200 protein-coding genes, 5 tRNA genes and 4 pseudogenes (2 of these 209 cut by a window edge) are annotated in these 225195 nt (G+C 71.8%); 81 read left to right on the top strand and 128 right to left on the bottom strand.

The features are described from left to right. The 4 genes from OG349_RS29675 to OG349_RS29660 form a co-directional block, all read left to right on the top strand. Positions 1 to 46, top strand: a tRNA-Cys gene (locus OG349_RS29675); it begins 28 nt to the left of the window's first position. A 1-nt stretch (position 47) separates the two neighbouring features. After that, a tRNA-Val gene (locus OG349_RS29670) sits at positions 48 to 119 on the top strand. A 46-nt stretch (positions 120 to 165) separates the two neighbouring features. Further along, positions 166 to 237: transfer RNA gene (locus tag OG349_RS29665), tRNA-Val, on the top strand. Positions 238 to 286: 49 nt separating this feature from the next. Next, positions 287 to 358, top strand: a tRNA-Val gene (locus OG349_RS29660). Positions 359 to 425: 67 nt separating this feature from the next. Here OG349_RS29660 and OG349_RS29655 read toward each other — a convergent pair. The 4 genes from OG349_RS29655 to OG349_RS29640 all read right to left on the bottom strand — a co-directional run bounded on the left by OG349_RS29655 (position 426) and on the right by OG349_RS29640 (position 3947). Then, positions 426 to 752, bottom strand: a complete 327-nt coding sequence (locus OG349_RS29655; protein WP_327237500.1) for a TFIIB-type zinc ribbon-containing protein — start codon at positions 750 to 752, stop codon at positions 426 to 428. A 68-nt stretch (positions 753 to 820) separates the two neighbouring features. Then, on the bottom strand, positions 821 to 1906 hold the full coding sequence (locus tag OG349_RS29650) for a phosphotransferase (protein ID WP_327237499.1): 1086 nt from the start codon (positions 1904 to 1906) through the stop codon (positions 821 to 823). Between the two features lie 1376 nt (positions 1907 to 3282). Further along, positions 3283 to 3489, bottom strand: a complete 207-nt coding sequence (locus OG349_RS29645; RefSeq protein ID WP_327237498.1) for a hypothetical protein — start codon at positions 3487 to 3489, stop codon at positions 3283 to 3285. 200 nt (positions 3490 to 3689) lie between these two features. Then, the gene (locus OG349_RS29640) at positions 3690 to 3947 is read right to left on the bottom strand and encodes a hypothetical protein (RefSeq protein ID WP_327237497.1); all 258 of its coding nucleotides are present in this window, start codon (positions 3945 to 3947) and stop codon (positions 3690 to 3692) included. A gap of 203 nt (positions 3948 to 4150) precedes the next feature. Between OG349_RS29640 and OG349_RS29635 the strand changes: the two genes are divergently transcribed. Beyond that, positions 4151 to 5425 carry a protein kinase domain-containing protein gene (locus OG349_RS29635; RefSeq protein WP_442806433.1) on the top strand — a complete coding sequence of 425 codons (1275 nt, stop codon included), beginning with the start codon at positions 4151 to 4153 and terminating at the stop codon, positions 5423 to 5425. 63 nt (positions 5426 to 5488) lie between these two features. On the opposite strand, the gene OG349_RS29630 is transcribed toward OG349_RS29635, so the two are convergent. The 3 genes from OG349_RS29630 to cobA all read right to left on the bottom strand — a co-directional run bounded on the left by OG349_RS29630 (position 5489) and on the right by cobA (position 7839). Further along, positions 5489 to 6307 carry a TrmH family RNA methyltransferase gene (locus OG349_RS29630; protein ID WP_327237496.1) on the bottom strand — a complete coding sequence of 273 codons (819 nt, stop codon included), beginning with the start codon at positions 6305 to 6307 and terminating at the stop codon, positions 5489 to 5491. Positions 6308 to 6395: 88 nt separating this feature from the next. After that, positions 6396 to 6533: a hypothetical protein gene (locus tag OG349_RS29625; RefSeq protein ID WP_327237495.1), complete on the bottom strand. Its 138-nt coding sequence runs from the start codon at positions 6531 to 6533 to the stop codon at positions 6396 to 6398. Between the two features lie 91 nt (positions 6534 to 6624). Continuing rightward, positions 6625 to 7839, bottom strand: coding sequence for a uroporphyrinogen-III C-methyltransferase (cobA, locus tag OG349_RS29620; protein WP_327237494.1), 1215 nt, complete (start codon positions 7837 to 7839; stop codon positions 6625 to 6627). Positions 7840 to 8451: 612 nt separating this feature from the next. Between cobA and OG349_RS29615 the strand changes: the two genes are divergently transcribed. Further along, the gene (locus OG349_RS29615; RefSeq protein ID WP_327237493.1) at positions 8452 to 9105 is read left to right on the top strand and encodes a class I SAM-dependent methyltransferase; all 654 of its coding nucleotides are present in this window, start codon (positions 8452 to 8454) and stop codon (positions 9103 to 9105) included. A 51-nt stretch (positions 9106 to 9156) separates the two neighbouring features. Here the strand turns inward: OG349_RS29615 and OG349_RS29610 are convergent, their stop codons facing one another. The 8 genes from OG349_RS29610 to OG349_RS29575 form a co-directional block, all read right to left on the bottom strand. After that, a complete protein-coding gene (locus OG349_RS29610) occupies positions 9157 to 9663 on the bottom strand; it encodes a MarR family winged helix-turn-helix transcriptional regulator (protein ID WP_327237492.1) in 507 nt (168 codons plus the stop codon). 22 nt (positions 9664 to 9685) lie between these two features. Continuing rightward, a complete protein-coding gene (gene cobT / locus OG349_RS29605) occupies positions 9686 to 13348 on the bottom strand; it encodes a nicotinate-nucleotide--dimethylbenzimidazole phosphoribosyltransferase (RefSeq protein ID WP_327237491.1) in 3663 nt (1220 codons plus the stop codon). A gap of 321 nt (positions 13349 to 13669) precedes the next feature. Next, positions 13670 to 14890 (bottom strand): precorrin-6y C5,15-methyltransferase (decarboxylating) subunit CbiE, encoded by a 1221-nt coding sequence (cbiE, locus tag OG349_RS29600; protein ID WP_327237490.1) that lies wholly within the window; start codon positions 14888 to 14890, stop codon positions 13670 to 13672. A gap of 115 nt (positions 14891 to 15005) precedes the next feature. After that, positions 15006 to 15650, bottom strand: a complete 645-nt coding sequence (locus OG349_RS29595) for a GNAT family N-acetyltransferase (protein ID WP_327237489.1) — start codon at positions 15648 to 15650, stop codon at positions 15006 to 15008. Between the two features lie 112 nt (positions 15651 to 15762). Beyond that, positions 15763 to 16623, bottom strand: coding sequence for a MetQ/NlpA family ABC transporter substrate-binding protein (locus OG349_RS29590; RefSeq protein ID WP_327237488.1), 861 nt, complete (start codon positions 16621 to 16623; stop codon positions 15763 to 15765). A 90-nt stretch (positions 16624 to 16713) separates the two neighbouring features. After that, positions 16714 to 17382: a methionine ABC transporter permease gene (locus tag OG349_RS29585; RefSeq protein ID WP_327237487.1), complete on the bottom strand. Its 669-nt coding sequence runs from the start codon at positions 17380 to 17382 to the stop codon at positions 16714 to 16716. Next, complete coding sequence (locus tag OG349_RS29580) at positions 17379 to 18425, bottom strand: methionine ABC transporter ATP-binding protein (RefSeq protein WP_327237486.1); 1047 nt, start codon at positions 18423 to 18425, stop codon at positions 17379 to 17381. The genes OG349_RS29585 and OG349_RS29580 overlap by 4 nt, the downstream gene beginning before the upstream one ends. A gap of 483 nt (positions 18426 to 18908) precedes the next feature. After that, positions 18909 to 19556 (bottom strand): HAD family hydrolase, encoded by a 648-nt coding sequence (locus tag OG349_RS29575; RefSeq protein WP_327238780.1) that lies wholly within the window; start codon positions 19554 to 19556, stop codon positions 18909 to 18911. 116 nt (positions 19557 to 19672) lie between these two features. Here OG349_RS29575 and OG349_RS29570 point away from each other — a divergent pair, with 116 nt between their 5' ends. Both OG349_RS29570 and OG349_RS29565 read left to right on the top strand, forming a co-directional pair. Next, on the top strand, positions 19673 to 20032 hold the full coding sequence (locus OG349_RS29570) for a hypothetical protein (RefSeq protein WP_161311025.1): 360 nt from the start codon (positions 19673 to 19675) through the stop codon (positions 20030 to 20032). A 12-nt stretch (positions 20033 to 20044) separates the two neighbouring features. Then, positions 20045 to 20500: a hypothetical protein gene (locus OG349_RS29565; RefSeq protein WP_327237485.1), complete on the top strand. Its 456-nt coding sequence runs from the start codon at positions 20045 to 20047 to the stop codon at positions 20498 to 20500. Between the two features lie 57 nt (positions 20501 to 20557). On the opposite strand, the gene OG349_RS29560 is transcribed toward OG349_RS29565, so the two are convergent. Continuing rightward, the gene (locus OG349_RS29560) at positions 20558 to 21061 is read right to left on the bottom strand and encodes a GNAT family N-acetyltransferase (protein WP_327237484.1); all 504 of its coding nucleotides are present in this window, start codon (positions 21059 to 21061) and stop codon (positions 20558 to 20560) included. Positions 21062 to 21098: 37 nt separating this feature from the next. Next, positions 21099 to 21641 carry a sigma-70 family RNA polymerase sigma factor gene (locus OG349_RS29555; RefSeq protein WP_327237483.1) on the bottom strand — a complete coding sequence of 181 codons (543 nt, stop codon included), beginning with the start codon at positions 21639 to 21641 and terminating at the stop codon, positions 21099 to 21101. Positions 21642 to 22133: 492 nt separating this feature from the next. Here OG349_RS29555 and OG349_RS29550 point away from each other — a divergent pair, with 492 nt between their 5' ends. Continuing rightward, entirely contained in the window at positions 22134 to 23408 is a 1275-nt protein-coding gene (locus OG349_RS29550) for a cytochrome P450 (protein WP_327237482.1), read from the top strand. A 47-nt stretch (positions 23409 to 23455) separates the two neighbouring features. Here the strand turns inward: OG349_RS29550 and OG349_RS29545 are convergent, their stop codons facing one another. Further along, complete coding sequence (locus OG349_RS29545; protein WP_327237481.1) at positions 23456 to 24610, bottom strand: glycerophosphodiester phosphodiesterase; 1155 nt, start codon at positions 24608 to 24610, stop codon at positions 23456 to 23458. Between the two features lie 253 nt (positions 24611 to 24863). Here OG349_RS29545 and OG349_RS29540 point away from each other — a divergent pair, with 253 nt between their 5' ends. Then, the gene (locus OG349_RS29540; protein WP_327237480.1) at positions 24864 to 25535 is read left to right on the top strand and encodes a lysophospholipid acyltransferase family protein; all 672 of its coding nucleotides are present in this window, start codon (positions 24864 to 24866) and stop codon (positions 25533 to 25535) included. A 326-nt stretch (positions 25536 to 25861) separates the two neighbouring features. Here OG349_RS29540 and OG349_RS29535 read toward each other — a convergent pair whose 3' ends face one another. Together OG349_RS29535 and OG349_RS29530 are read right to left on the bottom strand one after the other, a co-directional pair. Continuing rightward, entirely contained in the window at positions 25862 to 27412 is a 1551-nt protein-coding gene (locus OG349_RS29535; RefSeq protein ID WP_327237479.1) for an MFS transporter, read from the bottom strand. Then, positions 27409 to 27957 (bottom strand): TetR/AcrR family transcriptional regulator, encoded by a 549-nt coding sequence (locus tag OG349_RS29530; protein WP_327237478.1) that lies wholly within the window; start codon positions 27955 to 27957, stop codon positions 27409 to 27411. The genes OG349_RS29535 and OG349_RS29530 overlap by 4 nt, the downstream gene beginning before the upstream one ends. Before the next feature lie 106 nt (positions 27958 to 28063). Between OG349_RS29530 and OG349_RS29525 the strand changes: the two genes are divergently transcribed. Then, complete coding sequence (locus OG349_RS29525) at positions 28064 to 28570, top strand: HAD domain-containing protein (protein WP_327237477.1); 507 nt, start codon at positions 28064 to 28066, stop codon at positions 28568 to 28570. 27 nt (positions 28571 to 28597) lie between these two features. On the opposite strand, the gene argH is transcribed toward OG349_RS29525, so the two are convergent. Together argH and OG349_RS29515 are read right to left on the bottom strand one after the other, a co-directional pair. After that, positions 28598 to 30025, bottom strand: a complete 1428-nt coding sequence (gene argH / locus OG349_RS29520) for an argininosuccinate lyase (RefSeq protein ID WP_327237476.1) — start codon at positions 30023 to 30025, stop codon at positions 28598 to 28600. An 89-nt stretch (positions 30026 to 30114) separates the two neighbouring features. Continuing rightward, on the bottom strand, positions 30115 to 31308 hold the full coding sequence (locus OG349_RS29515; RefSeq protein ID WP_327237475.1) for an argininosuccinate synthase: 1194 nt from the start codon (positions 31306 to 31308) through the stop codon (positions 30115 to 30117). Positions 31309 to 31444: 136 nt separating this feature from the next. Between OG349_RS29515 and OG349_RS29510 the strand changes: the two genes are divergently transcribed. The 5 genes from OG349_RS29510 to OG349_RS29490 all read left to right on the top strand — a co-directional run bounded on the left by OG349_RS29510 (position 31445) and on the right by OG349_RS29490 (position 35688). Further along, the gene (locus tag OG349_RS29510; RefSeq protein WP_327237474.1) at positions 31445 to 32026 is read left to right on the top strand and encodes a pyridoxamine 5'-phosphate oxidase family protein; all 582 of its coding nucleotides are present in this window, start codon (positions 31445 to 31447) and stop codon (positions 32024 to 32026) included. Between the two features lie 90 nt (positions 32027 to 32116). Further along, positions 32117 to 32863, top strand: coding sequence for a L,D-transpeptidase family protein (locus OG349_RS29505; protein WP_327237473.1), 747 nt, complete (start codon positions 32117 to 32119; stop codon positions 32861 to 32863). A 44-nt stretch (positions 32864 to 32907) separates the two neighbouring features. Continuing rightward, the gene (locus OG349_RS29500) at positions 32908 to 33627 is read left to right on the top strand and encodes a GntR family transcriptional regulator (protein WP_327237472.1); all 720 of its coding nucleotides are present in this window, start codon (positions 32908 to 32910) and stop codon (positions 33625 to 33627) included. Positions 33628 to 33643: 16 nt separating this feature from the next. Continuing rightward, positions 33644 to 34660 (top strand): ADP-ribosylglycohydrolase family protein, encoded by a 1017-nt coding sequence (locus OG349_RS29495; protein ID WP_327237471.1) that lies wholly within the window; start codon positions 33644 to 33646, stop codon positions 34658 to 34660. Next, positions 34657 to 35688, top strand: a complete 1032-nt coding sequence (locus OG349_RS29490) for a PfkB family carbohydrate kinase (RefSeq protein ID WP_327237470.1) — start codon at positions 34657 to 34659, stop codon at positions 35686 to 35688. The genes OG349_RS29495 and OG349_RS29490 overlap by 4 nt, the downstream gene beginning before the upstream one ends. Here OG349_RS29490 and OG349_RS29485 read toward each other — a convergent pair. From OG349_RS29485 to argC, 6 genes and pseudogenes are all read right to left on the bottom strand, one after another. Beyond that, positions 35664 to 37106 (bottom strand): glycerophosphodiester phosphodiesterase family protein, encoded by a 1443-nt coding sequence (locus OG349_RS29485; protein WP_327237469.1) that lies wholly within the window; start codon positions 37104 to 37106, stop codon positions 35664 to 35666. The two genes, OG349_RS29490 and OG349_RS29485, sit on opposite strands and share 25 nt — an antisense overlap. 180 nt (positions 37107 to 37286) lie before the next feature. Next, on the bottom strand, positions 37287 to 37823 hold the full coding sequence (locus OG349_RS29480) for an arginine repressor (protein ID WP_161307278.1): 537 nt from the start codon (positions 37821 to 37823) through the stop codon (positions 37287 to 37289). Next, positions 37820 to 38988 (bottom strand): annotated as a pseudogene (locus OG349_RS29475) (acetylornithine transaminase). The gene OG349_RS29480 and the pseudogene OG349_RS29475 overlap by 4 nt, the downstream one beginning before the upstream one ends. Before the next feature lie 47 nt (positions 38989 to 39035). After that, the gene (gene argB / locus OG349_RS29470) at positions 39036 to 40010 is read right to left on the bottom strand and encodes an acetylglutamate kinase (RefSeq protein ID WP_327237468.1); all 975 of its coding nucleotides are present in this window, start codon (positions 40008 to 40010) and stop codon (positions 39036 to 39038) included. Beyond that, the gene (gene argJ, locus OG349_RS29465) at positions 40007 to 41176 is read right to left on the bottom strand and encodes a bifunctional glutamate N-acetyltransferase/amino-acid acetyltransferase ArgJ (protein WP_327237467.1); all 1170 of its coding nucleotides are present in this window, start codon (positions 41174 to 41176) and stop codon (positions 40007 to 40009) included. The genes argB and argJ overlap by 4 nt, the downstream gene beginning before the upstream one ends. Then, the gene (gene argC / locus OG349_RS29460) at positions 41173 to 42210 is read right to left on the bottom strand and encodes an N-acetyl-gamma-glutamyl-phosphate reductase (RefSeq protein ID WP_327237466.1); all 1038 of its coding nucleotides are present in this window, start codon (positions 42208 to 42210) and stop codon (positions 41173 to 41175) included. The genes argJ and argC overlap by 4 nt, the downstream gene beginning before the upstream one ends. Before the next feature lie 247 nt (positions 42211 to 42457). Here argC and OG349_RS29455 point away from each other — a divergent pair, with 247 nt between their 5' ends. The 3 genes from OG349_RS29455 to recQ all read left to right on the top strand — a co-directional run bounded on the left by OG349_RS29455 (position 42458) and on the right by recQ (position 46139). Further along, the gene (locus OG349_RS29455; RefSeq protein ID WP_327237465.1) at positions 42458 to 43225 is read left to right on the top strand and encodes a 2-phosphosulfolactate phosphatase; all 768 of its coding nucleotides are present in this window, start codon (positions 42458 to 42460) and stop codon (positions 43223 to 43225) included. 33 nt (positions 43226 to 43258) lie between these two features. After that, on the top strand, positions 43259 to 44143 hold the full coding sequence (locus OG349_RS29450; protein WP_327237464.1) for an AraC family transcriptional regulator: 885 nt from the start codon (positions 43259 to 43261) through the stop codon (positions 44141 to 44143). A 103-nt stretch (positions 44144 to 44246) separates the two neighbouring features. Next, positions 44247 to 46139, top strand: coding sequence for a DNA helicase RecQ (recQ, locus tag OG349_RS29445; protein WP_327237463.1), 1893 nt, complete (start codon positions 44247 to 44249; stop codon positions 46137 to 46139). A 57-nt stretch (positions 46140 to 46196) separates the two neighbouring features. Here the strand turns inward: recQ and OG349_RS29440 are convergent, their stop codons facing one another. Beyond that, positions 46197 to 46772 (bottom strand): histidine phosphatase family protein, encoded by a 576-nt coding sequence (locus OG349_RS29440; RefSeq protein ID WP_327237462.1) that lies wholly within the window; start codon positions 46770 to 46772, stop codon positions 46197 to 46199. A gap of 144 nt (positions 46773 to 46916) precedes the next feature. Continuing rightward, positions 46917 to 48365: an aminotransferase-like domain-containing protein gene (locus OG349_RS29435; RefSeq protein ID WP_327237461.1), complete on the bottom strand. Its 1449-nt coding sequence runs from the start codon at positions 48363 to 48365 to the stop codon at positions 46917 to 46919. Between OG349_RS29435 and OG349_RS29430 the strand changes: the two genes are divergently transcribed. Next, positions 48364 to 49296, top strand: a complete 933-nt coding sequence (locus OG349_RS29430) for a DMT family transporter (protein ID WP_327237460.1) — start codon at positions 48364 to 48366, stop codon at positions 49294 to 49296. The genes OG349_RS29435 and OG349_RS29430 overlap by 2 nt on opposite strands. Before the next feature lie 29 nt (positions 49297 to 49325). On the opposite strand, the gene OG349_RS29425 is transcribed toward OG349_RS29430, so the two are convergent. Next, entirely contained in the window at positions 49326 to 50549 is a 1224-nt protein-coding gene (locus OG349_RS29425; protein ID WP_442806432.1) for a glycoside hydrolase family 10 protein, read from the bottom strand. A 335-nt stretch (positions 50550 to 50884) separates the two neighbouring features. Here OG349_RS29425 and OG349_RS29420 point away from each other — a divergent pair, with 335 nt between their 5' ends. The 4 genes and pseudogenes from OG349_RS29420 to OG349_RS29405 all read left to right on the top strand — a co-directional run. Next, positions 50885 to 51742, top strand: a complete 858-nt coding sequence (locus OG349_RS29420) for a 3-hydroxybutyryl-CoA dehydrogenase (RefSeq protein WP_327238777.1) — start codon at positions 50885 to 50887, stop codon at positions 51740 to 51742. A gap of 677 nt (positions 51743 to 52419) precedes the next feature. After that, a complete protein-coding gene (locus OG349_RS29415; RefSeq protein ID WP_442806334.1) occupies positions 52420 to 52716 on the top strand; it encodes a hypothetical protein in 297 nt (98 codons plus the stop codon). Positions 52717 to 53080: 364 nt separating this feature from the next. Then, positions 53081 to 53569, top strand: a complete 489-nt coding sequence (locus tag OG349_RS29410) for a ricin-type beta-trefoil lectin domain protein (RefSeq protein ID WP_327237459.1) — start codon at positions 53081 to 53083, stop codon at positions 53567 to 53569. 153 nt (positions 53570 to 53722) lie between these two features. Then, positions 53723 to 54724, top strand: a pseudogene (locus OG349_RS29405) (IS30 family transposase); the annotation flags it as partial. Positions 54725 to 54878: 154 nt separating this feature from the next. Here the strand turns inward: OG349_RS29405 and OG349_RS29400 are convergent. The 22 genes from OG349_RS29400 to infC form a co-directional block, all read right to left on the bottom strand. Continuing rightward, entirely contained in the window at positions 54879 to 56027 is a 1149-nt protein-coding gene (locus OG349_RS29400) for a Glu/Leu/Phe/Val family dehydrogenase (RefSeq protein ID WP_327237458.1), read from the bottom strand. An 88-nt stretch (positions 56028 to 56115) separates the two neighbouring features. Beyond that, complete coding sequence (locus OG349_RS29395) at positions 56116 to 57048, bottom strand: ornithine cyclodeaminase family protein (RefSeq protein WP_327237457.1); 933 nt, start codon at positions 57046 to 57048, stop codon at positions 56116 to 56118. Next, positions 57045 to 58172, bottom strand: coding sequence for an aminotransferase class I/II-fold pyridoxal phosphate-dependent enzyme (locus OG349_RS29390; protein ID WP_327237456.1), 1128 nt, complete (start codon positions 58170 to 58172; stop codon positions 57045 to 57047). Before OG349_RS29390 ends, OG349_RS29395 begins: the two co-directional genes overlap by 4 nt. A 46-nt stretch (positions 58173 to 58218) precedes the next feature. Continuing rightward, positions 58219 to 59208 carry an aldo/keto reductase family protein gene (locus tag OG349_RS29385; protein WP_327237455.1) on the bottom strand — a complete coding sequence of 330 codons (990 nt, stop codon included), beginning with the start codon at positions 59206 to 59208 and terminating at the stop codon, positions 58219 to 58221. Further along, positions 59205 to 61292, bottom strand: coding sequence for a molybdopterin-containing oxidoreductase family protein (locus OG349_RS29380; RefSeq protein ID WP_327237454.1), 2088 nt, complete (start codon positions 61290 to 61292; stop codon positions 59205 to 59207). Before OG349_RS29380 ends, OG349_RS29385 begins: the two co-directional genes overlap by 4 nt. 16 nt (positions 61293 to 61308) lie before the next feature. Next, complete coding sequence (gene dapF, locus OG349_RS29375) at positions 61309 to 62214, bottom strand: diaminopimelate epimerase (protein ID WP_327237453.1); 906 nt, start codon at positions 62212 to 62214, stop codon at positions 61309 to 61311. A 20-nt stretch (positions 62215 to 62234) separates the two neighbouring features. Further along, on the bottom strand, positions 62235 to 62933 hold the full coding sequence (locus OG349_RS29370; protein ID WP_327237452.1) for a 2OG-Fe dioxygenase family protein: 699 nt from the start codon (positions 62931 to 62933) through the stop codon (positions 62235 to 62237). 17 nt (positions 62934 to 62950) lie between these two features. After that, a complete protein-coding gene (locus OG349_RS29365; RefSeq protein ID WP_327237451.1) occupies positions 62951 to 63967 on the bottom strand; it encodes an iron-containing redox enzyme family protein in 1017 nt (338 codons plus the stop codon). Positions 63968 to 64260: 293 nt separating this feature from the next. After that, positions 64261 to 65274 (bottom strand): DMT family transporter, encoded by a 1014-nt coding sequence (locus OG349_RS29360; protein WP_327237450.1) that lies wholly within the window; start codon positions 65272 to 65274, stop codon positions 64261 to 64263. 246 nt (positions 65275 to 65520) lie between these two features. After that, positions 65521 to 66324, bottom strand: a complete 804-nt coding sequence (locus tag OG349_RS29355; protein WP_327237449.1) for a helicase HerA domain-containing protein — start codon at positions 66322 to 66324, stop codon at positions 65521 to 65523. A 90-nt stretch (positions 66325 to 66414) separates the two neighbouring features. Continuing rightward, on the bottom strand, positions 66415 to 66774 hold the full coding sequence (locus tag OG349_RS29350; RefSeq protein ID WP_327237448.1) for a hypothetical protein: 360 nt from the start codon (positions 66772 to 66774) through the stop codon (positions 66415 to 66417). A gap of 142 nt (positions 66775 to 66916) precedes the next feature. Then, entirely contained in the window at positions 66917 to 67075 is a 159-nt protein-coding gene (locus OG349_RS29345; protein ID WP_327237447.1) for a hypothetical protein, read from the bottom strand. A gap of 200 nt (positions 67076 to 67275) precedes the next feature. Beyond that, positions 67276 to 67806 carry an NUDIX hydrolase gene (locus OG349_RS29340; protein ID WP_161311411.1) on the bottom strand — a complete coding sequence of 177 codons (531 nt, stop codon included), beginning with the start codon at positions 67804 to 67806 and terminating at the stop codon, positions 67276 to 67278. Between the two features lie 99 nt (positions 67807 to 67905). Then, positions 67906 to 69243, bottom strand: coding sequence for a transcriptional regulator (locus tag OG349_RS29335; protein WP_327237446.1), 1338 nt, complete (start codon positions 69241 to 69243; stop codon positions 67906 to 67908). 336 nt (positions 69244 to 69579) lie between these two features. Continuing rightward, on the bottom strand, positions 69580 to 70698 hold the full coding sequence (locus OG349_RS29330) for a PP2C family protein-serine/threonine phosphatase (protein ID WP_327237445.1): 1119 nt from the start codon (positions 70696 to 70698) through the stop codon (positions 69580 to 69582). Between the two features lie 199 nt (positions 70699 to 70897). After that, complete coding sequence (gene pheT, locus OG349_RS29325; protein ID WP_327237444.1) at positions 70898 to 73426, bottom strand: phenylalanine--tRNA ligase subunit beta; 2529 nt, start codon at positions 73424 to 73426, stop codon at positions 70898 to 70900. Further along, positions 73426 to 74553 (bottom strand): phenylalanine--tRNA ligase subunit alpha, encoded by a 1128-nt coding sequence (gene pheS, locus OG349_RS29320; RefSeq protein ID WP_327237443.1) that lies wholly within the window; start codon positions 74551 to 74553, stop codon positions 73426 to 73428. The genes pheT and pheS overlap by 1 nt, the downstream gene beginning before the upstream one ends. Before the next feature lie 171 nt (positions 74554 to 74724). Further along, positions 74725 to 75927, bottom strand: a complete 1203-nt coding sequence (locus OG349_RS29315) for a sensor histidine kinase (RefSeq protein ID WP_327237442.1) — start codon at positions 75925 to 75927, stop codon at positions 74725 to 74727. An 84-nt stretch (positions 75928 to 76011) separates the two neighbouring features. Beyond that, complete coding sequence (locus OG349_RS29310) at positions 76012 to 76863, bottom strand: TrmH family RNA methyltransferase (protein ID WP_327237441.1); 852 nt, start codon at positions 76861 to 76863, stop codon at positions 76012 to 76014. A gap of 160 nt (positions 76864 to 77023) precedes the next feature. Further along, a complete protein-coding gene (gene rplT, locus OG349_RS29305) occupies positions 77024 to 77410 on the bottom strand; it encodes a 50S ribosomal protein L20 (protein ID WP_161307754.1) in 387 nt (128 codons plus the stop codon). A 103-nt stretch (positions 77411 to 77513) separates the two neighbouring features. Next, on the bottom strand, positions 77514 to 77708 hold the full coding sequence (gene rpmI / locus OG349_RS29300; protein ID WP_161307755.1) for a 50S ribosomal protein L35: 195 nt from the start codon (positions 77706 to 77708) through the stop codon (positions 77514 to 77516). Between the two features lie 128 nt (positions 77709 to 77836). Continuing rightward, positions 77837 to 78541: a translation initiation factor IF-3 gene (gene infC, locus OG349_RS29295; RefSeq protein WP_161307756.1), complete on the bottom strand. Its 705-nt coding sequence runs from the start codon at positions 78539 to 78541 to the stop codon at positions 77837 to 77839. 366 nt (positions 78542 to 78907) lie between these two features. Here infC and OG349_RS29290 point away from each other — a divergent pair, with 366 nt between their 5' ends. Then, positions 78908 to 79291, top strand: coding sequence for a DUF1844 domain-containing protein (locus OG349_RS29290; protein ID WP_327237440.1), 384 nt, complete (start codon positions 78908 to 78910; stop codon positions 79289 to 79291). A 42-nt stretch (positions 79292 to 79333) separates the two neighbouring features. Here OG349_RS29290 and OG349_RS29285 read toward each other — a convergent pair whose 3' ends face one another. Beyond that, positions 79334 to 80083 (bottom strand): SseB family protein, encoded by a 750-nt coding sequence (locus tag OG349_RS29285; RefSeq protein ID WP_327237439.1) that lies wholly within the window; start codon positions 80081 to 80083, stop codon positions 79334 to 79336. A gap of 62 nt (positions 80084 to 80145) precedes the next feature. Between OG349_RS29285 and OG349_RS29280 the strand changes: the two genes are divergently transcribed. Then, positions 80146 to 80796 (top strand): serine hydrolase, encoded by a 651-nt coding sequence (locus OG349_RS29280; protein ID WP_327237438.1) that lies wholly within the window; start codon positions 80146 to 80148, stop codon positions 80794 to 80796. A 203-nt stretch (positions 80797 to 80999) separates the two neighbouring features. On the opposite strand, the gene mycP is transcribed toward OG349_RS29280, so the two are convergent. Further along, a complete protein-coding gene (gene mycP / locus OG349_RS29275; RefSeq protein ID WP_327237437.1) occupies positions 81000 to 82235 on the bottom strand; it encodes a type VII secretion-associated serine protease mycosin in 1236 nt (411 codons plus the stop codon). Further along, a complete protein-coding gene (locus OG349_RS29270) occupies positions 82232 to 83296 on the bottom strand; it encodes a hypothetical protein (protein ID WP_442806333.1) in 1065 nt (354 codons plus the stop codon). The genes mycP and OG349_RS29270 overlap by 4 nt, the downstream gene beginning before the upstream one ends. 1334 nt (positions 83297 to 84630) lie before the next feature. Between OG349_RS29270 and OG349_RS29265 the strand changes: the two genes are divergently transcribed. Then, positions 84631 to 85833 carry an amino acid deaminase/aldolase gene (locus OG349_RS29265; protein WP_327237436.1) on the top strand — a complete coding sequence of 401 codons (1203 nt, stop codon included), beginning with the start codon at positions 84631 to 84633 and terminating at the stop codon, positions 85831 to 85833. Positions 85834 to 85878: 45 nt separating this feature from the next. On the opposite strand, the gene OG349_RS29260 is transcribed toward OG349_RS29265, so the two are convergent. From OG349_RS29260 to OG349_RS29250, 3 genes are all read right to left on the bottom strand, one after another. After that, positions 85879 to 86694: a 3-oxoacyl-ACP reductase gene (locus OG349_RS29260; protein WP_327237435.1), complete on the bottom strand. Its 816-nt coding sequence runs from the start codon at positions 86692 to 86694 to the stop codon at positions 85879 to 85881. Between the two features lie 7 nt (positions 86695 to 86701). Continuing rightward, positions 86702 to 88048 carry an aldehyde dehydrogenase family protein gene (locus tag OG349_RS29255; protein ID WP_327238775.1) on the bottom strand — a complete coding sequence of 449 codons (1347 nt, stop codon included), beginning with the start codon at positions 88046 to 88048 and terminating at the stop codon, positions 86702 to 86704. A gap of 101 nt (positions 88049 to 88149) precedes the next feature. Next, positions 88150 to 89514, bottom strand: a complete 1365-nt coding sequence (locus OG349_RS29250; RefSeq protein ID WP_327237434.1) for a glutamine synthetase family protein — start codon at positions 89512 to 89514, stop codon at positions 88150 to 88152. A 78-nt stretch (positions 89515 to 89592) separates the two neighbouring features. Here OG349_RS29250 and OG349_RS29245 point away from each other — a divergent pair, with 78 nt between their 5' ends. The 3 genes from OG349_RS29245 (at position 89593) to OG349_RS29235 (ending at position 92879) form a co-directional block, all read left to right on the top strand. Beyond that, on the top strand, positions 89593 to 90453 hold the full coding sequence (locus OG349_RS29245) for a FadR/GntR family transcriptional regulator (RefSeq protein WP_327237433.1): 861 nt from the start codon (positions 89593 to 89595) through the stop codon (positions 90451 to 90453). 146 nt (positions 90454 to 90599) lie between these two features. After that, the gene (eat, locus tag OG349_RS29240; protein WP_327237432.1) at positions 90600 to 92105 is read left to right on the top strand and encodes an ethanolamine permease; all 1506 of its coding nucleotides are present in this window, start codon (positions 90600 to 90602) and stop codon (positions 92103 to 92105) included. Positions 92106 to 92183: 78 nt separating this feature from the next. Further along, a complete protein-coding gene (locus tag OG349_RS29235) occupies positions 92184 to 92879 on the top strand; it encodes a gamma-glutamyl-gamma-aminobutyrate hydrolase family protein (protein ID WP_327237431.1) in 696 nt (231 codons plus the stop codon). A gap of 275 nt (positions 92880 to 93154) precedes the next feature. Here the strand turns inward: OG349_RS29235 and OG349_RS29230 are convergent, their stop codons facing one another. Beyond that, positions 93155 to 94096, bottom strand: a complete 942-nt coding sequence (locus OG349_RS29230; RefSeq protein WP_327237430.1) for a LysR family transcriptional regulator — start codon at positions 94094 to 94096, stop codon at positions 93155 to 93157. Positions 94097 to 94166: 70 nt separating this feature from the next. Between OG349_RS29230 and OG349_RS29225 the strand changes: the two genes are divergently transcribed. Next, positions 94167 to 95309: a TDT family transporter gene (locus tag OG349_RS29225; RefSeq protein WP_327237429.1), complete on the top strand. Its 1143-nt coding sequence runs from the start codon at positions 94167 to 94169 to the stop codon at positions 95307 to 95309. Here the strand turns inward: OG349_RS29225 and OG349_RS29220 are convergent. Together OG349_RS29220 and OG349_RS29215 are read right to left on the bottom strand one after the other, a co-directional pair. Continuing rightward, positions 95248 to 96024 carry a helical backbone metal receptor gene (locus OG349_RS29220; protein WP_327237428.1) on the bottom strand — a complete coding sequence of 259 codons (777 nt, stop codon included), beginning with the start codon at positions 96022 to 96024 and terminating at the stop codon, positions 95248 to 95250. The two genes, OG349_RS29225 and OG349_RS29220, sit on opposite strands and share 62 nt — an antisense overlap. 8 nt (positions 96025 to 96032) lie before the next feature. Then, entirely contained in the window at positions 96033 to 96581 is a 549-nt protein-coding gene (locus tag OG349_RS29215; RefSeq protein ID WP_161312802.1) for a helix-turn-helix domain-containing protein, read from the bottom strand. 231 nt (positions 96582 to 96812) lie between these two features. On the opposite strand from OG349_RS29215, the gene OG349_RS29210 reads away from it, so the two are divergent. From OG349_RS29210 to OG349_RS29190, 5 genes are all read left to right on the top strand, one after another. After that, positions 96813 to 97718 carry a 5'-3' exonuclease gene (locus OG349_RS29210; RefSeq protein WP_327238774.1) on the top strand — a complete coding sequence of 302 codons (906 nt, stop codon included), beginning with the start codon at positions 96813 to 96815 and terminating at the stop codon, positions 97716 to 97718. A gap of 49 nt (positions 97719 to 97767) precedes the next feature. After that, positions 97768 to 98610, top strand: a complete 843-nt coding sequence (locus tag OG349_RS29205; protein WP_327237427.1) for a siderophore-interacting protein — start codon at positions 97768 to 97770, stop codon at positions 98608 to 98610. 166 nt (positions 98611 to 98776) lie between these two features. Then, a complete protein-coding gene (locus OG349_RS29200; RefSeq protein WP_327237426.1) occupies positions 98777 to 99361 on the top strand; it encodes a sigma-70 family RNA polymerase sigma factor in 585 nt (194 codons plus the stop codon). Continuing rightward, a complete protein-coding gene (locus OG349_RS29195; RefSeq protein WP_327237425.1) occupies positions 99358 to 100131 on the top strand; it encodes an anti-sigma factor in 774 nt (257 codons plus the stop codon). The genes OG349_RS29200 and OG349_RS29195 overlap by 4 nt, the downstream gene beginning before the upstream one ends. 12 nt (positions 100132 to 100143) lie before the next feature. After that, positions 100144 to 101499, top strand: a complete 1356-nt coding sequence (locus OG349_RS29190; protein WP_327237424.1) for a cryptochrome/photolyase family protein — start codon at positions 100144 to 100146, stop codon at positions 101497 to 101499. 64 nt (positions 101500 to 101563) lie between these two features. On the opposite strand, the gene OG349_RS29185 is transcribed toward OG349_RS29190, so the two are convergent. The 4 genes from OG349_RS29185 to OG349_RS29170 are packed head-to-tail and all read right to left on the bottom strand — an operon-like array spanning position 101564 to position 105748. Next, positions 101564 to 102382 (bottom strand): DUF1295 domain-containing protein, encoded by an 819-nt coding sequence (locus tag OG349_RS29185; RefSeq protein WP_327237423.1) that lies wholly within the window; start codon positions 102380 to 102382, stop codon positions 101564 to 101566. Beyond that, the gene (locus OG349_RS29180) at positions 102379 to 103686 is read right to left on the bottom strand and encodes a cyclopropane-fatty-acyl-phospholipid synthase family protein (RefSeq protein ID WP_327237422.1); all 1308 of its coding nucleotides are present in this window, start codon (positions 103684 to 103686) and stop codon (positions 102379 to 102381) included. Before OG349_RS29180 ends, OG349_RS29185 begins: the two co-directional genes overlap by 4 nt. A gap of 11 nt (positions 103687 to 103697) precedes the next feature. Then, positions 103698 to 104474: a DUF1365 domain-containing protein gene (locus OG349_RS29175; protein WP_327237421.1), complete on the bottom strand. Its 777-nt coding sequence runs from the start codon at positions 104472 to 104474 to the stop codon at positions 103698 to 103700. Further along, complete coding sequence (locus tag OG349_RS29170; RefSeq protein WP_327237420.1) at positions 104471 to 105748, bottom strand: NAD(P)/FAD-dependent oxidoreductase; 1278 nt, start codon at positions 105746 to 105748, stop codon at positions 104471 to 104473. The genes OG349_RS29175 and OG349_RS29170 overlap by 4 nt, the downstream gene beginning before the upstream one ends. Before the next feature lie 239 nt (positions 105749 to 105987). Here OG349_RS29170 and OG349_RS29165 point away from each other — a divergent pair, with 239 nt between their 5' ends. The 4 genes from OG349_RS29165 to OG349_RS29150 all read left to right on the top strand — a co-directional run bounded on the left by OG349_RS29165 (position 105988) and on the right by OG349_RS29150 (position 111118). Further along, positions 105988 to 107730: a molybdopterin-dependent oxidoreductase gene (locus OG349_RS29165; RefSeq protein WP_442806431.1), complete on the top strand. Its 1743-nt coding sequence runs from the start codon at positions 105988 to 105990 to the stop codon at positions 107728 to 107730. A 75-nt stretch (positions 107731 to 107805) separates the two neighbouring features. After that, positions 107806 to 108459, top strand: a complete 654-nt coding sequence (locus tag OG349_RS29160; RefSeq protein WP_327237418.1) for a fasciclin domain-containing protein — start codon at positions 107806 to 107808, stop codon at positions 108457 to 108459. Between the two features lie 134 nt (positions 108460 to 108593). Next, entirely contained in the window at positions 108594 to 110138 is a 1545-nt protein-coding gene (locus OG349_RS29155) for an amino acid permease (protein ID WP_327237417.1), read from the top strand. After that, positions 110135 to 111118 (top strand): ADP-ribosylglycohydrolase family protein, encoded by a 984-nt coding sequence (locus OG349_RS29150; protein WP_442806332.1) that lies wholly within the window; start codon positions 110135 to 110137, stop codon positions 111116 to 111118. Before OG349_RS29155 ends, OG349_RS29150 begins: the two co-directional genes overlap by 4 nt. 324 nt (positions 111119 to 111442) lie before the next feature. Here OG349_RS29150 and OG349_RS29145 read toward each other — a convergent pair whose 3' ends face one another. Beyond that, positions 111443 to 112081 (bottom strand): TetR/AcrR family transcriptional regulator, encoded by a 639-nt coding sequence (locus tag OG349_RS29145; protein ID WP_327237416.1) that lies wholly within the window; start codon positions 112079 to 112081, stop codon positions 111443 to 111445. Between the two features lie 147 nt (positions 112082 to 112228). Here OG349_RS29145 and OG349_RS29140 point away from each other — a divergent pair, with 147 nt between their 5' ends. Genes OG349_RS29140 through atzF form a run of 4 tightly spaced genes read left to right on the top strand, consistent with a single transcriptional unit; the run spans position 112229 to position 119014 of the window. Next, complete coding sequence (locus tag OG349_RS29140) at positions 112229 to 113074, top strand: urea amidolyase associated protein UAAP1 (protein WP_327237415.1); 846 nt, start codon at positions 112229 to 112231, stop codon at positions 113072 to 113074. After that, positions 113071 to 113697, top strand: a complete 627-nt coding sequence (locus OG349_RS29135; RefSeq protein ID WP_327237414.1) for an urea amidolyase associated protein UAAP2 — start codon at positions 113071 to 113073, stop codon at positions 113695 to 113697. The genes OG349_RS29140 and OG349_RS29135 overlap by 4 nt, the downstream gene beginning before the upstream one ends. Beyond that, entirely contained in the window at positions 113694 to 117290 is a 3597-nt protein-coding gene (uca, locus tag OG349_RS29130; RefSeq protein WP_327237413.1) for an urea carboxylase, read from the top strand. The genes OG349_RS29135 and uca overlap by 4 nt, the downstream gene beginning before the upstream one ends. Then, positions 117290 to 119014 carry an allophanate hydrolase gene (gene atzF / locus OG349_RS29125; RefSeq protein WP_327237412.1) on the top strand — a complete coding sequence of 575 codons (1725 nt, stop codon included), beginning with the start codon at positions 117290 to 117292 and terminating at the stop codon, positions 119012 to 119014. The genes uca and atzF overlap by 1 nt, the downstream gene beginning before the upstream one ends. Positions 119015 to 119063: 49 nt before the next feature. Here the strand turns inward: atzF and OG349_RS29120 are convergent, their stop codons facing one another. The 12 genes from OG349_RS29120 to OG349_RS29065 all read right to left on the bottom strand — a co-directional run bounded on the left by OG349_RS29120 (position 119064) and on the right by OG349_RS29065 (position 131505). Continuing rightward, positions 119064 to 121892 (bottom strand): DEAD/DEAH box helicase, encoded by a 2829-nt coding sequence (locus OG349_RS29120; RefSeq protein WP_327237411.1) that lies wholly within the window; start codon positions 121890 to 121892, stop codon positions 119064 to 119066. A 45-nt stretch (positions 121893 to 121937) separates the two neighbouring features. Further along, entirely contained in the window at positions 121938 to 122906 is a 969-nt protein-coding gene (locus OG349_RS29115) for a diacylglycerol kinase (RefSeq protein ID WP_327237410.1), read from the bottom strand. 73 nt (positions 122907 to 122979) lie between these two features. Beyond that, positions 122980 to 123930, bottom strand: coding sequence for a twin-arginine translocase subunit TatC (gene tatC / locus OG349_RS29110; protein WP_327237409.1), 951 nt, complete (start codon positions 123928 to 123930; stop codon positions 122980 to 122982). A 43-nt stretch (positions 123931 to 123973) separates the two neighbouring features. Then, the gene (gene tatA / locus OG349_RS29105) at positions 123974 to 124270 is read right to left on the bottom strand and encodes a Sec-independent protein translocase subunit TatA (RefSeq protein ID WP_327237408.1); all 297 of its coding nucleotides are present in this window, start codon (positions 124268 to 124270) and stop codon (positions 123974 to 123976) included. Positions 124271 to 124487: 217 nt separating this feature from the next. Further along, on the bottom strand, positions 124488 to 124685 hold the full coding sequence (locus OG349_RS29100) for a hypothetical protein (RefSeq protein ID WP_327237407.1): 198 nt from the start codon (positions 124683 to 124685) through the stop codon (positions 124488 to 124490). 10 nt (positions 124686 to 124695) lie between these two features. Beyond that, entirely contained in the window at positions 124696 to 124989 is a 294-nt protein-coding gene (locus OG349_RS29095) for a hypothetical protein (RefSeq protein ID WP_442806331.1), read from the bottom strand. 88 nt (positions 124990 to 125077) lie between these two features. Further along, positions 125078 to 126034: a helix-turn-helix transcriptional regulator gene (locus OG349_RS29090; protein WP_327237405.1), complete on the bottom strand. Its 957-nt coding sequence runs from the start codon at positions 126032 to 126034 to the stop codon at positions 125078 to 125080. 113 nt (positions 126035 to 126147) lie between these two features. Then, on the bottom strand, positions 126148 to 127104 hold the full coding sequence (locus tag OG349_RS29085; RefSeq protein WP_327237404.1) for a helix-turn-helix transcriptional regulator: 957 nt from the start codon (positions 127102 to 127104) through the stop codon (positions 126148 to 126150). A 153-nt stretch (positions 127105 to 127257) separates the two neighbouring features. Beyond that, the gene (locus tag OG349_RS29080) at positions 127258 to 127629 is read right to left on the bottom strand and encodes an FKBP-type peptidyl-prolyl cis-trans isomerase (RefSeq protein WP_327237403.1); all 372 of its coding nucleotides are present in this window, start codon (positions 127627 to 127629) and stop codon (positions 127258 to 127260) included. A 53-nt stretch (positions 127630 to 127682) separates the two neighbouring features. Then, entirely contained in the window at positions 127683 to 128702 is a 1020-nt protein-coding gene (locus OG349_RS29075; protein ID WP_327237402.1) for an FKBP-type peptidyl-prolyl cis-trans isomerase, read from the bottom strand. 172 nt (positions 128703 to 128874) lie between these two features. Next, the gene (gene pafA, locus OG349_RS29070; protein WP_161312519.1) at positions 128875 to 130236 is read right to left on the bottom strand and encodes a Pup--protein ligase; all 1362 of its coding nucleotides are present in this window, start codon (positions 130234 to 130236) and stop codon (positions 128875 to 128877) included. A gap of 9 nt (positions 130237 to 130245) precedes the next feature. After that, entirely contained in the window at positions 130246 to 131505 is a 1260-nt protein-coding gene (locus OG349_RS29065) for an MFS transporter (protein WP_327237401.1), read from the bottom strand. 125 nt (positions 131506 to 131630) lie between these two features. On the opposite strand from OG349_RS29065, the gene OG349_RS29060 reads away from it, so the two are divergent. Then, positions 131631 to 132686 carry a LacI family DNA-binding transcriptional regulator gene (locus tag OG349_RS29060; protein WP_327237400.1) on the top strand — a complete coding sequence of 352 codons (1056 nt, stop codon included), beginning with the start codon at positions 131631 to 131633 and terminating at the stop codon, positions 132684 to 132686. 48 nt (positions 132687 to 132734) lie between these two features. Here the strand turns inward: OG349_RS29060 and prcA are convergent, their stop codons facing one another. The 6 genes from prcA to arc all read right to left on the bottom strand — a co-directional run bounded on the left by prcA (position 132735) and on the right by arc (position 138881). Beyond that, positions 132735 to 133538 (bottom strand): proteasome subunit alpha, encoded by an 804-nt coding sequence (prcA, locus tag OG349_RS29055; RefSeq protein ID WP_327237399.1) that lies wholly within the window; start codon positions 133536 to 133538, stop codon positions 132735 to 132737. A 53-nt stretch (positions 133539 to 133591) separates the two neighbouring features. Continuing rightward, positions 133592 to 134437, bottom strand: a complete 846-nt coding sequence (gene prcB, locus OG349_RS29050) for a proteasome subunit beta (RefSeq protein WP_327237398.1) — start codon at positions 134435 to 134437, stop codon at positions 133592 to 133594. Beyond that, positions 134389 to 134994: an endonuclease VII domain-containing protein gene (locus tag OG349_RS29045; protein ID WP_327237397.1), complete on the bottom strand. Its 606-nt coding sequence runs from the start codon at positions 134992 to 134994 to the stop codon at positions 134389 to 134391. Before OG349_RS29045 ends, prcB begins: the two co-directional genes overlap by 49 nt. Positions 134995 to 134997: 3 nt before the next feature. Further along, on the bottom strand, positions 134998 to 135216 hold the full coding sequence (locus OG349_RS29040; protein ID WP_327237396.1) for a ubiquitin-like protein Pup: 219 nt from the start codon (positions 135214 to 135216) through the stop codon (positions 134998 to 135000). A gap of 135 nt (positions 135217 to 135351) precedes the next feature. After that, a complete protein-coding gene (dop, locus tag OG349_RS29035) occupies positions 135352 to 136863 on the bottom strand; it encodes a depupylase/deamidase Dop (protein WP_327237395.1) in 1512 nt (503 codons plus the stop codon). Positions 136864 to 137114: 251 nt separating this feature from the next. After that, on the bottom strand, positions 137115 to 138881 hold the full coding sequence (arc, locus tag OG349_RS29030) for a proteasome ATPase (RefSeq protein WP_161312512.1): 1767 nt from the start codon (positions 138879 to 138881) through the stop codon (positions 137115 to 137117). A 262-nt stretch (positions 138882 to 139143) separates the two neighbouring features. On the opposite strand from arc, the gene OG349_RS29025 reads away from it, so the two are divergent. Continuing rightward, positions 139144 to 139464, top strand: a complete 321-nt coding sequence (locus tag OG349_RS29025; protein ID WP_161312511.1) for a ferredoxin — start codon at positions 139144 to 139146, stop codon at positions 139462 to 139464. A gap of 51 nt (positions 139465 to 139515) precedes the next feature. Here the strand turns inward: OG349_RS29025 and OG349_RS29020 are convergent, their stop codons facing one another. The 3 genes from OG349_RS29020 to OG349_RS29010 all read right to left on the bottom strand — a co-directional run bounded on the left by OG349_RS29020 (position 139516) and on the right by OG349_RS29010 (position 142498). Next, positions 139516 to 140097, bottom strand: coding sequence for a hypothetical protein (locus OG349_RS29020; protein WP_327237394.1), 582 nt, complete (start codon positions 140095 to 140097; stop codon positions 139516 to 139518). Positions 140098 to 140283: 186 nt separating this feature from the next. Beyond that, positions 140284 to 141189: a tRNA (adenine-N1)-methyltransferase gene (locus OG349_RS29015; protein WP_327237393.1), complete on the bottom strand. Its 906-nt coding sequence runs from the start codon at positions 141187 to 141189 to the stop codon at positions 140284 to 140286. A 61-nt stretch (positions 141190 to 141250) separates the two neighbouring features. Next, positions 141251 to 142498: a site-2 protease family protein gene (locus OG349_RS29010; RefSeq protein ID WP_327237392.1), complete on the bottom strand. Its 1248-nt coding sequence runs from the start codon at positions 142496 to 142498 to the stop codon at positions 141251 to 141253. Positions 142499 to 142572: 74 nt separating this feature from the next. On the opposite strand from OG349_RS29010, the gene OG349_RS29005 reads away from it, so the two are divergent. Beyond that, positions 142573 to 143484 (top strand): RecB family exonuclease, encoded by a 912-nt coding sequence (locus OG349_RS29005; RefSeq protein WP_442806330.1) that lies wholly within the window; start codon positions 142573 to 142575, stop codon positions 143482 to 143484. Positions 143485 to 143568: 84 nt separating this feature from the next. Further along, complete coding sequence (locus OG349_RS29000; protein ID WP_327237390.1) at positions 143569 to 144240, top strand: response regulator transcription factor; 672 nt, start codon at positions 143569 to 143571, stop codon at positions 144238 to 144240. Positions 144241 to 144309: 69 nt separating this feature from the next. Here OG349_RS29000 and OG349_RS28995 read toward each other — a convergent pair whose 3' ends face one another. From OG349_RS28995 to metH, 4 genes are all read right to left on the bottom strand, one after another. Next, positions 144310 to 145899: an ABC transporter substrate-binding protein gene (locus OG349_RS28995; RefSeq protein ID WP_327237389.1), complete on the bottom strand. Its 1590-nt coding sequence runs from the start codon at positions 145897 to 145899 to the stop codon at positions 144310 to 144312. Positions 145900 to 145959: 60 nt separating this feature from the next. Next, positions 145960 to 147567 carry an ABC transporter substrate-binding protein gene (locus tag OG349_RS28990; protein WP_327237388.1) on the bottom strand — a complete coding sequence of 536 codons (1608 nt, stop codon included), beginning with the start codon at positions 147565 to 147567 and terminating at the stop codon, positions 145960 to 145962. 499 nt (positions 147568 to 148066) lie between these two features. Then, positions 148067 to 148768 carry an HAD family hydrolase gene (locus OG349_RS28985; protein ID WP_327237387.1) on the bottom strand — a complete coding sequence of 234 codons (702 nt, stop codon included), beginning with the start codon at positions 148766 to 148768 and terminating at the stop codon, positions 148067 to 148069. A 173-nt stretch (positions 148769 to 148941) separates the two neighbouring features. Then, the gene (metH, locus tag OG349_RS28980) at positions 148942 to 152451 is read right to left on the bottom strand and encodes a methionine synthase (RefSeq protein WP_327237386.1); all 3510 of its coding nucleotides are present in this window, start codon (positions 152449 to 152451) and stop codon (positions 148942 to 148944) included. 231 nt (positions 152452 to 152682) lie between these two features. On the opposite strand from metH, the gene OG349_RS28975 reads away from it, so the two are divergent. The 5 genes from OG349_RS28975 (at position 152683) to OG349_RS28955 (ending at position 158541) form a co-directional block, all read left to right on the top strand. Beyond that, positions 152683 to 153447 carry an IclR family transcriptional regulator gene (locus tag OG349_RS28975; protein WP_327237385.1) on the top strand — a complete coding sequence of 255 codons (765 nt, stop codon included), beginning with the start codon at positions 152683 to 152685 and terminating at the stop codon, positions 153445 to 153447. A 224-nt stretch (positions 153448 to 153671) separates the two neighbouring features. After that, complete coding sequence (locus OG349_RS28970; protein WP_327237384.1) at positions 153672 to 154463, top strand: MIP/aquaporin family protein; 792 nt, start codon at positions 153672 to 153674, stop codon at positions 154461 to 154463. Between the two features lie 49 nt (positions 154464 to 154512). Then, positions 154513 to 156060 (top strand): glycerol kinase GlpK, encoded by a 1548-nt coding sequence (gene glpK / locus OG349_RS28965; protein ID WP_327237383.1) that lies wholly within the window; start codon positions 154513 to 154515, stop codon positions 156058 to 156060. Positions 156061 to 156129: 69 nt separating this feature from the next. Further along, a complete protein-coding gene (locus OG349_RS28960) occupies positions 156130 to 157743 on the top strand; it encodes a glycerol-3-phosphate dehydrogenase/oxidase (RefSeq protein ID WP_327237382.1) in 1614 nt (537 codons plus the stop codon). A 126-nt stretch (positions 157744 to 157869) separates the two neighbouring features. Then, a complete protein-coding gene (locus tag OG349_RS28955; RefSeq protein ID WP_327237381.1) occupies positions 157870 to 158541 on the top strand; it encodes a FadR/GntR family transcriptional regulator in 672 nt (223 codons plus the stop codon). A gap of 90 nt (positions 158542 to 158631) precedes the next feature. Here OG349_RS28955 and OG349_RS28950 read toward each other — a convergent pair whose 3' ends face one another. The 5 genes from OG349_RS28950 to OG349_RS28930 are packed head-to-tail and all read right to left on the bottom strand — an operon-like array spanning position 158632 to position 164406. Continuing rightward, positions 158632 to 159660, bottom strand: coding sequence for an ABC transporter permease (locus OG349_RS28950; RefSeq protein WP_327237380.1), 1029 nt, complete (start codon positions 159658 to 159660; stop codon positions 158632 to 158634). After that, positions 159657 to 161201: a sugar ABC transporter ATP-binding protein gene (locus OG349_RS28945; RefSeq protein ID WP_327237379.1), complete on the bottom strand. Its 1545-nt coding sequence runs from the start codon at positions 161199 to 161201 to the stop codon at positions 159657 to 159659. The genes OG349_RS28950 and OG349_RS28945 overlap by 4 nt, the downstream gene beginning before the upstream one ends. A gap of 2 nt (positions 161202 to 161203) precedes the next feature. Next, positions 161204 to 162280, bottom strand: a complete 1077-nt coding sequence (locus OG349_RS28940; protein WP_327237378.1) for a sugar ABC transporter substrate-binding protein — start codon at positions 162278 to 162280, stop codon at positions 161204 to 161206. A 33-nt stretch (positions 162281 to 162313) separates the two neighbouring features. Continuing rightward, on the bottom strand, positions 162314 to 163090 hold the full coding sequence (locus OG349_RS28935) for an SDR family NAD(P)-dependent oxidoreductase (RefSeq protein WP_327237377.1): 777 nt from the start codon (positions 163088 to 163090) through the stop codon (positions 162314 to 162316). Further along, complete coding sequence (locus OG349_RS28930) at positions 163087 to 164406, bottom strand: enolase C-terminal domain-like protein (RefSeq protein WP_327237376.1); 1320 nt, start codon at positions 164404 to 164406, stop codon at positions 163087 to 163089. Before OG349_RS28930 ends, OG349_RS28935 begins: the two co-directional genes overlap by 4 nt. A 262-nt stretch (positions 164407 to 164668) precedes the next feature. Here OG349_RS28930 and OG349_RS28925 point away from each other — a divergent pair, with 262 nt between their 5' ends. Continuing rightward, positions 164669 to 165724, top strand: coding sequence for a PAC2 family protein (locus OG349_RS28925; protein ID WP_327237375.1), 1056 nt, complete (start codon positions 164669 to 164671; stop codon positions 165722 to 165724). Between the two features lie 118 nt (positions 165725 to 165842). Here the strand turns inward: OG349_RS28925 and OG349_RS28920 are convergent, their stop codons facing one another. The 5 genes from OG349_RS28920 to OG349_RS28900 all read right to left on the bottom strand — a co-directional run bounded on the left by OG349_RS28920 (position 165843) and on the right by OG349_RS28900 (position 170597). Beyond that, the gene (locus tag OG349_RS28920) at positions 165843 to 166832 is read right to left on the bottom strand and encodes an SMP-30/gluconolactonase/LRE family protein (protein ID WP_327237374.1); all 990 of its coding nucleotides are present in this window, start codon (positions 166830 to 166832) and stop codon (positions 165843 to 165845) included. A 185-nt stretch (positions 166833 to 167017) separates the two neighbouring features. Beyond that, positions 167018 to 168247, bottom strand: coding sequence for a cysteine--1-D-myo-inosityl 2-amino-2-deoxy-alpha-D-glucopyranoside ligase (gene mshC / locus OG349_RS28915; protein ID WP_327237373.1), 1230 nt, complete (start codon positions 168245 to 168247; stop codon positions 167018 to 167020). Positions 168248 to 168419: 172 nt separating this feature from the next. Further along, complete coding sequence (locus OG349_RS28910; protein WP_327237372.1) at positions 168420 to 169244, bottom strand: SCO1664 family protein; 825 nt, start codon at positions 169242 to 169244, stop codon at positions 168420 to 168422. After that, positions 169208 to 169798 carry a DUF3090 domain-containing protein gene (locus tag OG349_RS28905; protein WP_327237371.1) on the bottom strand — a complete coding sequence of 197 codons (591 nt, stop codon included), beginning with the start codon at positions 169796 to 169798 and terminating at the stop codon, positions 169208 to 169210. Before OG349_RS28905 ends, OG349_RS28910 begins: the two co-directional genes overlap by 37 nt. A gap of 112 nt (positions 169799 to 169910) precedes the next feature. Further along, positions 169911 to 170597, bottom strand: a complete 687-nt coding sequence (locus tag OG349_RS28900; RefSeq protein ID WP_327237370.1) for a histidine phosphatase family protein — start codon at positions 170595 to 170597, stop codon at positions 169911 to 169913. Between the two features lie 32 nt (positions 170598 to 170629). Between OG349_RS28900 and OG349_RS28895 the strand changes: the two genes are divergently transcribed. Then, complete coding sequence (locus OG349_RS28895; protein WP_327237369.1) at positions 170630 to 171682, top strand: magnesium and cobalt transport protein CorA; 1053 nt, start codon at positions 170630 to 170632, stop codon at positions 171680 to 171682. 71 nt (positions 171683 to 171753) lie between these two features. Here the strand turns inward: OG349_RS28895 and OG349_RS28890 are convergent, their stop codons facing one another. Together OG349_RS28890 and OG349_RS28885 are read right to left on the bottom strand one after the other, a co-directional pair. Further along, positions 171754 to 172539, bottom strand: a complete 786-nt coding sequence (locus OG349_RS28890; protein ID WP_327237368.1) for a ferritin-like domain-containing protein — start codon at positions 172537 to 172539, stop codon at positions 171754 to 171756. A gap of 274 nt (positions 172540 to 172813) precedes the next feature. Beyond that, positions 172814 to 173866, bottom strand: a complete 1053-nt coding sequence (locus OG349_RS28885; RefSeq protein ID WP_327237367.1) for an LLM class F420-dependent oxidoreductase — start codon at positions 173864 to 173866, stop codon at positions 172814 to 172816. 160 nt (positions 173867 to 174026) lie between these two features. Between OG349_RS28885 and OG349_RS28880 the strand changes: the two genes are divergently transcribed. Together OG349_RS28880 and OG349_RS28875 are read left to right on the top strand one after the other, a co-directional pair. Then, positions 174027 to 175007, top strand: coding sequence for an aldo/keto reductase (locus OG349_RS28880; protein WP_161311864.1), 981 nt, complete (start codon positions 174027 to 174029; stop codon positions 175005 to 175007). Next, a complete protein-coding gene (locus tag OG349_RS28875; protein WP_327237366.1) occupies positions 175004 to 177292 on the top strand; it encodes a helix-hairpin-helix domain-containing protein in 2289 nt (762 codons plus the stop codon). The genes OG349_RS28880 and OG349_RS28875 overlap by 4 nt, the downstream gene beginning before the upstream one ends. A 671-nt stretch (positions 177293 to 177963) precedes the next feature. Here the strand turns inward: OG349_RS28875 and OG349_RS28870 are convergent. Beyond that, positions 177964 to 178614 (bottom strand): hypothetical protein, encoded by a 651-nt coding sequence (locus OG349_RS28870; RefSeq protein WP_327237365.1) that lies wholly within the window; start codon positions 178612 to 178614, stop codon positions 177964 to 177966. Between the two features lie 47 nt (positions 178615 to 178661). On the opposite strand from OG349_RS28870, the gene OG349_RS28865 reads away from it, so the two are divergent. After that, the gene (locus OG349_RS28865) at positions 178662 to 178850 is read left to right on the top strand and encodes a DUF5703 family protein (protein ID WP_005319466.1); all 189 of its coding nucleotides are present in this window, start codon (positions 178662 to 178664) and stop codon (positions 178848 to 178850) included. 105 nt (positions 178851 to 178955) lie between these two features. Here OG349_RS28865 and OG349_RS28860 read toward each other — a convergent pair whose 3' ends face one another. From OG349_RS28860 to OG349_RS28850, 3 genes are all read right to left on the bottom strand, one after another. Then, positions 178956 to 179777, bottom strand: a complete 822-nt coding sequence (locus tag OG349_RS28860) for a chaplin (RefSeq protein ID WP_327237364.1) — start codon at positions 179775 to 179777, stop codon at positions 178956 to 178958. A 150-nt stretch (positions 179778 to 179927) separates the two neighbouring features. After that, positions 179928 to 180161, bottom strand: coding sequence for a chaplin ChpH (gene chpH, locus OG349_RS28855; protein ID WP_327237363.1), 234 nt, complete (start codon positions 180159 to 180161; stop codon positions 179928 to 179930). A 163-nt stretch (positions 180162 to 180324) separates the two neighbouring features. After that, positions 180325 to 181701, bottom strand: a complete 1377-nt coding sequence (locus OG349_RS28850; protein ID WP_442806329.1) for a M20/M25/M40 family metallo-hydrolase — start codon at positions 181699 to 181701, stop codon at positions 180325 to 180327. A 168-nt stretch (positions 181702 to 181869) separates the two neighbouring features. Between OG349_RS28850 and OG349_RS28845 the strand changes: the two genes are divergently transcribed. From OG349_RS28845 to OG349_RS28825, 5 genes are all read left to right on the top strand, one after another. Beyond that, positions 181870 to 181957: transfer RNA gene (locus OG349_RS28845), tRNA-Leu, on the top strand. Between the two features lie 188 nt (positions 181958 to 182145). Then, positions 182146 to 182868: a hypothetical protein gene (locus OG349_RS28840; protein ID WP_327237361.1), complete on the top strand. Its 723-nt coding sequence runs from the start codon at positions 182146 to 182148 to the stop codon at positions 182866 to 182868. A gap of 72 nt (positions 182869 to 182940) precedes the next feature. Next, positions 182941 to 183603 (top strand): lysophospholipid acyltransferase family protein, encoded by a 663-nt coding sequence (locus OG349_RS28835; protein ID WP_327237360.1) that lies wholly within the window; start codon positions 182941 to 182943, stop codon positions 183601 to 183603. Between the two features lie 115 nt (positions 183604 to 183718). Further along, complete coding sequence (locus OG349_RS28830; RefSeq protein WP_327237359.1) at positions 183719 to 185086, top strand: pentapeptide repeat-containing protein; 1368 nt, start codon at positions 183719 to 183721, stop codon at positions 185084 to 185086. After that, positions 185086 to 185385, top strand: a complete 300-nt coding sequence (locus tag OG349_RS28825; protein WP_327237358.1) for a hypothetical protein — start codon at positions 185086 to 185088, stop codon at positions 185383 to 185385. The genes OG349_RS28830 and OG349_RS28825 overlap by 1 nt, the downstream gene beginning before the upstream one ends. A 110-nt stretch (positions 185386 to 185495) precedes the next feature. On the opposite strand, the gene OG349_RS28820 is transcribed toward OG349_RS28825, so the two are convergent. Continuing rightward, positions 185496 to 188924 carry a CARDB domain-containing protein gene (locus OG349_RS28820; protein WP_327237357.1) on the bottom strand — a complete coding sequence of 1143 codons (3429 nt, stop codon included), beginning with the start codon at positions 188922 to 188924 and terminating at the stop codon, positions 185496 to 185498. Between the two features lie 228 nt (positions 188925 to 189152). After that, positions 189153 to 190025: a DMT family transporter gene (locus OG349_RS28815; RefSeq protein ID WP_327237356.1), complete on the bottom strand. Its 873-nt coding sequence runs from the start codon at positions 190023 to 190025 to the stop codon at positions 189153 to 189155. 170 nt (positions 190026 to 190195) lie between these two features. Here OG349_RS28815 and OG349_RS28810 point away from each other — a divergent pair, with 170 nt between their 5' ends. Next, a complete protein-coding gene (locus tag OG349_RS28810; protein WP_327237355.1) occupies positions 190196 to 191137 on the top strand; it encodes a pseudouridine synthase in 942 nt (313 codons plus the stop codon). Here the strand turns inward: OG349_RS28810 and OG349_RS28805 are convergent. Both OG349_RS28805 and OG349_RS28800 read right to left on the bottom strand, forming a co-directional pair. Beyond that, entirely contained in the window at positions 191122 to 191760 is a 639-nt protein-coding gene (locus OG349_RS28805) for an MBL fold metallo-hydrolase (protein WP_327237354.1), read from the bottom strand. The two genes, OG349_RS28810 and OG349_RS28805, sit on opposite strands and share 16 nt — an antisense overlap. Next, positions 191760 to 192845, bottom strand: coding sequence for an S-(hydroxymethyl)mycothiol dehydrogenase (locus OG349_RS28800; RefSeq protein WP_327237353.1), 1086 nt, complete (start codon positions 192843 to 192845; stop codon positions 191760 to 191762). Before OG349_RS28800 ends, OG349_RS28805 begins: the two co-directional genes overlap by 1 nt. 175 nt (positions 192846 to 193020) lie before the next feature. On the opposite strand from OG349_RS28800, the gene OG349_RS28795 reads away from it, so the two are divergent. Further along, the gene (locus tag OG349_RS28795; protein WP_327237352.1) at positions 193021 to 193524 is read left to right on the top strand and encodes a gluconokinase; all 504 of its coding nucleotides are present in this window, start codon (positions 193021 to 193023) and stop codon (positions 193522 to 193524) included. Between the two features lie 76 nt (positions 193525 to 193600). Here the strand turns inward: OG349_RS28795 and OG349_RS28790 are convergent, their stop codons facing one another. The 4 genes from OG349_RS28790 to OG349_RS28775 all read right to left on the bottom strand — a co-directional run bounded on the left by OG349_RS28790 (position 193601) and on the right by OG349_RS28775 (position 197699). Continuing rightward, complete coding sequence (locus OG349_RS28790) at positions 193601 to 194299, bottom strand: cytochrome b/b6 domain-containing protein (RefSeq protein WP_327237351.1); 699 nt, start codon at positions 194297 to 194299, stop codon at positions 193601 to 193603. After that, positions 194241 to 194966: a molybdopterin-dependent oxidoreductase gene (locus OG349_RS28785; protein ID WP_327237350.1), complete on the bottom strand. Its 726-nt coding sequence runs from the start codon at positions 194964 to 194966 to the stop codon at positions 194241 to 194243. Before OG349_RS28785 ends, OG349_RS28790 begins: the two co-directional genes overlap by 59 nt. Before the next feature lie 113 nt (positions 194967 to 195079). After that, positions 195080 to 196690 (bottom strand): APC family permease, encoded by a 1611-nt coding sequence (locus OG349_RS28780; protein ID WP_327237349.1) that lies wholly within the window; start codon positions 196688 to 196690, stop codon positions 195080 to 195082. 49 nt (positions 196691 to 196739) lie between these two features. After that, on the bottom strand, positions 196740 to 197699 hold the full coding sequence (locus tag OG349_RS28775; protein ID WP_327237348.1) for a hypothetical protein: 960 nt from the start codon (positions 197697 to 197699) through the stop codon (positions 196740 to 196742). Between the two features lie 232 nt (positions 197700 to 197931). Between OG349_RS28775 and OG349_RS28770 the strand changes: the two genes are divergently transcribed. Beyond that, a complete protein-coding gene (locus OG349_RS28770) occupies positions 197932 to 198354 on the top strand; it encodes an ASCH domain-containing protein (protein ID WP_327237347.1) in 423 nt (140 codons plus the stop codon). 115 nt (positions 198355 to 198469) lie between these two features. Here OG349_RS28770 and OG349_RS28765 read toward each other — a convergent pair whose 3' ends face one another. Continuing rightward, the gene (locus tag OG349_RS28765; RefSeq protein ID WP_327237346.1) at positions 198470 to 200125 is read right to left on the bottom strand and encodes an FAD-binding dehydrogenase; all 1656 of its coding nucleotides are present in this window, start codon (positions 200123 to 200125) and stop codon (positions 198470 to 198472) included. A 138-nt stretch (positions 200126 to 200263) separates the two neighbouring features. On the opposite strand from OG349_RS28765, the gene OG349_RS28760 reads away from it, so the two are divergent. From OG349_RS28760 to OG349_RS28750, 3 genes are read left to right on the top strand one after another with little or no spacing between them, the layout of a single operon-like run. Then, on the top strand, positions 200264 to 200782 hold the full coding sequence (locus OG349_RS28760) for an NUDIX domain-containing protein (RefSeq protein WP_327237345.1): 519 nt from the start codon (positions 200264 to 200266) through the stop codon (positions 200780 to 200782). Positions 200783 to 200842: 60 nt separating this feature from the next. After that, positions 200843 to 201235 carry a YidH family protein gene (locus tag OG349_RS28755; RefSeq protein WP_327237344.1) on the top strand — a complete coding sequence of 131 codons (393 nt, stop codon included), beginning with the start codon at positions 200843 to 200845 and terminating at the stop codon, positions 201233 to 201235. After that, complete coding sequence (locus tag OG349_RS28750; protein WP_327237343.1) at positions 201235 to 201558, top strand: DUF202 domain-containing protein; 324 nt, start codon at positions 201235 to 201237, stop codon at positions 201556 to 201558. The genes OG349_RS28755 and OG349_RS28750 overlap by 1 nt, the downstream gene beginning before the upstream one ends. A gap of 25 nt (positions 201559 to 201583) precedes the next feature. Here the strand turns inward: OG349_RS28750 and OG349_RS28745 are convergent, their stop codons facing one another. Next, on the bottom strand, positions 201584 to 202252 hold the full coding sequence (locus OG349_RS28745) for an NADPH-dependent F420 reductase (RefSeq protein WP_327237342.1): 669 nt from the start codon (positions 202250 to 202252) through the stop codon (positions 201584 to 201586). Positions 202253 to 202361: 109 nt separating this feature from the next. Between OG349_RS28745 and OG349_RS28740 the strand changes: the two genes are divergently transcribed. Continuing rightward, on the top strand, positions 202362 to 202703 hold the full coding sequence (locus tag OG349_RS28740; RefSeq protein WP_327237341.1) for a winged helix-turn-helix transcriptional regulator: 342 nt from the start codon (positions 202362 to 202364) through the stop codon (positions 202701 to 202703). 108 nt (positions 202704 to 202811) lie between these two features. After that, positions 202812 to 203724, top strand: a pseudogene (locus tag OG349_RS28735) (MBL fold metallo-hydrolase). 30 nt (positions 203725 to 203754) lie between these two features. On the opposite strand, the gene OG349_RS28730 reads toward OG349_RS28735, so the two are convergent. Continuing rightward, entirely contained in the window at positions 203755 to 205044 is a 1290-nt protein-coding gene (locus OG349_RS28730; protein WP_327237340.1) for a glucarate dehydratase family protein, read from the bottom strand. Between the two features lie 191 nt (positions 205045 to 205235). On the opposite strand from OG349_RS28730, the gene OG349_RS28725 reads away from it, so the two are divergent. Together OG349_RS28725 and OG349_RS28720 are read left to right on the top strand one after the other, a co-directional pair. After that, on the top strand, positions 205236 to 206255 hold the full coding sequence (locus OG349_RS28725; RefSeq protein ID WP_327237339.1) for a phosphotransferase family protein: 1020 nt from the start codon (positions 205236 to 205238) through the stop codon (positions 206253 to 206255). Between the two features lie 8 nt (positions 206256 to 206263). Then, positions 206264 to 207478, top strand: coding sequence for an acyl-CoA dehydrogenase family protein (locus OG349_RS28720; RefSeq protein WP_327237338.1), 1215 nt, complete (start codon positions 206264 to 206266; stop codon positions 207476 to 207478). A gap of 574 nt (positions 207479 to 208052) precedes the next feature. Here the strand turns inward: OG349_RS28720 and OG349_RS28715 are convergent. From OG349_RS28715 to OG349_RS28705, 3 genes are all read right to left on the bottom strand, one after another. Next, a complete protein-coding gene (locus tag OG349_RS28715) occupies positions 208053 to 208646 on the bottom strand; it encodes a TetR/AcrR family transcriptional regulator (RefSeq protein ID WP_327237337.1) in 594 nt (197 codons plus the stop codon). 181 nt (positions 208647 to 208827) lie between these two features. Continuing rightward, entirely contained in the window at positions 208828 to 209592 is a 765-nt protein-coding gene (locus OG349_RS28710; protein WP_327237336.1) for an SDR family oxidoreductase, read from the bottom strand. Positions 209593 to 209816: 224 nt separating this feature from the next. Continuing rightward, on the bottom strand, positions 209817 to 212699 hold the full coding sequence (locus OG349_RS28705; protein ID WP_327237335.1) for a penicillin acylase family protein: 2883 nt from the start codon (positions 212697 to 212699) through the stop codon (positions 209817 to 209819). Between the two features lie 242 nt (positions 212700 to 212941). Here OG349_RS28705 and OG349_RS28700 point away from each other — a divergent pair, with 242 nt between their 5' ends. Beyond that, positions 212942 to 213553 (top strand): hypothetical protein, encoded by a 612-nt coding sequence (locus OG349_RS28700; protein WP_327237334.1) that lies wholly within the window; start codon positions 212942 to 212944, stop codon positions 213551 to 213553. Positions 213554 to 213696: 143 nt separating this feature from the next. Further along, a pseudogene (locus OG349_RS28695) lies at positions 213697 to 214500 on the top strand (RNA ligase (ATP)); the annotation flags it as partial. Between the two features lie 10 nt (positions 214501 to 214510). Here the strand turns inward: OG349_RS28695 and soxR are convergent. Then, positions 214511 to 215020 (bottom strand): redox-sensitive transcriptional activator SoxR, encoded by a 510-nt coding sequence (gene soxR, locus OG349_RS28690; RefSeq protein WP_327237333.1) that lies wholly within the window; start codon positions 215018 to 215020, stop codon positions 214511 to 214513. 179 nt (positions 215021 to 215199) lie between these two features. Here soxR and OG349_RS28685 point away from each other — a divergent pair, with 179 nt between their 5' ends. After that, a complete protein-coding gene (locus tag OG349_RS28685; protein WP_327237332.1) occupies positions 215200 to 215661 on the top strand; it encodes a MaoC family dehydratase in 462 nt (153 codons plus the stop codon). On the opposite strand, the gene OG349_RS28680 is transcribed toward OG349_RS28685, so the two are convergent. Continuing rightward, complete coding sequence (locus OG349_RS28680) at positions 215658 to 216098, bottom strand: VOC family protein (protein ID WP_327237331.1); 441 nt, start codon at positions 216096 to 216098, stop codon at positions 215658 to 215660. The two genes, OG349_RS28685 and OG349_RS28680, sit on opposite strands and share 4 nt — an antisense overlap. A gap of 238 nt (positions 216099 to 216336) precedes the next feature. Between OG349_RS28680 and OG349_RS28675 the strand changes: the two genes are divergently transcribed. From OG349_RS28675 to OG349_RS28665, 3 genes are read left to right on the top strand one after another with little or no spacing between them, the layout of a single operon-like run. Further along, positions 216337 to 217764 (top strand): pyridoxal phosphate-dependent decarboxylase family protein, encoded by a 1428-nt coding sequence (locus OG349_RS28675; RefSeq protein WP_327237330.1) that lies wholly within the window; start codon positions 216337 to 216339, stop codon positions 217762 to 217764. 35 nt (positions 217765 to 217799) lie between these two features. Then, on the top strand, positions 217800 to 218420 hold the full coding sequence (locus OG349_RS28670; protein WP_327237329.1) for a hypothetical protein: 621 nt from the start codon (positions 217800 to 217802) through the stop codon (positions 218418 to 218420). Next, complete coding sequence (locus OG349_RS28665; RefSeq protein ID WP_327237328.1) at positions 218417 to 219082, top strand: DUF6875 domain-containing protein; 666 nt, start codon at positions 218417 to 218419, stop codon at positions 219080 to 219082. Before OG349_RS28670 ends, OG349_RS28665 begins: the two co-directional genes overlap by 4 nt. Before the next feature lie 69 nt (positions 219083 to 219151). Here the strand turns inward: OG349_RS28665 and OG349_RS28660 are convergent, their stop codons facing one another. The 3 genes from OG349_RS28660 to OG349_RS28650 form a co-directional block, all read right to left on the bottom strand. Then, positions 219152 to 219781: a TetR/AcrR family transcriptional regulator gene (locus OG349_RS28660; RefSeq protein ID WP_327237327.1), complete on the bottom strand. Its 630-nt coding sequence runs from the start codon at positions 219779 to 219781 to the stop codon at positions 219152 to 219154. Positions 219782 to 219845: 64 nt separating this feature from the next. Further along, positions 219846 to 220133, bottom strand: a complete 288-nt coding sequence (locus OG349_RS28655; protein WP_327237326.1) for a YiaA/YiaB family inner membrane protein — start codon at positions 220131 to 220133, stop codon at positions 219846 to 219848. Between the two features lie 117 nt (positions 220134 to 220250). Then, positions 220251 to 221414 carry an acyl-CoA dehydrogenase family protein gene (locus OG349_RS28650; RefSeq protein WP_327237325.1) on the bottom strand — a complete coding sequence of 388 codons (1164 nt, stop codon included), beginning with the start codon at positions 221412 to 221414 and terminating at the stop codon, positions 220251 to 220253. A gap of 61 nt (positions 221415 to 221475) precedes the next feature. Between OG349_RS28650 and OG349_RS28645 the strand changes: the two genes are divergently transcribed. Further along, complete coding sequence (locus OG349_RS28645; RefSeq protein WP_327237324.1) at positions 221476 to 222117, top strand: TetR/AcrR family transcriptional regulator; 642 nt, start codon at positions 221476 to 221478, stop codon at positions 222115 to 222117. Positions 222118 to 222149: 32 nt separating this feature from the next. Beyond that, on the top strand, positions 222150 to 223163 hold the full coding sequence (locus tag OG349_RS28640) for a DMT family transporter (protein ID WP_327237323.1): 1014 nt from the start codon (positions 222150 to 222152) through the stop codon (positions 223161 to 223163). Positions 223164 to 224248: 1085 nt separating this feature from the next. Here the strand turns inward: OG349_RS28640 and OG349_RS28635 are convergent. Then, positions 224249 to 225195: the 3' portion of a Zn-dependent alcohol dehydrogenase gene (locus OG349_RS28635; RefSeq protein WP_327237322.1), read on the bottom strand. It continues 133 nt past the right edge of the window; the window shows 947 of its 1080 coding nt (coding positions 134-1080); its start codon lies beyond the right edge, outside the window; its stop codon occupies positions 224249 to 224251.

Raw genomic sequence — 225195 nt, 5'->3', positions numbered from 1 at the left:
GCCTGCAAAGCCGTCTACACGGGTTCAAATCCCGTCTCCACCTCCAAGGACGATTAGCTCAGCGGGAGAGCGCTTCCCTGACACGGAAGAGGTCACTGGTTCAATCCCAGTATCGTCCACGCAGGACAGGCGAGACAGACAAGAACGGCATGATCGGTACGTCCCGCGCGATTAGCTCAGCGGGAGAGCGCTTCCCTGACACGGAAGAGGTCACTGGTTCAATCCCAGTATCGCGCACGCAAGATGAGCACGATGTGTGAGTGGTGCGAGTAATGATGTGGGTCCCGCGCGATTAGCTCAGCGGGAGAGCGCTTCCCTGACACGGAAGAGGTCACTGGTTCAATCCCAGTATCGCGCACGCGTACCGAGAGAAGCCCCCGGCCGTTCAACGGCCAGGGGCTTCTTCCGTTCACACCGCTGTGCCGTCAGGACGAGAACAGCATCCGGCCGAAGCTCTTGTTCTTGTGGTGGCCGCCGTGGCCACCGTAGTGGCCGCCGTGCTGGCCGTGCTGCGGGGCGCCCCACGCGGGTGCGGGCGCCGCCGGGTAGGCCGGCGGGGCGGCCGGGTAGCCCTGCTGCGGGGCGGGCGGCACGGGCGGCGGGGCCTGCTGCACCCACTGCGACTCCAGGCGGGTCAGGGACTCCAGCTCGCCGTAGTCGAGGAAGATTCCCCGGCAGCCGCTGCACTGCTCTATCTGGACACCGTTGCGGTTGTACGTGTGCATCGCTGCGTGGCACTTGGGACACTGCATCGTCGGCTCAGCTCCTCGCCGTCTCTTCGGCGCCGCCGGAACACACGCCCGGCGGCAGTCGGTTCACCCTACGACGGCGGACCTGCCCCCAACTCGGCCGGGATTGCTGCAATTCGGGCACAGGCGTCGAGCATCGACCGCTCGACGTCGTCGGGTTCGCGGTGTTCGGCGGCGCATTTGACGAGGGCGAGCGCGGCGGTCTGGACGGTGAGGGCGCGGGCGGCGACGTCCAGTCGGGGCCAGGGGTCGCCGTGGGCGGGCACGGCGGGGCCGCCGGCGGCGCGGTAGGCGCCGAGGAACCGCTCCCAGGCGGCGGGCGGGAGCAGCCCGGCGGCGTACCAGGCGGCGGGCCTGGCGAGGTCCCAGGCGGGGTCGCCGGGACCCAGATCGTCGATGTCGATGAGCAACCAGTCCCCGCCGGATCCGGATACGGGATAGCGCACCAGCTGCCCGAGGTGCAGGTCGCCGTGGCACAGCGCGCGGGGCGACGGGGGCGGGGGCGCTTCGCCACGGGCCCATGGGGGGAGCGTGGCGGCGGCGCGGTGAACGGGTTCCGCGGCGGCCGGGTGTCCGGGGGCATCGCCCTGCCCGCCGGCGGACGGACGGACGGCGCGAGGGGCGGTCGCGGGTTCCGCCGGGGGCGCGGGACGGCCGGGGAGCGGGTGAGGGACGAGGGGGGATACGGCACGCAGCCGGGCGAGGGCGCGGGCGACCTTGGCGGGGCCGCGCATGGCGGGCAGGGGCGTACGGGAGAGGGCGTCGAGGGGGACGGAGTGCAGCCGGGCGAGGAGTGTGCCGGTCTCCTCCCACGGCGCGGCGTCCGGGTCCGCCGGGTCGACGGGGGCGCCGTACGGCCAGGACGTGACCGGCCGGCCGAACACTTCGCCGGCGGCGGTCGGGAGCGGGGGCAGGAGGATCCCCGAGAGCAGCGGATGGGAGGCGACCGCGAGCCTGGCGCGGTGGTCGGCCGGGTCGGTGCTGTCGGCGTGCGCCTTGGCCACGGCGTCGCCATGCCGTACGACCACCCCGTCGGCCCGTTCCGCGAGCACGGCGTCACCGTCGCCGCCGCAGGCGGGGCAGGAGGACGGGGACGCGGAGAGGTGTGCCGCCCGACGAGCAACAAGGACGAGCGCGCTGACGACGTCTGCGGTCACGGGTCCCCCGGGCGGTAGGGCTGGAACGAGTGTACGGGCGCCTTTGAGAACGGGTCCGACGCCATGGAGAACAACGGCACGACACCCGGTCGCCCCGCCCGAAGAAGCCCGGCATCGGCCCCGGCCCCTCCTCGCGACGCGGGGGCACGTATGAGGCGATACCCCGGGGCCGGGGTGGACCGTTCACGTACAGGCGCGGCAGCAGGGGCAGCCGCAACAGGGTCCGACGGGCGCGCTCCGGGGCCCGGCCGGAGGCACCTCGTGGCCACGGACACGGACGCTCGGCGGGCGCGGGGGCGTCCACAGCCAGGATCGTGTCCGCGTTCCGGGGGGCGCGGCCAGAGACCGGCCCGGAGACACGCCGGTGGCCACCGACGGACCCCGAACGCGGGCGCGTCCACCGCCGGGCCGCGTCGGCGTCCGAGACCGGCCAACAGGTTCGGGCCCAGGCCGTGGGCCTGTGCGGGGCCGGGCCCCGTTCACAGCGCGGGCCCGGCGGCGAACTCTGGCGCCCAGGCAGGCGCATCCATGAGCGGGGGCTTGTCAGGGCCGACAGTCGGACCCCTCATGGCCCGGGCCGGAGGACGCAGCGCGAACCGAAGACACCACCGGGGCAAGGGCGGGGGCTCACGCCTCCACCCCGTCCCTGGGCGAGTCCGGGACGCGAAGTCACGGCTCGTGGTCGGGCCGGTCGGGCCGGTCGGGCCGGTCGGGCCAGGAATCCGGAGACCCGGGCCTCCGTCGGGAACAGGTCCGGGGCCACGTCTCAGCCCCCTTCGTCGCCCCGGCCGAGAAGGTCCGGCCATGACCACCGGGCCCGGGGCGAAGATCCACGCCCCCGGCCCGTCCGTGGCCGGGTCCGGGACGCGGAGCCCGGACTCGTGGTCCGGCCCACTCCTCGTCGGAGCAGGAAAGCGCGGCAACAACCGGGCCCCCACCCGGCACGTGCCGTGGGCCAACGAGTCCGGCACGTCGTCAGCAGGTCCGGAACGCGGAGCCCGGACTCGCCGTCAGGCGCGTCGGTCGTCAGGGCCAGGATGCGTGGCTCTGACGTAGGCCACCGCCGGGGACACGTTCGGGGCGCACGCCTTCGGCCCCTTCGTCGCCATGGTCGAGAGGCGCGGCCGCAGCGGGCGTCGCCGCCGGAGAGGCGTCCGGAGGCCGGGGCCCTTCATCGCTGCGGCCAGGAGGCTCGGCCATGGCCGCAGGGCAGTCCCGGGACGACAGGTCAGGGTGATCCGGGGCCGGGCAGCGCGATGGCCGGTCAGCTCCCCAGCTGACCGGCCAAACGCTGCCGTCCGCCGCACCCCCGTCCCCACGGGGTTGTTGGCCGGATGTCCTTGACCCGGGCCGCTCTCCCGGGTCTGGGGCGCCGCTCAGCGCCCCAGCATCACGCCCACGGACGACGCTTGTGTGACCACTGCTTCCCAGCCGCCGAAGACGACCACGAGCAGAGCCGCCAGGGGGAGGACCATCGCCGTCGCCACCAGCGGGTGGCGCGTACCGGACCGGCGGCCGCCGAACGCGGCGAAAGCCTTGCGTCCCTGCGTGCGGATCAATGCCCGCGATGCCGTGTCCGCCATGGTCCCTCTCCTGTCAGATTGGCAGCGGCGAGTGTCCGACCTCGGGGGACGAGTACTTGCACTCGCCGCTTGACCTCAACACTAGGGACGCGAGCGCGCCCGGTCGTCATGCCCGCGTACCGATTGCCGGGCCTCCCGGAGGATGAGCCCGGTACTGATCACGTACTCCCCTGGGTGGAGAAAGCACGTACGACAACGCCTCAGGACTTGGGGTCTTCCCGGAGGGGACGCTCCGACGCCTCCTCCCTCGGGACCGGCTGCTCCACCAGAGCGAGCACCCGCGTCGCCATGAACCTGGCGGTGCGGACCACCGTGCCGTTGCGGGTGACTTCGCTCACTTCCACCACCCCCCTGCGCACCGCCGTCTCCACCCGGCGGCCTGCCCGGCTTGCCACCACTTCGTACGTACGCGTCGTGTCCCCGGCGTCCACGACTATCTCCACCCGGTCACCCTTCACGATCCAATCCCCCTTCTGCGACGGACCTTTGAGATCTCGCACGGGCCAAGGGACCTGGATCCGCCGTCCCCTGACCACTCTTCAAGTTTCCCACCCCGCACTGACAATCGGTCGGCCCGCGAGGGCGCGGCCTATGAGCGCGCCGGGGCGCGGGTACGTAAGCTGTGCCACGTCACACGGACGACCGGGCAGCGGGGATGGACATGGCGATGATGCGGCTCCGGCGCGAGGACCCGCGTGTCGTCGGTTCGTTCAGGCTTCACCGGCGGCTGGGCGCAGGCGGCATGGGTGTCGTCTATCTGGGGTCCGACCGGCGCGGCCAGCGGGTCGCGCTGAAGGTGATCCGGCCGGATCTGGCCGAGGATCAGGAGTTCCGCTCGCGGTTCGCCCGCGAGGTGTCCGCCGCGCGGCGGATCCGGGGCGGCTGTACGGCCCGGCTGGTCGCGGCGGACCTGGACGCGGAGCGGCCGTGGTTCGCGACGCAGTACGTGCCGGGGCCCTCGCTGCACGACAAGGTCAACGAGGACGGCCCGCTGAGCGCCGCCGAGGTGGCCTCCGTGGGCGCGGCGCTCTCCGAGGGCCTGGTGGCCGTGCACGAGGCGGGGGTGGTGCACCGCGACCTCAAGCCGTCGAACATCCTGCTCTCCCCCAAGGGCCCCCGCATCATCGACTTCGGCATCGCCTGGGCGACCGGCGCGAGCACGCTGACGCATGTCGGTACGGCCGTCGGCTCGCCGGGATTCCTCGCGCCCGAACAGGTGCGGGGGGTGGCGGTGACCCCGGCCACCGACGTGTTCTCGCTCGGCGCCACGCTGGCGTACGCGGCCACCGCCGACTCCCCGTTCGGGCAGGGCAGTTCGGAGGTCATGCTCTACCGGGTGGTGCACGAGGAGGCGCAGCTGTACGGGGTGCCGGACGCGCTCGCGCCGCTGGTACGGGCCTGCCTGGCCAAGGATCCCGAGGACCGGCCGAGCACGCTCCAACTCTCGATGCGGCTCAAGGAGATCGCCGCCAGGGAGGCGCAGGGCGTCGCCGAGATCAGGCCGCCGGCCCAGCGGGACCGTACGGAGCAGGACATGGCGACGGGGCGGCTGACCGAGCGCTACACGGAGCGGATGGAATGGGGTCCCGAGCGGGATCGTGAGCGGGAACGGGGTCCGGAACGGGACCGCGAGCGGGAGCGTGGCTCCGACCGGGAGCGGGAACGGGAACGCGGGCCCCAGAGCCGTCCCTCCGGCTCCACGGCTTCCCGTTCCGGTGTCTCCCGGGGCGGGCCTCCCCGTACGAGCGGCCGGCGGCCTCCGCAGCAGCGGGACGGCGCCGGCGCGCGTAAGGGCGGGCGGCCGAACACGGCACCACGGCCGACCACGGGCAGCCGCCGCCCCGCCAACCCCCGGCTGCTGCGGCAGCGCCTGATCGTGTTCGTGGTGGTGACGCTGATCGTCGCCCTGGGGATCGCGGCGGCGCAGCAGCTCTGAGCGGGGCGGCGGCTCCGAGCCGGCCCGCCCGGTCCGCCGGCCGCCTGGCCGCCGGCCGCGCGCTCAGTCCGCCGGGCGGCCCGTCGTGACCGCGTAGAACGCGACCGCCGCCGCCGCGCCCACGTTCAGCGAGTCGACCCCGTGCGCCATGGGGATACGTACCCACGCGTCGGCGGTGTCCAGGGCCCGCGCCGACAGTCCGTCGCCCTCCGCGCCCAGCATCAGCGCGACCCGTTCCAGGCGGTGCGGAGCGGCCTCGTCCATCGGGACGGCCTTCTCGTGCGGGGTCAGCGCGAGCAGCCGGAAACCCGCCCCCCGTACGGTGTCCAGGGACCTGGGCCAGGCGTCCAGCCGTGCGTACGGTACGGCGAAGACCGCGCCCATCGAGACCTTCACGGACCGGCGGTAGAGCGGGTCGGCGCAGTCCGGCGAGAGCAGGACGGCGTCCATGCCGAGCGCCGCCGCGCTGCGGAAGATCGCGCCGATGTTGGTGTGGTCGTTGACGGCTTCCATGACCACGACGCGGCGGGCCGTACGGAGCACCTCGGCCGGCTCCGGGAGCGGCTTGCGCCGCATGGAGGCGAGGGCGCCCCGGTGGACGTGGTAGCCCGTGACACGCTCGGCGAGGTCGGGGGTGACCGCGTACACGGGGGCCCGCGCGGCGTCGATCACGTCCCGCATGGGGTCGGCCCACTTGGCGGAGAGGAGCATGGACCGCATCGTGTAGCCGGCTTCGGTCGCTCGCCGGATGACTTTCTCGCCCTCGGCGATGAAGAGGCCTTCCGCGGGCTCGCGCCTGCGGCGCAGCTCCACGTCGGTCAGGCCGGTGTAGTCGTGCAGGCGGGGGTCGTCCGGGTCGTCGACGGTGATGAGTTCAGCCACGTGCTCATCCTGCCTTGAGGACGGCGGGTGCGTGGCCACGGGGGGCGGGGGAGGGTGGCCCCGGGCCTCGGCGGAAGCCCGGCCGGGCTCAGGGGTGGTCCAGGGGCGGTAGATCCTGCCGGGCTCGGGTCGCGCCGTCGCGTCCCGCCTTGCCGAGGACGCGCTCCGTGATCAGTGCGGAGTCGGTCGTCCCGTCGTCCTCGCCCGGGACGCTCCACAACGCCATACCTTCTCCTTTCAAGAGCGCTCACCGGTCCCTGCCTCGTGCCTGGGGACCGGTGAGCGCCGTCGTCACGCCCCGCCGCGCGCGGAACCCGTCAACCGAGGGCCACGACGTCCCCGACGACGATGACGGACGGAGGACGTACGTCATGGGTCCGTACGGCCTCGGCCACCGTCGCGAGCGTCGCGTCGACGCGGCGCTGGGCGGCGGTGGTGCCTTCCTGGACCAGGGCGACGGGGGTCTCGGGCGATTTGCCGTGCTCGATGAGGGCCTGGGCGATGGCGCCGATCTTGTCGACGGCCATCAGGAGGACCAGCGTGCCGCGCAGGCGGGCGATCGCGGCCCAGTCGACCAGGGAGCGCGCGTCGTCGGGGGTGACGTGGCCGCTGACCACCGTGAACTCGTGGGCCACCCCGCGGTGGGTGACGGGGATGCCCGCGGCGCCCGGGACGCTGATGGAGCTGGAGATGCCGGGGACCACCACGCAGGGGATGCCGACGGCGGCGAGGGCGTGGACCTCCTCCATACCGCGTCCGAAGACGAACGGGTCGCCGCCCTTGAGGCGGACCACGGCCTTGCCCGCCTTCGCGTGTTCGATCAGCGCCTCGTTGATCGCCTCCTGGGCCATGGCACGGCCGTACGGGATCTTCGCCGCGTCGATCACCTCGACGTGCGGCGGCAGCTCGTCCAGGAGGTCGCGGGGGCCGAGGCGGTCGGCGATGACGACGTCCGCCTCGGAGAGGAGGCGGCGGCCGCGCACGGTGATCAGGTCCGGGTCGCCGGGTCCGCCGCCGACGAGGGCGACGCCGGGGGTGCGGGCGCGGTGGTGGGGCGCGGCGAGGGTGCCGTCGCGCAGGCCCTCGACGACGGCGTCGCGGACGGCGGCGGAGCGGCGCGGGTCGCGGCCGGTGAGCACGGCGACGGTGACGCCCTCGCTGCGGCCGGTGGCGGGGGTCCAGGCGGTGGCGGCCTCCGCGTCGTCGCTGCGGACGCACCAGACGCGGTGGCGTTCCGCCTCGGCCGAGGCGGTGGTGTTCGCGACGGGGTCGCTGGAGGCGACGAGGACGTACCAGGCGCCTGCGAGGTCGCCCTCCTCGTACCGGCGGCGCTCCCAGCGGATCTCGCCGGCCTCCGCCATGGCCTCGACGGACGCCTTCGCGGAGGGCGACACGAGCACGACGTCGGCGCCCGCCGCGATGAGCGCGGGCAGCCGGCGCTGGGCGACCTGCCCGCCGCCGACAACAACGACGCGCCGCCCGGACAGGCGGAGTCCGACGGGGTAGGCGGGGTGCTCGGCGTGCTCGGCCATGTCGGTAGGGACTCCTGAAGCGGCTGGTGAGATGGGGTGACTCCCGGGAACCAGCTTACGGGGACCCCCGGAGCCGGATGAGGCCCCGGCCGGGCGGGGCGCTGCGCTGGGCGGGGCGCTGCGCTGGGCGGGGGCGTGGCCGGGCGCGGGGCCGTGTCCGGGCGAGCGGTTCGGCTGGACGGCGGTGTGGTGCGCTGCGGTGCGCCAGGCCCGGCCCCCCTGCCCGGGACGGCTGTCACGACAGACCGTCCTCCTGTATGCCCCCCGTTCACCGGGGTCGCAGCCGACATCCGGCCCCGACTGACCGGACCCATGGTCGCCCGGGTGCCCTGGGCGGACGGGGGTGGGCGGGGCGGGGGCGGTCCACGTGGGACGGCGGCCCGACCGACAGCCCGCTCACGAGACTGGCGTTCCGGCGGACCGGCGTTCCGGCGTGGCTGCTGCGGCCCGGCGTCGGCCCGTTGGCCGAGCCATCGGCCGGGCGGGCGACCGCCTCGTACCGCCGTCGAGCCGGCGGGCGGACCGCACGTGCTCGCCCTGGAGGGGCCTGCCTGACGGCTCGGGTCAAGGTCCTGACGCGGCCTGTCAGTTCCCTGGTCTAGGGTCCCCCGCATGGCTGAGCCCTCCTTCCTGGCCGCCGTGCGCGAGTCGTACGACACGGTCGCCGCCGACTACGTCGAACGCGTCCCGCCGCCCGCCGCGATGGACCCGCTGTCACGCGCGATGCTGGCGGGGTTCGCCGAGCTCGTACGGACGGCTGGTCCGGGGCCGGTCGCGGACCTGGGATGCGGCCCCGGCCGCGTGACGGCGTATCTGGCCGGGCTGGGAGTGCCCGCCTTCGGCGTCGATCTGTCGCCGAAGATGATCGGGCTGGCCCGGCAGGCCTTCCCGAACCTGCGGTTCCACGAAGGCTCGATGACCGCGCTGGAGATGGCGGACGACGAACTAGGCGGCATCCTTGCCTGGTACTCCACCCACCACACGCCCCCGCGGTGGCTGCCCGACGTGTGCGCCGAGTTCCACCGCACGCTCGCGCCCGGCGGCCACCTGCTCTGGGGAGACTATGTCGGCGATGAAAGACTCCGGCCGACCCAGGGCTACGGGCGTCCGGTGTCCTACGAGTCGTACCTCCTGCCCCTGGACCACATGGTCGGCCTGCTGGAGCAAGCAGGACTCGTCGTCACCGCGCGGCTGGAGCAGGAGCCCGGCGGACGGGTGAACAGACCGCGCGCCTGCCTGCTGGCCCGCAAGCTCGAAAGAGCCTGACGGGGTTCCGGCGGCCGGAGCCGGCTCCGGTGACTGTTTACGGTCACGGCGCTAGAAGGCCACGTCACCCTCGACGTTGGCGACCATCGTGCGCAGCACCTTGAGCGCGGCCACGTACTCCGCGTCGCTGATGCCCCGGTGGACCACGGCGCGTACTTCGGTCACCAGTTCGCGCAGCCGGACCCTGGCAGCCTCTCCCGCGTCGGTGAGGTGTACGTGCTGCCCGGTGTCGAGGCGGAGCCAGCCGCGGTGGAGCAGTTGGCCGATGACCCTGGCGATCTCGTGCGGGCCGTCCGCCAGGGGGGTCAGTTGGGTGACCACCTCCTCGCGGCTCGGCGCCGTCGGGGCGCCGTGTACGCGGTTGAGTACCCAGTACTGCGGCTGCGTGACGTCGATCCTGGCCAGCGCGTCCCGCAGATGCCGGGTCACGGCCGCATGGGCGAGCCCGCTCCAGTAGCCCACGGGCTGGGTGGCCGGCGCGTCGTCGGTGGCGGCGGGATCGGCCGGCGCCTGGTCGGTGGTGGCAGTGATGGTGGTGGTGTCGGTCTGCGGTTTCACGCTCACTACGCCCCGTTCCCGCTCATTTCTCTGTGACGCCCGCCGAGTCGAACGTCGCCACCTCGTGCATCGCCCGCGCCGCGCTCTGCACCACCGGGAGGGCCAGGAGCGCGCCCGTGCCCTCTCCCAGGCGGAGGTCCAGGTCGATCAGGGGGCGCAGACCGAGCTTGTTGAGGGCCGCCACGTGGCCGGGCTCCGCGCTGCGGTGGCCCGCGATGCAGGCCGCCAGGGCCTCCGGCGCGATCGCCCGCGCCACCAGCGCCGCCGCGCCCGCGCTCACGCCGTCCAGGATCACCGGCGTACGCAACGACGCGCCGCCCAGCAGGAAACCGACCAGCGCCGCGTGTTCCAGGCCGCCCACCGCCGCCAGGACGCCCACCGGGTCGGCCGGGTCGGGGCGGTGGAGGTCGAGGCCACGCCGTACGACATCGATCTTCCGCGCGTGCGTCTCGTCGTTGATGCCGGTGCCCCGGCCGGTGACCTCCGCCGGGTCCTGGCCCGTGTACACGCAGATCAGCGCAGCCGACACCGTGGTGTTGGCGATGCCCATCTCCCCCGTCAGCAACGCCTTGTTGCCCGCCGCCACCAGATCGCGGGCCGTCTCGATGCCCACCTCGATCGCCGCGAGCACCTCCTCGCGGCTCAGCGCGGGACCGGTCGTGAAGTCCGCCGTGCCCGCCCGTACCTTGCGGGGCAGCAGCCCCGGGGTGGCCGGGAGGTCGCCCACGACACCCACGTCGATCACACAGACCTCGGCGCCGACCTGGTTGGCGAACGCGTTGCACACCGCGCCCCCGCCGAGGAAGTTCGCGACCATCTGCGCGGTCACCTCCTGCGGCCACGGGGTCACCCCCTGGGCGTGCACCCCGTGGTCACCCGCGAAGATCGCCACCGCCGCCGGCTCCGGGATCGGCGGCGGGCACAGCCGCGACAGACCGCTGAGCTGGGCGGAGATGATCTCCAGCATGCCGAGCGCGCCGGCCGGCTTCGTCATCCGCTTCTGGCGCTCCCACGCCTCCCCCAGCGCCTTCGCGTCCAGCGGACGGATCGCCGCGACCGTCTCCTGGAGCAGATCCTGGGGCTCCCCGCCGGGCAGCGCGCGGCGGCCGTACGTCTCCTCGTGGACGACCCAGGACAGCGGGCGGCGCTTGGACCAGCCCGCCTGCATCAGTTCGGGCTCCTCCGGGAACTCGTCCACGTACCCGACCACCAGATACGCCACGACCTCCAGGTGCTCGGGCAGCCCCAGCGCCCGTACCATCTCGCGCTCGTCGAAGAAGCTGACCCAGCCGACGCCGAGCCCTTCCGCGCGGGCCGCGAGCCAGAGGTTCTCCACCGCGAGCGCGGAGGAATACGGCGCCATCTGCGGCTGCGTGTGGCGGCCGAGGGTGTGCCGGCCGCCGCGCGTCGGGTCGGCGGTGACCACGATGTTCACCGGGGTTTCGAGGATGGCCTCGATCTTCAGTTCCTTGAACTGCTTCGCGCGGCCCTTGGGCAGCGACTTCGCGTACGCCTCGCGCTGGCGCTGCGCCAGTTCGTGCATGGAACGCCTGGTCTCCGCCGAGCGGATCACCACGAAGTCCCAGGGCTGGGAGTGGCCGACGCTCGGCGCGGTGTGCGCGGCCTCCAGGACGCGGAGCAGCACTTCGTGCGGGATCGGGTCGGAGCGGAAGCCGTTGCGGATGTCGCGGCGTTCGCGCATCACGCGCAGCACGGCGTCGCGCTCCGCGTCGTCGTAGCCGGACGCCGCGGCGATGCTTTCGTCTGCTACGGGTAGGGGGGCTGGCTCCGCTGCTACGGGTAGGGGGGCTGGTTCCGCTGCTGGTGCCGCTTCGGCCGCGAGGGGTGTCGCTTCGTCTGTTTCCGGTACGGAGGCGGCCTCGGGCTCGGGCTCGGGGGCGCTCTCGGGCGCGGGCGGGGCGAGTTCGGCCTCGGGTGCGGACGCGGCTTCCGGCTCAGGTTCGACGTCCTGCTCGGGCTCGGGTTCCGGCGTTGCCTCGGGGGTGGGCTCCGGCAGCGGCTCCGGGTCCGGCTCCGCCACCGGGGCGATGTCCGCCACCGGGGCGGGGATCGCCTCCGGTACGGGGATCGCCTCCGGTACGGGCGCCGGCTCCACGACCGGTTCCTGTACGGCCTCCGGTTCCGCCACCGGCACGATCGCTTCCGGGACCTCCGGGGCCTGGTCGGCCTGCTCCGTCACCCCGGGCGTCTCTTCCGGCGCCTGCTCGGAGATCAGCTCGGGCTGCGGCTCGGGCTCGGTCAGGGGCAGTTGCGCCTCGGCCTCGGCCGGTACGAACTCCTCCGCCGCGGGCGGTTCCTGTACCGCTTCGGCCGACTCGGGCCGCGGCTCCGCCGCGACCGGTTCGGGTTCTTGAACGACCGTTTCTGCCGGGGCCGCCGTCTCGGCGCTCCAGGGGGGGCCCGCCTGCGGCGGGATCTCGCTCAGCTGGGGAACGGGGACGGCCGGGGCCACCGCGGCGTCCTCACGCGGGATGTCCAGGTACTCAGGGCCCGAAGTCGGGGTGGGCTGCGCGCGGTTCCGTACCCGGACCGCGCGGGACGGTGTCGCGGCGGGCCCACGGTCGGCCAGCGAGCGCACCACCCCGCCGGAGGTGTCCGGCACGGGCGGGCCCAGGTGCAGCGGCCGACGCACGGGCGCCGGAGTCGGGGCGGGGGCGGGCGCTGCCCGGACAGGGGTCGGCTCGGGCCGGGGGATCCGTACACCGGTGAGATCCACCGCACCGGAGTCCCGGCCGTCGGTCTCGTGCGCCTCCGGCTGGTGCAGTTTCAGGCCGCGTCCGAGCGATCCCTGGACGGGTGGCTCCTGTGATTCCTCGACAGGAGATTCCTGGACGGGAGATTCCGGGCCGGGGGATCCCTGCTCCGTGGATCCCTGGTCCGTGGACTCCCGCGCCGTCGGCTCGGGGGCCGTGGGCTCCTGCGGGGTGGGCTCCTGGCCGGCCACCTCTTGGCCCACCGCGTCCTGTTCCACCACCTGCTGGTCGCCCGGCTCCTGGCCCGTGGACTCCTCGCCCGCCGGAACCTCGTCGTGGGAGACCTGCGCAACCGGCACCTGCGCGGCCGGCACCTGCTCCACCGGCGGCGCGACGAGCGCCTCCGGCGCCGTGAACTCCGTGGCCTGGAACGCCTGCTCGGCCACGAACCCCTGCTCGGCCGGGAACTCCCGCGGCGGCTCGTACACATCCGGGACCGGGTCCGGAACCGACGCCGTGACCGGCGCCGAAAGGGAAGGGGAAACCGGCTCCGCCAGCGGCGCCGGCTGTTCTATAGGCGGCGCCTGCTGCTCGACCCGCACCGGCTCCGGCGGAGCCACCGGCATCGGATCGCCCCACGCCCCCTGCGCGCTCGGCATGAGCAGCAGGTCCTCGTCCTCCACCACCGTCTCCGAGGGGCCCGCGTAGGCCTGCTCCCCGTACGACGTGTCCTGGTACGGGGTCTCCTGATACGGGGGTTGCTGGTACGAGGGCTCCAGATAGGCCGCCTCCGGATACACCGCGTCCGGGTACACCGCATCGCCGTACGACGGGTCCGGGCGCAGCGGGTCCGGGTACAACGCGTCCGGGTCCGGGTACGCGTACGCACTCGGCGCGGGGACGCCGTGCTGCTCCACCATGCCCGCGTTCTCCGGCAGTACCTCGCCCGGGACCTGGCCGGTGTCAGTCATGCGTACCCCTCGCCCATTGGTTGTGCTCCTACGGCCCTTCACCGGGGCGACGGCTCCGCAGATCGTCGGTGCTCCCCGCGCTTGTCATGGAACAACGAGCGCGGGCGTCGCGCGGCACGACACGGCCCGCTGTGGGCTGCGCCACGTCGCGCTTCCCCCGGTTTTCGCTGTACCACATCAAGGCCCAAAACGGGCCCCTTTTCCGGACATTGACGAACGAAGCGACGAACGCCCGGCTGCGGTACAACGATCGGCCAGCCTACCCCGGGTCTACGACAACCGGAGGCAGGGGGCGGAGCGGCAACGGGGTGCGCGGGGCCGTCAGGAGGTCGTGTCGGGGCGCTGTCCGGACACCAGGAAGACCACGGACCGCTCGCGTTCCGACCAGTCCGCGGTGTCGAGATCGACGGACTGGAGCAGAACACATTCCACCGCATATCCCCCGTCGCGCAAGGCAGTTCCGATGGCTTCCGCCTCGTCACGGTTGGCCGCGTGGGTCACGATGCGCTCGGGCCTGCGGTCGGCGACGGCGATGACGACGTCGATCCCGCCGCCCCCGATCCGTACGACATCCGGCTCGGGCAGGCGCTCCAGAACGTGGGGGGCGCGTCCTTGGACGACTTGGAGCTGAACACCGGCGCGCCGGGCCGCCGCCGCTGTGCTGGCGCACGCCCCCGGCTCGTCGTCCACGGCGATCACGGCGGCGCCGAAGCGGGCCGCCTCGGCGGCGAGTGCCCCGCTGCCGGAGCCGATGTCCCAGACGAGATCGCCGGTACGGGCGCCGATCCGGGAGAGCTGGGCGGCGCGCAGCCAGGTCGACTCGCCCTCGTCGAGCTCTATCCCGTACTCCTCGGTGGGCAGCGCCCAGCCCCGCTCGGCCGGCGGGTAGGCGGGGTCGCGGCCCGCGATCCAGCCGCTGACCGGGGAGACGGCGGTCCCGATGCCGCCGATGACGATCACGACGTTGGGGTCGCGCCACTCGTGGTCGGCCGCCTTGTCGGAGGTGAGGACGCTGACCTTCTCGCGGTCGGTGCCCAGTTCCTCGCAGATGACGAAGGTGCGGTGGACCCCTTCGAGGAGCAGGGCCAGTTCGGCGGGGCCCGCGCCCGGGGAGGTGAGGACGGCGACCTTGGTGTGCGCCCGGCACACGTTGACGGCGCGGCGCAGCGTACGGGCGTGGGCGACGACGATCTGGGCGTCCTCCCAGGGCATGCCGGCCCGGGCGAAGGCCGCCGCCACGGCGGAGACGGCGGGGACGACCTCGACCTCCAGGCCGTGTTCCGGGTCGCGCAACGTCCGTACGACACCGAAGAAGCCGGGGTCGCCGTCGGCGAGGACCACCGCGCTGCCGCGGTGCCCGGCGATCCGGCGGGCCGCCAGGTCGATACTGCCGAGCTGGACGCGCTCGGCGCCCGCGGGGATCTCGGGGAGGGCCAGATGGTGGGCGGCTCCGGCGACCAGTGTCGCGGCGGACAGGGCGGAGTTGCCGGCAGCGGTAAGGGGTGAGCCGTCCCAGCCGATCACCGTGACGCGGTCGGCCATCTTCTTCAAGTCTCCAGGAATGTGTCGCCGGGTGGCGGTCGGTCGGGGGCGGTGAACGTCGGTCGGTGGTGGCGAGGGTCGGTGGTGGCGAGGGTCGATCGAGGACGCGCGGTGGTCAGTTCCAGTCCGTGAAGGACGCGTATCCGCTGTCCGCCATCTGCTCCGCCACACCTTCCAGATCCTCGGGCAGCAGGCTCCAGACCAGGAGGTCGGTGCGGAAGTCCGTCCAGCCGCCGTCCTCGGTCTGCGTACGCGCTATCCACGCGCTGCGCAGCACGCCCTCGCTGATGCAGCCGATCTTCTGGGCGACCTGCTGGGAGGCGGTGTTGTCGGCGGCCGTACGCACCTCGATGCGCTCGAACTTCTGGTCGCGGAACAGCCATTGGGCGACGGCGAGCACCGATTCGGTGGCGTACCCCTCGCCTCGCGCCCAGGGGGCGGTGACGTACTGCGCCTCGGTGGCGAGGGCGCGCCAGTTGGTGTGGTGGAGCCGCACGATGCCGACGAGCCGCTGCGTGAGGAACTCGGTGACGGCGAAGACGATGCCGCGTCCGCCGGTGCGCTCGGCGGGGGCGATGGTGTGGACCCACCGCTCGGCGTCCTCCTGGGTGTACGGGTGGGGCACGGACGTCCAGGCGGTGACCATCTCGTCGTTCATCATCTCGACGTGCGCGGGGATGTCCGACGGTTCGAAGGGGCGCAGCACCAACCGCTCCGTGCTGATGGACACGTCCGGAAAGGTAGTCATGCGCAGCTCCATGCCTCAGTCCGTCGTAAATGCACAGCATGCAGCATCGGGGGAGCCCCGCGCACGACCGGGGTGCGCGGGGCTCGTGCCGAACGGACGGCGTGGGACGGAGGGCGGCGCCCCGTTACGCGGCGGGGCCGAAGGCGGGCAGGACCGCGCCGTTCTTGTAGGTGTCCTCGATGTACTTCTTCACCTCGGGCGAGTTGAGGAGCTTCGCGAGCTTCAGCACCCGCGGGTCCTTCTCGTTGCCCTCCTTCACGGCGAGGAAGTTGGCGTACGGGTTGTTCTCGGTCTTCTCCAGGGCGATGGAGTCCTGGGCGGGGTTGAGCTCGGCCTCGATGGCGTAGTTGCCGTTGATGACGGCGGCGTCCACGTCGTCGAGGGCGCGGGGCAGGGTGGCGGCTTCCAGTTCCTTGAACGTGAGGCCCTTGTCGTCCTTGATGTCGGCCAGCGAACCGCTGCCGCCGACGCCGTCCTTGAGCGTGATCACACCGTTGTCGGCGAGGAGCTTGAGGGCGCGGCCCTCGTTGACGGTGTCGTTGGGGATCGCGATGCTCTGGCCGGCCTTGAGCCCGCTCAGTTCCCCGACCTTCTTGGAGTAGAGGGCGAGCGGCTCCAGGTGGACGTTGACGACCGGCACGATGTGGGTGCCGTTCTTCTTGTTGAAGTCGTCCAGATAGGGCTTGTTCTGGAAGTAGTTGGCGTCGACCTCGCCGCTCTCGGTGCCGGTGTTCGGCAGGACGTAGTCCGTGAACTCCTTGACGTCGAGCCTGAGTCCGGCCTTGGCCGCCAGGTTCTTCTTGATGAAGGTGAGAATGTCGGCGTGCGGCGTCGGGGACGCGGCGACGAGCAGGGGCTTGGACTCGTCGGCCTTGGCGCCGTCGGCGGCCTTGGGGGCCGGATCGGACGACGTGCCGCAGGCGCTCAGGGTGAGGGCGAGAGCGGCGGTGGCGGCAGCGGCGGTGAGCTTGATGGTGGTGCGCACGAAGAGTGCCTCTTTCCGGTGTGCGGTGGGGAGGCCCGGACAAGGAGTGCGGGCCGTGACGGACCGTGCGGGTGTGTGGTGTTGTGCGGCCTACGCGGTACGGACCCGGCGCGCCAGCAGTCGTACGGCCAGGTCGCCGATCAGCTGGATCACGGTGACGATCAGGACCAGCACCACGACGGTGGCGATCATGAAGCCGTTCTCGAAGCGCTGGAATCCGTACGTGACGGCCTTGGAACCGAGGCCTTCGCCTCCCACCGCCCCGGCCATCGCCGAGTAGCCGATGAGTGCGATGACGGTGGTGGTGGTCCCGGAGACGATCGACGGCAGGGCCTGCGGCAGCAGGACCTTGCGGACGATGGTGGGGATGGAGCCGCCCATGGCCTGGACGGCTTCGACCAGTCCGTGGTCGACCTCGCGGATCGCGGTCTCGACCAGGCGGGCGAAGAACGGGATGGCGCCGATCGCCAGCGGCACGATCATGGCGGTCGGGCCGATGAAGGTGCCGACCACGAAGGTGGTGAAGGGGATCAGGGCGATCAGCAGGATGATGAACGGCAGCGAGCGGCCGATGTTCACGATCACACCGACGACCTTGTTCACCGGGGCGTTCTGGAGCAGTCCGCCCTTGTCGGTGAGGACCAGCAGGATGCCGAGGGGCAGTCCGCCGGCGACGGTGACGAGCCCGGACCACAGCACCATGTAGAGGGTGTCGACGGTCCCCTGGGACAGCAGGGGCTGCATCTCGGACCAGGTCACTTGGCACCTTCCTTGGTGAGACCGGGGTCGGGAGCGCCGACGATCTCGACCTGGAGCCCCTGCTCGCGCAGGAAGCCGACCGGGACGACGTTCTCCTCGTACGCGCCGGGCAGTTCGATCCGCATCCGGCCGATCTGCCGGCCGCCGACGGTGTCCATCGCCGCGCCGAGGATCGAGATGTCGATGTTGTACGTACGGGAGAGCTGGGAGATCACCGGCCGCGTGGCGGCCTCGCCCTGGAAGGTGACGTCGACGACCGTACGGCCGGGGCCCGAGGCGTCTCCCGCCACCGGGAACAGCTCACGGGCCAGCTCGGAGCCCGGGGTGGCGAGCAGTTCGCTCACCGTCCCCGACTCGACGATCCTGCCCGCGCGCATCAGCGCGGCCGAGTCGCAGATCGTCTTCACGACCTCCATCTCGTGGGTGATGAGCAGCACGGTGAGGCCGAGTTGGCGGTTGAGGTCGCGCAGCAGCTGGAGGATCGAGCGGGTGGTCTCGGGGTCGAGGGCGCTGGTCGCCTCGTCGGAGAGCAGCACCTTGGGGTCGCCCGCCAGGGCGCGGGCGATGCCGACCCGCTGCTTCTGGCCGCCGGAGAGCTGCGCGGGGTAGGCCTTGGCCTTGTCGGCGAGGCCTACCAGGTCGAGGAGTTCGAGGGCGCGGCGGGTGCGTTCGCGGGCGGGGACGCCGAGGATTTCCAGGGGCAGTTCGACGTTGTCCTCGACCGTGCGGGAGGACAGCAGGTTGAAGTGCTGGAAGACCATGCCGATCGAACTGCGGGCCCGGCGCAGCTCCTTGCCGGCCCGGTGGCCCCGGCCCGCGAGCGCGGTGAGGTCCTGGCCCGCGACGGTCACGGTGCCGGAGGTGGGGCGTTCGAGGAGGTTGACGCAGCGGATGAGTGAGGATTTTCCGGCGCCGCTCTGTCCGACGACACCGAAGACCTCACCCTCGCGGACGTGGAGGTCGACACCGTCGAGCGCGGTGATCTCCCGGCCGCGCCCGCGGGCGGACCGGTAGACCTTCGTCAGGCCCGTAGTAGTGATCACAGGGGGGTTCCGTCACAGTCGGGGGCGCGGCGGAGGATCCGCCGGCGCGAGGCATGGGCAGGGGGCAGGGGCATGGGCATGGGTCAGGGAGACGGGGGGTGGGCGTGGGCACAGCTCAGGGCGACACGGCACGGCCGATGCGGTGGGTGACCGGGAGGCGGCGTGTGCGGGGGGCGTGCGCGGTCCGTACACAACCGTGGGGGCCCGGGAAGGCCCTCAGGTGGTACGGGAAACGGCGCGGCTGTTGTCCTCGCTTCGGGGCGCGAGGCTCAGGCAGGGGCCCTCAGTTGGCGCACATTCGACACAGACAACGAGCACCGGGCGTCGTGATCGCCTCGGTCGCGGGGGCGCGGTAGCTCGTCCTGGTCATGCGGTAAGTAAAGCAGACGTCAGTACTTTGCCAAGGGGGCCGTCCGCATAGCGGACTCCTCCGTCGCAGCATGCGGACGCCCTCTGAGCGGCGGCGCGGGTCGGGGGCCGGTCTCAGCCGGCGATACGGATCTCCACTCCCCCGGCCGTGACCTGGGCCGACACGGCGGAGAGGTCGTCGACGACCGCGTCGGCGACCAGTTCGGCGTGGAGGTGGGTTGTGGCCAAGGCCACGGTCCGCATACCGGCGGCCCGGGCGGCCGTGAGCCCGGCGGGCGCGTCCTCGAAGACCAGGCAGCGGGCCGGGTCCACGCCGAGGAGCCGGGCGGCGAGCAGGAACGGTTCGGGGTCGGGCTTGCCACGGGTGACGTCGTCCGCCGTGACCAGCGTCTTGGGACGCAGCCCGGCCGCGCCGAGGCGGGCGTCCGCGAGCCGCCGGGAGGCGGAGGTGACGACGGCCCAGCGTTCGCCGGGCAGGGAGGCGAGCAGGCCGGCCGCGCCCGGCACCAGGACGACACCGCCGGCGGCGTCGTCGATCTCCAGCTGTTCGATACGGGCGACGGCGGCCGGCACCTGTGCGGCGGGGACCAGGTCGGCCACGATCTCGGCGGCGGGGCGGCCGTGCAGCCCGTACCGCGCGAAGGCGTCCGCCGTGATGCCGTACTCCTCCACCCAACGGCCCCAGCAGCGCAGGACGGACTCCAGGGAGGAGACGAGTGTCCCGTCGTTGTCGAACAGCAGGGCTTCGGCGTCGATCCTCATGTCACTCCTCATGAAGGGGACAGTACGTGGCGTCCGGGGGTGCGCGCCGGGGTGACCGCGGGGGACGGCCGGGGGCGCGCGCGGGCCGGTCATTCCGCCGTAATACGCTCGGGCCCATGCTTGTCGCCCTGACGGTCGCGGTCTCCGTGGCCGCGCTCGCCCTCGCCGCCTGGTGCGGTTTCGCCGCGTACCGGGACCAGCCGACCAAGGACTGGCACTTCATCGGCATGGCCGTGGTGTCGGCGCTGGCGCTGATCCAGGTGGTGGTCGGGATCGTGCTGGTGGGGCGCGGGGAACGGGCCTCCGACGGCTCGGTGCTGTTCTTCTCGTACCTGCTCGGGGCCCTGCTCGCGGTGCCCGCCGCCGGCTTCCTGTCCCTGACCGAGCGGACCCGCTGGGGTTCGGTGACGGTGTCGGCCGGGGCGGTCGTCCTGGCCGTGCTCGAAGTACGGCTCCACGACATCTGGGGTGGCTGAACCATGAAGACCATGAGGACACAGCCCGAGCCGGAGACACGGACCAGGCTCGTCAAGGGCCCCGGCCTGTTGCTGGTCTGGCTCTACGGCGTGATGACGGTGGGCGCGGTGTCCCGCTCGGTCTACCAGATCGCGACCGAGTACGACCGGGCCTCGCTGGCGTATCTGCTGTCGGCCGTCGCGGCCGTGGTGTACGTCTTCATCACCTACACGCTCGTACGGGGCGGGGAGACGGCGCGGAAGGTCGCGCTGGTGTGCTGCGGGGCGGAGTTGGTGGGGGTGCTGACCGTCGGGGTGTGGACGCTCGCCGACTCCTCCGCGTTCGCGGACTCCACGGTGTGGTCGTCCTTCGGCATGGGGTACCTGTTCATTCCCGTGCTGCTGCCGGTCACGGGGATCCTGTGGCTGCGCAGGCCGCGGGTCGCGGAATCCCCCCGTACCGGCGGGGATTCCGCTCTCGCGTCGTAGATCCGTAACAGCCTTCCGCGGGTGGCCGCGCCGCTCTCAGGACGTCGGCCCCCGGGGTCAGGCGCTCGCGACGTACACCTCGGCGGCGGCCTCCTTCTCCAGCGTCACGAGGCGCAGGCGCGGGCCGATCTGCTCCGCCGAGACCGGCGCGTAGCCCCGGCTCCGGTAGAGCCTCAGATTGCCCTCGCTGCGGTGGCCCGTGAAGAGCCGGAAGCGCCGCGCGGCCGGTTCGGCCGCGAAGTGCAGTTCTATGGCGTCGAGCAGCCGGCCGCCGAGGCCGTGGCGCTGGAGACGCGGGTGGACGATGAGTTTGGCGATCCGCGCGGTGCCGGACGCGTCGACCGTGCCACGTACCGATGCCACCACTTCGTCGCCGAGGCGGGCCACCAGGCCGTGCCCCCGGTCGAGTTCGGCCCTCAGGTCGTCCAGGGTCTGGGTGAGCGGCTCGATGGTGTAGTCGCCGTAGAGCTCGGCCTCGTTCTGGTAACACAGATATTGCAGCTTCAGGATCTGTTCCGCGTCCTGCGCACTCGCCGCAGAGATGGTCACGCTCATGCCCATGTGTGCATGCCTCCCGCTCACCTGGTACGCCGATTGTCTACCGCCTCTTTCCCCCAAGTTCAGCGGTGCCAATCTCCGGTGTGAGCATTCTTCGCAGGCATCCCAGGCATCGGGAACGCATCGGCCCTAAACTCCCCTGTGAGATACCCAACTCTCCTGCGATTTCGCGGTAGGTGGGGTCGTCGGGCGACAGCATCGCAGCCAGCAGGCGGGGGCAGCGCCCAGGTGTACGGCCCACGGCGGAGCGGAGTGCACGCTTCCGGTCGGCACGGAGTGCCGCGCGCTCGGGGTCGGAGTCGGCGCCGGCGGCGGGCTGGGCGCGGGTGTAGGGGAGTTCGTGGGCGGCGGTACGGCGGCCGTGCCGCGCCTCGGCGCGTACGGCGGTACGAACCCAGCGGACGGTGTCGGGAGGCGGCCCCTCCCCCGCCATCCGCTCCAGCAGCCGTACCCACACGGCCTGTTCGAGGTCGCGCGCCTCGACGGCGGCGCCGGGCGCCTCGGCCCTGGCCTCGGCGGCGACGAGCGGCCGCAGGGCGTGGAAAAGGTCTTCGCGGCCGGGGGCCGCGTCGGCGGTCTTCATGCTGCGCGGGACGTACGCGCGCGCACCGCCGGTTGCTCCCCGGCGGGGCTGTCACCCGACCGGGGCACGCCGGGGCGCGCGGCTGACGGGGGCGCCGGCCGCCGGGAACTCACGACCCGGAACGCATTCCGATCACACGGTGCTCCACCGCACCCGAGGGAAGATCACTCCTCCCCGACCACTTCTCGTCCCTGTCCCGGGCCGCGTATCCGCGCCGGAACGGCTCTCGGGTGAGCGGGGCATCGGTAGTCATGAGGCGATATTGCCGGATGCAAAAGTCCGTGTCACGATCGAAAAACTATTCGCCCTGATGGCAGTGAGGTGTTCATGAAACGGACACGGCGCCTGGTGGCTCACCTGGTGGGCCGCAAGCGGGTCAGCGGACGCTACATCTACTGGCCCTACCACACTCGGTAGCCCGACCGGCTCAGCGCGGAACGCCGATCGCGGGATCCCTCACGAGGGGTCCCGCGATTCACTTCGGGAGGGCTCATGGCGCAGCGCGAGAAGCCCGGACGGCCGCCAGGGCCGCGCGGGCACTGGCTGAGGGGCAACACCCGGGCGTACGAGGCCGACCGGATCGGCTTCCTGCGGCGCTGCCACCGTCAGTACGGTGACGTCTTCTCCTACGACGACCACACGTGGTTCGTCATCGACCCGGAACTCGCCCACGAGGCACTCACCCGCACCGGCGACTCCTTCGTGACCGAGTTGGCGCCTTTCGACATGCGGCGGGATCTCGACCAGGCCTCCGCACACGCCATGGCGTGGATGTCCGACCGCAGGTCCGCGTGGCCGGGGCTCAACCGGACGGCGGCGGCCACCACCGACGACCTGACCGCCACGACCCTCGACGCGGTCGTCGCCGACGGGGCCGGCCGTGACGTCGACGTCCTCACCATGATGCGGACGCTCACCGCCCGGACGATCGCCGCGTACTGCTTCGGCGCGGACTCCGCCGGCATTCCCGGGCTGCTCCACGAGACCGTCCGCGCCACCCAGCCCTTCGCGGAATCGTCGCGCGAGTTCCCCGCGTGGCTGCCGCTCCCCCGCCACCGCCGTTTCTTCCGGACCTACCGGCGCCTGGCCGAGACGCTGACCGGCCTGGTCCGGGAGCGGGGCGCGGAGAATTCCGACGCGCCCCGGAACGACCTGCTCGGCTTTCTCCTCACCGCCGAACCGGCCCCGTCCACCGACGCCGTGGTGTCCACGCTGCACAGCGTCCTGATGGGCGGCCACGGCGTCCCCGCCGCCGCCCTCACCTCCGTCGTGTGGGAACTGGCCCGGCGCCCCGGGCTCGTGGGCGACCTGCGCGACGAGGCGAGCGGGCCGGCTAACGGCGGGACCCCGCTGGCCGAGGCCGTGGTCCGGGAGACGCTCCGGCTGTATCCGCCCGCGTGGCTGATGACCCGTACCGCCCGTACCGCGACCGCCCTGGGCGACTGGCCGCTCGACCCCGGCGACGACGTGCTGCTCAATCCGTACCTGATCCACCGGGACCCCCGGTGGTGGCCCCGGCCCGACGATTTCGAGCCCGGCCGGTGGCTGGACGGGCGGGCGGCGCCCGGACCGGCCTACCTCCCGTTCGGCGCCGGACCGCGGGTCTGCCTGGGCGCCGCGCTGACCATGCGGCAGCTGACGCTGGCCACCTCGCGGCTGGCGCACCGTTTCACCATCGAGTCACCGAACGCCGCTTCGGTGGCGCCGGAGTTCGTCGACCGGCTGGCTCCCGCGGGCCTCAGGGCCCGCTTCCTGCCGACCGCGTAGGCGCCGGGTGGGGGAACCACCCGGCGCCTACCGGGTCGGCGGGCGGGTCAGCGGGCGAGGAAGTCCTCGCGGGCCAGCAGGCCCGTGTCCGGGTTGTCGGTGAAGATGCCGTCGATGCCCTGCTCGAACCAGACCTGGAAGGCGCCGAAGGCGTCGCCGTACGCGTTCGGGTCCGTGCCGCGCCGGAAGTCGGCCGGCAGGAACGCGTTCTCGTTGCGCATCGTGTACGGGTGCAGGATCAGGTGCTTCGCGTGCGCGTCCCGTACCAGCGTCGTCGGCGTGCCGAGCTTGCCCGTGGCGTCCCTGGGGATGATCAGGTCCAGCGTCGGGCCGATGCCCTGCGCGAAGGACGCGATCCACTTGAGCCCGGTGGGGGTGACGAGGTCGGCGACCGTACGGGGGTCGTTGGCGACCCGGAAGTCCCAGGGGCGCGTCGCGGCCGCGTCGAGCAGGACCACGCGCCGCGTGCCGACCAGCTTCGCCATCTTCTGCATGCTGCTCGGCTCGAAGGACTGGAGCAGCAGCGGGGACTCCTTGCGGTCCCGCCCGTACCGGCGCAGGAGCTTCGCGAGGCGGTCCTCCAGGGCGAGGCCGATGCCCCGGAAGTACGTGGGGTGCTTGGTCTCGACGTACAGCCAGACGGGACGGCCCCGGCGGCGGCCCTCGGCGTCGGCCCAGCGCAGGACCTCTTCGAAGGTGGGGATCTCCCAGTGGCCGTCGTACAGGGTGTTGCGCTGGCGGACGGCCGGGATGCGCTCCTTCGCGCGGAGCGTCTTGATCTCGGCGAGTGTGAAATCCTCGGTGAACCAGCCGGTGATGCTCGTGCCGTCGACCACCTTGGTGGTCCTGCGGCCGGCGAACTCCGGGTGGTCGGAGACGTCGGTCGTGGCCGTGATGTCGTTCTCGTGACGGCAGATCAGGTGGCCGTCCTTGGTGGGGACCAGGTCCTGCTCGATCACGTGCGCGCCGAGGTCGAGGGCGAGCTGGTACGAGCCGAGGGTGTGCTCGGGCCGGTAGCCGCTGGAACCGCGGTGGCCGACGATCGTCGGGACGGGCAGTTCCGCGCCGGACGAGCCGTGGCCGCGCTCGGTGGCCTGGGCCGCCGTGGCCGCCGCCGTGGGCAGTGCCAGGGCCGCCGAGCCGAGCACCGCCGCTCCCAGTACGGTCCGCCGTCCGGGCGTGTGCCGCGCACCCTGTGTCATGAACGCTCCTTGGTGTGTTCCCGGGAATGTTCCCCCGGAGGTGGTGTCCCTGATGTCCCGCACCTGTCAAGACCTGTCCGACGGGGCCCGAGCGTAGGCTTTTCTCCCCTCCGTACGGCAGATGGCACACAAACGTGACGCGAACTCACGTCAACACTGGGTATCGAGTCGATGAACCCGACGTGCGGTGACCCGTGACCCGCGAGTATCGTCCTCACCTGCACGGAGACCATCCACGACGCCGGAGGACCTGTTGTCCCGCTTCGCGCTCATCAAGGCAGTGCTCGGCCCGCTCGTGCGCCTGATGTTCCGTACCCGCGTGGAGGGCGCCGAGCACATTCCCGCGAGCGGGCCCGTGATCCTCGCGGGCAACCACCTGACGTTCATCGACTCGATGATCCTTCCGCTGGTCTGTGACCGGCAGGTGTTCTTCATCGGGAAGGACGAGTACGTCACGGGCAAGGGCTTCAAGGGCCGGCTGATGGCGTGGTTCTTCACCGGCGTCGGCATGATCCCGGTGGACCGCGACGGCGGGCACGGCGGGGTGGCGGCGCTGATGACGGGGCGCCGGCTGCTGGACGAGGGCAAGATCTTCGGCATCTACCCGGAGGGCACCCGCTCCCCCGACGGCCGGCTGTACCGGGGCCGTACGGGCATCGCGCGGCTGACCCTGGAGACGGGGGCGCCGGTGGTGCCGTTCGCGATGATCGGCACGGACAAGCTCCAGCCCGACGGCAAGGGCATGCCGCGCTCCGGCAAGGTGACGGTCCGCTTCGGGAAGCCGATGGAGTTCTCCCGGTACGAGGGCATGGACCGCCACCGGTACGTGCTGCGGGCGGTGACGGACTCGGTGATGGCGGAGGTCATGGCGCTGTCGGGGCAGGAGTACGTGGACATGTACGCGAGCAAGGCGAAGGCGGCGTAGCCGCGTCTGTGGGGTGGGGGGTGGTCGCCCCGTGCCCGGGGTGGCCGTCCGGCGTGTGCCCACGCTGGGCGGTGTACGGGTACGGGTGGGGGGCGCCGCGAACCTTCGGCGTGCCGGTTCCGTCCTCAAGCGCCGGACGGGCTGGAGGGACCCGGCTGCCCCGGACCCGGGCCGAATTCGGCGAAGTGACGTCCGGCCCGCGACGCCCAGCCCGTCCGGCGTTTGAGGACGGAACCGCCCGCCGGGACTGGCGTGGCCATTCCGGTCCCGGCCGAGGACGCCCCCTCGACCGGGTTCGGCACCGTCACCTGAACGGGGCGTTCGTGTCAGCCGTCCAGCTTCTCGCCGCGCAGCAGGAAGAACGCCGCCACCGACGCGGCCAGCAGTACCACCGCGCCCGCGCCCGCCGCCAGGCGCATGCCCTCCGTGAACGCGTCCTGGGCCGCTCCCACCAGTGCCGTGGCGTGGGTGGGAGGGAGGGTGGACGCCGCGTCCGACGCGCCGCCCAGGGACTCGTGTGCGGCCCTCGCCGCGTCCGCCGGTACCCCGGGCGGGGTGGCGAAGTCGCGGTAGACGCCCGTGACGATCGAGCCGAGCAGCGCGATCCCCAGCGCCGCGCCCAGTTCGTACGCCGTTTCGGACACCGCCGAGGCCGCGCCCGCCTGTTCCTTCGGGACGCCCGCGAGGATGACGTCGGCCGTGACCGTGAAGGAGAGGCCCGCGCCGACGCCCACGACCAGCAGCACCGCGCCCAGCACCGGATAGCCCGTGGACTGGCTGAGCCCGGTCAGGGCCGCCAGTGCCAGTCCGATCGCCGCGAGGCCGCCCGCCACCGCGGACCGTACCGAGTACCGGCGGGCCAGCACACCCGCCAGCAGGCCGGCGCCCACCGCGCCCACGGCGGCGGGCAGTTCCGCCAGGCCCGCCTCCAACGGGGCGCGTCCCTGGACCAGTTGCAGGAACTGCGACAGGAAGAACACCAGGCCCGACAGGCCCAGGATGGTCAGCAGGTCCGCCAGCACCGCCCCCGAGAAGCCCCGGCTGCGGAAGAGCCGCATGTCCAGCAGGGGCTTCGGCAGGGTGAGTTGGCGCCGTACGAACCAGAAGAGCGCGGCGGCGCCGACCAGACCGGCCGCCGCGGCCTCCCCGCGTATCCCGTGCGCGGCCGTCTCCTTCACCGCGTACACCACCCCGATCACACCGACCAGGGACAGCACCACGCTGGTCAGGTCCCAGGGGCCCGGGGACGGGTCCTTGGACTCGGGCAGCAGTCTGACCCCGACGACCACCAGGACCGCCATCACGGGCAGGTTGATCAGGAAGACCGAGCCCCACCAGAAGTGCTCCAGCAGGAAGCCGCCCACCACGGGCCCGACGGCGGCGCCGGCCGACGCCGTCGCGCCCCAGACGCCGACGGCCAGGCTGCGCTCCCTCGGGTCGGGGAAGATGTTGCGGATCAGCGCGAGGGTGGCCGGCATCAGGGTCGCGCCGGCCACGCCGAGCAGGGCCCGAGCCGCGATCATCATCTCCGGGCTCGACGCGTACGCGGTCAGTACGGAGACACCGCCGAACGCGGTCGCTCCGATCAGCAGGAGCTTCTTCCGCCCGATGCGGTCGCCGAGGCTGCCCATCGAGACGAGGAGACCGGCGATGACAAACGAGTAGACGTCGCCGATCCAGAGCAACTGCGTGCCGGTGGGCCGGAGATCCTCGCTGAGGAACGGCGTGGCGAGGCCGAGGACCGTCGCGTCGACGGCCACGAGCAGGACGGCGAGGACCAGCACGGCCAGCGCGACCCACCGGGCCGCGCGGGACAGCGGCCCGCCCGGTTTCGCCGGACCGGCCGGGCTCGTCAACTGGTGGGTGGTGGTGGTCATTTCTCCGTGCTCCGTCGTGCTCCGCCGAGCAGCAGCTCGGTGGTCATATAGCTGAAGTCCTTGGCCGCGACGCGTCCGTCCTGGATGGACCAGGCGCAGGCCCCGATCAGCGCGTAGAGCGCCTCGGTCAGCCACGCGGGACTGAGGTCGATCCGGAACTCGCCCCCCTCCTGGCCGCGCCGGAAGAGCGCGGAGACGCGGGCGTCGAGGCGGTTCCACCCCTCGTCGACCTCGCCCTCGAAGAGCTGGTTCTCGGTGACGAGGAAGGCGAGGAGCCCGGCGGCCGGTTCGACGGCCGCGACGAGGCGGCGCAGCGCCTCACCCGCCCCGCCCTCGTCCAGCCGCGCGGTGTCGAGCGCCGTCTCGAACTCCTGGATGCCCAGCTCCTCCAGCGCCTTCACCAGCGCGTCCCGCCCGGCGAAGTGCCGGTGGAGGGTCGCCCGGCCGATCCCGGCGGCGCGGGCGACCTCGTCCATGGTGGCGGTCGCCTTACGGGTGAGCAGGGCGGCGGCGGTACGGAGCACCTGGTCACGGTCCACAGTCATGAGACGAGCATAACCCAGATGAGACATCAATGTCTCATCACGTGCGGTGGCCCTTCCCCCCCGGGCCCCCTTCCCCTCGCGGGGCCCGGTTCGCGATCATGGTGGGATGAAGCCACTCCTGCTCATCGACGTGGACGGACCGCTCAATCCGTACGCGGCCAAGCCGACCCAACGGCCCGCCGGGTACGCCACCCATCGCATGCGGCCGTCCGGCTGGACCGAGACCCAGGCGCTACGGGTCTGGCTCAACCCCGAGCACGGCGTGGAACTGCTCGCGCTCACCGAGTGGTTCGACCTCGTCTGGGCCACCACCTGGAAGGGCGAGGCGAACGACTGGATAGGACCGCACCTCGGCCTGCCCGAACTCCCCTACATCGACTGGCCCCAGATGCACGGAAGGGCCCCTCGCGGGACCTTCTGGAAGACGCAGTACATCCTGGAGTACGCGGCGGGGCGGCCGTTCGCCTGGGTCGACGACGACATCACCACGTTCGACCACGAGTGGGTGGAGGAAAAACACCTCGCCGCCGCCCTGTTGCTGCACATCGATCCCCGGATCGGCTTGATCCGACCGGACTTCGACGCGCTCGCGGACTGGGCGGCGGCGCTGTAGAACCACCTGGCGGGCGTACGCGGAGGGTCAGCGCTTCGCCGTCGCCCAGGCGTGCTGGATCACCAGGTCGGCCTTGAGCTCGGAGAGTTGCACCGCCACCGCCGACGGAGCCGTACCGCCCCGCCCGTTGCGGGACGCCAGCGAGCCCGGCACGTTGAGGACCGACCGCACGTCCGGTGTCAGGTGCTCGGAGATCTTGGCGAACTGTTCGTCCGTGAGCTGGTCCAGCTCGATGCCCAGCGCCTCGCACTCCTTGACGCACTCCCCCGCGACCTCGTGGGCCACCCGGAACGGCACGTTCTGCCGGACCAGCCACTCGGCGATGTCCGTGGCGAGCGAGAAACCGGCCGGGGCCAGCTCCTCCATCCGCGTGCGGTTGACGGTCAGGGTCGCCATCATGCCGGTGAACGCCGGGAGCAGCACTTCCAGTTGGTCGCAGGAGTCAAAGACCGGCTCCTTGTCCTCCTGGAGGTCGCGGTTGTACGCGAGCGGCAGCGCCTTGAGCGTGGCCAGCAGGCCCGTCAGATTGCCGATGAGCCGGCCGGACTTGCCGCGCGCCAGCTCCGCGATGTCCGGGTTCTTCTTCTGCGGCATGATCGACGAGCCGGTGGAGAAGGCGTCGTGGAGGGTGACGAAGGAGAACTCCTTCGTGTTCCACAGGATGACCTCCTCCGCGATCCGCGAGAGGTTGACACCGATCATCGCGGTGATGAAGGCGAACTCCGCGACGAAGTCGCGGGAGGCCGTGCCGTCGATGGAGTTGCCCACCGAGCCCCGCTCGAAGCCCAGTTCGGCGGCGACCGCCTCGGGGTCGAGGCCGAGCGAGGAGCCGGCCAGCGCGCCGGAGCCGTACGGGGAGACCGCCGTGCGCTTGTCCCACTGCCGCAGCCGCTCGGCGTCCCGCGAGAGCGACTGGACGTGCGCGAGGACGTGGTGCGCGAAGAGGACGGGCTGGGCGTGCTGGAGGTGCGTACGGCCCGGCATCGCGACGGACTGGTGGGCCTCGGCGAGGCCGACCAGCGCGCTCTGGAGGTCGGTGATCAGGCCGCCGATGATCCGGGCGTGGTCGCGCAGGTACATCCGGAAGAGTGTGGCGACCTGGTCGTTGCGGGACCGGCCGGCGCGCAGCTTGCCGCCGAGATCGGCGCCGAGCCGCTCCAGCAGGCCACGCTCCAGGGCGGTGTGGACGTCCTCGTCGGCGACCGTGCCGGTGAACGAGCCGTCGGCGACGTCGGATTCGAGCCGGTCGAGACCGTCGAGCATCCGGGTCAGCTCGTCGGCGGTGAGCAGCCCCGCCTTGTGGAGGACGCGGGCGTGGGCGCGGGAGCCGGCGATGTCGTACGGGGCGAGCCGCCAGTCGAAGTGGACGGACGCCGACAACGCGGCCAGCGCCTCGGAGGGACCGTCTGCGAAACGGCCGCCCCAGAGCCGGACATCACCCTTGTTGCTGCTCACTGCTGCTCCTCGGAGGGATCGGAAGTGCCACCGCCTCCCCGCCACGGAGGAACGGGGAGGCGGATGCCGTGCGGAGGGAGGGAGAAGGATCAGACCAGGTCGCGCTTGGCGGCGATCTTGGACGAGAGGCCGAAGATCTCGATGAAGCCCTGCGCCTTGGACTGGTCGAACGTGTCGCCCGAGTCGTACGTGGCGAGGTTGAAGTCGTACAGCGACTCCTCGGACTTCCGGCCGGTGACGACGGCGCGCCCGCCGTGCAGGGTCATCCGGATGTCGCCGGTGACGTGCTGGTTGGCCTCGTTGATGAAGCCGTCCAGGGCGCGCTTGAGCGGCGAGAACCACAGGCCGTCGTAGACCATCTCGCCCCAGCGCTGCTCGACCTGCCGCTTGTAGCGGGCCAGCTCGCGCTCGACGGTGACGTTCTCCAGCTCCTGGTGGGCGGTGATCAGGGCGATCGCGCCGGGAGCCTCGTACACCTCACGGGACTTGATGCCCACGAGCCGGTCCTCGACGATGTCGATCCGGCCGATGCCCTGGCCGCCGGCCCGCTCGTTGAGCTGCTGGATCGCCTGGAGGACGGTGACGGGCCTGCCGTCGATGGCGACCGGGACGCCCTCCTTGAAGGAGATGACGACCTCGTCGGCCTCGCGCGGGAGGGACGGGTTCTGCGTGTACTCGTAGATGTCCTCGATCGGCGCGTTCCAGATGTCCTCCAGGAAACCCGTCTCGACGGCGCGCCCGAAGACGTTCTGGTCGATCGAGTACGGGGACTTCTTGGTGGTCGCGATCGGGAGGTTGGCCTTCTCGGCGAAGGCGATCGCCTTGTCCCGGGTCATCGCGTAGTCGCGGACGGGGGCGATGCACTTGAGGTCGGGGCCGAGCGCGGAGATGCCGGCCTCGAACCGCACCTGGTCGTTGCCCTTGCCGGTGCAGCCGTGGGCCACGATGCCGGCGCCGTGCTTGTGCGCGGCGGCCACGAGGTGCTTGACGATCGCGGGCCGGGAGAGGGCCGAGACCAGCGGGTAGCGATCCATGTAGAGGGCGTTGGCCTTGATCGCCGGGAGGCAGTACTCCTCGGCGAACTCGTCCTTCGCGTCCGCGACCTCGGCCTCGACCGCACCGCAGGCGAGCGCGCGCTTGCGGATGACGTCCAGGTCCTCGCCACCCTGGCCGACGTCCACGGCAACGGCGATGACCTCGGCGCCCGTCTCCTCGGCGATCCAGCCGATGGCGACGGAGGTGTCCAGGCCGCCCGAGTAGGCGAGTACGACGCGCTCGGTCACGGGTTTCTCCTTACGGTGCATTCACTGATGGGTATAACTATGCAGTGGACCGTATGGTTTGTCAAAGTGCCTTTTCAGGACCGTGGGGTACGTGCGCCACCTCCCCGCGGCCGGGCGTGGGCGCGACAATCGTGGCATGGGAAAGCTCTACGAACGGATCGACGGCCGGATTCGTACCTTCATCGAGGACCAGCCCGTCTTCTTCACCGCCACCGCTCCGCTGGCGGCCGACGGACACGTCAACCTCTCCCCCAAGGGGCGCGCGGGCAGCCTCGTCGTGCTCGACGAGGAGACGCTCGCCTATCTCGACTTCGGCGGCAGCGGCGCCGAGACCCTCGCGCACGTACGGGAGAACGGCCGCATCACGCTGATGTGGTGTGCGTTCAGCGGCCCGCCGAAGGTGCTGCGGGTGCACGGCAGGGGCGAGGCGATCTTCCGGAACGATCCGCGCTGGGCGGAGTACATCCCGCACTTCGCGGGCGCGGACGGCCCTTCGGCGCGGGCCGTGATCGTCGTCCACGCCGTACGGATCAGTGACGCGTGCGGCTTCGCGGTGCCGTTCATGGACTACCGGGAGGAGCGCACGCAGCACGCGGAGCACTTCGGGCGGAAGACGGACGACGAGTTCGCCGCGTACTGCGAGAAGAAGGACCACGTGGGGGTGAGCCTGGACGGGCTGCCCGCGCTTCCGTTGCCGCTGCCCGCGCGGACCGCTTGAGCGTCCGTACGGGGGTCCGGGATCCCGTACGGGTGAGGGCGGCGGCTTCCCGGGGGGCCTGCGGGGAGGGAGACCCGTACCGTCCTGAGCATGCGAAACGTCCCCCCGTACGGCCGGAGGTTCCTGGCCCTCGCCGCCGCTCTGCTCGCCGTCACCGCCGCCACGGGCGCCGGACCCGCGCCCACCGGGCGGGCGACGGCGCCCCCGCTGCCCCCGCTGCCGGCGCGCATGACGGACACCGGCGGCGGGAGCCAGCTGATCACGGCGGAGGCGCCCGGCCTCCGGTCCACCACCGGCCGGCTGACCTGGTGGGACCTGCGCGGCGGGCGGTGGGTGGCTGCCGGTTCCGCGGACGCCCGCTTCGGGGCCAACGGGCTGGTCGACGGGGCGCGCCGCGAGCAGGGCACCTCGACCACCCCGACCGGGCTCTTCGACCTGCCGTACGCCTTCGGGAACGCGGCGGCGCCCGCCGGTACGTCGTACACCTACCGGCGCGTGACCAAGAGCTCGTGGTGGTGCGAGGACAACGCGTCGCGGTCGTACAACCGCTGGGTCGAAGGGCTGCCGAAGGACTGCCGTGCGGGCGAGTCGGAGCGGCTGGCCGACTACCCGGCGCAGTACGCCCACGCCCTGGTGACCGGGTACAACTACGAGCGGCCGGTCCGCGGCCGGGGCGCCGGGATCTTCCTGCACGTGAACGGCAAGGGCGCGACGGCCGGCTGTGTGTCCGTACCGGCCGACGCGATGCGCCGCGTCCTGGCCTGGGCGGATCCGCGGCGGGAGCCGCATCTGGCGGTGGGGACGCGGGCGGGCGGGACGGCGCTCACGGGCTACTGAGACGAGTCTGGACCGGAAGGACTCGTCCCCCTTAAGCTTCATACATGCCTGGACAGGTTCATAAACATCACCGCATCGCCCGCGTCCTCGCCGACGAGATCCGTGCCGGGGTCCACTCCGACGGCAGCAGGCTCCCCGGCGAGCACGCGCTCACCCAGCGGTTCGCCGTGAGCCGTACGACCCTGCGCCAGGCGCTCCAGGTCCTCGGCGAGGAAGGGCTGATCTCCACGCACGCGGGCATAGGCTCGTTCGTCACCTTCGACGGCACACCGCTCGACAACCCCCTCGGCTGGACCTACGCGCTGACGGGCCAGGACACCGAGCTGTCCACGGAGATCCTCCTCTTCGAGGACGTGACGGACCAGCGGCTGGCCGGTGAACTGGGCACGGAATCCAGCGCGTTCGTCGCCCTGGACCGCGTCCGGCGGCTCCCCGACGGGCAGGGCGTCTCGCTCGAACGCAGCAGGGTCCCCGCCGTCGGCGCACTCGCCGGACTCCCGGAGCGGGGGCTCGACGGCGGCTCGCTGAACCGGGCGCTCGTCGCGGCGGGCCGGATACCGCGGAGCGGCGACGGGCGGGTCTCGGTGCGCGCGCTCGACGCGGCGGAGGCCGCGGTCCTGCGCCGCTCCCCCGGTACGTCGTTCCTGCACCTCGCCCAGGTCTTCCGGGCCGCCGACGGTTCGGTCGTGGAACAGATCACCAGCCTGCTCGACCCCGCCCGCTTCGAACTGCGCGTCCGCTCGGGCCAAGGAGGCCTTTCGTGAGCCGAGGAGACCTCTTGTGACCGGTCAGCTGGACCGCGCGCTGGGCGCGTACTACGGGCTCGCCCTGGGCGACGCCCTCGGCATGCCCACGCAGATGATGTCCCGGGAGGAGGTCGTACGGGTCTACGGCACCGTCACCGGCTTCGAGGCCGCCCGGCCCGACAACCCGGTCAGCGCGGGCATGCCCGCGGGCACGGTCACCGACGACACCGACCAGGCCGTGCTCGTCGGCCGGCTGATCGACGAGGGCCGGGGGCGGATCGATCCGCTGCGATTCGCCCGGGAGTTGCTGGCCTGGGAGGCGGAGATGCGGGCCAAGGGCTCCTCCGACCTGCTCGGCCCGTCCACCCAGGCCGCGCTGGACGCGGTGGCGCGGGGGGTGCCGCCGGAGGAGGCGGGGCGGTACGGCTCCACGAACGGCGCCGCGATGCGGGTCACGCCCGTCGGGATCGCCTTCCCGGCCGCGCCGGCGGCGGACTTCCTCGACCGTGTCGTGGAGTCCTGCCAGGTCACCCATGACACGACGGTCGGCATCGCGGGCGCGGCGGCCGTCGCCGCGGCGGTGAGCACGGGGGTGGCCGGGGGGACGCTGGAGGAGGCCGTGGCGGCGGCGGTCGGGGCGGCCCGGGCGGGCGCCGGGCGCGGGCACTGGATCGCGGGGGCCGACATCGCGTCCCGGATCGAGTGGGCCCGCGCGCTGGTACGGGACCTGCCGGACGCGGCGGCGCTGGACCGGATCGTGGCCCTCGTCGGGACGAGCGTGGCCAGCCAGGAGTCGGTGCCGGCGGCCTTCGCGGTGGTGACGGTGGCGGTCGGCGACCCGTGGCGGGCCGCCCTGCTCGCGGCCAACCTGGGCGGGGACAGCGACACGATCGGGGCGATCGCGGGCGCGGTCGCGGGTTCGGTCGCGGGGTTCGCGGCGCTCCCGGCCGAGGCGGTCGCCACGCTCCGTACGGTCAACGGCCTGGACCTGGAGCCTCTGGTCGTACGGCTGCTCGCCCTGCGGGGCGCACGCCAGGGGGCGGGCCGTTGAGCGCGGGCGGGGGCCGGGAGGCCGTCGGCCCCCGTGTCGTCCTCGCGGGGAACGTCGTCGCCGACCTCGTGATCGAGATCCCCGCGCTGCCCGAGCGGGGCGGCGATGTCATCGGTACGCGTACGGAGCTGACGGCCGGCGGCGGTTTCAACACGCTCGTCGCGGCCCGCCGCCTCGGTACGGAATCCGTGTTCGCCGGGCTGCACGGCACCGGCCCGTACGGTGATCTCGTCCGCGAGGCGCTCGCCTCCGAGGACATCGGGGTGGTGCTGCCGGCCCGCGCGGACGGCGACACCGGCTTCACCGTGGCCCTGGTCGAGGCGGGCGGCGAACGTACCTTCGTCACCAGTTTCGGCGTGGACGCGGAGATGACGGAGGCCGACGTCGCGGCGGTGACGGAGCGGCTGCGGCCGGGCGATCTGGTGCAGGTCTCCGGCTACGGGCTCGTCATGCCGGTGAACGGCCCGCTGCTGGCCCGCTTCACCGCGCTCCTGCCCCCGGAGATCGTCGTCTGCCTCGACCCGGCCCCTCTGGTCGCCGACATCCCGGAGGCGGTGCTCGCCCCGGTGCTGGCCCGGACCGACTGGCTGAGCGCCAACGCCCGTGAGGCCCGGCTGATGTCGGGGCTCGACGACCCCCGCGCCGCCGCGTCCGCGCTGCGCGAGCGGCTGGCTCCGGGCGGCGGGGTGCTCGTACGGGTGGACAAGGACGGCTGCTGGCTGGCGGCGGGTGCGGGGCCGGAAGCGGAGTTGGAGCCGGTGCGGGTGCCGGGCTTTCCGGTGCGCGCGGTCGACAGCAACGGGGCGGGGGACGCGCACGTCGGCGCGTTCCTGGCGCTGCTGGCCCAGGGGTTCGGCCCGCTGACGGCGGCCCGGGGCGCGAACGCGGCGGCGGCGTACGCGGTGACCCGCCGGGGCCCCGCGACCGCCCCGGACCGGGCGGAGTTGAGGGCGTTCCTGGGCGAGGACCCGCTGGCGGTACGGCTGTTCGGACCCGGATCGCGTCAGGCGCGGTCGAACTGGAAGTAGTCGATGTTGAAGTTCTGGTAGGCCGCGTCGTCCATCCGTACGACGAACGCGTGCGTGCCCCGGGTGAGACGCTGCTTGCCCGCGACTGCCTGGAGCTCGAAGGCGTCGTGCGACGTGGTGTTCCGTACGTCCGACGGGGTGGTGGCCGGGCGTCCGTCGAAGCTGAGCGTGAACTTTCCGGCGGGGCTGTAGGGGGAGGAGACCCGCGCCGACACCGTGTAGTCGTCGGTCCTGGGCACGGTCACCTCGTACCTGACCCATTCCCCGGCGCGGATCCAGCACATGACCAGGGCGCCGGCCTGGTCGCAGAGGTCCACCCCCTCGTATCCGCGCGCCGCGCCGCCCTTGTTGTCGTCCTCCGTGTCGTGGTACCCGACGTCCTTGCCCCCGAAGGAGTAGTCCTCGGCCTGGACCCGCACCGCGCCGGCCGGGACGACGGGCCACGGCGCGTGGCGGCGACGGGCGTCCAGCCAGTTCAGCAGCTGCTCCTGGTCGTCGGTCTGGATCATCGAGGCGCCGTGCCGGTCGATCACGGGGGCCCAGCCGCGCGCCGGGTCGATGAGCGACGCCTCGTCGGTGTAGCCGGCGGCCAGGCCGTACCACATGGTGTTGATCCACACGCGCCCCAGCGCCTCCGCCTTCGCGGTCGCGGCGGGCTGGATCTGCGGGTCGGTGAGGCGGTCGAAGATGAGTTCGTACGACTGCGGCTTCCGGCCGGTGAACGCGCCGACGCTGGACGCGTTCGCGTCGTCCACCACGTGGCTGTAGAGGATGCGCGGGTCCTTGTCGAGGAACGCCCGCACCTCGGGAACGGGGGCGGAGCTCTTGAAGATGGCGTGGTCGAGCATGCCCAGGCCGGCCAGGAGGTCGTATTCCTGGTCCCGGAAGGCCCAGGCCTTGTCGAGGTTGACCATCGCCCGGCCCTTGACGGCCGCCAGCGCCTCGGCGAGCGTCGGCACCCGGTCGTCGGTGAGCGCGGCCTGCGCGCCGCCGAGACCGGCCCGCAGCCGGAGGGCTTTGACCTGGTCGAGCGTCAGGTCGGCCACCCGGCCGGTGCCGTCGGTGGTGCGGTTCACCGTGTCGTCGTGCATGAGGACCAACTGGCCGTCCCTGGTGCGCTGTACGTCGATCTCCACCACCTCGGCCCCCTTGCCGACCGCCAGGTCGACGGCCCGGAGCGAGTTCTCGGGCGCGCCCCGCCAGTAGCCGCGATGGGCGACCACCATGACCGGGGCGCCGGGCTTGTGGTCGAGGTACGAGGCGTGGATCCGCTCGATGGCCGGTGCCGACCGGTGGGACGCCACGGGGGCGGTGGTGCCGGTCCGCTCGTGCTCGGCAAGGCGGGGGGCCGCCGCGGCCGTGACCGTCAGTACGGCGGTGGCCGCGACACCGGCCAGGGACTTCCATCGGGTACGCATGGGGGGCTCCGGTGCGTCGGGGGCGCGTGGGCGAGGGCATCCACGGTGCTCGACCGGCGGGCGGGATGATCATCCCCGCCATGACGTGACCATGAACCGTCAAAGAATTCGCGCTACGGGACCGGCGCCCGTACCCCCTCAGAGCCCACCGGAGCCCGCACCCGGTCAGGCCCGCCCCGCTCAGCGGTCGTTCTGCGCCAGCTTCAGCAGGTGTTCCGCCAGCGCCTGCCCGCCCGCCGGGTCACGGCTGATCAGCATCAGCGTGTCGTCCCCCGCGATCGTGCCCAGGACATCGCTGAGTTCGGCCTGGTCGATGGCCGACGCGAGGAACTGCGCCGCGCCCGGCGGCGTACGCAGGACCACCAGGTTCGCCGACGCCTCGGCGGAGATGAGCAGTTCGCCGGAGAGGCGCCGCATGCGCTCCTCCTTGGCCGACTCGCCCAGCGGGGCGTGGGGCGTACGGTATCCGCCCTCGCTCGGCACGGCGTAGATCAGCTCACCACCGGTGTTGCGGATCTTCACCGCGCCCAGTTCGTCCAGGTCGCGCGAGAGTGTCGCCTGGGTGACGTTCAGCCCGTCGTCCGCGAGCAGTTTCGCCAGCTGGCTCTGGGAGCGCACCGGCTGCCGGTTCAGGATGTCGACGATCCGGCGGTGCCGGGCCGTCCGTGTCTGCGGCACGGACTGCCCGCCCTGCTCCGGTTCCTGGGCCTCGGTCATCGTTGTCTCATTTCCCCGGATCGTCCGTCCCCGTAGCCGTGTCGAGGACCCCGGGCAGGAGCTGGAGGAACCTGTCCACCTCGTCGTCGCCGATGATCAGTGGAGGCATCAGTCGTACGACGTCGGGGGCGGGCGCGTTCACCAGGAGACCGGCGTCCTGGGCCGCCCGCTGCACCTGCGGTGCGAGCGGCCCGGTGAGCACGATACCCAGGAGCAGGCCCGCGCCACGGACATGGGAGACCAGCGGGTGGCCCAGCCCCTCGATCCCGTCGCGCAGCCGCTCGCCGAGCCGCTTCACCTGGTCGAGGAGGCCGTCGGCGGCCAGCGTGTCGAGGACGGCGAGTCCGGCGGCGCAGGAGACGGGGTTGCCGCCGAACGTCGTACCGTGGTGGCCGGGCCGCAGCAGGTCGGCGGCCTCGCCGAACGCGAGGACCGCGCCGAGCGGCAGCCCGCCGCCGAGGCCCTTGGCGAGGGTGACGACGTCGGGCTCGACGCCCTGGTGGGCGAGGTGCTCGAACCAGTGGCCCGTCCGGCCGATCCCCGTCTGCACCTCGTCCAGGACGAGCAGCGTGCCGGTGGCGCGGGTGATCTCCCTGGCCGCCTCCAGGTAGCCCTTGGGCGGGACGACCACACCGATCTCGCCCTGGATCGGCTCGATGATCACCAACGCGGTCTCCTCGGTGACCGCGGCCCGCAGCGCCTCCACGTCACCGAAGGGCACGTGGGTGACGTCGCCGGGCAGCGGGAGGAACGGGGTCCGCTTCGGCTCCTGTCCGGTGAGGGCGAGCGAGCCCATCGTCCGGCCGTGGAAGCCGCCGGTGGTGGCGACCATGTGCGAACGGCCCGTCAGCCGGCCGATCTTGAAGGCGGTCTCGTTGGCCTCGCCGCCGGAGTTGCAGAAGAACACCCGGCCGGGGCGGCCGGCGAGCTGGATCAGGCGTTCGGCGAGCGCGAGGGGCGGCTCGGCGACAAAGAGGTTGGAGACATGGCCCAGCGACGCGATCTGGCGGGAGACCGCCTCGACGACGGCCGGGTGGGCGTGGCCGAGCGCGTTGACCGCGATCCCGCCGACGAAGTCGGTGTACGGCGTGCCGTCGGCGTCCCAGACGGTGGTGCCCTCGCCCCGGACCAGGGACAGCCGTGGCGTCCCGTAGTTGTCCGCCATCACGCCTTGCCAGCGCTGTACGAGCTCCTCGTTGCCGGTCACCGTACTCACCGTGCTCCCCCTTCGGCCGCTGCTTCATGTGTGATCGGGTCCTGCGGGGCGTCGGGCACGACCATCGTGCCGATGCCTTCGTCCGTGAAGATCTCCAGCAGGATCGAGTGCTGGACGCGCCCGTCGAGGACCCGGGCGGTGGTGACTCCGTTGCGTACGGCGTGCAGGCAGCCCTCCATCTTGGGCACCATGCCGCTGGACAGCTCGGGCAGCAGCTTCTCCAGCTCGCTCGCGGTGAGCCTGCTGATGACGTCGTCGCTGTTCGGCCAGTCCTCGTACAGGCCCTCGACGTCGGTGAGGACCATCAGCGTCTCGGCGCCGAGGGCGGCGGCGAGGGCCGCGGCGGCGGTGTCGGCGTTGACGTTGTAGACGTGGCCGTCGTCGGCGCTGCGGGCGATGGAGGAGATGACCGGGATCCGGCCGTCCCCGAGCAGTGCCTCGATGGCGCCGGTGTCGATGGCGGTGATCTCGCCGACCCGGCCGATGTCGATCAACTCGCCGTCGATCAGGGGGCGGTGCTGGACGGCCGTGATGGTGTGGGCGTCCTCGCCGGTCATGCCGACGGCGAGCGGGCCGTGCTGGTTGAGCAGGCCGACGAGCTCGCGCTGGACCTGTCCGGCGAGGACCATCCGTACGACGTCCATCGCTTCGGGGGTGGTGACCCGCAGGCCGGCCTTGAACTCGCTGACCAGGCCGTGCCGGTCGAGCTGGGCGCTGATCTGGGGACCGCCGCCGTGCACGACGACCGGCTTGAGGCCGGCCTGGCGCAGGAAGACGACGTCCTGCGCGAAGGCGGCCTTGAGGTCCTCGTCGATCATGGCGTTGCCGCCGAACTTGATGACGACGGTCTTGCCGTGGTGGCGGGTGAGCCAGGGCAGCGCCTCGATGAGGATCTGCGCCTTGGGCAGGGCGGTGTGCTTGCGGGCGGTGGGGACGGCGGGCGGGTCGGGGAGGTCGGTCAGGTCGGTCATGAGCTGTACGCGCTGTTCTCGTGGACGTACTCGGCGGTGAGGTCGTTGGCCCAGATGACGGCGGAGTCCGCGCCGGCGGCGAGGTCGGCGGTGATGCGCACCTCGCGGTAGCGCATGTCGACCTGGTCGCGGTCCTCGCCGACGGAGCCGTTCTTGCAGACCCAGACGTCGTTGATGGCGACGTTCAGCCGGTCGGGCTCGAAGACCGCGCCGGTCGTGCCGATGGCGGACAGCACCCGCCCCCAGTTGGGGTCCTCGCCGTGGAGGGCGCACTTGAGGAGGTTGTTGCGGGCGATGGAGCGGCCCACCTCGACGGCGTCGTCCTCGCTCGCGGCGTTGACGACCTCGATCCTGATGTCCTTGGACGCGCCCTCGGCGTCACCGATGAGCTGCCGGGCGAGGTCGGCGCAGACCGTACGGACCGCCTCGGCGAACTCGTCGTACGCGGGCGTCACCCCGGAGGCGCCGGAGGCCAGCAGGAGAACGGTGTCGTTGGTGGACATGCAGCCGTCGGAGTCGACCCGGTCGAAGGTGGTACGGGTCGCGGCGCGCAGCGCGGTGTCCAGGGCGGGGGTCTCGACGTCGGCGTCGGTGGTGAGGACGACGAGCATGGTGGCGAGGCCGGGGGCGAGCATGCCCGCGCCCTTGGCCATGCCGCCGACGGTCCAGCCGTCGCCGCCCGCGACGGCGGTCTTGTGCACGGTGTCGGTGGTCTTGATGGCGATGGCGGCCTTCTCGCCGCCGTGCGGGGAGAGTTCGGCGGCGGCCTTCTCGATGCCGGGCAGGAGCTTGTCCATCGGCAGGAGCAGCCCGATGAGCCCGGTGGAGGCGACGGCGATCTCTCCGGCGCCGTGCTCGGTACCGCCCGCCGCGCTCAGCACCTCGGCAGCCTTCTCGGCGGTGGCGTGGGTGTCCTGGAAGCCCTGAAGACCCGTACAGGCGTTGGCGCCGCCGGAGTTGAGGACGACGGCGGAGATCTCGCCGCCCTTGACGACCTGTTCGGACCAGAGGACGGGCGCGGCCTTGACGCGGTTGGAGGTGAAGACACCGGCGGCGGCGCGGCGGGGGCCGTGGTTGACCACGAGGGCCAGGTCCGGGTTGCCGTTCTCCTTGATCCCGGCGGCGATGCCCGCCGCCGTGAATCCCTGCGCTGCGGTGACGCTCAAGGTGCCACTCCGATCGTGGAGAGTCCGGTGTCCTCGGGGAGGCCGAGGGCGATGTTCATGCTCTGGAGGGCGCCGCCGGCCGTGCCCTTGGTGAGGTTGTCGATGGCGCTGATCGCGATGATGCGGTGCGCGTGTTCGTCGTACGTGACCTGGATCTGTACGGCGTTGGAACCGTGGACGGACGCGGTGGCGGGCCAGCGCCCCTCCGGGAGCAGGTGGACGAACGGCTCGTCCGCGAAGGCCTTCTCGTACGCGTCCCGTACCTCTTCGGCCGTGGTGCCGGGCCTGGCCCTGGCGGAGCAGGTGGCGAGGATGCCGCGGGGCATGGGGGCGAGGGTGGGGGTGAAGGAGACCGTCACGGGCTCGCCGGCGGCGGCGCTGAGGTTCTGGACGATCTCCGGGGTGTGCCGGTGCCCGCCGCCGACGCCGTACGGCGACATGGAGCCCATGACCTCGGAGCCGAGCAGGTGCGGCTTGGCGGCCTTGCCGGCGCCGGAGGTGCCGGACGCGGCGACGATCACGGCCTCGGGCTCGGCGAGCCCGGCCCCGTACGCGGGGAAGAGCGCGAGGGAGACGGCCGTGGGATAGCAGCCGGGCACCGCGACACGCTTGGACCCCTCCAGCGCGGCGCGGGCGCCCGGCAGTTCGGGGAGCCCGTAGGGCCAGGTGCCGGCGTGGGGGGAGCCGTAGAACTTCTCCCAGTCGGCGGCGTTCTTGAGCCGGAAGTCGGCGCCCACGTCGATGACGAGGACCTCGTCGCCGAGCTGCTCGGCGACGGCGGCGGACTGCCCGTGGGGCAGCGCGAGAAACACGACGTCGTGCCCGGCGAGCACCTCGGCGGAGGTCGCCTCCAGCACACGGCCGGCCAGCGGCAGCAGGTGCGGTTGCAACGCCCCGAGCGTCTGCCCGGCGTTGGAGTTCCCGGTCAGCGCGCCGATACGGACCCCGGGATGCCCGAGGAGCAGCCGCAGCAACTCCCCACCCGCGTACCCACTCGCCCCGGCCACCGCTACGCGTACCGTCTGTGCCACCATCGAAGAGCCCTCCTCGGCAATGGCATGACTATACGTTCCCCCGCAGCTTTATGCAACGAGTCCCGTTCGCCATGGGCCATGACACCGAGAACACCGGCGACACACCGCTGAAGCTGCTCGAAATGTTCAAGGCACCCCGCTGAACTCCCTCCGCGGGAGAAGCGGCCGATCTTCCGCCCCTGGCGGGATGTCCGGCGGACGTCTCCGCGAAGGGCGTCACCCTCGCGAAGGGCGTCACAATGGCGCGATGGATCATCACTTCGTCGGTATCCCGGAGTTGAGCGGTGTTCCCCGCGTCGCGGTCGTCATCGACGTCATGCGCGCCTTCACCGTGGCCGCCTGGGCCTTCGCGCGTGGCGTCGAGAGGATCGTCCTGGCCTCGACGGAGAGCGAGGCACTCTCCTTGAAGGAGAGCCACTCCGGTTGGCTGGCGCTGAAGGACGGAGCGCCGGCGGCCGGCTTCGACGCGGTGAACTCACCCGGCCTGCTGCGGTCACGCGACTTCACCGGACGCACGCTGGTGCAGAAGACGACGGCGGGGACCGTGGGCGCGTTGGCTGTCGCCGGCGCGCCCCTGGTCCTGTGCGCGAGCTTCGTGGTGGCGGGCCCGACCGCGCGGTTCCTGCGCGGGGAGGATCCCGGTCCTGTGACGTTCGTGGTCACCGGCGAGGGAGGCCGGGCCGACGAGGACCTGGCCTGCGCCGAATACATCGGCCGGTGCGTGGATGGGGTCGGCGTCGACGCGGCCCCGTACCTCCACCGTGCGAGGACGTCGCGCGCCGCGGCGGACCTCGCCGGTGGGCTGCGGAGCGGCTACCACCCGGACGACGTCGGTCTCTGCCTGGAGATCGACAGGTTCCCCTTCGCGATGGTGGCCCGCCAGGAGGACTCCTTGACGGTGCTCCGTCCCGTCGAGGTGCCACCGGAGAGGGGCGGGCCGGACGGCGGCAGCCGACCCCGTACCCGACAGGAACGGGCACAGGATGTCGGGTACGGCGGGGGGCGCGCCTCCTAGCGTGGTGGGCGTCAAGAGGAAGGGGGGCCGGGCATGCTGGAGCGGCTGAACCGGGCCATGGAGCAGATCGAGGGCGACCTCGGCGGGGCCGTCGACGCCGCCGCGCTGGCGCGCACCGCGGCCACCTCGGAGTACCACCTGCGCCGGATGTTCTCCGCGCTCGCGGGCATGCCGCTGTCGGAGTACGTACGGCGCCGGCGGCTCACCGTCGCGGGCGCCGAGGTGCTCGGCGGGCGTGACTCGCTGCTGGAGATCGCGGTGCGGTACGGCTACGGCTCCGGCGAGGCGTTCGCGCGGGCGTTCCGTGCCGTGCACGGCGTCGGTCCGGGCGAGGCGCGCCGTACCGGTGCCGCGCTCGTCTCCCAGCCCCGGTTGACCTTCCGCCTCACCGTCGAAGGAAGCAGCAGCATGCGCTATCGCGTCGTGGACAGGCCGGACTTCACCGTTGTCGGCCTCAAGGCCCGGGTCCCCCTGGTGCACGTGGGACCGAACCAGGCCATCATCGATTTTGTCCGCGGGATCGACCCAGGCGTGCGGGAGAGCCTGGAGAAACTGTCGGACCAGGAACCCCAGGGCACCGTCGCGGTCTGCGACGACCTCGATCCCAGCCGCGCCGAGGGCACCGAACTCGACTACTACCACGGGGTGATCACCTCCGCGGCGGCGCCCGAGGGCACCACCGCCCTCGCCGTCCCGGCCGGCACCTGGGCGGTGTTCACGGCCTCGGGGCCGGTGCCGGAGGCGATCCAGCGTCTGTGGCGGGACGTGTACGCGGAGTGGTTCCCCTCGAACCCGTACCGCACCCGACCCGGGCCGGAGATCCTGCGCACCCGCCTGTCCCCGGACGGGACGGAGGCGGACGCCGAGCTGTGGCTCCCGGTGGAGCGAGAGGGGGAGGCGAAGGGGCGGCGGGGCTGATCGACTGCCCCCGATCGCTCAATCCCGGCAGTTGTCCACAGGTGCGGGCCGGAGTTGTCCACAGGCCGGGAAGCGCGGCCGGCAATCCTCGTAGACTCGGCGAATGAGCACTCCCGGCACCGGTTCCGACATCGGCCCCCTCCTTGAGGTCGGCGGCCCTGAGATCAGCGACGCGGGGACGAGCGACGCCCTGCGGGTGCTGCACCGCGTCTTCGGCTACGACTCCTTCCGCGGGAGCCAGCAGGAGATCATCGACCATGTGGTCGACGGCGGTGACGCGCTCGTGCTGATGCCGACCGGCGGGGGCAAGTCGCTCTGCTACCAGATTCCCGCGCTGGTCCGCAAAGGGGTCGGTGTCGTGGTGTCGCCGCTCATCGCGCTCATGCAGGACCAGGTCGACGCGCTGCGGGCGCTCGGGGTGCGGGCCGGGTTCCTGAACTCGACGCAGGACATGGACGAACGGCGCCTGGTGGAGGCGGAGTTCCTGGCCGGAGAGCTGGACCTCCTCTATCTGGCGCCGGAGCGCCTGCGCGTGGAGGCGACGGTACGGCTGCTGGAGCGCGGCACGATCTCGCTGTTCGCGATCGACGAGGCGCACTGCGTGGCCCAGTGGGGCCACGACTTCCGCCCCGACTACCTCGCGCTGTCCGCGCTGCACGAGCGCTGGCCGGACGTGCCGCGCATCGCGCTCACCGCGACCGCCACGGAGGCCACGCACTCGGAGATCGCGTCCCGGCTCAAGCTCCAGGACGCGCGGCACTTCGTCGCGAGCTTCGACCGGCCCAACATCCAGTACCGCATCGCGCCGAAGAACGACCCGAAGAAGCAGCTGTTGCAGCTGCTGCGCGCCGAGCACCCCGGGGACGCGGGGATCGTCTACTGCCTGTCGCGCGCGTCGGTCGAGAAGACCGCCGAGTTCCTGGTGAAGAACGGCGTCAACGCGCTGCCGTACCACGCGGGCCTGGACTCCAGGACGCGCGCCGCGAACCAGTCGCGCTTCCTGCGGGAGGACGGGCTGGTGATGGTGGCGACGATCGCGTTCGGCATGGGCATCGACAAGCCGGACGTACGGTTCGTGGCCCACCTCGACCTGCCCAAGTCGGTCGAGGGGTACTACCAGGAGACCGGCCGCGCCGGGCGTGACGGGCTGCCGTCCACGGCGTGGCTGGCGTACGGGCTCCAGGACGTCGTCCAGCAGCGGAAGATGATCGAGACCTCGGAGGGCGACGACGCGCACCGGCGGCGGCTGGGCGAGCACGTCGACGCGATGCTCGCGCTGTGCGAGACGGTCGAGTGCCGCCGGGTGCGCCTGCTGGCGTACTTCGGCCAGAAGAGCACCGCGTGCGGGAACTGCGACACGTGCCTGACCCCGGCGGAGTCCTGGGACGGCACGGTGCCCGTGCAGAAGTTCCTCTCGACGGTGGTACGGCTCAAGCGGGAGCGCAACCAGAAGTTCGGCGCCGGGCAGATCACCGACATCCTGCTGGGCAAGAAGACGGCGAAGGTCATCCAGTTCGACCATGACGCGCTGAGCGTCTTCGGCATCGGCACCGAGCTGCGCGAGGCGGAATGGCGCGGTGTGGCCCGGCAGATGCTGGCGCAGGGCCTCGTCGCGGTCGAGGGCGAGTACGGGACGCTGACGCTCACGGACGACAGCGCGGAGGTGCTGGGTGGGCGGCGGCCCGTCGTCCTGCGGCGGGAGCCCGAGAGCGCGCCGCGCCCGGCTCGGGCGGAGAAGACGGCCAGGAACCGCGCGGCTCCGGTGGACCTGCCGGCCGAGGCGGTGCCGGTGTTCGAGTCGCTGCGTGCCTGGCGCGCCGCCTCGGCGAAGGAGCAGGGCGTGCCCGCGTATGTGATCTTCCACGACGCGACGCTGCGGGAGATCGCGGTGCTGTCCCCGTCGACGCTGGCGGAGCTGGGCACGGTCAACGGGGTGGGTGAGAACAAGCTGGCGAAGTACGGGGAGCAGATCCTGGAGACGCTGGGCGCGGCCTGACCGGAGGAGCCGGGGCGCGGGGCGGCGGCCGCCCGTACGTCACCGGACCGTGTCAGGTCACGGGCCCGCGTCCAGGCGGAGGTTCCAGCGGCCGGGGGCGCCGGTGAGGGTGACGGTGGAGAGCGGGCGGACGTCCAGGTACCAGTACGTACGGGGCGGTGCGTTCAGCGCGTAGACGACCGCCGCCCGTACGACCGCCGGTTCCGCCACCGCCACGATCGCCGTGATGTCCTGCGCGGGCCGGGTGTCCAGCCATCCGCCCACCCGGGAGATGAAGGCCAGCAGCGGTTCGCCGCCGTGCGGGGCGGCCCGGGGGTCGGCCAGCCAGGCGTCGACGGCGGCCGGTTCGCGGGCCGCCGCCTCGGCGAAGGTGAGCCCGCGCCAGCGGCCCATGTCGCAGTCCCGCAGAGCGGGCTGCGCCATCGGCGCGTAGCCCAGCGCGTCGCCGGTGGCACGGCTGCGCGGGGTGGGTGAGCAGTAGCGGAGATCGGCGGCGGCCAGCGGCACCAGGCTGTGCGCCACGAGCTGGATCTCGTGCCAGCCGATCCGGTCCAGAGGGCGGTCCTCGTCGAAGCGCTCGTCGAACAGGTCCGAGCTGCGCGCGGCGGCGACCAAGGTGACCCGAACACTCATGGCCGTGATCGTGGATCCGAACGGCGACCTGGTCAAGAGTCAGTCGAAGGCGGGTGGAGAAACGCTTCGGGATATGGGGATGACATATGCGGTCCGCTCCCCCTCCGGCCGGCGCCCCGCCGCCCTCCCGCCGCCCTCCCACCGTCAGGCCCGGACAGCCCCGAGTGCCTCGTCACAGGCGGTACGGAGCCTCCGTACCCCTTCGTGGATCTCCGCGGGACCCGCCACCGCGGCGAAGCTCAGCCGCAGCCGCGCGGCCGGTGCCTCGGCGCTGAAGTACGGGCGGCCCGGGGTGACGGCCACCCCGGCGCGCAGGGCGGCGGAGACGACGGCCGGCTCGTCGGTCCCGTCGGGGAGCCGGACCCAGAGGTGGTGCCCGCCCGCGGGCAGGTGCGGTACGGCCAGCTCGGGCAGCTCCCGGCGCAGGGCGGCGGCCATGGTGTCCCTGCGGGTCTTCAACGCCCCCGCGAGGGCCCTCAGGTGCCGGCTCCAGGCGGCGGATCCGACGAGTTCCAGGGCGGCTTCCTGGAGGGGGCGCGGTACGAAGAAGGTGTCGACGACGTGGATGGCGCGCAGCCGTTCCAGGACGGGGCCCCGGGCCGCCAGCATGCCGACCCGCAGGCTCGCCGAGGCCGCCTTGGTCAGGGAACTGACGTGGACGACCACGCCGTCCGGGTCGTCGGCGGCGAGCGGCGCGGGCAGCGGGCCCGCGTCCTCGTGGACCAGCCGCCGCGCGAAGTCGTCCTCCACGACGAACGCGCCGGCCTCCTGGGCGATCCTGAGCACCTGGGGCCGGCGCTCCGGCGTTAGCACGGCCCCGGTGGGGTTCTGGAAAAGCGGCTGGCAGATGAACACCCGGGCCCCGGTGGCCCGGAAGGCCTCGGCGAGCAGCTCGGTCCTTACGCCGTCGGAGTCCACCGGCACGGGCACCGGCCGCAGTCCGGCGGCGCGGGCGATGGCGAGCATGCCGGGGTAGGTGGGCGATTCGACCAGGACGGGGGCGCCGGGCGGCGCGAGAGCCCGTACCGCGGTCGTGAGGGCGCTCTGGCCGCCCGCCGTGACCAGCACTTCGGCGGCCGTACAACGGTCCCCGACCGAGCGGGCGAACCACTCGCGCAGTTCCGGAAGGCCCTCGACGGGCGGCCGTCCCCAGGCGCCGGGGCGGCGGCCCGCCCGTGCCAGGGCGGCGCCCATGGCCTGTTCGGGCTGGAGGGAGGGGTGCAGATAGCCGCCGTTGAACTCCACGACACCGGGCGGCGGCGCGGCGAGGGTGACCAGGACGGCCGAGGCGTCGACCGCCCGGGGGACCAGTTCGGCCCGGTCGTCGGCGCTCAGCGTGACCTCCTGCCATGAGGTGTCACCGGCGGGCGGGGCGGTCGGCCGTGCGGCGGCCCGGAAGGCGCCGGCGCCCGGCCGGGTGACGACAAGCCCTTCCGCCGCGAGCCGGGCGAGGGCGCGCGAGATGGTCACCGGGGAGACGTGATGACGCTCGACCAAGGCGCGGCTCGACGGCAGCTTTCCACCCGGCGGGTAGCGGTTCAGCTCGTCACGCAGGAGATCGGCCAGTTCCCGCACACTGCTACGCTCTTGCATGACGGCACAGGATAGCGCTACTACAGGCACATCGATAGCGGTGGGCGGCACGCCCCTCCCCACCCCCTCCACCCGCTCCGGCACCCTCCTCGCTGTGCTGGGCGTCCTCGCCTTCTCCCTCACCTTCCCCTCCACGGCGTGGGGCCTGGAGAGCTTCGGCCCCTGGTCCCTGGTCGCCGTCCGCAGCACCCTCGCCGCGCTCCTCGCGGGCGGTTTCCTGCTCGCCCTGCGTGTCCCGGTGCCCGCGCGACGGCACTGGGCCGGTCTCGCGGTGGTCGCGGGCGGGGTCGTGGCCGGCTTCCCGCTGCTGACGACCCTGGCCCTGGAGACCTCCACCAGCGCGCACGCGGCCGTGGTGGTCGGACTGCTGCCGCTGACCACGGCGGCCTTCGCGACCCTGCGGACAGGACGCCGCCCGTCCCGCGCGTTCTGGTGGGCCGCCGTCGCGGGCGCGGCCGTGGTCCTCACCTTCGCGGTCCAGCAGAGCGGCGGCACCCTCTCCTCCGGCGACCTGTACCTCTTCGGCGCGCTGCTGGTGTGCGCGGCCGGCTACACCGAAGGCGGGCGGCTGGCCCGGGAGATGCCCGGCTGGCAGGTGATCGGCTGGGCGCTGATCGGCTGCCTGCCGCTCTCGGTGGCGGGCGCGGCGACCGCCCTGTCCTTCGAGCCGGTGCACCTCTCGCCCCACGGCGTGATCGGGGTCGTCTGGGTGGCCTCGGTCTCGACCTTCTTCGGCCTGTACGTCTGGTACCGGGGCATGGCGTCGATCGGCATAGCCCGGGCCAGCCAACTCCAGCTCGCCCAACCCCTCCTCACCCTGGTCTGGGCCGTGCTCCTCCTCGGCGAACACCTCCCCCCGGCGGCCGTCGCGGCAGCACTCGCGGTCCTGGTCTGCATCGCCGTCACCCAACGCGCGGACGCCCGCGGTTGACCACCCGCCCCCTCACGCCGCCCGCCCCCTCACCCCAACAGCCTCGACCGCTTGCCGTAGTGGTCCGTCACGAGCCGGGTCATCGCGCCGATCGGGTCGGAGCGGACCTCCTTCGCCGCGAAGAAGCAGTGGCCGCCCACCCCCGGGAAGTCCTTCGCCAGCGTGAGGTGGCGGGACAGCTCCGCCGGGTCCTGCCAGGGGGCGGGCTGCGCCGGGTCGCCGGCCTTGTAGAGCGCCTCGCCGATGTAGAGGCCGACGCCTGTGCCCCGTACGACACCGTCCCACCAGCGCACCAGCTTCGCGTAGTCGGCGGCGGCGAAGCCGATGTTCCAGTACAGCTGGGGGGCGATGTAGTCGATCCAGCCCTCCTTCACCCACTTCCGGGTGTCCGCGTGCAGGTCGTCGTACGTCTGCACACCCGCCCGGGTGTCGGAGCCCAGCGGATCGGTGGCCGCGTTGCGCCACACGCCGAACGGGCTGATGCCGAACCGTACGCCCTTCTTGAGCTTCTTGATCTTCGCGCCGGTCTCGCGCACCAGCCGGTCCGTGTTGTCCCGCCGCCACGCCGCCTTGTCCTTGAAGCCGGCGCCGTACCGCGCGTACGCCTCGTCGTCCTCGAACACCTGGCCCGCGACGGGATAGGGGTAGAAGTAGTCGTCCCAGTGCACGGCGTCGATGTCGTAGCGCCGCACGGCGTCCAGCATGGCGTCCTGCACGAAGGCCCTGACCTCCGGGAGGCCCGGGTTGTAGTACAGCTTCCCGCCGTACGGCAGCACCCAGTCGGGGTGCACCCGGGCCGGGTGCTTCGCGGAGAGCTTCGACGGGTCGGTGTGCATGGCGACGCGGTACGGGTTGAACCAGGCGTGCAGCTCCAGACCGCGCGCGTGCGCCTCGCGCACCGCCGTGCCCAGCGGATCCCAGCCCGGGTCCTTGCCCTGGGTCCCGGTGAGGTACTGCGACCAGGGCTCGTACGGCGAGGGCCACAGGGCGTCGGCCGTGGGCCTGACCTGGAAGACGACGGCGTTCAACTTGCGGGTGACGGCCGTGTCCAGATGCGCGATCAGTTCGGCGCGCTGCTGGGCGGCGGTGAGCCCCGGTTTGGAGGGCCAGTCGCGGTTCGTGACGGTGGCGACCCACACCCCGCGCAGGTCCCGGCGCGCGTAACGGTACCGCCCGTCGGGACCCACAGGCCCGCCCGCGAGCGCGTCCGAGGAGGTGAGCATCGTGGTCATCAGCGCCGCCGTGGCCGCCATGAATCCCCGTCTGCCGAAGGTGCCGAGGTGGGAGGTGAGTGGTGGAGTGTCGCGTGGGATGTCGCGTGGGGTGTGCCGCATCTGGCTTCCGTCCCTTGCCGTGGGGGGTGAGGTGCCCGCCGTGGTGGGGAGCGGGCCGCCGTACGGGCTGAGCATGCCCGCCCCGGCACGGCGTCCACACACCCGCGCGGAGTAACGTCTCGGTCCGGGGCGGGCCGCCGGGATCACCCGGGCGACCTGCCGGAACCACCGACCCGGGACCCATCCGCCACCGATCCCGCACCGACCTGCGCGGATCACCGCGGACCAGCGAAAGGCACGATGTGACCGACACCCTGACCGATATCGCCCGCGTGGGAGTGGTGGGCTGCGGCCAGATGGGCGCAGGCATCGCCGAGGTCGCCGCCCGCAGCGGCCTGGAGGTGAGGGTCGCCGAGACGACCGGCGAGGCCCTGGAGATCGGCAGGACCCGCCTGCACAGTTCGCTCGCCAAGGCCGCGGAACGCGGCAAGATCACCCCGGCGGAGCGGGACGCGACCCTCGGCCGGCTCAGCTTCACCACCGACCTCGGGGAGTTCGCCGACCGCGACCTCGTCATCGAGGCCGTCGTGGAGAACGAAAAGGTCAAGACGGAGATCTTCCAGGTGCTCGACCAGGTCGTGACCCGGCCCGACGCGATCCTGGCCTCCAACACCTCCTCCATCCCGCTGGTCAGGCTGGCCGTCGCGACCTCGCGCCCCGACCAGGTCATCGGTATCCACTTCTTCAACCCGGCCCCGGTGCAGAAGCTGGTCGAGCTGATCCCCGCCCTGACGACGTCCGACGAGACGCTGCGCCGCGCCGAGGCCGTGGTCGGGAAGGTGCTGGGCAAGCACGCGATCCGCGCCCAGGACCGCTCGGGCTTCGTGGTGAACGCCCTGCTGATCCCGTACCTGCTCTCCGCCGTCCGGATGTTCGAGTCGGGGATCGCCAGCCGTGAGGACATCGACAACGGCATGGAACTGGGCTGCGCCCACCCGATGGGCCCGCTCAAGCTCGCCGACCTGATCGGCCTGGACACGGTGGCGTCGGTCGCGGACTCGATGTACGCCGAGTACAAGGAAGCGCTGTACGCCGCTCCCCCGCTGCTCCAGCGGATGGTGGACGCGGGGCGGCTGGGCCGCAAGACGGGCGCGGGCTTCTACGCGTACTGACGGGCCTGGCGGGCTACTCGACGGACGGTAGTAGGCGATCACCGGGCGCGCCGAGCCCGCGAAGCACGTGGTCAGGCGCTGTTTCAGTCCGTATGGCGCCTGACCCGTGACGCAGTCCCAACTTTGTGGTGGCCACATCAAGCACCTCATCACGTGGCCGGACCTACGCATTGCGAGACCGTGAGCGATCATGTCGCGTGCTGCTTCGTCGTGCTGGCTGGTGCTGTTCTGCCTGATCAGAGCACATACAGCTTGTTTGCCTGTGCGGCCTCGTGTTACGTCGTCCCAAGGCATCCGGCCACCGGCTGGCCACCGGAGGTGCCAAGAAGAGCTACAGCGCGGGTTGTACGTCTTCCACAGTGCCTTCAGCGGCCGGTCCCACTCTCTGCGGAAACGCGACCATAGGTGTTCCAACCGTCTCCGACAGGGGCCGCGTTGCTGAGAGGCGGCCTCCGAACTTGTCGCTGCCGCACCATCAGGGCTCTCGTCACCGTGCCTCATGCTGGGCGAGTGTGGCGCACCATCCCAGGAGGCAGTTCCTCCCCGACCCGGAATACCTCTTCACCGGTTTCGATTGCTTGCCTTGTACTGATCGTGGAAGGGGGGTGCCGATGGCCGACTTGATGACGTTCAGGCAGGATGCCGGCGGCCGGGATATCGAGCTTCGGGGTTAGACGGTGGCGCTGGAGGCGGAGCTGCATCGCCGGGTCGGGGGCAACATGGAGATGATGCTCGGCATCCGTTTCCTGGCGTCGGAGTACCCGACGGGGCCGTGGCACCGGGGGCGGATCGACACCCTGGGCTTGGACGAGAATGGCGCTCCGGTGGTCGTGGAGTACAAGAAGACGGCGGACAGCGGGGTCCTGCCCCAGGCCGCTTCGTACTGTCGTACGGGCCGCGGCGCACGACGGCGGCCCGTACGGCGGGAGGGCGGGGCGGACGCGGCGGCCGGGGGGGGGACAGGGTCGCCGTAGCCGCGCTGCCCCGGATCGTCCGCGACGCCGTACGGGAGAACGGTCGACGGCGACGGCAGCTGGTGGGTGGCGGCCGGCGCGGCGGCACCCCGCCGCCGACAGCGAGCCGGAACCGGCCATGGTGTCGAGCGTCTGAGCGCCGGGCGCACGGCAGCGGGAGGGGATGGGAGCCGCGCCACCGCGGGCCCCGTCCGCCGGTCCGCCGTCACAGAGATCACCGTCACCGCGCGAGATCCCCGTGACGCGTGCGACGCATAAGGCATCGCCGATGCGGGGACTGTTCCAGGGCCAACATCATCCGGACGCCCAGTCGGGAGGGCAGCCATCTCCCGGCCGGTGTCCGCCGACCGCGAAGGGTTCTCCCATGACCAGAACCGCGCTCAGACTTCTGTTACCCGCCCTCCTCGCCCTGACCTCCCTTGTCCTCCCGTCCTCCGCCGTCGCGGCCGACGGCACTCGCGCCGCCGCGGGACCGACCGCCGGTGTCATGTGTCTCAGCAGCGACTATCCGCGCACCCGGATCATCAATGTCGAAGGCTGCAACCCCTCGGACTCGCGCCAGCGCTGGACCGTCAACGGCACGCTGATATCCCAGTCCGCCCACCCGGGCATGTGCCTGCGCAGCGACTACCCGCGCACCCGCATCGTCAACGTCGAAGGCTGCAACGCCTCCAACGGCAGCATGCTCTGGAACATCGGCGGCGGACTGATCTCCCAGTCCGCCTACCCCGGTATGTGCCTGCGCAGCGACTACCCCCGCACCCGCATCGTCAACGTCGAAGGCTGCAACAGCTCCAACGCCAGCATGAACTGGACCGTTCAGGGCGAGCAGATCAGCATGACCTTCGTCTGATCCACCCCGGTCTCCCGCATGCCCGCCTCCACGGCACGACATCGACCCCGGCTCCCCCGTCCGCAGGTAGGCCACCGTCCCGCACGACAAGGCCCCCACTCCCGGATACTTGAGTTCTAGTGGTTGTCGCAACACCCCAGCTCAGGGGATGCGATGGACTTCGAGATCCGGGACCGAACGGTCAACCGGGGGCGTAAGAAGCTGCGCCGGGAGCGGGAGGAATACTTCCGCCTCATGCAGTTGGGGTACTCGAACAAGGAAGCCTGCCGGGTCATCGGGATCAACCTGAGGACCGGCCGTGAATGGCGGAACGGCAGGACGGGTCCCAACCGGACCGTGGCGCCCGCGCATGCTCCGCGGACGCCACGGTCCACCTCGTCGCGATACCTGCGCGAGGATGAGCGCTTCCACATAGCTGACCGGCTGCGGGAGAAGGCCACCGTCCGGGCCGTCGCGGCCGAGCTGGGCCGCAGCCCTTCGACGGTCAGCCGGGAGATCCGCCGCAACGGCATGCTCGTGCGCAAGGGCAGCTCTCGATGGGTCTACCGGCCCTACGCGGCCCAGTCCCGTGCGGATGCGCGCCGGCCCCGGCCCAAACCCGGGAAGATCGGCCAGAACCCGGAGCTGCGGGACTTCGTCCAGGACCACCTCGTGATGCGGTGGAGCCCTGAGCAGATCTGCCAGGCTCTGCGGACACGCTTCCCCGACCGGCCGGAGATGCACGTGACCCACGAAACGATCTACCAGGCCCTTTACGTCCAGGGACGCGGAGAACTCCGCCGCGAACTCACCAAGGCCCTGCGGACCGGACGAGCCCGCCGGCGCCCTCACCGCCAGTCCGCCAAGCGCCAGCCCCGTGCGATCAAGAACATGGTGATGATCAGCGACCGCCCGGCCGAGGCCGATGACCGGGCCGTCCCCGGTCATCGGGAGGGCGACCTCATCGTCGGCACGGAGAGCAAGTCGGCGATCGGCACACTCGTGGAACGCACCACGCGCTACGTGATGCCGGTCCACCTCCCCACCGACCACACCGCGCCGAACACCCGCGACGCCCTGATCGAGACGGTCAACACTCTTCCGGCACACCTACGGCGTTCCCTGACCTGGGACCAGGGCCCAGAAATGGCCGCCCACCAGGCATTCACCATCGCCCCGAGCGCCTGTCCAAACTAGTCGCCACCACACATCAGTGATCACGTGTTGCGACGACCCCTGGAATTCGCCGGCTTGCGGGGCGGAGGGACGGCGCAACGGATTCCGCGGGGTCCCCGCGGCCAGACCCGGCGGCATCGGCGGACAGCGGTGCTCAGGCGAGAGGAATCCGTCCCTTGCTCCGCATCGCGGTGCGGACGCGTTCTTCGGCGAGGCTGAGGCCCGCGGTGTGCGGGGTGGTCTCCCGCCGCCGGGCTTCGTCGAGGACGGTGACCGTGTTGGCGCGCAGCCTGGTCGAGATCGTTTCGAAGATGGTGGCAGTGTCGGGACGGAAGCCGGAGTAGCGGGCGTCCATGGCGAAGGCGGCGGCGATGATACCTCCGGCGTTGGCGATGAAGTCGGGGACCACGGTGATGCCGCGCTCGGCGAGAAGGCTTCGGGCCTCGGGGGACGTGGGCAGATTCGCGCCTTCGACGACGAGCCGGGCCTTGACGCGCTCCGCGGTGGTGCGACGGATGACGTCCTCCAGGGCCGCGGGCACGAGGATGTCACAGTCCACGGTGAGTTCGCTGCCGGAGGGCAGGGGGGTGCCGTGGTGGTGGCGGGCGACGAAGTGGTCACCGTGCTCGTCGCGGGCCGCCAGGAGGTCCGCGACGGCGAGGCCGGTCGGGTCGTGCAGGGCGCCGTGGGCTGTGGAGACTGCTACGACGGTGGCGCCGAGTTCCGCGAAACGCCGGGCGGCCGCGCTGCCGACGGCGCCGAAGCCTTGGATGGCGACGCGGGAACCGGCCAGGGGCAGTCCCAGGTACCGGGTCGCGGCGTCGGCTGCCTCGGCGACGCCGTAGCCGGTGACGCCGAGTTCGTCATAGGCCACGCCGCCGAGATGTTCGGGGGTGCCGACGGCGGCGCCGCGGTCACCGAGTTCGTCCTGGATGATGGCGGCGTCGCTCTCGGTCAGCCCCATGTCCAGGCCCATCACGTACTCGCGGGGGACCTCGTTGGACAGCGCACGGGCGAACGCGCGCAGGATCGCCTCCTTGTCTCGGGAGGCGGGGTCGGCGACGATGCCGGCTTTGGCACCGCCGTAGAAGAGGTCGACGCCGGCCCACTTCCACGTCATGACGCGGGCCAGGCGGGCCACGTCGCTGACGGTCACGGTGGGGCTCATCCGGGTACCGCCCTTGCCCATACCCCGGGCGGTGTTGTCGATGACCAGGACACCCTTCATGCCGGTGCGCCGGTGGGAGACGACGACGATCTTCTCGGGGCCCCAGTCGTCGACGAGGGAGAGTGCATCAGCCACAGAAGGTCCTTGTCAGCAGAGATGTCGGCAGGGTTCAGGCCGACCCGATGGTCGGGGACGCCGTCAGGTTCCGGTCATCTCCGCGCGCTCACGGGAACTTCTCGACGGCGGCAGCGGCCACCACCAGGTCCTGCCACGCCATGCCCGTGCCCTTGAACAGCTTCGGCCGCCCGGGCGCGATGTCGACGGCTCCGCGCACGAGTTCGGACAGGTTGCCCGCGATTACCCCGGTGTCGATGGTGCCCGAGCGCAGGGGGATCAGCAGGTCGCCCGCCTCCCGCAGCGCAGCGCTGCGCGCCTCGACGACGACGGTGGCGCGGGCGACGAGGGCGTCGTCCACCTCGCGGGCCGTCGGTTCGTGCGCTCCCATCGCCACGACGACCGCGTGGTCGGCGACCGCCGCGGAGGGGAACAGCGGCGTCCTTGCCGTCGTACAGCAGGCGACCACGTCGGCGGTCGCCACGGCCTGCGGGGGGACGGCCTCCGCGGGCAGCCCCGTCGACCGGCAGCGCTCGACCAGTTCGGCCGCCTGCTCCGGACGGCGCGCGACGACTCCGACCGACGTGATGGGGCGAACGGCCCTGATCGCCTCCACATGGCCCCACGCCTGCGGTCCGGCTCCGAAGACGATGAGCCGTTCGGCGTCTGCGGCCGCCAGGTGGTCCACGGCCACGGCGGAGACCGCGGGCGTCCGCAGCAGGGTGAGGGCGGAGCCGTCGATCAGGGCTATCGGGCAGAGCGTGGCCGCATCCATGAGGAGGTAGGAGGCAACGATGCGCGGCAGGCCGCGGGCGGGGTTGTCGGGCACGACCGCGGCGATCTTCACCCCGATGTACGAGGACGATGTGCCGGGCATCAACAGGAGCTGGCCCGCCTGGACGTCGAGTACGGTGCGCGGGATGTCCGTTTCGGGGTCCAGCCCGGCGCGCAGGGCGTGGTCCACCGCGGCGATCGCTTGTGGCATGGGCAGGCGGCGCGCCAGTTCCTCGGCGTCGATCAGGGACAGTTTCGTAGGGTTCACGCGCTCAGTTCCTTCAGGACGTGCGAGGTCTTCTCCAGTGCTGCGGCCAGCTGGGCCGGTTCCTGCCCGTGGGTGAACCGCAGGTGGTGCTCGGTGCCGAAGTGGGCCCCGGCGGCGACCAGCACCTTGCCGCGGGCGTAGAGGGCCTCGGCGACGTCGGTGCTGGGCAGGTCAAGGTGGTAGCGGACGAATGCCAGGGAGGTGGCCTGGGGCGGCACGACCGAGAGCAGGTGGTCATGGGAGTCGATCCACTGTTGCATCTGGGTCCAGCTCTCGCGCAGGAAGCCGCGGTAGCGGTCGAGTAGCCGGGCGCAGGTGGGCGGTTCGAGCGCCAGTTCTGCCAGCGCCATCGATGTCCCGGCTGCGGAGAGGGTGGCGTACTCGTGCCGTTGGCGGAGCTCCGTGAGGAGCGCGGGCGGCGCGATCAGCCAACCGAGGCGCAGTCCCTGCATGCCGAACGCCTTGGAGAGGCTGCCGACGCACACGACGCGGTCGTAGCGGCCCCAGAGGCTGGGGCTGAGCTCGTCGGTGTGAAATTCGGTGCCGCGGTGGACCTCGTCCGAGAGGATCCAGGCACCGACCCGGTCGGCGACGGAGACGATCGCCCGGATTTCCTCCTCGGTCAGGACGGTTCCCGCCGGGTTGTTGGGGGTCGTCAGCACGATGGCCCGGGTGTTCGGGCGGACCGCGCGGGCCAGGGCGTCGATGTCGGGTCGCCAGCCGCGCTCCGGGTCCAGGGGGACGTCGTCGACGTCGGCGCCACGGTTCCGGGCCGCACCCCAGACCTGGCGATAGCCCGGTGACATCGTCACCACATGGTCCCCGGGGCGGACGAGGGTGTCGACGGCGATCGTGTTGGCCTCGGCCGCCCCGACGGTGACGATGACCTCCGACGCGTGGTCGGTGCTCCCGGCGTGCCAGTGGGCGATCTGTGCGCGCAGGTGGTCCGTGCCGCACGTCGGCGGGTAGCTCAGCTCGCTGTCGAGGAGTCGGCTCAGGGCCTGTTCGTCGTCGACCAGTTCGCGCACGCGGATCGGCCGACAACCGCTGTCGGCCAGGCTGAACGTGGCGGTGGTTCCCCGCTTGTGCAGCCACTCGAGCAGTTCGAACGGGACGAGGGTCATGGATGTCTCCGAGTACTCGGCGGAATGGAGGCGGGAAGGGCGGGCTCTATTCGGCGCTGTCCACCTTGGTGGGATCGCGTTCGATGACCGGGCCCAGCACGGTGTCGATGCGCTGCATCACCGCTGGATCGATGCGAACGCCCACCGCCTTCACGCTCTCGCGGATCTGCTCCGGTCGGGAGGCGCCCACGATGGCAGCGGCGACGTTCGGGTTCTGGAGCGTCCAGGCGACGCCGAGCTGGGCCGGGGTCAGGTCCAGCTCGCGGGCGATGGGCGCCAGCTGCTGCACTCGCTCCAGTACCTCGTCGCGCAGGAAGGTCTGCACCCAGCGGGCACCCGCCTCGTCCGTGGCGCGTGATCCCGCGGGCGGCGGACGCCCGGGCAGGTACTTGCCGGTGAGCACGCCTTGGGCGAGGGGTGACCAGACGATCTGGCTGAGCCCTTCCCGTTCGCACAGGGGCACGATCTCCGGTTCGATGACGCGCCAGAGCATCGAGTACTGGGGCTGGTTGGAGACGAATCGCTCCAGGCCGAGTTCGCGGGAGAGCCGCACGGCCCGGGCGATCTGGTCGGCGGTCCACTCCGAGACGCCGATGTAGAGAACCTTGCCCTGCCGCACGAGGTCGTCGAAAGTTCTGAGCGTTTCCTCCAGCGGAGTGCGCTCGTCGAAGCGGTGTGCCTGGTACAGGTCGATGTAGTCGGTCCCGAGCCTGGTCAGCGAGCCGTTGACGGCCTCGGTGAGGTGCTTGCGGGACAGGCCGGCGTCGTTCGGTCCGGGGCCGATCGGGAAGAACACTTTGGTCGAGATCACCAGGGACTCGCGGCGCCGGCCCTGTAGCGCCTTGCCGAGCACGGCCTCGGCGGCCGTGCCCGCGTACACGTCGGCCGTGTCGAAGGTGGTGATGCCTGCGTCCAACGCCGCGTGCACACACTCCACGGCCCGGCCGTCGTCGATCTGGGCACCGTGGGTGACCCAGTTGCCATAGGCGATCTCACTGACCTGGAGCCCGCTGAGGCCCAGTCGTCGGAACCTCATCCGCCGTCCTCACTGGTGTCGTCCTCGCTCCGGGCAAGGAGTGTGATCCGTACGCGGTTGTCGTGGAAGACCGCTCCGCCGCCCATGTCCGCGTCCCGTTCGTCGACCGTGGCGTTGGGGCCGGAGCCGCCGGTGAACTTGAGCCAGTGGCCCTTCGTCGTCATGGCGACTCCTGGGCGCACCACGTCGTCGACCCTGGCCAGGGCTTCGAAAGCGCCCCGTTCGTTGCTGATCCGAATGGGGTCGCCGGCTACGACGCCGCTTGCTGCGGCGTCCGTCGGGTGCAGGACGACGTACGGCGGGCCGGCCCGGCGGCGTAGTTCGGGCTTGTTCCCGAAGACGGTGTTCAGGAAGAAGTGGTTCGCGACGGAGATGAGGACGATGGGCAGGGACCGCGCCCGTTCGGCGTCGTCGGTCTCGCTCGCGGGAACGTGTCCGGCCACGGCGTCGTGGCCGTCCGCCCGGGCGGTCTCCGAGACGAACTCCAACTTCCCCGACGGGGTGGGGAATCCGTTCGCGAAGGGCACGAACGTCTCCGGATAGGAGAGCCGGGCCCACCCCTTGGTACGCAGCGTGTCGACGGTGATACCGGCCAAGGACGGGTGCGAGGAGTCGAGGAGTTCGCTCGCCAGGTCCTCGTCGCTGGCGTAGAGCGCGGGTTCCGTCAGCCCCATGGCCCGGGCCAGGCGTCGGAAGGTCTCGGTGGTGGTCAGACACTCACCTGGCGGAGCGACCGCCGGTTCGTTCCAGTTGACGTACAGATGGCCGTACCCGTCGTGCACGTCCAGGTGCTCGGTTTGCATGGTGGCGGGCAGCAGAATGTCGGCGTAGTCGGCGGTGTCGGTCTGGAAGTGGTCCATGACCACGGTGAAGAGGTCTTCGCGGGCGAGGCCGCGGCGGATCCGATTCTGGTCGGGCGAGCTGGCCAGCGGGTTGGCTCCGTAGACGACCAGTGCTTCGACGGGCGGATCGTCCACCTCCAGCAGTCCCTCCGCCAGCCGCGTCATGGACAAGGTGCGCACGGGACGGCGCAGCAGGTCGTCCCGGTAGAGGGCTTCGCGGTTCGCCCCGAAGTAGCCGTCGGTCGAGTAGAGCAGTCCGCCACCGGGCCGCTGCCAGTCCCCGGTGACGGCGGGCAGGCAGGCGAGGGTCCGCAGGACGGCGCCGCCGCCGGCGTGGCGCTGGACGCCCTGCGACACCCCCACGGCGGTGGGCCTGCTGCGGGCGATGCGCCGGCCGAGTCGGACGATCTCCTCCTCGGTCACGCCCGTCTCCCGCGCCGTGCGCACGGGATCGAACTCCAGCACCCGCTGCCGGAAGGCCGCCCACCCCACGGTGTGGGCGGCCAGGTACTCCCGGTCCTCGGCGCCCTCCTGGAGCACGACGTGCATCAGGCCCAGGGCGAGCGCGGCGTCCGAGCCCGGGACGGGCGCGATGTGTTCGTCGGCCTGGGCCGCCGAACGGCTGCGGATCGGGTCGATCACCACGACGTGTGCGCCGTTCTTGCGCGCGCGTTGGATCACCTTCCACAGGTGGTGTCGGCTGGTGAGGGGGTTACTTCCCCACAGCAGGACCAGCCGGGAGTGCACCAGGCTCTCCGGGTCGATCCCCGCACTGGCGCCGAGGGTGTACCGGAGGCCGGCGAGACCGGCTATGGAGCAGATCGTCATGTCGTGGCGCGAGGCGCCCAGGACGTTCCACAGCCTGCTGCCGGCGCGCCCCTGGAGGCCCTGGAGGAAGCCGAGGGTGCCGGTGCCCTGGTACGGCCAGATCGCCTCGCCGCCGTGGCGCTCGATCGTCTGCTTCAGCCGCTGGGCGATCTCCTCGAGGGCGCTGTCCCAGCTGATGCGCTCGAACCGGCCCTCCCCCTTGCGGCCGACGCGCCGCATGGGGTGGAGCAGCCGGTCGGGGGCGCGGGTGTGCTCCAGGAACTGGTTGACCTTCACGCACAGGGTGCCCTGGGTGTAAGGGTGGTCCGGGGTGCCGCGCAGCGCGACGGCCTCGCCGTCCCGGACCGTCACCTGCCAGCTGCAGGCGTCCGCGCAGTCCAGCGGGCACGCTCCGGTGACCTGTGTGACGTTCATGGGCCCTCCTTCCCGACTACTCGTCAAGCGTCGTGTCCCGCTGGGCCAGTTCCTTGAGCAGCGACCGCGAGAGCACTCCGGTCATCACCTCCTGCGCGGTGCCGGCCGAGCTGATCCGACCGTCCCGCGCAACGCTCACGTCGACCTCGCCACCGGGCATGCGAACCGTCACATCGGGGCCGACGAGGCCGCGAGCGCGTGCCACGGCCGCCGCGGCGCACGCGCCGCCGCCCGAGGCGGGTACGGGGCCGGCGGCGCGCTCCCAGAGCGCGACGTCCAGCGTGCGGTCGTCGCGGACACGCACGAACTCCACGTTGGTGCCCTCAGGGTGGCGGGGGTGCCAGGCCAGGGCGGGGCCCAGGCGCTGCACCTGCTCAGCGTCGATCGCTTCCCTGAGGACGACGGTGTGGGGAACGCCGAGGTGCAGGTCGGTGACGGTGATCTCGTCGCCCGGTCCGGCGCCCGCCAGCGGGACGACGGTGGTTGCCGCGCCACCGTCGTCCGTACCTCCGCCGGTGGTGAAGCGCGCCCGGCCCATGCCCACGCGCACCCGTCCGTCGGCGACATCCGTGATCCGGACCTCCGCGTCGCCGCCGGGCGTGCGTAGGGTGAACGGCGTCCCCGTACGCCACTCCCGCACGTAGTGCTCGCCGAGGTACAGCGCGAACATGCGCAGTCCGTTGCCGCTCATCCCGCACTCGCTGCCGTCCGCGTTGAAGATGCGCAGCCGTGCGGCGGTGCCGGGCCGGGGCGCGTCCAGCGGTCCGAAGAGCAGTCCGTCGGCGCCGACTCCGCGGTGCCGGTCGCAGAGCAGGCGGATTGCCTCGGGGACGGGCTCCTTGCCCAGGGCCGTACCTCCGCCTTGGGGGTCGACGATCAGGTAGTCGTTTCCGAGCGCCTGGTACTTCACGAAGTCGCCCATGAACCGGCCGCCGCGGCGGGTCAGTTCAGCGGGCGGTTGGCGAGGGCCGCCGCTTCGTACTGCTCGCCGTACCACCCTTTGTCCCAGGTGGAGTAGGCGACGATCACGATGTCCCGGTGGCCGGAGTCGCCGTCGGAGGTGATGTCGGTGGCTTCGTGCTTGATCGCCTTGTCGTCCAGCAGGACGGCCTGCCCCGCTGCCAGCGTGCCCGTCCAGGTCGGCGCGTCGGCGTCCGGCAGCCACAGGCGGGTCTCGGCTCCGGCGACGTTGTTCCGGCGCAGCACGGCGATCATGATGTACTCGTGTCCGTCGCTGTGCACACCCTCCGGGGTGATCGGCGCGTCGCGCTCGCTCTCGGCCCTGCTGCGGTTCTGGTGGACGTTGATCTGCCAGTCATGACTGCGGTCCAGGTCGAGCCCGTCAGCGCCGATGGTGATCAGCGGGGTGAAGTCGACCTCGATCGGCTCGTAGGGGCGGCGGATGCCACCGGCCACGTTGTTGTACCGCTCGGAGATGATGTAGTCGCGCTGCGGCAGCTTCTCGTAGATCCAGCCCTGGTCGCTTCCGGGCTCCGGCGACAGCTTGTACTGCGAGAACCGCTTGTAGCGGGTGCCGTTGCCCATGAACGGGTCGACCGGGAGGTTGTCGTAGCTGTCCAAAATCTCCGGTGTCGCCGGAGGTAAGTCGATGATCGAAAACGCCTGAGGGCCGATTGCCATGGGCTGAGCTCTTCCTGTCAGATCGGTCGGTAGGTGGAGAGATCGGGCATGCGTTCGTCGAGGTAGCGCGCGGAGGAGTTGAGCCGCCACAGTGTTCCTCGGGCGATCGCGCGCCGCATGCGCTCGGAGGTTGCGGCGGGGACGACCACGTTGTGGAACCAGCCGGCTGCATGCCGGGCGTCGACGGCTATGTGCAGCTTGTGGTAAGCGATACCGGCGTCGGGCAGCCCGAGCCGTTCCCAGGCGTGCACGACGTTGACGAAGCGCTCGGGTGCCAGCCATTCGGTCATCCCGAGGAATCCGACGGCTTCCGGATACAGGTTCCGGTACCGGCACAGGAGCACCGCGAGGTTTCCCGACAGCAGGGCGTTGGCCGTGAGTGACCGTTCCATTTCCTGGGCGGGAATATCGAAGACCTGGAAGATCTGATTGAAGAGATGGGTGTGCACCTGCGAAGGATGGCCATTTCCCATCTCGTCCCAGAAGTTTTCGGCGATCTCCATCTTCGCGTCGCCGCTGGTGCCGACCTGCATCGTGGCGAGAAGATCATCGAATCGCCCGTCGACGACCGACTCCTGGATCACGTAGTCCCGTAGATCTTCCGCAACGGCATGATGGCGGATAAATTCCCGGTAGTACGGGTGCTTGTACACGCGGTGTGCACGTGCGCACTTCTTCAACCAGGACAGGTAAGCGGAGGGCTCGGTGGGCGCCGCATCGAGTACGCCCGGTTCCAGCGCTGCGTCCTCGGCGGCCGCGGTGGCCCGTTCCAGCAGGCGAAGCACCTCATGGACGAATGTCGAGCCTTCGGCGGTGGGTCTATCGGGGAGCTGGGTGGAGAGCGCGTAGATGCGGGAGAGCAGCAGTTGCTGGCCGTAGAACGCAGCCGGATCACCAGCTGCCGACCGTGTGTTGAGGTCGCTCACGGTCGCCAGTAACGCCGCCCGTTCAGCAATGGTCACTGATGCGTCGAGATCTTCTGCAGGACGGTTCAGCAGCGCGGAGACCTCTTCCACTATGGGATAGGCATCCACATATGACTTCTGATCTAGTAAGTGAGCCTCAGTACTCACGCCCGCCCCCTGCTACATATCGGATCCCCATGCCACTGGGATGGCCACCTGCCGCATGCTAGTACTTTCGTCACTTCAGGAGCCATATGGCATCGGGCGGTTGGCCTAAAGGCAGGACTTGACGCACCTTGTACAGGAGCGGTCACAGCGAAATCGCGTGGCGCAATACCCATCGACGAACCCGACGAAAAGAAAATGGGCGGTGGGCCACAGGGGACCCACTGCCCACACGCGTTACCGCGCAGCCCGCGTGATCATTTCTCGGTTGGCACGGACGGATGCGTGGCGTGCCTTTCGCGGACCCGGTCAGGGCCAGGAGTCCTTGGCGAGCGTGGCTGCCCGGACGCCTCGCGGGCCGCGAGGAAGAGCACGGCGAAGAGCAGCAGGGCCGTGCCTGTGAGGGCCATCGCGTTCAGCCGCTCGCCGAAGAGCAGGACGCCGATGGCCGCCGCAGTGAGCGGATCGACCAGGGCGATCACGGAGGCCGTGGTCGCCCGGACCACCCGGAGGCCGATGAAGAGCAGGACGTACGCCAGCGCCGTCGGCACCGCCCCGAGATAGAGGATCAGGCCGAGGGTCCACGCCGGCCGGTCCATATCGGGCACTAAGCCCTCCCACATGGCCATCGGCAGGAGGCAGAGCGTGCCCACGGTGACGCCGGGCAGCGTGGACTCGAAGGGGCCACCGGGGGTGTCCCGGCCGGCGAAGCGGCCCAGCAGGGTGATACCCCCGTAGCCGGCGGCGGAGAGCAGCGCGTATCCGATGCCCAGAAGGGGATTGGGGCCGGTGCTCCCGTCGGCTCCCCCCATCAGCAGCGCCAGGCCGGCAACGCCGCTCACCACCGCGGCGGCTCCGGCGGCGCCGGTGCGCTCGCCCAGGGTCAACCGAGCGCCGACGGACACCAGTACCGGGCCCAGACCCAGGGTCGCCACTGTGCCCACGGCCAGTCCGGCCTGCTGCACGGAGGCGAAGTAGGCAGCCTGGGCCACCGCCATTCCGAAGCCCGTAATCAGGGCCCGCCGGGGGTTCGCCGTGAACATCGCCCGCAGCGAGGACCCCGTCTCGGGCCGCCTGACCCGCCAGACGGCGTGGGCCGCCAGGAGCAGCCCGAGTCCGGTCAGAAACCGCCAGAAGGAAACCGCGACAGGACCGATCCCGCCGACGTCATACATTTCGACGGCCACGGCACCGCCGGTGCCCCAGGCCGTAGCCGCGATCGCGACGTAGAGGGCGCCCCGCCACACGGGCACGATGGAAGAGGACTGCAAAGGGGATCTCCTCGGTCGATTGCCGCACGAAGTCTTCGTGGGCAACCCCCTCAGCCACCCGGCATCCCGGGACGGCTACGGGACTGTATGCCTCAGGGCGGCGGGTGGCGGAGACCTCAGCAGGTACCTGCGGGTACCCTACCCGGCGGAGGTGGCGGTGTCCCGAGATGCGCTGTATCCGGCCCGGATACGGTTGACTTGGCCACGGACAACGGCCGCTGGCCCGCGGAACTCGGGCGCCTGGCGTCAGCGCTCGCCGGATAGGGACACACCGGCGGCTCGCCGAAACCGGGTTTCGGCGAGTCGCCGGGAGGGGGGGGCGGTGGAGCGTTGCACGGTGTGGCAGCGGCCCGGGTGGGTGCCGGCCTTCGGGACGGTGTCGACCTGCGGGCCTGCCTGGCTCCAGGTGCGGGTGGTGACCCGTCCAGGGAGCACGGTGGAGAACTGCTCACGTCCCAGCGCGGCGCTGTAGCCCTGGGCGCTGGCGAGGACGTGGACGCGGGCCTCGCGCCCCGCGAAGAGGAGTTCCTCGTACATGTCGACGGCCGGGGACGTCTTCGCCTTGCCCGCCTGACGGACCTTGTCCCAGTGGCGGGACAGCTGCCGCAGGGTGTGGACGGCGGACTCGAACACCGCTGTAAGGCGGTGTAGGCCGTCGGTGTCACCGTGCTCGTCGGCGTGGTCGATGCGGTGCTTCAGTTCGGAGCGGAGGCCGAGGAGGGCGTCGTGGATGTCGGTGATGTCGCGGCGGTAGGTCGCCGTCGGCAGGGCGCGCGCCCACGACTGGGAGATGCGCTTGGCGTCGAGAACCAGGACGTGCCCGCCGTGGTGCAGGAGTTGGGCGGTCAGGGTGCGCAAGGTGGTGGAGCTGCCGCCGCCCGCGGCGGAGCAGACCAGGACGTGCGGCGATTCGTTGTCCAGGTCGGCACAGACTGGCTGCCCGTCGGTGCCGCGGCCGATGAGGCGGGCAGCGCCTCCGGCTGCTCGCGGACGTCCGGGTCGGTGAAGCGCAGCCGCTGCGGGAGGGTGCTCTTCTTCGTGGTCTTCCACATGGCGGGGTGTTCCTTTTCTGTGCGGTGCTCGGTGAGCCGGATGTTCTCCGGGGCGAGGGGTTATGTCGGCTGGATCGGCCAGGGCCGTTCAGTCGAGGTTCGTGATGCCGGTGGCTGTGCGGGGGCGGGTGCGTGCCCCAGCGCTTGAGATCGCCAGCGCGGTAGAGGAATTCGGCGCCTCGCTTGTCGACCGGTTCGGAAAGGTGCGGTCGTTGGCGCGGGCGTAGCGCAGTGCTGCGACGGCTATGTCCGGCAGGTGGTGCTGGTGGGCTTCGCGCAATCCCACCGCGTGGTCGTCGTCGACCGGGAGCGGAGCCGGGTTCGCCGACAGCGTCGCCGCGGGGTTGCCCCGAACCGGCCCGGCGGCCGGGGGCTTGGTGTTCCAGGCGTCGGCCGGGGAGTTGGCAGGCTTTTGCTCCAGCCACGTCCAGCAGCCTGTCGCTTCCACGGCACCGCGGTGGTGTCGTGGCCGATGTTCCGGCGGTGTACGCCGTCCGGCACGCTTCGCACCGTGCGCCACCGGCGGCTTTGGCGTCACCGGAGGCAGCCGTGTTCAACGCCCCCGTCACCGCGCCCGGATCGATCAGCCCCTATGTGGTGAGCGGACTGGAAAGGATCATCCGCGTCAGCATGTGACGGTTGGCCCGCATTCCCGCGATCAGCAGGGGCGTGAAGTTGCCCTTCCAGCGGCGGCCGGTCAGCCAGGTCGGCAGGTCCGGCCGGGCAGCGGCCAGCAGCGGCTTGTACATGCCGGTCTTACGCCGCTCGTGCGCCGGAATCGACGGGCATGCCCGTACGACGGCGTTGTCCAGGAACGGATGAACCGGTCGTACCCGCAGCCCGGCGTACAGCGGCGTCTCGTCCCGGGCTTCTACCCGTACGCCGCTGTCTGACCCGAACCGCCGCGCGCCGTACGCACACGCCGTACACCCCCCGTAGCGAATCCCCGTCAGCCCAGCCGTATGTGACGGAGCATCAGCAGCCCGGCCGCCATGTTGGCGGCCGGGATCTCCCCCCGGGCGATCATGTCCGGTACGAGCTTGAGCGGCACCCACTCGCGGCACGACGACTCGAAGTCGTCCTCGGGCGGTCCGGTGTACGTGGCCTCCTCCGCCCAGTACAGATGATGGCGCGCGTCGGTGAGGCCGTTCGACGGCTCGACCGTCAGCAGATGGCGCAGCGGTCCCGGCCGCCACCCCGTCTCCTCCTCCATCTCCCGCGCCGCCGCGCGTTCGATGTCCTCGCCGTCCTCGACCACCCCCGCGGCGAGTTCCCAGCCCCAGCTGTCGGTGATGAAGCGGTGGCGCCTGAGGAGCAGCACCTCGTTGGCCTCGTTGACGACCGTGGCCGCCGCGACCGGGCGGAGCCGGATGAGGAAGTGGTCCAGGTGGCGGCCGTCCGGAAGTTCGACGTCCGCGAGGTTGACCTGGAACCAGCGATTCTCATACACAGTCTGTTCGCTCAGTTTCGTCCACTGCACGTTTCTGCCACCTTCCGACGCGTTGATGGCAACATCGCAGCAGACCTCACTGCTGAATCTCAGCAACACGTCGTCCGCGCAGGGGGCTTACAAGGGGGCTTACAGAGGCACACGGAGCGCTTCGTCGATCAGCGCCGCCGCCTCCCCGGCCTCGCTGGAACCGCTGGACACCAACTCCCCGCGCACCGCGCGCAGCCGGTCCCTGAGCCGCTGGGACTCCATGCCCTTCGCACGTTCGGCCATCTCGGCGGCGGTTCTGGCCGCCCGGTCGGGCTCGCCCTGCCGCAGCTCGATGTGGCTGAGCATGGCGAGGCGGTGAATCCTGCCCCGGTCGTGCGCCGGGGTGCCCACGGCGGCCGTCGCGTGCGCCCGCGCCGCCGCCAGATCGCCGAGGCTGAGCAGCGCCTCGGCCACCTGGACGTTCACCAGGCCCGGCTGGACGTAACCCGTCTCGTCCGGTTCGTACCCCGGCCGGATGCGTTCCGCCGCGCTCTCCGCGCGCCGGATGCGGTCCAACGCGTTGCCGCCGTCGCCGAGATGGGCGTACGACTTGGCCTGCATCGCGTAGAGGTCGGCGGTGAGCGCGGGGGTGATGCGCGGCCCGGCGGCCCGCAGGGCGGCCTCCGCGAAGGCGACGGCCTGGCGGTACTCCCCCATGTGCAGCGACTGGTTGACGAGCAGCGCGATCACATAGGCGCCGAGTCCCCGGTCGCCGCTGGCCTTCGCGAGCCGCAGCGCCTGGTGGAAGTAGCGCTGGGCGAGGCCGTGGGCGTCGGAGTCGTACGCGCAGATGCCCGCCACCGCGACCAGTCCGCCCGTGGCGCGGTGCAGCTGCCGGCCCAGCGTGTCGCCGTAGGAGCCGCGCAGCAGCGGCGCGGTCTCGGCGTTGAGGAAGCCGACGACCCGGGCGCGGGTAGCGACCCCGCCGGATCTTCGGTACATCAACTCGTAATGCGCCCGGGCCGACTTGAGCAACTCGACGTCGGCCGGGCCGACCCTGGTCCGGCCCGCGCGCGAGACGTCGGTGTCCTCCGGAGGGTTCTCCCACTCCCAGACGGGCATGACGGCGGGCGTCCCGGTGACGGCGGGGGCCGCCGCCAGATGGGGCCGCTGCTGTTCGTCGGAGCGCCAGAGCGCGGCGGCCCGTTCGACGAACCCGGAGAGCGGGGTGCCGGCGGGCCGGTACGCGCCGGGCACCCCGAGGCCGATGTCGTCGAGGGTCAGCGGGCGGCACAGCCGGTCGCTCAGGACCGAACAGATCAGGTCGGGCACCTGGCCGCGTGGCCGCTGCCCCTTCAACCACCGGGCCACGGCGGTGTGTTCGTACCGCAGCGCGAGACCCCGGGCCGCGCCGGCGCGGTTGATCCGGGCGGCGAGACCGGCGTGGGAGATGCCCGCCTCGTCCAACAGCGAGTCGAGCAGAGTGTTGGGCTGCATGTGCCCCTCCGATGACTGGCAGGCCCACACTAGGGCCTGTGCGGTGGGACAGGGGATGGTGTGTACGGGGGAAATCACACGGGGTGTGAACGGAACGCGCGCATCCGGGGCGCGCGCACGCTGCCGCCGGAGCGCGCGGCACGGTTGACTCGGTGGTCTCGCAAGAGGCGGCCGGGCCGCCGGCTCCCCCTCGTACAGTGCGGCGGCCCGTCACCGCGTCGTCCGTCCCGCCGACCTGCCCGACACTCCACGGCGGGGCGGACGGCGCGCCGGCCGCGGCTCGCACGGAGCCGGCAGGGCAAGCAGGGCCGGCAGGGCCACGTCCATCCAGGTCGCTCACCGACGGGAGGGTTCTGTACGGGCGCGGCGCAGCGCCGGTTCGCCGGTCTGCTGCGCCGGGACCCGCGTACGGTCGCCGCGGTCGCCCCGGTCGTTGCGCAGGACGAGCAGCGCGACGTCGTCGGTGATCCGCCCGCCGGTGTGCCGCAGCAGCGCCGTGTGCACCTGCCGCGCCACGTGCGCCGGCGAGACGGGCACCCCGGGCGGGCAGCCCGCCAGGGACCGTACGAGCGCGTCCTTGAGGCCGAAGAACCGTCCCGCCGCGTCGCGGGCGTCCTCCGCCCCGTCCGTATGGAGGAACAGCGCTTCTCCGGGCAGCAGCCGCCCGCACACCAGTGGCGCGAGGTCGTCCGGCAGCGGAAAGGCGCCCAGCGGGGGCAGCGGCTCGACGGTGGACAGCGGTACGGCGCCCTGCCCGAGCCGGTAGGGCCACGGATGCCCGCAGTTGAGGGCCCGTACGTCCGAGTCCGCGCCGATCTCCAGCAGCAGGACCGTGACGAACTCCTCCGCCGCCGGATTCTCCGGCTCCCGGCCGTCCGTCGCCGGGTGCTCCTGGCGCACCAGGTCCCGCAACCGGCGCTGGTAGGCGCGGTCGAGCCGGCGCAGCACCCCGTCGAGACCCGCCTCGTCGTGCGCGGCCTCCCGGAAGCTGCCGAGGACGGCGGCCACCGCGCCGATGGCGGACAGGCCGTGCCCGCGTACGTCCCCGATGACGATCCGCACGCCGTACGGGGTGGCCACCGCCTCGTACAGGTCGCCGCCGACGTCGGCGCCGTGCGAGACGGAGAGCCTGCGGGCGGCCAGGGTCAGCCCGTCGATGGCCGGGGGCAGCGGCCTGAGCAGGACGTCCTGGGTGGCGCGCGCGACCGCCCTCGCCTCGCGCAACTCCCGGACGGGGCCGCGCCGTACGCCGGTGAGCAGATAGCCCACCGCCATTAGGAACGCCGCGCAGGTCACCGTGCGGCGGACCAGGCCGTCGCCCTCCTCCTCCAGCGGACAGGTCAGCTCCCAGAGGACGACCAGCACCAGCCAGAGGCCCAGCACCACACATTCGACAACACGCCGCGGGACGGGCGCGATCGCCCGCGCGTCCCCCGCTGCCCTGGTACGGATCATGCCGTCGGGCCTCCTCGGCCGGTCCGGACGTCCCTCGACCGTCGTGGCCGCATCGATTGTGTCGATCACTCCGGCCCGTCCGCGACCTCGTCCCGACTTCTCACCCGAATGAGTGAGGGGCGTCTCCGGACGACCGAGGGGCGCTTCCGGAGATCCGGAAGCGCCCCTCATCGTTCAATTCTCACCGTTCAGTACAGCGTCACGCGCCGCGCAGCACCGCTCCGGTCCGCTCGGCCGCCAGCGCCACCGCCGCGTCGCGCGCGGCCGTGGCCTCCTCGACGGTCAGTGTGCGGTCCGGCGCCCGGAAGCGCAGGGCGTACGCGAGGGACTTGCGGCCCTCGCCGATCTGCTCGCCGGTGAAGACGTCGAACAGCCGCAGGGACTCCAGCAGTTCGCCCGCGCCCTGGTGAAGGGCCTCCTCCACCGCCGTGGCCGGCACGTCGTGCGCGACGACCAGCGCCACGTCCTGGGTGGCGACCGGGAACGTGGAGATCCGCGGCGCCTGGACGGGGCCTTCGCCCGCCCGCTCCAGGAGGTCCAGTTCGACCTCCATGGCGCAGGTACGGTCCGGTACCCCGAGCGCCTTGACGACCCTCGGGTGCAGCTCTCCCGCGTGGCCGACGAGCGTCTCCTCGCCGTCCACGGTGGCGAAGAGGGCCGCGCACCGGCCCGGGTGCCACGGCTCGTGCTGCCCGGCGCGGACGGTCAGCCCGACGCCGGCCTCCCGTGCGACGGTACGGGCCGCCTCGACGGCGTCCGCCCAGTCGGCCGGGCGCCCCGCGCCCCACCAGCCGGCCTGCTCACGGGCACCGGCCAGGACCACGGCGGCGCGGCGCGGCTGGCGCGGCAGCGCGGCGTCGAGCCCGGCGAGGTCCTCGTCGGAGGGCCGCCGGTCGACGGGCAGCCGTACCGGCACGGTCTCGTGGCCGGTCGGCCGGAAGACCAGACCGGTCTCGAACAGCGCCAGGTCGTGCGAGCCGCGTCCGTCGTTGCGGCGCAGGGCCGCGAGGAGGCCCGGCAGCAGCGTCGTGCGCAGCGCGGGCTCCTCGTCGGAGAGCGGGTTGACCAGCGTGACCGTACGGCGGCGGGCGTCGTCGGCCGGCAGCCCGAGGGCGTCCAGGACGGCGTCGCCGATGAACGGGTAGTTGAGCGCCTCGACGTACCCGGCGCCGGCCAGCACCCGGCCGACCCTGCGGTGCAGCCGCTGCCGCTCGGTGAGACCCCGGCCCGAGGGCGGGGTCGGCAGCGTGGAGGGGAGGTTCTCGTACCCCTCCAGGCGGATGACCTCCTCGGCGAGGTCGTTGGGCGCGCCGAGGTCGGGGCGCCAGGACGGGACGGTGACGACCAGTTCGTCCTGGCCGTGGACGGTGCAGCCGACTTCCTGGAGCCGCCGTACGACGGTCTCGCGCCCGTAGACCATGCCCGCCACCCGGTCGGGGTGGCCCGCGGGCATGACGATCGTGTGCGGCGCGTACGGCGCGACGATCTCGGTGACCCCGGCGCCCGCGGAGCCGCCGGCGAGCAGGACCAGCAGGTCGACGGTCCGCTGCGCGGCGGCGGCCGCGGCCTGCGGGTCGACGCCGCGCTCGAAGCGCTTGGACGCCTCGGAGGCCAGCTTGTGGCGGCGCGCGGTGCGGGCGATGGAGATGGGGTCGAAGTGCGCGGCCTCGATGACGACCTCGGTGGTGCCGTGCACCTCCCCGGTCTCGGGGTCGACGGCGACATCGGCGATCTCGGTGTCGGCGCCGCCCATGACCCCGGCGAGGCCGATGGCCCCCCGGTCGTCGGTGATGACCAGGTCCTCGGGGTCGAGGGTCCGCTCGGCGCCGTCGAGCGTGGTGATCTTCTCGCCGGGCAGGGCGCGGCGGACCCCGAGGGGCCCGTCGATCCGGGAGCGGTCGTACGCGTGCAGGGGCTGGCCGACCTCCAGCATCACGTAGTTGGTGATGTCGACGGCCAGCGAGATCGGCCGCATGCCGGCCTTCTGGAGCCGGCGCGTCAGCCAGATGGGGCTGCGGGCCTCGGGGTCGAGGCCGGTGACCGTACGGGCCGTGAAGCGGTCGGAGCCCCTCGGGTCGGCGATCTTCACCGGGTGGCCGAAGGCGTTCGGCGCGGGCACGTCGAGCAGCGCCGGGTCGCGCAGGGCCAGGCCGTACGCGGTCGCGGTCTCGCGGGCGACCCCGCGCAGCGAGAGGCAGTAGCCGCGGTCCGGGGTGACGGCGATGTCGAGGACCTCGTCGACCAGCTCCAGGAGCGCGATCGCGTCGGTGCCGACCTCGTGCTCCGGGGGGAGCACGATGATGCCGCCGGAGCCGTCATCGCCCATGCCCAGCTCGTCGCCGGAGCAGATCATGCCGTGCGAGGTCTTGCCGTACGTCTTGCGCGCGGCGATCGCGAAGTCGCCGGGCAGCACCGCGCCCGGCAGGACCACGACGACCTTGTCGCCGACGGAGAAGTTCCGGGCGCCGCAGACGATCTCCTGCGGGTCGCCGGTTCCGTTGGCCGTGCCGACGTCGACGGTGCAGAAGCGGATGGGCTTCTTGAAGCCCTCCAGCTCCTCGATGGTGAGGACCTTGCCCACGACCAGGGGGCCCTTGAGGCCGGCGCCGAGCTGTTCGACGGCCTCCACCTCCAGGCCGGCCGACACGAGCCGGGCCTGCACGTCGCGGCCGGTCTCCGTCGCCGGCAGGTCGACGTACTCCCGCAGCCAGGAAAGCGGGACGCGCATCAGATCTCCATCCCGAACGGCCGGGTGAACCGGACGTCCGACTCGACCATGTCTCGCATGTCTTCGACGTGGTGGCGGAACATCAGCATCCGTTCGATGCCGAACCCGAAGGCGAATCCGCTGTACTTCTCGGGGTCGACGCCACAGGCGACGAGCACCTTCGGGTTGACCATGCCGCAGCCGCCGAGCTCGATCCAGCCCTCGCTGCCGCAGGTGCGGCAGGGCCGGTCGGGGTTGCCGACGGACGCGCCGCGGCAGACGTAGCAGAGCATGTCCATCTCGGCGGACGGCTCGGTGAAGGGGAAGTAGTTCGGCCGCAGCCGGGTCTTCATGTCCGAGCCGAAGAGCGCCTGGACCATGTGGTCGAGGGTGCCCTTGAGGTCGGCCATGGTGAGGCCCTCGTCCACGGCGAGCAGCTCGATCTGGTGGAAGACCGGGGTGTGCGTGGCGTCCAGCTCGTCCGTGCGGTAGACCCGCCCCGGGCAGACCACGTACACGGGCGGCTCGCGGTCGAGCAGGGTGCGGGCCTGGACGGGTGAGGTGTGCGTACGGAGCAGCACACCGGACTCGTCGCCCGTCACGTCGCCGGGCCCCTGCACGAAGAAGGTGTCCTGCGTCTGGCGGGCCGGGTGGTCGGGCAGGAAGTTCAGGGCGTCGAAGTTGAACCACTCCGCCTCGACCTCGGGGCCCTCGGCGATCTCGTAGCCCATGGCCACGAAGACGTCCGCGACCCGCTCCATGAGCGTGGTCAGCGGGTGCCGGGCGCCGGGCGGTACCCGGTCGTACGGCAGCGTGACGTCGACCGCCTCCTCGACCAGGACCCGGCTGTCGCGCTCGGCCTCCAGCTCGGTCTGGCGGGCGGCGAGGGCCTTGCTCACGGCGCCGCGGGCCTGGCCGACGCGCTTGCCCGCCTCGGCCTTGGCCTGGGGCGGCAGCGCGCCGATCTCGCGGTTGGCGAGGGCGAGCGGCGAGGTCCCGGAGGTGTGCGCGGTCTTCGCGTGAGCGAGCGCGTCGAGATCCGTCGCGGCGGCGAAGGCGGCGAGCGCCTCGTCCCGCATGCGCTCGATCTGTTCCGGTTTCAGCGCCTCGACCTCGACTGGGTCGTACGACTTGTTGGGTGCCGACATCTCTTCCCGTACTTCCGTTTGGCTGGCGAAACGACCCTGCTCGATCGCTGAAGGCGCCGAAGGTGCCAGTGGTCGAGTCTAAAGGGCGTGTGGAGGTCGCGGATCCCTCAGGCCCGCCCGTCCGCTCCCCCGGGGCCCGTCTGTCCGCTCAGGTGGGGCCCGTCCGTCCGCTCAGGTCAGGTAGGCCGGAGCGGCGACGGGCAGGACGAATCGGAACTGGGCGCCGCCGCCGGGGCCGCGGCCGACCGTGATCGTCCCGCCGTGCGCCTCGACGATGCCCTTGACGATGTAGAGGCCGAGGCCCGTACCGCCGCGTTTGCTGCCCCGCCAGAAGCGGGTGAAGACGCGGCCCATCGACTCCTCGGGGATACCGGGGCCCTCGTCGCAGACGGTGACGGCGGTGCCCTTCACGGTGCCCCTCCCGTCCTCGATGTGCCCGATCTCCGCGGCTGCCACCTCGATGGTGACGGTTCCCTCGCCGTGGCGCACCGCGTTTTCCAGCAGGTTGCCGAGGATCTGGTCGATCTTGTCGGGGTCGGCCCACAGATCGGGCAGGGGCCGCTGTATCCGTACGAGGAAACGGTCCGGGGACTGGCCCGCGGCGGTGTGCGACTGGACGTGACGGCCGACGGCCGCGCCGATGTCGACCGGCTGGCGGCGGACCTCCAGGCGTCCCGAGTCGATCCGCGAGATGTCGAGGAGTTCGGCGATGAGCCGGGTGACCCGGTTGGCGTCGGCGTCGACCGTCTCCAGCATCAGCCGCTTCTGGTCGTCGGTGAAGCGTTCCCATTTGGCGAGCAGCGTCGCCGTGAAGCCTTTGACGGACGTGAGGGGCGAGCGCAGTTCATGGGCGACGGTGGCGATCAGCTCCGCGTGGCTGCGTTCGGTACGGCGGCGGGCCTCGGTGCCCCGGATGCAGATGACGAGCTTCTGGACCGGGCCGAGCGGGCGGACGCGTACGTACCGCGCGGAGACGAGGACCTCCCGCCCGCCCGGGAGCAGTAAATTCCGCTCGGGCTGCCCGACCCGGGTGGCCAGTCCGCCGTACGGATCGGTCAGCGTCCACCAGCGGCGGCCCTCCAGGTCCTCCAGCGGCAGCGCGCGCTCCAGCGGCTGCCCGAGGGCTTCGGCGAGCGGTACGGCGGTGATCCGCGCGGCGGCGGCGTTGAAGCAGGTCACGCGGCCGTGCTCGTCGGCGACGACAAGCCCGTCGGGGAGGTCGTCGGGGTCGATGTGCCGCGCGAGGTCGTCGGGGTCGACCGGCTGCGCGCCGGTGTCGGCAGCGGTGTCCGGCCCGTCGTCACCGGCTCCGGGGTCCGGGCCGCTCAGGACAGGTCCCCGGACCGTGACAGGTCTGCTGGTCCCGGCCGTCATCCCCGTAATCCCGCCTCTTCCACATAGCTCAGTGGGTCTGCGAAGGCGCAACAGTACTAGCCATACGTGACGGAGCGGACCCCCTCAGCGCCTGTTCCCGGCGCTGTTCCCGGACCGTTGCGCCCGCGCCGACGCGTAGAGACATACGGCCGCCGCGGTCGCGAGGTTCAGGCTCTCGGCCTTTCCGTGGATCGGGACCCGTACGACGGCGTCCGCGAGGGCGCGCGTGCCGGCCGGCAGGCCCCAGGCCTCGTTGCCGAAGACCCAGGCGGTGGGCCCGCCCATGGTGCCCGCGTCCAGCTCGTCGTCCAGGTCGTCGTCGCCCGCGCCGTCGGCCGCCAGGATCCGTACCCCGGCGTCCTTGAGCCCCCGTACGGCCTCCTCGACGGGCACGCCGACCGCCACCGGCAGATGGAACAGCGAGCCGACGGACGCGCGGACGGACTTGGGGTTGTAGAGGTCGACGGAGGCGTCGGTGAGGACCACGGCGTCGGCGCCCGCGGCGTCCGCGCAGCGCAGCACCGTACCGGCGTTCCCGGGGTCGCGGACGTGCGCGAGCACGGCGACGAGGCGGGGCCGGGCGCGCAGGACGTCCTCGAACGGCGAGTCGAGGAAGCGGCAGACGCCGAGCAGCCCCTGGGGGGTGACGGTCTGCGACACCTCGGCGAGCACGGTGTCGGGCGCGAGGTGCACCCGGGCGCCGGTCTCCCTGGCTCCGTCGACGATGTCCGCGTACCGCTCGGCTGCCTCCACGGTGGCGAACAGCTCCAGGAGCGTCGGCTCCCCGTCGGGCCCCCGGTGGGCGACCGCTTCCCGTACGGCCTGCGGCCCCTCGGCGATGAACCGGCGCTCCTTGATCCGGAAGGCACGCCGGGCGAGCCGCTTCGCGGCCAGGACGCGCGGGGATCGCGGGGAGATCAGCTCGGGGGTGCCCATGGGCGGCGGCTCACTCACTTGTGGGGGCCCGGGACGTGTCGTACCGGACCGGCTGGGACCCGGCGGATCGGTCGCGTACCGGACCGGGCGGGGAGAAACACCGGACCCGCAGGCGCGCTGCCTGCGGGTCCGGTGGGAAGTACATGCGGCCTGAGGGAGATCAGGCGGCGGCCTTCGGGGCGTTGACGTCGCTCGGGAGGGCCTTCTGGGCAACCTCGACGAGCGTGGCGAACGCGTTGGCGTCGTTGACCGCGAGCTCGGCGAGGATCTTGCGGTCCACCTCGACGTTGGCGGCCTTCAGACCCTGGATGAAGCGGTTGTACGTGATGCCGTTGGCGCGGGCCGCGGCGTTGATCCGCTGGATCCACAGCTGGCGGAAGTCACCCTTGCGCTTCTTGCGGTCGTTGTAGTTGTAGACGAGGGAGTGGGTGACCTGCTCCTTGGCCTTGCGGTACAGGCGCGAGCGCTGGCCGCGGTAACCGCTGGCCGCCTCGAGGATTGCCCGGCGCTTCTTGTGGGCGTTGACTGCCCGCTTGACGCGTGCCACGTGTTAACTCCTTGTAGCGGGGCCGTGGTTCGGTGTCACACGGCCCGGAAACGAATGGGTCCCGGTCCTGAGGTCGCACCCCCGGTCACCGGGGGTCGCGACGTCACTTGCCGAGAAGCTTCTTGATCTTCTTGGCGTCGCCCGGGGCCAGCTCGACGATGCCGGTGAGGCGCCGCGTCACCCGCGAGGACTTGTGCTCGAGCAGGTGGCGCTTGCCGGCGCGCTCGCGCATGACCTTGCCGGATCCGGTGATCTTGAAGCGCTTGCTGGCACCGCTGTGCGTCTTGTTCTTCGGCATGGCGCCGTTCTCTCCTCGTCAGTGGCGCCCCCTGCCGGCTGGATTCTCAGCCGGCGCGCGGGAGCGTCAGATCTCTGGTGTGTGGTTCCTGAACGGAGCCGTGGGCCGCCTGGATGGCAGCCCGTGGATCACGCCTCGGAAGATGCCTGGGCCGGGGCTTCGGCTTCGGCGGCAGCTGCTTCGGCGCGAGCGTCGGCGGCGTCCGGGGACTCGTCGACGTGCTCGTCGGGTGCGTAACCCGCGCGCTCCGCCTTGCGGGCGGCCTGGGCCTCGCGCGCCTCGGCCATGGCCTCGGTCTTCTTCTTGTGCGGGCCGAGAACCATGATCATGTTCCGGCCGTCCTGCTTCGGGTTCGACTCGATGAAGCCGAGCTCCTCCACGTCCGACGCGAGCCGCTGGAGCAGTCGGAAGCCCAGTTCGGGGCGGGACTGCTCACGACCACGGAACATGATCGTGATCTTGACCTTGTCGCCCTGCTTCAGGAACCTGACGACGTGACCCTTTTTGGTGTCATAGTCATGCGGGTCGATCTTCGGGCGGAGCTTCATCTCCTTGATGACCGTGTGCGCCTGGTTCTTGCGCGCCTCACGGGCCTTCATGGCCGACTCGTACTTGAACTTCCCGTAGTCCATGAGCTTGCACACGGGCGGACGTGCGGTCGCCGCGACCTCAACCAGGTCGAGGTCGTACTCCTGTGCCAACTCCAGGGCCTTGGCAAGCGGCACAATGCCCACCTGCTCGCCGCTGGGGCCGACAAGTCGGACCTCGGGAACGCGAATCCGGTCGTTAATGCGGGGCTCGGCGCTGATGGATCCTCCTCGGTAGCACCACACGACTGTCTGGCAGACAGCCGCGTAAGGTCTTGTTGACTCTTACCTGAGACCAACCGTGGCGGAACGCGAAAAATGCCCCGGACGGGACACAGGCGGGAGCTCCTCGCACTACCGGAGCACCGCCGCGTCTACCGCGGGGCGCGCATCGGGCGGCTCCATCGTCCGTACGGAACGATGGGCACCACCTGACCGGTGACCCGCCGCCCGAGAGGGGCAGCCAGGTGGGAGATCGGAGCCTCCACTTGTGGGCCGGGCATGTGAATGTCCGGCCGGTCGTCACATCAGGTTAGCACCTTCCTGTGGAGGGGAGCCAACCGTGGGGGTGGGGCGGTCGGGGCCTGCCGTGGCGGGCCTATCGTGTGGGGCATGAGCGACGCGCCCTCCCCCCAGCAGTCCCCGACCTCCTCGCAGGAGTCCCCCGACTTCGACGCCATGACCCGCGACATCGCGGAAGTCCCCGCCGTCGAGGTGATCGTCACGGTCGCGGTGAACCTGATGAGCGCGGCGGCCGTGAAGCTCGGCCTCACCGAGGACGGCGACGACCACAAGGACCTGGACGAGGCGCGCAAGCTGGTCCACGCGCTGGCCGGTCTGCTGGACGCGAGCACGACGGAGATCAGCTCGTTCCACGCGGCGCCGCTGCGGGACGGGCTCAAGTCGCTCCAGCTGGCATTCCGCGAGGCGTCGGTGGTACGGGACGAGCCGGGGCAGGGTCCCGGGGAGAAGTACACGGGCCCGGTCTACGGCTGAGGGCCGCGCGGCGCCCGGACGACCGCACGGCCGTCCGGCGACTCACCGCGCACGAGGCTCTTCGCGTACGAACAGGGGCTCGCCCGGCGGCGTGGCCTCGGCCGGCAGAAGTGCCAGGTCGAGTCCGCGTACCAGGCGGGCCCTCAGTACGTCGTCGGCGGCGAGTGCCCCGGCGACGCGGCGGGCGATGCCGGCGGGGGACACGGCTTCCGGCTCCAGGACGAGGGCCAGCGTGCCGTCCGCCGTACCCGGCCCGAGGTGGGCCCGGAGCACGGCGGGCTCGGCGGCGACCACACCTCGTACCGCCGCCGTGACGGCGGGGTCGTCGAGAGGGTCGGTGCTGGTACGGCCCTCGGCGGCGGCGAGGAGCGCGGCCCCGGTGAGCTGGTACGGCACGGGCCCCGCGAGATCGAGCACCACGGTGTCGGCCCGCTCGTGGGCGGCCGCTTGGAGCGCCTGGTGGAGGGGTACGGCGACGGGGCGGGCCGCCGGGTCCCAGCGGGCCAGCGCCGCGACGGAGGTGAAGGCCGGCAGCGCGCGGCGGTCGCCCGCCCGGAGCGTCGGCACGGCCATGTCGCTGGTCTTCTCGCGGCGCAGCCCGTTCTCGTCCTCCTCGGTCTCGCCGAGGACGGCGACGATCGGGACGAGCAGCCGGGCGGTCCTGAGCGCCGCCAGCACACCCCCTTCGGCGGACCGGTCCGCCGACCAGGCGGCGAGGGCGGAGGCCAGCGCGGGGTCGGCGGTGCCGTCGTCGTCGGAGAAGCCGGGGTCGGGGATGTTCTTGAGCGCCACGGGTCGAGCGTAGTGCCCGGGCGGAGCCGCTCGGAACGTACGTCGGAACGTACGGTCGTCGGATGAATCTCTCGGTGGCGGTGTACGACATGGCGAACGGCCGCGAGGCGACGACCGACGCGGACCGCGCGTATGTCAGTGCCAGCGTCGTGAAGGTGGGCGTGCTGGCGGCGCTGCTGCTGCGGGCGCAGGACGCGGACCGTTGGCTGACGCCGGAGGAGGAGGGGTTGGCCGCCGCGATGATCGAACGCAGCGACAACGACGCGGCGACGGCGCTGCGCGCGGCGGCCGGAGGCGTGGCGGCCCTGGACGAGGCGCACGCGCGTCTGGGCCTGACGCGGACGGAGGGGGCGGCGGCGTGGGGTCTGACGCGCACGACCGCGCGCGACCAGCTGACGCTGCTGAGGGCGGTGTTCGACGACGGAACCGCGTCACCCCTGGACGCGCGGTCCCGGCGGTATGTGGCGGACCTGATGGAGCGGGTGGTCCCGGGCCAGGACTGGGGGGTGTCGGCGGCGGCCGGGGGCAGCGGTGACCGGGCCCTGAAGAACGGCTGGCTGCCGAGAACAGACTCCGGCCTGTGGGTCGTCCACTCGGTGGGCCGGGCGGGCGGCTGCCTGATGGCGGTCCTGTCGGACGGCCATCCCACGCTGGAGGCGGGGATCGCGCTGGTGGAGGAGGCGGCGGTGCGGAGGGTGGGGAGGGTGGCCTGAGCGTCGTCGCTGCGGCGGACGCGTCGCCGCCCGGCGCGGTCGCCCGGCGGGGTCGTCCGGCCCACTGGCCCCCGGACAGCGGGGCGGGTCGGGGCGGCGACGCGGCGCTCAAACGCGGAGGGCCCGCTCGGCGCGCTACGGCAGGTGGCGTGGCCGTGCGCTCGGCGCGGTGGACCGGGGTCGTACGAGGCCGCCCAGCGGGGTCAACGGGGTCCGCCGGGGCGTCTCGTACCGGCGCCTCGCCACAGCACCACCGCGCCCGCCAGCAGCAGCGCGCCCACTCCCCCGGCCACCGGGGCGAGGCCCACGCCCTCGCCCGGGTCCTCACGGGGGACGTCCGGGCCGGCGCCGAAGTACTGCTTCTGGTAGCCGTCGGCCGCGCCGCCCCTCGTTTCCGTACCGGACAGCTTCGCGCCGGCCTCGACGGCGGCGGCGGGATCGACGAAGCCGTATCCCTTCGCGTCGTCGCGGCCGTTCGCGGGGGCGTCGCGGGCGGTGTCGGCGAGGAGCTTCTTGATCTGCGCGGGGGTGAGGTCGGGGTGTGCGGAGCGTACGAGCGCGACGGCGCCGGAGACGAACGCGGCGGCGGCGCTGGTGCCCCAGCCTTCGTAGTACTTGCGGTCGGGGTCCGCGATGACGATGTCGACGCCGGGGGCGCTGACGGTGGCGTACCAGCGGCGGGTGGAGAAGGCCGCGTGGGTGCCGAAGCGGTCGACGGCGGCGACGGCGATGACGCCGGGGTAGGCCGCCGGGTACGAGATGTGGTCACCCTTCTCGCCCCCGTTGCCGGCCGAGGCGACGACAACCGCCCCCTTGCTCAGGGCGTACTGGACGGCCGCGTCCTCCGCCGCTTCGGGGTGGGCGGACTTGCTGTCGTCGCCGAGGGAGAGGTTGATGACGTCCGCCCCGTTGTCGGCGGCCCAGCGGATGCCCTCGGCGAGGGCGCCGCCCTTGGACTTACGGGCCTTCTCGCGGGCCGGGTCGCTGCCTTCGAGGATGACCCGGACGGGCAGGATCCTGGCCTGCGGCGCGATGCCGAGGACGCCCTCGGAGCCGTCGGGGCCGTGGCCGTGACCGGCGATGATTCCCGCCATGGCGGTGCCGTGCCGGGCCCAGGAGGGGTCGCCCTCGGCCGCGCCGAAGCCGACGAGGTCACGGCCGGGCAGTACCTGTCCGGACAGGTCGGGGTGACCGCCGTCGACCCCGGTGTCGAGCACGGCAACAGTGACGCCGTTCCCCTGGGAGGTGCGCCAGGCCTGATCGGTGTGCAGCGCTTCGAGGGCCCACTGCTGCTCCCGGAGCGAGTCGGCGTGGGCGGGGGTGGCGGGGAGAACGACGAAGGAGGCGGCGGCGAGGACGACGAGGAGCCGGCGGCGGAGGGGGGACGGTGTGGGGGTGGGGAGCGCCGGGGCGGTGTCCCGGTCCGCGGGGCGGGTCATCGGGGGGCCGCCGTCGCGGTGGTGGTGGCTGCCGTCCGCAGTCCCTCTTCGATGCGGGTCGCGATCCCCTTCGCCTCGAATCCGAGGCCGGCCTCCGCGGCGGCGGTCTTCGCGCCGGTGACCGTCGCCGCCCCGGCCGGCTGGGGGTCGGTGACCGTACGTCCGTCGGCGAAGCCGGAGACGGCGTAGCCGACGACCGGCACCCCGTCCACGACCTCCAGTGTCCAGGAGGCGCGCTGCCTCTCGCCGAAGCCGGCGGTGGGCGTGCCTTCTACGGAGAAGGTGTGCGGGATGTGATCGGTCCGTTCGGCGAGCCGCCCGGTGGTGAGGCGGGTTTTGAGGGCGGTCATGGCGGGGCGGTCGCCCTCGGTGAAGACCAGCCCGACGGTGGTGAGACTGCTGCCGGTGGAGTCGGCGTACGTGGCACGCAGCACGCGTGTGCAGCCCACCGGGCGCAGCGTCCTGACGAGAGGTGCGGGCAGCGCGTCGGCGCAGGCGCTGTCGGGTGCGACGGCGACGCGCGTCCAGGTACGGTCCGCGCGGCCGGGCCCGGCGCCGTCGCCCTTGAGGGTCCGGGGGAAGAGGGTGTCGACGGGAACGCTGTGCCACAGGGAGCGCGCGGTGGTGTAGGCGTCCGGTACAACGGGTTCGGCGGCGGAGTCCCCGGTCAGCCAACTGCCGGTGACGGCGCCGCCGATGAGCCCGAGGCCGAGGACCACACAGGCGACGGCGGCGGCCGCCCTGACGGGCGGACGGGACGGTACGGGCCGCAGACGGGTGGCCGTCCCGCTCAGCGATTCGGGCGGGGACGGGGGCGGCCAGGCGTGGTGGTGATGGCGCGTGGCGAAGCCGGGGTCCGGGGGTACGGGCCGCAGCCGGACGGTGGTCTCGACAGGCGCCGGGGGCGTTCCGAGAGCCGCCCCGGAAGGGCTGTGACGCTCACCGGGGAACGCGGTCCGCCCCTCGACGGCAGACGCGTCCTCGGCCCGGCCGGGGTGGGGCGCGGCGCCCGGCGCATGGGTGGGCCGAGGTGGAATGCGCCCCGGTGCGGGCGGCCGCACCGGCGCTACGGAGCCACTCGCGCGACGATCGGCCCCGGTCGCGGGGGTGGGGCCCGAACCGGTCGCGGCGGGGCCAGAACCGGTGGTAGCGGGGCCAGAACCGGTTGTGGTGGGGCCGAAACCGGTCGCGGTGGAGGCGGAACCAGCCGCGGCGGGGGCGGAACCGGTTGCGGTCGGGGCGGAATCGGCCCCGGGCGGACCACCGCCGAGACCGTCACTAAAACCCGGGTCCTCGGCCCGTCCCGCCCCATGGCCACCGCCGACCGGTGAAGAGCCGGCCCCCTGCCGCCGGTCACCAGGAAACGGAGGCGGCCCGCCCACCCGGGACCGCTCGGGCCGCGAAAGCCGGCTGTCCATCCCCCCGGAAGCCACACCGGACACGGCCCCGTACGCGCCCTGGGCACCGGGTACACCACCCAGTCCCGATCCCTGCCCCCCGGCCGGCCGGGGGTCGGCCGAGGACGGAGGCGGCCCGGACGGCCGTACGGGCACGGACCCGGAAGGACGGCCACCCACACCACCGGGAGCCGCACCGGACACCGCCCCGTACCCGGCCCGGGGACCAGCAGCGTCAGCAGGTCCCGACCCCGGAACCTGGCCGGAGGGCGGGGGCGGCCCGGCAGGACGGAGGCGTTCCGGCCGGGCAGAACCAGTGTCCGCGACGGCGCCGGGCCCGGGACCCGCGGTCGGCCTGGGCCCCTGGCCCGAGCCGGGCTGCGGGCCGGACGGCCGCATGCCGTCCGAGCCCGGAGGGCGGCCGACCGGGCCCGTCGGCGGTATGGGCCCTTGGCCCGTGCCCGGCCGCGAGGCGGGCGGCCCCGCGCCGTCGGGGCGATCGTCGCGCTGCGCGTCGGACAGGTGCGCCCCGTTGGGGGCCGGCCTGCCGCCGTCCCCCCTCGACCGGGGGGCAAGGCCCTCGGGGGCACTCGGGGCCTGGGCCGTGGTCGGAGGCGCGGCAGCGGCCTCTGCCGCGGCGGCGGGCGAATCGCCCGCCCGGGGGGCCGGGACCTTTGTCGTCGGCTCGTCGCCCGGTCGCGGCGGCGGTGGTGGTATCCGGGGTGGGTTCGCAGGCGGTGGGGTGTGGGGTGGGCGGGGTGGTACGGGGGCGCGTTGTGCCTCGGTGCTCATCCGGCCCCCATGTCCTCTTCCGGTGCGCGGCTGGTCGCATGCCGATCGGCCTTGCGGGGCAGGCCCGTTCATCGCCGCGTGGGCGTCACTCTACGGGCTGGCGCGGGCCCGGCGGGAACAGGAACGCGGGCCGGGGGGACGTCGGGGAGGTTCTGCCCAGAACATCCCCCCTACCGATCGGTAATCCGGTCTGGCAAGCTCGGCGCATGAATCCGCGCGCCACTGACCGGGCCCGGTACGACCGGGCCACCGCCCCTCTCGACGCGCCGCTCGCGCTCGTCGATCTCGCCGCGTTCGACGCCAACGCCGACGACCTCCTGCGCCGCGCCGGCGGCAAACCCGTCAGGGTCGCGAGCAAGTCGGTACGCTGCCGGGCACTGCTCGAACGGGTGCTGGCCCGGGACGGCTTCGCGGGGATCATGTCGTTCACACTCGCCGAGTCGCTGTGGCTGGCCCGCGCCGGGTTCGAGGACGTCCTCCTCGCCTACCCGTCCGCCGACCGCGCCGCGTACGCGCAACTCGCCGCCGACCCGAAGCTCGCCGCCGCCGTCACCGTCATGATCGACGACCCGGCCCACCTGGAACTCATCGACGCGGCCCGCGACGGCGGCGCCGAGGAGATCAGGGTCTGCCTCGAACTGGACACCTCCCTGCGGATGCTGGGCGGCCGCGTCCGCGTCGGCGCCCTCCGCTCGCCCCTCCGCGAGCCCGCCCAGCTGGCCGAGCTGGCCAGGTCCGTCGTGCGCCGGCCGGGCTTCCGGCTGGTCGGCCTGATGGCGTACGAAGGCCATGTGGCCGGCGTCGGCGACTCCGTGGCCGGCCGGCCGTTCCGCTCCCGGGCCGTACGGCTCATGCAGTCCGCCGCCCGCAAGGAACTGGCCGAACGCCGCGCCGCCGTGGTGCGCGCGGTACGGACCGTGGCGCCCGACCTGGAGTTCGTCAACGGCGGCGGCACCGGCAGTGTGCAGCACACCGCCGCCGAGGACGCGGTCACCGAGATCGCCGCGGGGTCGGGCCTCTACCAGCCGCGGCTCTTCGACAACTACACCTCGTTCAGCGGCCGTCCGGCCGCCCTGTTCGCCCTGCCGGTCGTCCGCAGGCCCGGCGTCGGCGTGGTGACCGTGCTCGGCGGCGGCTACCCCGCGTCCGGCGCGGCGGGCCGGGACCGGCTGCCCGTCCCGTACCTGCCGGAAGGCCTGCGGTACGACGCGCAGGAAGGCCCCGGCGAGGTGCAGACCCCGCTCCTCGGCTCGGCCGCCGACGATCTGCTGATCGGCGACAAGGTGTGGTTCCGGCATGCCAAGGCCGGCGAACTCTGCGAACGCTTCGACACGTTGCACCTCGTGGAGGACGACCGCGTGGTGGCGAGCGTGCCCACGTACCGGGGCGAGGGCCTCACCTTCCTCTGACACGAAGGCGGGCCGGTCCCGGGGGGCGGGGCCGGCCCTCCCCCGCTACACCGGTGTCACGTACGCCCCCGAAATCCCCCCGTCCACCAGGAAGTCCGACGCGTTCACGAACGACGAGTCGTCGCTCGCCAGGAACGCGACCGCCGCCGCGATCTCGTCCGCCTCCGCGAACCGGCCCAGCGGGATGTGCACCAGCCGGCGCGCCGCCCGCTCGGGGTCCTTCGCGAACAGCTCCTGGAGCAAGGGGGTGTTGACGGGCCCCGGGCACAGCGCGTTGACGCGGATGCCCTCGCGGGCGAACTGCACGCCCAGTTCACGGGACATCGCCAGCACGCCTCCCTTGGACGCGGTGTACGAGATCTGCGAGGTCGCCGCGCCCATCCGGGCCACGAACGACGCGGTGTTGATGATCGAGCCCTTCCCCTGGCGTCGCATGTAGGGGATCGCGGCCTTGCAGCACAGGTACACGGACGTCAGGTTGACCTCCTGGACCCGACGCCACGCGTCGAGGCCCGTGGTGAGGATCGAGTCGTCCTCCGGCGGCGAGATGCCCGCGTTGTTGAACGCGATGTCGACGCTGCCGTACGTCTCGTACGCCGTCCTGAACAGCGCCTCGACCTCGTCGGCGTCGGTGACGTCGACCCGTACGAAAGTGCCGCCGGACTGCTCGGCGGCGGCTTTGCCCGCTGTCTCGTCGATGTCGCCGCAGACGATGTGCGCGCCCTCGGAGGCGAGGCGGCGCGCGGTGGCGAGGCCGATGCCGCTGCCGGCTCCGGTGATGACGGCGGTACGGCCGATCAGGCGCCGGCAGACGGGCGCTTCGCTCGGGGCGCTCAGGGCGGCGCTCTGGGGGTCGGTCATGGTGGGCTCAGGCCTCCGTGCTGATGAAGACGTTCTTGGTTTCCGTGAAGGCCGCGAGGGCGTCGGGGCCCAGTTCGCGGCCGAGTCCGGACTGCTTGTAGCCGCCGAACGGCGTCCCGTAACGGACGCTGCTGTGGGAGTTGACCGACAGGTTGCCCGCCGCGACGGCCCGCGAGACGCGCAGGGCGCGGCCCACGTCCCGGGTCCAGATGGACCCGGCGAGGCCGTAGTCCGTGGCGTTGGCCAGCCGGACGGCGTCCTCCTCGTCGTCGAAGGGCAGGACGACGGCGACCGGTCCGAAGACCTCGTCCGTCGCGACCGGGGAGCCGGCGTCCTGGTCGGTGAGGACGGTCGGCGGGAACCAGAAGCCGGGCCCTTCCGGCGCGCCGCCCCGGATGCCCGCGGCGCCTTCGGGGACGTACGACCGTACGCGCTCCAGCTGGACCGCCGAGATCAGCGGGCCCATCTGCGTCTTCTCGTCGGAGGGGTCGCCGACGACGACCGACTCGACGGCGGGGGCGAGCAGTTCGAGGAACCGCTCGTGGACCTCCCGCTGGACGAGGATGCGGGTACGGGCGCAGCAGTCCTGGCCGCTGTTGTCGAGGAACGCCATCGGGGCGGTGGCGGCGGCGAGGGCGAGATCGGAGTCGGCGAAGACGATGTTCGGGCTCTTGCCGCCGAGTTCGAGGGTCACGCGCTTCACCAGGCCGGCGCTCCTGGCCATGATCTGCTTGCCGATCCGGGTGGATCCGGTGAACACGATCTTGGCGACGCCCGGGTGTTCGACCAGCGCGTTGCCCGCGACGGGGCCGGCGCCGGGCAGGACCTGGAAGAGGTGCTCGGGAAGGCCTGCTTCCAGGGCGAGTTCGGCCAGGCGCAGCGCGGTGAGCGGCGTGGTCTCGGCGGGTTTGAGCAGGACGGCGTTGCCGGCCGCGAGGGCGGGGGCGGTGCCCCAGGCGGCGATCGGCATCGGGAAGTTCCAGGGGGCGATGACGCCGACCACGCCGAGGGGTTCGAGCAGGGTGATGTCGAGGCCGCCGGCGACCGGGATCTGACGACCCGTCAGTCGTTCGACTCCCCCGGCGGAGTAGTCGAGGAGGTCGCGGACGTTGCCGGCCTCCCAGCGGGCGTTGCCGATGGTGTGGCCGGCCTCGGTGACCTCCAGGAGGGCCAGTTCCTCGGTGTGGGCGTCGACCGCGGCGGCGAAGCGGCGCAGCAGCCGCGCGCGGTCGGCGGGGGCCGCGGCGGCCCAGCGGGCCTGCGCGACGGTGGCCCGTACGACCGCGGTGTCGACCTGCTCCAGGGTGGTCGCCGCCACCGTGGTCACGACCTCGCCGGTGGCGGGATTGAGGATCTGGTGTTCGGTGGGATGCTGCGGGTGTTCGGCGGGGTGGGGCCGGTGGTCGCCGGAGTGCTGCCGGTCCTCGGTGGGGTGTAGCTCGGGCACGTCGTTCCTCACAGGCGTTCGAAGGAGCGGCGCAGCTCCCAGTCGGTCACCGCGGCGTCGTAGGCCTCGACCTCGACCCGCGCCATGTTGCGGTAGTGGGCCACGACCTCGTCGCCGAAGGCCGCCCGGGCGATGGGGCTGTTCTCCCACAGCTCGGCCGCCTCGCGCAGGGAGGTCGGGACGTGCGCGTAGTCGCCGGTGTAGGCGTTGCCGGTGCACGCCTCGGGGAGGTCCAGCTCGTGCTCGATGCCGTACAGCCCGGCGGCGACGAGCCCGGCGACGGCGAGGTGCGGGTTGACGTCCCCGCCCGGCAGCCGGTTCTCGAAGCGCAGGGAGCGGCCGTGGCCGACGACGCGCAGCGCGCAGGTGCGGTTGTCGGGGCCCCAGGCGACGGCGGTGGGGGCGAAGGATCCGGGCTGGAAGCGTTTGTACGAGTTGATGTTCGGCGCGTACAGCAGGGAGAAGTCACGCAGCGCGGCGAGCTGGCCCGCGAGGAAGTGCCGCATGACGTCCGACATCCCGCCGGGGCCGTCCCCGGCCATGGCGTTGGCGCCGTGCTCGTCCTGGAGCGAGAGGTGGATGTGGCAGGAGTTGCCCTCGCGCTCGTTGTACTTGGCCATGAACGTCAGTGAGACGCCCTCCTGCGAGGCGATCTCCTTGGCGCCGGTCTTGTAGACGGCGTGCTGGTCACAGGTGACGAGCGCTTCGTCGTACTTGAAGACGATCTCGTGCTGCCCGGGGTTGCACTCGCCCTTGGCCGACTCCACGACCAGTCCGGCGGCCGTCATGTCGTTGCGGATACGGCGCAGCAGCGGCTCGATCCGGCCGGTGCCGAGGACGGAGTAGTCGATGTTGTACTGGTTGGCGGGGGTCAGGCCCTTGTACCCGCTGTCCCAGGCCTGCTCGTAGGTGTCCTTGAAGACGATGAACTCCAGCTCCGTGCCGGCGTGCGCCGTGAAGCCGCGCTCGGCCAGGCGCTCCAGCTGGCGGCGGAGGATCTGGCGGGGCGCGGCGACGACGGGGGAGCCGTCGTTCCAGGCGAGGTCGGCGAGGAGCATCGCCGTACCCTCGTTCCAGGGGACGCGGCGCAGGGTGGAGAAGTCGGGACGCATCGCGAAGTCGCCGTAGCCGCGGTCCCAGGAGGACATCGCGTAGCCGTCGACCGTGTTCATCTCCGTGTCGACGGCGAGGAGGTAGTTGCAGCCCTCGGTGCCGTGCTCCAGGACCTCTTCGAGGAAGAAGGGCGCGGCGAACCGCTTGCCCTGGAGCCGCCCCTGCATGTCGGGGAAGGCCAGGACGACCGTGTCGATCTCGCCGCTCTCGACCAGGATGCGCAGTTCCTCGACGCTGAGCGGGGGTGTGCGGTCTGCCACGGGATGGAGCCTCCTTCGGTCAGCCGGAAGCCATAAGGTATTCCTGGAGACCATTGATTGGGAAGGGGAAACGGCGACGTGGCGAAGAAGAACGAGCCGATGGACCCGTTGGAGCCACGGTCCGAACCGGCGTCCGAACCGGAGTCCGGGCCGGCGTCCGGCCCGCCGGCCCCCGATTCCGATCGCGCGATCCGGGACTCGCCGACCCCGGACTCACCGGCCCCCGACTCGCTGACCCCGGTCCTGCGGCCCGTGCGGGCCGGCAACGGTTTCGAGGAGGCCCTGGAGCAGATCCTCCAGGTCGTCCGGCTCGGTCTGGTGGCGGCCGGTGAACGGCTGCCCGCCGAGCGGGAGTTGGCGGACCGGTTGCGGATCAGCCGGGTCACGCTGCGCGAGGTGCTCAAGGTGCTCCAGGACCAGGGGCTGGTGGAGAGCCGCCGCGGCCGGTACGGCGGTACGTTCGTACGCCCCCGGCCCGACACCCCGGCGGGCGGCGCCGAGGAGGAGCTGCGGCGGCGGGTGTCCGGGGTGGACATCGAGGACGTCCTGCGCTTCCGCGAGGTGCTGGAGGTGGGCGCGGCGGGGCTCTGCGCGGCGCATGGGCTGGACGGCGAGCGGGCGGAGCGGCTGCGCGCGGCGCTCGCCGCGACGCACGACGCCCCGCTGGCGGAGTACCGCAGGCTGGACACCCTGCTCCACCTGACCCTGGCCGAGCTGTCCGGGTCGGCGACGCTGACCGCCCAGTACGCGGCCGTCCGGGCGACGGTCAACGACCTGCTGGACTGCATCCCGCTGCTCGTACGGAACTTGGAGCACTCGCAGCGGCAGCACACCGCGCTGGTGGGGGCGGTGCTCGACGGGGACGCGGACGGCGCGCGCGAGATGACGCGCGAGCACTGCGCGGGGACGGCGGCGCTGCTGCGGGGGTTCCTGGCGTGAGGGGTGGGCGGAGGCGGCATCACCGGCTGCCATTACCCGTCACCACCAAGAAGTAACAGCCTGTTGACGCGGGGGTCTTGCGCGGGACCGCACGGCCCGCAAAGGTGTGGCCTCACACCTTTGCACCACCGAGGCAGGAGCTGCTCATGAGCGACGGCACCGACTCGCGCGTCCCCACCACCCCGGCCGATTCCGTCCCCGGCGCGGGTCAGGGTCCCGGCCACGGTCAGGCCCCCGGCACCGAAGACGCCGACTACCTGCGCCGCCGTACGCTGCGCCGGGGCAGCGCCGGCTGGCTGCTCCTCACCGGCCTCGGAGTCGCGTACGTCGTCTCCGGGGACTTCTCCGGCTGGAACCTCGGCCTCGCCGAGGGCGGCTTCGGCGGTCTCGCCCTCGCCACCCTCCTGATGGGCGTGATGTACGCCTGTCTCGTCTTCTCCCTCGCCGAACTCTCCGCCATCCTGCCCACGGCGGGCGGCGGTTACGGCTTCGCCCGGCGCGCGCTCGGCACCTGGGGCGGCTTCCTGACCGGTACGGCGATCCTCATCGAGTACATCCTGGCGCCCGCCGCGATCGCCCTCTTCATCGGCGACTACGTCGAATCGCTCGGCCTCTTCGGGCTGACGTCCGACTGGCCGGTCTACCTCGCCTGCTTCCTGATCTTCATCGGCATCCACCTGTGGGGCGTCGGCGAGGCCCTGCGGTTCAGCCTGGTGGTGACGGCCGTCGCCGTCGCGGCGCTGCTGATCTTCGCCGTCGGCGCGTTCACCGAGTTCGACACCGGGGGCCTGAACGACATCCCCGTCGACCAGGACGCCTTCGGCTCGGGCTCCTGGCTGCCGTTCGGCCTCCTGGGGATCTGGTCGGCGTTCCCGTTCGGCATGTGGTTCTTCCTGGGGGTGGAAGGGGTGCCGCTGGCCGCCGAGGAGGCCAAGGACCCGGTGCGCTCGATGCCGAAGGCCCTGTCCATCTCCATGGCGGTGCTGGCGCTGCTGGCCCTGATCACCTTCTTCGCCGCGACCGGCGCGCGCGGCTCGGCCGCCGTGGCGGACGCGGGCAATCCGCTGGTGGTGGCGCTCCAGGGCGACGGGAAGCCGACCGCGCTCAGCCGGTTCGTGAACTACGCGGGGCTGGCCGGTCTGGTGGCCTCGTTCTTCTCGCTCATCTACGCCGGTTCCCGGCAGCTGTTCGCGCTCTCCCGGGCGGGCTACCTGCCCCGGTTCCTGTCGCTCACCAGCCGCCGCAAGGCGCCGTACCTCGGTCTGCTCATCCCCGGCGCGATCGGCTTCGCGCTCGCGGCGGGCAGCGGGGACGGCGGGCGGATGCTGAACGTGGCGGTGTTCGGCGCGACCATCTCGTACGCCCTGATGGCGCTCTCGCACCTCGTGCTGCGCCGCCGCGAGCCGGGCCTGCCCCGCCCGTACCGCACTCCCGGCGGGACGCTCACCTCCGGCACGGCCTTCGTGCTGGCCCTGTCGGCGCTGGTCGCGACATTCCTGGTGGACAAGGACGCGGCCTTCATCGCCCTGGGCGTGTACGCGGTCGCCCTCGCCTACTTCACCTTCTACAGTCGGCACCGGCTGGTCGCGGCGGCGCCCGAGGAGGAGTTCGCGGCGCTGGCCGAGGCGGAGGCGGAACTGGAACGGGGCTGACGGGGCCCATCGGCGGCGCCGGCGACTACCTGGATCAAGAGCGAACCAGCACACAGACCCACGGAGGACCGACCCCCCATGAAGCCGCTCATCGGCGTCAGCACCTACCTGGAGGACTCCGCGCGGTGGGGCGTCTGGGACCTGCCCGCCGCCCTGCTGCCCGTCGGCTACCCGAGGCTCGTCCAGCGCGCGGGCGGCCTCGCCGCGATGCTGCCGCCCGACGACCCGGCCTCGGCGGCCTCCGTGGTGGCCCGGCTGGACGGGCTGGTGATCGCGGGCGGGCCCGACGTGGAGCCCGTACGGTACGGCGCCGAGCCGCACCCGCTCACCGGGCCGCCGGCCCGGGACAGGGACGCGTGGGAACTGGCCCTGATCGAGGCGGCGTTGGCGTCCGGGACGCCGCTGCTGGGCATCTGCCGGGGCATGCAACTGCTGAACGTCGCCGTCGGCGGCACTCTCGTCCAGCACCTGGAGGGACACACCTCGGCGGTCGTCGGCTCGTTCGGCGCGCACGCGGTGACGCCGGTGCCGGGCACGCTGTACGAGTCCCTCGTCCAGGAGGAGATGACCGTGCCCGCTCAGCACCACCAGTCGGTCGACCGGCTCGGGGACGGCCTGACGGTCTCCGCGTTCGCGCCCGACGGCACGGTCGAGGCGGTCGAACTGGCCCCGCCCCACTGGGTGCTGGGGGTGCAGTGGCATCCGGAGATGGCGGAGGACACCCGGGTGATGGCGGCCCTGGTACGGGCGGCGGCGGGCGGAGACGGCGCCTGAGCGCACCGGGCGTACCTCGTCATGGGCGTCCTGCGCGTTCGCGCGGGACAGCACGCCGCCGCGCGTCGGCCGCCCCGGCCGCACCCGCCGTGCCCAGCCGGCCCGCGCCCCTGAACGACCCGTCAGGGCGACAGGTCCATCACGGCGCACGGCCCGTCAAGGCGCAGGGCGCGTCAAGGCGCAAGGCCCGTCACGGCGCCCGGCACCTCAGGGCTCACGGCACGTCAGGACGCCCGGTCCGTCAGGGCTCACAGCACCTGACGGCACGCGACCCTTCACGGCTCCCGCCGCGTCAGCGCCAGCAGGTCGCGGGCCGGGCCCGTGGGCCGAGGGCCCGCCGGCCAGACGGCCCGCAGTTCGCGGCGCAGCCCGATCCCGGTCACCGGCACGGCGACCAGGCGGCGGGCCGCCAGTTCCTCCACCACCGCGAGTTCGCTCAGGACGCACGGCCCCACGCCGCCCATCACGGCGGCCTTGAGCGCGGTGGTGGACGCCAGTTCCAGCAGGGGCGCGGCGGGACCTCCGTACGGGGCGAGGGCGGCGTCCAGCACCTGGCGGTTGCCGGAGCCCGGTTCCCGCAGGATCAGGCCGGTGGCGGCGAGTTCGGCGGGGTCGAGCGGAGCGCGGCGGCGGGCCCAGGGGTGGCCGGGCGCCGCGACCACGACCAGCCGGTCGTGCCAGATGACGGTGGCGTCGAGCCCCGCCGGTACGGTCGGGCCCTCCACGAAGCCGAGATCCGCCTCGTGGGCGAGGACGCGTGCCCCGACGCTGTCCGAGTTGCCCGCGTACAAGGAGACGGCCGTGCCGGGACGGGCCCGGTGGAGCGCGATCAGCCAGCCCGGCAGCAGGTACTCGGCGATGGTCATGCTGGCGGCGATCCGCAGCCGCGAGTCCTGGCGGGCCCGCAGCGCCTGCGCGCCCGCGTCGAAGGCCTCCGCCGACTCCACGACGCGCCGGGCCCACTCCGTGACGAGGATCCCCGCGTCGGTGAGCCGGGAGCCGCGCGGCGAGCGGTCCAGCAGGGCCACCCCGAGCTGCCGTTCCATGGCCTGGACACGGCCGCTGGCGGCGGGCTGGCTGATGCCCGTCTCCCGGGCCGCGCGGCCGAGGCTGCCCAGCCGGGCGACGGCGAGCAGCAGCTCCAGCGCGCCGAGGTCGGGCACGCGGTGTGCGAGAGACTGCCGGGAATTCCGGGAATGCCCTTCCACGTCGGTCATAGGTTCAGCTTATGACCTCATAGGGACAAAGGGGCTGGTGGGGCCGCCACCCCGGCCGCAGGGTGAGGACATGGTCAGCCTCGCCCACCCGCGCGTACGCCTCCCTGCCTCTGCCGGGCTCCCCGCGCTGCGGCACCTCGGACCCGCCTGGTACGCGACCGTCATGGGCACGGCCGTCGTGGCGAGCGCCGGGGCCGCCCTCCCCCTGCGGATACCGGGCCTGCGGACCACCGCCACGGCGGTGTGGGCGCTGTCGGCGGTGCTGCTCGCCGCCGTACTGGCCGCCCGTGCCACGCGCTGGGCGCGCCACCGCGACGCGGCCCGCGCCGATCTCCTGGACCCGGCGGTCGCGCCCTTCTACGGATGCCTGCCGATGGCGCTGCTGGCCGTGGGCGGCGCGACCCTCGCCGTGGGGGGTGACGTGCTCGGGCAGCGGGCCGCCGTGCTCGTGGACGGGGTCCTGTTCGGCGTGGGGACGGTCCTCGGGCTGGTGGTCGCCGTGACGATCCCGTACCTGATGGTCGTACGACACCGGCCGACCCTCGCGGACGTGTCGCCGGCCTGGCTGCTGCCGGTGGTCCCGCCCCTGGTCGCGGCGGGGGCCGGGGCCGGGCTGGTGCCGCACCTGCCGGCCGGGCAGGGCCGGGAGGCGCTGCTGCTGGGCTGTTACGCGATGTTCGGGCTGAGCCTGCTCGCCACGCTCGCGCTGCTGCCCCTGATCGTCGGCCGGCTGACGCTGCACGGCCCGCTGCCGCTCGCGCTGACGCCCGCGATGTTCCTGGTGCTCGGCCCGCTCGGACAGTCGGCCACGGCGGTGGGGCGGCTCGCGGACGTGGCGCCGACGGCGGTAGGCGGCTCCCTTCCGTCCGCCCTCGGCGCGTTCGCCGTGGTGTACGGCGTGCCGGTGATGGGGTTCGCGCTGCTGTGGCTGGCGCTGTCCGCCGCGCTGGTGGTACGGGCGCTGCGGCGCGGGATGCCGTTCTCGCTGGGCTGGTGGGCCTTCACCTTCCCGGTCGGCACCTGTGTGACCGGCGCGGAGGCGCTGGCGCACCGGACCGGTCTGATGGCCTTCCAGTGGCTCGCGGTGGGCCTGTTCGCCCTGCTGGTGTCGGCCTGGGTCATGGCCTGCGCGGGAACGGTACGGGGTCTGCTCAGCGGAGCGCTGCCCGCAGGGCCGCCGGTGCTTCGGCCAGGGACGGCCCGTACCAGGTGAGGAAACGCCCGTCGACCAGCTTGGCGGGCAGCCCGGGGAAGGCCTCGGGGCCGTCGTCGGCGGTGAAGCGGTACGGCTCGCCGGGCAGGACCACCAGGTCGGCGCCGCACGCGCGCAGCACGTCCAGAGGGATGCGCGGGTAGCGCTCGGGGTGGTCCGCGTACACGTTCCGTACGCCGAGCCGGGCCAGCAGATCCCCGGCGAAGGTGTCGCGGCCGAGCACCATCCACGGACGGCGCCAGATCGGTACGACAGTGGTGCGCGGCCGGTACGGGTACGGGGGCGGCACGGCCCACGCGGCCCGCGCGTCGTCCAGCCAGCGGGGCGGCGCGGCGAGCCCGCACCCGGTCAGCAGGACCCGTTCCAGCTCGGCGAAGGCCTGGTCCAGGGTCCTGACCTCGGTGACCATGACGTCGAGCCCGGCGGCGCGCAGGGCGGCCAGGTCGGGGGCCCGGTTCTCCTCCTCGTTGGCGACGACCAGGTCGGGGCGGAGCGCCACGACGGCCGCGACGTCGGGGTTCTTGGTGCCGCCGATCCGTACGACGTCGAGGCCGGCCGGGCGCTCGCACCAGTCCGTGGCGCCCACCAGCAGACCGGGGGCACTGACCGCGACCGCCTCGGTGAGGGAGGGGACGAGCGAGACGATGCGGCGTGTGGGCCGGCGTACGGGCCGGGGAGAGGTCGCCGGCGACCGCACCGGCCGGGAGGACGTCATGGTCGGTGTCAGCGCGGCGGGTCGACGGTCGCGTCGATGTGTTCCGCGACGGCGACGACGAGGATGCGGGTGCCCGGCTCCGTGGCGCGCCAGCGGTGCCGTACCCCACCGGACAGATAAAGCGTGTCGCCGCGCTCCAGGCGGTACGCGCGCCCCTCGGCCTCGACCTCCGCCGCGCCGTCCGCGATGTACATCACCTCGTCGTTGCGGTGCTGGTACTCCCGCCCGGTGTCCTGCTCGCCCGTGTACTCCTTGGCGTGCAGCTGATGCCCGCCGCGCGCCACCCGGCGGACCCCCGGGCCGCCGTCCCCGGCCCGGACGACGTCGACCGTCCGCGCGGAGTCGGCCGCCGCGTGCAGCTTGGGGATCGTCGTCTCCAGGGCGTCGGCCACCCGCTCCAGGGAGCGGGTGCTCGGCCTGGCGCGTTCGTTCTCGATCTGGCTCAGGAAGGGCACGGACAACCCGCTGCGGGCCGCGACCGCCGCCAGCGTCAGGCCCAGCGACCTGCGCCTCCTGCGGACGGCGGCGCCCACCCTGAGGGCTTCCTTGTCGTCCATAGTCTGGGCTCCCTCCCGACCGGACCGTCATCCTCTCAGAGTTGACGCCGGTACAAGGGCTGTCCCCGGAGGTTCCCCCTCTCGCTCCATCATGCGCGCGTCGGGCGGAAGGCGGTACCGGTACGGCGCGGCACGGGTCCGTGAACGTTCTGCCAGGAGCCCGGACACCGACGCGCGGGACCATCACTGTCAGTGCCGTGCGGCATCATCGGGGACGTGACGCGACGCCTGATGCTCCTCGACACCGCCTCCCTCTACTACCGCGCCTACTTCGGGGTCCCCGACTCCGTACGGGCCCCGGACGGCACCCCGGTCAACGCGGTGAAGGGGCTGCTGGACTTCATCGCCCGCCTGGTCCAGGACCACCACCCCGACGACCTGGTGGCGTGCATGGACGCGGACTGGCGGCCCCAGTGGCGGGTCGACCTGATCCCCTCGTACAAGGCGCACCGCGTGGCCGAACCGCACGCGGAGGGCCCCGACGAGGAGGAGACCCCGGACGCCCTGGCACCGCAGGTGCCGGTGATCGAGGAGGTGCTCGACGCGCTGGGCATCGCCCGGGTCGGCGTGGCGGGGTACGAGGCGGACGACGTGATCGGCACCCTGGCGACCCGGGCCACCGGTCCCGTGGACATCGTCACCGGGGACCGCGACCTCTACCAGCTGATCGACGACGCCCGGGGGGTGCGCGTGCTGTACCCCCTCAAGGGCGTCGGTTCGCTGCACCTCACGGACGAGGCGGCGCTGCGCGAGAAGTACGGGGTGGACGGGGCGGGTTATGTGGATCTCGCCCTCCTGCGCGGCGACCCGAGCGACGGGCTGCCGGGCGTGCCGGGCATCGGTGAGAAGACGGCGGCCAAACTGATCGACGCGTACGGGGACCTGGCGGGCATCATGGCGGCCGTCGCCGACCCCCGGTCGAAGCTGACCCCGTCGCAGCGCAAGCGGCTCGACGAGGCCCGGGAGTACGTGGCGGTGGCGCCGGTCGTCGTACGGGTCGCGCGGGACGTCCCCCTGCCGGACTTCGACCCCGTCCTCCCCTCCGAGCCGCTGCATGCGGAGGCCCTGGACGAGCTGGCCGGGCGGTGGGGCCTGGGCGGCGCGCTCCGGCGTCTTCTCCTGGCGCTCCAGCGCTGAGGTGTTAGCTTAGGTAAGCCTAAGCAACGCAACAGTTGGGGAGACCGCCGTGGCAGCACAGCCCGCCCGCAGGACACCGAAGGCACGTGAGGCACAGGTGGTGCGCACCGAGTGGATCACTCCACACATGGTGCGCCTCGTCCTGGGCGGTGACGGGCTGGACGGCCTGGACATCGGGGAGTTCACCGACCACTACATCAAGGTGCTGTTCGCCCCGGCGGGGGTGGCGTACCCGGAACCGTTCGACGTGGAGCGCATCCGGGAGGAGTTCCCGCGCGAGCAGTGGCCGACGACCCGTACGTACACCGTCCGCGCCTGGGACCCGGCCGCCCGGGAGCTGAGCGTCGACTTCGTGGTGCACGGCGACGAGGGGCTGGCCGGGCCGTGGGCGGCGCGGGCCCGGGTGGGCGAGACGATGCGCTTCCTCGGCCCCGGCGGCGGGTACGCGCCGGACCCTTCGGCGGACTGGCACCTGCTGGCCGGTGACGAGAGCGCTCTGCCGGCGATCGCCGCGGCGCTGGAGCGGGCCCCGGCGGGTGCGACGGTGCACGCCTTCGTGGAGATCTCGGGTCCCGGGGAGGAGCAGAAGATCGCCACGCCGGACGGGTTCGAGATCCGCTGGCTGCACCGCGGGGACCGGCCGGTGGGCGAGGCGCTGGTGGCCGCCGTACGGGCGCTGGACTTTCCCGCGGGCGACGTCCAGGCCTTCGTCCACGGCGAGGCGGGCTTCGTGAAGGAGCTGCGCCGCCATCTGCGGCTGGAGCGGGAGATCCCGCGCGAGCGGCTGTCCATCTCGGGGTACTGGCGGCTCGGCCAGAGCGACGAGGCGTGGCGCGCGGCCAAGCGGGAGTGGAACGAGCAGGTGGAGCGGGAGCAGGAAAGCGCGTCCTGAGCCGACCTGGCGCCGCACGCCGTCAACTCGGCGCCGCACGCCGCCTCCGCCTCCGCGTCACGCGGGAAAAGAAATTCGACGAAAGTGGCCCCCGGACCAATCCGCCGGGGCCACCGCTCCGAACCCTCGTCGAACCCCGGCCCGGACGCATCGTGGAGGACGCCGCGTGAAGGAAGCAGTACACATCGGCGGACCCGCTTCGGCGGGTCCCGACCTTCAGGAGTTGCTGGGGCAGGTCGCCCGGGGCGACCAGGAGGCGTTCTCCCGCGTGTACGACCAGGTCTGCGGACCCGTCCTCGGCCTCGTGCGCTCGGTCCTGCGCGATCCGGCCCAGTCCGAGGAGGTCGCGCAGGAAGTGCTCCTGGAGGTCTGGCGTACCGCCCCGCGCTTCCGCCCCGCCCGGGGCTCCGCCATGACCTGGGTCCTGACCCTCGCCCACCGCAGGGCGGTGGACCGGGTGCGCTCCGCCCAGGCGTCCAGCGACCGCGAGCACCGGGCCGCGCTGCTGGACAGGACCCCCGCCTACGACGAGGTCGTCGAGCAGGTCGAGGCCGGTCTCGAACGGGAACAGGTACGCCGCTGCCTGCGTACCCTCACCGAACTCCAGCGCCAGTCCGTGACGCTGGCGTACTACCAGGGGCTCGCCTACCGCGAGGTGGCCGAACTGCTGTCCGTACCGCTGGGCACGGTCAAGACCCGGCTGCGCGACGGACTGATCCGTCTGCGCGACTGCTTGGGGGTGAGCGCATGACCACCGCGGATCTGCACACGCTGACCGGCGCCTACGCGCTGCACGCGCTGGCGGGCGACGAGGAGGCCGCGTTCGAACGGCATCTGGAGGTCTGCCCGGCGTGTGCCCAGGAGGTACGTGAACTGGCCGCCACGGCCGCCCGGTTGGGCAGGGCCGTGACGGTGGTCCCGCCCCCGGCGCTCAAGGAGCAGGTGCTGCGCCGGATCGCCACCGAACGCCAGGACCCGCCCAAGCTCGCCCCCCACACCCGGGGCGGCGGGGGCGGCGGCGCGGCCCGCGGGCGCGCGCTGTCCCGCTTCGTCCTGGCCGCGTGCCTGGCCGCCGCCGTCGGGTTCGGCGGGATCGCGGTGTGGCAGCACCAGGAGGTGCGGGACGCCCGGCAGCGGGCCGAAGCGGCCGACGACCGGGGCCAGCAGCGGTCCGAGGCGCTGGCCGCCGTGCTCGCCGCGCCGGACGCCAAGATCAGCACGGGAAAGCTGGCGGACGGCGCGACCGGCACCGTCGTGGTCTCCCGGGACCGGGACCGGGCCGCGTTCATCGCGTCGGGGCTGCCGAGGACGCCCGCCGGGAAGGTCTACCAGCTCTGGTACGACGACGGCGGAAAGATGCGCGCCGCGGGCCTGTTGCACCCGTCGGCGGGCTCCGATGCGGTACTGATGGCCGGGTCCGTCGGCTCGGCCTCCGGGATGGGGATCACGGTGGAACCGGCCGGCGGATCGGTGGCACCCACCACCGACCCCCTGGCCGTGATGGCCTTCCCGAGCGCGTAAGGACGCACGTCCATGAGTGTTGCGGTGGTGCTCTTCACCTCCGACCTGCGAGTGCACGACCAGCCGGTGCTCCGCGCCGCCCTGCGCGGCGCGGACCAGGTGGTGCCCCTGTTCGTACGGGACGAGGGGGTACGGGCGGCGGGCTTCGACGCGCCCAACCGGCTGGCCTTCCTCGCCGACTGCCTGGGCTCGCTGGACGCCGGCCTGCGTCAACGCGGCGGCCGGCTGGTCGTCCGTACGGGGGACGCCGTCGACCAGGTCTGCCGGGTGGTCCGGGAGTCCGGCGCCCGGCGGGTCCATGTCGCGGCGGGGGTGAGCCGGTACGCGACCGCCCGCGAGGAGCGGTTGCGTACGGCGCTGCGGGGCATCGGCTGCGCGCTGGACGTGCAGGACGCCGTTGTCACGGCCCTGCCGCCCGGCCAGATCACCCCGGCGGGCGGCGACGCCTTCGCCGTCTTCACCCCGTACTTCCGCCGCTGGTCGGAGACGCGGCTGCGCGAGGTGCTCGCCGCGCCCCGGACCGTACGGGTCCCGGACGTCGCGAGCGATCCGCTGCCGGAACGCGCGGACGCCGGCCAGATCTCCCCCGGTCTCCCCGAGGGCGGCGAGACCGTGGCACGCAAGCGGCTCACGGCGTGGCTGGCCGACGGCATCGAGTCGTACGAGGACCGCCACGACGACCTGCCGGGCGACGCCACGTCCCGGCTCTCGCCCTACCTGCACTTCGGCTGCCTCTCCCCGGTCGAGGCCGTCCACCGGGCGCGGGAGAAGCGGGGCGCGGGCGCCGAGGCGTTCGTACGGCAGCTGGCCTGGCGGGACTTCCACCACCAGGTGCTCGCGGCCCGCCCCGAGGTGTCGTGGTCGGACTACCGCCCGCGCGGCGACCGCTGGCGCTCGGACCGGCAGGAGATCGCCGCCTGGCGGGAGGGCCGTACGGGATACCCGGTCGTGGACGCGGCGATGCGCCAGCTGACGCACGAGGGCTGGATGCACAACCGGGGGCGCCTGCTGGTGGCGAGCTTCCTGACCAAGACCCTGTACGTGGACTGGCGCGTGGGCGCCCGGCACTTCCTGGACCTGCTGGTGGACGGGGACGTGGCGAACAACCAGCTCAACTGGCAGTGGGCGGCGGGCACGGGAACGGACACCAGACCGGGCCGGGTCCTCAACCCCGTGACGCAGGCACTCCGGTTCGACCCGAAGGGCGACTATGTCCGCCGCTGGGTCCCGGAGTTGGCGGACCTGCCGGGCAGCGCGGTACACCGCCCCTGGCTCCTCCCACCCCCGGACCGCGCCCAACTCGCCTACCCGGCCCCGATCGTGGACCTCGCCGAGGGCCGCGACCGCTTCGCCCGCGCACGGGGGTAGCGGGCGGAGGCGCGGGGGCGCCCGGCGGGGCCGAGAGGCCGCGCCGGACGCCCCGCCCACCACGTCAGCCCCGCTCCGCGCCCCCGCGGGGTGGGCGGGGGAAGAAGCCGCTTGTTCTGGCGCGGTATTCGGCGTAGCCCGGGCGGTCCGCCATGTGGCGTTCCAGGAGGCGTTTTCCGCTGCCGTTGATCAGCAGGTAGCTCATCACCAGGGGGCCGACCGCCGTCGCCGCGGCCACCGCCGGGTTGTCGCAGACGAAGAGGAACAGGCCCCACCAGACGCAGAAGTCGCCGAAGTAGTTGGGGTGGCGGGTCCAGCTCCACAGGCCGCGGTCCATGAGGCGGCCCCGGTGGGCGGGGTCGGACTTGAAGCGGGCCAGCTGGTGGTCCCCCACCGCCTCGAACAACAGGCCGGTCAGCCAGAGGACGGCTCCCGCGTACGCGACCGGGCCGACCGGGCCCCGGACGTACTGCGCGGCCTGCACCGGCAGCGAGACCAGCACGACGAGGGCGCCCTGGAGGAGGTAGACCATGCGCAGGGCGTAGAGGTTCCGGTGGCCGGGGGCCTTGGCCAGCATCTTCTCGTACCGCTCGTCCTCCCCGTGGCCCCGGCCGCGCGCCGCGATGTGGGCCGCCAGCCGCAGCCCCCAGACCACGGTCAGCACGGTCACCGCCAGCCGCCGCGCGTCGTCCCCCTCCCCCGCCGACGCGGCGTACGAGACGACCGCGACGGCGGCGAAGGCGAGGCCCCAGGCGACGTCGACGATCCGGTGCAAGCCCTTGACCACGGCGACCGCGAAGGTCAGCAGCATGACGGCGAGGGCGGCCGCCGCCGCGTACCCGATGCCCTGGCCGAACTCCGCCCACGGGTAGCCGTCGTTCATCGGGTGTCCCCCTCCCCGGGCCTCGTCAGCACCATCTGCTGCACATCCAGGTAGCCGGACCGGAAGCCCGCCTCACAGTAGGCCAGGTAGAACGTCCACATGCGCCGGAACGTCTCGTCGAAGCCCAACGCCTCGACCTGCGCGGCCTGTTCGGTGAAGCGTTCGCGCCAGAGCCGGAGCGTCTGCTCGTAGTGCGGTCCAAAGCCGTCCCGGTCGGTCACCCGGAGAGTGGTGTGTTCCGCGGTGATCCCCTCGACCGCCTCGACCGACGGCAGGAAACCGCCGGGGAAGATGTACTTCTGGATCCAGGTGAAGGTGTCCCGGGTCGCGAGCATGCGGTCGTGCGGCATGGTGATCGCCTGGAGGGCGATCCGCCCGCCGGGCGCCAGAAGCCGGTCCAGCGTCCGGAAGTACTCGGGCCAGAATTCGGCGCCGACCGCCTCGATCATCTCCACGCTGACCACGGCGTCGAACGTGCCCATCACCCGCCGGTAGTCACGCAGGAGGACGGTGACGTTCTCCTCGTACCCCGCCGCCCTGATCCGCGCCTGGGCCAGGTCCCGCTGCTCCTCCGAGAGGGTCACGGTGATCACACGGGCGCCGCGCTCGGCCGCCCGGATCGCCAACTCGCCCCAGCCGGTGCCGATCTCCAGCAGCTGCGTGCCCAGCCCGACGCCGGCCCGGTCCAGCAGCCGGTCGATCTTGCGGCGCTGCGCGGCGGCCAGCAGGGACCGGTCGGCGGGGAAGCTGCGGAACAGGGCGGAGGAATACGACAGGGTCTCGTCCAGGAACAGCGTGAAGAGGTCGTTCGACAGGTCGTAGTGGCGGCTGATGTTGTCGCGCGAGCCCTCGGGGGTGTTGCGCTGGGCGTCCGGCTGCTTCGACGCCCATACGGAGCGCAGCCGTTGGAGCGGCGCGGGGATCAAGTACGCGGCACGCTCCGCCAGTACGGTGAGCGCCCCGACCAGGTCCGGTGCCTCCCACTCCCCCGCCATGTACGACTCGCCGAAGCCGATCAGCCCGTGGGCGCCGATCCGGCGGAAGAACGCCGCCGGATCCCGTACCTCCACCAGCGGGCCGCCAAGACCGAGCGTCTCCGTGGCGCCGAGCCGTACGCGCAGGGGCAGTTGGCCGAGGGTGCGGCGCAGGATCCGTTCCGCGACGGCGGTACGGATCCGTGACGAACGCGGCGCACGGGCCACGTCGGGCCAGCGGTGCGCGTCGACGGCGTGTGCCGCCCGGTCCGGCGCGGCGGTGGCCGACGGCGAAGACGAAGACGACGCTGACGAAGATGACGAGGTCATTGAGGACAGACTCACTTCACGCCCTCCTGGGCACGGTGATGGGGACGGGGACGCACGGGCAGCCCGCGCAGGTAGAGCCGGATGCCGTGCAGACGGATCGCGGCGGAGACGACGGCGGTGGACCACGGGTGGCGCACCGCGAGGCGCAGCAGGGCCGGGACGGTGGCCGGGCGGCGCTCGCCGTGCACGGTCGCGGTGAACGGCCGTCCGCCGGAGCGGTTCAGATGGACCGTCAGGCTGAGCCGGTCGTCCGGCTCCGGCAGCCGCATGGAGTAGCCGCCGTCGACCGGGAAGAACGGCGAGACGTACAGCTCCTTGGCGACCTCGGCGCGCCCGTCGGCATCAGGACGCAGGAGGTAGCAGTGGCGTTCGCCGTACGTGTTGTGCACCTCGGCCACCACACACCGCAGCTCGCCGCCGGGGCCGTGGCACCAGTAGAGGCTCAGCGGGTTGAAGACGTACCCGAGGACCCGGGCGTGGGCGAGCATCGTCACGCGCCCGCCGGCCAGTTCGACCCCCTGGGCGGCGAGGAACGCCTCCAGGCCGGCGCGGATCGTCGGGCCGCTGCCGCCGAAGTGGTCGCGGCTGTCGAAGCGGGCGAGCGGGCGCAACACCCGTGGCAGGCGCGGCGGGTGGTCCGGGTCGATCAGCCACATGTACGTCCGGTGGCGCAGCGCGTAGCGGCGGGGCGCGGTCCGTACATGGCTGATCCGGCAGGCGTAGAGCGCGGGCGGGGCGACGGGCGGGACAACGGGCGCGCTGCCGCCGGGCGCCGGAGCCGCGCTCACCACGCCACCCCCAGCGCGGCGGCGGCCAGGACCCCGGAGCGGCAGCCGTCCTCGTGGAACCCCCAGCCGTGGTAAGCCCCGGCGAAGGCGGTGACCGGGCCGCTCAGCGCGGGCAGCCTGCCCTGCGCGGTCACCGACTCCGGTGTGTAGACGGGGTGTTCGTACACCATGCGGGCGATCACCCGTTCCTGGTCCACGTGGTCGGCGCCGTTCAGGGTGACGACGTACGTCTCGGGCGCGTCGAGGCGCTGGAGTCGGCTCATGTCGTAGCTGACCCGTACGGCTCCGGAGTCCGTGTCGCAGGACGGCATCAGGTAGTTCCAGGAGGCGCGGGCGCCCCGGGCACGCGGCAGCACACTGGTGTCGGTGTGCAGTTGGGTGGGGTTGCGGGAGTACCGGAACGCGCCGAGGACCTGCCGCTCGTCCTCGGTGGCGTCGGCCAGCAGCCGCAGTGCCTGGTCGGGGTGGACGGCGACGACGACGGAGTCGTACCGCTGTACGTCCCCGTCCTCGGCGGTGATCTCGACCCCGTCCGCGAGGCGCCGCACGGCCCGTACCGGAGTGGTGGTGCGGGCGGCGGCGAGCTGCTTGGCCAGCCGGTCCACGTACGCCCGCGAACCGCCCGTCACGGTCCGCCACTTGGGCGAGCCGCCGACCGACAGCAGACCGTGGTGCGCCAGGAAGCGGAACAGGTAGCGGGCGGGGTAGCGCATCGCCGTCTCCGCGTCGCAGGACCAGACGCAGGAGACGAGCGGGGTCATGAAGTGCGAGACGAAGTACGGCGAGAAGCGTCCCTCGGCGAGGAACTCCCCCAGGGTCGGGGTGGCTTCGGTGCCGTCCGGCGCGTCGAGCAGCCGGCGGGCCCGCCGGTGGAAGACCGGGACCTCGGTGAGCAGGCGCACATAGCGGGGGCTGAGGGCGTTGCGCGGCTGGGCGAACACCCCGGCGGGGCCGCGGGCGCCCGCGTATTCGAGCCCGCACCCGTCGCACCGTACGGACATGCTCATCTCCGACTCCTGTGTGGCGACGCCCAGTTCGACGAAGAGCCGCAGGAGGTACGGGTAGGTCCGCTCGTTGTGCACGATGAAGCCGGAGTCGACGTGGTGCAGGCGGCCGTCGGCGGACGGGACGTCGTGGGTGTGGGCGTGGCCGCCGAGCCGGTCGTCCGCCTCGTACACCACCACGTCGTGCGCGCGCCGCAGGACGTACGCGGCCGTCAGCCCCGCGATCCCGCCGCCGATCACCGCCGTACGCCGGCGCTGGTCACCGCTCATGTCGCTCCTTGCCTCGGGGGTCGTCCGGGGTGCTCGGGCACAGCCCCTCACTGAGCATTCGAGGCAGGTGGTGCCGGGGATTGGTGGGGGACGGGATCTTTCTTGCCGTCTCCCCGACTTTTAATTCTTTGGAGTGACGGACCAATCCGCCTTGCTTCCCGTGCCGAATAGCCGCCGTGAGCAAAGATCGGAAAGTCCTCTTCGGCCGGGGCGGTCGCCCCGGCCGGCCGGCGCGTCTGCTGCGGTACGCGGCGGCCGCGTCGAGCGGGCTGGTCGCGGGGCTCGCCGCGCTGTGTGTGGCGGAGCTGGTCTCGGTGGCGGTTCGCCCCGAGGCGAGCCCGGTCACGGCGGTCGGCGGGGCCTTCATCGACCGCACCCCGCCGTGGCTCAAGGAGTTCGCGGTACGGAACTTCGGGACCGACGACAAGCTCGTGCTCCAGCTCGGCATCCTCGCCGTGCTGGGGCTGTTCGCCCTGGCGGCCGGGGTGTTCGCGGCGGGCCGCCGGGTGGCCGGTTCGGCGCTGGTGCTGGTGTTCGGCGCGGTCGGGGCCTGGGCGGCGGTGGAGCGTCCTGACGGGCATCTGCCGGACGCCTGGCCATCGGTCGTGGGGGCGGTGGTGGCGGCCGGGGTCCTGTACCTGCTGGCCGGCACGCTGGCCCCGCGACCGGCGCCGGGGGCAACGGCGGCACCGGGGGACGGCGAACCGGCCGAGGGGTCCGGGCCCGACGGCGGGCCCGGACCCGGGCGGGCCGCCGGAGCCACGGCCGCCGCGTCCGAGCCCTCCGGCGGAGCCACGGCCGTCCTGGCCGAGCCCTCCCCCGGAGCCACGGCGGTCCCGCCAGGGACGCCCCCCGGAGCCATGCCCGTCCCGCCCGAGCCGGCCCCCGGCGCCTTCGACCGGCGCGGCTTCGTGATCGCCGCGAGCGCCGCCGTCGCCGCCTCGGCCGTCGCGGGCGGGGCCGGCCGCCGTCTCAACACGTCGGAGCTGGCGAAGGCCGCCGCCACCCGCGAGGACATCGTGCTCCCCCGGCCCGCGTCACCGGCCCGTCCGGTGCCGGCCGGGGCGGATCTCCGTATCCCGGGCCTGAGCTCGTTCACGACGCCGAACAAGGACTTCTACCGGGTGGACACCGCCCTCGTGGTCCCGCGCGTCGACGCCTCGGCCTGGCGCCTGCGGATCCACGGCACCGGCGTCACCCGCCCCCTGACGGTCGGCTTCGACGATCTGCTGCGCAGGGAGCTGATCGAACGGGACATCACCCTGACCTGCGTGTCCAACGAGGTCGGCGGCCCGTACGTCGGCAACGCCCGCTGGATCGGCGTCCGGCTCGCGGACCTGCTGCGCGAGGCCGGCGTCCGGCCGCCGTCCGACGGCGGCCCCGCCGACCAGCTCGTGGCCCGCTCGGTGGACGGCATGACCATCGGATCACCGGTCGAGACCGTCATGGACGGCCGCGACGCGATGCTCGCGCTGGGCATGAACGGCGAGCCGCTCCCCTTCGCCCACGGCTTCCCCGTCCGGATGCTGGTGCCGGGACTGTACGGCTATGTCTCGGCCTGCAAATGGATCCAGGACCTGGAACTCACCACGTTCGACGCCTACGACGCGTACTGGGTGAAGCGGACCTGGTCCCGCGAGGCCCCCATCAAGACCCAGTCGCGGATCGACACCCCGAGGCCGTTCGCGAGCCCCAAGGCGGGCCGGGTGCCGGTCGCCGGGGTGGCGTGGGCGCAGCACCGGGGCATCGCCCGCGTCGAGGTCCGGGTGGACGGCGGCGCCTGGCAGACGGCCCGGCTGGCGGAGGAGAGCGGCCGGGACACCTGGCGGCAGTGGATGTGGGAGTGGCCGGCCACGTCCGGCAGCCACACCCTCGAAGTCCGCGCGACCGACCGGGACGGCTCCACGCAGACGGACCGGCGCGCCGGGACCGTACCGAACGGCGCGACCGGCAGGCACTCGGTGGTGGTCGCGGTGACCTGACGCGCCCCACCCCCCACAGACCAGCTCACTCACCACCTCTCGACCCACTTGAGAAAATCAACAAGGAGACATTCCATGACCGCCACCCGTATTCAGCGTGCCGCCCTCGCCGCCGTCGGCGTTTTTGTCCTGCCCCTCGCCCTGAGCGCCTGTTCGAGCGACGACAGCAGTGACAACGCCAAGGCGAAGGACTCGGCCGCCGCCGCGCCCGAGGAGTCGCAGAGCGCGACGGACGACGCGGCGGGCATGACGGACAAGCCGTTCGGTCCCGGCTGCGCGTCGGTCCCCGCGACCGGCGCGGGCAGCTTCGACGGCATGTCGACGGCGCCGGTCGCGACCGCCGCGTCCAACAACCCCGACCTCTCCACCCTGGTCACCGCGGTGAAGAAGGCCGGTCTGGTCGACACGCTCAACAACGCCCAGAACATCACCGTGTTCGCGCCGACCAACGAGGCCTTCGCCAAGATCCCCAAGGCCGACCTGGACAAGGTCCTGGCCGACAAGGCCACACTGACCAAGATCCTCACGTACCACGTCGTGGGCGAGAAGCTGGCGCCCGCGCAGCTGGCGAGCGGTACGTACCCGACGCTGGAGAAGTCGACCCTCGCGACGGCGGGTTCGGGCGAGTCGTACAAGGTCAACGACTCGGCGAGTGTGGTCTGCGGGAACGTGCCGACCTCCAACGCCACGGTCTACATCATCGACACGGTGCTGATGCCGAAGATGTGAGCGGTACGGCCACGCGGTCGGCGGGCAGCCCCCCGTGAGGAGATGTGCCCCGGGCGGACACGGTCGCGTGACGCCGGTGAAACAGCCCCTCCCTAATTTCTGTCAATCGACAGGAATCAGCGACAGGGGCCGCCATGACCGCCACCGCACCCACGGACGTACAGCCTGACCCGGCCGGGACCGGCCGGCTCGACTCGGTCGAGCTGGCCGGTTTCGGCTATCGGCAGGAGCTGCACCGCAGCATGGGGCGGTACGCCTCGTTCGCCGCCGGATTCTCGTTCATCTCGGTCCTCACCACGGTGTTCCAGTTCTTCGCGTTCGGCTTCTCGTTCGGCGGGGCGGCCTTCTTCTGGACCTGGCCGGTGGTGCTCGTGGGCCAGTTGCTGGTGGCGGCCTGTTTCGGCGAACTCGCCGCGCGTTACCCGCTGTCGGGGGCCATCTACCAGTGGTCGACCCGGCTCGGTACGCCGGTGTTCGGCTGGTTCGCGGGCTGGATCATGGTGATCGGCCAGATGGTGGTGGTAGCGGCCGCGGCGCTCGCGCTCCAGGTGGTGCTGCCCGCGATCTGGTCGGGGTTCCAGCTGGTCGGCAGCGATCCGTCGCCGGCGTCGGCGAGCGGCGCGGCGAACGCGGCGCTGCTGGCGGTGGTGCTGCTGGTCCTGACGACGGCGGTGAATCTGCTGGACAACCGGGTGATGTCGGCCGTCAACCGTATCGGGGTGACCGCCGAGATCATCGGGGCCGTACTGATCGTGGTGCTCCTGTTCACCCACGCGGACCGGGGTCCCGGCGTCACCCTGCACACCGGCGGGCAGGGCGGTGCGATCGGCGCGCTGCTGGTGGGGTCGTTCACGGCGGCGTACGTCCTGATCGGCTTCGACAGCGCGGGCGAGCTGAGCGAGGAGACGCGCGCGCCACGCCGTACGGCCCCGCGCACGATCCTGCTCGCCCTCGCCTCGGCGGGGGTCCTGGGCGGACTGCTGCTGCTGGGCGGGCTGTTGGCCGCGCCCAGCCTGACCGACGGCCGGCTCGGCACGGAGGGTCTCTCGTACGTCCTGACGAGCACGCTGGGCGACGGGGTCGGCCGGGCCCTGCTCGCCGATGTGGTGGTCGCGATCGCGGTCGCGACGCTCGCGATCCAGACGTCGGGCTCGCGGATGCTGTTCTCCATGGCCCGCGACGGCGTCCTGCCCGCCTCGGGTCCACTGTCGAAGGTCTCGCCCCGCACGGGCATGCCGACCGGCCCGGCCCTGGTGGTGGGCGCGGCGGCAGCGGCGCTGTGCCTGCTCAACCTGGCGTCGCCGGAGGCGTTTCTGGCCATCGGCACGACGTGCATCGCGATGCTCTACCTCGCGTACGTCATGGTCACGGGCCCGATGCTGCTGCGCCGCCTGCGCGGCACGTACACACCGCCCGCCCCCGGCCTCGACGAGACGGGCAAACCCCTGTTCTCCCTGGGCCGTTGGGGCGTCCCGGTGAACATCCTCGCGGTGCTGTACGGCGCGGCGATGACGATCAACCTGGCGTGGCCCCGGGGCCCGGTCTACGACCCGGCGGGCGGCCACTGGTACTTCCAGTGGTTCACGGTCCTGTTCCTCGCCGCCACGATCGGCGCGGGCGCGCTCTGGCTGGCGGTACGAGCACGGCGCGGCTCAAAACTGCCTACGCTGGCCCGATGACAGAGTCGGCCACCCGGATGACACCACAGGACCACCCCACCCGAACGGACCGCGCGGCGGGGGCCGTTGTCGGTTCCGCCGTCGGGGACGCGCTCGGTGCGCCCTTCGAGTTCGGGCCCGCCGGGGTCTACTCGGCACGGTTTCCCGACGGGGTGGGCGCGATGTGCGGAGGCGGCGGGTGGGACCCGGGCGAGGCCACCGACGACACGCAGATGGCGGTGCTCGTCGGCGAGTCGCTGCTGGAGCGCGGCGGTCCGGACCTGGCCGACATCTTCGACCGGTTCCGGCGCTGGGCGGCCGCCGACCCGAAGGACATCGGCCTCCAGACCGAGGACGTACTGACGTCCGGCGACCCCTGGGATCTGGCCGCGCCCCTCCACTTCCAGCGGACCGGCCGGGCGGCGGGCAACGGTTCACTGATGCGAGCCGCCACCTCCGCCGTTCACTTCGCCGGAGCCGGCCAGGAGGCCACGATGGCCGCCGCCCGGCGGATCGCCGCGCTCACCCACGGCGACGGGGCCGCCTGGGAAGGTACGGCCGTCCTGCACGAACTGGTACGGGTCGCGCTGGACGGCGGCGATCCGGTGGCCGCCGTCCCGGCCACCCTCGCCCAGGTGACCGAGGACCACCGCCCGCGCTGGGCCACCGCCCTGGCTCCCGACTGGCACCCCGGCCTGGCCACGGAGTTCAACGGCGCCGTCTGGCCGTGCCTGGGCTCCGCGCTCTGGGCGCTGCGCACGACGGATTCGTACGAGACGGCCGTGGCCGCCGCGATCGACCTGGGCGGAGACACGGACACGGTGGCTGCGGTGACCGGAACCCTGGCGGGCGCGATCCACGGCCTGTCGGCGATCCCGCCCCGCTGGACCGAACCGCTGCACGTCCCCCTCCCCGGCTTCGGGAACCGGGTGCTGGACGCGGCGGATCTGGTGACACTGGCGAAGGCACTGGTACGGGGCCCGGCGCGGCCCCACCTCTGAGCCAAGGTCGGACCTGCCCCGGACCTGGGTCGGACCTGAGCCGGCTCCGAGCGGGGCCGGGCCGGAGCGGGGCCGGGCCGGAGCGGGGCCGGAGCGGGCCCCCGGGCCAGGCCCGAGCCGGGGCCGGGCGAGGGGCCGAGCCGGGCCGAAGGCGGGGCCGTGGCCCGTGCCGGGCCGGGGGCAGGTGCCGGGGCAGGCCGGGGGCCGACGCCCGTGCCGGGGACGGGGCGCAGGCCGGGGGCCGGGGCGCGAGCCGGGGGCTGGAGCGCGAGCCGGCCTCGACCGAGCACCGCGCGCACCGCCGGAGCGCCCGCGCCCGCCCCCTCACGCCCCCTCCGCCGTCACCCCCACGATCCGCAGCGCCGCGTCCGCCGTCGCCGCCGCGAATGCTTCCACCGGGCGGTCGGGGTCCGAGCGGTGGACCAGGATCACACCCTCGATCAGGCCGAACACCAGGTCCGTGCGGACCGCCAACTCGCCCTTGTCCAGGAGGGATCCGGGGCCCGTCGCGGCGAGCAGCTGGCCGTACGCGTCCTTGAGGTCGGCCCGTACCCGGTGGAAGCCGGCGAAGCGCTCCGCCCTCACCTCCGGCAGCAGGTACAGGCCGCCCAGGTTGTGCGGGCCGCCGCACAGCAGCTCCACGTCCGAGCGGCACAGGTCCCACAGCCTGGTCTCCGGCGACCGCCCCTCCTCGGCGAGCAGCCCGCGCGCGAGCGCCAGCGAGGGCGTCACGGTCGACTCCAGCAGCTCGGCCAGGAGGTCCTCCTTGCCGTCGAAGTAGTGGTACATCGTGGCCTGCCGCAGGCCCGCGCGCTCGGCGACCGTCCGCGTCGTGGTCGCCGCGTACCCGAGCGTCGTGAACAGCTCGGCCGCCGCCCCGAGCAGCTCGTCCCGCACCGCCAGCCCGCTGTCCGGCCGCTGCGCGGCGCGCGGCCTTCCGACCCGTCGTCCCGTCGTGCCCATGGCACCGATCGTCGCACACAGGTGTTTCCGCGGATCTTGGCCGCTCACGGTGAGCGTCCCGTAACTCCCGTGCAACAGACGGGCAATCGCTCCGAATCCCCCCACCCCTCTAATTTCTGTCGGACGACAGAAACCGGAGGTCACGCCATGGCGAAAGCGGCAGCGAAGGCGACATCCACGACGTACGGCGCCAGGGACCACGCCCGCGCCCAGGCCGGGACCAGGACCGACGCCATGCCGGTGGTGCCCGCCACCGACTGGCCCGCGCCCCCCTGCGAGGCGGGCCACCTGGTGTGGGCGGAGACCGTCGCCGGCGGCGGCTACACCCACCGGGCCGTGGCGCGCGGCACCGAGATCCGGCTCACGGACCTGTGCGGCGACGCCTGCGCGCACCTCCTGCTCCATGTGGACGGCCGCCCCTGGGAGCGGCTCAACACGGCGGACACCGTCAAGGTCCAGTGGAACGCCTACCTGGGCGCGGGCCGGCTGCTCCTCTCCGACCAGGGCCGCGTCCTCGCCTCGCTCGTCACCGACACGACCGGCGGCAGGCACGACGCCCTCTGCGGCACCTCGACCCTGCGGCGGAACACCGAGCGGTACGGGGACGGCGCCCCGCACTCCGCCACCCCCGCCGGCCGTGAACTCCTCAAACTGGCCGCCCTCAAGCACGGTCTCGAACCCCGCGACCTGCCGCCGTCGGTCTCCTTCTTCCAGGGCGTGGAGGTACGGGAGGACGGCACGCTCGCCTTCACCGGTTCGTACGGGCCCGGCGGATCGGTCACCCTGCGCGCCGAGCAGGACCTGACCGTACTGATCGCGAACGTGCCGCACCCGCTCGACCCGCGCCCCGCGTACACCAGCACCCCGCTGGAGGTGCTGGCCTGGGCCGCCGGTCCGACACCGCCCGGCGACCCGATCCGGGAGGCGACCCCCGAGGGGCGTCGCGCGTTCCTCAACACCGAAGAGGCGCTGGCCTCCAGGGGGATCCGATGAGCGCCGACGTGACACCCGCGACGCGCTCCGTCGTCGTCCCGGCCCGCGCCGCCTGGTCCGCCGTCGTCCGCCGGGGCGACCACCTCACCCTCACCGACCTGGGCGGCAACCAGGCCGTCGACTTCCTGGTGTACGACGCCCACGACACCGCCGTCCGCTACAGCGCCCCCGACACCCTCCACGCGCAGGGCACCATCTTCCTCACCACGGGAAGTGTGCTGCTGTCCAACGAACACACCCCGCTGATGACGGTCACCGAGGACACCTGCGGCCGCCACGACACCCTCGGCGGCGCCTGCTCGAAGGAGTCCAACACCCTGCGCTACGGCCACCACACGTGGTCACAGCACGCCTGCGTGGACAACTTCCTCTCCGAGGGGGCCCGTTACGGCCTCGGCAAGCGCGACCTGGTCTCCAACATCAACTGGTACATGAACGTGCCGGTGGAGAAGGACGGCACGCTCGGCATCGTGGACGGCCTGTCGGCGCCCGGCCTGCGCGTCACCCTCCGCGCCGAGACCGACGTCCTGGTCCTCGTCTCCAACTGCCCCCAGATCAACAACCCGTGCAACGGCTTCGACCCGACGCCGGTGGAGATGACGATCACGGCGGCCATCTCATGACCACCACCCTCACCCCCGCCTTCGACACCCTCCTCGTCGCCAACCGGGGCGAGATCGCCGTACGGATCATCCGCACGGCCCGCCGCCTCGGCCTCCGTACCGTCGCGGTCTTCTCCGACCCCGACCGCCCCGCACCCCACGTCCGGCTCGCGGACCACGCCGTACGGATCGGTCCCGCCGCGCCCAAGGAGTCCTATCTCCATGGGGAGTTGATCCTGCGGGCCGCGAAGGACACCGGAGCGGGCGCCATCCACCCCGGCTACGGGTTCCTCTCCGAGGACGCCGGATTCGCCCGGCGCTGCGAGGACGCCGGCATCGTCTTCGTCGGACCGACCCCGGAGCAACTGGAGCTGTTCGGCGCCAAACACACCGCACGCGCCGCCGCCCGGACGGCCGGCGTACCGCTCGCCCCCGGTACGGACCTGCTGCCCGACCTCGGAACGGCACTGGCCGCGGCCGAGTCGATCGGCTACCCCGTGATGCTCAAGGCCACCGGCGGGGGCGGCGGGATCGGGATGCGCGCGGTCCGCGACCCGGCCGGACTCACGGATGCCTGGGAGGGGGTACGACGGGTGGCGTCGGCGTCCTTCTCCTCCGCCGGACTCTTCCTGGAACGGCTGGTGGAGGACGCCCGACACGTCGAAGTACAGGTCTTCGGCGACGGCCTGGGACAGGTCGTCAGCCTCGGCGACCGCGACTGCTCCCTCCAGCGCCGCAACCAGAAAGTCCTCGAAGAAGCCCCCGCGCCGGACCTCCCGCCCGCCGTCCGCGAGCGACTCGCCACATCGGCGCGGGACTTGTGCGCCTCCATCGGCTACCGCTCGGCGGGGACGGTCGAGTTCGTCTACGACGCCGCCCGCGCCGAGGCGTACTTCCTGGAGGTCAACACCCGCCTCCAGGTCGAACACCCCGTCACCGAGGCCGTCCACGGCATCGACCTCGTCGAGTGGATGCTGCGCCTCGCGCAGGGCGAGACGTCGGTCGTACGGGAACCGGACGCGCCGCACGGCCACGCCGTCGAGGCCCGCCTCTACGCGGAGGACCCCTCCCGCGACCACCGCCCCGGCGCCGGACTGCTCACCCGCGTCTCCTTCCCGGCGGACGTCCGCGTCGACTCCTGGATCGAGACGGGGACGGAGGTGACCACGGCGTACGACCCGCTGCTCGCCAAGGTCGTCGCGCACGGCGCCGACCGGACCGAGGCCCTGGCCGCCCTGGACAGGGCCCTGGCCGCGACCCGGATCGACGGCATCGAGACCAACCTCGGGCTGGTACGGGCGGCCCTGGCCGACCCGGCCGTGCGCGCCGCCACCCACTCCACGGCGACCCTGGCCACGATCACCGACCCGACCCCGCGCATCGAGGTGACCTCCGGCGGGACCCTGACCACCGTGCAGGACTGGCCGGGCCGCACCGGCTACTGGCAGGTCGGCGTGCCGCCCTCGGGGCCGATGGACAGCCTGTCGTTCCGGCTGGGCAACCGCGCCCTCGGCAACGAGGAGGGCGCTCCGGGCCTGGAGTGCACCCTCCAGGGCCCGACCCTGCGCTTCACCCACACCACCACCGTCTGTGTGACGGGCGCGCCCGCCCCTGTCACCGTCGACGGCGAACCCGCCCCGCTGTGGGAGCCGTTCACGGTCCCCGCCGGCGGCTCACTGGCCGTCGGCGCACCCACCGAACGGGGTTTGCGTACGTACGTCCTCGTCGCGGGCGGCGGCCTGGACGTCCCGGCCTTCCTCGGCAGCGCCGCCACCTTCACCCTCGGCGGACTCGGCGGCCACGGCGGGCGGGCCCTGCGCACGGGCGACGTCCTGCACCCCACGCACACCGGAGATACGGCCCCCGGCGCCCCTGTCCCCCGTACCGAACGGCCCGACATCCCCACCGCCTGGCGGATCGGCGTGGTCGAAGGCCCCCACGCGGCCCCGGAGTTCTTCACCGAGGACGACATGCGGACGTTCTACGACGCCGAGTGGAAGGTCCACTTCAACTCCGCCCGCACCGGTGTCCGGTTGGTCGGCCCCAAGCCCCGCTGGGCTCGAACGGACGGTGGAGAGGCGGGACTTCACCCCTCCAACATCCACGACACCCCCTACTCCGTCGGAGCGGTCGACTACACCGGGGACATGCCGGTGCTCCTCGGCCCCGACGGACCCTCGCTCGGCGGCTTCGTCTGCCCGGCGACCGTGGTGGTGGGCCAGCGCTGGAAGCTCGGCCAGCTGCGCCCCGGCGACACGGTCCGCTTCGTCCCCGTGACGGCCCGCGCGGCGGCGGTCCTGCGCCGCGCGCCCGCCACCCCTCCGGCCGCCGACCGCCCCGCCGTGGTCGACGGCGGCATCCTGGGACGCGGCCCCTCGGTCACGTACCGCCGCAGCGGCGACGACAACGTCCTCGTCGAGTACGGCGAGATGCAACTCGACCTCGCCCTGAGGATGCGGGTGCACGCGCTGGCGGAGGCGGTACGGGCGGAGGCGCTGCCGGGAATCACGGACCTCACGCCCGGCATCCGCTCGCTCCAGATCCAACTCGATCCGGACGTCCTGCCCCAGGACACCCTCCTCCCCGCCCTCGCCCGGATCGAGGCCGAACTCCCGCCCACGGACGCCCTGGTGGTCCCGTCGCGCACCGTCCACCTCCCGCTGTCCTGGGACGACCCGGCGACCCGCGAGGCCATCGAGCGCTACATGACGGGGGTACGGGACGACGCGCCCTGGTGCCCGTGGAACATCGAGTTCATCCGCCGGATCAACGGCCTCGACTCGCCCGACGACGTGTACCGCACGGTGTTCGGCGCCGAGTACCTCGTCCTGGGCCTGGGGGACGTCTACCTGGGCGCCCCGGTGGCCACCCCCCTGGATCCCCGCCACCGCCTGGTCACCACCAAGTACAACCCCGCGCGCACCTGGACGGCCGAGAACTCCGTCGGCATCGGCGGCGCCTACCTCTGCGTGTACGGCATGGAGGGGCCGGGCGGCTACCAGTTCGTCGGCCGTACGACCCAGGTGTGGTCGGGCCGTCAGCAGCGCGGCGCGTTCGAGGAGGGCAAGCCGTGGCTGCTGCGCTTCTTCGACCGGATCACGTGGTACCCGGTCGAGGCGGACGAACTGCTGGCGCTGCGTGCCGACATGGCGGCGGGCCGGTTCGTCCCCCGCATCGAGGAGGGCACGTTCGCCCTCGCCGACCACGAACGCTTCCTGGCGGAGAACGCCGACTCGATCGCGGCCTTCCGGACCCGCCAGGCGACCGCGTTCCGCGCGGAGCGCGACGCCTGGGAGGTCTCGGGCGAGTTCGCCCGCGCGGAGTCGGTGGCCGCGCCGCCACTCCCCCGTACGGACTTCACCGTCCCCCCGGGATCCCATCTGCTGGAGGCCGAGTTCGCCGCGTCGGTCTGGCAGTTGAACGTCTCGCCCGGCGACCGGGTGAGAGCGGGCCAGCCGCTGCTGGCGCTGGAGGCGATGAAGATGGAGTCACGGGTCAACGCGCCGGTCGACGGGGTGGTCACCCACATCCTGACCGCCCCCGGAGCCCAGGTGGAGGCGGGCACGCCGCTGCTGGTGCTGTCGCCGCCCGTCCCCGACCCGAGGAACTCGTGATGACCTTCCCCTCAGCCCCCTCAACCCCCTCAGCGCCCTCAGTCCCCTCAACTCCCTCCGCGCTCGGCCGTGTCCGCGCCGCCTACACCCGGATCGCCCACGTCGACCGCCCCGAGATCTGGATCTCGCTCCGCCCGCAGGCCGACGTGGAGGCCGAGGCCCATGCCCTCGACGCCCGGCGCGGCGCCGGCGACCCGCTCCCCCTCGCGGGCCAACTCCTCGCGGTCAAGGGCAACATCGACGTCGCCGGCCTCCCCACCACCGCCGGCTGCCCCTCCTACGCCTACCTCCCCGACCGGGACGCCCCGGTCGTGGCCCGCCTCAAGGACGCGGGCGCCCTCGTCCTCGGCACCACCAACCTGGACCAGTTCGCCACCGGCCTGGTCGGCACCCGCTCGCCGTACGGCGCGGTGCGCAACGCCCGCGACCCCCTGCGCGTCTCCGGCGGGTCCAGCTCGGGATCAGCCGTCGCCGTCGCCCTCGGCCTCGTGGATCTCGCGCTCGGCACGGACACAGCGGGATCGAACCGGGTCCCCGCCGCCTTCAACGGCATCGTCGGCCTCAAGCCCACCCGGGGCCTGGTCTCCGCCGAAGGGGTGGTCCCGGCCTGCGCGAGCCTCGACTGCGTCGGCGTGTTCGCCCGTACGCTCCCCGAGGCGCGGCTCGCCCTCGCCCTGATGTCCGAGCCGGACGGCGCCCGCGCCACCCCGCCCCGTACCCCGGGACCCTGGCGGGTCGCCGTACCGCCGCTCGCGCAGCTCGGCGAGCTGGACGACGGCTGGGCGCGGGCGTACGAAGCGGCGGCGGCCCGGCTCGCCGCCGCCGGGGCCCGGTTGACGACCGTCGACCTGACGGCCTTCACCGCGGCCGCCGCGATGCTCTACGAAGGGGCCTTTGTCGCCGAGCGGTACACCGCCGTCGGCGCGTTTGTCGACAAGGGCTCCCCCGACCTCGACCCGACCGTCGCCGCGATCGTCCGCCGGGCCCGCGACATCCCCGCGCACCAGCTGTACGCGGACCAGGCCGCCCTCGCCGCGCTGCGGGCGACCGCGCTGACCGCCCTCGGCGACGCCGACGCGCTCCTGCTGCCCACCACCCCCGGCCACCCCACGCTCGCCGAGGTGGCGGCCGACCCGCTGGGCGCCAACGCCCGCCTCGGCCGGTTCACCAACTCCACCAACCTCTTCGACCTGGCCGCCGTGGCGGTCCCGGCCGACGAGGTGGACGGCCGCCCGTTCGGCGTGATGCTCGTGGGCCCGGCGGGCACGGACGAGAACCTGGCCACCGTCGCGGCCCTGCTCACCCCGCCCACGCAGGTGGCGGTGGTGGGCGCCCACCTGACGGGCCAGCCCCTCAACCCCCAACTCCTGGCCCTGGGCGCCCGCTTGATCCGTACCACCACCACGGCCCCGTCCTACCGCCTGCACGCCCTGCGCACCGACCCGCCCAAGCCGGGCCTGGTCCACACCGGCTCCCGGGAGGGCCACTCGATCGAGGTCGAGATCTGGCAGCTGCCGCCCGAAGGCCTCGGCGCCCTGACGGCCGCACTCCCCCGCCCGATGACCCTGGGCCGCGTCGAACTGTCCGACACCACCACCGTGCCCGGCTTCCTCTGCGAACCTTCCGCACTCGGAAACAGCGAAGGCGGCGAAGGCGGCGAAGGCGGCGAAGGCACCGAGGACATCACCCGGTACGGCGGCTGGCGCGCCTACCTCGACCGGTGAACACACTCCCCCCGGACCGCTTCGTACCGGTCCGGGGGTTGACGGCCCCTCACCCCACCGAGCTGTACGCCACCACCCCGCGCAGCACCGCGTCCACCGCCTTGCGCGCGTTCTTCGCGACCGTGCTGTTCTCCCGGGGCGCCGCCGCCGCGACCTGCCCCAGCACGTCGATGACCTGCTTGCACCAGCGGACGAAGTCACCCGCCGGCATCTCCGCGTCCCGCAGCACCTCGTCCAGGCCCTTGCCGGAGGCCCACCGGTGGACCGCCCAGGCGAAGCCGAGGTCGGGCTCGCGCTGTCCGACCCCCTCCGCCTGGTTGATCTTGAAGTCCTCCTCCAGGGCGTCGAGACGGCCCCAGATACGGACCATCTCGCCGAGCGCCACCTTCGCGTTGCCCGCCGGGACCTTGGGCGGCCCCGCGTCGTCCGCCTGCCGCGACTCGTACACCAGCGCCGAGACACACGCCGCCAGCTCGGCCGGGCCCAGCCCCTCCCAGACGCCTTCCCGCAGGCATTCGCTCGCCAGGAGGTCCAGCTCACCGTAGAGCCGGGCCAGCCGCTTGCCGTGCTGGGTGACGTCGTCGCCGCGCAGATAGTCCAGCTCGGTGAGGAGCGCCACAATCCGGTCGAACGTACGGGCGATGGTGTTCGTACGCCCCTCGATCCGGTTCTCCAGCTGACGCGTGTCCCGCTGGAGCCGGTGGTACCGCTCGGCCCAGCGCGCGTGATCCTCCCGCTCGTCGCAGCCGTGGCACGGGTGGGCCCGCAGCTCCGTGCGGAGCCGGGCGATCTCCCGGTCGTCCGCGGCGGCGGCCCGCTCCCTGCGATGCCGCTCGGGCACGATGTGGCCGGCCTTCGAGCGCAGCGCGGACGCGAGGTCACGCCGGGACTGCGGCGCGCGCGCGTTGAACGACTTCGGGATCCGCATCCGCTCCAGCACCTCCACGGGCACCGGGAAGTCCATCGACGCCAGCCGCTTGACCTGCCGCTCGGCGGTGAGGACCAGCGGGCGGGGACCGTCCTGGTACTCCATCCCCCGGTGGCCGTTGGCCCGCCCCGCCGGCACGCCGGGGTCGAGCACCAGCGCGAGGCCGGCGAACTTCCCCGTCGGTACGTGGATGACGTCGCCGGGCTTGAGCCGCTCCAGCGAGGACGCGGCGGCGGCCCTGCGCTGGGCCGCGCCCTGCTTGGCCAGGTCCGTCTCGCGGTCCTTGAGGTCGCGGCGCAGCCGCGCGTACTCCTCGAAATCCCCGAGGTGGCAGGTCATGCCCGCCTTGTAGCCGTCGAGACCCTCCTCGTTCTTCTGCACCTGCCGGGAGATCCCGACGACCGACCTGTCGGCCTGGAACTGCGCGAAGGACGTCTCCAGCAGCTCGCGCGAGCGGTGCCGCCCGAACTGCTGGGTGAGGTTGACCGCCATGTTGTACGAGGGACGGAAGCTGGAGCGCAGCGGGTACGTCCTGGTCCCGGCCAGGCCGGCCAGCGCGCCCGGGTCCATGCCGCGCTGCCAGAGCACCACGGCGTGCCCCTCGACGTCGATGCCCCGCCGCCCGGCGCGGCCGGTCAGCTGGGTGTACTCGCCGGGGGTGATGTCCGCGTGCTGCTCGCCGTTCCACTTGACGAGCTTCTCCAGGACCACGGACCGCGCGGGCATGTTGATGCCCAGGGCCAGGGTCTCGGTGGCGAAGACCGCCTTGACCAGGCCCTTGACGAACAGCTCCTCCACGACCTCCTTGAAGGTCGGCAGCATGCCCGCGTGGTGCGCGGCGATGCCCCGCTCCAGACCCTCCAGCCATTCGTAGTACCCGAGGACGTGGAGGTCCTCGCCCGGGATGGAGGCCGTGCGCTCCTCGACGATCTCGCGGACCTGCTGCCGCTGCTCGTCGTTGTTGAGCCGCAGCCCGGCGAACATGCACTGCTGTACGGCGGCCTCGCACGCGGCCCGGCTGAAGATGAAGGTGATCGCGGGCAGCAGGCCCTCGGCCGCCAGCCGCTCGATGACCTCGGGCCGCGAGGGGGTCCAGATCCGGCTGCGCTGTCTGCGCTCGCGCTCCCGGTCCGCCTCGCGGACCATCTTGCCGCGGCGGCGGTCGCGCGGGTTGTACGTCCGCTGGTTCTCCATCCGGGCCAGCCGGACGAGGTCGGGGTTGGTCTCCCGCTTGCCCACGCCCCGGCCGCCGTGGTCGCTCTCCTCCTCGAACAGGTCGTACATCCGCCGGCCCGCCATCACGTGCTGCCACAGCGGCACGGGGCGGTGCTCGGAGACGATCACCTGGGTGTCCCCGCGGACGGTGTCCAGCCAGTCGCCGAACTCCTCCGCGTTCGACACCGTCGCCGACAGCGAGACCAGCGTGACCGACTCGGGGAGGTGGATGATCACCTCTTCCCAGACGGCACCCCGGAAGCGGTCGGAGAGGTAGTGCACCTCGTCCATCACCACATAGCCGAGGCCGAGCAGCGCCCGCGAGCCCGCGTACAGCATGTTCCGCAGGACTTCCGTGGTCATGACGACCACCGGCGCGTCCGAATTGACACTGTTGTCCCCGGTCAGCAGGCCCACCTTGTCGGCGCCGTAGCGCTTGCACAGGTCGGCGTACTTCTGGTTGGACAGCGCCTTGATCGGCGTGGTGTAGAAACACTTGCGGCCCTCGGCCAGGGCCAGGTGCACGGCGAACTCGCCGACGATGGTCTTGCCCGACCCGGTGGGCGCCGCGACGAGCACGCCCTTTCCGGCTTCCAGTGCCTCGCAGGCCTCGATCTGGAACGGGTCCAGCCCGAAGTCGTACATCTCACGGAAGGGGGCGAGCGCCGTGGCCTGCTCGGCGGCGCGGATCCGGGAAGCGGCGTACCGCTCGGCTGGGGAGAGGTCCTCTGTCATCTTGCTGTCGAGCCTACCCGTCACCTCTGACAGTCAGCCCGATCTTTATCCGTCCTTGGAAAGCGCCTCCGAAGCCCTCTCCGCGCGCAGGACCCGTACCGCGCCCGGGACACAGACGGCGGTGAGCGGCAGCGGGCCGAGCGGTTCCCCGTCCGCGTAGCCCGTGAGCCCGGGCGCGGCCAGCGTCACCCGGGCGGCGCGGTGGACGGTGACGGCGGGGTGGCTGAGGTGGGTGCCCCGGTAGACACGCGGGAAGACGGTGAGCAGGGTCGTACGGGAACAGCTTCCGACGACCGTCACGTCGAAGAGCCCGTCGTCGGTGCGCGCGCCGGCGCAGATGCGCATGCCGCCGCCGTACGAGGAGCCGTTGCCGACGGCGACGAGTGTGGCCTCGATCTCCCGCTCGGCGCCGTCGTCCAGGGTGAGGCGGTACGGCACGGGCCGGAAGGCGGCCAGTTCGGCGAGCATCGCGAGGTCGTACTTGGCACGGCCGCGCGGCCACCGCATCCGGTTGCCCCGGTCGTTGACCCGGGAGTCGAAGCCGGTGGCCAGGACCGTGCCGAACCAGGTCCCGCCGGCCCGTCCCCCTCCGCCCCGTCCCCCTTCCCCGGCGGACCCGCCGGCCCTCCCCAGGTCCACGGCGGAGCCGCCGTCCCGCTTGAGGGCGTCGGCGGCGAGACGGCCCGCGGCGGCGGGGTCGCGGACGGGCAGTCCGAGGGTCCTGGCGAAATCGTTGCCGGTGCCGACGGCGATCACGCCGAGCGGGGTGGCCGTACCGGCGACGGCCTGGAGCGCGAGGGAGACCATCCCGTCGCCGCCGACGGCGACAAGCGCGCCGGTCCCGCCGGCGACGGCGTCACGCGCGCGCCGCAGGGCGTCGGCGGAGTCCACGCCCGCGACGGTGGTGACGGAGAGGCCGGCGTCCCGCAACGCCGCAGCGGCCGGCCGCGCGGCGTGCGCGCCCCGGCCGCGTCCCGCGGTGGGATTGACGAGGAGGGTGATCTCCCCGGTCACGGCCGCCCCCACGGTCCGGACCGCCGGTGGAGCCCGTGGAGCCGGTGGAGCCCGTGGAGAGTGACGGCCGGTCTCACGTCACGTCGTCGTATCCGTTGACCCGGTGGTTCCGGCCGCCGTCGGACTGCTCGGGCAGCATCGGTACGGACCCGACGGGCTCGATCCCGCCGACCGACTCGGGGGTCAGATCGAGGTCGGACGCCTCGTCGTCGTCCAGACCCGCGTCCGGGTTGTTGCGCCGCCTGCGCCGGTCGTTGAGCAGGCAGATGCCCAGCGCGATGAAGTACAGCAGCACGATGGGCGCCGCCAGCGACAGCATCGTGAGCGGGTCGCCGGTCGGGGTGGCGAACGCCGCGAAGAGGGTGATCCCCACGATCATGATCCGCCACCAGGAGGCGAGCCGCTTCGCGGTCAGCACCCCGGTGAAGTTGAGCAGGACCAGCAGCAGGGGCAGCTCGAAGGCGAGCCCGAAGACGATCACCATCCGGACGACGAGATCGAGGTACTCGTCGACGGGCAGCAGGTTGCGCGCGTCGTCCGGAGTGAACTCCAGCAGGATCTGCGCGGTCTGGGGAAGGATCTTGTACGCGAGGACGGCACCGGCCAGGAAGAGGGGCACCCCGGCTCCGACGAAGGAGAGGGCGTACCGCTTCTCGTGGCGGTGCAGACCGGGCGCCAGGAAGGCCCAGAGCTGGTAGAGCCAGACCGGGGTGGAGAGCACCACACCCGCTACGAGCGAGACCTTCAGCGCGATGGAGAAGGGCGCGATCAGACCGTTCACGGTCATGTCCGCGCACGGCCTGCCGTTCACCTGCCTGCGCGCGCCGTCGACACAGCCGACCGAGTCGAGGATCGGCTTCAGCATGAAGTCGATCAGGTCCTTGTAGTAGAACGCGGCGACGACGGTGATGACCATGATCGCCAACACCGCCTTCAGCAGGCGGTTTCGCAGCTCACGCAGGTGCTCATTGAGGGGCATGCGCCCCTCGGCGTCCTTCTCCTGCTTGCGGGCAGACTTGAGCAACCCACGTTCCTCGTCTCGTAACAGCAGCCGTCGGTGGGGAGGTTCAGCCCTGGGTGGTGCGGTTCGGCTCGGTGACCGGACGGGAGCTGGTGACATCACCGGGAGCGGCTTGGATCGTCCGTGCGACGGGCTGCTGCTGGGCGGTCGGGTCGACCACCGTGTCGGCCACGGGCGGCACCGGCACGTCGTCGTCCTTCTTCATCGCCTTGGCCTCGCTCTTGAGGATGCGGGCGGACTTGCCGAGCGAACGCGCCATGTCGGGAAGCTTCTTGGCACCGAACAGCAACAGGATGACAACGATGATCAGAACGATCTCGAGCGGCTTCAGATTGCCGATCATGTGCGACTTCCTTCTCACTGAGGCGGCTGGGAGGGTGCTGCCCTTACCACCGGACCGAGGTCACGTCATGGTGCTGTCAGCGATCGTAACCCGAGTGGGTAAACGCGGGGCAATGCCCGCGCATACTCCCCGTGGGGGCCCATGCCTCGTCGGGGCCACGGTCAGAGCGTACCGTCCGGTCCTGTGAAGCAGGAGGGGTCGGTCACCACCACCTGCCTCAGCGCAACGCGTCGCCGGTCGCCGCGAGGCGGGTCGCGGCGCGTTCCAGGTCCTCCGCCGCGCGGTTGATCCGGTCCGTCGTGATCGCGACCTGACGGCCCAGGCGCCGCACTTCGAGGAAGACACGGATCGCCAGAACGCCGAGCACGGCGATCCCGCAGAAACCCAGGGCGATGGCGAGCATGGGCCAGAACATGCCCCAGAGCCTAGCTCGTCGGGGCAGGCCCGGCGGGTACGGCCGGGGCGGCGGGCACGGCGGCCGCCAGCCGGAGCGTGCGCACCCCGCCGCGCGTGAGCAGTTCGACTATCCGCTCCCCCGCGGGCTTGCGCACCGCCGCGTCGCACTCGGGGCACACGAACGAGTAGAACGTGGTGCGCCGGCTCGCCCCTATCGCCAGGCGCAGCGCGCCCGCGGAGAGTTCGAAGCTGGCACGGCACTCCGGGCAGGCCGCCTTGAAAAGGACCGGGCCCACCATGGAGAGTTCGGACATCTCAGACATTGCCGACATCTTTCATTCTCTCGCCAACTCGACCAACTCCGACCTTCACCGACTCCGGCCTTCACCGACTCCGCCGGCCTTCACGGGTCTACGCGTCGTCCTCATAAGCCGCCAGCGCCTCGCGCGCCGCCGACCGCGCGCTGTCCGCCAGCTCCGGCGGCGAGACGATCCGGCCGTCCCCGCCCAGCCGCAGCGCGAGACGCCTCAGCGACGCGGGCGCAGGGGTCCGCAGGGTGATGCGCAGCCCGCCGTCGGGCAACTCCTCGGCACTGTCGTGCGGGTAGTACTCCGCCACCCACCGGCCGCCGGGCCCGACCTCGACCACCACCTCGGGATCGTCCGCCGACGGCTGCACCAGCCCCGCCGACAGATCACGCAGTTCCAGCTCCGGAGGCGCCGCCGGGGCGTCCAGCAGCTTGATCTCGGCGACCCGGTCGAGGCGGAACGTACGCCGGGCCTCCGAGAGCCGGCACCACGCCTCCATGTACGTGTGCCCGACCGCGAACAGCCGGATCGGATCGACCTCACGCTCCGTCAACTCGTCGCGCGCCGGGGAGTAGTAGCGCAGCCACAGCCGGCGCCGCTCGGAGATCGCCCGGTCGACCTCGGCGAACACCCCGCCCTCCGACTCGAACGTGACGGACAGCCGGGAACTGGCCCCCGCCACCTCCCCCGCCGCGGTCTCCAGCTTGGCGGTGGCCCGCAGCAGCGCCTGCCGGTCGCCCTCCCGCAGCCCCGGGAGCGTGGCGACCGCGCGGGCCGCGACCAGCAACGCCGTCGCCTCGTCCGCCGCGAGGCGCAGCGGCTCCGCCACGTCGTCCGGGTTGTGCCACCAGATCCGGTCGCCGTCGGTGTCGATGTCCAGCAGATCGCCGCCGCGGAAGCTCGTCCCGCACATCGGCAGCACGTCGAGGTCGGAGATCAGCTCGTCCTCGGTGATGCCGAAGGCGCGGGCGACATCGCTGACGTGCGCGCCGGGACGCTCCCGCAGGTAGGTCACCAGCGAGAGCATCCGCCGGGTCTGGTCGATGGCGTTGGCTGCCATGGTGTACGCGTTCCCCTCAGGCCATGTCGATCGGATCTTGCCGGGCCCACCGGAGCCGAAGCCCCCCGCCCCCGCCCCGGGGCGCGTCCCAGGGCCTGCCGCCCCAGCCCTTGCTAGCCCTTGGCCACGGCGCGCAGCCGCTCCACCACGTCGGCCCGCAGGTCCGGGGGCTCCACCACGGCCACGTCGGGGCCGAACTCCACCAGCCAGGCGTCGAGACCGTGACCGTACGGGATCTCCAGCTCGTCCCAGCCGTCGCCCAGCTCCCGCGACGACAGCGCCCGCGACCGCAGCGGGTAGCCCGCGCCCGCCCGCAGCCGGATCAGCGCCGACCGGGTCGCCGTCTCCCCCGCCCAGCTCTCCACGGTCTCCCGTACGGTGACGACGTCCGGCACCGGCGCGCTGAACGTCCCCGACCGGGAGCGGACCCGGCCGGTGATCCGCGAGAGCCGGAAGACGCGCTCGGCGCCCCGGTCACGGTCCCAGCCGGCCAGGTACCAGTGCCCGCGCCAGCACTCCAGCGTCCACGGCTCGACCTGGCGTGTGCCGGCGGTCGCCGCGTTGCCCTTGCGGTAGTCGAAGACGACGGGCCGCCGGTCACGGCAGGCCAGCATCAGCGGCTCGAAGGCCGCCTCGTGGACGGGGATGCGCGGTTCCAGGGCACTGTGGTGCGCCTCGTACGAGTCCTCCGCCTCCGGCATCCCGGCGGCCCGCAGCTTCTGGAGCGCCCCGCTGGCCGCGCCGGCCAGCCGCGCCTGTTGCCAGACCTTGGCCGCCAGGCCCAGCGCCGCGGCCTCCTCGGCGTCCAGCGTGATCGCCGGCAGCCGGTTGCTGTCCCGCCGGGCCAGATAGCCGGTGTCCCCGTCGAGGTTCTCGACCGTCTCGATGACCAGGCCCAGCTCGCGCAGATCGTCCTTGTCGCGCTCGAACATCCGGTTGAAGGAGTCGTCGGTGCCGGCTTCCAGATACGCCTCGATGGAGCCGCGCAGTTCACGCTTGCTGAGGGGGCGGCGGGTGCCCAGCAGACACAGCGCCAGATTCATCAACCGCTCGGCCTTGGCAATGGCCATCGACGCTCTGCTCCCCTTCGGTCGTGCGGGATCACACGCTGCCCGCCCGTTGACCGTACCGCCACGGGGTGGTGCGGCAAAGCTCGGGCGTGTCCGGGACACGCCCGAGGGCCCACGCCGGTCGGCACGGGCCCTCGGGGTGTCCGGATGTGATCAGACAGCGACCAGATCGCAGACGAAGATCAGCGTCTCGCCGGGGGCGATGGCCCCGGGCGCGCCACGGTCGCCGTACGCCAGGTCCGCCGGGATGATCAGCTGGCGGCGGCCGCCGACCCTCATGCCCTGCACACCCTGGTCCCAGCCCTGGATGACCTGTCCGACACCGAGCTGGAACTTCAGCGGCGTACCGCGGTTCCAGGACGAGTCGAACTCCTCGCCCGTGGAGAAGGCCACGCCCACGTAGTGGACGGAGACGGTGTCACCCGCCTTGGCGACCTCCCCGTCACCTTCCCAGATCTCCTTGATGTCCAGCTCGGCCGGCGGCTCGCCGCCCGGGAAGTCGACCTCGGGCTTCTCGATGCTCACGTGATTACTCCTAGGAACGCAGTCTCAAACCGTGCCAGTCTCGCAGATCGCCGTCAGACCTTGCCGATGATGTCGACCACGAAGACAAGCGTGTTCTTCTGGAGCTCGTTGCCGTCGACGGCGCCGTAGCCGTCCTTCGGCGGGATCACCAGCTCGACCCGGTCGCCGACGTGCTTGCCAGTGAGGCCCTTGTCCCAGCCCGCCACCACCGAGCCCGTACCGATCTGGAAGCCGATCGCACCACCGTGGTCCCAGGACGAGTCGAACTTCTTGCCGTCCTCCCACTTCACCCCGGTGTACTGCCCGATCAGGCCCTCGCCCGCCTTGACCTCCGGGCCCGTGCCCTTGATCAGGACCTGCTGCTCCAGCTCCTTGGGGGCCTTCTCGCCCTTGGGGATGGTGATCTCCGCGGCCTTCTGGGACGGGGCCTTCACCGTGGGAAGACCCGCCTCCGGCGCGGCCTGCGTGCCCTTGGCCTCGGCCTTCGCGTCCACCGACGCGGCGTTCACCACGTCCACGACCCACACCAGGCCGTCGGTCGCCTTGATGCCCGACTCCGGGTTGAGGCCGGCGCCGATGAGCGCCTGCGCCGTACCCTCCACCTCGACGCGGCTGCCCGTCTTCTGGCCGATGACCGCCTCCAGGACCTTGGCGGGGATCCGCTGGCTGCTCTGCTGGATGCCCAGCTCGTTCAGCTGCGACACCAGCTGGGGCCGCGGCCCCTTCGTCTGGGCCTGCGCCTGCGCGGACCAGCTGCCGCCGAGGCTCTGGCCGTCCTTCATCGTCTGGCCCTCGAAGTCCAGGCGGACGAAGTTGTCCTTCGTGACCTTCGCGCCCTTGCCCTGGATGACCGTCGTGGCGATCAGCTTGTCCGAGGGCTTGGCGTCCTTCGGGGTCGTGATCTTCGGCTGGGCCCCGAACGCCCCCTCCACCTTGACCACGGGCTTCGACCCGCCCTCGTCGTCACCGCCACCACCGCTCTTGTCGTCCGAACCGCACGCCACGGCGGACAGCAGCAGGGCGGGCACGGCCAGTGCCACAGCGAGACGGCGCTTGTTCTTCGTGTGGTTCATGAGTCCAACTCGGGCTAGGGGGGTGAGGGCAACCCCGCCACTCTACGGCTTGTGCCTTTGCTATCAACCTCATCCGGCACGCCCGACACAGCGGCACGCCAGGACCACGGAGGTCCTGGCGCGCCGCCGCACCCGTGACGAGTGCCCCGGAGGACACCCGTACGGGCGGGGATCACATCCCCGCGATGAGCTTCTCCACCCGGTCGTCCACCGACCGGAAGGGGTCCTTGCACAGCACCGTGCGCTGCGCCTGGTCGTTGAGCTTGAGATGGACCCAGTCGACGGTGAAGTCCCGCCGCTGCTCCTGCGCCCGGCGGATGAAGTCGCCGCGCAACCGGGCCCTGGTGGTCTGCGGGGGCACGGACTTGCCCTCGAAGATCTTCATGTCGTTGCAGATCCTGGCGGCCTGCCCGCGCTTCTCCAGGAGGTAGTAGAGACCCCGGCGACGGTGGATGTCGTGGTAGGCGAGGTCTATCTGCGCGACCCGCGGATTGGACATGGTCATGTTGTGCTTGGCGCGGTAGCGCTCGATCAGCTTGTACTTCATGACCCAGTCGATCTCCGTGCCGATACGGTCGAGGTCCTCCGCCTCGATCGCGTCCAGCGTCCGGCCCCACAGCTCCAGGACCTGCGCGACCACACCGGTGCGGATGCCCCGGCGGTCCACGAAGTCCACGGCCTTCTCGTAGTACTCCCGCTGGACCTCGATGGCGGAGGCCTCCCGGCCGCTCGCCAGGCGCACCTTGCGCTGGCCCGTGATGTCGTGGCTGACCTCTCGGATCGCCCGGATCGGGTTCTCCAGGGTCAGGTCGCGCATCACCGTGCCCGCCTCGATCATGCGCAGCACCAGGTCGGTGGCCCCGACCTTGAGCAGCATGGTCGTCTCGGACATGTTCGAGTCGCCGACGATCACATGCAGACGGCGGTAGCGCTCCGCGTCGGCGTGCGGCTCGTCACGGGTGTTGATGATCGGCCGGGAGCGGGTCGTCGCGGAGCTGACCCCCTCCCAGATGTGCTCGGCACGCTGACTGACGCAGTAGACCGCCCCGCGCGGCGTCTGGAGCACCTTGCCGGCGCCGCAGAGGAGCTGGCGGGTGACGAGGAAGGGAATGAGGATGTCCGCGAGCCGGGAGAACTCTCCGTGCCGGGCGACGAGATAGTTCTCGTGGCACCCGTACGAGTTTCCCGCCGAGTCGGTGTTGTTCTTGAAGAGATAGACGTCGCCCGCGATTCCCTCCTCGTGCAGGCGGCGTTCGGCGTCGACGAGCAGGCCTTCGAGAATGCGCTCGCCGGCCTTGTCGTGGGTGACCAGCTCGGTCACGTTGTCGCATTCGGGAGTGGCGTATTCCGGATGCGAACCGACATCGAGGTAGAGGCGGGCGCCGTTCCGCAGAAAGACATTGCTGCTGCGGCCCCATGAGACAACACGGCGGAAGAGGTAGCGCGCCACTTCGTCAGGTGACAGTCGGCGCTGTCCCCTGAACGTGCACGTGACGCCGTACTCGTTCTCCAGCCCGAAAATGCGGCGGTCCATGTCTGAACATTACGCCTGATGGCCTGAGCCCAAACCGGGTTCGGCCGCCCCGCTTCGATCATTTTCGATCAGGGGTACGGCATTCGAAGGACGCGCGGGAGCCGAGAGGACCCGCTGAGTGGCCAGCAGGACCACCAGCGCGGCCGTCCCGCCCGCCCCCGCCACGGCGAAACTCGCCGACGTCCCGGACAGCTCCACCACCGGTCCCGCGACGGCCGTTCCCAGGGACGCGCCCACCCCGAAGGTCGTCACCAGCCATGAGAACGCCTCCGTGACCGTGCCCCGCGGAGCGTGCCGGTCCACCACCAGGAAGGCACACGCGATGGCCGGCGCGAGGAACACCCCGGCGACGGTGGCGAACGCCGTCATCGCCAGGACACCGGGGGTGAGGATCAGCGGCAGATAGCCGAGTGCCAGCAGCGCCACGATCACCCGCAGCCGCCGCTCGGGCGTCCCCGACCACTCCCGCGCCCCGTACACCGAGCCGCCCACCAGCGCCCCCAGGCCCAGCGCCGCCATCAGCCACGTGTACACCGCCTCCCGGCCGTGGTCGTCCGCGTACGCCACCCCCGCGACCGTGATCGAACCCAGCGCGATGCCCACGAACAGGAACGCGCCCAGCAGCGCCAGCAGCCCCGGCGAGCGCAGCGCGCCCAGCCAGTGCGCCTCCCGGGGCGCCGAGCGCCAGGCACGCGACGGCTCCGACAGCACCACCGACAGCGCGCCGAGCACCCCGACCGCGTTCAGGACCAGCAGGGCCGCGCCCGGCGACCAGAGCGAGACCAGCAGCGTCACCAGCAGCGGGCCGACCGTGAACATCACCTCCTGCGCCACCGCGTCCACGGCGTACGCCCGGTGCACCCGGTCCTCGGCGCCCAGGACCCTGGGCCACAGGGCCCGCAGTCCGCCCTCCAGCGGTGGCGTGGCCAGACCCGCGACCACCACGGCCGCGTACGCGACCGGCAGCGACCCGATGCCGGCGGTCACCAGCAGGACCGCGCCCAGCGCCGAGACGACGGCGGCGGGCAGCTGGACGCGCGGCTGGCCGTAGAGGTCCACCGCCCGGCCCAGCAGCGGCTGGCCGACCGCGTTGGCGATGCCGTACACCGCCGCGAGCCCGCCGGCCAGGCTGTAACTCCCGCCCGCCGCGCGGACCAGAAGCACGATGGCGATGGGGGCCGTGGCGTTCGGCAGCCGCCCCACCAGCGTGCCCGTGAGCAGTCGCGCCGCGTGCGGCGCCTTGAGTATGTCTCCGTACCCCGCGGCCATGTCCCGTCCCCTCGTGCCCGGCGTGGCCGGATCCCTTCCGGCGTGCCGAGTTTTACGTATAACGTGCGGACGTCATACGTACCATGAGCGCAGTCCGCAGGTCCACACCACCGAGATCGGCAGCCATGACAGCACAACCCCCGAGGCCCACCAGCCGGGACGTGGCCCGCGCCGCCGGCGTCTCCCAGGCCACGGTGTCGCTCGTCCTCGGCGACAAATGGCGCGGCAGGGTCTCCGAACCCACCGCCGCCCAGGTGCGCGAGACCGCGCGGACCCTCGGCTACACACCCAACCTCGCCGCCCGCAGCCTGCGCCTCGGCCGCACCAGGACCGCCCTGCTCGTCGTCCCCGCCCTCACCAACGAATTCTTCGCCCGCGTCTACACCGGCGCCGCCGCCGTCGCCGCCGAACACGGCTTCGGCGTCGTCATCTACCCCTCACCCGCCGGCATCGGACCCGCCAGGGACCCCTTCGGCTCCGCCCGCACCGCACTCGACGGCGTCATCGCCTCCTCCATGGCCACCGACGCCCTCGCCGCGATCCGCGACGCCGGACTCCCCCTCGTCATGCTCGACAGCGACCCGGCCGCCCCCGGGGCCGCCGCACAGGTCAACCTCGACATCGCCGACGGCTTCCGGCAGGTCACCGACCACCTCCTCGGCCTCGGCCACCGCCGCCTCGTCCACCTCGCCTCCGCCGTCGACTCGTGGACCTTCGGCGTACGGGCCCACGCCCTCGCCGACGCCGTACGGGACGTCCCCGACGCCGGCGTCACCACCGTGACCGCGCCCTTCGACATCGGCGCCGCCAAAGAAGCCACCCTGCGCGCCCTCACCGCCCCCGGCCCCCGGCCCACCGCCGTCGTCTGCGACGGCGACATCTTCGCCGCCGGCGCCTGCAAAGCCGTACGCCACCTCGGCCTGCGCGTCCCCCACGACGTGTCCGTCACCGGGTTCGACGACCTCGCCCTCGCCACCGCCGTCGAACCGGAACTCACCACCGTCCGACTGCCCGCCGAACAGGTGGGCGAGCGCGGCATGACGGCGCTCCTGGCCGTCCTCGAAGGCCGCCGGCCCGAGCCGGGCGACCTCCCCGTGTCCCTGGTCGTACGAGGCTCCACCGCACCCGCACCGGACAACACAACGCCGGGCAGGCCGCTGCTCGGCCTGCCCGGCGTGTAAAACCGTCCGGTACGTACGGGGCCCACAACGCCCCGCGCGCTACCTCACCTACTTGTCGTCGGAGTCCGCCGACGTCCCACCCGAACCCGAACCGGAGCCGGGCTCCGCGTCCTCCGTGTCCGACGGCGCGTCCGTCGGGGTCGACGCCGCACCGTCCGCCTCCAGGAGACGCGCCAGCTGACGCCCCACCACCCGCTTGAACTTCCGCGCCTGCGGACGCTCACGGTCCAGGACCGCCACCTCCAGCCGCTCGGCCGGAATCTCCCGCTCACCACCGTTGGTGTCCCGCGACAGCGCCTGCACCGCCAGCTTCAACGCCTCCGCGAGCGACATGCCCTCACGGTGCTGCTGATCCAGGAACGTACTGATCTGCTCCGCGTTCCCGCCCACCGCGACCGAGCCGTGCTCGTCCACGATCGAGCCGTCGTGCGGCAGCCGGTAGATCTGGTCACCGTCCGGCGTGGACCCCACCTCGGCCACCACCAGCTCCACCTCGTACGGCTTCTCACCGGCACTGGAGAAGATCGTGCCCAGCGTCTGCGCGTACACGTTGGCGAGGCCACGGGCCGTCACATCGTCGCGGTCGTAGGTGTATCCGCGCAGATCCGCGTAGCGCACACCACCGATCCGCAGATTCTCGTACTCGTTGTACTTGCCGGCGGCCGCGAAGCCGATCCGGTCGTAGATCTCGCTGAACTTGTGCAGCGCCCGGGACGGGTTCTCGCCGACGAAGACGATGCCGTCGGCGTACTGGAGCACAACCAGACTGCGACCGCGGGCGATGCCCTTCCTGGCGTATTCCGCCCGGTCGGCCATCGCCTGCTGGGGTGAGACATAGAACGGCGTCGACACCGGCTATCCGTCCCTTTCTGTCAGTGGCATGGTGTTCAGAAGAGGGGTGGCGGTCAGAGCAGCGCGGCGCGCGGACCGTCGGGCTGTTGCAGGCGCCGCTCCAGGATCGAGCGGGCGATCTCGGCGGAATCCGTGTCGTTCAACCGCCGGAAACCGTCCTCCGTGATCACCGTGACGATCGGATAGATCCGGCGGGCCACATCCGGGCCGCCCGTCGCCGAGTCGTCGTCCGCCGCGTCGTACAGCGCCTGGATCACCAGCATCGTGGCCTGCTGCTCCGTCAGCTCGTCGTGGTAGAGCTTCTTCATCGCGCCCCGGGCGAAGATGGAACCGGACCCGGTGGACGCGTAACCCGTCTCCTCGGAGCGGCCGCCCGTCACGTCGTACGAGAAGATGCGGCCCTTGCCGCGGTCCACGTCGTAGCCGGCGAAGAGCGGGACGACGGCCAGGCCCTGCATGGCCATCGCCAGATTGCTGCGGATCATCGTGGAGAGCCGGTTGGCCTTGCCCTCCAGGGAGAGCGTGGCCCCCTCGACCTTCTCGAAGTGCTCCAGCTCCAGCTGGAAGAGCTTCACCATCTCCACGGCCAGACCCGCCGTGCCCGCGATGCCCACGGCCGAGTACTCGTCGGCCGGGAAGACCTTCTCGATGTCGCGCTGGGCGATCATGTTCCCCATGGTCGCCCGCCGGTCACCGGCCAGCACCACACCACCGGGGAACGTCACCGCGACGATCGTCGTGCCGTGCGGCGCCTCGATCGCACCCTGGAGAGGCGGCAGCGACCGCTTGCCCGGCAGCATGTCCGGCGACTGCGCCGACAGGAAATCCATGAACGAGGACGACCCGGGCGTCAGGAAGGCAGCTGGTAGACGCCCGGTGCTACGAGTGTTGGCTTCCACGCGTTTCCCTCCAGATAAGCGATGGCGCGACGCAAGGTGTCGGGATCGTCTCCCAACTTACCGATGGCCGAATTGCAGTTGAAGCACAGTACGCCACGGACCCTACCCGTCTCGTGACAGTGATCCACATGAACTGCCGGAGCAGCTAGGCAGATCGTGCAGATCCCCATCTGGGAGGAGATCATCTCGTCGCGCTGGGCCTCGGTGATGCCGTATTGCCGTTTCAGGTGACCAGCACGGCCCTGGATGGCACGGCACGCCTTGCACCGCGTGGACAGGCCGTCCGAGGCACTGGAGTTGCGATGCCATTCCTCGTGCGGCTTCACTTCCCCGCAGACCCTGCACAGCTTGTGACCCTCGGGAACGTCGACATGTTCCCGCACGGTCTTGCCTTCGGCCGCCCGGCGGCGCCGGTAGTACTGAGCGCTATATTCCGCTACGCACTGCCGACACCGCACCTGGAGACCATCGCGTGTGCTCCTGTTTGCCGCGAAAGATTCAAGCGGCAACGTCCGCCGACAACGTGAGCACCGCTTGAATTCCGGCAAATCAGACAATGCTCACTCTCCACCCTTTTGCACGAAACTCCGCACGAAGTCCTCGGCATTTTCCTCGAGTACATCGTCAATTTCGTCAAGAACGGAGTCCACGTCGTCCGACAGCTTTTCCTGGCGCTCCTTGAGGTCCTCGGTCGTGGCCGCGTCCTGGGACTGCTCCTCGACCTCCTCCGTGGAACGCGTCGCCTTCTGCTGTCCGCCGCCTGTGTCCTTGGTCGCCATATCCCTCACACCCCGCTCGGTTCGCCCCGCTCGATGTGACTTCTTGATCAGACCCTACAAGCCGGGTCCGACATCGGCCCCGCAGTTGCTACAACGTCCGGGGGCCACCCGCATGATTCCCTTCCGGGGGCCTTTTCAGCCGCCGGACAGCACTCGGACCAGCTCTTCCGCCGTACGGCAGCGGTCCAGGAGCTCCTTGACGTGGTTGCGTGTACCGCGCAGCGGTTCCAGCGTCGGCACCCGTTGCAGTGAGTCACGGCCCGGGAGGTCGAAGATGACCGAATCCCACGAGGCGGCCGCCACGTCGTCCGCGTACTGCTCCAGGCAGCGCCCGCGGAAGTAGGCCCTGGTGTCCTCGGGAGGCTTGGTCCTGGCGCGTTCGACGTCCTGGTCGTCCAGGAGCCTGGACATCTTGCCGCGGGCGACCAGGCGGTTGTAGAGGCCCTTCTCGGGGCGTACGTCCGCGTACTGGAGGTCCACGAGGTGCAGCCGCGCCGCGTCCCAGTCCAGGTTGTCCCGGCGGCGGTAGCCCTCCAGGATCTCGCGCTTGGTGATCCAGTCGAGTTCCCCCGACAGGCTCATCGGGTCGTTCTCCAGCCGGTTGAGCGTGTCCTCCCAGCGGACCAGGATGTCCTTGGTCTGCTCGTCGGCGTCGGCGCCGTACCGCTCCTCGGTGTACTTCCTGGCCAGCTCGAAGTACTCCATCTGGAGCTGTACGGCGGTGAGTGTCCGGCCGCTGCGCAGCGTGATCAGCCGGGCCAGGGTCGGGTCGTGCGAGACCTGGTGCAGTGTGCGGACCGGCTGGTCGACGGCCAGGTCGACGTTGATGAAGCCGTCCTCGATCATCGAGAGGACGAGCGAGGTCGTGCCGAGCTTGAGGTAGGTGGAGATCTCCGAGAGGTTCGCGTCGCCGATGATCACGTGGAGCCTGCGGTACTTCTCGGCGTCCGAGTGCGGTTCGTCGCGGGTGTTGATGATGGGCCGCTTGAGTGTGGTCTCCAGCCCGACCTCGACCTCGAAGTAGTCGGCGCGCTGGCTGATCTGGAAGCCGTGTTCGTGGCCGTCCTGGCCGATGCCGACCCGGCCGGCGCCGGTGACGACCTGCCGGGAGACGAAGAAGGGCGTCAGGTGGCGCACGATGTCCGAGAAGGGGGTCTCCCGCTTCATCAGGTAGTTCTCGTGCGTTCCGTAGGACGCGCCCTTGTTGTCGGTGTTGTTCTTGTAGAGGTGGATGGGCTGGGCGCCGGGGAGCTGCGCTGCCCGTTCGGCGGCCTCGGCCATGATGCGTTCGCCGGCCTTGTCCCAGAGGACGGCGTCGCGGGGGTTGGTGATCTCCGGGGAGCTGTATTCGGGGTGGGCGTGGTCGACGTAGAGCCGTGCTCCGTTGGTGAGGATCACGTTCGCCAGGCCGATGTCCTCGTCGGTGAGCTGGCTGGAGTCGGCCGTCTCCCGTGCGAGGTCGAAGCCCCGTGCGTCCCGCAGCGGGTTCTCCTCCTCGAAGTCCCAGCGGGCGCGGCGCGCCCGGTGCATCGCCGCCGCGTAGGCGTTGACGATCTGGGACGAGGTGAGCATGGCATTGGCGTTCGGGTGGCCCGGGACGGAAATGCCGTATTCCGTCTCGATGCCCATTACTCGCCGTACGGTCATGCGGCCCTCCTTGCCCGGCGTCGCTCCCGTCCGGGAGCGGCGCTCAAGTACCGCTGGTGCTCCGGTGCGCGTGCGGTGCCCGTCCCCGCACTGCGCGACTCGGCGGTATCACTGAGCCTAGAACGCCTGAGCGCTGGTGGGGAGATCATTTCCGTCATTGGCCTGGTGTGGTGGATGGTGCGGTCGGAACAGGTGGCGGAAAGCAACCGGCTGCGGATGCCCTCGCGGACATCCGCAGCCGGTCCGCGCTTCTACAGGTATTGACCGGTGTTCGCGACCGTGTCGATGGAGCGTCCGGTGTCCGCGCCCTGTTTTCCGGTGACGAGGGTGCGGATGAATACGATCCGCTCGCCCTTCTTTCCGGAGATCCTGGCCCAGTCGTCGGGGTTGGTGGTGTTGGGCAGGTCCTCGTTCTCCTTGAACTCGTCCACGCAGGCCTGGAGGAGGTGGGAGACGCGGAGGCCCTTCTGGTTGTGGTCGAGGAAGTCCTTGATGGCCATCTTCTTCGACCGGTCGACGATGTTCTGGATCATGGCGCCGGAGTTGAAGTCCTTGAAATAGAGGACTTCCTTGTCTCCGTTGGCGTACGTGACTTCGAGGAAGCGGTTCTCCTCGGACTCGGTGTACATCCGTTCGACCACGGTCTGGATCATGCCGTGTACCGCGTCGTCGCGGGAATTGTGGTGCTCGGAGAGATCGTCCGCGTGGAGGGGCAGCGAGGACTTGAGGTACTTGGCGAAGATGTCCTTCGCGGCCTCCGCGTCCGGGCGCTCGATCTTGATCTTCACATCGAGGCGTCCGGGCCGCAGGATCGCGGGGTCGATCATGTCTTCCCGGTTGGAGGCGCCGATGACGATGACGTTCTCCAGGCCTTCCACTCCGTCGATCTCGGCGAGCAGCTGGGGGACGATGGTGTTCTCCACGTCCGAGCTGACGCCGGATCCGCGGGTGCGGAAGAGGGATTCCATCTCGTCGAAGAAGACGATGACGGGGGTGCCCTCGCTGGCCTTCTCACGGGCGCGCTGGAAGACCAGGCGGATGTGCCGCTCGGTCTCGCCGACGTATTTGTTGAGGAGTTCGGGGCCCTTGATGTTGAGGAAGTAGCTCTTCCCGGCGGGCCTGCCGGTGACTTCGGCGACCTTCTTGGCAAGGGAGTTGGCGACTGCCTTGGCGATGAGGGTCTTTCCGCAGCCGGGCGGGCCGTAGAGCAGGATGCCCTTCGGCGGCCGCAGCTCGTGTTCCTTGAAGAGGTCCGGGTGGAGGTACGGGAGCTCGACGGCGTCGCGGATCATTTCGATCTGGCCGCCGAGGCCGCCGATCTTGTCGTAGTCGACGTCGGGGACCTCTTCGAGGACGAGTTCCTCGACCTCGCTCTTGGGGATGACTTCGTAGACGTACCCGGAGCGGGGTTCGAGGAGCAGGGCGTCGCCGGGGCGGATGTTGATGTCGAGCAGCGGCTCGGCGAGCCGTACCACCCGTTCCTCGTCGGTGTGGCCGACCACCAGGGCGCGCTCGCCGTCCTCCAGGATCTCCTTGAGGGTGACGATGTCCCCGGCGCTCTCGTAGGCCATGGCCTCGACCACGTTGAGGGCCTCGTTGAGCATGAGTTCCTGGCCGCGTCTGAGTTCTTCGAGCTCGACGCTGGGGCTGACGTTCACCCGGAGCTTGCGGCCCCCGGTGAAGATGTCGGCCGTTCCGTCCTCGTTCGCCTGTAGAAAAACACCGAAGCCGGCCGGCGGCTGTGCGAGCCGGTCGACCTCTTCCTTGAGGGCCACGATCTGGTCGCGGGCCTCACGGAGCGTATTGGCGAGCCGCTCGTTCTGCGCGGACACACCCGCCAGGTTCGTCTGCAACTCGACGATCCGCTCTTCGAGAATCCTCGTGTGCCGCGGAGAGTCGGCGAGCTTTCGTCGCAGGACGGCGATTTCCTGCTCGAGATAGGCAACCTGGCCGGCTGGGTCTTCTGACCCCCGCCCCGGCCGGTTACCGCGGTTGATGTCGTCGTCGTGGGCTGCCACGGTCCTCACCTCCTCCAAGGGGAGCTGGACGCTTCCTGACCCTACCTGCGTGGGTGGTGATTGAAACCCCTAGATCACAAAGACTGCCGGGTGTGTCCGATCTTCACTCTTGCGCTCTCCCTCACGCTCCCTCACGCCAGTGCAATACCCACCCGGCGCCATCGGAAAGCAGCCGGTTGTATCGTCGGAGTGTTCAACACCCGTCAGGGCTGGCGCGACTTACTCCATATTGCACCACCCGGCGCAGGAAACGGCAGGAGAGATGATCGTGCAGCAGGAGGCCACCGCCGAAGGCGTCACCGAGGTCCGCGAGCCTCTGGAGGTCTGGATCGACCAGGACCTCTGCACCGGGGACGGGATCTGTGTCCAGTACGCCCCGGAGGTCTTCGAGCTCGACATCGACGGGCTGGCGTATGTGAAGAGTGCGGGGGACGAGCTGCTCCAGTCACCGGGAGCGACGACTCCGGTACCGCTGACGCTGTTGCGTGACGTCGTGGACTCCGCGAAGGAGTGCCCGGGCGACTGCATTCACGTACGGCGTGTTTCGGACAGGGTAGAGGTGTACGGCCCCGACGCGGAGTGACGCGTTCCAGCGAGCGGTCACACAGGGTGAGCGATCACCGGGAGTCGCGGGTCATATGCTCTGCGATCCCGGGCCTGTGCCCCGTACGAAGGCGCCGTTCTTCCACTGCCAGGTGATCTGTTGTTTCTCGTCCGGGCAGCAGCGGGGTACGTCGGGGCCCGAGTAGCCCAGCAGGGTCGCCGTGACGGCGCCGTCGCGGACGGCGAGGCCGGGGCTGAGGCTCTGCTTCTCCTTGGGGTCCAGGAGGGTGGCCACGATCCGTGACCGGGTGGTGTCCTTCCCGGCCCTGGTGAGGACGTAGAGGCCGCTGGGCGGGGTGCCGGATCCCGCCACGCAGCGGACGGCGGCGACGGTCTCGGGGCTGCCGTCCCCGTCGAGGTCGCCGGAGGCCTTTTCCGTGACGACGGTGCCGGCCCCCGCGCACTCCAGCGGGAAGGTCACGCCGGCCGGGTCGGGGGCGGGCAGGGAGGCGCCGGTGGCCCGGGGGGCGGAGCTGTCCTGGGAGGCCGTCGCGGGTCCGGGCTGGAGGAGTCCGGCGACCGCCACGACACCGGCCATCGCGGTCGCCGTGGCGAGCCAGTGCATCGGCCGGGGCCTGGTGTGCGCGAGGTCCGGGACGTCGGAGAGCTGCACGCGGAGGGTCTCCTGTGGGGGCGGTACCGGTGGGGAGACAGCATCGTGCCACACGTCACAGGGGCGTGGAACAGCGGGGTCCGTATCGTCAACATAAAGAAACCGCCGCCCAGTTCCCGTACATGCCGGGGGAACTGGACGGCGGTGTGGTCGTGTTGGAGACGCTGGTACGGGCCCCGGCGCCGGTCAGCGCGGGGCGCCGCCGCTGGCGCTGCCGGGGCCGTCGTAGTCGTCGCCGTACGCGCCCTTGGCGGGGCGGCGGCGGCGCAGGGGCGGTTCGACGCCGTCGGCGAGCCGGCGGGCGGTGATGAGGAAGCCGGTGTGGCCGATCATCCGGTGGTCGGGGCGGACGGCGAGGCCCTCGACGTGCCAGTTGCGGACCATGGATTCCCAGGCGGCCGGTTCGTTGAACGTGCCGAATTCCCTGATGGTCTCGACCGTGCGGGCGAGCTGGGTGGTGGTGGCGACGTAGGCGCAGAGGATGCCGCCGGGGACGAGGGCCTTGGAGACGGTCTCGATGCACTCCCAGGGGGCGAGCATGTCGAGGATGACCCGGTCGACGTCCGTGTCCGACAGGTTGTCCTGGAGGTCTCCGACGGTCAGCTGCCAGGCGGGGTGGGGTTCGCCGAAGTAGCGTTCCACGTTCTGCTGGGCGATCTCGGCGAAGTCCTCGCGGCGCTCGTAGGAGTGGAGCATGCCCTGGTCGCCGATGACCCGCAGCAGGAACGCGCTGAGTGAGCCGGAGCCCACACCGGCCTCGACGACGCGCGCGCCGGGGAAGATGTCGGCGAAGGCCAGGATCTGGCCGGCGTCCTTCGGGTAGACCACGGCGGCGCCGCGGGGCATGGACAGGACATAGTCGGGGAGCAGGGGGCGCAGCGCGAGGTAGGCGACGTTTCCCGTGGTTCGGACCACGCTGCCCTCGGGAGCACCGATCAGCTCGTCGTGCGGGAAGGACCCTTTGTGGGTGTGGAAGTTCTTCCCGGCTTCGAGCGTGAAGGTGTAGTGGCGTCCCTTGGGATCGGTGAGCTGGACCTGGTCCCCGACCTTGAAGGGCCCGCGTCGGCGGGCGGCACCGGTCGGTTCGGACATGTTGTTCAGCCTAGCTGGTTTATCCGGTGCCTCTGTCCGCCGTGCGGCCCAGCCGGGCTCTCTAGCGCGGTTCGGGGCGGGCCATGGCCGCGACGAACGCGCGTTCCACGTCGGCGGTCGAGAGGACGCCGTAGATCTCGCCCGTCTCCTCGACGACGAGGTACTCGGTGGCGGGGCTGGCCCTGAGGCGGTCCAGGAGTGCTTCGCCGGCGAGGTCGGCGGGGACCTTCATGCCGTCGTTGAGGTCCTGGGCGAGACCGCTGACGGCGACCCAGGGGCGACGGTGCTGGGGGACGCCGACGATGGCGGTCTCGCGGACGACTCCGGTGGGGTCGCCGTGGCCGTCCACGACGACGAGGGCGCGGGCTCCCGCTTCGTTGGCCCGGCGCAGGGCCTCGGAGAGGGGGGTGGCGGCTTCGACGGGGACGGCGCGGCGGGTGAGGACGCGGGCCTGGAGTTCGGGGAGGTGTTCGCGGAGGCGGGCCATGCGCAGGCTGTTGCCGGCGCCGGTCCAGATGATCGCGGCGAGGACGGCGGCGAGGAGGGCGTCGGTGACGGTCTCCAGGCCTCCGATGTCGCGGTTCGTGTTGCCGAGGGCGCCGGTCTGGGTGAGGAGCGGGAGGCCGATGAGGACGGCGACGGCGAGGGCGCGGCCGACCCAGGCGGCGGCGACGGTGCCGCTCATGGGTTTGCCGGTGATCTTCCAGACGACGGCGCGGAGCATCCGGCCGCCGTCGAGCGGGAGGCCGGGGAGGAGGTTGAAGGCGGCGACGATCAGGTTGGAGATCATCAGTCCGGCGAGGAGGACGCCGGGGACGGTGCCGGGGTCGACGGCGAGGAGGCCGAGGTAGAAGAGGCCGGAGAGGACGAGGGAGAGGAGGGGGCCGACGAAGGCGAGGATGAATTCGCGTCCGGGGGTCTCGGATTCCTTCTCGATCTCGGAGACGCCGCCGAAGAACTGGAGCTGGATGCGGCGTACGGGGAGTTTGAAGCGCAGGGCGGCGACGGTGTGGGCCAGTTCGTGGACGAGGACGGAGCCGTAGAAGGCGACCGCGAAGAAGAGGGCGATCGCGTAGCGTACGGCGCCCAGCTCGGGCAGGACGCGGCCGAGCTGGCCGCCGAAGATCCAGGTGATCAGGGCGGCGACCAGGAACCAGCTGGGGGCGACGTAGACGGGTACGCCGAAGGGGCGGCCCATGAGAATGCCGCCGCCGGGGTCCGCGGGCCGTGCCGGTTTGCCGCCGGGGGCCTGGTCCCCCTTCCGGGGCTGCGGCCGCCTGCTCTCGCCGCTCTCGTCGTCCTCTTTCACGGGTTCCCTTCGTCGGCGGCGCGGGTCACGCGCACGATCATGCTCGATCATGCAGTGCGTGCCCTCTGTGGTCGATGGTATTCCGCTCGCTGTCAGTGTCGGGCCGTAGGGTCTGCGTCATGAGTACCAGCCGACCGCCCACTTCGCTGTCGCCTTCCCGTGCGAGCGACTTCATGCAGTGTCCTTTGCTGTACCGCTTCCGGGTCATCGACAAACTGCCCGAGAAGCCCAGTGAGGCGGCGACCCGCGGGACGCTGGTGCATGCCGTGCTGGAGCGGCTCTTCGACGCGCCGGCGGCGGAGCGTACGGCTCCGCGGGCGAGGTCGCTGGTGCCCGGCCAGTGGGACCGGCTGCTGGAGTCGCGGCCCGAGCTGGCCGAGTTGTTCGCGGGGGACCCGGAGGGCGAGCGGCTGACGCGCTGGCTGGGAGAGGCCGAACAGCTGGTGGAGCGGTGGTTCTCGCTGGAGGACCCGACGCGGCTGGAGCCGGCGGAGCGTGAGCTGTTCGTGGAGACGGAGCTGGCGTCGGGGCTGCGGCTGCGCGGGGTGATCGACCGGGTGGACGTGGCGCCGACGGGTGAGGTGCGGATCGTCGACTACAAGACGGGCAAGGCCCCCCGGCCCGAGTACGCGGAGGGGGCGCTGTTCCAGATGAAGTTCTACGCGCTGGTGGTGTGGCGGTGGAAGCGGGTGGTGCCGCGCCGTCTCCAGCTGGTCTATCTGGGGAGCGGCGAGGTGGTGACGTACGACCCGGTGGAGGCGGATCTGGAGCGGGTGGAGCGCAAGCTGCTGGCGCTGTGGGAGGCGATCGAGCTGGCGACGGAGACGGGTGACTGGCGGCCGCGGCCGACGAAGCTGTGCGGGTGGTGCGACCACCAGGCGGTGTGTCCGGAATTCGGCGGTACGCCTCCGGTGTATCCGCTGCCGTTGCCGTCGGCGGCTGTGCCGGTCCCGCAGGCGGGCGACGGGACTCCGTCGGTCGTCTGACGGGGAGAGCCGGGAAAGGGCGACCGGCGGCTGCCGGGTGGGGCTGTCAGGGCAGAATGGGGCGGGTCTATCGAAGGAGATCCCGTGACTGTCCGCGTCCTACTGGTCGATGACCAGCCGCTGTTGCGCACCGGCTTCCGGATGATCCTGGAGGCGGAGGGCGACATCGCGGTCGTCGGTGAGGCCGGGGACGGTCTTCAGGCCATCGACCAGGTGCGCGCGCTCCAGCCCGACGTGGTGCTGATGGACATCCGGATGCCCCGGATGGACGGGGTGGAGGCGACCCGCCAGATCACCGGTCCGGGCCGGGACGGTCCGGCGAAGGTGCTGGTCCTGACGACGTTCGACCTCGATGAGTACGTGGTGGAGGCGCTGCGGGCGGGGGCGAGCGGTTTCCTGCTCAAGGACGCGCCGGCGAACGAGCTGGTGCAGGCGATCCGGGTGGTGGCGGCGGGCGAGGCGATGCTCGCGCCGAGCATCACGCGCCGGCTCCTGGACAAGTACGCGGACCATCTGCCGTCGGGCGAGGACACGGTGCCGGACACCCTGCACACGCTGACGGACCGTGAGGTCGAGGTGTTGAAACTGGTCGCGCGGGGGTTGTCGAACGCGGAGATCGCCGCCGACCTGTTCGTGAGCGAGACGACGGTCAAGACACATGTGGGTCATGTGCTGACGAAGCTGGGGCTGCGCGACCGGGTGCAGGCGGCGGTGTACGCGTACGAGAGCGGGCTGGTGCGCCCCGGCGCGCAGTGAGTCCCCCGGGCTCCTCGGGGGCCGGCGACGGCCGCCCGGCGCCCGGTGACGGCCGGCGCCGGGCCGCGGTCAGTCCTTGCTGATCTCCCAGAAGCGGAAGACGGTCGAGGCGTCGAGCGTCCATTCCAGCCCGGAGATGTTGTCGTAGGCGACCGCGTACTGCTTGCCCTGCCACAGGGGCAGGATCGGCAGGTCGCGGGCCACGTCGTCCTGGAGTTCGCCGAAGTCCCGCTCGGTGGCGCCCCGGTTGGCCTGGGCGGCGGTGTCGGGGATGATCCGGCCGGTGATGTCGGGGTTCTCGTAGTGGTTCTGGAGGACGTTGTCCTTGCCGAAGAACGGCTGGGTGAAGTTGTCCGGATCGGGGTAGTCCGGGACCCAGCCCTTGACGTAGACGCCGTACTTGCCGGCCGCGATGCCCTTCTCGTACTGGTCGAAGGGTACGGAGCGCACACGCGCGTCGAAGAGGCCGCTCGCGTCGAGCTGTGCGGCGATGGCCCGGAACTCCTGGTCGGTGGCGGGTCCGTAGCGGCTCGGGGTGGACCACAGGGTGAGTTTCACCTTGCCGGTGATGCCTTCGGACCGGAGGGCCCGCGCGGCCTCGGCGGGCTGCGGGCTGTCTCCGTACAGGTCGAAGAAGGCCGTGTTGTGGGCGGTGATGCCGGCCGGGACGATCGAGTAGAGGGGGGTCGCCGTGGACCGGTAGACCTTGCTGACGAGGGCGTCGCGGTCGACCAGGTAGGCGATGGCCTGGCGTACGCCGAGGCGTCCCGTGACGGGGTCGTCCATGTTGAAGACGAGGTGCTGGACCTCGGCGCTGGTGCCTTCGACGACGTCGATGCCCTGGTCGGAGGCGGCGGTGGAGTCCTGGAGTTCCGCGATGTCGGGGGCGGTCAGGCCGCGGTACGCGACATCGATGTCACCCTTCTCCAGCGCGGTCGCCAGCTTCTTCTGGTTCCCGTGGAACAGGCTCAGGGTGATGCCCGGGTTCTTGACCTGGGCGGTGCCGTCGTAGCGGGAGTTGACCCCGAAGACGGCCCTGGAGGTGTCGAGCGACGTGAGGGTGTACGGCCCTGAGCCGACGGCCTTGCCGTCCTTGCGGAGGCTGTCCGCGGGGTAGGCGCGGTGGTCCACGATCGAGCCGGCGCCCGACGCGATCTTGCTGGGGAACGTGGCGTCGGGGACCGTGAGGTGGAAGATCACGGTCCGCGCGTCCGGGGTGGCGATCGAGCCGATCGTGGAGAGCAGCGGCGCGGGCCCGGCGGGGTCGTCGATCCTGATGGCCCGCTCGAAGGAGAACTTGACGTCCTCGGAGGTGAGGGAGTCGCCGTTGCTGAAGGTGAGGCCGTCCCGCAGGGTGCAGCGGTAGGTCCTGCTTCCGTTCTCGAACGCGCAGGCCCGCGCGGCTTCCGGCTGGGGGACGGAGCCGCCCTTGGGGAAGCTCAGCAGGGACTGGAAGACGTTGTTGAACAGGAGCCACGATCCGGGGTCGTAGCCCGAGGCCGGATCGGTGGCCAGGACGTCGTCCGACATGCCGACGACGATCGCGCTGCCGGTGTCGGCCGCTCCCCCGTCGCTCTCGGTTCCGCAGCCGCCCAGCAGGGCGATCGCGAGCCCCGCTCCGAGCGGAGCGCTGGTCCATTTGCTGGTGCGTGCCTTCACAGGTCTTGCCTCGTGCTTTCTGCCGGCCGCGCGGGTGGTCCGTCCGCGCGGCCGGTGGGATCAGGATCCGGAGGTGCCACGCCCCAGTTCCCAGAGGTGCAGGTTGGCGCCCGAGTCGAGCGTCCACTCCACCCCGAAGATGTCGTCCCGCGCGGCGATGTACTGCTTGCCCTGCCACAGCGGCAGCATCGGTACGTCGGAGGAGACGATGTTCTGGAGCTCGGCGAAGGTGTTCGACGCGGCGCTGCGGTCGGCCTCACGGCGCGACTCGGGGATCAGCGTGTCGATCGCCTTCTTGTTGACGTAGGGGCTGCTGAGGATGTTGTCCTTGTCCAGGAACGGTGCGATGTAGTTGTCGGGGTCCGGGAAGTCGGGGAACCAGCCGAGCCCGAAGACCGGGAACTTGCCTTCGTTCTTCTTGGGAACGAAGGTCGCCCACGGTTCGCCCTTGAGATCCACGGAGAACAGCCCGCTGGAGTTCAGCTGATCCCGGAGTGTCTCGAATTCGCTCTTCGTCACGGCACCGTAGTGGTCGGTGGTGTAGTTCAGCGTGAACTTCACCGGGGTCGCGATGCCCGCCTCGGAGAGGAACTTCGCCGCCTCCGCCTTGTTCCCGTCGCCGTACTCGTTGAAGAACGAGTTGGTGTGGCCGGTGATGCCGGACGGGATGACGGAGTAGAGCGGGTCGGCCATCGGGCCGTAGACCTTCTTGATGAGGTCGCCGCGGTTGACGACGGACGCGATGGCCTGGCGTACGGCCTTCTCCTTGACGACCGGCGCGTTGGTGTTGAAGGCGAGGTAGCGGATCTCCTGACCGGGTATCTCGGTCAGGTTGATGGTGTCGTCCGGCTTCGCCTGCATCTCCTGGATCATCTTGGGCGTCATCGAACGGGTCATCACGTCGATGTCACCCTTCTTCAGCGCGGCGGCCATCTCTTCGGCGGTCGGGAAGTACCGGACCTCGACCTTGCTGTTCTGGAGCTTCAGCGCGCCCTTGTACTTCGGGTTCTTGGTGTAGACGGCCTTGAGCATCTTGCCGTCCTTCACCTCCGCCTTGAAGGTGTACGGACCGGAGCCCTCGAGCTTGAAGCCTTCGAGGAGCTTCTTCGGCGCGTAGACCTTGGGGTCGATGATGCCGGCGATGGGCGTCGAGAGCTTGTACGGGAACGTGGCGTCCGCCGTCTTGAGGTGGAAGACGATCCCGTTGTCGCCGCTGGTCTCGATCTTGTCGATGTTGGCCAGCAGGCCGACGGCCGCGTTGGGGTCGTTGATGTTGCTGACGCGCTCCAGGGAGTACTTGACGTCCTCGGCGGTGATCGGGTCGCCGTTGGAGAACGTGAGGCCCGAGCGCAGGGTGCAGCGGTAGCTCTCGCTGCCGGTGTCGGTGAAGCCGCACTGACTGGCGGCGTCCGGCACGGGCTCACCGCCGCCGCGCGGGATGTACAGCAGCGTCTGGAGCGTCTGCTTGAGAAGGTTCCAGCTGTTGGTGTCGTAGGTGTACGCCGGGTCGAGGGGAGCCGGGGCTTCCTTGGTCGCCACGAACGGGTCCGTGGTGCCCAGGACAATGGCATCACCGCCGCCTGAGCCGCCGTCCGAGCCGCCACAACCGGCGAGCACGGGCGCGAGCAGGCCGACCACGGCCGACAGCACCAAAGTCTTGCGGTTCATCCTGGACGTACTCCTCATCCGGCACTGGGATACAGCGGTGCAAATGGGAGCCTCCGCCGCCGCCACCCGTTCGGGGCAGTGCGATCGGGCCGGGATACAGGGCGATCGGTCCTGTCGTCGCGGCGACTTGGCGGCCGCCGGGACATGCTGCTGGTGCGGCGAAGTACTCGCGACGAGATTAGTCCGCGGCGCCGGGAGGGCCGGACGGGGGCCGAAGTGGCCCGTCATCACAAAGTGACCGGCCATAGCGGCGAGTTGATGTACCGGGTCCGGCAGGTTTCGTACACGCCTTGACCAATCGGGACACAAGGGCCCATCGAAGCCGCCGCCCATCAGGCATGTCGCCGGTGCGCCAGCCCCCGGCGGCCCGCGGGAGCGTGATAAAGCTCACTGCTTGAACCGTGAGCCGCCGTCACAGCGGCGCCATCCGGGTCACGGAAAATACACGGTCCGATGCGATGAGTTTCCGATTGTATCCAATAGCCACGCGGAGTGTGGCTCAGTCGCGGCGTGTCATCAGACCGCGCAGGAAGTCGAGGTCGATCTCTTCGAGGGAGGTGACGACCGAGCGGCCCTCGGAGGGCGCGATCGGGGCGACGGAGGGCACCGCGACGACCTTGCAGCCGGCCGCCTCCGCGGAGGCCACGCCGGTGGCCGTGTCCTCGATGACCGCGCAGCGCGCCGGGTCGGCTCCCAGGCCGCGGGCGGCGATCAGGTAGGGGTCGGGGTGCGGTTTGGTACGGGGCACCTCGTCGCCGGCGACGGTGAGGGCGAAGTACCGCGGTCCGAGGGAGAGCAGGACCCGGTCGATGATGCGCCGGTGGGAGGCGGAGACCAGGGCGGTGGGGACGTCGTGGGCGGCCAGTTCGGCCAGGAGTCTCGCCGCGCCGGGCATCATCGGCACGCCGAGGCCGATCCGTTCCTCGAACTTGTCGTTGAGCAGTACGGTCAGCTCGGCCAGGGTGAGGGCGGCGCCGGTGGCTTCGATGAGGAAGGCCGCGCTGCGGGTCATGGGGCCGCCGACGACCACGTGGCGCCAGGACTCGTCGAGGGCGTGGCCGAGGTCCTTGAAGACCTCCACCTCGGCGTCCCACCAGAACCCTTCGGTGTCGACCAGAGTGCCGTCCATGTCGAGAAGGACGGCCTGAAGGGCGGAGCCTTCGGCCGTACGGGTCAACGATGCGGGGACCGTACTGGTCATCCGGCACACCTCCGTGAGGGACGGGAAGGCCGGTCGCCTGTTCCACGGGGAAACCCCCCGGGACAGGCGACCGGCCTGCGCTGGACCGACCAGTGTACGGCCCCGCCGATCTCCGCGCGCGCCGGATACGGCGGGGCACGGGCCGGGGCGGGCCGCAGCGGGCTCGCGCCCGGTCAGCGGGCGTTGAAGTACTTCGCCTCGGGGTGGTGGATGATGATCGCGTCCGTGGACTGCTCGGGGTGGAGCTGGAACTCCTCGGAGAGCTGGACGCCGATGCGCTCGGGCCGGAGCAGCTCGGCGATCTTCGCCCGGTCCTCCAGGTCGGGGCAGGCCCCGTACCCGAGGGAGAAGCGGGCACCCCGGTACTTGAGCGCGAACATGTCCTCCACCTCGGCCGGGTCCTCGCCGGCGAAGCCCAGTTCGGAGCGGACCCGGGCGTGCCAGTACTCGGCGAGGGCCTCGGCGAGCTGGACGGAGAGCCCGTGCAGTTCGAGGTAGTCGCGGTAGGCGTTCTTCTCGAAGAGTTCGGCGGTGGTCTCGCCGATCCTGCTGCCGACGGTGACGACCTGGAGGCCGACGACGTCCGTCTCGCCGGACTCCTCGGGGCGGAAGAAGTCGGCCAGGCAGAGGCGGCGGCCGCGGCGCTGGCGGGGGAAGGTGAAGCGGGTGCGCTCCGAGCCGTCCTCGCCGAGGAGGATGAGGTCGTCGCCCTTGGAGACGCAGGGGAAGTAGCCGTAGACGACGGCCGCTTCGAGCATGCCGCCGGTGTGCAGCTGGTCGAGCCAGCCGCGCAGGTGGGGCCGGCCCTCGGTCTCGACGAGTTCCTCGTACGTGGGGCCGCCCTTGCGCGCTTCCTTGAGGCCCCACTGGCCCTTGAAGAGCGCGCCCTCGTCCAGCCAGGAGGCGTACTCCTTGAGCTGGATGCCCTTGACGACGCGGGTGCCCCAGAACGGCGGGGTGGGCAGCGGGTTGTCGGTGGAGACGTCGGAGCGGGCGGCGCCCTCCTCGGGGCGTTCCTCCACGACGGTGTTGGTGGTGGCCTTGACGCGGCGCTGCTTCAGCTCGGGGAGGGTGGCGCCGGGGACGCCCCGCTTGACGGCGATGAGGGCGTCCATCAGGCGCAGGCCCTCGAACGCGTCGCGGGCGTAGCGGACTTCGCCCTCGTAGATCTCGTGGAGGTCCTGTTCCACGTAGGCGCGGGTGAGGGCGGCTCCGCCGAGGATGACCGGGTAGTCGGCGGCCATCTGGCGCTGGTTGAGCTCCTGGAGGTTCTCCTTCATGATCACGGTCGACTTCACCAGCAGCCCCGACATGCCGATGACGTCCGCGCGGTGTTCCTCGGCGGCTTCCAGGATCGCGGAGACGGGCTGCTTGATGCCGAGGTTGACCACGTTGTAGCCGTTGTTGGAGAGGATGATGTCGACGAGGTTCTTGCCGATGTCGTGGACGTCGCCGCGGACGGTGGCGAGCACGATGGTGCCCTTGCCGTCGGCGTCACTCTTCTCCATGTGCGGTTCGAGGTACGCGACCGCGGTCTTCATGACCTCGGCGGACTGGAGGACGAAGGGGAGCTGCATCTGGCCGGAGCCGAAGAGTTCGCCGACGACCTTCATGCCGTTGAGCAGGGTGTCGTTGACGATGTCCAGGGCGGGCCGCTCCTCCAGCGCCGCGGCGAGGTCGGCCTCCAGGCCGTTCTTCTCGCCGTCGATGATGCGGCGCTCCAGGCGCTCGTTCAGCGGGAGGGCCAGCAGCTCCTCGGCGCGGCCGTCCTTCATCGACTTCATGTTGACGCCCTCGAAGAGCGCCATGAGCTTCTGCAGCGGGTCGTAGCCCTCTTCGCGCCGGTCGTAGATGAGGTCGAGGGCGACCTTGACCTGCTCCTCCTCCAGGCGGGCGATCGGCAGGATCTTCGAGGCGTGCACGATCGCCGAGTCCAGTCCTGCCTTGACGCACTCGTCGAGGAAGACGGAGTTGAGGACGACGCGGGCGGCCGGGTTGAGGCCGAAGGAGATGTTGGACAGGCCGAGGGTGGTCTGGACGTCGGGGTGGCGGCGCTTGAGTTCGCGGATGGCGTCGATGGTGGCGATGCCGTCCTTGCGGGACTCCTCCTGGCCGGTGCAGATGGTGAAGGTCAGGGTGTCGATGAGGATGTCGGACTCGTGGACGCCCCAGTTTCCGGTGAGGTCCTCGATGAGCCGTTCGGCGATGGCGACCTTGTGCTCGGGGGTACGGGCCTGGCCGTCCTCGTCGATGGTGAGCGCGATGAGGGCGGCGCCGTGCTCGACGGCCAGTTCGGTGACCTGGTGGAAGCGGGACTCGGGGCCGTCGCCGTCCTCGTAGTTCACGGAGTTGATGACGGCGCGTCCGCCGAGCTTCTCCAAACCCGCGCGCAGGACGGGAAGTTCGGTGGAGTCGAGGACGATCGGGAGGGTGGAGGCGGTGGCGAAGCGGCCGGCGAGTTCGGCCATGTCGGCGGCGCCGTCGCGGCCGACGTAGTCGACGCAGAGGTCCAGCAGGTGGGCGCCTTCGCGGATCTGGTCGCGGGCCATCTCGACGCAGTCGTCCCAGCGGCCTTCGAGCATGGCCTCGCGGAACTTCTTCGACCCGTTGGCGTTCGTCCGCTCGCCGATGGCGAGGAACGCGGCGTCCTGGCGGAACGGCACGGTCTGGTAGAGGGACGCGGCGCCCGGCTCGGGGCGCGGGTCGCGGACCGTGGGCACCGCGTCGCGGACGCGCTCCACGACCTGGCGCAGGTGCTCGGGGGTCGTACCGCAGCAGCCGCCGACGAGGGAGAGGCCGTACTCGCGGACGAAGGTCTCCTGCGCGTCGGCCAGCTCGGCGGCGGAGAGCGGGTAGTGCGCGCCGTCCTTGCCGAGGACGGGGAGGCCGGCGTTGGGCATGCAGGACAGCGGGATGCGGGAGTGCCGGGCGAGGTAGCGCAGGTGCTCGCTCATCTCGGCGGGCCCGGTGGCGCAGTTGAGGCCGATCATGTCGATGCCGAGGGGTTCCAGGGCGGTGAGGGCCGCGCCGATCTCGGAGCCGAGGAGCATCGTGCCGGTCGTCTCGACCGTCACCGAGCAGATGATCGGGAGGTTCGCGCCGGTGGCCGTCAGGGCGCGGCGGGCGCCGAGGACGGCGGCCTTGGTCTGGAGCAGGTCCTGGGTGGTCTCCACCAGGAGGGCGTCCGCCCCGCCGGCGATCATGCCTTCGGCGTTCTGCTGGTAGGCGTCGCGCAGGGTGAGGTACGGGGCGTGGCCGAGGGTCGGCAGTTTGGTGCCGGGGCCCATGGAGCCGAGAACCCAGCGCTGCTGGCCGGTGCTCGTGGTGAACTCGTCGGCGACCTCGCGGGCGATCCTGGCGCCCGCCTCGGCCAGCTCGAAGACCCGGTCGGCGATGTCGTACTCGGCGAGGGCGGCGTAGTTCGTGCCGAAGGTGTTGGTCTCGACGCAGTCGACCCCGACGGCGAAATACTCTTCGTGGACGTGCCGGACGATGTCCGGGCGGGTCACGTTGAGGATCTCGTTGCAGCCTTCCAGCTGCTCGAAGTCCTCCATGGTGGGGTCCTGCGCCTGGAGCATCGTGCCCATCGCGCCGTCGGCGACCACCACGCGCGTGGCGAGTGCCTCACGGAGGGCGTCGATCCGGCTCTTGCTGTCGGTGGAGGGTGCTGGCGACGAGGCCATGAGGATACTCCCGGGTTGCGACGGCTGTCGGCTTTGCGGCGTCTGGAGACGGCGCACCGGCCCAGCGTAGCCGGGCGGGTGCGGGAACGGGGCGCCGTTCCGGCCGCCGGACGGGCGGCGGGCCTGTGTCGGCGTGTCGTGTCCGCGCTGACAAAAGGTCGGCATCGGCCGATAGTGTTCCGCATTGTCGAACTGTGTGTAGAGAAAGCGCACGTACGGGAGGTCCGGCCGATGGCGAAGAACATCCAGTCGCTGGAACGGGCGGCGGCCATGCTGCGCCTGCTGGCGGGCGGCGAGCGGCGGCTCGGGCTCTCGGACATCGCCGCCTCCCTCGGGCTGGCGAAGGGCACGGCGCACGGCATCCTGCGCACCCTCCAGGCGGAGGGCTTCGTCGAGCAGGAGCCGGCCTCGGGCCGCTACCAGCTGGGGGCGGAGCTGCTCCGTCTGGGGAACAGCTATCTGGACGTGCACGAGCTGCGGTCCCGGGCGCTGGTCTGGACGGACGACCTGGCGCGGTCCAGCGGGGAGAGCGTCCATCTGGGGGTGGTCCACCAGCAGGGTGTGCTGATCGTCCACCACGTCTTCCGGCCGGACGACAGCAGGCAGGTCCTGGAGGTGGGGGCCATGCAGCCGCTGCACTCGACGGCGCTGGGCAAGGTGCTGTCGGCGTACGACCCGGTGGCCCACCACGAGGTCATGGAGGGGGAGCGTACGGCGCTCACGCCCCGGACCGTCACCGGTGCGGCGGAGTTCGAGGAGATCCTCGATCTGACCCGCGCGCGCGGGTGGGCGGTGGACGTCGAGGAGACCTGGGAGGGCGTCGCGGCGGTGGCCGCGCCCATCCACGACCGCAGGAAGATGCCGGTCGGAGCCATAGCCATCACCGGTGCGGTCGAACGTATCTGCAAGGACGGAGAGGTACGTCCCGAGCTGGTGGCGGCGGTGCGCGAGTGCGCCCGTTCGGTCTCCAGGGACATCGGCGCCGGGCGCTTTTGAGCGGTATGGCGGATCATGAGTAGTACGAGGTTTCGGTTCCCGGACCCTTGACTGCATGTTGGACACAGGAGAAAACTGCCGTTCAGCGGTCGGCATTGTCGAACACTTACCGGTAATGCGAGTTAGTGTGGGACAGCGCCAGAGGCCGGCAACGTTCTCGTGTGAGAGCGCGGGCCCCTGGCGTGTGCCGGAGGCCCGCCTCCCCCTGGACAAAGGAGTCTCGGGTGTCCGACTTTGACATCTTCATAGGCGAGACCACAGGTACCGCCATCCTGATCCTGCTCGGCGGAGGCGTTGTCGCCGCCGTGGTGCTCAAGCGCTCGAAGGCCCGGGACGCGGGCTGGCTCGCCATCAGCTTCGGCTGGGGCTTCGCCGTACTGACCGGCGCCTACCTGTCCGCGGGTGTCTCCGGCGCTCAGCTCAATCCGGCGGTCACCCTCGGTCTGGCGATCGAGGGCGGTACGAAGTGGAGCGACGTACCGCTCTACCTCGGCTCCCAGCTGCTGGGGGCGATCATCGGCGCGTTCCTGGTCTGGGTCACCTACATGGGTCAGTTCACGGCCCACCTCACCGACCCGGAGATCCTCGCGGCCCAGCCCGCGACGGAGGGACTGGTCGACCAGAGGACGGCCCCCCAGGCCGGTCCCGTCCTCGGCGTCTTCTCCACCGGGCCCGAGGTCAGGAATGTCCTCCAGAACGTGCTGACCGAGATCATCGCCACGTTCGTCCTGGTCATCGCGATCCTCACCCAGGGGCTCAACAACGCGGGCAACGGCCTCGGCACCATCGGCGTGCTGGTCACGGCGCTGGTCGTGGTGGGGATCGGGCTGTCGCTCGGCGGCCCCACGGGGTACGCGATCAACCCGGCCCGTGACCTGGGCCCCCGTATCGTCCACGCGCTCCTGCCGCTGCCCAACAAGGGCGGCTCCGACTGGAGCTACGCGTGGATACCGGTGGTGGCACCGCTGATCGGCGGCGCCGCGGCCGGCGGTTTCTACAACTGGGTCCTCGCCTGAGCCTGAGCCACAGCCTCATTGTCCCTTCGCACAGAGCAGGAGCGATACCGTGAGTGACGCAACCACCGGGACTTCCTCCCACGGCACCGGCCCGTTCATCGCGGCCATCGACCAGGGCACCACGTCCAGCCGCTGCATCGTCTTCGACGTCGACGGACGCATCGTCGCCGTCGACCAGAAGGAGCACGAACAGATCTTCCCCAAGCCCGGCTGGGTGGAGCACAACGCCACCGAGATCTGGGCCAACGTCCAGGAAGTCGTGGCGAACGCCATCCAGAAGGCGGGCATCACCAAGAAGGACGTCCTGGCGATCGGCATCACCAACCAGCGCGAGACCACCATGCTCTGGGACAAGAACACCGGTGAGCCCGTCCACAACGCGATCGTCTGGCAGGACACCCGTACCGGCGCGCTCATCCGCGAACTCGGGCGCAACGTAGGCCAGGACCGCTTCCGCCGCGAGACCGGCCTGCCGCTCGCGACCTACTTCGCGGGGCCGAAGGCCCGCTGGCTGCTCGACAACGTCGACGGCCTGCGCGAGCGCGCCGAGCGCGGCGACATCCTCTTCGGCACCATGGACTCCTGGGTCATCTGGAACCTGACCGGCGGAGTGAACGGCGGCGTGCACGTCACGGACGTCACCAACGCCTCCCGGACGATGCTGATGAGCCTCACCACCCTCCAGTGGGACCCGAAGCTCTGTACGTCCATCGGCGTCCCCATCGAGATGCTGCCCGAGATCCGCTCCTCCGCGGAGGTGTACGGGAAGGCCAAGGGCGGCGCCCTCGACGGCATCCCGGTCGCCTCGGCGCTCGGCGACCAGCAGGCGGCGCTGTTCGGCCAGACCTGCTTCGAGGAGGGCGAGGCCAAGTCCACGTACGGCACCGGCACGTTCATGCTGATGAACACCGCCCACAAGCCGATCAACTCCTACTCCGGCCTGCTGACGACCGTCGGCTACCGCATCGGCGACCAGCCGGCCGTGTACGCCCTGGAGGGCGCGATCGCCGTCACCGGTTCGCTGGTGCAGTGGATGCGCGACCAGATGGGCCTGATCAAGTCCGCGCCTGAGATCGAGACCCTGGCCTCCTCCGTCGAGGACAACGGCGGGGTGTACTTCGTGCCCGCCTTCTCCGGGCTCTTCGCCCCGCACTGGCGCGCGGACGCCCGCGGTGTCATCGCAGGACTGACCGGCTACGTCACCAAGGCCCACATCGCCCGCGCGGTGCTGGAGGCGACCGCCTGGCAGACCCGCGAGATCAGCGACGCCATGACGAAGGACTCGGGCGTCGAGCTGACGACCCTCAAGGTCGACGGCGGCATGACCGCCAACAACCTGCTGATGCAGACGCTCGCCGACGTCCTCGACGCACCCGTCGTGCGCCCGATGGTCGCCGAGACCACCGCGCTCGGCGCCGCCTACGCCGCCGGGCTCGCGGTCGGCTTCTGGCCGGACACCGACGCCCTCAAGGCCAACTGGCGCAGGGCCGCCGAGTGGACGCCCCAGATGGACGCGGACACCCGCGAGCGTGAGTACAAGAGCTGGCTCAAGGCGGTCGACAGGACCATGGGCTGGCTCGAAGAAGAAGACAGCTGAAAGACAGCTGACGACAGCCGACGACGGACACCGGCCGCCGAGCCAGGACGAGCTGACGAGGAGTCAACGATGAGCACCACCCTCCAGAGCGCCCCCGCACTGGGGACGCACCCGGCCGGCGGATCCCTGCCGAGCCGCGCCCAGACCCGGGAACAGCTTTCCACGGCGACGTACGACCTCCTGGTGATCGGCGGCGGCATCCTGGGCATCTCCACCGCCTGGCACGCCTCCCAGTCGGGGCTGCGGGTGGCTCTGGTGGACGGCGGCGACTTCGCCGGCGCCACCTCGTCCGCCTCCTCCAAGCTGCTCCACGGCGGACTGCGCTACCTCCAGACCGGCGCGGTGAAGCTGGTTGCGGAGAACCACTTCGAGCGGCGCGCGGTCTCCCGCCAGGTGGCACCGCACCTGGCCAACCCGCTCACCTTCTACCTGCCCGTCTACAAGGGCGGGCCGCACGGCGCCACCAAGCTCGGCGCGGGTGTCTTCGCGTACTCCGCGCTCTCCGCGTTCGGCGACGGCGTGGGCCATGTGATCAGCCCGGCCAAGGCGCGGCGCGCCGTGCCCGAGTTGCGTACGGACAACCTCAAGGCCGTCGCCGTGTACGGCGACGACCAGATGAACGACGCGCGGATGGCGCTGATGACGGTCCGCGCGGCCGTCGACTCGGGCGCCACCGTGCTCAACCACGCCGAGGTCACCGGGTTGCGCTTCACCGGCGGCCGGGTGACCGGCGCGGACCTCAAGGACGCCCTGGACGGCAGCGAGTTCGGGGTCGACGCCCGGCTGGTGCTCAACGCCACCGGACCGTGGGTGGACCGGCTGCGGACCATGGAGGACGCGGCCTCGGAGCCGTCCATCCGCCTCTCCAAGGGCGCGCACCTGGTCCTGCGGCGCACCGCGCCGTGGAACGCGGCGCTCGCCACCCCCATCGACAAGTACCGCATCACCTTCGCCCTCCCCTGGGAGGACATGCTGGTGCTCGGGACGACGGACGAGGAGTACGTGGGCGACCCCGCCGACGTCGCCGTCAACGACAAGGACATCCACCAGATCCTGGACGAGGCGTCCCTGTCCGTACGGGACCAGCAGCTCTCCCGGGACCTGATCACGTACTCGTACGCCGGTCTGCGGGTGCTGCCCGGCGGCCCCGGCGACACCTCCAAGGCCAAGCGCGAGACGGTCGTGACCGAGGGCAGCGGCGGCATGCTGTCGGTGGCGGGCGGCAAGTGGACGACCTTCCGGCACATCGGCCGCATGGTGGTCAACAAGCTGGCGGAGCTGCCGGGGCACCCGCTGAGCGACAACATGGAGCCGATCTCGGACCTGCCGAAGAAGGCTCCGCTGCCGGGGCTCGCCAACCCGCACGCGGTGGCGCACCGGCTGATGATCGACGGGGGCGGGACGGGCCCGTCGATGGCGCCCGACACCGCCCACCATCTGGCCACCCACTACGGCACGCTGGCGTTCGACATCGTCCGGCTCGCCAACGAGCACGCGGAGTTGGGCGAGCGGATCCACCCGGACGCGCCCGAGATCTGGGCGCAGGTCGTCTACGCCCGTGACCACGAGTGGGCCGAGACGGCGGACGACGTCCTGCGGCGGCGTACGACCCTGACGATCCGCGGACTGGCCACGGACGAGATCCGGGCCCGGGTGGAGGCGATCCTCGCCGAGCGGAACTGACGGCGGGCACGCCTCCGCGACCGGCGGCGGGCACGTATCGAGGGGCGCTCCTTTCACGGAGCGCCCCTCTCCGGTGTTTCCCGGCGCATAATGGGAGTCGATACATCGGATGTATGGAGGTCGCCCATGGCTGTCACCGACGAGGCCATCGAGAAGATCAAGGGAATGATCGTCTCGGGCGCGCTGCGCCCCGGCGACCGTCTCCCCAAGGAGAGCGAACTCGCCGCCGAGCTGGGCCTGTCCCGCAACTCCCTGCGGGAGGCGGTCCGCGCGCTGTCGCTCATCCGCATTCTCGACGTACGGCAGGGCGACGGCACGTACGTCACCAGCCTGGACCCCCAGCTGCTGCTGGAGGCGTTGAGCTTCGTGGTGGACTTCCACCGCGACGACACCGTGCTGGAGTTCCTCGCGGTACGGCGCATCCTGGAGCCGGCCGCCACCGCCATGGCGTGCGCGCGGATCACCGACGCCGAACTGGACGCGATGGACGCCCGGTTGGACGCGCTGGGGGCCGATCCCTCGGTCGAGGAGCTGGTCGCCTCGGACCTGGAGTTCCACCGGGGCATCGTGCATTTCTCCGGCAACTCCGTGCTCTGCTCGCTGCTGGACGGCCTCTCGGGGCCGACCACCCGGGCCCGGGTGTGGCGCGGGCTGACGCAGGAGGACGCCGTCAGCCGCACCCTGCACGAGCACCGGGCGATCCTGGCGGCGCTGCGGGACCGGGACGCGGAGGCGGCGCGCTCGTGGGCGACCGTCCATGTGGCGAGTGTGGAGATGTGGCTGCGGTCGACGCTGTGACGTAGAGCCGCGGCTGCCCCTCCGGGAAAGCCGGACGGGCGCCGGAGGGGCCGCGTGGCCTCTCCGGCGCCCGTCCGGCGTCGCGGGGTGTCAGTCCTGCTTCTCGCCGCTCGCGAAGCGCGAGATGACCAGCGCGACGATGATGATCGCGCCGTTGAGGAACTGGTTCCAGAGGGCCGGTACGCCCCCGAGGGTCATCACGTTCACGACCAGCTGGAGCGTGAGCACGCCGGTCAGCGCGCCGAACAGCGTGCCGCGCCCGCCCTTGAGGCTGATGCCGCCGATGACCGCCGCCGCGAAGACCTGGAAGATCCAGCCGTTGCCCTGGGTGGCCGCGACCGAGCCGTAGTGGCCGGTGTAGAGGATGCCCGCGAAGGCGGCCAGCAGACCGCCGATCGCCAGCACGATCCAGGTGATCCGGTCCACCCGGATCCCGGCCGCGCGGGCCGCTTCCGGGTTGCCGCCGATGGCGTACAGCGAACGGCCGTGCTTCAGCCAGGCGAGCGCCGCCCCGCCGATCGCGAAGAGCGCCAGGCAGATCCAGACGGCGGCCGGGGCGCCCAGCCAGTCGGTCTTGCCGAGGTACCGGAAGGACTCCGGGACGTCGGTGATCGACTTGCCCTCGGTGATGCCGATGTGGAGACCGCGGAGCATGGTCAGCATGCCGAGGGTGGCGATGAAGCCGTTGACCCGCAGCTTGAGCATGAGGAAGCCGTTGATCCCCCCGATGATCACGCCGACCAGCAGGCAGAGGGGGATGGCGCTCCAGGACGGCAGCACGCCGAGCCCGTTGAACCGGCCGCCCTCCGTGGGCAGGATCAGCCACATGGCCACGACCGGCGCGATGCCGATCGTCGACTCCAGGGACAGGTCCATCCGGCCGCAGATCAGGATCAGCGCCTGGCCGAGCACGAGCAGGCTCAGCTCGGAGGACTGCTGGACGACGCTGATCAGGTTGTTGGAGGTGAGGAAGACCGGCGAGACGATGAAGCCGATCACCATCAGCACCAGGATCACCGGTACGAGCGAGAAGTCGCTCCACCGGATGAGCTTGAGCCGGCTCGCCGGCCCCGCGCCCTTCGCGGTGTCCACCGTCGGCGGACTGATCGTGTCGGTCATTCCCTCTCCCCCACACCTTCCATGGCGGCGACCAGCTCTTGGTCCGTCCACCCGCTCCCGAACGTGGCCACGACGCGCCCGTGGAAGAGCGCGAGGACCCGGTCGCACACCCGCAGATCATCCAGTTCGTCGGAGATGATCACGGCCGCGCTGCCCTGGTCCGCCACCGTGCGCACCACACCGAGCAGCGAGTCCTTCGATTTGATGTCGACCCCGGCGGTCGGCCGCAGGGCGACCAGCGCGCTGGGCTTGCGGGCCAGCGCGCGGGCCACGACGACCTTCTGCTGGTTGCCGCCCGACAGGCCCGAGACCGGCTGCTCGGGGCCCTGCGTCTTGATGTCCAGCGACGCGATCATCGTCCGGGCGAACTCCCTGGTACGGGAGGGCAGTACGGTCCCCCACGGGCCGAGCTGGTCGGTGACCGTGAGCGTCGCGTTCTCCGCGACGCTGCGTTCCAGGACCAGCCCCTGGATGTGCCGGTCCTCGGGGATGTAGCCGATGCCGGCGTCCAGGGCGTGCGGGACGCTGCCCGGCCTGACCTTCGTGCCGTGCATCGAGACGCTGCCGCCGGACGGCTTGCGCATCCCGGCCAGGATCTCGCCGAGGGCGGTGGCCCCGCTGGCGGCGGCGCCCGCCACACCGAGCACCTCGCCCGGCCGTACGGCCAGGTCCAGCGGCTCGAACTCCCCTTCCAGGGTGAGCCCTTCGGTCCGCAGGACGGGCTCGGCCGTGGTGTCCTGCTCCTTCGCGCCCGCCGCGTGCCAGGCTGCCTTGCCCGTGGACTCCCCCGTCATCGCCGTGACCAGGTCCGCCTTCGAGAGGTCGGCGACCTGGGCGGTCAGCACATGGCGGGCGTCCCGGTAGACGGTGACGGCGGTGCACAGCTCGTACACCTCTTGCAGGTGGTGGGAGATGAAGAGGAACGCCACCCCCTGGCCCTGGAGTTCCCGGAGCTTGTCGAAGAGCCGCTGGATCCCCCGGGCGTCGAGCTGGGCGGTCGGCTCGTCCAGGATGATCAGCCGGGCGCCGAAGGACAGCGCCCGGGCGATCTCCACGAACTGCCGCTGCTCGACCGGGAGATCCTTGGCGCGGACGTTCGGGTCGACGTCGACCCCGTACCCCGCGAGCAGCTCCCTGGCGCGCTCGCGCAGGCCGCGCCAGCTGATGAAGCGGCCCCCGGACCCCGAGGCGTCCAGGCCGTAGTTGTTGAGGAAGAGGTTCTCGGCGACGGTCAGGTCGGGCACGACCATCGACTTCTGGTAGACGCAGGCGACCTTGGACTGCCAGGCCGTGGTGTCCCCGAAGGCGGGCGCGGGCTCGCCGCCGAAGCTGACCTGTCCTGCGTCGGGCCTGTGCAGCCCGGTGAGCACGCTCACCAGGGTGGACTTGCCCGCGCCGTTGCGCCCGACGAGCGCGTGGGACTCGCCGGGGCGGACCGTGAGCCGGACACCGTCGAGCGCCACGGTGGGACCGAAGCGCTTGACGATGCCTTCCGCGTGGACCGCGGCGGGTGCGGCCGCGTCCGGAGGTGCCTGGTCCATGGCTAGTTCTTCTTCTCCAGCTGGTTGGCCCAGAGCTTCGGGTCGTCCACGTTCGCCTTGGTCACCAGGGGCGCGGGGAGCTGGTCCTCGAAACCGTTGGGGATCTTGATGATCGTGGAGTCGTGGTCGGTCGCCCCGGCCTTCGGGGTCGTACCGGCCAGTGCCTCCTTGGCCCAGTACAGCGCGTACTTGGCGTAGAGGTCGGCGGGCTGCGAGATGGTGGCGTCGATCTTGCCCGCGCGGATGGCGTCCAGTTCCTCGGGGATGCCGTCGTTGGAGATGATCGTGATGTGCCCGGGGGTGCCGGGGGCCTTGAGGAGCTTCTTCTGCTCCAGCAGGGCCAGCGTCGGCTGGAGGAAGACACCGCCGGCCTGCATGTAGATGCCGTTGAGGTCGGGGTGGGCGGCGAGGGTGGACTGGAGCTTGGCCGAGGCCACGTCGCCCTTCCACTCGGTGGCCAGCTCGAAGACCTGGATGTCGGGGAACTTCTCCGTCATGCAGCTCTTGAACGCCTCCGAGCGGTCACGGCCGTTGATGGAGGAGAGGTCGCCCTGGAACTCCGCGACCTTGCCCTTGCCCTTGAGCTGCTCGCCCAGGTACTCGCAGGCCTTCTGGCCGTACGCGCGGTTGTCGGCCCTGACGACCATGTAGACGTCGCCCTTGTCGGGGCGGGTGTCCACGCTGACGACGGGGATCTTCTTGTCGCTCAGCGTCTGGAGCGTCTCGGCTATCGCGCCGGTGTCCTGCGGGGCCATGACGACGGCCTTGGCGCCCTGGTCGGTGAAGGCCTGGACGTTGGCGACGAGCTTGCCGATGTCGTTCTGCGAGTTGGTCGGCGGGAGGGCGTCGATGCCGTCCTCCTTGACGCCCTTGTCGATGTACTGCTGGTAGGAGTTCCAGAAGTCGCTGTCGGCGCGGGGCAGGTCGATGCCGACCTTCCCGCCGCCGGCGGCGCTGTCGGAGTCCGACTCGCGGTTGCAGCCGGCCAGGGCTGCCACGGCGAGCACCACGGCACAGGCGGAGGCGCCCGTCGTACGAAGTCTGCGGAGTGGGGAGCGGTCCGCGGTGTGACGCTTCATGGAGGTCCCGTCCTTATGAAGGTGAATGTCGGCTCAGTTGGCGGGACGCAGGCGCAGGCCTTGCATCCCGCCGTCCACCGCGAGTGCCGTCCCCGTGACGGCCGCCGCGGCGGGGCTGGCGAGGTAGGCGACCGCTGCGGCGACCTCGTCCGCGCCGACCAGTCGTCCTGACGGCTGGCGGGCGGCGAGGGCGGCGCGCTCGGCCGCGGGGTCCGGGGCCTGGTCGAGCAGGCGTCCGATCCAGGGTGTGTCGGCGGTTCCGGGGTTGACGCAGTTGACGCGGATGCCCTCCCGGACGTGATCCGCGGCCATCGCCAGGGTGAGCGAGAGGATAGCGCCCTTGCTGGCGCTGTAGAGGGCGCGCTGGGGCAGGCCCGCGGTCGCGGCGATGGAGCAGGTCTGGGTGATCGAGACGGCGCCCGGCCGGCCGGCCGCCGCGCGCCGCAGATGCGGTACGGCGTGGCGCGCGGTGCGGACCATGCCGAGGACGTTGATGTCGAGGACCCGGTGCCACTCGTCGTCGGAGTTGTCGGTGACGGCGCCGATGGCGCCGACCCCGGCGTTGGAGACGACGGTGTGCAGCGCGCCGAACTCCGCCGCCGCCGCGTCAACGGCGGCCTTGACCGCCGCGTCGTCGGTGACGTCCGCCTTGAGGGCCAGCGTCCCCTCGGGGGCTCCCGCGGTGTCCCGGTCCAGTACGGCGACCTGGGCGCCCCGTTCGAGCAGCAGCGTGGCGATGGCCGCGCCGATGCCGGAGGCACCGCCCGTCACCAGGGCGTTCAGCCCCTCGAAGTCCCGTACGGATGTCATGAGCTGATCTCCTCGGTGGTGCGGCGGGCCTGCCAGACGGGCCCGTCGGGGTAGCTGTGCTCGGCGATCGACGCGGGGAGCATCCGGGCGGAGAAGCCGGGCGCCGTCGGGGCGGAGTATCTCCCGGAGACGATGACCACGGGGTCGGCGAAGTGTTCGTGGAGGTGGTCCACGTACTCGATGACCCGGTCGTCCCAGCTGCCGGAGACGGCGACGAAGTCGAACATGGAGAGGTGCTGGACCAGTTCGCACAGTCCGACCCCGCCGGCGTGCGGGCAGACCGGCACGCCGAACTTGGCCGCGAGGAGCAGGATCGCCACGTTCTCGTTGACGCCGGCCACGCGGGCCGCGTCGATCTGGACGAAGTCGACGGCCCCGGCCTGGAGCAGCTGCTTGAACACGACCCGGTTGGCGACGTGTTCGCCGGTGGCCACCTTCACCGGCTGCCCGGCGCGGATGGCGGCGTGGCCGAGGATGTCGTCGGGGCTGGTGGGCTCCTCGATCCAGTGCGGTTCGTACGGGGCGAGCGCGGCCATCCAGCGCACCGCCTCGGCCACGTCCCAGCGCTGGTTGGCGTCGACGGCGATCCGGATGTCGGGACCGACGGCCTCACGGGCGAGCTTCATGCGCCGCACGTCGTCGTCCAGATCGCCGCCCACCTTGAGCTTGATCTGCTCGAAGCCGTCGGCGACGGCCTGCTGGGCGAGGCCGACCAGCTTGGCGTCGGCGTAACCGAGCCAGCCCGGTGAGGTCGTGTACGCGGGGTAGCCCCGCTCGCGCAGTTGTGCGGCGCGCTCGGCGCGGCCCGGTTCCGCGGCCCGCAGGATGGCGAGCGCGTCGTCCGGGGTGAGGACGTCCGTCAGATAGCGGAAGTCGACGAGCGAGACGAGTTCCTCGGGGGTCATCCCGGCGAGGAACTCCCAGACCGGCTTGCCCGCGTATCCGGCGGCCAGGTCCCAGGCGGCGTTGACGACGGCGCCCGCCGCCATGTGCATCACGCCCTTCTCCGGGCCGAGCCAGCGCAGCTGCGAGTCATGGGTGAGCTCGAAGTAGAGCGCGGCGAGATCGGCCGCGGTGCGCGGGGCCGGGCGCCCCACGACGTACGGACGCAGTGCCTCGATGGCGGCGGCCGTGACCTCGTTGCCCCGCCCGATCGTGAAGCAGAAGCCGTGCCCCTCGGCGCCGTCCGTGGTACGCAGGACGACGTAGGCCGCCGAGTAGTCGGGGTCCGGGTTCATGGCGTCGGAGCCGTCGAGCTGTTCCGAGGTGGGAAAACGGATGTCGTGAACCTCGAACCCTGTGACGGTCTGACTCATGCACGCCCCCTTGGAAGAACATCGGACCTCTTGTGGTCATCCGATGTATAGCGTCGCTGACGCCTAAACGTCCAGGGTTCGGCGAAAAATAACGGTCACAGCTCGGATGAATCGTCTGCTGGTCGGCTGTCGGTTGGCCGTGTTCCCCGACCTATGCCCCACCGCGCAGAAGTTCACCCGGGCGTGCGCGGGGCTGCGGGCGGGGACCGGGAAAGCCGTAAGGTTGGGGCGTGGACAAGGGAACTTCGGAAGGAGGCACTGGGTGATCGAGCTCGAGGCGGTTCCTGAGCTGATCGACCCGGTCATGGTGGCCGCGTTCGAGGGCTGGAACGACGCCGGCGACGCCGCCTCCACCGCGGTCGCGCATCTGGACCGGGAGTGGAAGGGCGAGGTGTTCGCGGCGCTCGACGCCGAGGACTACTACGACTTCCAGGTCAACCGGCCGACGGTGTGGCTGGACGGCGGAGTACGGAAGATCACCTGGCCGACCACCCGGCTCTCCGTGGTCCGGGTCGGCGGTGAGACGCCTCGTGACCTGGTACTGGTCCGCGGCATCGAACCGTCCATGCGCTGGCGTTCCTTCTGCAACGAGATCCTGGGCTTCGCCCATGAACTGGGTGTGGAGATGGTGGTCATCCTGGGCGCGCTGCTCGGCGACACCCCGCACACCAGGCCGGTGCCGGTCAGCGGGATCACCTCGGACGCCGATCTGGCCAGGACGATGGATCTGGAGGAGACCCGCTACGAGGGGCCGACCGGCATCGTCGGCATCCTCCAGGAGGCGTGCACACACGCGGGCGTGCCCGCGGTGAGCCTGTGGGCCGCGGTGCCGCACTACGTGTCGCAGCCGCCCAACCCGAAGGCGACGCTGGCGCTCCTCAACCGCCTGGAGGACCTGATCGGTCTGCGGATCCCGCTGGGTGAACTGGCGGAGGACGCGCGGGCGTGGCAGCTGGGCGTCGACCAACTGGCCGCCGAGGACAGCGAGGTGGCGGAGTACGTCCAGACGCTGGAGGAGGCGCGGGACACGGCGGAACTACCCGAGGCGTCCGGCGAGGCCATCGCGCGGGAGTTCGAGCGGTATCTGCGGCGCCGCGACGGGGGGCCGGGGCCGGCGGCGGGCGGGCACGCCACGGAGAGCGGTGAGGGGCCGTCGTACCGCCGCGATCCCTCCGCGGGACCGGGACGGGGCCGTCCGCAGAGACCGCCGCGACCGGGACCTGAGGCGGAGACGGACCCGGAGGCGGGTCCGGAGACGGGGCCGGGACCCGGGCCCGGACCCGACGATGACGACAAGGACAACGGCGGGACGCCGTAGGGCGTCTCCCTCCGCTCTGTCTGCCCGCTGCTCGCCGCCGACGCCGGACGGACCGTGATGCGGTCCGTCCGGCGCGGTGCGTTCCCGTGGGTGCGTCGTCAGGCCTGTGGGTGCGTCGTCAGGGACGCGCGTGAGTACGTACGCGCGCGACCGACACCACGTCGTAGTCCGTCTCCGGGGTCGGGGCGGTCACGTCGAAGCGGGCGTTGGGCAGGTAGATCCGGTCGCCGTACGCCGCCGCCGTCGTGGGGACCCGGAAGGTCCCCGGGGCGGTGATCCGGGTGAGCGCCGTGCCCTTCGTGCCCGCGCGGTCGAGCAGCAGGACGTCCATGGCGTTCTGCCGGTTCTGGACCACGTAGAGCGTACGGCCGAGGAGCAGCAGCCCGTCGCCGTTGGGCAGCCGGGCCGGCCCGAGGTCCACGGCGCGTGCCACGCCGGTGCGGGGGTCGACCCGCATCAGGCCGCCGCCCCCGGCGAAGCTGTTCACCACGAGCAGCGCCCGGCCGTCCGGGGTGGTGGTGATGCCGTTGGCGGTGAGAGCCGGCCCCTGGACCCAGTCGCCGCTGAGCGGGACGGTCTCGACGCGGTCGCCCGGCTCGCCGTGCCGGCCCAACGGCAGCTTGTAGAGCTGTGGTTCGAAGGAGTCCGTGAACCACGCGGCGCCGGGTGTCAGGATCACGTCGTTGACCATGGTGAGGTCCGTGCCCACGGTGAAGGTCTTCGTGACCTTCCCCGTCCGCAGGTCGGCGATCCGGATCTCGCCGCTGACCCCGCCGCTCAGGAACAGCCGGCCCCGGCCGTCCAACTTGATCCCGATGACAGGGTGTTCGGGGCCGAGCCCCTGGACGACGACCGTGCCGCGGCCGGTGGCGAGGCTCGCGCGGTAGACGTCGCCGCGCGCGATCGAACCTATGTAGGCGTACGGCTCCGAGCCGATGGCGATGCCCTCGGGCCGGAAGCCGTCCGGCAGGGCGAAGGCGGCGGGCCAGGTCCGTGCGGTGGGGCGCGGGGCGGCCGCGGCGGCGGAGCCGGGCGGGGCGAGGAGCGCCGCTCCGCCGAGGGCGGCCGCGGCGGCGAACAAGTCACGCCGTGCGAAGGAACGTTGCATGGTGAGCGTCCTCCCGGAAAGGGGTGTGCCGTCCCTCACACCCCATCACACGCACTGGCCCCGCAGGGAGTTTGGCCGGATCACGCACAACAGCACGGCCGGTTACGGATGTCGGTATCCGTGACCGGCCGTGCTGGGCTGGTGAGCGGCCCCGGGACGTGCCCGGGACCCTGGGGGACGGTGGTCTAGAGGGCCACTCCGAGCAGGGCGTCGACCGCGCGGGAGACCACGCCGGGCGCCCCCTCGTCCGTACCGCCCGTGGACGCCTGGAGCTCCGCCCAGCGGTCCACGGCGGCCAAGGCCGCCGGGGCGTCCAGGTCGTCCGCCAGCGCCGCGCGGATCTCCTCGACGACCGCGTCGGCCGGGGGGCCGTCGGGGCGCGAGACGGCGGCCCGCCAGCGGGCGAGGCGCTCCTGGGCGTCCTGGAGCACCTGGTCGGTCCACTCCCAGTCGGAGCGGTAGTGGTGCGCCAGCAGGGTGAGCCGGATCGCCGCCGGGTCCACGCCGTCCCGGCGGAGCGTCGAGACGAAGACCAGGTTGCCCCGGGACTTGGACATCTTCTCGCCGTCGAGGCCGACCATCCCGGCGTGTACGTACGCCTGGGCGAAGGGGTGTTCACCGGTCAGCGCCTGGGCGTGCGAGGCGCCCATCTCGTGGTGCGGGAAGGCGAGGTCGCTGCCGCCGCCCTGGACGTCGAAGCCCATGCCGAGGTGGTCGAGCGCGATGGCCACGCACTCGATGTGCCAGCCGGGCCGGCCCTGGCCGAGGCTCCCGCCGTCCCAGCTGGGCTCGCCCGGCCTGGCGGCCATCCAGAGGATCGGGTCGAGGGGGTTCTTCTTGCCGGGGCGGTCGGGGTCGCCGCCCCGCTCGGCGGAGAGCAGCCGCATCGCCTCGGCGTCGAGGCGCGAGACCTCGCCGAAGTGCGGGTCGGCCGCCACCGAGAAGTAGATGTCGCCCTGGAGTTCGTACGCGGCCCCGGCGTCCCGCAGCCGCTCCACGAGCGGCACGATGCCCGGTATGGCCTCGACGGCGCCGATGTAGTGCTGGGGCGGAAGCATCCGCAGCGCCGTCATGTCCTCCCGGAACAAGGCGGTTTCACGCTCCGCGAGCGCCACCCAGTCCTCGCCGTCGCGCTCGGCGCGCTCCAGCAGGGGATCGTCGACGTCGGTCACGTTCTGGACGTAGTGGACCTGCCGCTTCGTGTCGAGCCACACGCGCTGCACGAGGTCGAACGCGTTGTAGGTCGCCGCGTGTCCCATGTGGGTCGCGTCGTACGGGGTGATGCCGCAGACGTAGATGCGGGCGACGGGACCGGGCGCGAGGGTGACGCGGCCGTCGGTCGAGGTGTCGTGAATCCTGAGGTCGCGGCCCTTGCCAGGCAGGGCGGGGACCTCGGAAGCGGGCCAGGCATGCATGTCATGAGCGTAACCGGCCGGTAGTTCCGGAAACGAACCGGATGCGAGGTCCTGGCCCGTTGGGCGCTCTTGCGGAAAGATCAGCTCCGTGGTGGGCGGTCCCGGGCGGGCCTCGCCCACCCGGTCCCGGCGGCCCCCGGACCTGTTGCCGGACCGGCGGGCCGGCCTGTTCTCAGACGGGTGGCCAGGGGATGGCGGGCCACTGGCCCGACGGCTGCGGGTGGAGTCCCGTGTGGCGCAGCTCACGGACCCGGGCGCGGACCGCCTCGGTCTCGGCCTCCGTGATCAGCCCCGCCAGCCGGGCCGCGAGGGGCCGGCCGTCGGCGAGCGCGTCCTCCAGCCGGGCGAGCACGGACAGCGCCTCCTCGGTGAGGGGTTCACCCGCCCACCCCCAGAGCAGCGTGCGCAGTTTGTCGTCCACGTTGAACGTGACGCCGTGGTCGATGCCGTACAGCCGTCCCCCGGCGGCCGGCAGGAGATGGCCGCCCTTGCGGTCGCCGTTGTTGATGACGGCGTCGAGGACCGCGAGCCGCCGCAGCCGCTCGTCGTCGGCGTGCACGAGCAGGGCGGTCTGCCCCTCGCCGACCTCGGCGAAGCCGACGGCCTTCCAGCCCTCGCCCGGTTCCTCGTCCTCGACGAGGGCGAGCAGAGCCGCCGCCTCGTCGGCGTCCGTCTCGATCCACAGCTGGCACATGCCTTCGCCGTACGGCCCCTCGCGCAGCACGGTGGGCGGTACGAGCCCCCAGCCGGTCGCCTCGGAGATCTCGTACGCCGCCACCTCGCGCCGGGCGAGGTTCCCGTCCGGGAAGTCCCACAGGGGGCGCTCTCCGGCGACGGGCTTGTAGACGCAGTGCGCCTCGCTGCCCTCGTACGAGACGGAGCAGTACAGGACCGCGTTGGACGCCTCACGGATCCGGCCGCGCACGGTCAGCTCGCCCCGGGCGAGCAGGTCGCCCGGGCTCAGGCTCCGCGGCGGTATCCGTTCTGGCGCGGGCATACGTGTCCTTCCGGGTCGAGCGGCAGGCTGCACAGCGGGCACGGCGGGCGGCCCGCGTTGACCACGTCCAGGGCGCGTTTGGCGAAGGCGCGGGCCTGCGCCCCGCTGAGGCGCACCCGGAGCATCGGCGGACCGTTCTCCTCGTCCTGGAGGAGCCGCTCCTCGGCCTCGGCGAGGTCCTCGTCGGTCTCGGCGTCCACCTCGACGAGCGCCTGCGCCTCGACGATCATGCGCTGTTCGTCACCGTCCCACGCCAGCGCCATCGTGCCGACCCGGAACTCCTCCTCCACGGGGGCGTCCAGCGGGGCGGAGTCGGCGATCTCGGTGGGGGCGACGGCGGGCACCGGGGCGTTGCCGCCGGTACGGCGGACCACTTCGTCGAGCAGTTCGTCGATCCGCTCGGCGAGGGCGGCCACCTGGGTCTTCTCCAGGGCGACGCTGGTCACGCGCCCCGCGGCGGAGGCCTGGAGGAAGAACGTACGGCGTCCAGGCAGCCCGACCGTACCGGCCACGAAGCGGTCCGGTGGGTCGTAGAGGAACACCTGACGGGACACGTCCTGATCTCCCTTGGGAATCGGCTGGGGAAGTGCTGGGTGCTCCGGAGGTACCGCGCTGCTCCGGAAGTACTGCGTAAGGAAGGCGCGACCACCCTACTGCGCGGAGCGATCACGGTGCTCCCGCGCCGCCTCCTACAACACCCGGACCGCCGGTTGTGTTCTCACGCGGCGCCAGCCCGCTCAGATCGCCCGTGTCACCGAGCCGTACGACATATGGGCGCAACCGGGTGTAGCGGACGACGGTGACCGAGCAGGGGTCCACGTGGATCCGCTGGAAGAGGTCGAGGTGCATGCCGAGGGCGTCGGCCACGAGCGCCTTGATGATGTCGCCGTGCGAGCACATCAGGTAGACGGCGTCGTCGCCGTGCTCCTTCTCGACGCGCGCGTTCCAGTCCCGTACGGCCTCCACGGCGCGCGCCTGCATGGCGCGCATCGACTCGCCGCCGGGGAACGCGGCGGCGGAGGGGTGCCGCTGTACGACCTCCATCAGCGGTTCGTCGCTCAGCTCGGCGAGTTTGCGGCCCGACCAGTCGCCGTAGTGGCACTCACCGATCCGGTCCTCGCTGTGCACGGGCACGTCCGGCCTGCTGTCGAGCAGCGGCCGCAGGGTCTCCTGGCAGCGCTGGAGGGGGCTGCTGACGACGGCGGCGAGCGGGACGCCGGCCAGCCGGCCGGGCAGCGCGGCGGCCTGGGCCGCGCCGCGCTCGTCGAGCGCGACCCCGGGGGTCCAGCCCGCGAGCAGCCCCGCGGTGTTGGCGGTGGAGCGTCCGTGACGTACGAGGATCAACGTGGCCATGCCCGTCAGCGTAAGGCGCCCGCAGGCCGAAGATGCGTACGGGGGGCCGGAGCGGGGACAATGCGGCAGTGATCGTGGACTGTGCCATCTACCGCGACGGACACCGCACCGACGGGCCCGCCGACTTCTCCGACGCCCTCGACGAGGCGCGCGCCCACGGGGACGCGTTTCTCTGGATCGGGCTGCACGAGCCGACGGAGGACGAGTTCTCGCTCGTGAGCAGCGAGTTCGGCCTCCATCCGCTCGCCGTCGAGGACGCCCTCACCGCCCACCAGCGGCCCAAGCTGGAGGTGTACGACGACTCGCTGTTCCTGGTGCTCAAACCCGTGGAGTACGAGCAGAAGAGCGACACGGTCACCACGGGTGAGCTGATGGTCTTCATCGGGGACTCGTTCGTGGTGACCGTCCGGCACGGCGAGGGCTCGCCGCTCGGGGAGGTGCGGCGGCGGCTGGAGGCCGACCCGTCCGTGCTCAAGCACGGGCCCACCGCGGTGATGTACGCGGTCAGTGACGAGGTCGTCGACCACTACACGGAGGTGGCCGACGAGCTCCAGGTCGACCTGGAGGAGCTGGAGGCGGAGGTGTTCGCGCCGGACGGCGGCGACAGCTCGTCCGGTTCGTCGTCGCGGCCGTCCTCCAGCAAGTCGACGGCGGCGCGGATCTACGGCTTCAAGCGGCAGGTGCTGGAGTTCCGGCGGGCGACCGTGCCGCTGGCGGCGCCGATGGCCCGGCTGGCGGGCGGCTCGGTGCCGTTCGTGCACGACCGTTCGCGGCCCTTCTTCCGGGACGTGAACGACCACCTGCTGCACGCCAACGAGCAGGTCGAGGGGCTGGACCGGCTGCTGTCCGACATCCTCTCGGCGCATCTGGCGCAGATGGGCGTGCGGCAGAACGACGACATGCGGAAGATCTCGGCGTGGGCCGCGATGGCCGCCGTACCGACGCTGATCGCGGGGATCTACGGCATGAACTTCGAGCACATGCCGGAGCTGACGTACGTGTGGGCGTATCCCACCGTGCTCGCCGTCATGGTGGTGCTCGTCCTCGGTCTGCACCGCACGTTCAAGCGGCGGGGCTGGCTCTGAGGGGGTGCGGTCCATGGGCGGGGGCCGGCACCCAGGGGTGGGCGCCGGCCCGGGCCTGACCGGCGGTGGTGTCAGTACGCGGGGGCCGGGGCCGGGGGGCCGCTCAGGGCGTCGCGGCGCTCCGGCATGGACAGCGTGACCATCCGGCGCCAGGCGAACGCCCGCTCGTACGCGTACATCGCGTGGACCCCGGCGGTGAGCATGGCGGACCTGGCGGCGGACCAGCCGAGCAGCCGAGCCATGTTCGCCATCACCGCGAGGCTCACCTCGCGGTAGACCTGGATCTCGGCCAGCGCGCACTCGTGCAGGGCCCGCTGGATCCTCCTGCCGTGGCCCGCGCGGGCCAGCCGCAGCAGTTCCTCGTGGCAGTAGGCCAGGTGGTTGTCCTCGTCGGCGCTGATCATCCGGACGGCGTTGCCGATCTCCGGGTGGTCGCCGAAGTACTTGACCAGCATCACCATCTGGTCGGACGCGCGCTGCTCGGTGATCCGGCTGTGCGCGAGGTACACGACGATGTCGTCCTCGGTCAGCGGCTCGTCGCGGCGCAGCTTGTCGTGGGCGAGTCCGATGCCCCGGCGCTCCAGCAGCATCGTGTAGTCGGTGTCGTCGGGGACGCCGACCGGCTCCAGGCCGCGCTTCTTCAGGAGCGCGTTGAAGATCCGGCCGTGTTTGTCCTCGTCGGCTCCGTGCCGGGTGACCTTGGGGGCCAGGTCCCGCATGCTCTCGGGCAGCAGGGCGGCGATACGCCCGTTCTCCCAGCCGCCCTGGGTCTCGCCACTGGCCGCGATGGAGCAGAAGAGCTGGAACGAACGATCGTTGTCCAGGATTTCCTGGAACAGGCCTCGGGCCGAAAGCATCACTGCCACCTCCATACAGGCGTCCATACAGGCGTCCGCGAGAACGAGTCAAAGCGGGCGGGGGGCAACAGGCAACAGCAGCGGGGGCCGACTCGGCCGGACGTACGAACGCGGAGGTGCCCCCGGTGGCGTAACCGAAGGGCCGCTCCGCGCGTTGTTGTACGTGACGGCCGTGGCGGGGAAGACCCCCGAGCCCCCACCACGGCCGCAGACTTTCCTCTCGCCCGTTCGGGTTACGGGGCGGCGGGCCGGGTTGTCACGAGAGGCCCCCGTCCTAGGAGACGAGTCCCGCGCGCTCCAGGGCTTCGGTGCCGACCCGCAGGGCCGCGAGCCGCTCGTCGAGCGTCAGGCCGGCCGGCGCGAGGGTGAGCGTGGTGACACCGGCGGCGGCGTACGCGCTCATCCGGTCGGCGATCCGCTCCACGGACCCGAGCAGGGTGGTCGAGTCGATCAGCTGGTGCGGTACGGCGGCGGCGGCGCCCGCCTTGTCCCCGGAGAGGTACGCGTCCTGGATCCCGGCCGCCTCCTTCTCGTACCCCATGCGCCGCGCGAGCTGGTTGTAGAAGTTCTGCTCGCGGCTGCCCATGCCGCCGACGTACAGGGCGGTGTACGGGCGGAAGGTGTCGGCCAGTGCCGTGATGTCGTCGCCGACGGCGATCGGGACGGTCGGGCAGACGTCGAAGCCGTCCATGGTCAGACCGGCCTTCTCGCGGCCCGCGCGGAGGTGGCGGATCGCCGTGTCCTCCAGGTGCTCGGCGGAGGGGAAGATCAGCAGCGCGCCGTCGGCGATCTCGCCGGTCTGCTCCAGGTTCTTCGGGCCGATCGCGGCGATGTAGAGCGGGATGTGCTCGCGCTCCGGGTGGACGGTGAGCTTGATGGGCTTGCCGGGGCCGCCGGGCAGCGGCAGCGTCCAGTGCTCGCCTTCGTAGGAGAGCCGCTCGCGGGACATCGCCCTGCGGACGATCTCGACGTACTCACGGGTGCGGGCGAGCGGCTTGTCGAACTTGACGCCGTACCAGCCCTCGGAGACCTGCGGTCCCGAGACGCCGAGGCCGAGGCGGAAGCGGCCGCCGGAGAGGGAGTCGAGGGTGGCGGCGGTCATGGCGGTCATGGCGGGCTGGCGGGCCGGGATCTGGAGGATCGCGGAGCCGACGTCGATGCTCTCCGTGTGGGCGGCGACCCAGGCCAGGACGGTCGGGGCGTCGGAGCCGTACGCCTCGGCGGCCCAGCAGACGTCGTAGCCGAGCCGGTCGGCCTCCTGCGCCACCGCGAGGTTGTCGCCGTCCATCCCCGCGCCCCAGTAACCGAGGTTGATGCCGAGCCGCATAACCACTCCCTTGCTCGTCTACCCGCCAGTAACGTCTCTGTCCGCCGGACTCTAGCGCGCGGTACGGGGCCGCGTCAGGGGCGGGTTGTCCACAGGCACTCCCGGCAGGTTGTCCACAGGCTCTCTCCGCGCGGGGCCCCGGCCAGTAATCTCAGCGCCCATGGAGCAGAGGCATCTCGGCCGTACCGGCCTGCGTGTGTCCCGGATCGGGCTCGGCACCCTGACCTGGGGAAGAGACACCGACGAACACGACGCGGCCGACCAGTTGAAGGCGTTCTGGGAGGCGGGCGGAACGCTGGTCGACACCGCGGACGTGTACGGGGGCGGGGAGGCCGAATATCTGCTCGGACAGTTGGTCGAGCGGCTCGTCCCGCGCCGCGACCTGATCATCTCCACGAAGGCCGGCAGCGTGCCGGACCCGGACCGGCGCTTCGACGGGTCCCGGGGGCATCTGCTGGCGGCGCTGGACGCCTCGCTGGCACGGCTCGGGACAGACTACGTGGACCTGTGGCAGATCCACGCGTTCGACGCGGCGACCCCGCTGGAGGAGACGCTCCACGCGCTGGACATCGCGGTCAGCAGCGGGCGGGTGCGGTACGCGGGCGTGTCGAACTTCTGCGGCTGGCAGCTCGCCAAGGCCGCCACCTGGCAGCTGGCCTCGCCCGGTATACGTACGCGGCTGGCGGGGACGCAGATGGAGTACTCGCTGCTGCAACGCGGCGTGGAGCGTGAGGTGTTGCCCGCCGCGATCGACCTGGGCATCGGGCTGCTGCCGTCGTCGCCCCTCGGCCGCGGGGTGCTCACCGGGAAGTACCGGCACGGCACCCCGGCGGATTCGCGGGCCGCGTCGGACATGGCGCCGTTCGTGGAGCCGTACCTGGACGAGGCGGCGAGCCGGATCGTCGACGCGGTCGCGACGGCGGCGGAGGGGCTGGCCGCGACGCCCCTGGAGGTGGCGCTGGCGTGGGTCAGGGACCGCCCCGGGGTGGTGGCCCCGATCGTGGGCGCGCGCAACGCGCAGCAGCTCACGGCGGCTTTGTCAGTGGAGAGCCTTAGTCTTCCTGACGAGATCTGCCAGGCGCTCGACGACGTGTCGGCGCCCGTGCACCGCTATCCGGACCAGGACTGGAGCACGCTGTGAGTACGGACCGCGACACCACGACCGTGGAGGACACCGCGCCGGGGGCCGAGGCCGGGGCGCACGGGGCCGGGGCGGGTGGGCCCGATGCGGGTGAGACCGCTACGGACGGGGCCGGTGCGGCGGAAGCCGGTTCGGAGAGCGCCGATGCGGGTGACGCCGGTTCGGACGGGGGCGATGCGGGTGACGCCGGTTCGGACGGAGCCGATGCGGAAGCGGTCGGTGGGGAGGGGGGCGCCGGCGGTGCCGAGGCTGCCGCCGTGTCCGAGGCAGCCGCCGAGCTCGCCGCTCAGCGGGAGTTGCGGGAGCGGATCGAGCAGCGCAAGGCCGAGAAGGAAGGGCCCATCGCTGCCGGGACGAAGCTGAGCGGGCAGGCCGCCGATCTGCTCGCCGCCGTACGGGCCGTGGAGAGCGGCGACAAGCCCGACCCGGCCCTCCTGCGTGCCGTGGCCGCCGCCCCGGCCCCGGTGGCCCCTGGGGCCGCTCCAGCCGCTCCTGTCGCCCCCGCCCCGGTGGCCCCGGCGCCCGGGACCGGGCCGGCGCCGCGGGCCGTCGTGGAGGGCGTACGGGCCGTGCTCGCCGAGGGCGGGGCGCCGGAGGCGTTCGCGGGGCAGGTCTCGGCCGTCCTCGGGGAGCAGGCCGCCGGCCTCCTGCGCGAGGACCCGTGGCAGTTGCTGTCCGTGCCGGGGGTGCGGCCCGAGCAGGCGGACGGCTTCGCGCGGGCGCTGCTCGGCGCGGCCTGCGGCCCCGGCGACGAGCGGCGGGCCGCCGCGCTCGTCGGGTGGCTGCTGGAGCGCGGCGCGCTCCAGGGCCACACCGCGGTGGAGGCGTCGGCGGTGCGTACCGCCCTGGCCGGGCACGGTGTGCCGGATCCCGACGAGGCCGTGCGGCACGCCGTCTCCGAGGGCGCGGTCCTGGTGTTCCAGGAGGGTCCCGAGGAAAACGAAGAGAGCGAAGAGGACGAGGCGGGGGGCGAGGAGGCGGGCGGTGGCGAGAGCGCGGTAGACGCCGACGGGCCGGAGCGGCCCGTGCTCCTCGGACTCGACCGGTACGCCCTCGCGGAGGAGAGCCTGGCCGACGGGCTCGCGCGGCTCGTCAAGACCGCGCCGGACGCCTCCTGGGAGGAGGCCGCCACGGCCGCCGGTTCGCCGTCGGCCGCCGAGCTGATCCGGGCGGTCGCGGGCCATGGACTCGTCCTGCACACCGGCGGGGAGGCCGCGCGGGCCGAGCCCGTGGTCCTGGCCGGGGCGGCCCGCGCGCTCGGACTGCGCGCGGTGGTGGCGACCCACAGCGAGAACGGCCGGGCGAGGCTGGGCGGCGGCGCGGACGGGGACGCGGGTGAGGACGCCGTCACCGTCGCCGGGCTGCTCGCGGGCGCGGAGGGCCCGGGGCGGGACGCGGACGGCATGTTCGCCCTCGACCTGCTCGTCGTACTGGACGCGCCCCAGCTGGACGTGGAGACGGCCACGATGCTCGTGGAGTCCCTGCCCGACGGGAGCCGGCTGGTCCTCAGCGGGGACCCCGGGGTGCTCTGGTCGGCGGGCGCGGGCCGGGTGTTCGGCGATCTGCTCGCCGCGCGGGTGTGCCCGCAGATCGCGTCCCGTACGCCCGATCCCGGGCCCGTCGGTGAGCTGGTCTCCGGCATCGGCATCGGTGAGCTGAACCAGGTGGCGGCCCCCGGCAAGGAGGTCGTGATCGTGCCGGTACGGGACGCGGGCGAGGCGGTGCACCGTACGGTGCAGCTGGTCGCGGACTCGGTGCCGCGCGCGTTCGGCCTGGCGGCCGGGCAGACCCAGGTGATCACGGTGGGCCACGGCGGTTCGGCCGGGACCCGCGCGCTCAACACGGCGCTCAAGGAGCGGCTCAACCCCGGCCCCGGCCGGTTCGGGGGCTTCGACCCGGGCGACCGCATCGCCTACGTACCGGCACCCGGCAGGACGCTCCAGGGCTCCGTGGTCTCGGCCGACGCGGAGGGACTGCACCTGGAGTGCGGGGGCACGGCGGTGGTGGTCCCGAAGGACCGGGTGGAGTCGGCGGTACGGCACGGTTGGGCGCTCACGGCCCACCAGGCGGCCGGGATGCGGTGGGAGGCGGCGGTGGTGGTACTGCCCGGGGACGCGGCGCAGGGGCTGAGCCGTCCGTGGGTGTACACGGCGTTCAGCCGGGGCGACCGGCACTTGTCCGTGGTCCACGGGGTGGACGAGGCCTTGCCCCGGGCGGTGGCGGGGGGGGTGCCGCGGGAGCGGGTGACGCGGTTGCGGGGGCTGGTGGAGACGCTGCTGCCGTGACCGTTGCGGTTGGTTTTGGCCTCTGCCCGGGGCGGGCGGGTGCGGCTTACTGATTGTCCTCAATCGCCGGACGGGCGTTCTGGGGCCGGTGGGCCGCGCGTCTGGGTGACCGGGTTGCGGTTCGTGTTGTCCTCAATCGCCGGACGGGCTTGGTTGTGCCGCTGCGGGCCGGTGGTTTGGGTGCGGGTTGTTGCCGGGGGCCGGGCAGGGGTCGTGTCCTGCACTGCATGTTTTACGTCGCGTTCGGCGGGTCGTTCAGTTCACCGGAGCCACGCGACACAAAACACGCTCTACGTTCCGGACACGACCCCTGCCCGTCCCCCTTCCACGCCCGCGCCAAGGCAACTCCAGCCCGTCCGGCGTTTGAGGACATCAGTAAGCGGCACCGCCCCCCGGCGGAAGCTGACCCACCCCGCAGCGGGGGGTCGTTGCGTCTCCCCTCGGCGTGAGGGGGGTGGGGTCGGAGGAGGTGCGTGTGTCCGGACGTAAAGCGTGTTTTGTGGCGCATGGCGAACGTGAATGTCCGGAGTCCCCGAACGCGCCGTAAAACATGCAGTCCGGACATACGTACCTCCGCAGGCCCCGCCCCCCGTCACCACGACACACCCAGCCCGTCCGGCGATTGAGGACATCAGTAAGCGCAACCAAAAACCGGGCGCAAGCGCCAAGCTCTACGCGTCCTGTTCCTCCAGGTCATCCAGGTCCGCATCCAGATCGTCCTCGTCGAACACCGCGCTCACATCGAACCGGCAGACAACCTGCTGCGGATCCGCCTGGTCGAACGGCGCGCTCAGCCATTCGCCCGGCTCCGGAAGCTCCTCCGCCGCCGCCACCCACAACGTGGAATCGCCCTCTTCGAGGCCGAATTCCTTGTGCCGGGACGCGATCTCGTCCGGTTCGTACTCCCCGAAGAGCACCCCGAGCGCCGCGTGCACACTGCTGCCCACCACCGCCCCGGTCCCGTCGTCCCCCTCCACGTCGGCGATGCGCTGCGCCTGCACAAGCAGCCGCTGTGGCTCCGCCACCGCGTAGTCGCGGCGGATCAGCACACTGAGGGCGTTCGGCTCCTCGGGTCCCGCGTATGGCGGAAGGGAGTCGTCCGGATCTGGGATCTCAAAGGGGGTGACCTCGTCGTACCGGTGGTAGAGCCGCTCGTCGTACACCTCGGCGGCGACAGCGAGGGCGTTGAAGGCCTCGGACACCGCCGGGTCGTCCTCCCCCGTGCGGTGTTCGACCGCCGCGAGGTGGCGGTCCAGGGCTACCTTGACCGCCTCGGCGGCGGCACGTACCTCGGCAGCGGTGGGCTGCGCAGCATCAGACATAGAGCAGACGCTATCCGTACGAGGGCTCTGGCCGCACAATAGATGCGATGCCGGAATACGAATTTGTCGACGTGTACGTGCCGCGCGGGGTCTCCCGCAAGGAAGCGACCCGTCTGCTGACCGACCACGCCGAGTACGGACACTGGGAATTGGACCGTCTGAGCCTGCATCGGGACGGCAGCCGCAGAGTGCGGCTGCGCCGGCGCATCATCCGACAGGTCCGCGCCACCTGGTGACGACGACGGAGCGGGCCCCGCTGCTGCGAGGCCCGCCCCAGGCATGTCCGTACGCGTCGGCGTACGTATCTCCGTGCGCCTCGGTGATTGTCCGCGTTCGTGTCGCTACGCGGCGGTACGAGACCGGGAACGGGCGCGGCGGTAGAGCACGCCGCCCGCGAGCAGCAGCCCCGCACCCACCGGAATCGCCGTGCCGAGCCCGCCGGCGCCGGTGTGGGCCAGTTCGTCGGTGTGGACAGGCGGCGCGGCGACCTGCGGCTCCGGCGCGTTCGGGACGGACGGGGTGGGCGGGACCGTGCGCGTGACCGGCGGGGTGGGCGCGGTCGGCTGCACCGGCTTCGCCGGGCCCGGCGTGGCGGGCACCGGCGAGGCGTTCTCGCAGTCGTTGCCGAAGGCGGGGTTCAGCAGCCCGATCACGGAGACCGTGTTGCCGCACGCGTTCACCGGGATGTCGATCGGGATCTCGACGGTGTTGCCCGAGCCGATGCCGGGCGACCCGCCCGTACCGCCTCCGGCGTGCGAACCGCCGTTCGATCCGCTGCCGTGCGCGCCCCCGCGCGGCGGCGCGGTGTCCGGGCCGTCGCCGCCGTAGCCGTCGCCGTGCGAGCCGCCGCGCGGCGGTGTGCCGTGGGAGCCGCCCGTACCGTGGCCGCTGTTGCCGCCCTTGCCGCCGTGACCGTGGTCCGAGACGTTGGCGCACTTGTTGCCGAACGCCGGATTGAGCACACCGACGACGTTCACGGTGTTCCCGCACGCGTTGACCGGGATGTGCACCGGGACCTGGACGTTGTTCCCGGACAGGACGCCCGGCGAATTCGCCGCGGCCCCCCGGGCTCCCGAGTCGGCGTGCGCGTAACCGCCGCCGAGGGCGATGACGCCGCCCGCGGCCGCCACGGTGATCAGGCCTTTGCGCGTGACCTGTCTCATAGCTTCTGCTCCCTGCCTTCTGCCTACCGGATTGCCCCAGGGCTTCGGTGCCGGGGCGGGGATGCCCAGCGGCCCCGGAGTGCATGGCGCGCACTCCGGGGCCGCCCGGGCTCAGACCCTTACGGGTTGAGGAACGTCAGTCGTTCCACGTCACTTGTTGATGCAGGTGTTGCCGAAGGCGGGGTTCAGCAGCCCGATCACGGAGACCGTGTTGCCGCACGCGTTCACCGGGATGTGGACGGGCACCTGGATGACGTTGCCCGAGGCCACGCCCGGCGAGCCCACAGCGGCACCCTGGGCACCGGAATCGGCGACGGCCATGCCCGCACCCGCGAGCACCAGACCACCGGTGGCAACCGCAGCGGCGACGATCTTCTTGATCATGTATTCCTCCTTGTTGGCAATGCGGTCCCGACCACAGACCGCACACCAGTAACGAGAAGGAGCCATTCAGGCTACGAGCGTATCGTCGCATTCACTCTTTTCAGTCAAGTACGTACGTACTGCCGATTCCTGGCGTTTTCTCAACTACCGCCTCAGCTGTCGCTCAGCTGTTGTCGATGAACCGGTCGAGTACGCGCACCCCGAACTGGAGGCCGTCGACCGGCACCCGCTCGTCCACCCCGTGGAACATGCCGGCGAAGTCCAGCTCCGGCGGCAGCTTGAGGGGGGCGAAGCCGAAGCCGCGGATGCCCAGGTCGTCGAAGGACTTGGCGTCCGTGCCGCCCGAGAGCATGTACGGGACGGCCCGCGCGATCGGGTCCTCGGCGACGAGGGCGTTCTGCATCGCCTCCACCAGCGCGCCGTCGAAGCTGGTCTCCAGCGCCTTGTCCCGCTTGACGGTCTCCCGCTTCACCCGGGGGCCGAGGAGCCGGTCGACCTCGGAGAGGAACTCCTCCTCGTACCCGGGCAGGAAGCGTCCGTCCACATGCGCCACCGCCTCGCCGGGGATCACGTTCACCTTGTACCCGGCGTTGAGCATGGTGGGGGCGGCGGAGTTGTTGAGGGTGGCGCCGATCATCTTGGCGATGCCGCCGAGGCGGACGAGCGTGGCCTCCATGTCGTCGGGGTCGACCGTGAAGCCGAAGGCGTCGGACAGCTCGTCCAGGAAGGACCGTACGGACTTGGTCACCCGCACCGGCCACTTGTGCCGGCCGAGCCGGGCGACGGCCTCGCACAGCTCCGTGACCGCGTTGTCCTTGCTGATCATCGAGCCGTGGCCGGCGGTGCCCTCGACGGTCAGGCGCATCCAGTTGATGCCCTTCTCCGCCGTCTCGACCAGGTAGAGCCGCAGATTCTCGTTGACGGTGTACGAGAAGCCGCCGACCTCGCTGATCGCCTCGGTGACCCCCTCGAAGAGGTCCGGGTGCTTGTCGACCAGGAAGCGCGCCCCGTACGTACCACCCGCCTCCTCGTCGGCGAGGAAGGCCAGCACGATGTCGCGCGGGGGCTTGCGGCCGCTGCGCAGCCGGTCCCGTACGACCGCGAGGGTCATCGCGTCCATGTCCTTCATGTCGACGGCGCCCCGGCCCCAGACACAGCCGTCCGCCACCTCGCCGGAGAACGGGTGGTGCGTCCAGTCGTCGGCGTTGGCGGGGACCACGTCGGTGTGCCCATGGATGAGCAGGGCGGGCCGGGAGGGGTCCTCGCCCTCGATCCGGGCGACCGTGGAGGCGCGGCCGGGGTGCGACTCGAAGATCTTCGGTTCGAGGCCCACCTCGGCGAGCTTCTCCGCGACGTACTCGGCGGCGGCCCGCTCCCCCGGTCCCGAGTGGTCGCCGTAGTTGCTGGTGTCGATCCGGATGAGGTCACGGCAGAGGTCGACGACCTCGTCCTCGCCCGAAACGGTTGTGCCCGAGCTCGACTCGCTCACGCTGCTCACTCCCACGGTCGTTGCTGGTGGTCCTCCTGATACTCCCCCCATACTCCCGCGCCGGACCCCCCGCCCCAAGGCCGGACCCCGCCGCCGCACCGGCTGTCATACGCCTGTCACACGGACCTGTCAGCCGGATCGGCCGGTGATCGGGCACCCCCGAATGTTTGCTATGGTTTTCCACGTCGGAACGGCCCTGAGCCGCCCGGCGGACACCCGGTCCGGGTGGCGGAATGGCAGACGCGCTAGCTTGAGGTGCTAGTGCCCTTTATCGGGCGTGGGGGTTCAAGTCCCCCCTCGGACACCAGGGGCAGTTCACGTGAACGCCCTGATTTGCTTCACAGAACTCCCAGCACGGACTCGTCCGGGCCGGGAGTTCTTTTGCGTCCGGAACGCACAGGACGCGGGTGGCGCCGACAGCCTGTGGATGCGCTGAGTCCCTTGCACCGGGCGCCCGTTCGGTCGCGTGTCGGGGAGGGCGGGCAGAATGCGTTCATGATCGACGATTACCGGCCCGGTGACGTGCTGATGCTGGAGTGCCCGTTCACGGGGACCACGGTCAGCCATGTCTCCCACTCCTACGTCTCCGTACGGTGGCCGTGGCTGGAGGTGGACCCGCAGGCCGGGAACATGAGGTGGAACGGGCAGCGGGCGCTTTCGACGCGTGGGGCCCACGAGTGGGAGATCTTCCGGACGGAACCGGCGGAGACCGTGCTGAGGCCGGGTGACACCTGCCTCCTAGGCGTTCCCGCGACCGTGGTGCACGTCCAGGGGGTGTATCACTTCGATCCGCCCCGGGTCACCGGCATGCTGCCGCGGCCCGCGTGCTACCTCGGCCTCCTGCGGCAGGGTGACACCTACGACCCCGAGTTCGAGGACCGGACTTACGCGCTCGATCCGGCCGGCGGTGAACCGATCCGCGTTGAACTGCTGTTCCGCCCGTACGCTTTCCTCGAACCCGGCGATGAGGTCGCCGACCGGAACGGGCGCGTCCGGCGGTTCGACGCGGCCTGGGACTGGCACCCCTTCGACGGTGAGCAGTCGGGAACGCCGGCCTGGCCGTTGGCGCTGCTCTCCCGTGGTGGTGAGCCAACGCCTGAGGAAACGGCGGCGGTTGCCCGGGCGACGGCGGTCGGCAGCCACGCGGGGGAATTTGACCGATGGACCGCACTCGCTCTCGCGCGACCAGCCGCTCGTGCAGGCGTACGGGATGGATGAGTACGGACACTCAGGCGCGCCGCGGACCCGTCGGCGACGATGAATCATCATCCCGGTGAACAGGAGCAGTGCATGATCAGCCGCCTCGCCAGTCACGTGGTCCCCGTCTTCGGACAGCTGACGGTCACCGCCGACGAAGGGGCCGAGCACCTCCCTGTCGGCATCGTCGCCGCCAACCACAGCTCACTCGCCGATCCGGCGATCGTCCTGGCCGCGCTGCAACACCTCGGAACCCGGCCCGTGGTCATGGCGACCGCCGGCCTCTGGCGCATACCTCTGCTCGGTCGTGTCCTCGCCCGTGAGGGCCACATCCCCGTCCACCGCGGCGACCCCCGCGCGTCCCAGGCGCTCGACCTCGCCCAGGAAGCACTGGAACAGGGCCGGCACATCCTCATCTACGCCGAGGGCGGGCTCCCCGACCGCAAGGACGCAGCCGAAGCCGCGCCGGGTACCTTCCGCAGCGGGCTCGCCCGGCTCGCCCGGCACACCGGCGCGCCCGTCATCCCGGTCGGCCAGGCCGGCGCGCGCCGCGTCGTCTCCGGCTCGGTCGTCAAGCAGTTCGCGGGCCTGGCCACCGCGCCGCTGCGGCGCCCCCGCCTTCACGTGCACGTCGGATCTCCGCTCCTGCTCGACGGCGACGGGGCGTTCGTCACCACCCGGGCCCACTTCGCCGTCACCGCGGCCTGGAAGACCGCGGCCACGCATCTGGGAGAACCCGCGGCACTGGCTGCCTGAACCACGAACGGCATTCCGCCGCGGATACCTTGGAGTTCGCTTGCGTTCGGGCCCTAGTCCGGCTGCGGGCCCGGGGGCCCGCAACCACCGTCCGCGCCTGATCGTCCTTCGGGGCATGCCGCAGCCGCGCCCCGAACCGTCCTCAAGCCGGCCGCCCTGGGCGCACTGTGGCCAGGGCGCCGGTTCGGAAAGGGCGTTCGGCTGCCCCGGCGTCCGTGTTGCCGGCCGTACCGCGTGCCTGGCCCACCTGGATGACGTCGACCGCGGCGCCTATCCGGCCGGCCTGTCGCCCGGCGACGACATCGACCACCGTGGCACCACCTTCACCCAGCCCCTGCTCGATGCCCTCCTCACCGCTCTCCGCGGCTCCGGCACCGGGCATGCCCGATTCGGCGACACCTTGTTCGACTCGGCGATCTTCGAGGACGACGTCCTTTTCGGGGCGGTGGTCTTCGAGGACGACGTCCGGTTCAGGTCGGCGGTCTTCAAGGGCATCGCCCTGTTCGACTCGGCGACCTTCAAGGGGAGGGCCCTGTTCGAGTCGGTGACCTTCGGGAGCGACGTACGGTTCGAGTCGGCGACCTTCACGGGCGACGCCGGCTTCGAATCGGTGATCTTCACGAGCGATGCCCTGTTCGCGTCGGCGGTCTTCGAGAGCGACGCCAGGTTCACGGGGGCGGCCTTCGAGAGGGCCGCACACCTGGGGCCGTTGACCTGTGCCGGGCTGGTCACGTTGTCCGGGGCGGTGTTCGGCGGCCCGGTGAGCCTCGCGTTCGCCGCGCGCCGACTGGCGTGCCGGCGGACCCGCTGGTCGTCGACGGCTGAGCTGCGGCTGCGCCACACCACGGTGGACTTCGCCCATGCGGTCTTCGAGTATCCCCTCACCCTCGCGGCGGAGCTGGATCCGTTCGTGCTCTCCGACGGCCAACAGGTGGGGGAGGAAACGGTCTTCGGCGCGGTACGCGTCACCTCGCTGCGCGGCGTGGACGCGGCCCACCTGGTCCTCGCCGACGTCGGCCTCGGGGAGTGCCTGTTCACCGGTACGGTGCACCTCGACCAGATCCGCCTGGAAGGCACGTGCTCGTTCGCCACGGTCCCTTCCCGCGCGCACGGGCGAGCCGGGCGCTTCGTACGGTTCACCCGGCGCCGCGTACTCGCCGAAGAACACCACTGGCGTGCGAGCCGGCCGGCGGCCGCCCCGGGCTGGGACGGGGCCGTACCCGGCGCGGGACACGCCGGGCCGGCGCAGCTGGCACCGGTGTACCGGGCGCTGCGCAAGGCGTTGGAGGACAGCAAGAACGAACCGGGCGCCGCGGACTTCTACTACGGCGAGATGGAGATGCGCCGCCACGACCGCACCGGCACCACCCGCGCGGAACGCGGACTGTTGCACGGCTACTGGCTGCTCTCCGGATACGGCCTGCGCGCCTCGCGGCCCTGGGCTGGCTCGCCGCCGCCCTGCTCGTCACCCTCGTGCTGCTGATGGGCTTCGGACTCCCCGAGAGCGATCCGGAACAGGAGGCGACCGGGACCGTACCGTCCGGCGGCGGGCGGGTGACCTTCGAGATCGACAAGGACGATCCGCGCAACCCCACCGGGAACCGGTTCACCGGCAAGCGCATCGAGAAGGCCCTGAACGTCACCCTGAACTCAGTGGTCTTCCGCTCCGCCGACCAGGACCTGACCACCGCCGGCACCTACATCGAGATGACCTCCCGACTGGCCGAGCCCGTCCTCCTGGCCCTGGCGGTCCTGGCCGTCCGCAACCGCGTGAAACGCTGACCTCGTCGCTGTCAGGAGGAGCCGTTGGAGGGGGGCGGGCGGGCCCGGGGAGAGGTTCGCTTCTCCCCGGGCCCGCCGCCTCTGTGGTGCTGTGCGGTGTGTCGTACGGGTTACTGGTTCGCGCGGCCCCAGGCCCGGGCCGCGGTGGTGCCGCCCGTGATGACGAACTGGGAGCCCGGTTGGGTGACGATGTTGCCGTCGGCCGAGTTGGTGATGGTCACGTTCGTGAGGGTCGCGCTGCCTCGGGCCCCGCTCATGGCGAGGATGCCGGCGCCGTTGTTGGATTTGTCGATCTTGACGTTGTTGATCACGACACCGGGCATGGTGCCGCCACCCGTCTTGAACTGGATGCCGTCGAAGGTCGAGTCGTAGATGTCGGTGTCCCGGATCGTGACGCCGGGGATGTCCCTGCTCTGGGCGAAGAGCGTGATGGCGCCGAACTCCTGGTCCTCGTTCCAGAAGGCGCCGCCGGTGCGGTACAGGCCGTTGTTGGCGATCAGGGTCTGGCCGGTGAAGGGCAGGGGGTCGTGGTCGGTCGCCAGCATGATGCCGGGGTAGTTGGCGGTGTCGTACACGAGGTTGTTCTCGATCTTGTTGCCGTAGCCGCCGTAGACGGCGATGCCCGTGGCCCGCCAGGGCAGTTGAATCGTGTTGTTGATGAACTGGTTGTCGTGCGCGACGTCCACCGAGGTGTCCTTGACGTACCGGTTGGCCCAGACCGCCAGGGAGTCGTCGCCGGTGGTGCGGAACGAGGAGTTGAACACCTTGGAGTTCCGCGTGCCGTTGGTGAAGTTGATCCCGTCGGCGTAGGTGTCGCGGATGCGCATGCCGGTGAGTTCCAGCCCGTCGGCGGGGCCCCACAGGTCCGGGATGTTGTCGTAGTCACGGCCGACCCAGACACCGACGTTGGCGTGCTCGATCCAGACGTTGGCGATCTTGGTGTTCTTGCCGAAGCGGCCGTTCAGGGCGACTCCGCCCTCGGCGCCGCCGGGGCCGCCGCGGATCCGGCCCGATCCGAAGATCGCGATGTCGGAGATCTGGGTGTTGTTGTCGATGTCGAAGCCGAAGTTGCCCTCGTGCGGGTGGTTGATGCTGCCCACCGCCAGGTGCGGCTCGGTCAGGGTGTAGAGCTGGGAGTGCCACATGCCCGCGCCGCGGATGGTGACGTTGCTGATGCCGACCTGGTTGTACTGGCCGCGGTTCAGCGGGTCGTCGGTCAGGATCTTCTTCTCCTGGCGCCACTGGCCCACCGGGATCCACACGCAGTCGATGACGTCGGTCTGGTTGTCCGTCACCGCCCGCTGGATGGCGGCCGTGTCGTCGATGCCGTCGTCGGGCACCGCGCCGTACGCCGTGATCGAGGTGCATTCCGCCGGCTTGCTCGTCGGCGGCGCGACCTGCTCCAGGTCGATCAGGTCGATGATGTAGAAGGACGCCGTGTCGCTCGCGTCCCGCTGGAGCTTGAACTTGGTGCCCGCCGGATACGTCGTGGACAGCAGCGCGTTCGACTCGTCGAAGAGCCGCCGGGCGTCGGCCTGCGGGGTGTTGGTCAGGGCCTCGGGGCCGTCCGTGTCCCCGTACAGCCAGCTGTGCTTCGAGGAGAAGGTGAGCTTCCTGACGAAGGTGTCGTTGACGTAGAGGCCGATGGTGGCCTCGATGCCGCCGCCGTTCGCCGCGTCGGGGATGGAGTTGCGGACCACGATCGAGTTGGTCGGCACGGTGGAGGTGAACTCCACGAACTGGCCGGTGCTGTTGAGCCGTACCGACTTGCGCCCCGAGGACTCGGTGGCGAAGTTCGTGTGCCCGAAGGTGCGTTCGGCGTCGGTCTCCAGCAACGTGCCCTGGTACCGGCCGGCTTCGGCCTCGTACTCGGTGTACGGGACCGCCGCGCCGCGCCCGACCACGATCGAACGGGAGAACGCGTTGTTGGTCTCGTTCGTCTCCGTGACGACGTTGGTGGCGTCGGCGGTGGCGACGAGGGTCGCGCCGCCGCTGGTGGCGGTCCAGGTGCCGTTGACGCTCACGTTGGTGGTGGCGCCGGCGGCGATCGACGGGGTGTTGGTGTTGAGGGTCGTGCTGCCGACCGCGACGCGGGTGACCGTGGTGGCGCCCGACGCGGTGGTGCCGCGGTTCTTCACCGCCACGGTGAACTGCACCGGTGCTCCGACGGCCGGGTTGGCCGGGGTGGAGTCGATGCTGAGCACCTGGAGGTCGGGGCCCGGGGCCTGGCCGACGACCAGCTGCGCCGTCGCGGCGAAGCTGTTGTTGTTGTTGTCCTGCTCGACGACCGTATCGGTCGGGTCCACCACGGCGGTCACCCGGTAACTGCCCTCGGCGCGCTTGCCGATGGCGACGGGGACGGTGGCCGAGGCGCCCACGGCGAGCGCGCCGACCGGGGCGCTGCCCGCGACGGCTCCGCCGACGCTGACGTTGACGGTGGTCGCCGGGGAGGCGGCCGTACCCACATTGCGTACGGTCGCGTTGACCGTGGTCGTGTCGGTCTCCACCGGTGCGGCGGGGGTCCACGCCAGCGCGGTGACGGTCAGGTCGGGGTTGGGTGCCGGGACTCCGATGACCTGGATCTCGGCGACCTGGCCGCCGCCCGCGCCGGTGTTGCCGAAGATCTGGAGCTGGAGGTCGGCGACGCGGCCGGTGACCGGGATCGTCACCGAGTTCTGGTTCGTCGCCGGGTTGAAGGCGTAGTCGGCCCGCGCCTTGAGCGACGTGAAGCCGGCTGCGGTGTAGGCGCGTCCGAGGACCTGGATGCTCTGGGTCCTGGGGCCCCACGCGGAGTCGGGGTTGAGCTTGACCACGACGGAGCTGAGGTCGGCGTCGGCGCCGAGCTTCACGGTCAGGTTCGACGGGTGCCCGTTGGACTCCCAGTACGTGGCGAGGTTGTTGTCGTTGGCGTTGGCCGCGACGAACGAGAAGACCGACGAGTTCGCCTCGACCGCCTTGCCGCGCGCCAGGTCGGTGCCCGTGCCGGGATCGGGGCCGGGACCCGGGTCGGTGGCCGCCGGGCCGTACACCGCCAGCTCGGAGACCTGCGCGGCGGGCCAGCCGGTGTTCCCGGTGATGTTCACCCGGACGTACCGGACGCTCGCCGAGGTGAAGTCGATGGTGACGCTGTTGGCCGAGGCCGGGGAGAACGCCCGGGCCGCCGAGGCCGAGAGGGTGCTGAAGCTCGTCCCGTTGGTACTGCCCTGTACGGCGACGGCCTGGGTGCGCGCTTCCCACGTCGTCGGCAGTTTGAGGACCACCTGGTCGACGGCGACGGCGCTGCCGAGGTCGACCTGGACCCATCCCGGGAAGCCGTTGTTCGGCCCTTCCCAGTACGTCTGCTGATTGCCGTCGGTGACGTTGGCGGCGGGGTGGCTGCCCTCGGACCCGCTCGCCGAGGCGGTCCGGCCGGCGGCGACGTTGGGGCGGTCGGCCGCGGTGGCGGTGGTGGCACCGGAGAGAGGTATGAGCCCGAAGGCGATCAGGCCGGCCGTGACCAGGCCGGTGATCCACCGTCTGCTGAGCTGCGTTCGTTTCATGGGTCCTCTGTCTGTCGGAACGAGAGAGTGGGGGGCCGCGGGAGGGGGGCCTGCGGGTCGGACTCTTGCCACGAAGTTGCGAGGAGATTCTGAAAAAATTGAGCCAGTTTCACAGTTTTTTGCGAGTCACAGGTTCCAATCGTGTCACCGGTTTGTCAACGGGTTACACACGACGATCAATTGGGCAGCATGGCGTGGGGCACGGCGGCGACACGGCGGGGAGAGGCGTCAGCGCACGCGGGACTTGGGCGGGGCGGTGCCCGACGCCAGGGGTGACCGGGCCAGTTCGACACAGCCCGCCGTGATCAGGGCGACCCCGATCAGCTCCGGGATCAGCCACCAGCCGGTGCGCACGTTCTCGCCGAACAGCGTCACCCCGTACGTGATGCTGATCAGCGCGTCCCCGAGGGTCAGCATCGGCTGGGACGCCACCAGGGACCCCGCCTGGAGGGCGTTCTGGAGGAGGAAGAGCGCGCCGATCCCGGCCGCGGCGGTCGCGTACAACTGCCAGGCGGAGAGCAGCGCGACGACGCCCGAGCCGTCCTCGATCCGGGACACGGCGTCCTTGAGCAGCGCGGCGGTCAGCGCGTAGCCGACGGCGGCGGCGAGTCCGAAGAGCGCGGCGCGCGCGTTGCCCCGTACCCGCTGCGCGGCGCCGATGAGCACCACCTCGAAGGCCAGGGTGATGGTCAGCGCCGGAATCCAGGAGAGGCTGTCCACGGTCTCGCTGCCGCCGCCCGGCGACGCCGAGCCCAGGCCGAGGGCGAGGCCGAGCGTCACCGCGGCGACCCCCAGCCAGGCGCTGCCCGGCAGCCGGGACCGGAAGACGTAACTCGCGATCAGCAGCGTCGCGGGCAGCTCGATGACGAAGATCGGCTGGACCACGGCGATGGCGCCGGTGGCGAGCGCGATCGCCTGGCAGATGGCGGCCACGATGACCAGGCCGATGCCCGCCAGCCAGACCCGCTGCCGGAGCAGGTGCCTGATCAGCGAGAGGTGGAGGGCGTCCGAGTCGGGCACCGTGGACGCGGCGCGCCGCTGGAGCACCGAGGCGGAGCCGTTGCTGATCGCGGTCAGGACGGCGAACAGGACACTGATCACCGGTCCATCATGCGGGCGGCCGGCGCGGGATCCGCTCTCATCCCGGCCGGGGGCGCGAGGCGGGGGCCGAACGGGCTACCCCGCCGGTCGGTAGGGTGGGGAGCCCCGTGCGACCGGCACCGCCCGGAGACGTGAAGGACACCGTCCGGGCCGGGAAAGGGGTGGGATCCGTGGGGCACCGGCATCGCACCCCGCCGCCCTCCCCCCTCCCGCAGCGCGAGGGCGTCGACGCCGTGCGGCTGCGGCTGCCCGCCGATCCCGGCGGGGCGTGGGAGACCGTACGGGACCATCTTGTGGCGCGGTTCGGAGCGGCGATCGGTACGGAGCGGGTCGACGCGATGTTCCGCGAGGGGCGTTTGGTGGGCGCGGACGGGCCTGTCGGCGCGTCGGAGCCGTACACCGCGGGGCGGTATCTCTGGTTCCACCGCGACTTCGCGCCCGAGGAGCGGGTGCCGTTCGAGGTGGGGATCGTGTACCGGGACGAGCGGATTCTCGTCGCGGACAAACCGCACTTCCTGGCCACCACGCCGCGCGGGTCGCACATCACGGAGACCCTGCCGGCCCGGCTGCGGCGGGCGTGGGGTCTGCCGGAGCTCCAGCCCGCGCACCGCCTCGACCGGCTGACGGCCGGGCTGGTGCTGTGTGTCGTACGGGCCCGGGACCGCGGTGCGTACCAGACGCTGTTCCGGGACCGGACGGTCCGCAAGGAGTACGAGGCGGTCGCGCCGTACGACCCGGCGGTGGCGCTTCCCGTCACCGTACGGAGCCGGATCGAGAAGGAGCGCGGGGAGCAGGCGGCCCGGGAGGTCCCCGGCGAGCCCAACAGCGAGAGCCGGGTCGAACTGCTGGAGCGGCGGGGCGGGTCCGGCCGGTACCGGCTGCTGCCGGCCACCGGCCGCACCCATCAGCTGCGGGTCCACATGAACAGCCTCGGGCTGCCGCTCCTGCACGACCCGCTCTACCCGGCCGTACGGGAGTCCGCACCCGACGACTACGCGCGTCCGCTCCAACTCCTCGCGAAGGTGATGGAGTTCACCGATCCGCTGACCGGTGAGCCGTTCCGCTTCACGAGCGGGTCGCGCCTGCTGCCGCCGTCTCAGTGGCCGCGCTGAATCCACTCCCCCAGGTGCGGGGCCTCGGCGCCGATCGTGGTCGGGTCCCCGTGCCCGGTGCGGACCACGGTGTCCGGGGGCAGTGCGAGGAGCCGGTCGCGGATCGAGTCGATGATCGTCGGGAAGTGCGAGAACGACCGGCCGGTCGCGCCGGGGCCGCCCTGGAAGAGCGTGTCGCCGGTGAAGACCGTCGACAGGGCGGGGGCGTACAGGCTGACCGCGCCCGGCGCGTGGCCGGGGGTGTGGAGGACGGTCAGGGTGATGCCGCCGACGTCGAGCGTGGCGCCGTCGGTCAGTTCGCCGTCGGGGGCCCGGTCCGGGTGGGTCTGCTTCCACAGCGGCAGGTCGTCGGGGTGCAGCAGGATCGGCGCGCCGGTCGCGGCGGCGAGGGCGGGGGCCGCGTCGATGTGGTCGTTGTGGGCGTGGGTGCAGACGACGGCGCGCAGCGTACGGCCGTCGAGGGCGGCCTCGATGGCGGCGGCGTCGTGCGCGGCGTCGATGACGATCGCCTCGGAGTCGTCGCCGACGATCCAGACGTTGTTGTCGACGTCCCAGGTGCCGCCGTCGAGGGAGAAGGTCCCCGAGGTGACGAGTTGGTCGACGCGGGGTGCGGAGGCGGTCATCAGAACACCACCACCGAACGCAGCACGTGGCCCTCGTGCATCCTGACGAACGCCTTCTCCACGTCGCCGAGTTCGATGGTCTCGCTGACGAACGCGGCGAGGTCGATCCGGCCCTGCTGGTGGAGGTCGATGAGCATCGGAAAGTCCCTGGAGGGCAGGCAGTCCCCGTACCAGGACGACTTGAGCGAGCCGCCGCGGCCGAAGACGTCCAGCAGGGGCAGTTCGAGCTTCATCTCGGGGGTGGGGACGCCGACCAGGACGACGGTCCCGGCCAGGTCCCGTGCGTAGAAGGCCTGTTCGTACGTCTCCGGGCGGCCGACGGCCTCGATGACGACGTCCGCGCCGAAGCCGCCGGTGAGTTCACGGATGGCCTCGACGGGGTCGGTGGAGCGGGAGTTGACGGTGTGGGTGGCGCCCATCGCCTTCGCCGTCTCCAGCTTGCGGTCGTCGATGTCGACGGCGATGATCCGGGCGGCCCCGGCGAGCCGGGCGCCGACGACGGCGGCGTCGCCGACCCCGCCGCAGCCGATGACGGCGACCGTGTCGCCGCGCCCGACCTGGCCGGTGTTGATCGCCGCGCCGATGCCGGCCATCACCCCGCAGCCGAGGAGGCCCGCGACGGCCGGGGACACGCCGGGGTCGACCTTCGTGCACTGGCCGGCGGCGACGAGGGTCTTCTCGGCGAAGGCGCCGATGCCGAGGGCCGGGGAGAGTTCCGTGCCGTCGAGGAGCGTCATCTTCTGCGTCGCGTTGTGGGTGTTGAAGCAGTACCACGGCCGGCCGCGCAGACAGGCCCGGCAACTTCCGCAGACCGCACGCCAGTTGAGGATCACGAAGTCGCCGGGGGCGACATCGGTGACGTCGTCGCCGACCGACTCCACGACCCCGGCGGCCTCATGACCGAGGAGGAAGGGGTAGTCGTCGTTGATTCCGCCCTGCTTGTAGTGCAGGTCGGTGTGGCAGACACCGCACGCCTGGATCTTCACCACCGCCTCGCCGGGGCCGGGATCGGGGACGACGATCGTCTCGATCCGCACCGGCTCGTTCTTGCCGGGGGCGACGACCCCTCGCACCTGCTGCGCCATGGAACAACCCGCTTTCCTCGTACACCGCGAACGACTCTGTCCGGGACCTACTATCTCGCGTCGGGGAGGGCAGGGTCAGGGGGCGGGGGCGGACGGGACGGCGGCGTCCGGAACAGGGAACGACATACTGACGGCCGTCAGGCTTCACTGGTGGTCAGGGAGGGGCAGGGAACCGATGAGTGATCCGTATGTCGTGGTCGTGATGGGGGTGTCCGGCACCGGCAAGACCACGATCGGGCAGCTGCTCGCCGGGGCGCTGGACGTTCCGTACGCCGAGGGGGACGACTTCCACCCGCCGGAGAACATCGCCAAGATGTCGGCCGGCACCCCGCTGGACGACGCGGACCGCTGGCCTTGGCTGGACGCCGTCGGGGCGTGGGCCGCCGACCGGGCGGGGCGCGGCGGGGTGGTCGCGGCCTCCTCGCTCAAGCGGTCCTACCGGGACCGGCTGCGGGCCGCGGCCCCTGACGTGGTCTTCGTGCATCTCGCCGGTGACCGGGCGCTGATCGAGGAGCGGATGGCCGCGCGCAAGGGGCACTTCATGCCGCCCGCGCTGCTCGACTCCCAGTTCGCCACGCTCCAGCCGCTGAGGGACGACGAGGCGGGGGTGGCGGTGGAGGTGACCGGGACACCGGAGGAGATCGCCGGGCGGGCGGTGGAGGCGTTGCGGGGGATGTGACCGGCGGGGGCGGGGGCGGGGCCGTACGGTCGAGGGCCGTACGGCGGTCAGGGCCGTACGGTCGGGCCCCCGGCCCTCAGGAGTCCTCCTCCCGCCACTCCGAGTGCTCCCTCTTCGCCCACGCCCGTTCCACCGACCCCGTACGCATCCCGCGCCGGGCCTCGGGATCCGCGTACGCCATGCCGATGTGCCCGAGGAGCACGACGCCGATGGCGAGGGCCAGCCAGTCGTGCAGGAAGGTGGCGCTCGTACGCCACACCAGCGGGGCGAAGCCGGTGAACCACATCAGCAGGCCCGTACCGAGCATCACCAGCACCGCGCCCGCGATCCAGGCCGCGTAGATCTTCTGGCCCGCGTTGAACTTCCCGGCGGGGCGGGACCCGGGCCTGGCGTCACGCCGCCGTACGGCCCGCAGCCACTCCTTGTCGTGCGGGAAGAAGCGGTTCAGCCGGCCGAGGTCGGCACGGAAGTGGCGGGAGGCGACGCCCACCAGGACGGGGGCGGGCAGCAGAAGACCCGACCACTCGTGCAGGGTGACGACGAGATAGCGGCGGCCGACCAGTTCGGCGAGCTGGGGGACGTACAGACAGCCCGCCGTCGCCACACACACCAGCATCAGGATGCCCGTGGTGCGGTGGACCCACCGCTCGGCCGGGCTGAAACGGCGCCGCAGCCGTCCGGTGCCCGCGGCCCCCTCCCCCGGTCCCCGTCCGCTCTCAGACGGTGGGGGTGTCGTCGCGTCCGTTGGACCGGCCGACCCAGCCGTCGACGTCATAGCCACGCTCCTCCCAGTAGCCGGGGCGGACGTCGGAGGTGACGGAGATCCCGGAGAGCCATTTCGCCGATTTGTAGAAGTACATCGGCGCCACGTACAGCCGGACCGGGCCGCCGTGCGCGTGCCCGATCGGCTTGTCCTGCATCCTGAGCGCCACCAGGACATCGGCGCGCCGCGCCTGCTGGAGCGTGAGGCTCTCGCTGTACGTCCCGTCGAAGCAGGTGAACCGGATCGCCCTGGCGTCCGGGTGGACCCCGGCCGCGTCGAGGAGCTGCGAGACCTTGACCCCTTCGAACGGGGTGTGGGGAACGCGCCAGCCGGTGACGCACTGCACGTCGCGCACGACCCGCGTCTGGGGCATCTTCCGCAGGGCGTCGAGCGTGTACGTGGCGGGCCGGTCGACCAGGCCGTCGATCTTCAGCCGGTAGTTCCCGGCGTCCTTGTGCGGTACGGAACCGGTCACCGAGTAGTAGCGGAACCCGCCGCCGTTGGGCAGCAGCCCGGTCAGGCCCGTCGGGTCCTGGCTGGACACCGCGCCCAGGAACGAGTCGAGCCCGCTCTGGAGATAGGGGGCCGCGACCAGTCCCGCGGCGCCCAGACCCAGGGTGGAGAGCAGAACGCGCCGCCCCACGGGTGCTCCGGCGGGCTCATTCTGTTGATGGTTCACGCATCGATTCGACCACCCGCGGTCCCCGGAAGCCAGGGACCGCGGGAATCCGTCAGACTTTCGTCAGACCTGGCCGGCGAAAGCCGTGGTCGCGAGGGCCAGGGTGAAGAACGTCACGACTGCGAGGCCTTCTCCAACTGGAACGCCTCGTTCCCCAGGCCGATCCTCGCGTGTACCTCGGGCTTGACCGAGCGCAGGACCGCTCCGTACACCAGACCCCCGATCAGCGTGAGGCCGACGATCCCCGGCAGGATCCAGCTCAGCGCGGAGTCGGGGCCGGCCCCGACCAGCAGGTCGAAGTCCTTGACCGTGTAGACGGCGACGGCGACGAGCGAGAGGCCGGCCAAGGCGGAGGCGATGAGGCGGGCGGCCTGCGCGCCCGCCGCGCCGCGCCGTACGAAGAACGCGATCACGGCGAAGGAGGCCGCGGCCATCAGCAGGATGACGCCGAGCGCGCCGATGTTGGCCATCCAGGTGAAGAGCCGCAGGATCGGGGCGGTCGGGTCGCCCGCCGGCTTGTCGTCCGTGACGGCGAAGGCCACCACCACGACGAGGGAGAACACGGACTGGAGGGCGGAACCGTAGGCGGGGGCTCCGCTGGACTTGCTGGTACGGCCGAAGGCGGCCGGCAGCAGTCCCTCACGGCCCATCGCGAACGCGTAGCGGGCGACGACGTTGTGGAAGCTGAGCAGCGCGGCGAACATGCCGGTGACGAACAGCACGTGGAGGACGTCGGTGAAGGTCGTGCCGAGGCGGTCCTCGGTGAGGCCGAAGATCAGGCCCGGACCCTGCTCCCCCGAGGTCGCGGCCACCGAGCCGGGCCCGGTGGCGACGGAGATCGCCCAGGCGCTGAGGGCGAGGAACAGCGCGGAGAGGCCGACGGCGAGGAACATCACGCGACGGACGACGACGTTCGGGCGGCTGGTCTCCTCGGCGTACACCGGGGCCTGCTCGAAGCCGACGAAGGCGGCGATGCAGAAGCACAGCGCGGTGCCGAAGCCCGCGCTGGTGAGGGTGTCCGGGTTGAAGGCGTGCAGCGAGACGCCTTCCTTGCCCGGATCGGCGACAAAGGCGATGTCGAAGATCACGACGAGCGCGACCTCGATGAGGATCAGGACGCCGAGGACCTTGGCGTTCAGGTCGATCTTCAGCCAGCCGAGCAGCCCGACGACCACGGCGGCCACCAGGGCGGGCACCCACCAGGCGACGGTCAGGTCGAGGTAGGTGGCGAAGAGCCCGGAGACCTCGAAGCCGAAGAGACCGTAGATGCCGACCTGCATGGCGTTGTACGCGAGGAGGGCGACGAGCGAGGCGCTCGCGCCAGCGGTCGCGCCGAGCCCGCGGGCTATGTACGCGTAGAAGGCGCCGGCGTTGTGGACGTGCCGGCTCATCTCGGCGTACCCGAAGCTGAACAGGACGAGGACCACACCGAGGATGACGTACAGCAGGGGCTGGCCGACGATCCCCACCACTCCGTAGACGGTGGGCATGACACCGGCGACGGTCATCAGGGGCGCGCTGGCGGCGAGCACGGACAGGAGGAGGCCGGCCGTGCCGAGGCGGTCCGCGCGCAGCGCCCGCTCCTGGCCCTTGAAGGTGCTGATCTCACCCGTGCCGGAACTCGTGCCGGGGCCCGGACCGGTCCGTGGGCGGGTGGTCGTGCCCGTGTGCGCGTTGGAGTTCGAGCCGGAACTCGTGCCCGTGCTCGAATTGCCCGTCGACATGACAGGGGTGTCCTTTCGGGGATCGCTGGTACGGATCGCGGCGCGTCGTTCAGACGGAGCCGAGCGCGGCGTTGCGCGCGGCGAGGAAGGCGTGGTGCGGGTCCCGGTCCGGGTAGGACCAGGGAGCTGGGGTGATGTGCGGGCCGATGCGGTGGAAGAGCGCGGCGGCCTCGGCGACCCGTCCGTCGTACCACTGGGCGTGGGCGAGGAAGTTGAGGTCGACGCGGTTGCGCGGGTGGTCCTCGCTTTCCCACTCCAGCCACCAGTCGAAGGCGCCCTTGAGCCCCTGGCGGGCCCGGCGGCCCGTCCAGTGGGCGGAGGCGGCCGGGTCGGCGGGCTCCACGCGGGCGGCGGCGAGGACGCGGTAGCGCTCGGCGTGCGCGACGACGGGCAGGACGGCGAGCGGCGAGTCCGCGGGGGCCTGTTCGGCCGCCCAGGCGGCGAAGTCGTACACCTCGTGGAGGGGGTCCTGGCCGGCGTCGGGGCGGCGTTCCGCGAGGCGGGCCGCCATCAGGTGGTGGGCGTGGTGGTGGTCGGGGTGGCGGGTCCGCACCTCCTCGAAGAGCTGCGAGGTCTCCTCCTCCGTGCCGAGCGTGCGGGCGAGGAGCAGCAGGCCGAGCCAGGGGGTGGGGTCGGCGGGGGCGCGCCGGACGGCGTCACGGCAGGCGTCCACGGCGCGGTGTTCGGGTTCCTTGCCGCGCAGGGCGGCGAAGACGGTCGCGCAGGCGAGGAGGGTGGCCGCGTCGGGGCTCTCGGGTTCGGCGAGGAGCCAGTCGCGGGTCCAGGCGGCGGCGCCGGAGGCCTGGGCGAGGACGACGATCCGGTGGCCTCTGCGGTCCCAGTCGTCGCCGGTACGGGCGAGGAGGGAGCGGGTCTCGGACCACCGCCCCTGGGCCAACTGGTCGCGTACGGAGGCGAGTTCGGTGTCGTCCAGTGCGGGGTCGAAGGATTGGCCGGAACGTGGGCTACGTCTTCGGGCACGGCCGAGGGGTGGCGGAGGCGGGGACATCCGCGGAATTCCTCCAGGGCGCGTGGACGAGAAAGGACCGGGCACAGCAAATCGGTAGGTATGGCCTCCCGTCAAGCGGTATCTCGATGTAAGGCACAGTCATATTGCCCTGCCGCGGGCGCGGTTGCGCCTTCCGGGCAAAGGGCGCGGACCGTCTCCGTCCGTATAAGCCCAGATGGGACGCTTTTCGGCCAGGCGGGGGGACCGTCCGGCGCACCCTAGGGTGGCTCTCATGGAGAACCGAGAACCGCTGGCGCCTTTACTGCTCGCCTTCCCCGGTCCGGTGCGTGACCGGCTGGTGGCGGCCGTGCTCGAAGGGCGGAAGGTCTCGACGACGGGGCTGCTCGCCGAGTACGAGGCGGAGCGCGAGGAACTGCCCCCGGTCGGTGAGCGATCGGCCCTGATCGACTCGGCGGGCCGCGAGGTGGCGGTGGTCGAGCTGACAGGGGTACGGGTGCTGCCGCTCGGCGCGGTCGACCTCCGGCTGGCCGTGGACGAGGGCGAGGGGCACACCTCGGTGGCGGCCTGGCGGGCGGACCACGAGCGGTTCTGGCACGGCGAGGAGATGCGCGAGGCGCTGGGCGACCCGGAATTCACCGTCCACGACGGGACGTTGCTGGTGGTGGAGAGCTTCCGGGTGGTGGAGCGGCTGTGACCGGGGGCCTTCCTCTCAGGCCGGGGGCCTTCGTTCCCTGCCGGTGAACGCCCGTCAGCCCCGGTGAACTCCCGTCAGCACACAGCCTTCGTCCGTCGGCCCACAGCCTCGCCCCTCAGCCCACCGCCTTCGCCGCCGCCCGGCCGGCCGCGCGGCCCGAGAAGATGCAGCCGCCCAGGAACGTCCCCTCCAGTGAGCGGTAGCCGTGCATCCCGCCGCCGCCGAAGCCCGCCGCCTCGCCCGCCGCGTACACCCCGGGCAGCGGGTCGCCGCCCTCGGTCAGGACGCGGGACGACAGGTCGGTCTCCAGCCCGCCGAGGGACTTACGGGTCAGGATGCGCAGCCGTACGGCTATCAGCGGCCCCGCCGCCGGGTCGAGCAGAGGATGCGGCGCGACCGTACGGATCAGCTTGTCGCCCAGGTACCTGCGCGCGCCCCGGACCGCCGTCACCTGCGCGTCCTTCCCGAACGGGTTCACCGTCGCCCGGTCCCGCGCGACGATCTCCCCGCGCAGCTCCGCCTCGTCGATCAGCGGCTCCTCGGTGAGCGCGTTCATCCCGCGCACGAGCGCCGGCAGGTCCTTCTCCACCACGAAGTCGGCGCCCTTGTCCATGAACGCCTTCACCGGACCCGGCACGTCGGCGCGCGCCCGGCCGATGACGTCCCGGACCGACTTGCCGGTGAGGTCCGGGTTCTGCTCGGAGCCCGAGAGGGCGAACTCCTTGCCGATGATGCGCTGGTCGAGGACGAACCAGGTGTACTCGTAGCCGGTCCTCATGATGTGTTCCAGCGTCCCGAGCGTGTCGAAGCCGGGGAACAGCGGCCCCGGCAGGCGGCGCCCCCGGGCGTCCAGCCAGAGTGAGGACGGTCCCGGGAGGATCCGGATGCCGTGCCGGGCCCAGACCGGGTTCCAGTTCTCTATGCCCTCTGTGTAGTGCCACATCCGGTCGCGGTTGATGTGGTGGGCGCCCGCCGACTCCGCGATGCCGAGCATCAGGCCGTCCACGTGCGCGGGCACGCCGGAGAGCATGGTGCGCGGCGGGCGGCCGAGCCGCTCGGGCCACTGCGCGCGGACCAGGTCGGGGTTGCCGCCGATGCCGCCCGACGTGATGATCACGGCCTGTGCCTTGAGCTCGAAGGCTCCGGTGATCCTGCGGGTGCTCGCCTCCCCGCGCGCGACGTCGCTCGGCGCCAGGACCTCCCCGGTCACGGTGTCCACGACACCCGCCGTGTTGCCGAGCCCGGTCACCCGGTGCCGGAACCTGAACTCCACCAGCCCCCGGTCGACGCCCTCGCGCACCCGCCGCGCGAACGGCTCGACCACTCCGGGGCCGGTCCCCCAGGTGACGTGGAAGCGCGGCACGGAGTTGCCGAGCCCCGCCGCGCCGTACCCGCCGCGCTCCGCCCAGGACGCGACGGGGAAGAACCGCATCCCCTGCCGGTGCAGCCACGCTCTCTTCTCGCCCGCCGCGAAGTCGACGTACGCCTCGGCCCACTTGCGCGGCCAGTGGTCCTCCGTACGGTCGAAGCCCGCCGTGTCCAGCCAGTCCTGGAGCGCCAGCTCCCGGCTGTCCCTGACCCGCAGGCGGCGCTGCTCGGGCGAGTTGACGAAGAACAGCCCGCCGAAGGACCAGTGGGCCTGACCGCCGAGCGACTGCTCGGGCTCCTGGTCCAGTACGAGGACGGAGCGGCCCGCGTCGACGAGTTCGGCGGTGGCGACCAGGCCGGCCAGTCCCGCCCCGATCACGATCACATCAGCGTCGTACGCCATGGGCTTCCATCCTTCGCGGATCCGTCACGGTGCGGGTGGTGAGCGAATGGTCCGATCTTCCGTACGCGCGAGTAACGAGTCAACCGTCTCAGGCGCATTGATCGGCGGGGCCGGCCGAGGGGCTGCTTGGATGGGGGCATGGGAGCAGCGGACGAGATCCTGGACGTCGTGGACGAGAACGACCGTGTGGTGGGGCAGGCCCCGCGCGGTGAGGTGTACGCGAAGAGGCTGCGCCACCGGTGTGTGTTCGTCCTCGCGCGGGACGCGGAGGACCGGGTTTTCGTGCACCGCAGGACCGCCGGGAAACTGATCTTCCCCTCGCTGTACGACATGTTCGTGGGCGGGGTCCTCGGCGCGGGCGAGACCTATGACGAGGCGGCGCTGCGGGAGGCGGAGGAGGAGCTGGGGGTGTCGGGGCTGCCGCGTCCCGAGCCGCTGTTCCCGTTCCTGTACGAGTCCGCCGACAGCGGCCAGAGCTGGTGGTCGTACGTGTACGAGGTGCGCTGCGTGCTGCCGGTGCGGCCGCAGGCCGAGGAGGTGGCGTGGCACGCGTTCCTCCCGGAGGAGGAGCTGGAGCGGCGGCTGCCGCCCGGTGGGTGGGAGTGGGCGCCGGACGGGCTCGCGGCGTACGAGCGGCTCCGCGCCCGCCGCGCGTAGGGCACGTCGGGCCTGGGGCACGTCGGGCGTCGGACACAGAGGGCACGTAGGGTGCGGACTGTGATCGACTTCGTGCGGAGCCTGCGGCTGTGGTTCGCGCCCCAGCGCCTCGGCGAAGAGGGCGAGACGCCCGACTACCGCTTCACGCTGGCCAACGAGCGTACGTTCCTGGCCTGGCTCCGTACCGCGCTGGCGCTGGTCGGCGGCGGGTTCGCGGTGGACCAGTTCCTGCCGGACCTGCGGTGGGGGGTCCGGGTCGGGCTGGCGGTGGCGCTGCTGGCGGCCGGGGCGCTGTGCGCGCTCCAGGCGGTCGACCACTGGGTGCGCTGCGAGCGGGCGATGCGGCGCGGGCAGGCGCTCCCCGTCTCGCGCTTCCCGGCCGTGCTGAGTCTGGTGGTCGCGGTGGTCGCGGTGGTGATGGTGGTGGTGGTCGCGCTGGGCGGGGGCCGTTGATGTCGGCCGGGGATCAGGACCGGGCCAGGGATCCGGGGCTCCAGCCGGAGCGGACGGGGCTGGCCTGGCGGCGTACGACGCTGGCCTGCACGGTGGTCGCGGTGCTGGCGGCACGGCAGGCGGTCCACCACGGTGGTACGACGACGGGGGTGGTCGGCATCTCCCTGACCGTCGTGGTGTGGCTGGGCTTCGTGGCGCTCACACACCGCCGGCTGATCGCGCTTACCACGGCGGAACCCCGGCCGCTGTCGCGGGCGGTGGCGGTCGCGGCGGCGGCCTGCACGCTGCTGCTGGCGGGGCTCGCGGTGGCTGTCATGGCGTGACCGGCCGTCATCGCGTGACCGGCCGTCATCGCGTGACCGCCGCGAGCGGCGGCAGCATGCGGCGGGGGTCCTGGCCGGTCTTCCAGAGCGAGATGAGGAACGCCGTCGTGGCCTCCAGCTGGTCGGCGCGGAGCAGCGGGCCGACGGTGAGCGGGGTGCAGCCGACGTCCCTGACCAGGGTGTGGACGACGGCGAGGGCCGCTTCGTCGTCCCCGCACAGCGGCACCACGAGGGGCTCGGCGAGCGGGCCGCCATCGGCACACGGACCGTCGGGAAAGGCCGGCGGGGTCAGGCTCCAGACGTGGTCCGGGCAGTGGTTGAAGGCCTTGACGACCCGCGCCCCGGTCGCGGCGGCGATACGGCGGGCCGCGCCGGGACCCGTACCGGTGGTGAGGGTGAAGCCGGGGCCGACGGCGTTGGTGCAGTCGATCAGGACACGGTCCCGCAGCGCGCCCTCCCCCGCCCCCGCCTCGTCCAGGACGGTCGCGACCGCCTCGTGGGGCACGGCGAGCAGGGTCGCGTCGCCGAAGAGCGCGGCCTCGGCCGGGGTGCCCGGCCGGCCGCCGAGGCGGCGGGCGAGGCCGTCCGCGCGGGCCGCCGAGCGGCCGCCGATCAGCACCTCGTGCCCGGCGCGGGCCCAGTGGGTGCCCAGCGCCCGTGCCATGGCGCCCGTGCCGATGATTCCGATACGCATGGCTCCGATGTCCTTCCGCCGTTCCCGTAACGTGCCGGTACAGACGTTAGGCAGGGCGCCGGTGACCGTTCGGTGCCCGGCCGGGCTGGTACGGAGGTACGGAGGACCTGTGGACAGGCTGCTCGCGGACTGCCGGGCGAGGCTCGCTTTCGACCTGCTGGGGAACACCTGGAACCCCGTCGTGCTCCTCGCGCTGGCCGAAGGGCCGCGCCGGCCCGGGGAGTTGCGTACGGAGATCGGCGGGATCAGCACCAAGGTCCTGGTCGAGACGCTGCGCCGGCTGGAGGGGTACGCGCTGGTCGAGCGCATCGCGTACGTACGGTCCCCGCCGCGTGTCGAGTACGCGCTGACCCCGCTCGGCAGGAGCCTGCTGGAGCCGATCGGAGCGCTGGGGCGCTGGTCGGCGGAGTACGGGGACGCGTTTGTCGCGGCGCAGGGCTGGGACGACTGAGGGCAGAGACCGCGCCGGATTCCCGGGGGCCCGTGCGGCGGTATCCCGGGCGCGGTGGCGGCTGGCAGTCTCGGCGCGGACAGCACCGCCTCGACCAGGGGATTCCCCATGCCTGCCACGGATCCGTACCTCGTCAGAATCGCACCCGAGGTGTACGCCTACATCCAGCCGGACGGCGGCTGGTGCCTGAACAACGCCGGGTTCGTCAGCGACGGGGGCGCGACCCTGCTCGTGGACACGGCCGCCACCCGGCGCAGAGCCGTGGCGCTGCGGGGGGGCGATGATGACGGCCGGGGTGCCGCTCCCCCGTACCGTCGTCAACACGCACCACCACGGGGATCACACCTACGGCAACGGGGTGTTCGCGCCGGAGGCGGTGGTGGTCGGCCACGACGCCTGCCGCAGGGACCAGTTGGCGGCGGGCCGGCAGCTCCACCGGGTGTGGCCGCACCACGATTTCGGGGACATCCGGATCACCGCGCCGACGCTCACGTACCACGACCGGCTGACCGTGCGGGTGGGCGGCGTCGAGGTGCGGATCGTGCATCCCGGGGCAGCGCACACCCTGGGCGACTCGTTCGTGCACCTGCCGGACCGGGGCATCGTGTTCACCGGCGACCTGGTCTTCCACGGCATCACGCCGTTCGTGTCGACGGGTTCGCTGAGCGGCTCCCTGCGGGCGCTGGAGCTGCTGCGCTCCCTGGACGCGTCGGTCGTCGTCCCCGGGCACGGGCCCGTCACCGACCCCTCCGTGTACGACACGACGGAGCGCTATCTGCGGTACGTCACCGAGGTCGCCGCCGAGGGCCGTGCCCGGGGGCACACGCCGTTGGAGGCGGCGCGGCGGACGGGGCCCGGGGAGTTCGCCCGGCTGCGGGAGAGCGAGCGGCTGGTGGCCAACCTGCACCGCGCCTATGCCGAGTTGAACGGATTGCCGGAGGGCTCACCGCTGGACGCCGCCGCCCTGTTCGCCGACATGAGGGCGCTGAACGGCGGTGTCCCGGTGGCATGTCACGCCTGATGAGGCATCAGATGCCTTCAGCGGGACGGCTCACCAGCGCGGGATCGAGGGGGTCTTCCACCCCGGGTCCGCCTCGCGCATCGCCGCCGCGTCGTCCCGCTCCCGCATCCTGCCGTCGTCGTCCAGCCACCGCCGGTGCAGGACAGCGAGCTTCTCTCGGTCCAGCTCCACGCCGAGGCCCGGCGCGTCGGAGACGTCGAGCCGGCCGTCCCGGAAGGTGTGCCGGGCGGTGATGACGTCCTCGGTCTGCCAGGGGTAGTGGCTGTCGCAGGCGTAGTCGAGGTTCGGGACGGTGGCGGCGACGTGGGTCATCGCGGCCAGGCTGATCCCGAGGTGGGTGTTGGAGTGCATCGACAGGCCCACGCCGAACGTGCGGCAGACGGCGGCGAGTTCGCGCGTCCGGTGCAGTCCGCCCCAGTAGTGGTGGTCGGAGAGCACGACCTGCACGGCGTCCGAGGCGAAGGCCCCGGCGATCTCGGGGACGGTCGTGACGCACATGTTGGTGGCCAGCGGCACGGACGTGCCCGCCGACACCTGGGCCATCAGGTCCGTGCCGCTCGCCGGGTCCTCCAGGTATTCGAGGACGTCCGCCAGCCGCTCGGCGACGTACAGCGAAGTCGGTACGGACCAGGCGCCGTTGGGGTCGAGCCGCAGGGGCTGCCCGGGGAACGCCTCCGCGAGCGCCCGGACGGCCGCGATCTCCTGCTCGGGCTCGAACACGCCGCCCTTGAGCTTGAACGACGAGAAGCCGTGGTCGCGGGCGAAGCGCCGTGCCTGGGCGACCACACCGGCCGGGTCGAGGGCCGCGTCCCAGTCGTCCTCGGCGCCGCCGCCGGGGTGCTCCGCCCAGCGGTAGAAGAGGTACGCGCTGTACTCGACGGAGTCGCGTACCTTGCCGCCGAGCAGCGCGTGCACGGGCAGGCCCAGCCTCTTGCCCAGGGCGTCCAGACAGGCGACCTCGAAGCCGGAGACGACGGAGAGGCGGAGCTTGTCGGCGGTCTGCACCCCGCGCAGCCCGCCCGCATCCACCCGCGCGTCCGTGGTGTCCGGGTCGCCGCACACCGCGTCGGCCAGGGCGAAGAGCCCGTTCACATCGCTGACCGAACGGCCCGGGAGGGCCCGCGCCAGCGGCTCCGCCAGCTCCAGGTACTTGCCGTCGCCGTACGTCTCGCCGATTCCCGTGACGCCGCCGCGCGTGACGACCTCCACGATGAGCCGGGGGGTGTAGGGCTGGTGGACGCCCTGCGTGTTCAGCAGCGGTGGGTCGGCGATGAGGATGGGGGTGAGCCGGACCTCGTCGATGAGCAGCGCGGTATTCATACATGAACTCTATTCAGAGGAGCGACCGTGGAGCTAGAGGCGGGAGCGGTGGTGTCCGTCTCTCCGCCCGTCTTTCCCGGGACCTCTCCGCCCGCCTTGCCCGCGCCTCGTGGTGGACGGCATACCGACTGGTCGGCATCATGGGGCTCACGACGGTACGACCGCCGTCGAGAGCCACGGAGGTAGGCACGATGAGCCCAGTCCCGCCAGGACTCGACCCGGAGAAGCTGCGCGCCCACCTGGACCGCGCGCGACCGGGGCTGGTGAGCGGACCTCTCGACGCACGGCTGATCGAGGGCGGCCGGTCCAATCTCACCTACACCGTCACGGACGGGACGGGCAGCTGGGTGGTCCGCAGGCCCCCGCTCGGCCATGTCCTGGCCACCGCGCACGACATGAAGCGGGAGTACCGCGTGATCAGCGCGCTGCACCCGACAAACGTGCCCGTCCCGGAACCGCTGCTGTACTGCGCGGACGAATCCGTCCTCGGCGCCCCCTTCTACGTCATGGAGCACGTGGCGGGCACGCCGTACCGTACGGCCGAACAGCTCGCCCCGCTCGGCCCCGCGCGCACCCGCGCGGCGGTCCTCTCCCTGGTGGACACCCTGGTCGACCTGCACGCCGTCGACCCCGAGGCCGTCGGCCTGGGGGACTTCGGGCGCCCCGAGGGCTTCCTCGACCGGCAACTGCGCCGCTGGGGCAAGCAGTTGGCGGCCTCCCGGGACCGGGAGCTGGCCGGCATCGACGAACTCCAGGCCGCCCTCGGCCGCGCGCTGCCCCACTCCCCCGAACCCACCGTGATCCACGGCGACTTCCGGCTCGACAACGTCCTGATCGGCGAGGGCGACCGGATCAACGCCGTCCTCGACTGGGAGATGTCCACGCTCGGCGATCCGCTGACGGACCTGGGCCTGCTGGTGATGTACAGCGCGCGCCTGGAGGTGACCGGCTCGCCCATCAGCACGACGGCGGGCGCGGCCGGGCACCCGGAGCCGGCCGAACTGGTCGAGCGGTACGCCGCCCGCTCCGGCCGCGACACCGGCGCCCTCGCCTGGTACACGGCGTTCGCGTGGTTCAAGCTCGCCGTGATCCTGGAGGGCATCCACTACCGCTACACCCTCGGACAGACCGTCGGACCCGGCTTCGACCGGATCGGCACGCTCGTCCCCGTCTTCATCCAGCACGGCCTCACCACCCTCCAGGAAGGCTGAGTACCCCCATGGACTTCGCATTCGACACCCGTACGGAAGAGCTGCGCGAGCGGCTGCTCGCTTTCATGGACGCGTACGTCTATCCGGCCGAGGATGTCGCGCGGGAGCAGCGGGAACGGCTGGCGAGCCCCTGGGACACGCCGGCGGTGGTGGGCGAGCTGAAGGCGGAGGCGCGCCGGCAGGGGCTGTGGAACCTCTTCCTGCCGGACGCGGAGCACGGCGCGGGGCTCACCAACCTCCAGTACGCGCCGCTCGCGGAGATCACCGGGCGCTCACCGGACCTGGCGCCGACCGCGCTGAACTGCGCGGCGCCCGACACCGGGAACATGGAGGTGCTCGCGCAGTTCGGTTCGGAGCGGCAGAAGAAGCAGTGGCTGGAGCCGCTGCTGGCGGGCGAGATCCGCTCCGCGTTCGCGATGACGGAGCCCGAGGTCGCCTCCTCGGACGCGACGAACGTACGGACCAGTATCGAGCGGGACGGGGACGACTACGTCGTCACGGGCCGCAAGTGGTACATCTCCGGGGCGATGAACCCGGACTGCGCGGTCTTCATCGTGATGGGCAAGACCGCCCCGGACGGCGCGGACGTCCGCCGCCAGCAGTCGATGATCCTCGTCCCGCGCGACACGCCCGGGGTCGAGGTGCGGCGGGCGATGCGGGTGTACGGGTACGAGGACCACGCGCACGGCGGCCATGCGGAGGTCGTCTTCGACCACGTACGCGTGCCCGCGTCGTACCTGGTCGGCGAGGAGGGCGGCGGGTTCGCGATCGCGCAGGCCAGGCTCGGGCCAGGCCGGATCCACCACTGCATGCGGCTGATCGGCATGGCGGAGCGGGCGATCGAGCTGATGTGCCGGCGCGCGGTGTCCCGTACCGCCTTCGGGCGTCCGCTCGCCGAGCAGGGGGTGGTGCGGAACTGGATCGCGGACGCCCGGGTGACGGTCGAGCAGCTGCGGCTGCTGGTGCTCAAGACGGCGTGGCTGATGGACACGGTGGGCAATCGCGGGGCGCACACGGAGATCCAGGCGATCAAGATCGCGACGCCGCGGGCGGTGGTCGACATCCTGGACCGGGCGGTGCAGCTGCACGGGGCGGGTGGGGTGAGCCAGGACTTTCCGCTGGCGGAGCTTTGGGCGGGGGCGCGGACGTTGCGGCTGGCGGACGGGCCGGACGAGGTGCATCAGCGGTCGCTGTCTCGGCGGGAGCTGTCGCGGTACGCGTGACGGTGCCCGGCCTGGCGGCCGTGCTTTTGTCCTCAATCGCCGGACGGGCTTGTTCGTGCCTCTGCCCGGTGCGGGCGAGTGCGGGTTACTGATTGTCCTCAATCGCCGGACGGGCTTGGTTGTGCCCGCTGCGGGCCGGTTGTTTGGGTGCGGGTTGTTGCCGGGGGCCGGGCAGGGGTCGTGTCCTGCACTGCATGTTTTACGTCGCGTTCGGGAACTCCGGACATTCACGGTAGTCACGCGACACAAAACACGCTCTACGTTCCGGACACGACCCCTGCCCGTCCCCCTTCCCGGCCCGCATCACTACCCGGCCCACCCCAGGCGGGGGGTCGTTGCGTCTCCTGTCGGCGTGAGGGGGGTGGGGTCGGAGGAGGTGCGTGTGTCCGGACGTAAAGCGTGTTTTGTGGCGCATGGCTACCGTGAATGTCCGGGGCTCCTGAGGCGCCGTAAAACATGCAGTCCGGACATACGCACCTCCGCAGGCCCCACCCCCCGTCACCACGACACACCCAAGCCCGTCCGGCGATTGAGGACAAGCAGTAAGCGCAACCAAAAACCGGGCAAACGCGGCCTACGGCCGAAGCGCCCTGAGCAGTAGGTCCGCCAAGTGGGCCGCGACCTCGTGCGGGGTGAGGGGCCCGTCCGGGCGGTACCACGTGGACAGGTGGTGGACCGAGCCGAAGTGGTAGTCCACCACCAGATCCGCGGGGGTGGCCCCGGAGAAGACCCCGCTCCGCTGCCCCTCCTCCACCAGCGCGCGGAAGCGCTCGTGGTAGCGGCGGCGCTCCACCCGCACCGCCTTGTTCTTCTCCGGGCTCAGGTGATGCATCGAGCGGAAGAAGATCGCGGCGTCGTCCAGGTTCTCGATCGTCGTCACGACGACATCGGCCGCCGCTGCCCGGAGACGCCGCTCCACCGGCTCGTCCGCGTCCGCGAAGGCGTCCAGGCGTTCCTGCTGGAGGCGGAGGACGCGGGCGTAGACCTCCTGGAGGAGGTCTTCCTTGGAGCCGAAGTAGTGGTAGAGCGCGCCCTTGGTGACGCCCGCCCCCTCCACGATCTCCTGGACCGACGTGCGGTCGTACCCCTGCTCCGCGAAGAGCCGGGTGGCGGCGGCCAGCAGCCGCTGGGGTACGGGGGTCCCGCCCCCGTCCGTGGTCCTGGCCATGAGCCGCTACCTGCCTCTCGTTCCGTACCGCACACCTGAAGGAGAACGCAATTCCCGCCTGAGGATCTTCCCACTCGCCGTCTTGGGCAGCCCCTCCAGGATCTCGACCTCGCGCGGCCGGACCTTGAAGCCCGACGCGTTGATCATGTCCTTCTTGGCTTCGCCGCGTAGCCGGACGCTGTCATTCCGCCCCCTCTTCCCAGGCGCGCTGGACGCGGTTCATCCCGGCCAGCCAGCGGTCGGGGTCGCCGGCGCGCGCCTGGGAGTAGCGGGCGACCTCGGGGTGCGGGAGGACCAGGAAGCGGTCATTGGCCATGGCCGTGAACAGGGCGTCGGCGACCGCCTCCGGCTCGACCGCGCCGGGGGCGAGCACCAGTTCGCCGGCGCTCCCGGCGGCGGTGAGCATGTCCGTACGAACACCCTGCGGGCAGATGGCGTGGACCTTGAGGCCGCGGTGCCGGTAGGTCAGGGAGAGCCATTCCGCGTAGGCCAGCGCCGCGTGTTTGGTGGCGCTGTACGGCGCCGCGCCGATCATGGTGAGCAGTCCGGCGGCCGAGACGGTCGAGACGAACGTGCCGCTGCCGCGTTCCAGCCAGTCGGGCAGCAGCGCGCGGGCCGCCCGGACGTGCGCCATGACGTTGACGTCCCAGGCGTCCGCCCACACGTCGTCCCCGGCGAGTCCGTCGCCGGCCGAGCCGAGGCCGGCGTTGGCGCAGTAGATGTCGACGGTCCCGCCGAGGGCCTCGCGGGCGGCCTCCACGATCAGGGAGGCGTCACCGGGGACGGCGAGGGCGCCTATGTCGTCGGCGACGGCGGTGGCCTTGTCCGCGTCGAGGTCGTTGACGACGACCTTCGCCCCTTCGGCGGCGAACCTGCGGGCGAGGGCGGCGCCGATTCCCCCGCCGGCTCCCGTGACCACCACGCGCGCACCCTGTACCGACCTCATGGGCACCGAACTCATGGGACCTGCCTTCCGGGTTTTCCGGCCATCCTGCCGTGGGGCGGTGCCGACCTCTCTGTCGACCCCAGCAGACTAACCAGTCGGTATGTGCGGGGGAAGAGGTGAAGCGTGGGCGGCGGCCGGCAGGGGACGGCCCGGACAGACACGTGCCGGACAGGCTTGTGGTGCGGCGCCCGGCCGGCACGTTCCCGTGCTGCTCTCAGCCGTACTCAGCGATGCGACGGAAACTCCACCACCTGCTGGTACGTCGGCCTGTTCTGCCAGCTGATCGTGGGATGGGTGATCCCGCCCAGCGCCCGGTGGATGATCGCGTCCGAGCACCACTGGTCACCCGCGCCGCAGCTGTCGTCCCCCGGGTAGACCTGGGCGGCGGGCACCGCCACGGCCGCCTTGAGGGTGGTCAGCAGCGTGTCGCGGCAGGTGCTCAGCGTTCCGTTGCCGCAGTACGTACGGGGCGAGGGAGCCTGCACCGGGTCGCCGAGGACCTGCCTCAGGTCCTTGTCGACGTATCCCCACCAGCCGTACTGGAAGGCGGATCCCCCGTGCGCGCCCGTCGGGCCGTGGGAGGCGGCCGGTGACTCGTCGATGGGGAGCGAGGCGGTGAACGCGCCGTACAGCTCGTTGCCCAGGCCCGGCCTGAACTCCGCCTCGACCAGCCGGGGCCACCACGCGTCCATGATCCGCACGGCGGCGGCATGGGTGTACGTGTGCGATCCCTGCGAGGTCTCCCGGCGCTCGGACCCGGCGGCCCGCCACGCGTCGAGCTGCTGCACGGCGGTGTTCAGCTGGGGATCGGTGACGGCGGCGGACCTGATCACCTTGAGCAGTTCCGGCAGCACCTGTTCCCCGCGCAGGTCGGTCAGCGCGGCGTCGGCCATCGCCCGGGTGAGCGAGGCGCGGGTGACGCCCCCGGTCGCGACCAGCTTCTTCACCCGGCCGTCGAGCAGGTCGCCCCGGTGGACGGCGCCGAAGCCGAAGGCGGCGGTGTTGTAGTCCCTGGCCTGCCGGTTGTTCCACGAGATGTAGTAGTCCTGCCCGGTCGACCGCGGATGCTCGGCCGGCGGGGTGTACGCGGCCGTGTTGAATCCGGGGTCGTAGTCCTGCCATTCGTACGCGGGCTCGGCCCTGACGGGCAGCGCGGCGTCGACGCCGGCCGCGCGGACCGGGTTCAGGCCGCTGTTGTAGAAGGCGGCGGTGCGGGAGTCCGCGTAGAACCAGTTGAAGGCGTAGCCGATGCGCTGCGCGGCCTCCTGGAAGGACGCGGCGTCCGTCGTCCGCTCGGGGTCGTTGAGCATCTGGAAGCCGATGATCGAGTCGGCCTCGTGGCGGTAGGTGGTGCGCAGCGAGGTGTACGCGACGGGCTTGCCGCCGATCGTGGCACGGTGGGTGACCAGGCCGTACTTCGTACGCCAGACCTGGAGCCGGTACGAGCCCGCGGCCGTCGAGTCGGCCACGGACGGCTTCCAGGAGTTGGTGCGCTCCATCTTCTCCATCGGGGTGCAGACGGAGCGGTAGAGGTAGTGGGTGGAGGCCTTGGTGGCCGGGGAGCCGTCGGGCTCGCACAGCTCGATCGCGTACGTGTCGGTGATGTCCTGGGCCGCCGAGGTGGCGCTCCACGCGTAGTCCTGGCCGCGGCCCATCTGCACGTACATCCCGACCCCGGCGAAGGCGACTCCGCGCGCGCTGATGCCGGGGCCCTGGAGCTCCTGGAGCATCATGAGCTGTGGCGCGAAGTAGCCGGTTTGCGGGCCGAACACGGCGACGGGATTGCCGCTCGCGGTGTGCGCGCCGGACACCAGGAGGGCGTTGGACATCCCGCGTTTCGGGTCGAGCGAGCCGGGTGGCACGACCCCGTCGTCGAAGATGCCCTGCGCGGGCCTGAGCTTCTTCGGGGCGCTCACCGGGGCCTTGGCGCGGGTGACGGCCGAGCCGGTCCTGTCGTACACGAGCGGTTCGGTCTGGACGGAGCCGCGGTCGGGCAGGGCCGTGCCGCGCGGCTGCGCGGGTTTCCGCGCGTACGGGAAGCTCTCGCCCTCGTGGACGGTGAGGACGGCCTCGGGGTCGTCGCGCTGGCGGAAGGACTCCCAGATCTCGGTGCCTTCTGCCACGCCGTACTTCTGCTGGGAGGCGAGGAGGGAGAGCGCGGCCTGGACCTCGCCGCCGCCTCCGCCGCCGAACTGGCCGCCGACGACCGACGCGATGGAGATCAGGTCGGTGATCTTGAAGGGCTGGATCTCGCCGACGTTGGTGATCGAGTCGATCTTTCCGGTGAGGACGTACTCACCGGGGAAGTAGCGGCCGTCCTTGGCCTTCTGGCGGTAGGCGTTGATGCCGTCGACGTACGCCTGCGCGTCGGCCATGGCCAGCTCGCCGCGCTCGCCCTCGGTGGTCCTGATGCGGTCGACCTGGGACTGGAGGTCGGCTTCCGTGTACGGGGCCGAGGGCCAGAACTGCTGCTCCAGCCCCTGGTTGGCGAGCGCGCCGCCGGCGAAGGACGTCAGCTCGCCCCGCCCGATGTGGCGGAATAGGTCCATCATCCAGAGCCGGTCCTGGCCCGCCGCGAATCCGGCGCCGAACTCGGTGCCGTAACGGGTGGTGCCCTTGATGTGGGGCACGCCGGTCTGCTTGTCGCGGGTGATCGTGACGTCCGGGCGCGGGGTGGTGACGGACTCGACCTGGTTGGCCGGGACGCCGAAGGAGGCGTCGTTGAAGAACGTGGTGAGGGTGGAGTCGGTGAGGGTGTTGCGGCCGGCGACCAGCGCGTCGTACCGGGCCAGCTGGTCGGAGCTGTGCGCGGGGTGGGTGCCGAACAGGATGTTGCCGAGGATCTCGGCGAGGGTCGCGTTGCCGTTCTCGCCGGGCGGCAAGATGTCGTCGCACTGGCTCGCGCAGTGGTCCGCCACAGGGACGGCGACGGGCCGGGAGTCGGGGTCGGCCGCGGCGGCCCGGGACGGTGGGGAGAGCAGGGCGGCGCCGAGCGCGAACACCGCGGCGGCGGCGAGGGCGGTCGTGGAGAGGGTCCTGCTGGGGAGGGTCCTGGTGGCCGTTCGGGCTGTGGTGGCGCTCGTGAGTCTTCCGGTGCGTCGTCGCATGAGGGCTCCTCGGAGAGGCCGATGCGCCGGACGTTACTGCCGGTAGGACCGATCAGTAAGATGAACACCAGTCACCTTTTCCCGGCCGCGGGTGAGAGTTTTCTGTGAATCCGCCTCGAACATTGCTCGATAGAAGGCGTTATGGGAGTTTCGTTCCAGCCAGTTGTTTTTTGATGGATCCGAACGGGGCAGGCGTACGTCCATTCCTCAACGCCGAGGTATCAGCGACGGAGGTGGCATGCATGGCCAAATTCCGGAGTCTTGCGAGACAGGTGCGTGACCCGGGGTGCGATCTGGCCTTGCGACGGTATTCACTGCGCAAGTGCCTGGAACGATTCGCCCCTTACGGTCACCGGGCGACCTGGGACCATCTGTGCGCGCGGCACGGTATCGGTCCCGAGGACCGGGCGCCGGACCCGGCGCGGCTGGTGGCCGCGCTGGACGAACTGGAAGAGGCGCGGGACGTGTGGCTCGCGTACGAGGAAGAATTCGCGGAGCGGCGCAAGCGGGAGAAGCACGACGGGCTGCGGCGGCCCGGGAGCTTCGACGACTGGCACCGGCGGACCTGGGGCGGCAACGGTGTGGCCCGGTGCGACAACCCGGCGGTCCACCCGTCGCAGTCGCTCGCCGAGGTGCTGCGCCGGCTGATCGCCGGACTGGAGTCGGGCCCGGGAACGGCCTGCCCGGTCTGCGCGGAGCGCGGCATCGTCTGGCAGCCCGATCTCTCCAACGAGCCGTGGTCGGGACCGGTCTGCCGGGGCTGTGGCATCGTCGTGCCGCAGCCCGTTCTCACGACCGAGGCCCTGGCCCGCGCCAAGAAGGCCCGGCTCAAGGAACTGGCCTCGGCGGCGTGACCCCCGCGCGCCCGAGGCATGGGTGAGGTGCCCGGTACCGGAGCGCGGTGCCGGGCGCGCTTGTTCGGTGGCCCGGTGGTGGCCCGCGCCCGCACAGTGGGCGGCGGAACCGGTCACTGCCGTACGCACGAGGGGGAAGCGCCATGTCGACGCCGCGTGTCACCGCCGAGACGCTGATCATCCACGCGCATCCGAACGCGGACGCGCTGGAGCTGGCCCAGGTGGGCCTGTACCGCGCGGTGGTCGCCAAGGGCGCGTACCGCACCGGTGACATCGCGTTCTACATCCCGGAGCAGGCCGTGCTGCCCCCCGCGCTGATCGAGGAGCTGGGCCTCACCGGCCGGCCGGCGGGACGCGCCGCGGACCGGGTGAAGGCGGTGCGGCTGCGCGGCGAGCTGTCGCAGGGGATCGTGTGCCGCCCGCGCACGCTGGCGGACGTCGACCTGGCGGCGGCGGTCGCGGACGCGCTCAAGGAGGACCCGCGCAATCTGTACTGGCGCGCGATACGGGCCCACGGCGTCCCGGCGGTCGCCGCCCGGCTCGCCGAGAAGCTGGGCGCGAGCCGGATCGGCGTCTTCGGCGAGGTGTACGGAGCGGGTGTGCAGGACCTGCCGTACGGCGCGGACGGGCGCGGTACGACGCTGGGGTACGCGGTGTTCGACGTCTCGGCGGAGATCGGCGGGGCAGGTCGTGTGGCTGTCGCCGGCCGAGCTGCTGACCGGTGAACTGCCCCTCGTACCCACGCTGTACGAGGGGCCGTACACGATCGAGAAGGTGCTGGAGGCGGCGTCGGGGCGCGAGACGGTCTCCGGGCGCGCCCTGCACCTGCGGGAGGGTGTGGTGATCCGTCCGGTGACCGAGCGGTTCAGCCCGGTGACCGCGGCCGGGCGATCGCGAAGGCCGTCAGCCCGGCCTACCTGACCCGCAAGGGTGATACGGAGTTACGAGTGACCCGCACTAGGGCCTGTCGTCCTGTCGGGGTGGGGGGCCGTCCTCGCCCGCGGGTGGCGGGAGGCGGCCCGGCAGGAGGCGGGAGCCGGTGAGGCGGTCGCCGAAGACGTCGTCCGGGTTGGAGAGCACGCAGGTCTCCAGCGAGAGACAGCCGCAGCCGATGCAGTCCGTCAGATGGTCCCGGAGCCGGCCGAGCTGCTGGATGCGCCGGTCCAGCTCGGAGCGCCAGGTCTCCGAGAGACGCGCCCAGTCCTCGCGGTTGGGGGTGCGCTCCTCCGGCAGCTCCGACAAGGCGTCCCTGATCGTGGCCAGCGGGATGCCGACCCGCTGGGCGGCCCGGACGAACGCCACGCGGCGCAGGGCGTCCCTGCTGTAGCGGCGCTGGTTGCCACTGGTCCTGCGGCTGCTGATCAGCCCTTTGGCCTCGTAGAAGTGCAGGGCCGACACGGCGGCGCCACTGCGCGCGGACAGCTGACCGACGGTGAGTTCATGGATCTTCTCCGGAATCTGCGGCACCCCTCGGAGCCTACTGTCCGCGTGTGTGGTCGCGTTGAGTCGCGTTGACAGGAGCACTTCCGGCCGCCCATGCTGAGCAAGCGCTTAGACACCACGGGGCGCGCGACGGGACACGGGGCCCGGGACACTGAGCCGGGACACGCCGAGAGCCGGACACTTCGAGAGGCAGGCACAGGGACATGGCTGAGCCGAGGATCTTCACCTCCGCCGAGGAGCTGCGCGCCGGGGTCGGCGAGCAGCTGGGCCACAGCGACTGGCTGGAGATCGACCAGAAGCGGATCGACCTCTTCGCCGACGCCACCGGCGACCACCAGTGGATCCACGTGGACCCGGAGCGCGCGGCGGCCGGCCCCTTCGGCACGACGATCGCGCACGGCTATCTGACGCTGTCGCTGCTCCCGGTGTTCGTCCCGCAGATCATCGCCGTCGAGAACGTGACCATGGGCGTCAACTACGGCACCAACAAGGTCAGGTTCCCCGCTCCCGTGCCGGTCGGCTCGCGGCTGCGCGCCTCGGCCGTGCTCCAGAGCGTCGAGGAGGCGGGCGGCGGCGTACAGCTGACCGCCCTCGTCACCGTCGAGCGCGAGAGCGGCACGAAGCCGGTCTGTGTCGCGGAGTCGGTGTCGCGCTACTACTTCTAGGACAGTTCCTGGGCCAGTCCGACGATGATGCCCTCCGGGCCCCGGACGTAGCAGAGCAGATTGCTGTCCTCGTACCGGGCGATCCCGCCCAGCGGCTCGGCGCCGTGAGGGCGCAGGCGGGCGACGGTGTCCTCGATGTCGTCGACGGCGAACATCACGCGGTGCGTGCCCAGGATGTTGTGCGGCCGGTCGCGCGGCCCTCCGCCGGTCGCCACCGGGCTGCGGTACTTCGCCAGCTCCAGCCGGCCGTGGCCGTCCGGGGTCCGGACCATCGCGATGTCACAGCGCACGCCGTCGAGTCCCGTGCACTGGTCGGCGAAGAGGCCCTCGACCTGCGCCGTTCCCTCCAGCTCCATACCGAGCTCCAGGAAGAACGCGAGGGCGGCGTCCATGTCCTCGACGACGATGCCGACGTTGTCCATCCGCTGAATCGCCATGCTGGTCTCTCCTTGCTTCTGTGTTCCCCGTGCGGCCGGTGCCGGCCTCTGACGTCCCTGGGACGGAGCCGGTGGCGCGTTCTCGACATCCGCAGCCCACCCTAGGGCCGTGTCCGCGAAGGGGCGTCGGCCCCGACATTGCGCCGTGCTTGCGGGCGTGTGCGTATACGTACTCGTGCGTACGGCGCGGCCGTGCGGCGGGTCGTACGTCCGAGTCGTATGCGGGGGAGAGCTGACCGTGGATCTGCGCTACTGGTTGCCGCGCGCGGTGGAGGTGGCCGAGCGGTTCGGCGAGCAGTTCGGGCCGTTCGAACCGCATGCCGCCCCTCAGGTGGACGATGTCGCCTTCGGTGAGGCGTTCGGGCGCTTCGCCAAGCGGATGGACGACAACTACCCGTTCTTCCACCCCCGTTACGCGGGCCAGATGGTGAAGCCGCCCCACCCGGCGGCCGTGGTCGGCTACCTCACGGCGATGCTCTTCAACCCCAACAACCACGCGGCCGAGGGCGGCCCGGCCACCACGGAGATGGAGCGCGAGTGTGTCGCCGCGCTGGCCGGGATGTTCGGACTGCCCGCGCACGTGGGACATCTGACGACCAGTGGGACGATCGCGAACCTCGAAGCGCTCTACGTGGCGCGCCTGCTGCACCCGGACCGGGGGGTCGCGTACAGCTCGGAGTGCCACTACACCCACGAGCGGATGTGCCGCGTGCTGGGCGTGGAGGGTCATCAGGTCGGGGTCGACGCGCACGGCCGGATCGACCTCGACGCACTGGAGACGTTGTTGCGCACGGGCCGGGTCGGCACCGTCGTGGTGACGACCGGCACCACCGGCCTGGGCGCGGTCGACCCCGTCCACGAGGTCCTCCCGCTGGCCCGGCGGTACGGGGCGCGGGTGCATGTGGACGCGGCGTACGGCGGTTTCTACGCCCTGCTCGGGCGGTCGGACGCGGCCGGCGGTCCCGGCGGGACCGGCACCCCGCCCGGCGGGACCGGCTCCTGGCCCGGTGGCATCGACCCCCGGCCGTGGCAGGCGATCTCCGCGTGCGACTCGGTGGTGGTCGACCCGCACAAGCACGGTCTCCAGCCGTACGGATGCGGCGCGGTCCTGTTCGCCGACCCGAGGGCCGGCCGGCACTTCGCGCACGACTCGTCGTACACCTACTTCACCGAGGCCGAACTGCACCTGGGCGAGATCAGCCTGGAGTGCTCGCGGGCGGGCGCCGCGGCGGCCGGCCTGTGGCTGACGCTCCAGCTGCTCCCGCTGACCCCCGACGGATTCGGGGCGATCCTCGCGGCCGACCGCCGCGCGGCCCTGCGGTGGGCGGACCTGATCGAGGACTCGCCGGCCCTGGAGCTCTACCAGCGGCCCGACCTCGACATCGTCACGTACTTTCCCGCGACCCGGCCGGCCACGCTGTCCGCCGTGGACGCAGCGTCCGCCCGTCTCCTGCGAGACGGCATGACCGCTCCCGAGGAGCCGGTCTTCCTGAGCGTGCTGCGGACGGACGCCGAGGCGTTCGTCCGCCGGCATCCGCGGATCGTCCGCGACGCCGGAACGGCACGGGTGATGCGCAGTGTCCTGATCAAGCCGGAGGCCGAGCACTACCTCGACCACCTGCACGCCCGGGTGGAGCAGCTCGCCGTCAGCGGCCGCGCGCGGTAGTCCCGGCCCCCGCAACGCCTTCCGGAGGGAATCCGTTGTCCACGATCGAACGTCCGCCGCGCGGTGTCCTGCGCCGTCCCGCCAGGTCCGATACGGACGCTCTGGCCGCACTGATGGCCGAGGCCTTCCACGACGATCCGCTGACCCGCTGGATCGTCGCGGACGACGCGCGCCGGGCCGAACTGCTGCCCGGCTTCTTCAAGGTCTTCGTCGAGATCTCGCACGACTACGACGGGGTGTCCGTCTCGCCCTGCGGCAACGCCGTCGTCCTGTTCCTGCCTCCGGGCGCCTCGCGGGAGGTGGACGGGCGGGAGGACGAACTCACCGAGCGGTTCGGCGCCGCCCTGGGCGAGCACGCGACGGCGCTGGGGACCATCGTCCGCCTCCAGGCCGCACGCCACCCGGCCGAACCCGACCACTACTACGCGTCGTTCGCCGCCGTACGCGGCTCGCACCGGCGGCGGGGGCTGCTCTCCGTACTGCTGACGGAGTTGCTCGCACGCGCCGACCGGGGCGGGTACGGGACGTACGCCGAGACGAGTTCACCGGGCGGCGAGGCCTCGTGCCGGGCGGCGGGCTTCCGCCGGCTGGGCGAGGACATCGTGCTCCCGGACGGCGGCCCGTCGCTGCGACCGATGTGGCGGGACCCCCGGTGAGCGGCAACCAGGTGACGAGACCGCCGGTGAGCGGCGACGGGCGCATCCAGGTGTGGTCGGCGGCCGAGGTGGCGCGGGGCGAGGTGCCGGCCAGGCACCTGCGGCACCTGCGCGAAGTCCTCGACTGGAGCGGGGACTTCCTGGTCTCCGGCCATCCCGAGCTGGGCCGGGGCGGCCCGGTGTGCCCGTACACCCAGCCGTCGCTGCGCAAAGGGCTGTTCCATCTGGCGGTGCCGGCCGACGGGCAGGACGGAGACCTGTCCGAAGCTGTCGGCTCTCTACGCGCGTGGCACGAGCGGATCTCGGCGGACCTGGACGACGACAGCCGCGAACTGCTCACCCTGCTGCTGGTGTTACCGCGCTTCGACCGCTCCGACTCGGCCGAGCTGGACGAACTCCAGCGCAAGGCCAAGGACGAGTTCGTGGCCGACGGCCTGATGATCGGGCAGTTCCATCCGGTGTGCGACGAGCCGGGGCTCTGGAACACCGCCTTCCGCCCGCTCCGGGCGCCCGTGCCGCTGCTGGCGGTACGGAAGCTCCTCCTCTTCGACCTGCCGTTCCTGCTGACCGACGACACACACCTCGACCACTATCTGAAGCGCTTCGCACCTGACCTGCCGGCCCGCGTGCGCGGCCAGTTGGTCAGCCGCCTGGTGCCCTGATCCCGGGGCGGGGCCGGTGCCGTCCTCCCAGGGCGGCACCGGCTTCCCTCCGGGGGCGAAAACCGGCGCTCACTGCTTCTGGGCCGTGACCATCCGCAGGACGAGGTCCGCGTAGAGCGCGCCGACCTCGTCGGCCGTACGGCGGCCCGCCACGTTGAACCAGCGCGCCACGTCGATACACAGGGACAGGACGGCGAGAGTGGTGCCCGGTACGTCGGGGACGTCGAACTCCCCGTCCCGTACCCCGTCGGTCAGGATGCGCCGTACCACGGCGTCACTGCGCCGCCGCAGCTCCACGATCTCCGCGCGGTGCTCGGGGGCGAGCGCGTCCAGCTCGTACTGGACGACCCGCGCGGTCGTGTGCCGCTCGGCGTGCCAGCGGACGAAGCGGCGGACGACCTCGTCGAGCCGCCGGGTCGCCGTACCGCCGCCGTCGGCCGCTTCGGTGAGCAGGGCCAGCGCCCGGTCGTGGCCGATCCTGCTGATCCGGTGGAGCAGCTCTTCCTTGGTCTTGAAGTGGATGTAGAGCGCGGCCGGGCTCATCCCGGCGCGGCTCGCGATGTCGCGGGTGGTGGTGGCGTGGTAGCCACGCTCGGCGAACGCCTCGACGGCGGCGACCATCAGCCTCCTGGCCGCTTCCGGGGCGACCTCGCCCCAGGGCGCGTCCTCACCGTCGCCCGCGTGCTCCACCGTACGCATCGCTCATCCCTTCGAGTCGGCAGAAGGGTCACCCTACCCGGGAGGGTGAGCAAGCGCTTAGAGCTCAGAGCTTCTGGAAGGGGTCGTGCTCGGCGAGGATCTTCTCCAGTCTGGCCTGGTCGACGCGGCTGACGATCTGGCCGGCCTCCTGGCGGTCCCTGATGACCTTGGCGAGGGTGAAGGCGGAGGTGGTGAGGTAGAGGACCGCGATGGCGAGGAAGCCCCGGACCCACGCGTCGGCGTCGAGGCGGTAGATGCCGAGGGAGATGGCGGCGAGCGCGAGGCCGAACGAGAGGACGGCCTGTCCGTAGTAGGCGCCGGTGTTCTGCTGCTTGACGGGTGTGTCGGTCATGGGGACAGCATCCGCGTGCGGGGGTGGCGGCCACATCCGCTGCCGTACTCAGGCCGTACTCAGCGCGGCTCGGGTCGGGTCGGCTCGGGTCGGGTCGGGTCGGCTCGGGTCGGCCCTCTAGAACGCCGAAACGCCCGTCAGCGCGCGGCCGATGATCAGTTTCTGGATCTGGCTGGTGCCCTCGTAGAGGGTCATCACCCGTGCGTCGCGCAGGAGTTTGCCGACCGGGTACTCGTCGATGTAGCCGTAACCGCCGAAGACCTGGAGGGCGTTGTTGGCGGACCGTACGGCGGCCTCGGACGCGAACAGCTTGGCCTGGGAGGCGGCCGTCGCGAACTCCCGGCCCCGGTCGATGAGATCGGCGACCCGCCAGGTCAGCAGCCGCGCCGCCTCCACGTCGACCGCGATGTCGCTGATCAGCTCCTGCACCAGCTGGTGGTGGGCGATGGGCCTGCCGAACTGCTCGCGCTCCCCCGCGTATCCGACGGCCGCGTCCAGCGCCGCCCGCGCGATGCCCACGCAGCCGGCGGCGACCGACATGCGGCCCTTCGAGAGCGCGGACATCGCGACGGAGAAGCCCTTGCCCTCGGGGCCGAGCAGCGCGCCGGCCGGGACCCGTACGTCCTCCAGGACCAGTTCGGCCGTGGGCTGGCCGCGCAGCCCGAGCTTGCCGTGGAGGGTACGGCGGGTCAGGCCGGGGCTGTCGGCCGGTACGAGGAAGGCGGAGATCCCGCGATGCCCGGGGGTGGTGTTGGTCCGCGCGAAGAGGAGGACCACATCGGCCCAGGTGCCGTTGGTGATGAACATCTTGGAGCCGCTGATGACCCAGTCGGCGCCGTCGCCGCTGCCGTCCCGTACGGCCTTCGTGGTGAGGTTTCCCGCGTCGGAGCCGGTGCCGGGCTCCGTCAGCCCGAAGCAGCCGAGGGCCTCGCCGGAGGTGAGCCGGGGCAGCCACGCCCGCTTCTGCTCCTCGTCGCCCCAGGCGGCGACGGTCTTGGCCACCAGCCCCAGCGAGACGGAGACGATGCCGCGCACCGACGAGTCGCCGCGCCCCAGTTCCTCGGTGACCAGGCAGTACGTGACGTGGTCGCCGCCCGAGCCGCCGTACTCCTCGGGAATCGTCAGTCCCAGGAAGCCCAGCGCGCCGAGCTTTCCGACGATCGCCCGGTCGACGCTCTCGTCCCGGTCCCAGTCGACGACGAAGGGGGTGATCTCCCGGTCGACGAAGTCCTCGGCGAGCCGGCGCGCCGCCTCCTGCTCCTCGCTCAGCTCAAGATTCACCGAAGGACACCCCCTTAATTAGCACTGCTAGTTTCCTGTCGCCACGCCTACTATGAGTGCCATGGCCAGACCGCGCAAGCCCCTCCTCAGCAGAGAACTCATCGTCGGGGCGGCGAGCGCGCTCGTGGACGCGGAGGGGCTGGAGGCGGTCTCCACGCGACGGCTCGCGGCGGAGCTGGGGGTGAGCGGTCCTTCCCTCTACAACCACTTCCGTACCAAGGACGAGATCCTCGAAGCGGTCGCGGACGCGGTCAGCGCGCAGGTCGACCTGTCGATGTTCGACGAGGGCGACGGCCGCGACTGGCGTACGGCGCTGCACGACTGGGCCATCTCCTACCGGGCCGCCCTCACCGACCACCCGCACATCGTGCCGGTGCTCGCGCGCGGTCCGGGGCGGCGGCCGGCGGGGCTGCGGGTGGCGGACGCGGTGTTCGGCGCGATGGTACGGGCGGGCTGGCCGGCGGCCCAGGCCACGTACATCGGCGCGCTGATGCGGTACTTCATCACGGGCTCGGCGCTGGGCTCGTTCGCCCGGGGGTTCGTGGACGACGCGACGGCGTACGACCCGGCCGACTATCCGCATCTGGGGCAGGCGCATCTGCTCGCCGAGCGGCAGGAGCAGGTGGACGAGGGGGCGTTCGAGACGGGGGTACGGGCGCTGATCGACGGGCTGTCGGTGCAGTACGAGGCGATATTGCGGTGAGGGGGGCGGGGTGCCGGGCGTACGTTCTCGGCATGACGAACCCCGCTCGGACCGACCCGGTGGCGATACCGGCTTCTCCGCCCGCCCCTCCCTCTCCCCCTTCCCCGCCGGCGCGCTGGTTGCCGCTCGCCGCCGCGGGGGTCACGGTGGTGCTCTGGGCGTCGGCCTTCGTGTCGATCCGCAGCGCCGGTTCCGCGTACTCGCCGGGGGCGTTGGCGCTCGGGCGGCTGCTCGCGGGGGCTCTGGTGCTCGGGCTGGTGTGCGCGGTACGGCGCGAGGGGCTGCCGCCCCGGGCCGCCTGGCGCGGGATCGCCGTGTCGGGTGTGCTGTGGTTCGGCGTGTACATGGTGGTGCTCAACTGGGGTGAGCAGGAGGTCGACGCGGGCACGGCCGCGATGGTCGTGAACATCGGCCCGATCCTCATCGCCCTGCTCGGCGGGAAGCTGCTCGGGGAGTCCCTCCCGCCGCGTCTGCTGGCCGGGATGGCGGTGTCGTTCGCGGGCGCGGTGGCGGTGGGGCTGTCGATGTCGGGCGAGGGGCATGCTTCGGTGCTGGGGGTGGCGCTGTGTGTGCTGGCCGCGATGGCGTACGCGAGCGGGGTGGTGGCCCAGAAGCCGGTGCTGGCGCACGCGAGCGCGCTCCAGGCGACGACGTTCGGCTGCCTGATCGGCGCGGTGGCCTGCCTGCCGTTCGCGGGCCAGCTGATCGGGGAGGCCGGCGACGCGCCGCTGTCGGCGACGCTCAACATGCTCTACCTGGGGGTCTTCCCGACGGCCCTGGCCTTCACGACCTGGGCGTACGCGCTGGCGCGCACGACGGCGGGCCGCATGGGCGCGACGACGTACGCCGTGCCCGCGCTGGTCGTCCTGATGGCCTGGCTGGCCCTGGACGAGGTCCCCGGCGTACTGACCCTGGCGGGCGGCGCACTGTGCCTGACGGGCGTGGCGGTCTCCCGCTCCCGCCGCCGGGACCGTCCCGGCGGGGATTCGTCCCCCACTCCGCCACCGCCGACGCGCCGTGCGGGCCAGGGCGCGCCCGCGAAGTGAGGCCGTCCGCCGTCCGCCCGCAGGGGGCGGAGGACCAAGCGCGCATGGGACGTACTAGCCCGATCCGACAGCGCCGCGAGCGCACGGGCCGGGCTGCGCAGGCCAAGCGCCTGGACCGGGTGCCACGGCCGGGTGCCACGGCCGGGTGCCACGGCCGGGTGCCACGGCCGGGTGCCACGGCCGGGTGCCACGGCCGGGTGCCACGGCCGGGTGCCACGGCCGGGTGCCACGGCCGGGTGCCACGGCCGGGTGCCACGGCCGGGTGCCACGGCCGGGTGCCACGGCCGGGTGCCACGGCCGGGTGCCACGGCCGGGTGCCACGGCCGGGTGCCACGGCCGGGTGCCACGGCCGGGTGCCACGGCCGGGTGCCACTTCGCGGACACGCCCTGGGGCGTGTCCTGCGAATCTTCGAGGGCCCGCGACGCGGCACCGTACGTCACCGCGTGGTCGGAGCGATCGCATACGTCCGGGCCGTCTGCGGCGCCGGCTCCCACGCCTCGCGAGGCACGGCACCGGACTCCGCAGGCTGATCCGCGAAAATCCGCCGACCCGAGGGGCCGCTCGCGCAAGTGGCCCCGGCCATCGACGCCTCGCACGCGCGCTCACCGCGCGGACGCAGCGACCGCGTACGTCCCGGCCGTCGACTGCGCCGGTCCCCGCCTCGCGAGGCGGGGCAAAGGACGCCGCGGACTGATCCACGGAGATCCGCCGGCCGGGCCCCGGGGGCCGTCTGCTCAGGTGGCCCCGGCCCGCCCCGTCTCGCACGCGCGCTCACCGCGCGGACGGACCGACCACGTACGTACGTCGACGGCACCGGGCCTCCGTCGTGCGGTCGCACGCGGCGGACGTCGTGGTCCCGCCCGCGCGCGGACAGCCCCACCCTTCGCGGACACGCGCACCGCGCCGGGCGTCCGCCGGGCGGTCGCCCCGCGGCGGCCTCGCCTGCGGATGGACGGCGTCCTCCTCGCGGACGCGCTCACGCGGCGGCCTCGCCCGCAGGTGGACGATGTCCTCCTCGCGGACACGCCGACGCCGCGGCCCTGCGCCCGCCGGTGGACGGCGTCGTCCTCCTCGCGGACGCGCCCTAGAACACCACCAGGGCCCGCCCCCCGCGACCGGCCGGCATCGCGGCCAGGGCTGCCGGCACGTCGTCCAGGGTGATGCGTTCCGTGACCAGTGTGCTCAGGTCGAAGCGGCCCGCGCGGATGTGGGCGGCCAGGACCGGGAGGTCCTTCGCCGGGTCGCTGTTGCCGTACACGCAGCCGGACAGCGTGCGGCCCCAGTGGAACAACTCCAATGCGTGGAAGGTGACTTGCTGGTCCTTGCCGCCGATGCCGACCACCGTGGCACGGCCGCCGCGCCGGGTGGAGTCCCAGGCGGTACGGATGGTGACGGCGCGGCCGACACACTCGACGGCCACGTCCGCGCCCCGGCCGCCGGTGAGGCGGCGGATGTCCTTCGCGGTGGTGGCGGAGGCGACGACGTACTCCGTCGCTCCGGCGGCCCGCGCCAACTCCTCCTTCTCCGGGGAGACATCGACCGCCACGATCGTCGAGGCCCCGGCGATGCGCGCCGCCTGGAGGGCGGCCAGGCCGACGCCGCCGACGCCGAAGACGGCCACCGACTCGCCCGCGCGGACCCGCGCGGAGTGGTGGACCGCGCCGTATCCGGTGAGGACCGCGCAGCCGAGCAGGGCCGCGTCGGTGAGCGGGATGCCGTCCGGGAGCGGCAGGACGCAGTTCGCGGCGACGACGGTCTCCTCCGCGAACGCGCCGACGTTCAGGCCCGGATGGAGGTCCCGGCCGTCGGCCGTACGGGCGTGCAGCCCGCCCGCGCCCGCGAGCGCGTCGGAGCAGAGCCAGACCTCCCCGATCACACAGGCGTGGCAAACACCGCACGACGGCGCCCAGTTGAGGACCACCCCGTCACCGGGGGCGACATGGGTGACGCCCTCGCCGACGGAGATTACCGTGCCCGCGCCCTCGTGGCCGAGGACGGCCGGGAGCGGTATCCGCATGGTGCCGTCGGACA

The sequence above is a fragment of the Streptomyces sp. NBC_01317 genome, assembly GCF_035961655.1.
In the GTDB taxonomy this organism is placed as follows: Bacteria; Actinomycetota; Actinomycetes; order Streptomycetales; family Streptomycetaceae; genus Streptomyces.
Note: the sequence above shows the minus strand (reverse complement) of the source record. Positions and strands in the feature narration are given on the sequence as shown.

What these genes read in the sequence shown, in the direction of transcription:
- OG349_RS28715 (WP_327237337.1), bottom strand. Translation starts at nt 208,646, where the DNA reads ATGGCCAGGACCACGGACGGGGGCGGGACCCCCGTACCCCAGCGGCTG.
- OG349_RS28705 (WP_327237335.1), bottom strand. Translation starts at nt 212,699, where the DNA reads ATGCGACGACGCACCGGAAGACTCACGAGCGCCACCACAGCCCGAACG.
- OG349_RS29015 (WP_327237393.1), bottom strand. Translation starts at nt 141,189, where the DNA reads ATGTCCGAACCGACCGGTGCCGCCCGCCGACGCGGGCCCTTCAAGGTC.
- OG349_RS29385 (WP_327237455.1), bottom strand. Translation starts at nt 59,208, where the DNA reads ATGAGGTTCCGACGACTGGGCCTCAGCGGGCTCCAGGTCAGTGAGATC.
- OG349_RS28900 (WP_327237370.1), bottom strand. Translation starts at nt 170,597, where the DNA reads ATGGCCACGTTGATCCTCGTACGTCACGGACGCTCCACCGCCAACACC.
- OG349_RS29510 (WP_327237474.1), top strand. Translation starts at nt 31,445, where the DNA reads ATGGGAAAGCTCTACGAACGGATCGACGGCCGGATTCGTACCTTCATC.
- OG349_RS29160 (WP_327237418.1), top strand. Translation starts at nt 107,806, where the DNA reads ATGACCGCCACCCGTATTCAGCGTGCCGCCCTCGCCGCCGTCGGCGTT.
- OG349_RS28940 (WP_327237378.1), bottom strand. Translation starts at nt 162,280, where the DNA reads ATGAAGCGTCACACCGCGGACCGCTCCCCACTCCGCAGACTTCGTACG.
- OG349_RS28795 (WP_327237352.1), top strand. Translation starts at nt 193,021, where the DNA reads ATGAGTGATCCGTATGTCGTGGTCGTGATGGGGGTGTCCGGCACCGGC.
- OG349_RS29455 (WP_327237465.1), top strand. Translation starts at nt 42,458, where the DNA reads ATGGATCATCACTTCGTCGGTATCCCGGAGTTGAGCGGTGTTCCCCGC.
- chpH (WP_327237363.1), bottom strand. Translation starts at nt 180,161, where the DNA reads ATGATCAAGAAGATCGTCGCCGCTGCGGTTGCCACCGGTGGTCTGGTG.
- OG349_RS28935 (WP_327237377.1), bottom strand. Translation starts at nt 163,090, where the DNA reads ATGACATCCGTACGGGACTTCGAGGGGCTGAACGCCCTGGTGACGGGC.
- OG349_RS29140 (WP_327237415.1), top strand. Translation starts at nt 112,229, where the DNA reads ATGGCGAAAGCGGCAGCGAAGGCGACATCCACGACGTACGGCGCCAGG.
- OG349_RS28960 (WP_327237382.1), top strand. Translation starts at nt 156,130, where the DNA reads ATGAGCACCACCCTCCAGAGCGCCCCCGCACTGGGGACGCACCCGGCC.
- OG349_RS28890 (WP_327237368.1), bottom strand. Translation starts at nt 172,539, where the DNA reads ATGCTTTCGGCCCGAGGCCTGTTCCAGGAAATCCTGGACAACGATCGT.
- OG349_RS29290 (WP_327237440.1), top strand. Translation starts at nt 78,908, where the DNA reads ATGAGCGACGCGCCCTCCCCCCAGCAGTCCCCGACCTCCTCGCAGGAG.
- OG349_RS29280 (WP_327237438.1), top strand. Translation starts at nt 80,146, where the DNA reads ATGAATCTCTCGGTGGCGGTGTACGACATGGCGAACGGCCGCGAGGCG.
- OG349_RS29645 (WP_327237498.1), bottom strand. Translation starts at nt 3,489, where the DNA reads ATGGCGGACACGGCATCGCGGGCATTGATCCGCACGCAGGGACGCAAG.
- uca (WP_327237413.1), top strand. Translation starts at nt 113,694, where the DNA reads ATGACCACCACCCTCACCCCCGCCTTCGACACCCTCCTCGTCGCCAAC.
- OG349_RS29430 (WP_327237460.1), top strand. Translation starts at nt 48,364, where the DNA reads ATGACGGCACAGGATAGCGCTACTACAGGCACATCGATAGCGGTGGGC.
- OG349_RS28655 (WP_327237326.1), bottom strand. Translation starts at nt 220,133, where the DNA reads ATGACCGACACACCCGTCAAGCAGCAGAACACCGGCGCCTACTACGGA.
- OG349_RS29555 (WP_327237483.1), bottom strand. Translation starts at nt 21,641, where the DNA reads ATGAAGACCGCCGACGCGGCCCCCGGCCGCGAAGACCTTTTCCACGCC.
- OG349_RS28660 (WP_327237327.1), bottom strand. Translation starts at nt 219,781, where the DNA reads ATGCGTACGGTGGAGCACGCGGGCGACGGTGAGGACGCGCCCTGGGGC.
- OG349_RS29025 (WP_161312511.1), top strand. Translation starts at nt 139,144, where the DNA reads ATGATCGTGCAGCAGGAGGCCACCGCCGAAGGCGTCACCGAGGTCCGC.
- dop (WP_327237395.1), bottom strand. Translation starts at nt 136,863, where the DNA reads ATGACCGTACGGCGAGTAATGGGCATCGAGACGGAATACGGCATTTCC.
- tatA (WP_327237408.1), bottom strand. Translation starts at nt 124,270, where the DNA reads ATGATCGGCAATCTGAAGCCGCTCGAGATCGTTCTGATCATCGTTGTC.
- OG349_RS28770 (WP_327237347.1), top strand. Translation starts at nt 197,932, where the DNA reads ATGGAGAACCGAGAACCGCTGGCGCCTTTACTGCTCGCCTTCCCCGGT.
- OG349_RS29440 (WP_327237462.1), bottom strand. Translation starts at nt 46,772, where the DNA reads ATGAGTGTTCGGGTCACCTTGGTCGCCGCCGCGCGCAGCTCGGACCTG.
- OG349_RS29180 (WP_327237422.1), bottom strand. Translation starts at nt 103,686, where the DNA reads ATGACCTCGTCATCTTCGTCAGCGTCGTCTTCGTCTTCGCCGTCGGCC.
- OG349_RS29500 (WP_327237472.1), top strand. Translation starts at nt 32,908, where the DNA reads ATGCCTGGACAGGTTCATAAACATCACCGCATCGCCCGCGTCCTCGCC.
- OG349_RS29190 (WP_327237424.1), top strand. Translation starts at nt 100,144, where the DNA reads ATGAGTGTTGCGGTGGTGCTCTTCACCTCCGACCTGCGAGTGCACGAC.
- OG349_RS28640 (WP_327237323.1), top strand. Translation starts at nt 222,150, where the DNA reads ATGACGAACCCCGCTCGGACCGACCCGGTGGCGATACCGGCTTCTCCG.
- argB (WP_327237468.1), bottom strand. Translation starts at nt 40,010, where the DNA reads ATGACCGACCTGACCGACCTCCCCGACCCGCCCGCCGTCCCCACCGCC.
- OG349_RS29195 (WP_327237425.1), top strand. Translation starts at nt 99,358, where the DNA reads ATGACCACCGCGGATCTGCACACGCTGACCGGCGCCTACGCGCTGCAC.
- OG349_RS29095 (WP_442806331.1), bottom strand. Translation starts at nt 124,989, where the DNA reads ATGTCTGAGATGTCCGAACTCTCCATGGTGGGCCCGGTCCTTTTCAAG.
- OG349_RS28895 (WP_327237369.1), top strand. Translation starts at nt 170,630, where the DNA reads ATGCGTACGGGGGGCCGGAGCGGGGACAATGCGGCAGTGATCGTGGAC.
- OG349_RS28820 (WP_327237357.1), bottom strand. Translation starts at nt 188,924, where the DNA reads ATGAAACGAACGCAGCTCAGCAGACGGTGGATCACCGGCCTGGTCACG.
- OG349_RS29155 (WP_327237417.1), top strand. Translation starts at nt 108,594, where the DNA reads ATGACCGCCACCGCACCCACGGACGTACAGCCTGACCCGGCCGGGACC.
- OG349_RS29525 (WP_327237477.1), top strand. Translation starts at nt 28,064, where the DNA reads ATGAAGCCACTCCTGCTCATCGACGTGGACGGACCGCTCAATCCGTAC.
- OG349_RS28880 (WP_161311864.1), top strand. Translation starts at nt 174,027, where the DNA reads ATGGAGCAGAGGCATCTCGGCCGTACCGGCCTGCGTGTGTCCCGGATC.
- OG349_RS28950 (WP_327237380.1), bottom strand. Translation starts at nt 159,660, where the DNA reads ATGACCGACACGATCAGTCCGCCGACGGTGGACACCGCGAAGGGCGCG.
- OG349_RS28830 (WP_327237359.1), top strand. Translation starts at nt 183,719, where the DNA reads ATGCCGCAGCCGCGCCCCGAACCGTCCTCAAGCCGGCCGCCCTGGGCG.
- OG349_RS29150 (WP_442806332.1), top strand. Translation starts at nt 110,135, where the DNA reads ATGACAGAGTCGGCCACCCGGATGACACCACAGGACCACCCCACCCGA.
- eat (WP_327237432.1), top strand. Translation starts at nt 90,600, where the DNA reads ATGAGCGACGGCACCGACTCGCGCGTCCCCACCACCCCGGCCGATTCC.
- OG349_RS28825 (WP_327237358.1), top strand. Translation starts at nt 185,086, where the DNA reads ATGGGCTTCGGACTCCCCGAGAGCGATCCGGAACAGGAGGCGACCGGG.
- OG349_RS29145 (WP_327237416.1), bottom strand. Translation starts at nt 112,081, where the DNA reads ATGGGCACGACGGGACGACGGGTCGGAAGGCCGCGCGCCGCGCAGCGG.
- OG349_RS29565 (WP_327237485.1), top strand. Translation starts at nt 20,045, where the DNA reads ATGAGGACACAGCCCGAGCCGGAGACACGGACCAGGCTCGTCAAGGGC.
- OG349_RS29260 (WP_327237435.1), bottom strand. Translation starts at nt 86,694, where the DNA reads ATGACCGACCCCCAGAGCGCCGCCCTGAGCGCCCCGAGCGAAGCGCCC.
- OG349_RS28685 (WP_327237332.1), top strand. Translation starts at nt 215,200, where the DNA reads ATGGCTGAGCCGAGGATCTTCACCTCCGCCGAGGAGCTGCGCGCCGGG.
- OG349_RS29435 (WP_327237461.1), bottom strand. Translation starts at nt 48,365, where the DNA reads ATGCAAGAGCGTAGCAGTGTGCGGGAACTGGCCGATCTCCTGCGTGAC.
- OG349_RS29230 (WP_327237430.1), bottom strand. Translation starts at nt 94,096, where the DNA reads ATGACCGACGTGGAAGGGCATTCCCGGAATTCCCGGCAGTCTCTCGCA.
- OG349_RS28790 (WP_327237351.1), bottom strand. Translation starts at nt 194,299, where the DNA reads ATGACGTCGACGGCTGGGTCGGCCGGTCCAACGGACGCGACGACACCC.
- OG349_RS28860 (WP_327237364.1), bottom strand. Translation starts at nt 179,777, where the DNA reads ATGAGACAGGTCACGCGCAAAGGCCTGATCACCGTGGCGGCCGCGGGC.
- OG349_RS28745 (WP_327237342.1), bottom strand. Translation starts at nt 202,252, where the DNA reads ATGCGTATCGGAATCATCGGCACGGGCGCCATGGCACGGGCGCTGGGC.
- OG349_RS28990 (WP_327237388.1), bottom strand. Translation starts at nt 147,567, where the DNA reads ATGAACCGCAAGACTTTGGTGCTGTCGGCCGTGGTCGGCCTGCTCGCG.
- OG349_RS29210 (WP_327238774.1), top strand. Translation starts at nt 96,813, where the DNA reads ATGCTCCTCGACACCGCCTCCCTCTACTACCGCGCCTACTTCGGGGTC.
- OG349_RS28835 (WP_327237360.1), top strand. Translation starts at nt 182,941, where the DNA reads ATGATCAGCCGCCTCGCCAGTCACGTGGTCCCCGTCTTCGGACAGCTG.
- OG349_RS28730 (WP_327237340.1), bottom strand. Translation starts at nt 205,044, where the DNA reads ATGAATACCGCGCTGCTCATCGACGAGGTCCGGCTCACCCCCATCCTC.
- OG349_RS29100 (WP_327237407.1), bottom strand. Translation starts at nt 124,685, where the DNA reads ATGTTCTGGCCCATGCTCGCCATCGCCCTGGGTTTCTGCGGGATCGCC.
- OG349_RS29335 (WP_327237446.1), bottom strand. Translation starts at nt 69,243, where the DNA reads ATGCAGCCCAACACTCTGCTCGACTCGCTGTTGGACGAGGCGGGCATC.
- OG349_RS28645 (WP_327237324.1), top strand. Translation starts at nt 221,476, where the DNA reads ATGGCCAGACCGCGCAAGCCCCTCCTCAGCAGAGAACTCATCGTCGGG.
- OG349_RS28720 (WP_327237338.1), top strand. Translation starts at nt 206,264, where the DNA reads ATGGACTTCGCATTCGACACCCGTACGGAAGAGCTGCGCGAGCGGCTG.
- OG349_RS29535 (WP_327237479.1), bottom strand. Translation starts at nt 27,412, where the DNA reads ATGACCACCACCACCCACCAGTTGACGAGCCCGGCCGGTCCGGCGAAA.
- OG349_RS28760 (WP_327237345.1), top strand. Translation starts at nt 200,264, where the DNA reads ATGGGAGCAGCGGACGAGATCCTGGACGTCGTGGACGAGAACGACCGT.
- OG349_RS29530 (WP_327237478.1), bottom strand. Translation starts at nt 27,957, where the DNA reads ATGACTGTGGACCGTGACCAGGTGCTCCGTACCGCCGCCGCCCTGCTC.
- OG349_RS28865 (WP_005319466.1), top strand. Translation starts at nt 178,662, where the DNA reads ATGCCGGAATACGAATTTGTCGACGTGTACGTGCCGCGCGGGGTCTCC.
- OG349_RS28725 (WP_327237339.1), top strand. Translation starts at nt 205,236, where the DNA reads ATGAGCCCAGTCCCGCCAGGACTCGACCCGGAGAAGCTGCGCGCCCAC.
- OG349_RS28840 (WP_327237361.1), top strand. Translation starts at nt 182,146, where the DNA reads ATGATCGACGATTACCGGCCCGGTGACGTGCTGATGCTGGAGTGCCCG.
- OG349_RS28800 (WP_327237353.1), bottom strand. Translation starts at nt 192,845, where the DNA reads ATGGCGCAGCAGGTGCGAGGGGTCGTCGCCCCCGGCAAGAACGAGCCG.
- OG349_RS29625 (WP_327237495.1), bottom strand. Translation starts at nt 6,533, where the DNA reads ATGGCGTTGTGGAGCGTCCCGGGCGAGGACGACGGGACGACCGACTCC.
- OG349_RS29560 (WP_327237484.1), bottom strand. Translation starts at nt 21,061, where the DNA reads ATGGGCATGAGCGTGACCATCTCTGCGGCGAGTGCGCAGGACGCGGAA.
- OG349_RS28945 (WP_327237379.1), bottom strand. Translation starts at nt 161,201, where the DNA reads ATGGACCAGGCACCTCCGGACGCGGCCGCACCCGCCGCGGTCCACGCG.
- pheS (WP_327237443.1), bottom strand. Translation starts at nt 74,553, where the DNA reads ATGTCGGCACCCAACAAGTCGTACGACCCAGTCGAGGTCGAGGCGCTG.
- OG349_RS28930 (WP_327237376.1), bottom strand. Translation starts at nt 164,406, where the DNA reads ATGAGTCAGACCGTCACAGGGTTCGAGGTTCACGACATCCGTTTTCCC.
- OG349_RS29485 (WP_327237469.1), bottom strand. Translation starts at nt 37,106, where the DNA reads ATGCGTACCCGATGGAAGTCCCTGGCCGGTGTCGCGGCCACCGCCGTA.
- OG349_RS29120 (WP_327237411.1), bottom strand. Translation starts at nt 121,892, where the DNA reads ATGACAGAGGACCTCTCCCCAGCCGAGCGGTACGCCGCTTCCCGGATC.
- OG349_RS29505 (WP_327237473.1), top strand. Translation starts at nt 32,117, where the DNA reads ATGCGAAACGTCCCCCCGTACGGCCGGAGGTTCCTGGCCCTCGCCGCC.
- recQ (WP_327237463.1), top strand. Translation starts at nt 44,247, where the DNA reads ATGAGCACTCCCGGCACCGGTTCCGACATCGGCCCCCTCCTTGAGGTC.
- OG349_RS29185 (WP_327237423.1), bottom strand. Translation starts at nt 102,382, where the DNA reads ATGAACGACGGCTACCCGTGGGCGGAGTTCGGCCAGGGCATCGGGTAC.
- OG349_RS29635 (WP_442806433.1), top strand. Translation starts at nt 4,151, where the DNA reads ATGGCGATGATGCGGCTCCGGCGCGAGGACCCGCGTGTCGTCGGTTCG.
- OG349_RS29410 (WP_327237459.1), top strand. Translation starts at nt 53,081, where the DNA reads ATGACCAGAACCGCGCTCAGACTTCTGTTACCCGCCCTCCTCGCCCTG.
- OG349_RS29450 (WP_327237464.1), top strand. Translation starts at nt 43,259, where the DNA reads ATGCTGGAGCGGCTGAACCGGGCCATGGAGCAGATCGAGGGCGACCTC.
- OG349_RS29085 (WP_327237404.1), bottom strand. Translation starts at nt 127,104, where the DNA reads ATGGCCATTGCCAAGGCCGAGCGGTTGATGAATCTGGCGCTGTGTCTG.
- OG349_RS29075 (WP_327237402.1), bottom strand. Translation starts at nt 128,702, where the DNA reads ATGAACCACACGAAGAACAAGCGCCGTCTCGCTGTGGCACTGGCCGTG.
- OG349_RS28975 (WP_327237385.1), top strand. Translation starts at nt 152,683, where the DNA reads ATGGCGAAGAACATCCAGTCGCTGGAACGGGCGGCGGCCATGCTGCGC.
- OG349_RS28775 (WP_327237348.1), bottom strand. Translation starts at nt 197,699, where the DNA reads ATGTCCCCGCCTCCGCCACCCCTCGGCCGTGCCCGAAGACGTAGCCCA.
- OG349_RS29595 (WP_327237489.1), bottom strand. Translation starts at nt 15,650, where the DNA reads ATGGAGCTGCGCATGACTACCTTTCCGGACGTGTCCATCAGCACGGAG.
- mshC (WP_327237373.1), bottom strand. Translation starts at nt 168,247, where the DNA reads ATGCATGCCTGGCCCGCTTCCGAGGTCCCCGCCCTGCCTGGCAAGGGC.
- rpmI (WP_161307755.1), bottom strand. Translation starts at nt 77,708, where the DNA reads ATGCCGAAGAACAAGACGCACAGCGGTGCCAGCAAGCGCTTCAAGATC.
- cbiE (WP_327237490.1), bottom strand. Translation starts at nt 14,890, where the DNA reads ATGGCCGACCGCGTCACGGTGATCGGCTGGGACGGCTCACCCCTTACC.
- OG349_RS29615 (WP_327237493.1), top strand. Translation starts at nt 8,452, where the DNA reads ATGGCTGAGCCCTCCTTCCTGGCCGCCGTGCGCGAGTCGTACGACACG.
- OG349_RS29330 (WP_327237445.1), bottom strand. Translation starts at nt 70,698, where the DNA reads ATGATCCGTACCAGGGCAGCGGGGGACGCGCGGGCGATCGCGCCCGTC.
- OG349_RS29065 (WP_327237401.1), bottom strand. Translation starts at nt 131,505, where the DNA reads ATGGCCGCGGGGTACGGAGACATACTCAAGGCGCCGCACGCGGCGCGA.
- OG349_RS29225 (WP_327237429.1), top strand. Translation starts at nt 94,167, where the DNA reads ATGGTCAGCCTCGCCCACCCGCGCGTACGCCTCCCTGCCTCTGCCGGG.
- OG349_RS28850 (WP_442806329.1), bottom strand. Translation starts at nt 181,701, where the DNA reads ATGGGGGGAGTATCAGGAGGACCACCAGCAACGACCGTGGGAGTGAGC.
- OG349_RS28955 (WP_327237381.1), top strand. Translation starts at nt 157,870, where the DNA reads ATGGCTGTCACCGACGAGGCCATCGAGAAGATCAAGGGAATGATCGTC.
- OG349_RS29380 (WP_327237454.1), bottom strand. Translation starts at nt 61,292, where the DNA reads ATGAACGTCACACAGGTCACCGGAGCGTGCCCGCTGGACTGCGCGGAC.
- OG349_RS28680 (WP_327237331.1), bottom strand. Translation starts at nt 216,098, where the DNA reads ATGGCGATTCAGCGGATGGACAACGTCGGCATCGTCGTCGAGGACATG.
- OG349_RS29135 (WP_327237414.1), top strand. Translation starts at nt 113,071, where the DNA reads ATGAGCGCCGACGTGACACCCGCGACGCGCTCCGTCGTCGTCCCGGCC.
- OG349_RS29345 (WP_327237447.1), bottom strand. Translation starts at nt 67,075, where the DNA reads ATGTACAAGCCGCTGCTGGCCGCTGCCCGGCCGGACCTGCCGACCTGG.
- mycP (WP_327237437.1), bottom strand. Translation starts at nt 82,235, where the DNA reads ATGACCCGCCCCGCGGACCGGGACACCGCCCCGGCGCTCCCCACCCCC.
- OG349_RS28910 (WP_327237372.1), bottom strand. Translation starts at nt 169,244, where the DNA reads ATGCCCGCGCCAGAACGGATACCGCCGCGGAGCCTGAGCCCGGGCGAC.
- metH (WP_327237386.1), bottom strand. Translation starts at nt 152,451, where the DNA reads ATGGCCTCGTCGCCAGCACCCTCCACCGACAGCAAGAGCCGGATCGAC.
- dapF (WP_327237453.1), bottom strand. Translation starts at nt 62,214, where the DNA reads ATGGGCGACTTCGTGAAGTACCAGGCGCTCGGAAACGACTACCTGATC.
- OG349_RS29090 (WP_327237405.1), bottom strand. Translation starts at nt 126,034, where the DNA reads ATGGCAGCCAACGCCATCGACCAGACCCGGCGGATGCTCTCGCTGGTG.
- OG349_RS29040 (WP_327237396.1), bottom strand. Translation starts at nt 135,216, where the DNA reads ATGGCGACCAAGGACACAGGCGGCGGACAGCAGAAGGCGACGCGTTCC.
- OG349_RS29370 (WP_327237452.1), bottom strand. Translation starts at nt 62,933, where the DNA reads ATGGCAATCGGCCCTCAGGCGTTTTCGATCATCGACTTACCTCCGGCG.
- pafA (WP_161312519.1), bottom strand. Translation starts at nt 130,236, where the DNA reads ATGGACCGCCGCATTTTCGGGCTGGAGAACGAGTACGGCGTCACGTGC.
- OG349_RS29220 (WP_327237428.1), bottom strand. Translation starts at nt 96,024, where the DNA reads ATGACGTCCTCCCGGCCGGTGCGGTCGCCGGCGACCTCTCCCCGGCCC.
- OG349_RS28985 (WP_327237387.1), bottom strand. Translation starts at nt 148,768, where the DNA reads ATGACCAGTACGGTCCCCGCATCGTTGACCCGTACGGCCGAAGGCTCC.
- OG349_RS28700 (WP_327237334.1), top strand. Translation starts at nt 212,942, where the DNA reads ATGGCCAAATTCCGGAGTCTTGCGAGACAGGTGCGTGACCCGGGGTGC.
- OG349_RS28870 (WP_327237365.1), bottom strand. Translation starts at nt 178,614, where the DNA reads ATGTCTGATGCTGCGCAGCCCACCGCTGCCGAGGTACGTGCCGCCGCC.
- OG349_RS28710 (WP_327237336.1), bottom strand. Translation starts at nt 209,592, where the DNA reads ATGAGGTCGGTACAGGGTGCGCGCGTGGTGGTCACGGGAGCCGGCGGG.
- OG349_RS29315 (WP_327237442.1), bottom strand. Translation starts at nt 75,927, where the DNA reads ATGACGGCCGGGACCAGCAGACCTGTCACGGTCCGGGGACCTGTCCTG.
- pheT (WP_327237444.1), bottom strand. Translation starts at nt 73,426, where the DNA reads ATGCGCGTCCCGCTTTCCTGGCTGCGGGAGTACGTCGACCTGCCGGCG.
- OG349_RS28780 (WP_327237349.1), bottom strand. Translation starts at nt 196,690, where the DNA reads ATGTCGACGGGCAATTCGAGCACGGGCACGAGTTCCGGCTCGAACTCC.
- OG349_RS29575 (WP_327238780.1), bottom strand. Translation starts at nt 19,556, where the DNA reads ATGAGGATCGACGCCGAAGCCCTGCTGTTCGACAACGACGGGACACTC.
- OG349_RS29655 (WP_327237500.1), bottom strand. Translation starts at nt 752, where the DNA reads ATGCAGTGTCCCAAGTGCCACGCAGCGATGCACACGTACAACCGCAAC.
- OG349_RS29005 (WP_442806330.1), top strand. Translation starts at nt 142,573, where the DNA reads ATGGTATTCCGCTCGCTGTCAGTGTCGGGCCGTAGGGTCTGCGTCATG.
- OG349_RS29215 (WP_161312802.1), bottom strand. Translation starts at nt 96,581, where the DNA reads ATGGACGACAAGGAAGCCCTCAGGGTGGGCGCCGCCGTCCGCAGGAGG.
- OG349_RS29310 (WP_327237441.1), bottom strand. Translation starts at nt 76,863, where the DNA reads ATGGGCACCCCCGAGCTGATCTCCCCGCGATCCCCGCGCGTCCTGGCC.
- OG349_RS28765 (WP_327237346.1), bottom strand. Translation starts at nt 200,125, where the DNA reads ATGGCGTACGACGCTGATGTGATCGTGATCGGGGCGGGACTGGCCGGC.
- OG349_RS29550 (WP_327237482.1), top strand. Translation starts at nt 22,134, where the DNA reads ATGGCGCAGCGCGAGAAGCCCGGACGGCCGCCAGGGCCGCGCGGGCAC.
- OG349_RS29390 (WP_327237456.1), bottom strand. Translation starts at nt 58,172, where the DNA reads ATGACCCTCGTCCCGTTCGAACTGCTCGAGTGGCTGCACAAGCGGGGA.
- atzF (WP_327237412.1), top strand. Translation starts at nt 117,290, where the DNA reads ATGACCTTCCCCTCAGCCCCCTCAACCCCCTCAGCGCCCTCAGTCCCC.
- OG349_RS29265 (WP_327237436.1), top strand. Translation starts at nt 84,631, where the DNA reads ATGAATCCGCGCGCCACTGACCGGGCCCGGTACGACCGGGCCACCGCC.
- OG349_RS29480 (WP_161307278.1), bottom strand. Translation starts at nt 37,823, where the DNA reads ATGACCGAGGCCCAGGAACCGGAGCAGGGCGGGCAGTCCGTGCCGCAG.
- OG349_RS29570 (WP_161311025.1), top strand. Translation starts at nt 19,673, where the DNA reads ATGCTTGTCGCCCTGACGGTCGCGGTCTCCGTGGCCGCGCTCGCCCTC.
- OG349_RS28805 (WP_327237354.1), bottom strand. Translation starts at nt 191,760, where the DNA reads ATGACCGCCTCCGCACCCCGCGTCGACCAACTCGTCACCTCGGGGACC.
- OG349_RS28920 (WP_327237374.1), bottom strand. Translation starts at nt 166,832, where the DNA reads ATGCAACGTTCCTTCGCACGGCGTGACTTGTTCGCCGCCGCGGCCGCC.
- OG349_RS29060 (WP_327237400.1), top strand. Translation starts at nt 131,631, where the DNA reads ATGACAGCACAACCCCCGAGGCCCACCAGCCGGGACGTGGCCCGCGCC.
- OG349_RS29425 (WP_442806432.1), bottom strand. Translation starts at nt 50,549, where the DNA reads ATGGCGGCCACGGCGGCGCTGATGACCACGATGCTCACCTCCTCGGAC.
- OG349_RS28885 (WP_327237367.1), bottom strand. Translation starts at nt 173,866, where the DNA reads ATGCGGCTCGGCATCAACCTCGGTTACTGGGGCGCGGGGATGGACGGC.
- OG349_RS29545 (WP_327237481.1), bottom strand. Translation starts at nt 24,610, where the DNA reads ATGACACAGGGTGCGCGGCACACGCCCGGACGGCGGACCGTACTGGGA.
- OG349_RS28750 (WP_327237343.1), top strand. Translation starts at nt 201,235, where the DNA reads ATGTCGGCCGGGGATCAGGACCGGGCCAGGGATCCGGGGCTCCAGCCG.
- cobT (WP_327237491.1), bottom strand. Translation starts at nt 13,348, where the DNA reads ATGACTGACACCGGCCAGGTCCCGGGCGAGGTACTGCCGGAGAACGCG.
- cobA (WP_327237494.1), bottom strand. Translation starts at nt 7,839, where the DNA reads ATGGCCGAGCACGCCGAGCACCCCGCCTACCCCGTCGGACTCCGCCTG.
- OG349_RS29170 (WP_327237420.1), bottom strand. Translation starts at nt 105,748, where the DNA reads ATGAGCGGTGACCAGCGCCGGCGTACGGCGGTGATCGGCGGCGGGATC.
- OG349_RS29235 (WP_327237431.1), top strand. Translation starts at nt 92,184, where the DNA reads ATGAAGCCGCTCATCGGCGTCAGCACCTACCTGGAGGACTCCGCGCGG.
- argC (WP_327237466.1), bottom strand. Translation starts at nt 42,210, where the DNA reads ATGGTGGCACAGACGGTACGCGTAGCGGTGGCCGGGGCGAGTGGGTAC.